Here is a 219,343-nt window from a genome sequence, read left to right as displayed (position 1 = left end):
CCTATATCGCCAACAACGGCTATGACCGCGGCATGGCCCTGGACGCCGTTGCCAGCGGCAAGGCAGACGCGGTGGCCATAGGCCGGCCCTTCATCGCCAACCCCGACCTCGTCGAGCGCATCCGCGACGACCTGCCCTGGGCCGCGCCGCAGAAGGAGACCTTCTACGGCGGTGGCGCCGAGGGCTATACCGACTACCCGGTGCTGAAGCAGGCCTGATCCATATGTCGCCGATATGGCGGTGCCATGTTTCAGATATTTTACGACTGACTGCGTGCTCTCCAGTATGGAGGCCGTCCTTGGGACGACCTCGTAAGAACTGGAGACACGCATGAACCGCCTTCTGGCACTGGCCTTGGTGACATCAATGGCCAGCCTCGCGTCGCCCGCCCTCGCGGCCGACCCCATCAAGATCCTCTTCGTCGGCAACAGCTACACCTTCGGCCGCGTCGACCCGGTGATGAGCTACAACGCCGCCGCCGTGCACGACCTGACGGCCGGCTTCAGCGCCATCAATCCGACGGGCACCAACAGCTATCCGGCCGGCACCGTCGGCTTCGGCAGCTTCGAGCCCCATCCCTGGGGCGGTGTGCCGGGCATCTTCAAGAAGATGACGGACGAGGCCGGCCTGGCCTACGACGTGTCCCTGTCCACCCGCAATGCGGCCTCGCTGCGCGGCCAGTTCCTGGACACGGCCAACAGCGACTGGAAGCTGCGCGAGAACGTCGCCACGCAGAAATGGGACAGCGTCGTGCTGCAGGAGCAGAGTGATGCGGCCTTGCCGGCCGGCAAGGGCAAGAACGCCAACCTCGCCACCTTCAACGCCTATGCCGACCAGTTCGAGCGCTTCATCCACAACGGCGCGGCCCAGAGCTACAAGGAGTCGACCCTGTTCGGCAGCCTGGCCAACTGCATGGCGACCGGCCTGTCCTCGGGCAGCTGCAACACGACACGCAATATCGCCGCCAACAGCAACGCCAGCGCCAACACCAGGATCTATCTGGAGCAGAGCTGGGCCCGCCCCGACATGGTGGAGGCGCACAAGATCACGACGCCCGACCTGACGAGCGCCGACGGCCGCCCCATCGTCGACATCAGCGCTGCCGGCGGCAACGCCACCCTCTACTACAACAGCCTGGCCGACATGACGGCCGATCTGCACGCCTCCTTCTACGCAAAGGCTGCATCCAACCCCGGCTTTGCCGGCGTCGTGCCGGTCGGCGATGCCTTCCAGCGCGCCGTCGACCAGGGCCTGGCCCAGGGCAGCGGCTTCTACAACGCCGGCGGCACTTTTGCCGAGACCGCCGGCGCGCTCAACCTGTGGTGGCTGGACCGCACCCATGCGAGCAAATACGGCTCCTATCTGTCGGCCCTGACGCTGTTCGGCAGCATCACCGGCCGCGACCCGCTGAGCCTGGGGGTCGGCGAACAGGCCGCCATCGACCTGGGCATCGACGCGACGACGGCACGCTCGCTGCAGCGCGTCGCCAGCCTGCAACTCGGCTTCACGGCCGCGGTGCCTGAGCCGCAGAGCCTGGCCCTGCTGCTGGCGGGCTTGGGCGTCATCGCCCTCAGGACTGGAAAGCGCCGGGATGGCGCGCCGGTCCGCTGAGGGCTGCGGTCGTGTGCGGGTGGCGGTACTCGCGCGTCGGCATCAGCTTCAGGCCGCCACCCTCTCCCGCATCGGCCGCCTTGCCACGCAACGCCGAATCGGCCTTGAGCCGGTAGTCGTCGCGCACGGCTTGCACGAACTCGTCCCAGTCCGCCGCGAAGTTGGCGCGGCGCGTCCAATGCCCTTCGGCCGCCAGCTTCGGGCCGCCGACGAGCAGGTTGTTGGCCAGCACGACCTCGGCCTGGGGCGGCGTCACGCGCAACCAGATGCCGCCGCCGGGCAGCTGGTCCACCAACGTGTTGTTGACGAGGTAGAGGGCCTGCTGCTCCCACTTCGCGCCCTCGACGCCGAAGGAGATCAGATGCGGGTTCTGGGTCGTCGAGCTCTGCACGATGAGATTGCCCATGACGACGGCGACACCGCCGTTGGGGAACTCCAGTTCATAGCTGGCGCGGCCGCCAATCTCGTCGCTCAGGCGGTTGTAGAGGATGTGGTTGCGGGCCGCGCGGCTCTTCAGCAGATGGCCGAGCTGGCCGTGGTGGAAATAGCTGCCCGTGACGGCCAGGCGCTTGATGGTGCCGACATAGAGGTTGTGCGTCTTGCCCTCACGCAGCGCGATGGGACCGAAGTCGCAGTCGACGATGTCAAGCTCGATGCTCTCGTCATTGGCCGTCAGCAGGCCGTTCTCGTTGTCGGCAAAGCGGCAATCCACCAGCGTCAGCGAGCCGGCTTCGACGCGGATGCCGGCGCCATTGCGATCCGGCACGGCGGCGCCGATGAAGTCGAAGCCCTCGATGCGCTGGCGCCGGCCCGCCGTCACGAAGATGCCCTTGCCCTGGGCATGAGCGCCGGCCGCCACCAGGCTCACGCGGCCGCCGACGGCGCGCAAGATCAGGCCATGCTGTCGCCAGGTGGCGACGTCGGCCCGGTACTCGCCGGCATCGACCTCCACGACCATGCCGTCACGCGCCTGGCGGGCCGCCGCGGCCAGCGACTTGACGGCACGCTTCGGCCCGACCTTCAGCACCGCGCCCGCCTGGGCGGCAACAGGCGCCAGCCCCGCCGCGGCCAGCAGCGCGCGGCGCCGCATCAGCCGGCCTTCTTCATTTTTGCCTTGAACAACTCGACGATGCCGACCTCGCGCGGCCCCGGGATCAACTCGAAGGCCTCGCTGGCGGCGATGGAGCCCTCGCGCCTCACGGCCAGATAGAAGCCGCAATAGCCGCTCTGGGCCATCAGCTTGGCCGCCTGGTTGAAGCCCATATGGGCATTGAACTTGAAGCAGGGATAGCGCGGCTCCGAGACGACGAGTTCGCAATCCGGGAAGCGCAGCACATCGCCGATCCAGACCTTGGCCTCCAGCAGTCCGGACAGCGTCAGGTTCTCGCCGCAAGCGCCCGGCTGCAGCGCGCCCTCCACCTTGGCCTGGCCACGCACCGTTTGCCAGAAGGCGTAGTGCTCCTGAGGATAGGCATAGACGGCCTTGGCAAGGCCGCCATGCACGCTGGGGTCGGCCTGCTCGTCGCCGTCCAGCGACAACAGGCCGACCGCGACGCGGCCCTCGCGGGGGCGCTTGCGGATGGCGGAATCCAAGGCCTGGCCTGAGGTTGCGACGAAATGTTCGACGCGGGCGGTGTTCACGCTGAGGACTTGCATGTCGGCCATTCTCCAGGAGGCTTTCGGCATGTTGGCCTACAAGGATGGGCAAACCACCCATCTAGGCTTCGCCAAAAACCTCCAAAGGGGAGCCTATGAATGCACTCGACAGCGGCGCCAGGGTCTGGGCCGGGCTGGCCGTGCCTCCGTCCAGTGCGCTGATGTTCGTCGTCGGTGTGCTGCTGGCCGGGGCCCTGGCCGGCGAATTCATCGCCGCCACGACGCGGCTGCCGCGCGTGGTCGGCTACACCTTGGCGGGCTGCGTCGCGGCTGCCTTCGGCCATGGCGTGGCGATGCCGCTGGCCGGTGCCGCGCAGACCGTCACCGACCTGGCCCTGGGGCTGCTGCTGTTCGAGATCGGCTGCCGCGTGCATCTGCGCTGGCTGGGCCGCAACCCGGGCCTGGCCCTGACCAGCCTGGCCGAGGCCCTGCTCAGCGCGGTCGCGGTCGCCCTGGTACTGCGCCTGTTCGACCTCAGCTGGCAGACCGCCGTGGCCTGCGCCATCCTGGCCATGCCGGCGCCGGCCGCGGTGTCGGGCCGCGTCGCGCTGGAACTGGGGGCCGAGGGTCAGGTCACTCAGCGCGCCTCGGTACTGACGGCGCTGAACACGCTGTATGCCGTCATCGCGCTGACGCTGATGCGCACCTGGTGGGCGGCCGACGATGGCGGCAGCCTGCCTCAGGCGCTGGCGGGCCTGGCCATCTCGCTGCTGACGACGCTGGGCGTGGCCGCCCTGCTGGCCGGCGCCACCTATCTGGCGGCGCGGCGGCTGGACCTGCGCAACCAGAGTGCGGCCCTGCTGGTGTTCGGCCTGGTGGCGTTTGCCATCGTTGCGGCGCGCGCCATCGGCGTGTCGACGCTGCTGATGCCGCTGCTGGCCGGCCTGCTGTTGCGCAACACCAGCGAGCGCCCCTGGGTCTGGCCGCGCCACTTCGGCACTTCGGGCGGCGCCCTGGTGCTGATGCTGTTCGTCATCGTCGGCTCGGCCTGGTCGCCCAAGATCCTGGTCGCCGGCGGCTTCGCGGCCCTGGCCCTGCTGGCGGCGCGCTTCGTCGCCAAGACCGTCGCCATCGTCGCGCTGGCGCCCCTGGCCAAGGCGAGCTGGCGCCAGGGCCTGGCCCTGTCCATCACGATGACGCCGCTGTCGGCCACGGCCCTGGTCATGCTCAGCGAGCTGATGCGCGCCGAGCCCGAGCTGGCGGCCGGCGCCGTGCCCATCATCCTGGCCAGCATCGCGGTGCTGGAACTGATCGGCCCGATTGCCGTGCAGTTCGCGCTGCGCCTGGCCGGTGAGCTGCCGCCGGCACCCAAGCGCCGCAAGAACAACAACGGCAAAGAGGGAAGCACGCCATGAGCCTGGGTGAATTTTCCAAATCGCAGCCGCTGACGCTGGGCGTCGAGCTGGAGCTGCAGATCGTCAACAGCCACGACTACGACCTCGCACCGGTGTCCGGCGACCTGCTGCGGCTGATGGAGAAGCGCAGCATCCCCGGCGACGTGAAGCCCGAGATCACCAGCAGCATGATCGAGCTCGCCACCGGCGTGTGCACCGGCTTCGGCCAGGTGCTGTCGGAGCTGGGCCAGATCCGCGATGCGCTGGTGGATTGCGCCGATCGCCTGGACGTCTGCCTGGTGGGCGGCGGCACCCACCCCTTCCAGCACTGGAAGCGCCAGCGCATCTTCGAGACGCCGCGCTTCCATGAGCTGTCGTCGCTGTACGGCTATCTGTCCAAGCAGTTCACCATCTTCGGCCAGCACGTGCACATCGGCTGCCCGAGCGCCGACGAGGCCCTGGTACTGCTGCACGGCATGAGCCGCTTCATCCCCCACCTGATCGCGCTGGCCGCCTCGTCGCCCTTCGTGCAGGGCGAGGACACCGGCTTCGACTCGGCGCGGCTGAACTCGGTCTTCGCCTTTCCCTTGAGCGGCCGCGCCCCCTTCGTGCAGACCTGGAGCGACTTCGAGGCCTTCTTCGCCAAGATGACGCGCACCGGCGTCGTCTCGGGCATGAAGGACTTCTACTGGGACATCCGCCCCAAGCCCGAGTTCGGCACCATCGAGGTCCGCGTGCTGGACACGCCGCTGACCATCGAGAAGGCGGCGGCCCTGGCCGGCTTCATCCAGTGCCTGGCGCGCTGGATCACGGTGGAGAAGCCCTTCAAGCTCAGCGAGGACGACTACCTGCCCTACACCTTCAACCGCTTCCAGGCCTGCCGTTTCGGCCTGGACGGCACCTTCGTCGATCCCGAGACCGGTGAGCACCGCGTGCTGCGCGAGGACCTCATCGCCGTGCTGAGCAAGCTGGACACCCATGCCGGCGACCTGCACGCCGAGGCCGCGCTGCAGTACGTGCGCCGCGAGATCAACGGCATCGGCAACGACGCCACCTGGCTGCGGCGCGTCGAGGAGGAGAACCATCTGCTGCCCGAAGTCATCCGGCGGGCGGCAAAACGCTGGCACGGCTAGCGCTCGTCTCTCCAGCGGCTGGGTGACTGCCCCGTCAGGCGCTGGAAGAAGCGCGTGAAATAGGCCGGATCGGCGAAGCCCAGGCCGTCGGCGATCTGGCGCACCTGCAGCGTCGTGTAGCCCAGCTCGCGCTTGGCCTCCAGCAGCAGGCGCTGGTGCAGCACGTCCAGGGCCGAGCAGTGCAGGTGCTGGCGGCACAGGCGATTCAGCTGGGTCGTCGTGATGCCCAGCGGCGCCGCCAGCGTGTCCAGGGTGGGGTGGCTGCGGTAGTGGCGCTCGACCTGCTCGCGGTAGCGCGCCAGGTGCTGCAGGGCACGGCCCTCGGGTTCGGCGGCCGCACTCGCTTCGGCGGCCAACGGCGGCAGGCGGGCGACGAGGGCGGCCGCCATCAGCACGGCGCCGTCCAGCACCTGGGCGCGCCAGGGCGAGCTGCCGGCATAGTCGTCGCGCAGGGCCCGCGTGATGGCGAACAGCGCCTGGCCCTGCGAAGAATCGGCCTGCAGCGCGGCGGCGCGCGAGCGGGACAGGCCCTCCCACAAACCGCGCGACGCGCCGAGCAGCTTGCGCAGGCCGGCCTGGTCCAGCGTGACGACATGGCCCTCGGTCTCCGGCGCGAAGGCGAAGCCGTGACGACCAGCATCGGCACCCAGACCAGGGCCGGCGCGGGCAGCTCCAGCACCCGGCCGTCGATCTGCACGCGGGCCTGGCCGGCCTCGATCAGCAGCAGCTGCACCAGGCTGGCATGCCGGTGCGGCTGGATTTCCCAATTGTGCAAGCGGCTGCGGTCGGCGATGGACTCCATGTGGAGACCGTCAAGCGCCGCATCTCGCCCCATCTCGCCATACAGCTCGTAAAGCGGCGGCGACGGCAGGGGCTGGGCCTTGGGCATAGGTTCGAATTGTGCAAGCCTGGGTTCCTGGCGTCCATTGCCCGCCGGGTGTCGCCGGCCTACGCTTCAGCCACCACGGAGCGAGACATGACGAAGACATTGCGCACCCAGGTGCTCATCATCGGCGCGGGCCCCGCGGGCCTGCTGCTCGGCCAGCTGCTGCACAAGGCTGGCATCGACAACCTCATCGTCGAACGCCAGACCGGCGACTACGTGCTGGGCCGCATCCGCGCCGGCGTGCTGGAGCAGACCACCGTCGAGCTGCTGGACCGCGCCGGCGTGGCTGCACGCCTGCACGCCGAGGGCCTGGTGCACCACGGCTTCGAGCTGATGTTCGACGGCCAGCGCCATCACATCGACCTGAGCCGGCTGACCGGCGGCAAGTCGGTCACCGTCTATGGCCAGACCGAGGTGACGCGCGACCTGATGGCGGCTCGCGCGGCGGCGGGCGAGCCGACGCTGTACTCGGCGACGGATGTGGAACTGTTCGGCTTCGACGGTGATCAGCCGGGCGCGCGCTGCACGGTGGACGGCGAGCGCATCGAAATTCATTGCGACTACATCGCCGGCTGCGACGGCTATCACGGTGTCAGCCGCGCCAGCGTGCCGGCGGAGGCCATCCGCACGCACGAGAAGGTCTATCCCTTTGGCTGGCTGGGCCTGCTCAGCGACACGCCGCCGGTGTCGCACGAACTGATTTACGGCCGCCATGAACGCGGCTTCACGCTGTGCAGCATGCGCTCCAGCACGCGCAGCCGCTACTACCTGCAGGTGCCGCTGACCGAACAGGCGGGCGACTGGAGCGACGAGCGCTTCTGGAACGAACTGCGCTCGCGCCTGGACCCTGCGGCCGCCGCGGCCCTCGTCACCGGCCCATCACTGGAAAAGAGCATCGCGCCGCTGCGCAGCTTTGTCGCCGAGCCCATGCGCTTTGGCCGCCTCTTCCTCGCCGGCGACGCTGCCCATATCGTGCCGCCCACCGGCGCCAAGGGGCTCAACCTCGCCGCGTCAGACGTCCACTATCTGTCGCAGGCGCTGATCGAGCATTACCGCGAACGCAGCGAGGCCGGCATCGCGCATTACTCGGCACGTTGCCTGTCACGCATCTGGAAGGCCGAGCGCTTCTCCTGGTGGTTCACCAGCCTGATGCACAAGCTGCCCAATGAGCCCGAGATCGACGCCAAGCTGCACCGCGCCGAACTCGAATACGTCGTCAGCTCCGACGCCGCGATGGCGTCCATGGCCGAGAACTATGTCGGCCTGCCCTGGTGAGGGCGCGGCTCGCGCACCAGCTTCATCAGGAGAGCCGCGGTGCGCTGGGTCAGCGGCGTCGAGCGCTTCAGTGCCGGCGTGACCAGGCACAGCGTCGTCTTCACGTCGACGGCCTTGAAGCGCGTGACGGCCAGGCGCTCCGGATGCTCGAAGGCTCTCACCACGTCCTCGCCGAGGGCCGCATGGCCGAGGCCGGCGGCGACGAGGTCGAGGATGGCCGGCACGCTGGACACCTCCCAATCGACGCGCAATTGCACGCCGGCCATGGCCGCGGCCTCCTCCATGCGCTTGCGGAACACATGGCCACGCTGCGGCATGATCAAGGGATAGCGCGACAGCTCCTCCAGCGTCAGCGGCGCCTTGGGAGCCAGCTTGGCGGGGCTCAGCAGCAGCAGCGACTCTTCGCGCAGGGGCAGGATCTCCAGCGCCGGCAGCGGCTCGGGGTTGTAGACCAGGGCCAGGTCGGCCCGGCCCGACACCAGCCATTCGGTCAGGTGGGTGGAGAAGCCCTCCATGACGACGAGGCGGCCGCGCGGACAGCTGAGCTTGAAGGCTTCGATCAGCGGCAGGGTCAGCATGCGCGCCTGCGTCGGCGGCATGGCCACGACGATCTGGCCGACCGGCTCGTTGCGATGGGCGCTCAGGTCCTCGCGCGCCTGGGTGACGAGATGCAGGATGCCCTGGCCATGCTCGAACAGGCGCCGCCCCGCCTCGGTCAGCTCCACGCCGCGGCCGTTGCGCAGGAACAGCGTCTCATGCAGCTCGGTCTCCAGCGCGCGCACCTGCCGGCTCAGGGCCGGCTGGGCCACGCCCAGCACCAGGGCCGCCTTGCTGAAGCTGCCGTGCTCGGCGACCTGGATGAAGTACTCGATCTGGTTCAGCGTCATGGATGGACATCTTGGCAGAACCCATGCCGGATTGCTCTAGCTGCTAGCCCCAGCCAGACCTAGCGCAATAGAGCTCGGCTGCGAAGAATCGCCCCTCATGAGCACCGCCCTCACCCTGATCTCGTCCATGGCCACGCGCCATCTGCTGACGGCCCTGGCCCAGGCCCATGCCAGGACCGGCGCGCCGGCCGTGCATCAGGAATCCGTCGGGGGCGTGGACGCCGCGCGGCGCGTGCAGGAGGGCGAGGCCTTCGACCTCGTCGTGCTGGCCAGCGAGGCCATCGCCAAGCTGGAGGCCGCCGGCCGGCTGCGGCCCGGCAGCGTGCGGCCCATCGCCGACTCCAGCGTCGAGATCGCCGTGCCGGCCGCGGCGCCGCGCCCCGACGTCGGCAGCGAGGCCGCCCTGCGCGCCACCCTGCTGCGGGCCCGCGCCATCGGCTATTCGACCGGCCCCAGCGGCACGGCCCTGCTGCAGCTGTTCGAGCGCTGGGGCGTCACCGAGGCGCTGAAGGCCCGCCTCGTGCAGGCCCGCCCGGGCGTGCCGGTGGGCGGCCTGGTGGCCAGCGGCGAGGTCGAGATCGGCTTCCAGCAGCTCAGCGAATTGATGGACCTGCCCGGCATCAGGCTGCTGGGCGGCATGCCGCCCGGCACGGAAATCGTCAGCCGCTTCAGCGGCGCGGTGACGGCCAACGCGGCTCAGCCTGAGGCCGCCCAGGCGCTGCTGGATTTCATGGCCAGCCCGGCGACCGAAGCGCTCAAGCAGCAGCACGGCATGCGCGCGGCCTGACCTCAAACAATAGACGGAGACAAGCTTGCCAACCCCCTCGAATCCCGCGCGCACGGCCGACGTGCAGCGCCTCATCGACGACCACCCGCTGTCCGCCTGGCAGTGGCTCGTCTTCGCGCTGTGCTTCTTCGTCGTGCTGCTGGACGGCTTCGACACCGCCGCCATCGGCTATATCGCACCGTCGCTGATCAAGGACTGGGGCGTCAGCAAACCCATGCTGGCGCCGGTGCTGAGCGCCGCGCTGTTCGGCCTCGCGGCCGGCGCCCTGCTGTCGGGCCCCATCGCCGACCGCCTCGGCCGCAAGCGCGTGCTGGCGGCGACGGTGCTGCTCTTCGGCGTCGCCACGCTGGCCTCGGCCTTCGCCAGCAATCTCGTCGAGCTGACCGCGCTGCGCTTCATCACCGGCCTGGGCCTGGGTGCGGCCATGCCCAGCGCCGTCACGCTGATGAGCGAGTACTGCCCGAGTTCGCGCCGCTCCATGTTGACCAATCTGATGTTCTGCGGCTTCCCGCTGGGTGCGGCCTTCGGTGGCTTCCTGGCCGCCTGGATGATTCCGCAATGGGGCTGGCAGAGCGTGCTGGTGCTGGGCGGCGTCGTGCCGCTGGCCCTGGCCCTCGCGCTGGCCCTGCGCCTGCCCGAGTCGGTGCGCTTCATGGTGACGCGGCGCCAGCCCGTCGAGCGCATCCGTGCCGCGCTGGCGCGCATTGCCGGCGCGCAGGTGCACCAGATCGAGCGCTTCACGCTGAGCGAGACCCGCGTCGTCACCAACGAGCGCGGCGGCCTGGCCCAGGTGCTGGCGCGGCCCTACCGCCTCGGCACGCTGATGCTGTGGGCCGCCTATTTCATGGGATTGGTGATCTTCTACGCGCTGATCAACTGGATGCCCCTGCTCTTCAAGGAGGCCGGCATAGACCCCCGCACCGCCACGCTGATCTCGGCCCTGTTTCCGCTCGGCGGCGTCGGCGCCGTCTTGTTCGGCTGGCTGATGGACCGCGGCGAGCCCAATCGCATCATCGCCGCGGGCTTTGCGCTGACGGCCCTGGCCGTCTGGGCCATAGGCCAGCTGGTCGGCCATGTCGGCGCCCTCGTCATCGGCGTCTTCCTGGCCGGTGCGCTGATGAACACCGCCCAGTCCTCGCTGCCGGCCCTGGCCGCGGCCTTCTATCCCACCAATGCCCGCGCCACCGGCGTGTCGTGGATGCTGGGCATCGGCCGTTTCGGCGGCATCGTTGGCTCGCTGCTGGTGGCCCAGCTGGGCGCCATGCAGGCGGGCATCACCACCGTGTTCGCGGTGCTGGCCGTGCCCGGCGCGATTGCCGCCCTGGCGCTGTGGGTCAAGCGCGATGCCGACCGCTTCGGCGGCGAGCGCAGCGCCGCCCTCGCGCACTGACCACAAGGAGAACTGCTGATGATCATCGACGTCCACGGCCACTACACGACCGCCCCGGCGGCACTCGGCGCCTGGCGCGACCTGCAGATCGGCGGCCTGAAGGACCCGTCCCGCGCCCCCAAGGCCAGCGAGCTGAAGATCAGCGACGACGAACTGCGCGAATCGATTGAGACCAACCAGCTCAGGCTGATGAAGCAGCGCGGCTCGGACCTGACCATCTTCAGCCCGCGCGCCAGCTTCATGGCTCACCACATCGGCGACTTCCAGACGTCGAGCACCTGGGCCGCCATCTGCAACGAGCTCTGCTATCGCGTCTCGCAGCTCTTCCCCGACCATTTCGTGCCCGCGGCCATGCTGCCGCAGTCGCCGGGCGCGGACCCGGCGACCTGCATCCCCGAGCTGGTCAAGTGCGTGCAGCAGTACGGCAATGTCGGCATCAACCTGAACCCCGACCCGTCGGGCGGCCACTGGACCAGCCCGCCGCTGACCGACCGCCACTGGTACCCGGTCTACGAAAAGATGGTCGAGCTGGACATCCCGGCCATGATCCATGTCTCGACCAGCTGCAACGCCTGCTTCCACACCACCGGCGCCCATTACCTGAATGCCGACACGACGGCCTTCATGCAATGCCTGACGGGCGACCTGTTCAAGGACTTCCCGACGCTGAAGTTCCTCATCCCCCACGGCGGCGGTGCCGTGCCCTACCACTGGGGGCGTTTCCGCGGCCTGGCCCAGGAGCTGAAGAAGCCGCTGCTGGACGAGCATCTGCTGAACAACATCTTCTTCGACACCTGCGTCTACCACCAGCCGGGCATCGATCTGTTGACCGACGTGATCCCGGTCAAGAACATCCTGTTCGCCAGCGAGATGATCGGCGCAGTGCGCGGGATCGACCCCGAGACCGGCCATTACTACGACGACACCAAGCGCTATGTCGCGGCGACGGCCAGCCTCAACGACGAGGAACGCCACGCCATCTACGAGGGCAACGCCCGTCGCGTCTTCCCGCGCCTGGATGCGCAACTCAAGGCCAAGGGGCTGTGACCATGTACGAACTCGGCGTCGTCTACCGCAACATCCAGCGAGCCGACCGCGCGGCCGCCGACGGCTTGGCCGCCCTCGGCTCGGCTACCGTGCACGAGGCCATGGGCCGGGTCGGCCTGCTCAAGCCCTATATGCGGCCCATCTACCCAGGCGCCCAGGTCTCGGGCACGGCCGTCACCGTGCTGCTGCACCCGGGCGACAACTGGATGATGCATGTCGTGGCCGAGCAGATCCTTCCCGGCGACATCGTCGTCGCCGCCATCACGGCCGAATGCACCGATGGCTATTTCGGCGACCTGCTGGCCACCTCCTTCCAGGCCCGTGGTGCGCGCGCCCTCGTCATCGACGCCGGGGTGCGCGACGTGAAGACGCTGCAGCAGATGGGCTTCCCGGTGTGGAGCAGGTGCATCAGCAGCAAGGGGTGCATCAAGGCGACGATCGGCTCGGTCAATATCCCCGTCGTCTGCGCCGGCATGCTGGTCACGCCGGGCGACGTCATCGTGGCGGACGACGACGGCGTCGTCTGCGTGCCGGCGGCGCGCGCAGTCGAGACGCTGGAGGCGGCGCTGAAGCGCGAGAGCCTGGAAGGCGAGAAGCGCGCCAAGCTGGCCTCGGGCGTGTTGGGCCTGGACATGTACAAGATGCGCGAGCCGCTCGAAAAAGCCGGCCTGCGCTACATCGATTGATCTGACATGGAATTCACCAAGACCCCCGGCTGGCTGGACTGGTACGCCGACCCCAGCAAGCCGCGCTTCCAGTTGCCCGCCGGCGCCGTGGACGCGCACTGCCATGTGTTCGGCCCCGGCGCGCAGTTCCCGTTTGCGCCCGAACGAAAGTACACGCCCTGCGACGCCAGCAAGGAGCAGTTGTTCGCACTGCGCGATCACCTCGGCTTTGCGCGCAACGTCATCGTGCAGGCCACCTGCCATGGCGCCGACAACAGCGCGCTGATCGATGCGCTGCAAAGCTCGGGCGGCAAGGCGCGTGGCGTGGTCACCGTCAGGCGTGGCATCAGCAATGACGAGCTGCAGCGCATGCACGCGGCCGGCGTGCGCGGCGTGCGCTTCAACTTCGTCAAGCGGCTGGTGGACTTCACGCCCAAGGACGAACTGCAAGAGATCGCCGCGCGCATCGCCAAACTCGGCTGGCATGTCGTCATCTATTTCGAGGCTGCCGACCTGCCCGAGCTGTGGGACTTCTTCACCGCCCTGCCGACCACCGTCGTCGTCGATCACATGGGCCGGCCCGATGTGGGCAAGCCGGTGGACGGCCCCGAGTTCCAGCTCTTCCTGCGCTTCATGGGCGAGAACGCCAATGTCTGGAGCAAGCTGAGCTGCCCCGAGCGCCTGTCCCTCACCGGCCCACGCGCGCTGGACGGCGAGCGCAACGCCTATCGCGACGTCGTGCCCTTCGCCCGCCGCGTCATGGACGAGTTCCCCGACCGGGTTTTGTGGGGCACCGACTGGCCCCATCCCAACCTGAAGGACCACATGCCCGACGACGGCCTGCTGGTGGATTTCATCCCCCACATCGCGCCGACGCCTGAGCTGCAGCGCAAGCTGCTGGTGAGCAATCCGATGCGCCTCTATTGGCCGGAGGAATGCTGATGCCTCTCGACAAGTCCTACGCCGACATCCCCGGTACCACCATCTTCGACGCCGAGCAGTCCCGCAAGGGCTATTGGCTGAACCAGTTCTGCATGTCGCTGATGAAGGCGGACAACCGCGCCCGCTTCAAGGCCGATGAGGGCGCCTACCTCGACGAGTGGCCGATGACCGATGCGCAGAAGGCCGCGGTGCGAGCGCGTGACCTGAACGAATGCATACGCCTGGGCGGCAACATCTACTTCCTGGCCAAGATCGGCGCCACGGATGGCAAGAGCTTCCAGCAGATGGCAGGCAGCATGACGGGCATGAGCGAAGAGGAATACCGCGACATGATGGTGTCGGGTGGCCGCTCCATCGAAGGCAACCGCCGCATCGGCGAGGACGGTGACGCCCAGGCCCACCGCCAGCCCCAGGGCCAACCAGGGAAGAAATAACGTGGCCCGCATCACCGCTTCCGTCTACACCTCCCATGTGCCCGCCATCGGCGCTGCCCTGGACCTCGGCAAGACCACCGAGCCCTATTGGCAGCCCGTCTTCACCGGCTACGACTTCTCCAAGCGCTGGCTGGCCGAGAACCGGCCCGACGTCGTCTTCCTGGTCTACAACGACCACGCCACCGCCTTCAGCCTCGACCTGATCCCGACCTTCGCCATCGGCACCGCGGCCCGCTTCGAGCCGGCCGACGAAGGCTGGGGCCCGCGCCCGGTGCCGCCCGTCATCGGTCACCCGGAGCTGGCCGCGCACGTCGCGCACAGCGTCATCCAGGACGATTTCGACCTGACCATCGTCAACAGGATGGACGTCGACCACGGCCTGACGGTGCCGCTGTCGCTGATGTGCGGCCAGCAAGATCCGGCGAAGGGGGCCTGGCCCTGCCCCGTCATCCCCTTTGCCGTCAACGTCGTGCAATACCCCGTGCCGTCGGGCCGGCGCTGCTTCATGCTCGGCCAGGCCATCCGCCGCGCCGTCGAGTCCTTCGACCAGGACTTGAACGTGCAGATCTGGGGCACCGGCGGCATGAGCCACCAGCTGCAGGGCCCGCGCGCCGGCCTCATCAACCGCGAGTGGGACAACCGCTTCCTGGACCGCCTCATCGCCGAGCCCGAGGCTCTGTCGCGCGTGCCGCATGACGAATATGTGCGCGAGGCCGGCTCGGAAGGCATCGAGCTCGTCATGTGGCTGATCGCCCGCGGCGCGATGGCGGACATCCACGGCGGTGCGCCCCCGCGAGTGGTGCATCGCTTCTATCACGTACCCGCCTCGAACACCGCCGTGGGACACCTCATCCTGGAGAACACGCAATGAGCAGCAAGATCAGGGTCGCCCTGGCGGGCGCGGGCGCCTTCGGCATCAAGCATCTCGACGGCATCAAAAACATCGAAGGCGTCGAGGTCGTGTCGCTGATCAGCCGTGAGCTGGACAAGACCCGCGAGGTCGCGGCGAAGTACGGCATCTCCCACGTCACCACGGAACTGGCCGACAGCCTGGCCCTGCCCGAGGTCGATGCCGTCATCCTGTGCACGCCGACGCAGATGCACGCCAGCCAGACCCTGGCCTGCCTGAAGGCGGGCAAGCATGTGCAGGTGGAGATCCCGCTGTGCGATGTGCTGGCCGATGGTGAGGAAGTCGTGCAGGTGGCCAAGCAATCGAGCCTGGTCGCCATGTGCGGCCACACGCGGCGCTTCAACCCCAGCCACCAATGGGTGCACAGGAAGATCGCGGCGGGCGAATTCAACATCCAGCAGATGGATGTGCAGACCTATTTCTTCCGCCGCAGCAATATGAATGCCCTCGGCCAGCCGCGCAGCTGGACCGACCACCTGCTGTGGCACCACGCCGCCCACACGGTGGACCTGTTCGCCTACCAGGCGCAGAGCCCCGTCGTGCAGGCCCATGCGCTGCAAGGCCCCATCCACCCGCAGCTCGGCATCGCCATGGACATGAGCATCCAGCTCAAGGCCGCCAATGGCGCGATCTGCACGCTGAGCCTGTCCTTCAACAACGATGGCCCGCTCGGCACCTTCTTCCGCTACATCGGCGACACCGGCACCTATCTGGCGCGCTACGACGACCTCTTCAACGGCAAGGAGGAGAAGATCGACGTCAGCCAGGTGGACGTGTCCATGAACGGCATCGAGCTGCAGGACCGCGAGTTCTTCGCCGCCATCCGCGAGGGCCGTGAGCCCAACAGCAGCGTGGCCCAGGTGCTGCCCTGCTATCAGGTGCTGCACAAGCTGGAGCAGCAGTTGCAATGAAGACGCGTCGCATCGGGCCCTTTGAGGTCTCGGCCATCGGCCTCGGCTGCATGAACCTGAGCCATGCCTATGGCACGCCGCCGTCCCGCGATGAAGCCGCCCAGGTGCTGGACGGCGCGCTGAACGGCGGCATCACGCTGTTCGACACTGCGGCCCTCTACGGCTTCGGTGCCAACGAGGAACTGCTCGGCGACCTGCTGGCCCCGCACCGCGAGCGCATCGTGCTGACCAGCAAATGCGGCATGCAAGGCGTCAACGGCGTGCGCGTCATCGACGGCCGGCCCGAGACGATACGCGCCAGCGTCGAGGCCAGCCTGAAGCGCCTGCGCACCGACGTCATCGACGTGCTCTATCTGCACCGGCTGGATCCCCAGGTGGGCGTGGAAGACAGCGTCGGCGCCATGGCCGACCTGGTGCGCGCCGGCAAGGCGCGCGCACTAGGCCTGTCCGAGGTGTCGGCCACCACGCTGCGCCGAGCCCATGCCGTGCATCCCATCGCGGCCCTGCAGTCGGAATACTCGCTGTGGACGCGCAACCCCGAGATCGCGGCACTCGAGGCCTGCCGCGAGCTGGGCACCAGCTTCGTCGCCTTCAGCCCGCTGGCGCGTGGCTTCCTGGGCGGCAAGCTGCGTGACGTCAGCCTGCTGGAACCCAAGGACATCCGCCGCGCCATGCCGCGCTTCGCACCCGAGCACTACGCGGCCAACCTCAAGCTGCTCGATGGCTTCGAGGCCGAGGCGGAGCGATTGAATTGCGCGCCGGTCACGCTGGCCCTGGCCTGGCTGCTGCACCAGGGCGAGCACATCGTGCCCATCCCGGGCACATCGAAGCCCGAACATCTGTGGGCGCTGATCGTGGCCGCGCGATTGCAGCTGGACCGGGCAACCCTGGGACGGCTGGACGCACTGATCAACCGCCAGACGGTGAGCGGCGCGCGATACAGCGCAACGACTCAAACGGAGATCGACACCGAAGAGTTCTAGGCTTGTTCGTCAACGGCAGCGACCTGCTCACAGCCGTGACGTCTGCAAGAATGACCGGCACCGAAGGCGCCCTCGAGAACCGTCATGAAGTCGATCCGCATCAGTTTCCTTCTCATGGCTACGTTGGGCCTGGGTGCGCCAGCGCTCGCAGCCGATACGCCTGCGCAGGCAAGCGCGCCCTTGATTTCTGGCGTTGACGTCAAGTCCTTCGATCCGGCCGTGCGGCTGCAGGACGACTTCTACGCCTACATCAACGGCCGCTGGGCGCGCAGCACGCAGATCCCTGCCAGCAAGGCGCGCTGGGGCACCTACGACGAACTGCGCGAGACCGCGGCCTTGCAGGTTCGCGCCATCCTGGAAGACGTGCTGAAGAACCCGGGCGCGGCCGGCAGCGAGACCCGAAAGATCGCCGACCTGTACACCACCTTCATCGACGACAAGGCGCGCAACGCGCGCGGCTTCGCGCCGCTGGCACCGGAATTCGAGCGCATCGCCGCCGCCAAACGTCACCAGGACCTGGCCCCGTTGATCGCCGAGCTGGAGCGCCAGGGCGTGACCGTGCCCTTCGACGTCTTCGTCGGGCAGGACGCCCAGAACGCCGAACGTTATGTCGTCTACGCCGCCCAGTCCGGCCTGGGCCTGCCCGACCGTGACTACTACCTCAACGATACGGACAAGAAGCTGATGGCCGTGCGGCAGGCCTACCTGCAGCACATCACCAAGCTCTTCACGATGCAGGGCGACACGCAGGCCGAGCGCCGTGCGGCCGACGTGCTGGCCGTGGAGACGCGACTGGCGCAGCTGCAATGGACCCGCGTGGAAAGCCGCGAGGCCCTGAAGACCTACAACCCCCGCACCGTGGCGCAACTGGCCGAGGAGGCGCCCGGACTGGACTGGGCGGCCTATCTGCGGGCCGCAGGCATCGAGGGCAAGGCCAAGTCGCTGGTGGTGCGCCAGCCCAGCTATTTCGTGGGCCTTTCGAAGCTGGTGCCCGAGGTGCCGCTGGAGCAGTGGCAGAGCTATTTCAAGTGGCACGTGCTGGCGGCCTACGCCCCCTACCTCGCGCGCGATGTGGCCGATGAGCGCTTCGCCTTCACCGGCACGGTGCTGCGCGGCGTGCCCGAGAACGAGCCGCCCTGGCGCCAGGCCCAGCAGTTCGTCGACTCCATCATGGGCGAGGCGGTGGGCAAGCTCTACGTGGCCCGCCACTTCCCGCCCGAGAACAAGGCGCGCGTGCTGGCGATGGTGAACAATTTCCTCGCCACCTTCCGCGAAGGGATCGACGAGCTGGAGTGGATGAGCCCGGCGACGAAGAAGGAAGCGCAGGCCAAGCTGGCCCTGTTCACGCCCAAGATCGGCTACCCCGATGTCTGGCGCGACTACTCCGCCCTCACCACCAGCAGCACCGATCTGATCGCCAACGTGCGCGCGGGCCGCCGCCATGCCTTCGACCGTGGCATCGCCAAGCTGGGCAAGCCGGTGGACCGTGGCGAATGGGGCTTCACGCCGCAGACTGTCAACGCCAGCTACAGCCCGCTGCAGAACGCCATCACCTTTCCGGCGGCGCTGCTGCAGCCGCCCTTCTTCGACGTGAAGGCCGAAGACGCCATCAACTACGGCACCGTCGGCACCAGCATCGGCCACGAGATCAGCCATGGCTTCGACGACCAGGGCAGCCGCTACGACGGCCATGGCAACCTGCGCAACTGGTGGACGGCGGAGGACCGCGCCGCCTTCACCGCGCGCGCCAACGGCCTGGTGCAGCAGTACAGCGCCTTCAGCCCGGTGCCGGGCTACTTCGTCAACGGCCAGTTCACGCTGGGCGAGAACATCGGCGACAACTCCGGCGTGACCATCGCCTACAAGGCCTACCGCAAGTCCCTGGGCGGCAAGCCTTCGCCCGTGATCGACGGGCTGACCGGCGAGCAGCGGCTGTACATCGGCTGGGCCGTCAAATTCCGCACGCTGCAGCGCGAAGAGGCCGCCATCGTCCAACTGAAGAGCGACCCGCACTCGCCGGGCGAATTCCGCGTCAAGGGCACGCTGGCCAACCAGGCCGGCTTCTACGAAGCCTTCGACATCAAGCCGGGCGACAGGATGTACCGGCCCCCTGAGCAGCGCGTGAAACTGTGGTGAGCGGCCACGGTCGGCGCCACCCTTTGTGCCATTCTGCCCATTTGAGGTCAATGCCATGCAGGCATGCGTCGCCACGCGGATCCTGTTGATACGAGCCGCCTTCGCTGCCGCGCTGCTGTCGGGCTTGCAGCCCGCGCATTCGGCTGACGCCGTCGCCGCACCGAGCGCTGCCAGCAGCGCTCCTGCCCCCTCCCGTGGCAGCGTGCTGTTCTGGAACTTCGAGCAGCAGAAAGCCGGCTACCCCCACATGGAAGACCTCTACCCCGCCCGGCTCGTCAAGCGCGGGGCCGTGGTGACGCCGTTGCCCGTGGCCGCGAAGCCGCTGGAGGTGAGCTTCAAGGTCGGCGACGAGACCTGGAGCATCGATGACTACATGAGCCGCAACCGCGCCGCCGGCCTGCTGGTGCTGAAGGACGGCGAGGTGGTGCTGGAGCGCTACGGGCTCGGGCAGACGCCGCAGATGCGCTGGACCAGTTTTTCGGTCGCCAAGTCCTTCTCGTCGACGCTTGTCGGCGCGGCGATCCGGGACGGGCGGATCAAGAGCCTCGAGGATCCGATCACCGCGTATCTGCCCGGGCTCAAGGGCTCCGCCTACGAGGGCGTCACCGTCCGGCAGGTTCTCAACATGACGTCCGGCGCGCGCTGGAACGAAGACTATGGCGACCCGAAATCCGACGTTGCCCGCTTCGGTTCCGAGCCTTCGGTGAATGGGTCGGATCCGGTCGTGACCTACATGGCCCGCCTGCCGCGCGAGGCGGCGCCGGGCACCCAGTGGGTCTACAAGACAGGCGAGACCAATCTGGTCGGCTCCCTGTTGCGTGCAGCGACGGGCAAGACCCTGTCCGATTACCTCTCTGAGAAGCTATGGCAGCCGCTGGGCATGGAGGGTGACGCCTATTGGATGCTCGACAGCGCCGGCGCTGAGATCGCGGGCTGCTGCCTCTCGGCAACCCTGCGCGACTATGGCCGCTTCGCGCTGTTCTTCATGCACGGCGCCCGCCTGGCCCATGGACAACAGGTGGTACCCGAAAGCTGGGTGGAGCAGGCAACCACCACGACGCGCGAAGCCACCGAGGGGCTGCAGGGCCGCGGTGGCTACGGGCTCCAGTGGTGGACCACCCGCAGCAAGGCCTACCGGGCTTCGGGCATCTTCGGCCAGGGCATGTGGATCGACCCCGAATTGAACCTCGTCGTCGTCACGCAGAGTGCCTGGCCGGGCGCGACCGACGTCCCGTCGGCCCAGATTCGCCAGGCCCTGATCGACGCCATCGCCGCCCAGTACCGCAAGCACTGAGCGGCGGGAGCCGCTTCACTTGCTGGACGGGAAGGCGAACACCGCCTTCTCCCGCACGCCCGACGAGGGCCAGCGCTGCGTGATCTGCTTGCGCCGCGTGTAGAAGCGCACCGCGTCTGGCCCGTAGGCGTTCAGGTCGCCGAACAGCGAGCGCTTCCAGCCGCCGAAGGAGTGGTAGGCCACCGGCACCGGCAGAGGCACATTGACGCCCACCATGCCGACCAGGATGTGATCGGTGAAGTGGCGGGCCGTCTCGCCGTCGCGCGTGAAGATGCAGGTGCCGTTGCCGTACTCGTGGGCGTCGATCAGAGCCATGGCCTGGGCCAGGCTCTCGACGCGCACGATGCCCAGCACCGGGCCGAAGATCTCCTCCTCGTAGGTGCGCATGCCGGGCTGCACGCGGTCGAACAGGCAGGGGCCGAGGAAGTAGCCGCCTTCATGCCCCGCCACCGTCAGGCCACGGCCGTCGACGACGAGCTCCGCGCCCTCTTCCACGCCCTGGTCCACATAGCCGCGCACCTTGTCCAGATGCGCCTTGGTCACCAGCGGCCCCATGTCGCAGCCGGCCTCGCGGCCCGAGCCTATCTTCATGCGCGCCATCTCGGCGACGAGCTTCTCGCGCACGGCGTCGGCCGTGGCGTCGCCCACCGCGACGACCAGCGGGATGGCCATGCAGCGCTCCCCGCAGGAACCGAAGGCCGCACCCATCAGCGCGCTGACCGCGTTGTCCAGATCGGCATCGGGCATGACGACGGCGTGATTCTTGGCGCCGCCCAGGGCCTGCACGCGCTTGCCATGCTTGGTTCCCGTCGCGTAGATGTGCTCGGCGATGGGCGTCGAGCCGACAAAGCTGATGGCTTGCACGCGCGGATCGGTCAACAGCGTGTCCACCGCCTCCTTGTCGCCGTTGACGACATTGAGCACGCCCGGCGGCAGGCCGGCCTCCTGGGCCAGCTGGGCGATGAAGAGGGCGCTGCTCGGGTCGCGCTCCGAGGGCTTGAGGATGAAGGTGTTGCCGCAGGCCACGGCCATGGGCCACATCCACAGCGGCACCATGGCCGGGAAGTTGAAGGGCGTGATGCCGGCGCAGACACCCAGGGCCTGGAACTCCGACCAGGCGTCGATGCCCGGGCCGACATTGCGGCTGTGCTCGCCCTTGAGCAGTTCGGGCGCATAGCTCGCGTATTCGACGTTCTCGATGCCGCGCTGCAGTTCACCGAGGCTGTCGCTCAGCACCTTGCCGTGCTCGTCGGTGATGAGGCGGCAGATGGAGTCGGCATGGGCCTCGAGCAGTTCCTTGAAGCGGCTCATGACGCGGGCGCGCTTGAGCGGCGGCGTGTTGCGCCAGGCGGGATAGGCCGCCTGGGCCGCGGCGATGGCCGCTTCGACGGTGGCACGGTCCGCCAGGCGGACCTGGGCGCCGACCTGGCCGGTGGCGGGGTTGAAGACATCGGCCGAGCGGCTGCCGCCGTCGACCGACTGGCCATTGATGAGATGGGTGATCACGTTGACGCTCAGGCCGTGGCGTTGAAACAATCGCCCAGGGCCGACACCAGCGTGTCGATCTGCGCTTCGGTGCTGATGAAGGGCGGTGCGAGCTGGATGGTGTCGCCGCCATAGCGCACATAGAAGCCCTTGCGGTACATGGCCATGGCGATGTCGAAGGGGCGCTTGGCGGGTTCGCCGGGCAGCGGCGCGACGGTGATGCCGGCGGCCAGGCCGAAGTTGCGGATGTCAGCCACATGCTTGACGCCCTTGAGGCCATGCACCGCCGTCTCGAAGGTCGGCGCCAGCGCCTTCACGCGCTCCAGCGCGTGCTCGCGCTCCAGCAGGTCCAGCGAAGCCAGCCCCGCGGCGCAGGCCACCGGGTGGGCCGAGTAGGTGTAGCCGTGCGGGAACTCCAGCATGTAGTCCGGCCCGCCCTGGGCCATGAAGACGTCGTGGATCTCCTGCCTGGCCACGACAACGCCCAGCGGCTGCACGCCATTGGTGATCTGCTTGGCGGCAGTCAGGATGTCGGGCGTCACGCCGAAGGCCTCGGCACCCGTCCACGAGCCGGTGCGGCCAAAGCCGGTGATGACTTCGTCGAAGATCAGCAGGATGTTGTGGGCCGTGCAGATCTCGCGCAGGCGCTGCAGATAGCCGACCGGCGGGATGACGACACCGGCCGACCCCGAGAAGGGCTCGACGATGACGGCGGCGATATTGCTGGCGTCGTGCAGGGCGATCAGCTGCAGCAGCTCGTCGGCGAGGGCCGCGCCCATCGGGCCTTCCTGCGGCGGCATGCCCTTGAAGAAGCTGCCGTTGGGTGGCTGGGTGTGGGGCAGGTGGTCGGCTTCGACGCCCTGGCCGAAGGTCTTGCGGTTGCCCATCATGCCGCCCACCGAGATGCCGCCGAAGTTGACGCCGTGATAGCCCTTGGCGCGGCCGATCAGCCGCGTCTTGCCGGCCTGGCCCTTGGCGCGCCAGTAGGCCCGCGCCATCTTCAGCGCCGTGTCGGCCGATTCCGAGCCCGAGCCGGTGAAGAAGACGCGGTTCAGCCCGGCGGGCATCTTCTCGACGATGCGGTTGGCCAGCTCGAAGGACAGCGGATGGCCGAACTGGAAGGCCGGCGAATAGTCCAGCTCGCGCGCCTGGCGGCTGAGGGCGTCGACGATCTCGGGGCGCCCATGGCCCAGGCCCGTGCACCACAAACCCGACAGGCCATCGAAGATCTGCCGGCCGTCGTCCGTGCGGTAGTAGGCGCCGGCGGCGCCGGTCAGCAGGCGGGGGTTGGCCTTGAACTCGCGGTTGCCGGTGAAGGGCATCCAGTGGGCGTCCATCCAGCCGTCGGGGCGGCTTGCAGCTTGGGTCATCGCAGGGCTTTCAGCGTCGTCGTGATGCCTCCATCGTGCCGCGGTCAATGCTTGTAGAGAATCGCGGTATTGCGATGTTTACTTATCATCCGATGAAACCAAAGACCTTGCACCTGCCCGGCCAGATCGCCGACGTGGACCTGCGGCTGCTGCGCGTCTTCAAGGCGGTGGTGGAGTGCGGCGGCATGGCCGCCGCCGAGCTGGAACTGAATGTCGGCATGCCGACCATCAGCCGGCAGATCAAGGACCTGGAAGAGCGCCTGGGCCTGGTGCTGTGCCGTCGCGGCCGGGCCGGTTTCGCGCTGACCGCTGAAGGCGCCGAACTGTATGCGGCGGCCCTGCAGCTGCTGGCGGCAACGACCGACTTCCGCGCCCGGCTCGAGGACATCCACCACCAGGTCGGCGGCGACCTGCATGTGGCCCTGTTCGAGAAGACCGTCAGCAACCCTGCCTGCCATATCGACCAGGCCCTGGAGCGCTTCCACCGTGCTGCACCGGGCGTCAAGCTGCATCTGCATGTCGGCACCATCACCGCCATCGAGCAAGGCGTGCTGGCGGGGCAGTTCCAGGTCGGCGTCATCCCCGAGCACCGCCGCTCCGACAGCCTGGCCTACCGGCCGCTGTTCGGCGAGACCATGCATCTCTACGCCGGCCATCACCACCCCTGGTTCGCCGACGAGGGCCGCCACAACTGGGCCGACCTGCGCCGGCAGAAGCTCGTCGGCCTGGGCTACCACTCGCCCAATCTGGTGCTCGCCCACCGCCGCAAGCTGGAGCGCCAGGCCACGGCCTCCGACCAGGAAGCGGTCGCGACGCTGATCCTGACCGGCTGCTTCGTCGGCTTCCTGCCGGATCACTATGCCCAGCCCTTTGTCGACGCCGGCCGCATGCGTGCCGTGTCCGCCGGCGAGCTCAGCTATGAATGCCGCTTCGCCTGCATCCACCGCAACGACCCCTCGCCGACCCGCGCCGCGGGGATGCTGCTGCAGGCGCTGGAGCAGGCGCACGCCTAGTTGCCAGCCGCTGGAAGGCGCAGCGTGACAGCGCTGCCAGCCCAAAAGTTGCACGGAGTTTCACGCCGCCTTCGCGCAAACCCTAGGCCCACTTCGCGACAGCCGTGAGCCTCTCGCCCATGACAGCATGGCGTTATTCCTGTTTTGCATGACCCCACCGACCCGGGTGGTTACGGCGTGATTACATTGGATTCGACAATCCACCTCCTCAGGTTCGGTGTGCTTGGGCCAGCTCGCTGGCTGCCCCAAACACATTCCCATGATTGGAGCTTTCGCCATGAACCAACCCGCCATGCAGGGGCTGCGGCTGAACCTGCCTGCCTATGTCAAGAACGCCAGGCTGATCGCCTGGGTGGCCGAGATCGCCGCCCTGACCGAGGCCGCCGACGTCTACTGGTGCGACGGCAGCGCCGACGAATACCAGCGCCTGTGCGACCAGCTCGTCGCCGCCGGCACCTTCAAGAAGCTCAACCCGGCCCTGCGCCCCGGCAGCTATCTGGCCAACTCCGATCCCAGCGACGTCGCCCGCGTCGAGGACCGCACCTTCATCTGCACGGCCAACAAGGAAGACGCCGGCCCGACCAACAACTGGATGGCCCCGGCCGAGATGCGCGAACTGCTGCAGACCGGCGACCGGGCGCTGTTCAAGGGCTGCATGCGTGGCCGCACGCTGTACGTCGTGCCCTTCAGCATGGGCCCGCTGGGCAGCCCCATCGCCCACATCGGCGTGGAGCTGAGCGACAGCCCCTATGTGGCCGTCAATATGCGCACCATGACCCGCATGGGTCGCGCTGTCGTCGAGCTGCTGGGCACCGATGGCGACTTCGTGCCCTGCGTGCACACCGTGGGCGCGCCGCTGCAAGCTGGCCAGGCTGACGTCTCCTGGCCCTGCAACAAGACCAAATACATCGTCCACTACCCCGAGACGCGCGAGATCTGGTCGTATGGCTCCGGCTATGGCGGCAACGCGCTGCTGGGCAAGAAGTGCTTCGCGCTGCGCATCGCTTCCACCATGGGCCGCGACCAGGGCTGGCTGGCCGAGCACATGCTGGTGCTGGGCGTCGAAAGCCCCACCGGCAAGAAGATGCACGTCGCCGCCGCCTTCCCCAGCGCCTGCGGCAAGACCAACTTCGCGATGCTGATCCCGCCCCAGGCCTTCAACGGCTGGAAGATCACCACCATCGGCGACGACATCGCCTGGATCAAGCCGCATGCCGACGGTCGCCTCTATGCGATCAACCCCGAGGCCGGCTATTTCGGCGTCGCCCCGGGCACCAACTCGCACACCAACCCCAACTGCATGGCCAGCCTGCAGCGCGACGTGATCTTCACGAACGTGGCCCTGACCGACGACGGCGACGTCTGGTGGGAAGGCATGACCGACACGCCGCCGGCCCATGCCATCGACTGGCAGGGCAAGGACTGGACGCCTGAGATTGCCAAGGCCACCGGCGCCAAGGCGGCCCACCCGAACGCGCGCTTCACGGTCGCCGCGACCAACAACCCGGCCCTGGACGCCAACTGGGACAACCCCGCCGGCGTCGCCATCGATGCCTTCATCTTCGGCGGCCGCCGCTCGACGACCGTGCCGCTGGTGACCGAGGCGCGCGACTGGACCGAAGGCGTCTACATGGCCGCCACCATGGGCTCGGAGACGACCGCCGCCGCCGCCGGCCAGCAGGGCGTGGTGCGCCGCGACCCGTTCGCGATGCTGCCCTTCATGGGCTACAACATGGCCGACTACTTCCAGCACTGGCTGGACCTGGGCGCCAAGCTTGAGGCTTCGGGCGCCAAGCTGCCCGCCATCTACTGCGTCAACTGGTTCCGCAAGGGCGCCGACGGCAAGTTCGTCTGGCCCGGCTATGGCGAGAACATGCGCGTGCTGAAGTGGATGCTGGACCGCCTGGAAGGCACGGGCGGCGGCGAGGAACATGTCTTCGGCGTGACCCCGGGCTACGACGACCTGAATTGGGACGGCCTGGACTTCTCGCGCGAGCAGTTCGACACCGTCACCCGCATCGACGCCGCCGAATGGCAGGCCGAGATGAAGCTGCACGACGAGCTGTTCGCCCAGCTCGCCTTCCACCTGCCCGCCGCCCTGCCCGCCGTCAAGGCGCGCATCGAGGATCGCCTCGCCAAAGAGGTGGGCTGACGTTCCAGTCGTCCTTTTCCGGTGCAACAGTTCAACGAGCGCTCAGGCGCTCGTTTTTTTAGCGCCTGTTGCCGAACACCAGCAGCAGGCCGCCGACGGCGATGGCACCGACGCCCAGCCACATCGGAATATTGACCTGCTCTTTCTCCTTGGCCGAGACCTCGAGCGAGCCGAGCTTCACGACGGTCTTGTCCTTGGTGTAGCTGAAGCCGCCCATCGCGAGGCTGGCCGCGCCGACGACGAGCAGCAGGATGGCAATGATCTTGGTGGCACCCATGGCGCTCTCCTGGTTTGAGGTGCGCCCAGTCTCAGCTCGCCGCGATGTGACAAACAGTGTGCGACGGCGCGACGCGCTGTCGGACGCCGCCGACATCGGGGCATTTGGGGCCGAGCGCCGGACCATCCCTCGGGGGACCGGCCAGACCGCCCGCGTTCAGCGTGGCGAGACTGGACGAGGGCTCAGGGGTAGTCCTTCAGCGTCGCCGTGTTGCTGCCGCCCTTGCAGCGCGCCGCGTCGCCCTGGTCGTTGACGACATGCTCGATGCTGCCCTTGTCCACCAGGCAGACCGTGATCATGTGGTGCAGGCGCACGCCCGGCACCTGGGGCACCTCGAAGGCGCGGTCCAGCACGACGTCGGGCTTGAGGAAGACGCTGTAGGCGCCCAGACCCCAGGCCTCGTGGCGGGTCACCGTGTCGGCCACCTTGTAGGCCGCATGGCCGCGGCCCGTGGCGCTGGTCCACTGGCTTTGAGTCGGCGGGTCATAGGGGATCTCGGACTGGTAGAAGTAGACCCGCCCGCCGTTGCCCTGCCAGACCACCTGCTCCTTCTGGAAATGCTCGACGAAGAGGCCGTAGATGGTCACGTCCTCACCATTGACCCACAGGCCGTGCGCCGACGGGTTGCTCGTCCAGCCGACGCCTTCGCCATGGTCGGCGCGCCAGATCCAGGTGTGGTCGACGACAGTGTCGTGCGCGTTGATGCGCAGCGCCGTGTCCACCCGGCCGGCCGCGGCGCCGCCGATGCGGAAGAAGAGATCGTGCAGCACGATGGGATCGGCCTGGTGGCGCTTCTTCGCCGCCGCTGGTCCCACCTCCATCAGCACGCCCGAGTCCTGCTTGCCGGCATCCAGGAACAGGCCCGAGACCGTCAGTCCATCCACATCCGCTGTCTTCACGAGCGGCTGGCCCTTGTCCGAGCGCAGCGTCGGGAAACCGATGCCCAGCACGACCGTGCCCGCTCGCCTGATCCGCAGCGTCTCGGTCAGCAGGTACTCGCCCGGCGTGAACAGCAGATGTTTGCCAGCGGCCAGCTGGGCATTCAACTTCGCCGCCGTGTCGCCGGGCCGGGCAATGAAGAACTTGTCGATCGTCAGCGTCTTGCCGGGCGTGAACGCGCCCTTCGCCCAGGAGATGCCGGCGCTGTCACGCTTCAGCGCCGGCACGCGCACCGCATAGCCTCCCTTGGCATCGATGAAGAGCCAGGGCTTTTCGCGCACCACCGGCACCTGCGCGACCTTGGTGTAGCGCTGGCCCGGCGTCGGGAACTCGCCCGCCGGCTCACCCTGCACGCCGACGAAGACCATGTTCCAGTTCGAGCCGGTCCAGCTGCTCCACTGGCTGTTGCGCGAGATCCATTGCTGCTGCGTGGCCGAGTTGACCTGGCCGTCGACCAGCACGTCGGAGAACCAGCCGCCGCTGGCCCAGCCTTTGTTCTGGTTGAGGCGGATGTTGCCGCGCACATGCATGCGCCGGAACGGGATGGCCTGGGACACCGCCCACTGCATCGTGTTGTCGCCTATGCCCAGCGTCGGCGTGATGGCGAAGTTCTCGGCGCCGCGCCAGAAGTTCTGCGTGGCGTTGTCGCTGTCCAGGAAGGCCGTGGAGCGCAAGTCGCCGATGACGTGGACATCGTCGGGGCGGGCGCCCAGGCCCAGCACCTGCGTGTAGAAGCCCACCGGCAGGCGCAGGTCCTGATAAATCCCGGGCTTGAGCAGGATGGCGTCGCGTCGCGGGCCGAAATGGTTGGGCTGCTGGGCCGCGTAGATCTCATCGATGCGCTGCTGCATGCCCGGTGTCGACGGGTCGAAGATGTGGACGTTGGGACCGAAGTCGGGCGCGCCCCCCGCCAAGGCCGACATCGCCAGGCCGGCGGCCAGCACACCCATCGTCACTCGCTTGCCGTGCATTTCCATCCGCGCCTCATCAAAATGGAATCGGTTCCATTCGTGCAATTGGATCATGCGCTGCGACGGCCGGGCTTCAGGGTTACTCCTGCGCCAAGCGGCGCACAATGGTCCGACTTGCGCAAGGAGGCCCGATGAGTCAAGGCTTTGGTCATGAAATGCCGGCACGGCATGTGCAGCAGGAACACCGCAAGGTCTCCCGCTACCTCATCGTCATTGAGTCGGGTGCCGGCCCGGTTGCCAAGCTGTTTCTCGACAGCCGCGAGCCGGCGGGTGAATTCGACGTCGGCACCGAGGAGGTCGCCGTCATGACGCGCAGCGCCACGTCCTCGACGGGCGCCAGCGGCGCGGAATGGGACAAGGCCCTGTCCGGCCACAGCGCCGACGAGCGCGCTGCAGCGACGGTCTACCTGCTCGATATCTAGAAGCTCGACCCCGGCTGCTTGAGGAACTCGGCTTCCTCGGCCGTCGACGTGCGGCCCAGGATGGCATTGCGGTGCGGATAGCGTCCGAAGCGGTCGATGATGGCCTTGTGCTTGAGCTCGAACTCATGCGTGTGCTGAGGCGCGCGCTCACGCATCAGCGGCTCGGCCACCGCGTGGATGGCGGCGGACTCGCTGTGCATATAGGGCATGTAGAGGAAGGCGCGCTGCTCGACCGGCAGCTGCAGGTCGGCGCCCGCCGCGATAGCCTCCTGCGCCAGCGCCAGCGCCAGCGGGTCGGCCGCGAAAGCCCCCGGCGTGCCGCGGTGGATGTTGCGGGCGAACTGGTCCAGAGCGATGACCTCGGCCAGCCGCCCCTCGGGCGTGGTGCGCCAGGCAAAGAGTTCGCAGCGCCTGGCCTGCTCGTGCAGGGCGCCGAAGCGGCTGCGCACCAGTTCGTCGAAGGCCGGGTCGACCTTCCACCATTGGGCGGGCTGGGTCTCCTCGAACCAGAAACGCAGGATGTCTTCGCGCGACACCATCATTTGCGGCCACCGAACAGCAGCAGCAAGCCACCCACCGCGATCGCGCCCACACCCAGCCAGACCGGCAGGTTCACCTCTTCCTTCTGCTTGGCCGACAGTTCCAGCGGCCCGAGCTTCACGACGGTGCTGTCCTTGGTGTAGCTGAAGCCGCCCGTGACCAGGCTGGCGGTGCCGGCAATGATCAGCAGCACGCCGACGATCTTGGTGAAATTCATGCGGAGCTTCCAACGATGGGAACAAGGCTCCCATTAGAGCCTCACCAGGCGTAGCTCGCACCCAGCAAGCCGTAGTTCGTACCCTCGCCCTGCGGCCCGCGGCTGCGGCCGATGCCGGGCGTGATCGTCCAGCCCGCGCCCGCGGCGATGGCGGCCTTCATCTGCAGGCTGCGCAGGCTGCCGCCGTCATGCACATGGTCCTGCATGACCTCGCCGTTCAAGGCCACGCGCTCGCTGACACGCCAGGTCGCCCCGATCTGATGGCTGCGGTCCAGCGCCGCCTCATCGCGGTTGACGGCCGAGACGCGATTGCCCAGCAGCGGCACGCCGGCCAGCAGGCCGCCACCACCCGCAGGCTGAGTCGTGCTCGTCGTGTAGCGGTTGTGCAGGGTCGCGCCGTAGACCGACAGGCGAGAGGTCACCGCCACGGCGCCATGCACGCCCACACCGTGTCCCTTCACGCGCTGCTCGACCGGCGCCCCCGCAACCGTGCCGCGCACACGGCCCTGGCGCCTGAGCGCATCCACGCCGACGTTGACGCCTTCCGCCGGCCGCCAGTCCGCGACGGCCGCGACATCGGTCTGGCGCAGCCGCTCGCCATCGCGGCGCTGGCTGGCATTCACGCCGGCCTGCCAGGCCTTGCCCGCCACGCCGCCTCCTACCGACACCTGCCGAGGTCTATAGGTCGTGACACTGGCCGCGTCGTGATTGCGCGACTGGCCGACGCCCGCCTGCAGCCAGGCGCTCTGGCCAACCGGCAGGCTGATGGCCGCTGCGGCGCTCTGGTTGCGCTGGCCATCACGCTGCACGGCCAGGTTCAGCGCGCGCTTGTCGGCATTGGGCGCGGCTTCGTCGGCGTGGGCGAGGCCCACCAGCAGCGGGGCGAGGAAGAGGAAGCGGGCGTTCATGGGAGTTCCTTGGCGTTTTCGCGAGCGGGCCTGTGCCCACCCTTCATCCCGACAACGCCGCCCGGCGCGAATTCCTTCCCACCGGCATGTAAACAACTGCAAGAAGCCGTGGCCACCCCGCGCTAGAGTCGCCGCGACACACAATAGCCCAGGGAGGGGAGGCCGGTCAGCGCCGTCGCCCCATCACGCCGCCGATGCCGCCGTCCTCACGCGACACCTTCCCCAATGCCTTCGAAGCCGCCTTCCTGGTGGCCTGCCTGTTCGCCGTCGAATTCCTGATCGGCGCCGCCCTGTACGACGCCCGCTCGGTGCTCGGCATGCATCCGAACGACTTGATGGACCTGGCCTCGGTGCTGGGCAACGGACTGCTGCTCACGGGCGTCATGCATTGGTCGGGCATGAGCTATGGATCGCTCTTCCATCCCGCCAAGAGCTCGCCGCGGGCCGTCATGGGCATGCTGGCCCTGCCCATCCTCTGCGTGGTGCCGGCCCTGACTCTCGGCATCACGGCCATCGAGGTGGGCGTGGTCGCGCTGTTCCCGATCTCGCGCTCCGACGCCGAGATGTTCGAGCGCATGACCTCGGGCGGCCTGATCTCCATCCTGATGACCTGCCTGGTCGCGCCCGTGGTGGAGGAGATGCTGTTCCGCGGCGTCATCCTGCGCAGCTTCCTGCGCCAGTACCAGCGCTGGCCGGCCATCCTCGGCACCGCCCTGCTGTTCGGCCTCGTGCACATGAACATCTACCAATGCGTGGCCGCTTTCATCACGGGCACGCTGATGGGCTGGCTCTACGAGAGAACGCGCTCGCTGTGGCCCAGCATCCTGCTGCACGCCAGCTACAACAGCGCCGTCATGTTCGGGCCCGATGCCGACAGCGCCCTCTCGTCCGTCCATTGGCTGCTCATCCTCGTGCTGGCCGTGGCCGGTACGGTCATGCTGAGAAGACTGCTGCTGCCCCGCACGGCCTGACGCGCCGATACTCGCGGCACCGCGATTCACAACAGGCCTTGCCGAATGAATCAGCCGCCGGCCAGCATCGATGCCATCGCCGAAGCCCTGCAGGCCCAGGCCTATCTGCCCTCGCGCGAACTGGCCACCGCGGCCTTCCTGGCGCTGCGCCTGTCGCGGCCCCTGCTGCTGGAGGGTGCGCCTGGCACCGGCAAGACAGCCATTGCCGCCGCCCTGGCCGCGGCCCTGCAAAGGCCGCTGATCCGCCTGCAGTGCTATGAAGGGCTGGACCTGGCCGCGGCGGCCTACGAATGGAACTACGCGCGCCAGATGCTGGAGATCCGCCTCGCCCAGGCCGCCGAACACCAGCGCACGGCGGACGAACTTTTCGCGCGGCGCTTCCTCATCGAGCGCCCGCTGCTGCAGGCCCTCACGACCCAGCCGGCGCCCGTCCTCCTCATCGACGAACTCGACCGCGCCGACGCCCCCTTCGAGGCCTTTTTGCTCGAGTTCCTGGCCGACTACCAGATCACCATTCCCGAGCTCGGCACCATCACCGCCACAGCGCCGCCCCTGGTCATCCTGACGAGCAACCGCAGCCGCGAGATCCACGACGCCGTCAAGCGCCGCTGCCTCTACCACTGGCTGGACTTCCCCGATGCCGCGCGCGAGCTGGCCATCGTGCGCGCCCGCCTGCCGCAGATCGACCAGCGGCTCGCCGGCCAGGTCGTCGCCTTTGTGCAGGGCCTGCGCCAGCTTGACCTCTACAAGCTGCCCGGCCTGGCCGAGACCCTGGACTGGTCGCGCGCCCTGGTCGAGCTGAATGCCGTCAGCCTCGACCCCGCCACCGTGCAGTCGACCCTGGGCGTGCTGCTCAAGTACCAGGACGACATCGCCCGCGTGCAGGGCAGCGAGGCGGCGCGACTGCTGGCGGAAATGCGCGAGGTCGTCCGCGCCTGAGCCATGGACAGGCTGGCCGAGAACCTGCTGCATTTCGGCCGCGTGCTGCGCACCGCCGGTCTGCCCGTCGGCACCGACCGCCTGCTGCTCGCCGCCCAGGCGCTGGAGGCCGGCGGCCTGGCCTCGCGGGCCGACTTCAAGGCCACGCTGGCCACCTGCCTCGTCGACCGTCCCGAACACCGCCCGCTGTTCGACCAGGCCTTTCACATCTTCTGGCGCGACCCCGACCTGCTGGGCCGCATCATGGCCCTGCTGCTGCCTCAGGCCCAGGGTCGCAGCGCTGCGCCGCCCGCGCCCGAAAATCGCCGCTTGGCCGAGGCGCTGTTCCCCGCCGAGCCCGCGACGCCACGTACCGAACAGATCGACATCGAGGCCCGCCTGGACGCGGCCGACCGCGAGCTGCTGCAACACCGCGACTTCGACACCATGACGGCCGCCGAATGGGCCGCCGCGCGCCAGGCCCTGGCTGCCCTGCAACCCCGCCTGGCCTGGCAGCTGACACGCCGCCACGCCCCAGCGCCACGAGGCCGCATCGCCTGGCGCGCCACGCTGCGCACTGAAGCCCGGCGCGACTTCGCCCTGCCCACCCGCGAGCGGGCCCGCCAGCGCCCGAGGCCGCTGGTGCTGCTGGCCGACATCTCCGGCTCCATGGGCCGCTACTCGCGCGTGCTGCTGCATCTGGCCCAGGGCCTGCTGAACCCCGCCGCCGACGCGGGCGCCGCCCCCGTCGTCGAGGCCTTCGTCTTCGGCACCCGGCTGACGCGCATCACCCGCCAGCTGAAGAGCCGCGATCCAGATGTGGCACTGGCTGCCGCATCCGCCGCGGTGCCGGACTGGGCCGGCGGCACGCGCATCGCCCAGAGCCTGCATGCCTTCAACCGCGACTGGTCGCGCCGCGTGCTCGGCGGCGGTGCCGCGACGGTGCTCCTCGTCAGCGACGGCCTGGAGCGCGAGGCGCCAGACGGCGCTCAACTGGCTTTCGAGGCCCAGCGCCTGCGCCTGTGCTGCCGCGAGCTGATCTGGCTCAACCCGCTGCTGCGCTTCGACGGCTTTGAGCCGCGCGCCGCCGGCGTCAAGGCCCTGCTGCCCCAGGTCAGCCGCCATCTGCCGGTGCACAACCTCGACAGCCTCGACCAGCTGCTGGCCGCGCTGGCGCGATAGCCACCGTCCTACAGGCCGGCGGCACCGCGTCCGCCCCATGCCACAGCAGTGCCTGCTTAGATTAGGGGTTCCGCGGTGCGCATCGGATGTGCCCGCTTCCTTTGAAAGGAACCACAGCCATGAAGTTCTCGAAACTCGCCTCCCTCGTCGTCGTCGGCGCCCTCGTGGTGCCGCTGTCCAGCTTTGCGGACGACAAGCCTGCCGGCCCGGCCAAGGCCTGGGTCAAGGACTCGGTCGTCACGACCAAGATCAAGGCCCAGCTGGCCACCAGCAAGATCTCGTCGCTGGCCAAGGTCCATGTCGAGACCGACGCCGACGGCTGGGTGCAGCTGACCGGCAAGGTCTCCACCCAGGCCGAGAAGGACCGCGCCGAAGCCATCGCCAAGGCGGTGGATGGCGTGAAGTCGGTCGACAACCAGCTGACCGTCACCGGCAAGTAAGCCGCCCCCCGGCCTCCCGCGCACGGCCTGCCGACGCCCCTCGGCAGGCCGTGCCTTTTTGCGGGCGCGGCGCCAGAATCGGCCGATGCAGATCACCGGCCAGCAAACCCTGCCCGTGAGCCAGGTCCAGGCCTGGGCCGCGCTGAACGACACGACCATGCTGCAGGCCGCCGTGCCGGGTTGCGAGGCCATCACGCCGGCCGGCGACAACGCCTTCGATGTGCTGATGGCCGTCTCCATCGGCCCGGTCAAGGCGAAGTTCAAGGGCAGGCTGCAGCTGTCCGAACTGACGCCACCCCAGAGCTACCGCCTCGGCTTCGAGGGCTCGGGCGGCGCGGCCGGCCATGGCAAGGGCCAGGCCCTGGTGCAGCTGCAGGCCGTGGCAGCGCAAGAGACGGTGCTGAGCTATGACGTGACCGCCAGCGTCGGCGGCAAGCTGGCCCAGATCGGCTCCCGCCTCGTCGACGCCGCGGCGCAAAAACTGGCCGAGGACTTCTTCGCCCGCTTCCGGGCGGCGCTGATCGAAAGGCACCCGCCCGCCCAGGCCGAAACGGCGCCTCCAGAGGCACCACCGGGCCTTTTGCGGCGACTGAGCGCCTGGCTGCGCAGGCTGTTCGGCTGAGGCTTGGTTTCGGAGCTTTACAAAATTTCAGCCGCCGCTTGGTGACGAGCTGAAACGCCACCGGGAATTCCCCAGGGCCGGACCGGTACAATTTCACTTGTCCGAAACGGCGGGCCTGCCTCCAAGCAGGCCCGTTCTTTTTGCGCCAACCATGTCTTCCCCGTCCCGCCGACTTCCCCACATCGACGTCCTGAAAGCGCTCGCGGCCCAGATCATCGTGCTGCACCATCTGGTCAGCTACGGCCCGATCGCCCGCGCCGCCCATGCCGCACTGCCCCAGCTGGCCGGTGCAATGCATCAGTACGGCCGCATGGCGGTGCAGATCTTCCTCGTCGTCGGCGGCTACCTGAGCGCGCGCGGCCTGTCGCCGCGTGGCCAGGCCCTGCAGGCCGCCGTGCCCGAGCTGCTGTGGCGCCGCTATCTGCGCCTGGTGCTGCCCTTCCTCGCCGCCCTGGCGCTGACGCTGGGCATCTCCGGCCTGATCGCCTCCTCCTGGCCCGAGCTCGTGCCCACCGACATCAGCCTGGGCCAGCTGCTCGCCCACGCCCTGCTGCTGCACGACGTGCTGGGCTACGAGGCCCTGACGGTGGGCGCCTGGTATGTGGCCATCGACCTGCAGCTCTTCGCCCTGCTCGTCGGCCTGCTGTGGCTGGCACGGCGCGGCTGGCGCCACCCCAGCCGGCTGGTCGTCGGCCCCGTCCTCGTCGCAGCTGGCGCGCTGGCCTCGGCCTGGGTCTTCAACCGCCAGCCGGAGCTGGACGCCTACGCGCCCTACTTCTTCGCCTCCTATGGCCTGGGTGCCCTGGTGCACTGGCTGGGCCTGTGGCGCCACCGCCGCGCCGGCCTGCTGCTGCTGGCGGTGGCCTTCGGCGCGGCGCTGATGCTGGACTGGCGCGACCGCCTCGCCCTGGCCCTGGCCACGGCGCTGTGGCTGTCCTGGGCGCAGAACCGGCATGCCGAGGGCCAGCCCCTGCTGCCGGCCGCCATGGCCTCGGCCTTCGCCAGCGCCGCGACGCCGTCCTACGCCCTCTTCCTGCTGCACTTCCCGGTGCTGCTGCTGGGCAATGCCGTGCTGGCCCATCTGCCCGGCGCGACGCCCGAGGCCGGTGCAGTGCTGCTCGTCGGCACCTGGCTGCTGGCCAACGGGCTGGCCCTGCCCTTCCACCGCTGGGTGGAGGCCCCGGCCGCGCGCTTCGACCCGCTGGCTTGGCTTCAAACGACCCCTCGCCCAGCCATGCTCCGCTGAACGCGGGCAAGCCTGGTCGGTCCCCCGAGGGGACGGCGATGCTTGCGGCGTCTAGCCGCAAGCACATCGCCAGAGCGGGCCGGCTAGGGAGCGGCCCGGCGCTCGGCCCGCACGCTGCGTGCTAATGTCTGGCGCAGCCAGCCTGAGGACGCGCTTCCATGACGACCCCCACCGCGGCTCCCAGCCGCGAACAACTGCTGCACAGCCTCTACGAGGCCGCCGAGCTGGAGCACAACCTGATGTGCACCTATCTCTATGCAGCCTTCAGCCTCAAGCAGGGCGAAGCCGAAGGGCTGAAGCCGCAGGAGGCCGAGGCCGTGGAGCGCTGGCGGCGCGAGATCACCGCCGTGGCCATCGAGGAGATGGGCCATCTCGTCGCGGTCTGGAACATCACGGCGGCCCTGGGCGGCGCGCCGCGCATGGGCCGCGGCAATTTCCCGCTCGACCCCGGCAACCTGCCGGCCCGCGTCGTCGTCAAGCTCGCGCCCTTCAACGACGCGACGCTGCAGCACTTCATCTTCCTGGAGCGCCCCGAGGGCAGCAGCGAGGAGGATGGCGAAGGCTTTGCGGCCGAGCGCCTGTTCACGCGCGGCTCGACGGTGCCGCGCGTCACGCCGATGGCGCGCGACTACGACACCGTCGGCCATTTCTACACCACCCTCTCGGCCGACCTGCGCGCCTTCGTCGAGCTGCATGGCGAGGGCGAGGCCTTCTGCGGCGACCGCTGGCTGCAGCTCGGGCCCAACGAGCTCAACCTCGGCGGCGCCCGCCATGTGCTGTGCAGCAAGACGGCGCTGGCGGCGTTTGACGCCATCGTGCGCCAGGGCGAGGGCGCGCCCAGCGACAGTGAGACCTCCCACTACCACCGCTTCGCCGCCATCCGCGAGGAGCTGGCCCGGCTGCGCGCCACCCACCCCGGCTTCGAGCCGGCCTGGCCGGCCGCCACCAACCCGGTGCTGCGCCGCCCGCCGCGGCCCGAAGGCCGGGTCTGGCTGGAGAACCCGGCCGCCGCCGCGACGGTGGACATCGCCAATGCCAGCTATGGCCTGATGCTGCGCCTGCTGGCCCAGGCCTATGTGCTGACCGGCCCCTCGGCCGAGAAGAGCCTGTGCATCGACCTGGGCCTGGGCCTGATGCGCGCCTTCACGCCGCTGGCCGAGCATGCCGCCCGCCTGCCCGCCGGCCCCAGCAACCCGGGCTGCCACGCCGGCGCCAGCTTCACGGCCCTGCGCGACGCGGCCGCATTTCCGCCAGGCCCGGCGGCGCGGCGCTTCTTCATCGAGCGCCTGGCCCAGCTGGCCGAGGCGGCAGCGGCCCTGCATGCCGAGCTCGACACCGAACGCACCGGCCGCGCCGCCCGCCAGCTGCAGACGCTGTACGAACGCGCCGAACGCGGGCTGGACCTGAATGCGCCAGTCGCAGCGCCCTCCCCCGTCGCCGCGGCCCCGGTGGCCGCGCCGCCGCCCCCACCCACCGAGGTTGTCGATGGCGTCGAGGTCGTGCAGGGCGAGAAGCTGGAGCTGCGCTTCGAGGCCCAGCGCTGCATCCATGCGCGCTTTTGCGTGACGGGCGCCCCCAAGGTCTTTCTCGCCAACGTGAAGGGGCCCTGGCTGCATCCCGATGCCATGCATGTCGAGCGCTTGGTCGACATCGCCCATGCCTGCCCCTCGGGCGCCATCCAGTACCGCCGCAAGGACGGCGAGGCCGACGAGGCGCCGCCGCCCGTCAACCTGCTGTCGGTGCGCGAGTCCGGCCCCTATGCCATCCGCGGCGCGCTGTCGCTGCGCGGCCAGTCCATCGGCACGCGCGCCACGCTTTGCCGCTGCGGCGCGAGCAAGAACAAGCCCTTCTGCGACGGCAGCCACCACGACATCCACTTCGCCGCCACCGGCGAACCCGAGACCGGCATGCTGGGCCTGTCCACCGACATGCCCGCCATCCGCGACGGCGCCATCGCCATCGAGCCCGAGCCCAATGGCCCACTGCAGCTGCGCGGCAACCTCGAGGTGCTGAGCGGCACCGGCCGCATGGTCTGCCGCGTCGCGCAGGCGCGGCTGTGCCGCTGTGGCGGCAGCCAGACCAAACCCTTCTGCGACGGCACGCACGCCCGCAATGGTTTCGTTGCCGACTGACGCCAGCGACACCCGCGACGCGCTGCAGATGATGGCGGCGCGCACGCTGCTGTGGATCGTCGGCATCGTCGGCAGCATCGCCGCGCTGGTCGGCATTGGCGAAACCCTGATGGGCCTGCGCGCACTGTGGGGCAGCCAGCGCCTGGTCGTCGGCCTCGCGCTGCTGGGTGTCAGCGGCGTCGGCTGGCTGCTCTGCCGCGCCGGCCGCGCACGCATGGCGACCACCCTGGTGCTGGGCGGCACCCTGCTGGCGCTGTTCATGCACGCGGCCCATATCGGCATCGGCGTGCACACCGTCGTCCTGGCCGCCGGCGCCCTCGTCATCGCGCTGGGCGGCGGCGTGGCCGGCAACGCGGCGGCCGTGCTGCTGACCCTGCTCTATCTGGCCGGCATCGGCGTGCTCGCGTCCATGGAAGCCCAGGGCCTGCTGCAGGGCCTGACCGCGCCGCGCCAGCCCCAGCTGTCGGACCGCCTCGTCGCCCATTTCCTGCTCGCCACCAGCGGCCTGGCCTCGGCCCTGCTGCTCAACCGCATCCTCGGCACGGCCCTGGCCCGCGCCATCGGCGAGGAGGCCCGCCTGGCCCGCCTCGTGCAGGCCGCCCACAACTGGGCCTGGGAGGCCGACGCCAAGTTCCGCGTGACCATGCTGTCGGACGAGTTCGAAGCCCTGTCCGGCCACAAGCCTGAGGCCTTCCTGCGCATGGGCGAGCCCGGCGGCGCCATGCTGGTGCGCGACGCCGACTATCCCGGCCTGCTGGAAGACATCCGCGCCAAGCGCGCCTACCGCGACCGCATCAACGGCTTTCGCGCGCCCGACGGTCGGCTGCTGTGGACGCTGAGTTCGGGCGAGCCCGTCTTCGACGCCAGCGGCACCCACATCGGCTGGCGCGGCGTCAGCCACAACATCACCGGCGAGCGCCTGGCCTTGCAGCAGCACCAGCGCACCGCCAGCATGCTGGACCGCGTGCTGCGCGCCAGCCCCGACGCCATCTGCGTGGCCCAGATGGAGGACGGCCGCATCCGCTTCGCCAACTCGGGCTTCTGCGCCCTGGTGGGCCTGTCGCGCGACGAGCTGATGGGCCGCTCGGGCCGCGAGCTCGGCCTGTGGCCCGACAGCAGCGAGCCCAAGCGCCTGGCCGCCGAGCTGAGCGCCTCCGGCATCGTGCGCGACTTCCGCTCCGCCCTGCTGGTGCATGGCGAATGGCGCGACGTGCTGGTGTCGGCCGCGACGCTGGACTGGGAGGGCGAGCAGGCCATCATGCTGATCGCCCGCGACATCACCGAGCGCGAGCGCGCCCGCATCGAGGCCGAGGCCATCCTCGAGCACGCCAGCGTCGGCATCGCGCTGACGCGCGGCGAGCGCTTCGAGCGCGTCAACCACCACTGGCAGGAAATTTTCGGCGGCACCGAACCGCAGCTGGCCGATGGCAATGCCAGCCTGCCCTCGGCCCAGCAGGTGGCCAGCGCCGCCCTGGCCTTCGAGCGCGACTTCATCCGCCCCGACGGCCGGCGCATCACCGTGCGCTTCAACGCCCGCGGCCTGCCGGCCACGCTGGCCGGTCTCAGCGGGCAGGACGGCGACCGCGCGACGCTATGGGTGGCCGACGACGTCACCGAGCGGCGCCGCCAGGAGCGCGAACTGCGGGCCGCCAAGCAGCAGGCCGAGGGCGCCAGCCACGCCAAGAGCGCCTTCCTCGCCACCATGAGCCACGAGATCCGCACACCGTTGAATGGCGTGCTGGGCCTGGCGCGGCTGCTGCAGCAGGGCGACCCCGACGACGCCCACCGCAACAAATACCTGGCCCACCTCGTCGGCGCCGCCGAGTCGCTCAACGAGATCGTCTCCAACGTGCTGGACCTGTCCAAGATCGAGGCGGGTCATCTCGAGCTGGAGAAGATCGAGTTCGACCTGCATGCCCTGGCCCAGGCCAGCTTCGAAGGCTGCGCGGCCCTGGGGCGCGAGCGCGGCCTGGACATGCAGATCGAACTCGCGCCCGGCCTGCCCCGCCTCGTCATCGGCGACCCGCTGCGGGTGCGCCAGATCATGGCCAACTTCCTCGTCAACGCGCTGAAGTTCACCGAGCGCGGCCACATCCGGCTCAAGCTGTCGGCGGCCGACACCGACCGCGTGCGCATCGTCGTCGCCGACAGCGGCATCGGTGTGCCCACCGAGCTGCAGGGCCGGCTCTTCCGCCCCTTCGCCCAGGCCGACGATTCGACGACACGGCGCTTCGGCGGCACGGGCCTGGGCCTGTCCATCTGCCGCGAGCTGGCCACGCGCATGCAGGGCCGCGTCGGCGTGCACAGCGACGGCGCCAGCGGCTCCAGCTTCTGGGCCGAGCTGGCCCTGCCCACCAGCCTGACCATCGACGACACCGCGCAGCGCAGGCGCATCCCGCTGCCGCCACGCTATCCGCTGGCCGGCCAGCGCCTGCTGGTCGCCGAGGACAACCCCGTCAACCGCCTCATCATCACGGCCCTGCTCCAGCGCCTGGGTGCCGAGGTCGTCGAGGCCGAGGATGGCGACGAGGCCGTGCGTCTCGCACGCGAGCAGGCCGGGCGCCTGGACGGCGTGCTGATGGACCTGCACATGCCCAAGGTCGACGGCCTGAAGGCGACCCAGATCCTGCGCGCCGACCCGGCCACGGCCCGCCTGCCCATCCACGCCTTCACGGCCGCCGTGCTCGACCAGGAGCGCCAGGCCGCGCTGACGGCGGGCATGAATGGCTTTATCGCCAAGCCCGTCGCGGAAGAGGAAGTCATCCGCGTACTCGGCCGCCAGCCCTGAAAGGACGCTCACCATGCCCATCCGCATCGTGCAACTCGGCAGCCCGCGCGCCCAGGACGAAGGCACGCGCATCGGCACCGTGCGCCGCCCGCCGCGCGGCGTGCCCAAGGCGGAGTTCGCCAGGCGCGACTACTACGACGTCTGGTTCCCCAATCTCGCGCCCAGCCTCGAGACCATGAAGCTCGGCCAGGCCGCCGAGACGGATGCCGAGTGGAAGGCTTTCAAGAAGAAATACAGCGCCGAGATGGCCGAGCCCGAGGCCCAGCATGCCTTGTCGCTATTGGCCACGCTGTCGGCGCAGACGAATTTCTCGGTGGGCTGCTATTGCGAGGACGAGGCGAGGTGCCATCGGTCGGTGCTGCGTGAGCTGCTGGCCGAAAAGGGCGCTTCGTTGAAGGCCTGAACCCGCCTGTATTGCGGGCCGAGCGCCGGGCCGCTCCCTAGCCACCCCCTCAGAGGACCGACCAGAGCGCCAACGTTCAGCGAGGCGCGCTGGGCGAGGGGCTCCATTTCACGCGCCGCCGTGCTCTTGGGCTTCGCGCCGGCGGTTCATGTCCGCCAGCGTCTTGCCCGCCTCGTCGCGGAAGGTCTCCTCCAGCACTTCCAGCGTCTCGACACGATCGACGCGGAAGCTGCGGAAGTCGTTGCGCAGCTCGCACCAGGCGGCCAGGGTCCAGACCGGGCCCCAGAACAGGCAGGCCAGCGGCCGCACGACACGCTCACTCTTGACGCCGCCCAGGTCCAGGTAGCCGACCTTGAGCTTGCGCTTGGCCTCGGTGGCCTCACGCATGGCCGTGAGGTGGGCACTTGTCGCCGGGTCCAGAGCGGGCAGCGGCGCGTACAGGGCCAGGCTCTCGGCCGCGGCGCGGGCGTCCAGCGGCAGCACGGCAAGGATCTTGGACAGCGCGTTCTCGGCCTGGCGGGCTAACGCCGCGTCCAGGCGCGACTCGGCCATGCGCACCGTCGCGACCAGGGCCTGGGCTTCCTGCTTGCTGAACATCAGCGGCGGCAGGTCGAAGCCCGCCCGCATGCGATAGCCGACACCGGCCTCGCCCTCGATGGGCACGCCCTGCTGGCCCAGGGCCGCGATGTCGCGGTAGACCGTGCGCATCGACACCTCGAGGCGCTGGGCCAGGTAGTCGGCCGTCGTGAGACGGCGTCCGCGGATGAGCTGGACGATCTGGAAGAGGCGGTCGGCGCGGCGCATAACTGCTCATTGTGGATGAGCAGGCACGCCCCTTGCGAAAGACAGGCGTCTGCGACAACGAAGTCGAACACCATCATGGCCATCTACGCCTCCTTTCAGGCCCGCGGCACCCGCGGCGCCGAACTGGCCACGCTGGGCGCCATCAGCGCCCCGCTGGCCTCACTGGCTCAGGATCAGCTATTCGTCGCGCGCGCCGCGACGGGGCGGATCCGCCCTGCGAAAGGGCGCGATCAGCCCATGGCCGTGCAGAGCTCGACCAGCGTGCCGTCCGGGCAACGCACATAGGCCACCGTCTGGCCCCAGGGTTTGGTGACGGGCGCAGCCAGGGCGCGTGCGCCGGCGGCGACGGCCTGGTCGTAGGCGGCCTGCACGTCAGTCACCGTGAAGCCGATCTCCATGCCCAGGGGCTGGGTGCTGGAGCTGGCGGCCACATAGTCGTGCTGCACGCTGTCGCGCGCGGTCGCATGGTCGACAAAGGCCAGCTTGGTGCCGCTGGCACCGGTGTCGACCTCGCCATAGGCGCCGCTCTCGTGCAGAAAGCGCGTCTTCAGCCCAAAGGCCTTGTCGAAGAAGGCCAGCGACGCGGCGACATCGGGCACATAGACGAGGGTGTAGGCGAAGTTCATGGCGGGTTTCCTGAAGTGCAATGCCCGCATGCTGCGCCGGGGTGCCTGTCAGTTCCTGTCAGCAGCGCCCGGGACAATGGCCGGCGATGCAAGCCTTCCTCATCGCCACCGGCCTGGTGGCCCTCGCCGAGATCGGCGACAAGACCCAGCTCCTCGCCTTCATGCTCGCGGCCCGCTTCAGGCGGCCGCTGCCCATCGTGCTGGGCATCTTTGTGGCGACCGTCTGCAACCATGCGGCCGCTGGCGCCCTGGGCTCCTGGCTGACCGGTGTCATCGGCCCGCTGGCCCTGCGCTGGATCCTCGGCCTGTCCTTCCTGGCGATGGCGGGCTGGATGCTGATCCCCGACAAGCTCGACGAGGACGACGCGCCCAAGCCCGGCCATGGCGTCTTCGTGACGACGGTCATCGCCTTCTTTCTCGCCGAGATGGGCGACAAGACGCAGATCGCCACCGTGGCCCTGGCGGCGCGCTTCCCGGCCGACTTCATCGGCGTCGTCGCCGGCACGACGGCCGGCATGATGGTGGCGAACGTGCCGGCCGTGCTGGTCGGCGGCAAGCTGGCCCAGAAGCTGCCCGTCAAGCTGGTGCACATGGTGGCCGCCGTCATCTTTGCGGGGCTCGGCATCGCGACCCTGGCCGGCCTGGGGGAGAGCCTGGGTTTCTAAGGGGTGGCCAAAAGCCGCGGCGGCCCTAGCATGCCGGCGACCCAACTCGCCAGGGAGAGGCCATGACCTTTCAGGATTCGATCAAAGTCTGCTTCAACAAATACGTCGACTTCTCGGGTCGCGCCAGCCGCTCCGAATACTGGTGGTTTGCCCTCTTCGTCGTGCTGGGCTGCATCGTCACCTCGATGGTCAACCACTGGCTCTACTACCTGTTTGCCCTGGGCACCCTGCTGCCCCAGCTGGCCGCCGCCTCGCGCCGCCTGCACGACACCGGCCGCAGCGGCTGGTGGCAACTGATCGGCCTCATCCCCCTCATCGGCTTCATCGTGCTGATCGTCTTCCTGGCCCAGGAAAGCGGCGAGGCGACCGAATCAACCGCCTGAACGGGCGGCGTCAATGAAGGCGCGCAGCTTGGGCGCCAGAGACGCCCGCCGCGGGAAGTAGAGAAACAGGCCCGGCTCCTCGAAGGCCGTCTCGGGCAGCAGCTGCACCAGCCGGCCGCTGCGCAGCTGCTCCTGCACGAGGGGCTCGAAGATGTAGGCGATGCCGACGCCGGCCAGGGCCAGGTCGCGCGCGAAGCTGGCGTCGGTGATGACGGCGCTGCCCGTCGTTCGCACGGCCACCGTCTCGCCGGCCTCGCGCAACTCCCAGTCGTAGAGGCTGCCGGCGGCCAGCAGCCGAAAGCCTATGCAGTTGTGTGCCGCCAGCTCAGCCACGCGGGCCGGCGCGCCGCGGCGGGCCAGGTAGTCCGGCGCAGCGACCAGCAGGGCCTTGAAGGGCGGTGTCAGGCGCACGCAGACCATGTCCTGCGCCACCTGCTCGCCCAGGCGGATGCCGGCGTCAAAGCCACCGGCGACAACGTCGACGAGGGCATCGTTGTCATGCACCTCCACCGTCAATTTGGGGTGGGCCACGGCCAGCTTGGCCAGCAGCGGCGGCAACACCATCTGCGACGCGACGCGCGAGGAATTCAGCTTCAGCACGCCGGTGATCTCGCCGCGCGCCGCGTTCAGGTGATCGACGGCCGAGGAGATGTCCTCCAGCGCCGGCCCGACGCTGCAGAGAAACCTCTCGCCCGCCTCGGTCAGCGCCACGCTGCGAGTGGTGCGCGCGAACAGCGGCTCGCCGAGGGCGTCTTCCACGACGCGCACCGCATGGCTGACGGCCGAGGCGCTCAGCCCCAGGGCCTGGGCGGCCGCCGCAAAACCGCGCTTCTCGGCCACGGCAACGACGATGGGCAGATGGGCCAGCAGTTCGCGGTTCATTCATGAACCATATCGCATGACCTATGCGATTGGCATGTCTTTATCTCATCACATCATTTCAAGACACTGGACTCCGTCGCAACCCACTGACCTACGGAGCCCACCATGAATGCCAACACCCGCCCCACCTGGTTCATCACCGGCGCCTCGTCCGGCTTTGGCCTGTCCTTCGCCAAGTACGCGGTGGCCCAGGGCTATAACGTTGTCGCCACGGCGCGCCAGCCGGCTCGCCTGGCCGCCCTGGCCGAGAGCCATCCCGAGCGCGTCCTCGTGCTGCCGCTGGACGTGACCGCCGCCGGCGACGCCGAGCGCGCCACGGCCGCCGCGCTGGCCCATTTCGGCCGCATCGACGTGCTGGTCAACAACGCCGGCTACGGCATCGTCGGCGCCGTCGAGGAGACGCCCGACGCCGAGCTGCGCGCCCAGATGGAGACCAACTTCTTCGGCGCCGTCGCCGTGACCCGCGCCGTGCTGCCGGGCATGCGCGAGCAGCGCAGCGGCGCTATCGTCAACCTGTCCAGCATGGGCGGCCAGCTGTCCTTCGGTGGCTTCGGCGCCTACTCGGCCTCCAAGTTCGCGCTGGAAGGCCTGTCCGAGGCCCTGGCCCAGGAGGTCGCCCCCTTCGGCATCAAGGTGCTCATCGTCGAGCCCGGCGCCTTCCGCACCGGCTTTGCCGGCGCCGACGTGCTGCGCCAGATGCCCGTGCTGGCGGCCTACGACGAGATCGTCGGCGGCACGCGCAGCTTTGCCAAGGGCATGGATGGGACGCAGGCGGGTGATCCGGACAAGGCGGCAGCCGCGATTGATCAGGTGCTGAAGGCCGAGGTCACGCCGCTGCGCCTGCAGCTGGGTGCGGATGCGATCGACGCGGTGCGGGCGCACAGCGAGCAGTTGCTGAAGGATCTGGCGGCGTGGGAGGCGGTGGGGCGGGCGACGGCGGTGGATGCCTGAGGCCATCGATCGATTACGTGGCGGGCCACAGAGCCCGCCGATAGCCCTAGTCAGAGCCCCTCGTATTTGCCGTCTTGATCAACGTAGAGGACGCTGACTAGGAACCAGCGCTGGTCAATTTTCTTGAGGTGGTATTCGTAGTCGTGCGCCATGGCAAACGTCCCGATGACCTGGGTGTGCCGCGTCTTGACGAGACAACGGTCCGACATTGGTTCAACGCTGAGAACGACCTCCCGCTCGTTGTCATGTGACGAGTCGCTGCCAAAGGCAATAGGCTGGTGCTGAATACCTGGAGGGCAATACTTCGCCATCAGCAACGCATATGCGGATTCCGCCATGTCGAGGCCAGCATCGGATTCCCGTTCGGATGCGTTGTTGGCGAAGGTGTTCCAGCTTTCATAGTCGGCGATGTAGGCGCGGATCAACTCTTCCGGCCCAAGGCCTTCGACAGACACCTCAGATAAACGGAACACGAGCTGCTCGGACGCCTGATCTCCAGAGGCTGGCTCCGAATCCCGTTCGAGAGCCCTGCCCCAGATACTGACGATCCCCTCAAAGCGCCCCGGGTCAGTTGCGGAGATGCGTATCGAGGTTGGAATTACGCTCTTGCCCTCATACGTGGGCGTCGCCGTGTATTTGTGGACCAAGCCCTTCTCGGCCATGGGTCTGATGGTGTTCAGATCCAGGCGAGTCTTCAACTCGATCGCAAATGCCGGAACGTAGACGACATTCGGTGGCACGTCCTGCCCGCCAAATTCCATGGGCAGAAGGAGCAGCTTCTTAAGCTCGCCTCGCTTGCAAAGCTCCTCGGCCTTCTGGCGGGAATCGACGCGCCGATAGTCCGGGCCAGTCTTCGGCGCACCCAGTCGCCTTAGCCATTCGAGCACGGTCTTCTCCTCTAGCTCTGCTCAACATGCCAACCAAACGCAAAGCCGCTTCGAGCTCCTCGCGTCCGTAGCAGGCTCGCGATCATGCGGCCAACACCTGCCTCACCGCCCTGTCCCACGCCGCCAACCTCGCCCCCGCCTCATCCCGGGACATGCGCGGCTCGAAGGCACGGTCCAATTGCCAGATGGCGCCGATCTGCTCCGTGGACTCGTAGAGGCCGACGCCCAGCCCAGCCAGCAGCGCAGCACCCAGCGCCGTCGTCTCGATGACCTTGGGCCGCAGCACCGGGATGCCCAGCAAATCGGCCTGGAACTGCATCAACAGGTCGTTGGCACTCGCACCGCCGTCAACGCGCAGTTCGGTCAACCGATCCGCGGCATCGACATCCGCATTCATCGCCGTCAGCACCGCCGCGCTCTGGAAGGCAATGCTTTCAAGCGCCGCGCGGGCGATATGGGCCTGGGTCGTCCCGCGCGTCAGGCCCAGCAGCGCACCACGCGCATCGGGCCGCCAGTAGGGTGCGCCGAGGCCCGCAAAGGCGGGCACGAACATGACGCCGCCCGCATCAGGCACGCTGCTGGCCAGCGCCTGTACCTCGCCGCTGCCGCCGATGGCCTTGAGCCCGTCGCGCAGCCATTGCACGACGGCACCGCCGACAAAGACGCTGCCTTCCAGCGCGTACTGCGCCGTCGCATCGACCTGGGCCGCACGCGTCGTGATGAGGCCTTGCGTGGAGGTGCGCGCCTGGGTGCCGGTGTGCATCAGCAAGAAGCAGCCGGTGCCATAGGTGTTCTTGGCCTGGCCGGGGGTCAGCGCCGCCTGGCCGAACAACGCGGCCTGCTGGTCGCCCGCGATGCCGGCAATCGGCACACCGAACTCGGTGGCTTGGCCAAAGACGCCGGACGAAGGCCTCACCTCGGGCAGCAGGCTCTTCGGAATGTCGAAGGCCGCCAGCAGCTCGTCGCTCCAGTCGCCGCGATGGATGTCGTAGATCAGCGTGCGCGAGGCATTGCTGGCATCCGTCGCATGCACCTTGCCATCCGTCAGCTTCCACAGCAACCAGCTGTCGATGGTGCCGAAGGCCAGCTCGCCGCGGGCGGCGCGTTCGCGAGCGCCGGGCACGTTGTCCAGCAGCCAGCGCAGCTTGGTGGCCGAGAAATACGGGTCCAGCACCAGGCCGGTCAGCTCGCGCACGCGGGGCTCCAGGCCCTGAGCCTTCAGTTGCTCGCAGAAGGCCGCCGTGCGCCGGTCCTGCCAGACCAACGCCTTGTGCAGGGGCTGGCCGGTCTTGCGGTCCCACAGCACGACGGTCTCGCGCTGGTTGGTGATGCCGATGGCCGCCACCTTGACCCCCGCCTTGGTCACGGCCTCGCGGGCGCATTCGACCTGGTGGGTCCAGATCTGCTGGGCATCGTGCTCCACCCAGCCCGGCTGGGGGAAATGCTGGGGCAGTTCGCGCTGGGCTAGCGCAAGCAGCCCGCCGTCGCGGCCGAAAACTAGAGCGCGCGAACTAGAGGTTCCCTGGTCCAAAGCCAGCAAGGCATCCATGGCTGTCATTTAGAGTGGTCGTATGGACGATTTTGACGTCGTGGTGGTGGGGGGCGGCATCAATGGCACGGGACTGGCCCGCGACCTGGCCGGCCGGGGCTGGCGCGTGCTGCTCGCCGAGCGCGACGACCTCGCGTCCCACACCTCGTCGGCCTCCACCAAGCTCGTGCACGGCGGCCTGCGCTATCTGGAGACCTATGAGTTCTCCCTGGTGCGCAAGGCCTTGCAGGAACGCGAGGTGCTGCTGCGCAGCGCGCCTCATCTGATCCAGCCTTTGCGCTTTGTGCTGCCGCATGCGCCGCATCTGCGCCCGGCCTGGATGATCCGCGTCGGCCTTTTCCTCTACGACCACCTGGCCCGCCGCGAGCTGCTGCCGGGCTCGCAGGGGCTGCGCCTGGCCGGCAGCGTCTATGGCGCACCGCTCAAGCCCGAATTCACACGCGGCTTCGTCTATTCCGACGGCTGGGTGGACGACGCCCGCCTCGTCGTGCTGAACGCGCAGGACGCGCAAGCCCGCGGCGCCGAGGTGCTGACGCGCTGCGCCGTGACGCAGGCGGTGCGCGGCAAGGATGGCTGGCAGGTCACGCTGCAAAACGGCCGCCAGCTGCGCAGCCGCGCCCTCGTCAACGCTGCCGGGCCCTGGGCCGAGCGCTTCCTGCGCGACCACACCCAGGGCGGCAACGGCCAGCCGCTGCCGGCGCGCGGCCTGCGCCTGGTCAAGGGCAGCCACATCGTCGTGGACCAGCGCTTCACCCACGACCACGCCTACATCTTCCAGAACGCCGACGGTCGCATCATCTTCGCCATCCCCTACCAGGAGCGGTTCACACTGATCGGCACGACCGACGTCGAGCTGCCCGAGCATGAAGACCCGCCGTCGCGCGCGACCATCGCCGACGACGAGGTGGCCTATCTCTGCGAGCAGGCCAGCCGCTATCTGGCCCAGTCGGTCAAGCCGACCGATGTGCTGTGGACCTATGCCGGCGTGCGCCCGCTGCTGGATGAAGGCGGCTCGGCCTCGGCCGTCACGCGCGACTATCTGCTGGAGGCCGACAAGGACGGCGGTGCGCCGCTGCTGAATGTCTGGGGCGGCAAGCTGACGACCTATCGCAAGCTGGCCGAGGACGGTGCGACGCAGATCGGCGAACTGCTGGGCGATGCGCGCAAGCCCTGGACGGCAGGTACCCAGCTACCGGGGGGCGACCTCAGCGCGCATGGCGTGAACATCGACGCCTTTGCCGCCGAGCTGCAGGCCGCCTATCCCCACCGTGCCGGCGTGCGCCGAGTCGCCCGCGCCTATGGCAGCCGGGCGTGCGAGCTGCTGGCCGCGCCGACGGGAGCCGAGATTGCACCGGGCCTGTTCGAGTCCGAGCTGCGCCATCTGGTGGAGAAGGAATGGGCCATCAGCGCCGATGACGTGCTGTGGCGGCGCAGCAAGCTCGGGCTTCACTACACGCCGCAGCAGCGCGAGGCGGTGGCTGCCTGGTTCAGAACGCGATCTTGAAGCCGACCGTGGTCAGCCGTGCGCGCGGACCATTGACCTGTCGGCCATAGGACGCATCGACAAACACCCGCTCCGGCACCAGCACCAAGCGCAGGGCCGCATTGGCCCAGGGCTTGCCGCGATCGTCGCCGAAGACCTCGGCCATGGGCTGCCAGCGCCCGCCTTCGCCAAAGCCGCCATGTTCGATGGCCAGCGCCCAGGTCGTCGTTCGCCTGCGCCCCATCTCGTCGCGCTGGTGGCCCAGGTTGACGTGCAGGGTCAGGTCGCGCGTCAGCGGCGCGCTGCCGACGAGGATCAGCCCCGCGCTGCTGCGCCGCCACACCGTTTCGACGTGCCGATGCGACAGGCTCCAGGCCAGCGTCAGCTGCGCATCGCCGTCAGCCCAGGTGCTGCTGGCGAGCAGGGTCTTGCCGTACAGCGCCAGCTCGCGCGGCCGGATGACGTTGAGCGCCACCTCGGTGCCCCAGCCGATGCCGCAGCCGAGCTGCAGGCCGGTTTGGCGCTGGCCGGTGCCGTCCAGGCGCCAGTCTCCATGGGCGCCCTCGAGCTCGCAAGCCTGCGGGTCCATGACGGCGGCGTCCTCGGCCTGAAGAGGTCGGCCGGCCTGGGCCGAACAGGCGAAGAGGGCGAGGCTGAGGGCGAAGGCGGGGCGCATGCGGAGAAAGAGCCTAGCGCCTGGCTGTGACTCCGGCATGGGGGAAGATGCCTGCATGTTGTTTGGATTGCTGTTCGCCCTTGCTGCCGGGCTGATGTGGGGGCTGGTGTTTGTCGCGCCCGTGATGTTGCCGGGCTATGCCCCCGCCTTGTTGACGGTGGGCCGCTACTTGGCCTTCGGCCTGATCGCCCTGCCGCTCGCCATGGCTCTGGACCGTCGCGCGCTGCGCGAGCTGCTGCCGGGCGACTGGTGGGAGGCCGCCAAGCTCAGCCTGGTCGGCAACTTCCTCTATTACCTCTGCCTATCGGCCGCCATCCAGCGCGCCGGCGCGCCGCTGCCGACCATGATCATCGGCACGCTGCCGGTCGTCATCGCCATCTGCGCCAACCACCGCAACCGCGTGCGCGACGGCCATCTGCCGTGGGCGCGGCTGGCGCCGTCTCTGCTGCTGATCGCGGCGGGTCTCGCCTGCGTCAATCGCGACGAGCTGGCCGTGCTGCAGGCCGAAGCCGGTGACCCGCGCCGCTATGCCGAGGGAGCGCTGCTGGCCATCGCGGCCGTGGCCTGCTGGACCTGGTATCCGATCCGCAATGCCGACTGGCTGCGCGCGCACAGCGACCGCAGCCCGAGGGCCTGGGCGACGGCTCAGGGCCTGGTCACGCTGCCGATGGCTCTCGTCGGCGTGCTGCTGCTCGCCGTCATCTACCTGATGGCGCCGGACACGCTGATTCCGGCGGACTACGCCTTTCCCCTGGGCGACAGGCCGCTGGCCTATGTCGGCCTGATGGCAGCCATCGGCTTGTGCTCGTCCTGGCTGGGCACGCTGTGCTGGAACGAGGCCAGCCAAAGGCTGCCGACCTCGTTGTCGGGGCAGTTGATCGTCTTCGAGACCCTGGCCGCGCTGGCCTACGCGTTTGCGTGGAAGCAGCGCATGCCGCCGCCGGCGACTTTGCTGGGCGTGGCCCTGCTGATCGCCGGCGTGGTCTGGGCTTTACGCATCAAGCCCGTCAAAACCTGAAGCCCCTCGTCCAAGGAATACCTTGGCCGGTCCCCCGAGGGGACGGCGATGCTCGCGGCATTGAGCCGCGAGCACATCGCCGAGACGGGCCGGCTCGGGAGCGGCCCAGCGCTCGGCCCGAATGCATCGGTTAGAACCCCGAGTTGCCGGTGCCGCGGTTCAGCACGAAGCCGCCCGTGTTGCTCAATCCACCCTGGGCCGCACCGCTGACCGTCACGTTCTGGAAGGTCGCATTGCCGCCCGACTTGATCTGGATGCCGTAGGTCCCGGCCCCGGTGATCGTCACGCCATCGAACAGCGCGCCCTGCACCTGGTTGGGTCCGCTGATGTAGATGCCGGAATAGGTGCTGTCCTGGATGACGAGGTCCTTGATGACGAGGGGCGCGGTGATGCTCGACGTGTCGGCGAACAGGAAGAGAGCGCCAAACTGATCGTTCCAGTTGGGCTCGAAGCCGCCGGTGCGCACCAGGGTGTTGCCGGTGATGCGCGTCGTGCCGCTGAAGGGCACGGGGCTGAAGCGCGAGCTGACCGTGATGCCGGACGAGCCGACCACCGTGTCGCTGATGACGTTGTACTCGGCCCGGTTGCCATTGCCGCCGTAGATACCGATGCCATTGGCCAGCACGGGCGACTGCACGGTGTTGCGCAGATAGGCCGAGTTGGTCACCGCGGCGCCTTCCGAGAACATGGCCAGCGCGTCGTCACCGGTGTTGCGCACGACGCTCTGGTCCATGACCACGTTCTGCACATTGGCGTGGATGTTGACGCCGTCGGCGAAGGTGTTGCGGATGCGCAGGCCGCTGGCGTAGAGGCCGTTGGTGCCCGAGTCGATCCACATCCCGACCTTGGTGTGCTCGAACCACAGGTTCTGGAACATCGAGCCGGTGCCGAAGTTGCCCTCCAGCGGCGCGTCGGTCAGCACCTGACCGTCGGGGTCGCGCAGCGTGACCTTGCCCAGCATCAGAAAGTCGGCCAGCTTGACGTTGCTGCCCGTGCCGTAGAGGCCGCCATGGCCGTCGTTGCCCAGCTCCACCGTCGAATACCAGGGGCCGGCGCCGCGCATCGTCACACCGGAGATGTTGATGCGCGAGCTCAGCTTGAAGGTGCCCGCCGGGATCCACACGACACCGCCCGAGGGCTGGGCCGCCGCGATGGCCTGCTGGAAGGCCGACGTGGCGTCACCCCCGCCGGACACCGCGCCGTAGCTGGTGATGGAGAAGGCGCCCGCCGGCATGGCGTAGGCGGCGGGGATGACCTCGGTCTCGATGAAGTCGATGTCGTACCAGGCCGCAGTGTTGCCGCTGTCCTTCTGCAGCTTGAACACGGTGCCGGCCGGGTAGCTGGCCAGCGGCACATGGATCTCGTCGTAGAAGTGGCGCGGCGTGCCGTCCGACGGCACGCCGCGGAAGGGGTAGGCGCCATAGACCCAGGCATAGGTCGACGTCAGGTTGAGGTCCTGCACTTTGGTCCCATTGGCGTAGAGGGCCAGCGTCGCCGACTGGCCACCACCGCCCGGCGCGTCGGGGATGGAGTAGCGCAGCACCAGGGAGTTGGTCGGCTGGGTCGTCGTGAAGCTGACCTGATGGCCGGTATTGGCCAGGCGCACCAGGCTACGGCCGCTGGACTCTGACTGCACGGTGAAGGGCGTGCGGCTGGCTGTCAGCACGGTGGCATTGGTCGATGCCGTCTCGGCTTCGTAGAGCGTCGTGCGCACGGTGGCGCCGCGGGCAGCGGCGGTCAGCTCGCCCGCCACGCTGAGGCTGTCGATGCCCACATCGGGGCCGGCCGATGCTGCGGCCAGGCCGACGGTGTTGTGACCGGTGCGCAGTGTCAGCGGCAAGCTGAGCGTCGCCCAGGTGCTGCTGGCCGGAATGCTGACGGTGCCCACCCTGGCAGCGTTGACGATGACGTCCAGCGTGCGGGCACTGCCGCTGGTGTTGAGATAGCGCAGGCTCGCCGTGGCGCTGCCGTCACCGCTCATGAAGACGGTACGGATGGCACGTGCGCCGTTGGCGGTGAAGCCCGCCGCGTAGCCGCTGCCGTTGTAGCCGGTGACCGAGGTCGACACCGCGGCGCCGCCAGACATGAACCAGGTCTCGGCTTTAGCCGGCGTGACATTGGGGTTGCCACCCCCAGTGACGGCCGCGACGTCCAGCGCATCGAGGTTGACGTTGCCGCTGTCGCTGGTCGTGAACTTGTAGGCCACGGTATGGGCGCCGGCGCTCAGCGTGACGGTCGAGGTCTGCGCGGCCCAGCTGTCCCAGTTGGCCGTGGCGGGCAGGCTGACCTGGCCGGCCGAGACGCCGTCGACGTAGACGGTCAGCGTCTTGGCCGCGCCGGTTCCGTTGGCGTAGCGCAGGCTCAGCGAATGGCTGCTCGTGCTCGCGGCCGTCACGCTGAAGGCGACCTGGGCGTTGCCCTTGTTGCCATCGGTGAAGCCGCCGACAAAGCCGCTGCCCTGGTAGCCGGTGTGGTCCGCCGCCACGACGGCGCCGCCGCTCAGCGCGGCGTTCTCCGCCTCCCGGCCACCGCTGCCGGTGACGACGGCGTCGACATCCAGCTTGTCCAGGTTGACGTTGCCGCTGTCGGCGCTGGTGAACTTGTAGGCGATGCTGTGATTGCCGGCGGTCAGCACGACGGTTGTCGTCTGCACCAGCCAGTCGTCCCAGTTGGCCGTGGCGCCCAGGCTCACCTGGCCCTTGGACACGCCATCGACGTAGAGCGTGAGTGTCTTGGCCGAGCCGGTGCCGTTGGCGTAGCGCAGCTTCAGCGTGTAGTTGCCGTCCGTGGCCGCGTTGACGGTGAAACTCGTCTGCGCGTTGCCCTTGTTGCCGTCGACGTAGCCGCCGACGAAGCCGCTGCCGGTATAGCCGGTGTGGTCGGCCGCCGTGGCGGTGCCGCCGCTGAGGGCGGCGCTCTCGGCCTGGAAGGTGGCTGCATGGAGGGTGGTTGCCAGGGCCAGGAAGGGCAGGCAGGCGATCAGGCGCCGCAGCGCCGGTTGGGTATGCATCGGTTTGTCTCCGTAGTGGTCTTCACGAGACCCGTCTAGCGCGGGCCGAAAACCACTCTAGGGACGTCGACGGCGCCGTTCGCGATGCCCCGGCAGGCCGCAAGGGCTGAAGCTTCAAAACCTTGGGAAGGCTTCAGGGTGGCTTCAGATTCGCCATAGGCCGCGGATGCTTCACCACTGTCTCTCCCGGACGGAAACGACGCTTGGTAACGCGACCCCAGGACATTCACCGATGCGGCCACAGGCGGTCGCGTTGCTGGGCTCAGGCCGGCAAGACTTCGAACACCCTTTGCCCATTGAAGCCATCGGCTTCGCCACGCTTCGTGTGGCCGCGCGCGTTGCTAACGATGCGCGTGTCGCCGATGCGGTAATCGTGGCGGCAATGCAGATGGCCGTGGATCCAGAGGCTGGCGCCCGGCAGCAGGTCTTCGTCGTCGTTGCAGAAGCTGGCCGTGCCGGGCTCGCGGCCGTAGCGCGGGTCGGCGCTCTTGAGACTCGGCGCGAAGTGGGTGATGGCGACGGTGGCGTCCCAGTCACCCGTGCGCTGCAGCTCGTCGGCCAGCCAGGCGCGCTGTTCGAGTGCCAGTTCACGCACCGCCTCGACACCGAAGGGCTCACCATGGCGCGTGGATTGCATGACGTTCTGGAAATAGCCGCCGGCCCGCATTGCGCGGTCGCGGCCTGAAGGACCGAAGGCGTCGAAGTCGCACCAGCGCGTGCAGCCGACAAAGCGCACGCGCCGGCCCTGGGCATCGGCCATGACGACGGACTCGTCATCCAGCATGCGCAGGCCGACCGCCTTCACGTGGGCGCGCAACGCCTCGCGCGCCTCGTCCACGTCGCGGCGGTCGTACTCGTGGTTGCCCGGCACGAAGAGCACCGGCACGGGCCAGCCGCGGAACAGCTCGAAGCTGCGCCAGGTCGTGTCGATGTCACCGGCAAGGATCAGCAGCTCGGCGCTTGGAGCCGGTACAGGCTCGAACGCCTCCGTCTCCAGGTGCAGGTCAGATAAAAGTTGCAGCTTCAAGTTAGCGGTCCGCGCAAAGCGCCGGGCCCCATCCAGCGACTCCCGCTGATCCGGCTCTGCCGGTCGGCTGGGAGTGCCCCCTTGAGGGGGCGCGCGCAGCGCGTAGGGGGTGGGCTGGTGTCGTCAGTTGGAACCGTGACAGACCTTGTACTTGCGCCCCGATCCGCAAGGGCAAGGGTCGTTGCGCCCCACCTTGGGCGTGTCGCGCTTGATGGTCTCGACGCGATAGCGCTCGGCCTCCGTCAGGTCGGCCAGGTCGGCCACCGTGACGACGAGCTCCTCGATGGCGTCGTCCAGATCCTTGAGCGGATGCTCGCGGTTCAGCGTCGCGACGACTTCCTTTTCCTCGGGCGTCTCGGCCGGCAGATGACGGTACAGGCGGGCCATCGCGGCGCTGACGTCCTCGTTGGGCATGTCGGCCAGCTCGGGGAAGCACAGGGCCGCATGCTGGAAGCCGGCCACCCAGGGCATCAGGGCGCGCGAGATGGGGCCGAGGGCGTCGTAGCTGGCGCGGGCCGAGCGTTCCTCTTCGGTCGCATCCTCGGGCAGGGGCTCGGGCGCCTGCTCTTCGTCCACTTCCAGGATGACGGGGTCGAACCAGCCGTCCTCGACGAGACCACGGTTCAGCGCGGCGTGGCGGCGCTCGACGAGCTGGGTCAGCTTGTCCAGCCAGCCGGCATCCACCGTCTCGGGCAGCAGGCCGCCGTCGTAGTCAAAGATATTGGGCAGCCACTCGTCGGCCTCGATGAGGCGGGGCTGCACGATGACGCCGCAGAGATAGCCGTCCAGCATGGAGGCGTCCAACGGCTGCAGGGGCTCGGGCGTGGCGGCAAGGAGTTCGTCGAGTTCGGCGAACTCGGCGTCGGTGAGGTCATGGGTGCTCATGGGCGCGGATTGTCGGGGTTTGCCCCCGGCGGGCAAGCCGGTGCGCCGAAAACCTTCAACCCCCTAGAACCGCAATCGATGTCATCGATGTCAACGATCAACCACATTGGTAAAAACCCAGATGACATCGATAACATTTGCCCTCAAAGTCCAGTCCATCGAAAGTGGCGACGGCCGCGCCGGCTTTCGGGATCGATAACAACCATTGGAGACCCACAGATGTACAAGCCCCATGCCGCGCCGCGCGCCGGCGCCCGCTCCTTCTTCCGCCCGCAGCTGATCGCCCTGGCCGCCGCCGTGCTGTGCGGCAGCGCCTTCGCCCAGGAGGCCAGCCCTGGCGCCAAGCCCGCCGCAAAACCTGCCGCAGAAGCGCCCGAAGTCAAGGAACTCGAAGCCGTCGTCGTCACCGGCACGGCGCGCCGCGAAGGCGTGCGCAAGCTGGAAGCCGGCTTCTCGATCACGACCGCCACCGAAGAGCAGATCAAGCAGGCCGCGCCCACCAGCACGGCCGACATCCTGAAGACCGTGCCCGGCGTCTTCGTCGAGACCTCCGGCGGCCAGGCCGGCGCCAACATCCGCGTGCGCGGCTTCCCGACGCCCGGCGACGGCCCCTACTCGACCTTCCAGCTCAATGGCGCGCCGCTGTACCACCTGCCCACGCTGAGCTTCTTCGAGCATTCCCAGCTGTTCCGCCTGGACGACACCATCGACCGCATGGAAGTGCTGCGCGGCGGCCCCAGCCCCATCTTCGGCAGCGGCCAGCCCGGCGTGACGGTCAACTTCATCCAGAAGGACGGCCGCAATCCCGAGGCCGGCCTGCGCGTGACGACGGGAACCGGCAACCTCAAGCGCGTCGACGGCGTCTATGCCGGCAAGCTCAGCGACCAGTGGAACATCATGGTCGGCGGCTTCTGGCGCGAGAGCGACGGCGTGCGCGACACCCAGTTCCCTGCCGACAGCGGCGGCCAGGCCAGCGTGGTGCTGAGCCGCAAGCTCGACACCGGCAGCCTGCAGCTCTATGCCCGCGCGCTGCGCGACCGCAACGCCTTCTTCACGGCCATTCCGGTGGTCGGCTCGGCCGACGGCAAGAGCGCGTCCAGCTACCCCGGCTTCAATGCGCTGAAGGACTATTTCTACGGCAACGAGCTGCGCAATATCGTGCTGGAGACCGGCCGCGCCACCGGCCGCACCCTGCCCAATGGCAAGCCCGAGATCCAGCGCGGCACGGTCACCAAGGACCTGGCCGACGGCCGCGGCGCCGATGTGCAGACCTATGGCGCCAACCTCGACACCAAGCTGGGTGACTGGACGCTGACCAACAAGCTCAGCCACACCACCGGCGACACGCCAACCTACGCCCTCTTCTCCGGCGCCAACCCGCAGACCCTGTCCAGCTACATCACTTCGCAGGTCACGGCCGCCAATGCCGACGCAGCTGTCGTGGCCGCCGCCGGCCGCGCCGCCACCACCGGCAGCGCCACCTTCACCAATGGCGGCGGCACGGTCGCCGGCAGCACGCCCGTCATCGTCAACGGCATGTGGGCCGTGGACAAGGCGCTGCGCTCGACCAGCAACGAGACCCGCATCTCGCGCGAGATCGCGCCGGGCAACAACCTGACCCTGGGCCTGTACCTGGCCGGCTACAGCTCGCATGACGTCTGGACCCTGGGCCAGGCCCAATTGATGACGGTGCAGTCCCACGCCCGCCTCGTCGACGTGGTGCTGGACAACGGCGTCAAGGCCTCGCGCAACGGCTATGTCACGCCGCCCTTCTCCTTCGATCTCGATGCGAGCTACAGCGGCAACACCCGCGCCTTCTTCGTCGCCGACGAGTGGCAGCTGACCAAGGAGCTGCGCGTGGACCTCGGCGCCCGCCGCGAGACCCAGCGCATCACCGGCACGATTGCCAACGTCAGCAACGGCGACCTCGATGCCGACCCGACGACGATCTACAACAACAACCTGTCCTACTTCAACGGCAGCAACACGCTGATCGACAGCAAGCTCAGCCGCAGCTCCTTCACCGGCGGCGCCAACTACGCCTTCACGCGTGAGTTCAGCGCTTTCGTGCGCGTCAACAAGGGCCACCGCCTGCCCGACTTCGACGTGCTGCGCGGCCGTGGCGCCAACGAGAGCAAGGACTCTGTCGAGGACATCACCCAGTTCGAGATCGGCCTGAAGACCGCCACCAAGCTCTACAGCGCCTTCCTGACGGCCTACCAGAACAAGCTGACCAACTCCCAGACCCAGCAGTTCACCAATGCCGGCAACGTCGTGCTGCGCCCCAACAGCAAGGCCACCGGCCTGGAGTTCGAGCTGGCCCTGCGCCCGGGCTATGGCTTCGAGATCGCCGCCACCGGCAACTTCCAGGACGCCAAGTACAAGGACTTCCAGCAGTTCACCGGCAACCGCGTTGAGCGCGCACCGAAGTTCCAGGCCCGCCTGACGCCGAGCTGGCAGACCCAGACCGGCTTTGGCCAGCTGCGCACCTTCGCCACCTTCAGCCACGTCGGCGAGCGCTTTGCCGACCAGACCAACACGCTGAAGCTGCCGGCCTACCGGACGATTGATGCGGGCGCCGTGTTCTCCATGGATAACGGCCTGGAAGTGCGCCTGACCGGCACCAACCTGACCAACAAGATCGGCCTGACGGAAGGCAACTTCCGCGTGCCGGGTCAGGCCGCCGGCCAGGACGGCGTCTTCCTCGCGCGGCCGCTGTTTGGCCGGGCCTATGAGCTGAGCGTCGGCTTCCAGTTCTGACGAGGCGCCAAGATGGCGACGCCTGAACTCCAAGCTGCCCTCGACATGACACAACCTTCAACCCTCCCGGCGGTGCCCCTGTCGAGCGGTGGCCTGCGCATCCGGCTCGCCATCATCCTGACCTATATGCTGTTCGGCGCCCTGCTGAACAGCGTCGGCGCGGTCAATCTGCTGGTCGTGCAGACCCTGGGCGTGCCGCGCGCCGAGGCCGCGCTGCTGGACGCGTGGAAGGACCTGCCCATCGCGCTGACGTCCTTCCTCGTCGCCTCGCTGCTGCCGCGCCTCGGGCTGAAGAAGTCCATGCTGCTGGCCTTGGCGGGCGTTGGCGCGGCGTGTCTCGCCATGCCGGTGCTGTCGGCCTTCTGGGCCATCAAGCTGCTGTTTTGCACCCTCGGCGCGGGCTTCGCCCTGGTCAAGGTCTCGGCCTATTCCATGATCGGCCTGGTCACCCAGGACCGCGCCGGCCATGCGCGCTTCACCAACCTGCTTGAAGGCCTCTTCATGGTCGGCGTGCTGGGCGGCTTTTTGCTGTTCAGCCAGGCGGCACATGCCGAAGGCAAGGGCTGGCTGCAGGTCTACAACCTGCTCGCCGCGCTGGCCGCCGGCGCCTTTGCGCTGCTGCTGTTCAGCCCGCTGGACGAGGGCCCCATCCAGTCGCCCAACACGACGCTGCGCGAAGACCTCGTCGCGATGGCGCCGCTGCTGAAGCTGGCCCTGGTCGTGGTCTTCCTGCTGTCGGCCTTCCTGTACGTGCTGATCGAGCAGGGCATCTCGACCTGGCTGCCCAGCTTCAACAACGAAGTGCTGCATGTGCCCACCGCGATGAGCGTGGGCCTCGCGGTCATCATGCCGGCGACGACGGCACTCGGCCGGTTGACCAGTGCCGCCGTCATCGGCCGCCTGGGCTGGTTTGCCGTCGTCATTGCCTGCCTGGTCGGCATCGCCTGCCTGATCCTCGTGGCCCTGCCCATGGCCAAGGGCGCGCAGCCGCTGACCGGTGACGTCGGCTGGCTCAACGCCCCGCCCGCGGCCTATCTGCTGCCGCTGACCGGCCTGCTGCTCGCTCCCATCTACCCGGCCATCAACTCCGCCATGCTGAGCGCGCTGCCGCAGCGCCAGCACGCGGCCATGACCGGCCTCATCGTCGTCTTCTCGGCCCTCGGCGGAACTTTGGGCAGCTTCATCACCGGCCGCCTCTTCGTCGCCTTCGACGGCACCACTGCCTTCGGCCTGCTGCTGGTGCCCGTCGCGGCGCTGGCGGTCTCGCTCACCCGGCTGCGCCGGCATCTCGCATCGTCATGACCTCCCGTTCCCAGCGCCCCGGCGACCTGCTCGCCACCGCGCCCGTCCACGCCGTCGCCCCCGCCCATACCGCGGCTGCCACGCCCCATGAGCTCTATGGCGAACTCTTTGTCGCCGTGCAGATGACGCGCGTCTTCGGCGACGGCAAGAGCTTTGTCGACGCCCGGCCCAAGACCGTGCCCTCGCTGATCCGCGCCCGCTTCGAAGCCGAGCGCCGCCTGCCCGGCTTCTCGCTGTCCGACTTCGTGCATGCCCATTTCGAGCTGCCCGGCCACGACGCCGCCGTCGGCCCGCGCCTGGGCATCCGCGAGCACATCCGCGCGCTGTGGCCACTGCTGGTGCGCGAACACGCCCAGGCCCAGGAAGGCGAAAGCCTGCTGGCCCTGCCCCGGCCCTATGTCGTGCCCGGCGGGCGCTTCCGCGAGCTGTATTACTGGGACAGCTATTTCACGATGCTCGGCTTGGTGGCCGATGGCCGGCGTGACCTGGCCGAGCACATGCTCGCCAACTTCGCCCACCTGATCGCGACCCATGGCTTCATCCCCAACAGCAGCCGCAGCTACATGCTGAGCCGCTCCCAGCCGCCCTTCTTCTTCCGCATGGTCGAGCTGCTGCATGCGGACGACCCGGCGGCCGGCTTCGCAGCCCATCTGCAGTCGTTGCAGGCCGAGCACGCCTTCTGGATGGCCGGCGAGGCCACGCTGGCACCCGGCCAGGCCCATCGCCGTGTCGTGAGCACGCCTGAGGGCGCCCTGTTGAACCGCTATTGGGACGACCGCTGCACGCCGCGCGAGGAGAGCTGGCGCGAGGACGTGCTGACGGCAGAAGCGGCCAAGGGTCGCACGCCCACCGAGGTCTGGCGCGACCTGCGCGCCGGCGCGGAGAGTGGCTGGGACTTCTCCGGCCGCTGGTGCGCCGACCCCGCCGACATCGCGACGATCGAGACGACAGCGCTGGCACCCGTCGACCTGAACGCGCTGCTGGCCGGTCTGGAGAACGCCATTGCGCTGGGCGCCGCCCGCAGCGGCGACACCGCCACCGCTAGCGACTTCGAGGCCCGTGCCGCCGCCCGCCGCCTGCTGCTGCAGACGCGCTTCTGGCGCGCCGACGCGGGCCATTTCTCCGACTTGAACTGGCGTGACGCCACCGACCCGCGCCCGCTGACGGCCGCCGCCCTCGTGCCCCTGTACCTGGGCATCGCGACGCAAGCCCAGGCCGACGCCATGGCCGCTCAGGTGCAGCGCCATCTGCTGGGTACCAACGGCCTGCTGACCACCGCCCTGACGACGGGTCAGCAATGGGATGCCCCCAACGGCTGGGCGCCGCTGCAATGGATGGCGGCCCAGGGCCTGCTGCGCTACGGCCATACCGCCCTGGCCCGCGACATTGCCGCGCGCTGGTGCGCCAGCGTGCATCGCGTCTACCTCGCCACCGGCCGGCTGCTGGAGAAGTACGACGTTGCCGAGGACAAGCCCGGCGGCGGCGGCGAGTACGAGACCCAGGACGGCTTTGGCTGGACCAACGGCGTCTTCGCCGCCTTCAAGGACGGCCTGCTGCGCCCCTAGTTCCTGCCCTGACCCCTGAGGGTTGGGGGGCCGGCAGGCCTCGGTCTGCCGTGACCTCGGGCTAAGCTGGGTTCCGACATGCCTGCCGACACCCCCGCGCTCAGCCCCGCCGCCCTCGCCCGTTGCATTCCCTTCCTCGTCTTCATGGCCCTGCTGGCCCTGCGCGGCTATCTGCCCGCCGACTTGGGCCTGGATGCGCGCTGGATCTATGGCGTCCAGGCCGTCGTCGTCGCCGGCTTGCTGGCCTGGTACTGGCGCGGCTATGGCGAGCTGGCGCGCCAGAACCTGCCCGAGGCGCGCGAGACCGGCTGGGCCGTCGTCGTCGGCATTGCCGTCTTCGCCGTCTGGATCCAGCTCGACGCCCCCTGGATGCAGCTCGGCACGGCCACGGCCAGCTTCGTGCCCTTGGACGGTGCCGGCCAGCCGATCTGGACGCTGATCGTGCTGCGTCTCCTCGGTGCCGCCCTGGTCGTTCCCGTCATGGAGGAGCTGTTCTGGCGCAGCTTCCTGATGCGCTGGGTGCAGCACCCCGCCTTCGAGCGGGTGGACCCGCAGGCGGTGGGCATGAAGGCCGTCGTCGTATCCACCTTCGTCTTCACGCTGGCCCACACCCTGTGGCTGGCCGCCGTCGTCGCCGGCCTGGCCTACGCCTGGCTCTATCGCCAGACCGGCAAGCTGTGGACGGCCGTCATCGCGCATGCGGTGACCAACGGCATGCTGGGCATCTGGGTTATTTGGACCGGGCGTTGGGAGTTCTGGTGAGAAGGGCCAGCGAAAGGGCTAGCTCGACAGCGCGGCATCCCCTGGCGACCCGTTTCGATGCACCTCGAAGTCGTGGTTGGCCAGGGATGACCCTTCGGGCGAAGGCCTGGCGAGGCCGGCTGCGTTGTTACAGCGCAAAGCCGCCGGCCCGCCAGGCCCCCGCGCACTGCCGATCTAACCCTTCCGCTGACCCAGCCCGGGTCTCTCCAGGTCCCTGAAGGCCTCGAAGATCCACGACCTCAGGCCGATGACGACGCTGTAGGGCCGCTTCTCCGAGGCCGGCAGCTTCTGGTCCAACAGATGCTGGCGCGCGAAATCGTCGGCCGCGCGCTGCAGGCGCTCGGCCAACTCGCGGGCGTGGCCGGCGCCGAATTCGCCGTGCACCAGGGTCAGCAGCTCACCGTCACCGTCGAAGCCGCCGGCAAAGAAGTCGGCCATCACGCGCTCACGGAAGAACTGCATGACGGGCCCTTGCGGGCGCCAGCGCAGGGTCTTGGCGACTTTGAGCTTGTAGCGGTTGTGCGGGCGCAGCTCGATGACGCCCAGGCGGTCCAGCTGGGCGAGGGCGGCGACGATCTCGGCCTCGGACATGCGATAGCGCGTCAGCATGTTCTCCAGCGGCCATTGGCTGAGGCAGCAGATGGCCACCAGCAGCAGCTTGGGGTCGGCGACGACGGCCTTCTCCTGCTCCAGGCTGAGCTCGCGCTGGGTCGGCGTCTCGCGCACGAGGCGCGCGGCCAGCTCGGCGAACTCCAGGCCCAGCACGCGGCAGATCTCGTCCACGCGTGACAGCGGCATCTCGCCCCCCGGCGCCAGCATGCGCTTGACGCTGGACTCCGACAGCTCCAGCTCGCGCGCCAGCTCGGCATAGCTGAGGCCGCGCGTCTTCAACTCGGCCTTGATCAGGGCCACGAGGGATTGCGTGCTCGACATGGCGCCAACGGTAGCGCATGGCGCTACCGCAAGGGGCGAGCCCCGCGCCGCCGCGGCAAAAAGGGTGGCATTCGCGCACGGCCTCGCGATGCTCGCGGCCCTCGTCACTTCCCGACCTCATCGCCATGCTCACCCGACGCCATCTGCTGTGCTGCGGCGCGGCCGCCGGCCTGTTCACGTCACTGGCCGGCCCGGCCCGCGCCGGCCTGCTCAACCCCTGCCGCAGCGGCATTCCCGACGACCTCAAGCCGCTGCTGGCCCGGACCTTCGAAGGGCTGGATGCGGCCCAGCTCTGGGATGTGCACACCCATCTGCTGGGCACCGGCGATTCCGGCTCGGGCTGCTCGGTGAACGCCCAGCTCAGCCAGTGGTGGCACCCGGTCGAGATGCTGCGCAAGCGCTTCATCCTGAACGCCGCCTGCGTGCCGGCCGATGCGCCGAGCGTGGATCGCGCCTACGTGGAGCGGCTGAAGGCGCTGGCCGACGACTTCCCGCCCGGTGCCCGCTGGATGCTGTTCGCCTTCGACCAGGCCTGCGACGCCGCCGGCCGGCCGCACGTGGGGCATACGACCTTCCACGTGCCCGACGCCTATGCGGCCGGCGTCGCCGCGGCCCATGTGGATCGCTTTGCCTGGGTCGCCTCCATCCACCCCTACCGGCCCGACGCGCTGGCGCGGCTGGATGCTGCCCTCGCCAACGGCGCGGTCGCGCTGAAGTGGCTGCCGTCCAGCATGAACATCGACCTGCGCGACCGCCGCCTGCGCCCCTTCTACGAACGCCTGGCCGCGAGCCACCTGCCCGTCATCGTGCACTGCGGCGAGGAGCATGCCGTGCCCGGCGCCAGGCGCGACGAGCTGGGCAATCCGCTGCTGGTGCGCGCAGCGCTCGAGCAGGGCGTCCGGGTCGTCATCGCGCACTGCGCGTCGCTCGGCCTGGCGCTCGACCTGGATCGCCAACGCCCCCGCGACGTGCCGGCCTTTTCCCTCTTCGAACGGCTGATGGACGAGGACTGGGACGGGCTGCTGATGGGCGATGTCTCCGTCGTGCTGCAGGCCAACCGCGAGCCCGAGGTCGCACGCACGCTGATGCTGCGCGAGGCTTGGCACTCCCGCCTGCTGCATGGCTCCGACTACCCGCTGCCCGGCATCCCGGCCGCCATCCGCCTGCCCGCCCTGGTCAGTGCCGGCCTGCTGGACGCGGCCGACGCGGCCCCGCTCGAGCGCCTGCGCGAGCACAACCCCCTGCTGTTCGACCTGGCCCTGAAGCGTGCCGCCCGGTGGCGCGGCGCGCGCCTGTCCGCGTCGGTTTTTTTGACCCGGACCCACTTCCAGCGCCACGAAGTCGCATGAAACGCTACTTTTCGGCGCTTGCCGCGCGCCTCGGAACTATTCCCGAGGTGGGCCCCGCCGGCTTCGCGCAAGATCGCGGCCACCGCAACATTCGTTCACAACACGACGCTCCCACCATGGCTCAGTACCCCCACATCCGTCGCGACACCAGCGCCTGGCGCCTGCAGGTCTGGATCTCCTTCGGGCTCAGCGTGATGCTGTGCGGCTCGGGCCTGGCCTGGCTGCCGGGCGCCGACCTGGACCGCGCCTTCATGGTGATGGGCTATGTGTTCTGCCTGTCCACCGCCTTCGCGCTGGCCAAGTTCATCCGCGACAACCAGGACCGCCAGGTCGACACGCCGATGTGGCGCCTGGTCGTCTGGAGCGGCTTCGCGCTGGCCATGGGCCTGACGGGCTGGGGCCTGTGGCGCATGGAGATCCAGCCGGTCTGGAAGGCCTATCTCGGCGTCTGCTGGCTGTATCTGATCTCCAACGTCTTCACGCTGGCCAAGATGCTGCGCGACGCCCATGAGGCCGACCTGATGGAAGCCCGCCTGCAAGGCCGCCGCGAAGCCGCCGCCCAGGCCACGACAGAAAACCAGTAACCGAGGAGCTGCAGATGAAGCGCCTGCTTGCCATCACCGCCCTGGCCCTGAGCCTCAGTGCCCAGGCCCACACCAGCCCGTCAGAAGCCAGCGCCGTGCTGTCGGTCGCTCCCGTCGTGTTGTCGGTCGGCGCGGTCAGCGCCACCGGCGTCGCGCTGAGCGCCCTCCCCGCCGGCATCCTGTCGGCTGGTGTGACGCTGACCGTCGTCGCCGTCGAGGTCGTGGGCAGCACCACCGTCTGGATCCTGGAGCGCGCCTCGGACGGCGCCCGCATCAGCATCAAGGCGTCGGGCAAGCTCGCCGAAGGCGTCGTCGTGTCCACCGGTGCGGCCGTTGTCGTCTCGGTCATCGGCGCCGGCACCATCCTGTCGGCGGCCGGCGAGGTCATCGCCTTCATCCCCAACGAGATCGGCAAGGCCCTGCTCTACAACGAACAGGTGAGCCGTTGAGAGCAGCTGTCGCCATTGCCGCCCTGGCCATGGCCACGACGGCCCATGCGGGCCGGCCCTGCGAGGAGAAGCAGCCGACGGCGCGCCAGATCGAGCAAGGCCTCAACCTGGCCCAGGCCACGGCCCGCCAGCTGGATGCCAGCGGCGCCCAGGTCGCCATCCTGGCCCGCGCCGGGCAGGACCTCAGCAAATACGGCCTGCAGTGGTCCCACCTGGGCTTTGTCTACAAGGACACCAGCCAGCAGCCCGCCGTCTGGCGCGTCATGCACAAGCTCAACCACTGCGGCACCGACCATGCGGCCCTGTACCGCCAGGGCCTCGGCGAGTTCTTCATGGACCGCCCCTACCGCTACGACGCTGCCTTCGTCGTCCTCAAACCCGAGCTGCAGCAAGCCCTGCTGCCGGTGCTGACGGACAACAGCCGCGTGGCCCGCTTCAATGAGCGCCGCTACAGCATGGTGGCCTATGCCTTCGGCACGACCTACCAGCAAAGCAACCAGTGGGTGCTGGAGACCCTGGCCGGCAGCGCGGGCCCCGCGGTCAACAACCGCCGCGACGCCCAGGCCTGGCTGCGCAACCGGGGCTACCAGCCCACCGACCTGCACCTGTCCGCGATGACCCGCCTGGGTGGCCGCATGACACAGGCCAACATCGCTTTCGACGATCATCCGAGCGCGCGCCGCTTCAGCAGCCATATCGACACGGTCACCGTGGACTCGATGTTTGCCTGGCTGCCGCGCGCCGGCCTGTCCCAATCGCCCCAACTCGTCCAGCAATGAGCCAAGAACACCCGAATCAGTTCGCGCTGCTGAAGCAACGCCGCTTTGCGCCCTTCTTCTGGACGCAGTTCCTCGGCGCCGCGAACGACAACGTCTTCAAGTTCGCGTTCACGCTGATGATCACCTACCAGCTGCAGCTGGACTGGCTGCCGTCCAAGATGGCGGGCCTGGTCATCGGGGCGCTGTTCATCCTGCCCTATGTGCTGTTCTCGGCCACCAGCGGCCAACTCGCCGACAAGCACGACAAGGCCCGGCTGATGCAGCTCGTCAAGAGCCTGGAGATCGCCATCATGGTGATCGCGGCCTGGGGCTTCTACGCCGCCAATGTGCCGGCCCTGCTGGGCTGCGTCTTCCTGATGGGCCTGCACTCGACGCTGTTCGGCCCGGTCAAGTACGCCTATATGCCGCAGCAGCTCAACGAGCGCGAGCTGACCGGCGGCAACGGCATGGTGGAGATGGGCACCTTCGTCGCCATCCTGCTGGGCCAGCTGCTCGGCGGCATCCTGGTCGACACGCCCGTCGTCGGCCCCCAGCATGTGGCCTGGGCCTGCCTGGCGCTGGCCATCGCCGGCCGCGCGACGGCCCAGGGCATTCCCGCCAGCCCGTCGACCGACCCGAATCTGGTCATCAACTGGAACCCCTTCACCGAGACCTGGCGCAACCTCAAGCTCGCGCATGAGGGCCTGGCCGTGTTCCGCTCCCTCTTGGGCATCTCGTGGATGTGGTTCTTCGGCGCCGTCTTCCTGAGCAACTTCCCGGCCTTCGCCAAGGAAGTGCTGCACGGCAGCCCGCAGGTCGCGTCGCTGCTGCTGGCGGTGTTCTCCATCGGCATCGGCATCGGCTCGCTGATGTGCGAGATGCTGTCCAAGCGCCATGTCGAGATCGGCCTGGTGCCGCTGGGCGCCATCGGCATGAGCGTGTTCGCCATCGACCTGTACTTCGCCGCCACCGGCCTGCCCGCCAGCGAGCCCTACAGCATCAGCGCCTTCCTGAGCGTGACCGCGCACTGGCGCGTGCTGGCCGACCTGACGCTGCTGGCCCTGTTCGCCGGCCTGTACAGCGTGCCCATGTATGCGCTGATCCAGCTGCGCGCCCAGCCCAGCCACCGCGCCCGCATCATCGCGGCCAACAACATCCTGAACGCGGTCTTCATGATCGCCAGCTCGGTCATCGCCGGCGCCATGCTGGGCGCCGGCCTGACCATCCCGCAGATCTTCCTGGCGGTGGGCATCGCCAACGCCGTCGTGGCCTTCTACATCTTCCTCATCGTGCCGGAGTATTTGCTGCGCTTCGCCGCCTTCGTGCTGACACGCATCATCTACCGCTTCAAGGTCATCAACGACGAACGCATCCCCACCGCCGGCCCGGCCGTGCTGGTCTGCAACCACGTGTCCTTCGTCGACGCCGTGCTCCTGATGGCCGCTAGCCCGCGCCCGATCCGCTTCCTGATGGACCACCAGATCTTCAAGATCCCCGTGCTGGGCTGGATGTTCAAGCTGGCCAAGGCCATCCCGATCGCGCCGCAAAAGGCCGACCCGGCCACCTACGAAGCCGCCTTCGCCGCCGCCCGCGCGGTGCTGGAGGACGGCGAGATGGTCTGCATCTTCCCCGAGGGCGGCCTGACGCGCGACGGCGAGCTGCAGCCCTTCAAGGGCGGCGTCATGAAGCTCATCGAGGGCCTGCCCGAGGTGCCGGTCATCCCGATGGCCCTCGGCAATCTCTGGGGCAGCTTCTTCTCGCGCGTCGAGGGCGGCAAGGCCATGGTCAAGCCGATGCGGCGCGGGGTGTGGAGCCCGGTGAGCCTGACGGTGGACGCACCGATGAAATCTGCCGCGGTTAGCCCCGACGCGCTTTGGGCGGCGGTGTCGCGCTTGCTGGCGACGACGCGCTGAGGGGCGTCACCGCAGGCGACGACTCCAGCACTGCATCACACAGTCGCTGCAAGCGCTCGTCCTGAGCAGCCGCCGCTGGGCGCCATAGGGTCAAGCCTTTGGGTGCGACTGCGGCCTTTGCCGACGTCGTGAGAGCCAGCGGCTCATCGTCGACCAAAGGTTGCAACGGCTGCCAAGACGGCATTTCGGCCTTGTCCAGGACGACTCTGCGCATACGCTGCTTCGGTTGCGCCCAGGCGGCAAGCCATTGCTTTGTCGCCCCCACACGTTGCTCGCTCCAAGCCACTTCACCGAATTCCAACACGAGTTGCTGACCGACGCGCGAGCGAATACGAACCGGGCAAAGCGGAGTCATCGCACCAGCATCCGCGCCGACAGCGCAGGCTGTTGCACCCAGGGCCGCATTGATCTGCCGACACCCCGCCGCTGTGACGCCGCCACGGGCGAAATCGATGTCTCCCAGATGGAGTTTTCCCACGATGGTGTGAGGTACCGCCGTCACACTGCCAGTCTGAGTGGCCACCACGAAGAAGAGCGCCAAGCCGAAGGCCAGCCCGACCCCCACGCCGATCTGAGGTTGAGGCGTAGACAGCACCCAGGCCACGACGGCACTCACCAGCAGCAACAGCACCAAAGTCAGCAAGGCCGGCGGCGATATCGACCCTTGGCCCAGGTCGCCGACAGCCGCCAGCCGAAGGATGACGTACACCGGCATCACGAAGAAGACAAAGGCCACGACGGAGTCGGCAACGATCCATCTGACCGAAATGGCGCGTCGCTTTGCGGTCGACCAACCTCGCACCGCCACCGACTCGCGCCAAACCCAGATCACCGCACCCAGCAGGCAAGCACCCCCAGCAATAGCGGCAAAACAGCGAAGCCCTTCCTGAGACGCGTCGGACACTTGCCACACAAGCAGCACGGACCAAAGAACGAAAGCGACGATCCAGGGAACCGTCTCAGCACATGCTGCAGGTCGTGATCCGCTAGGCATTGGCTCGGCCGGGTACGCAGTCGGCGCGGCTGCCGTCGCCGTGTGTCTTGGCCCTCTGCGAGACATGTCCCGCACGCCTCGCATGGCCAGAGCCGGGACGACCAGCAGCACCACCATGGCCGCCAGCAGTGTCAGCCCAAGCAAGGCCACTGCATAAAGCATCGATGCGATGCCCGCTAGGTCCACATCAGGCAGAAACTCGATGTCCGTCAGGAACATCAGCACCAACAGGCCGCCCAGGATTGAAACGGCACTGCCCAGCGTCTTGAGCGGGCTTTCAAGCGCGTAGTCCAGCAACTTCCTGGATATCGCGACCTGTGAGCTCGCGGCTTCTTTATCGACCTTGCTATCCTGAGCGACGGTCGTGGGGCTGGACATCTGCGGATCCTCAAATCAAAGGATCGAAAGGCTAAAGTCGCAAACGCCACCGTCGAGCGGCACTATTCACGAACGAAAGCGCGCCGTCAGCCTTGGACGCGGGATCCGCGCCTGAACAGCCGCCTCACCCGCAGCTTGATCGCACGCGCCGTGCGCCACACGGCGCTGGCGCGTACCCAGGCGAGCAGGTCGGCCTTCCAGCGCGTCCAGCGGGCGTAGAGGCGGGCGAACCAGGGCAGCTGCATCAGTGCCGGCTGGATGAGCTGGAACAGCCAGGCCAGCAAGGCCGTGCCGAACAGTTTGGCCGCGACGATGACACCCACACCCAGCAAGGCATGGCCCTCGGCCACCAGCCACACGGCAGCCAGCTTGATGGGCAAGATGAGCAGGCTGGGCAGCACCAGCACGACGAAGGCCCAGCGCGGCGGCAGGCGCTTGAGCAGGGCCTCGATCTGGCGGATGACCGGCAGCTTCGCGATCAGTGCGAAGACGCGCCGCAGCGGCTCCCAGCCCCATTCCTCGAAGAGGATGAGGATGGCCAGCGTGACCCGGAAGATCCAGCGCAGCGGGGCGAGCAGGGCTTTCAGCATGCCGCTATCTTGGGGCCGCCGAACGTTTATTCAAATCAGCCGCCCATGCCGCATCAGCGGCACCCGCGCCGATGAAACCGGGTATTCCGGGCCGAGCGCTGGGCCGCTCCCGAGCCGGCCCGCTTGGGCGATGTGCTCGCGGCTCGATGCCGCGAGCATCGCCATCCCCTCGGGGGATCGACCAGGCCCGCCCGCGTTCAGCGGTGCGAGATTGGGCCAGGGGCCGTCTCACACCCCGCGCGCCCGGTCGGCGTGGAACTGGGCCCGCCAGGCCTCGAAGCGGCCGGCGTCCAGCGCGTCGCGCATCTCCTGCATCAGGTTGAGGTAGTAGTGCAGGTTGTGCACGCTGGTCAGCATGGGGCCGAGCATCTCGCCGCAGCGGTCCAGATGGTGCAGATAGGCGCGGCTGAAGCCGATGCAGCATTCGCACGTGCAGGTCTCGTCGACCGGCTTCTCGTCGCCCTTGTAGCGGGCATTGCGCAGGCGCAGGTCGCCAAAGCGCGTGAACAGATGGCCGTTGCGCGCATTGCGGGTGGGCATCACGCAGTCGAACATGTCGATGCCCTGGGACACGCCTTCGACGAGGTCTTCCGGCGTGCCCACGCCCATCAGATAGCGCGGCTTGTTCGCGGGCAGCTGGTGGCCGGTGTGCTCCAGGATGCGCTGCATCTCGGCCTTGGGCTCGCCCACCGACAGGCCGCCGATGGCATAGCCGGGCAGGTCCAGTTCGGCCAGACCGGCCAGCGACGCGTCGCGCAGATTCGTGTACATGCCACCCTGCACAATGCCGAACAGGGCGTTCGGGTTCTCCAGCCGGTTGAATTCGGTGATGCAGCGCTTGGCCCAGCGCAGGCTCAGCTCCATGGAGGTCTTCGCCTCGCGCTCCGTCGTCAGCACGCCCTTGCTTTCGTAGGGCGTGCATTCGTCGAACTGCATGACGATGTCGGAGTTGAGGATGGTCTGGATCTGCATGCTGACCTCGGGCGTCAGCAGCAGCTTGTCGCCGTTGACGGGCGACGCGAACTTGACGCCTTCCTCGCTGATCTTGCGCATCGCGCCCAGGCTCCAGACCTGAAAGCCGCCGGAGTCGGTCAGGATGGGCTTGTTCCAGCTCTCGAAGCGGTGCAGGCCGCCGAACTGCTTGACGACGTCCAGGCCCGGCCGCATCCACAGGTGGAAGGTGTTGCCCAGGATGATCTGGGCGCCCATCTCCTGCAGCGAGCGCGGCGTGACGCCCTTGACCGTGCCATAGGTGCCCACGGGCATGAAGATGGGTGTCTGCACGACACCGTGGTTGAGCGTGAGCGTGCCGCGGCGGGCGCGGCCTTCGGTCTTGAGGAGGTCGAACTTCAGCATGGGGCTGTGATTGTCGCAGCGGGGAGGCTCGCGCCTACACTGGCCCGCGATGCTGCGCCGTCGCCCCCTGCTCACGCTTGCCGCGAGCCTGCCCCTGCCTGCAGCGGCGGCCCGTGCTCCCTTGCCGGCCTTCTGCCACGCCCTGCCGCCCCTGAGCTTCGAGCAGGACGGTCAGGTGAGCGGCCTTGCCGTCGAACTGCTGCGCCGCATGGCAGAGACGGCCGGGCTGGAGCTGAACCTGGCCCTGCAGCCCCGGCTGCGGGCAGAAAAGTCCTTTGTCGATACTCCCGGCAGCCTGCTCTTCCCGCTGGCCCGGCTGCCCGAGCGCGAGAACCGCTACCGCTGGGTCGGCCCCATCCTGCCACGCCGCGTGGGTATCTACAGCCTGCGCCAACGCACGGACATCCGTTACCGCGGCCTGCACCAGCTCGACGGCTTGCGTGTGGGCGCCACGGCCGGCACGGCCACGCTGGAGCAACTGCTGGCCGAGGGCCTGAAGCCGGACAAGGAGCTGGAGGTCTCGCCCAGCTACGAGGCCAGCGTGCGCAAGCTGCTGGCCGGGCGCATGGACCTGCTGGTGATCGGCGACCTCAACATCTACTGGCAGCTGCAGCAGGTGAAGGAGGCGCCGGACCGCATCCGCGAAGTGGCCGTTCTGGATGCCAGCGTGGACTACAGCTTTGGCCTGCACCTGGACGGCGACGCCGCGCCGGCCGAAGCCCTGCAGCGGGCCCTCGACCAGTTGCGCCGCAGCGGGGCCGTCGAGCGCATCAAGCAGGCCTACGGCCTGCCAGCCGGCTAGGCCCGGGCCATCAGGGTAGCCCTCAATGCCACGCCGACCAGGGCGTCTTAGTCTGCAGGCAACACCGCACCACCCTGCCATGAACCCGGCGTCGATCCCCACCCTGCTCTCAGGGTTGATGCTCGCCGCAACGGGCCTGGCCGCCCAGGCCTGCGGCCCCTACACGGCCGCGCTCTACCCCTATGCCCGCTTCTATTACGAGGATCCCAAGACGGGACCGGCCGGCATCGACAAGGAAATGTTCGAAGAGTTGTCGCGCCGCTCCGGCTGCGAACTGCGCACGGTGGTCGAATCGCGCATCCGCATCTGGGACCAGATGCGGCGCGGCGGCGTGCAGATGACGTTGTCGGCGCTGATGAGTCCCGAGCGCCGCGAGATCGCCGAGATGGTGCCCTATGCCCAGGGCCGCTACCAGGTGCTGATGCGCCGCGAGCTGGCAGCGCGCATCAACAGCATCGCCGCCTTCGAAGCCGACCCCCGCCTGAAGCTGCTCGACGTGCGCGGCTATGCCCACGGACCCACCATCGACGCCTGGGTCGCGCGCATGCGCGGCCAGGGCCGCCTGGTCGAGGCCGGCGACTTCAAGACCGCCGCCCGCATGCTGAAGGCCGGCCGCGCGGACGCCCTGCTGGCCCTGCCCAGCGGCTGGGGCATCGCGCAGTCCGCCTTCGACGACCCGGACGAACTCGTGCCGGTGGACGTCACACCCAACGAGCGCAATGCCGTGGCCCTGGCCATGGTGCACAGCATGCCGGAGGCCGACCGCCTGCGCCTGCGGCGCGCGCTGCAGTCCATGCTCGCCGACGGCACGGTTCACGAGATCCTGAAGCGCCATCTGGGCGAGAAGGGCGCCAAGGCGGCGGCGATTGAGTGAACCCCTCGTCCAAGGAGTACCTTGGCCGGGACCGCACTGCGACCAGTGCCCGCAGTGCTTCGGCAGGCACATCCTGCCCACCGGGCACTATGTGTCCGGCCTCAGCCCCCGATGGGACGGCGATGCTTGCCGGTTCGACCGGCAATCACATCGCCCCACGCGGGCCGGCTAGGGAGCGGCCCGGCGCTCGGCCCGCAGAATTCATGTGACCGCCGAGGCGCGGGGACAATCCCGTCATGCCCCTGACCCTGGCCGCCCCGGCCGAGCACGAAGTCATCGTCAAGAAAAGCCGCTTCCTCGGCCGTGTCGAGCCCTGCGCCGATCGCGCAGCGGCCTTGGCCCGCGTGGCCGAACTGCGCGCCGCCCATCCCGGCGCTGCGCATGTCTGCTGGGCCCTGCTGGCCGGCGGGCATTCGGCCGCCAACGACGACGGTGAACCCGGTGGCACCGCCGGGCGACCCATGCTGGACGTGCTGCGGCACCAGGGCCTGGACGGCGTGCTGGCCACCGCGGTGCGCTACTGGGGCGGCGTCAAGCTGGGCGCCGGCGGCCTGGTGCGGGCCTATACCGACTGCATCGCCCAGGCCCTGCTGACGGCCGAAAAGATCGAACGCGTCGCCCAGGTGGAACTGGGCTGCGAGCTGCCCTATGAGCTGGAAGGGCGGCTGCGCCGCCTGGCCGAGCAGCATGGTGCCCAACTGGTCGACGTGAGGCACGAGACCCGCGTCAGCATGCGCTTCGCGCTGCCGGTGACGGCACGCGCCGCCTTCACGGCCGCCGTCGATGAAGCGGCTCAGGGCCGGGTGGCCTGGGCGCGCGAAAGCAGCATCGCGTCGCCGTAGCTGAAGAAGCGGTAGCGCTGCGCAATCGCATGCGCGTAGACCGACCGGATGTGCCCGTAACCCGCGAAGGCGCTGACCAGCATCATCAGCGTGCTCTTGGGCAGATGGAAGTTGGTGACGAGGCGGTCGACGACGCGGAAGTTGAAGCCCGGCGTGATGAAGATGTCGGTCTCGCGCGAGCCCGCCAGCAGCTGCCCGCCGCGAGCGGCCGATTCGAGGGCGCGCAGCGTCGTCGTGCCGACGGCGACGACCCGGCCGCCACGTGCATGGCAGGCGGCCACGGCGTCCACGGTCGACTGCGGCACTTCGAACCATTCGCTGTGCATCTTGTGGTCGGCCAGCTGCTCGACGCGCACCGGCTGGAAGGTGCCCGCGCCCACGTGCAAGGTCACATGGGCCTGTTGCACACCCCCTTCGGTCAGCCGGGCCAGCAGGGCCGCGTCGAAATGCAGGGCCGCGGTCGGCGCGGCGACGGCGCCCGGCTCCTTGGCGAACACCGTCTGGTAGCGACGCACATCGTCTTCGCCGTCGGCGTGGGCGATATAGGGCGGCAGCGGCACATGGCCGTGGGCCTCCAGCAGCGCGAAGGGATCGCCGGCAAAGCGCAGATGGAAGAGGCCGTTGTCCGGCCCGCAGCGGCCCAGCACCTCGGCGTCGAAGGCGTCGGCAAAGCGCACCCGGCTGCCCGGCTTCGGCGCCTTGCTGGCACGCAGATGCATCCAGACCTCCCGGGTGCCGGGCAGCACGCGCTCCACCAGCGCCTCCACCGAACCACCCGTCGCCTTGACGCCAAACAGGCGCGCCTTGATGACCTGGGTGTTGTTGAAGATCAGCAGGTCGCCCGGGTCCAGCAGGTCCGGCAACTCACGGAACACGCGGTCTACGAGGTCGGCGCCGGTCGCGTCCAGCAGCCGTGAGGCGCTGCGCTCGGCGGCCGGGTGCTGGGCGATCAGCTCGGGGGGGAGGTCGAAATCGAAATCGGCGACCGTGTAGGCCGCGGCGGGGGAGGAGCTCATGAGCGCGTTGGAGGGCCGGACAGACCCGTGCCAAAGGGGAGGGGATTCTCCCATCGCCCCGGTTTGATGCAGCTCAAGGCCGCGCGCGGCGCACGGTGCCAGCATGGGCGCCCAAGGAGGTTTCATGAGCACTGCCCTGACACCCGGACAACATGCGCTGCTGGAGAGCACGCTGAAGCTGGCGCAGCAGCGCGCCCAGGCCGCCCTGCAGGCTCAACGCGGCGGCAGCGACCGCCTGGCCCACGCCGCGGCCTTGCTCGAGGACGACCCGCAGGAACACGAGTCCGACCGCGAGCTCGACCAGGCCCGCGAAGACCACCTGCTGGCGGAACTGCAGGCCATCGACGACGCGCTGATGCGGCTGAAGACGCCCGGCTACGGCCGCTGCGTCGACTGCGCCGCCGTCATCCCCTTCGACCGGCTGCAAAGCCAGCCCCAGGCCCTGCGCTGCGTCGAGTGCCAGACCGCGGCCGAGGCCCCTCACTGACATCACCAGGAGTTCTCCATGTTCCACGCCGTCGTCCACCTCGACCACCACCACGCCCAGGTGCTGCATTTCGATGCCCACCAGGTCCATGCGGCCCGCATCGAACCCCATGACCGGCGCGCCCACGGCCATGACGAACGCACCGAGCATGCGCTGTTCGAGGCCATCTGCCAGGCTGTGAAGGACACGCCCGAGGTGCTCGTGACCGGATCCCACGTGGTGATCGGCCAGTTCCGCCACTATGTGGAGGCCCATCGCCCCCAGCTGGCCCCGCACATCGCCGACTACCGGCCCGCGGCCGAGTTGAGCCAGGGCCAGATGCTGGCGATGGCACGCCAGTTCTTCATCGCCCACGACCGCATGGCCGGCGTGCCCACGCCGAGCTGAGCCCGGCGCCGGCGCGGCGCGCGCGGGAAATCGCACACTCACCTGCTCCGGTTGCAAAGGATTGTTATGCGGGCGCCCTAGACTCGCGCGGCCCTCGCCCTGCCGTCGTGAAACGCCGTTCCTGCCTTGCCCTGCCTGCCCTCCTCGCTGCGCGATTCGCCGCCGCTGCGGCCGACGAGGCGGCGCTCCTGGGCATCACCGAGAACCTGGCACCGCTGAACTATCTGGACGCGGGCCGTCCACAGGGTTTCAGCGTCGAGCTGCTGAAGCGGATGGCCGCCGGTGCCAGCCTGCGCCTGGAGTTGCAGGTGCTGCCCTGGCAGCGGGCCATGCAGGTGGCGGAGACCAGCCCCCTCAGCGTGCTGTTCTCGTTGACCCGCACGCCCGAACGCGAGGCCCAGTTCCAGTGGGTGGGGCCGATCGCACCGCGCCGCGTGCTGATCTACCGCCTGGCCAAGCGCACCGAGCTCAGCCTGCCGCAGCTCAGCGAATTGGGCGAACGCCGCATCGGCGTGGTGCGGGATTCGGCGGCCGACCGCCTGCTGCAGGCGGCCGGGCTGAGGCCCGGCGTCGAGCTCGAGCATGGCCTGGACGACGCCACCAATGTGCGCAAGCTGCTGGCCAGCCGCATGGAGTTCGTCGTGCTGCTGGACTGGGCCGCCGCCTGGGCCATGCGCCAGCACAACCTGGACTACGCCGCCCTGCAGCCCGTCATGGAGCTGGACGTGGCGCGCTCCTACTGGTACGGCCTGCGCCCCGAGGCCGATCCGGCGCTGGTCAAACGCCTGCAGGCCGCGCTGGACGCGATGAAGCGCGACGGCCGCTACGAGCGGCTGAGGCAGCGCTACTTCCGCTGAAGCAGCGCTGCCGGCGGCGTCAGTTGCCGCCGCTGCCGGTGGCCAGCAGCAAGCCGTTGACGCCCGTGATCCAGGCCGTGTTGGCGTCGATCGCCTGGACGGAAGTCAGCCCCAGGCTGGTGCCGCTGGGCTGTTGACGCCAGGTCTTGCCGCCGTCCTGCGTGGCCAGGATCAGGCCGCCGTCGCCCACGATCCAGCCGACCTTGGCATTGGCAAAGCGGACGCTGCGCAAGGTGCCATTGCTGCTCGGCAGCCTGACCAGCGTCCACTTGCCGCCCGCATCCTCGGACTTGAGCAGCGTGCCTTCGGAACCCACGACCCACACCGTCTTGGCGTCCGAGAAGGCCAGCGAATTGAGGGTGGCGGCGGTGCCGGTGTAAGCCGCATTCCAGGTCGCGCCCGAGTCCGTGGAGACATGAACGGCACCCGCGGCGCCAATCGCCACCCAGGCCTGATCACCCATGCGCATGGTCACCACGCCATTGGGCAGGCTCATCTCGGTCCAGGTCTTGCCACCGTCCCGCGTGTAGGCGAACTGGGCCCCCGAATAGCGCTGCGACCAGCCCAGCAGTTCGGTCTGGAAGTTGGCGGCGGTCAGGCTCACCCCGGATGCCAGCGCCACGTTCGTCCAGCTCTGGCCGAGGTCGGTCGACTTGTAGAGGCGGCCATCGCCACCGACGAGCCAGCCCGTCTGCTTGTTGACGAACTGGATGGAGCGCGCGCCGTTGAAGCCGACGCTCTTGAGCTCCCAGGTGATGCCGCCGTCCTTGGTCGCGTAGGACTTGTTGGCAGCGTCGGTCATGAAGCCGTTCTTGGCATCGGCGAAGCCGACCACGGCCGACTGGCCATAGTAGTAGGGCGAACCGCTGTCGACCGCGGCATAGACCTGGGTCCAGGTCTGGCCGTTGTCCTTGCTCAGGTGCATCGCGCCCTGGCCGTCCGAGGCGAGCAGGCTGCTGGCGTCGACGCGCCGGAAGCTGTCGCTCGAGAAGGAAAAGGAGTTCACGCCACCCGGCGTGCTGATCTTGGCCCAGGTCTGGCCCGCATCACGGCTCAACCACATGGTCGAGTAGTTGTTGGCGATGATGTCGCTGCCGCCGATCGAAATGTAGGAGAAGGAGTAGTAGTAGGGCTCGGCCGGGGGTCCGGCCAGCGGCGTCCAGGTCATGCCGCCGTCGGTGCTGCGGATCATGCCGCTGTTGCCACTCGCCACCAGCGTCTTGGCGTCAGCCGAGACCTGATACAGGCGCTGGATGCCCACCGCCGTCCCGCTCGGCAGGTTCACCGTGGACCAGTTCGCGCCACCATCGACCGTCGTGTACACGGTCTCGGCATAGACGTAGCGGTACGTCGTGTAGTCGTAGCTGGACGTCCGCGTGTAGGCCACGAGATGCTGGTCGTCCTGCGCCAGCATGGTGGCAGCCTCGAAGTAGGAAGACGTCGGCGGGAGCTTGAGATCGAGTGAGCTGGTGTAGGTCTGGCCACCGTCCGTCGACACGCGGACGCTGTTGTTCTGGATGAGCCAGAACTTGCCGCTGGCGGTGATCTGGAACGGCGTCGAGCTGATGGTCTTCCAGGTCAGGCCGCCGTCCTTGCTGGTGAAGAACAGACCGGTGCCCCCGTTGCCGATGCCGGTTCGGCCGATATAGACCGTCTTGGCATCGACGGCGGTGATGGCGGCCAGGTCGGTGCTGCTCAGGTAGTAGGGCGCTTCGCCAAACTTGGACACCGACCAGGTGCTGCCGCCGTCCGTCGTGCGCAGCAGCGCGCCGAAGGCCCCCGTGGCCCAGCCCGTCTGGGCATCGAAGAACTTGATGCCGTAGATGGGAGCGTCGATGCCCGTGCTCTGGCGAACCCAGGTCTTGCCGCCATCGGTCGTCTTGAAGATTTCACCGCTCTCGCCACCGCGCCAGCCGGTCGTGGCGTTCAGGAAGTAGACCGTGTTGACGTGATTGCCCGTCGGGCGGGGGTTCTGCCAGCACCAGCCGGTGCTGGCAGCGCCGGTGCACTCCAGCCCGCGCACGTTGGCGATGTTGGTGATCGAGACCTTGGTGCGCGTTTCGCGGCTGCTGCCTGCCTCGTTGGTGACCTTGAGCACCACCTCGAATTCGCCACCGCTGGCGAAGCTGTGGCTGGGAGCTGCGTCCGTGCTGGTGCTGCCGTCGCCGAAGTCCCACTGGTACTTGAGCCCGGTGAGAGCGCCGGCGGAGTTGCCGAAGGCCACCGCGGTGGCCGACTCGGACGTGGCCGGCACGGTGATGGCGAGGTTTTCCGGAATGACCGTCGGGGCGGGTGCCGGAGGGGGCGTGCTGTCGCCGCCACCGCCGCCACAAGCCGTCAGCACGGCCGCGGCCAGCATTCCCGTTCCCAAAGCGCGCACGCGCAGCGTCAACTTCTGCATCGCAGAACCTCCCTGCCCATCTATGGGCCGTTTTTGTGGGGCCGGATTGTGAAGCAAAACCAGGGCGTGGCTGGAGGCTCCGCTCAGATGAGGGGGCCTGCCATTCCCATGCCACGCAGGCGGCGCGAGACGCGATCAAGCGCGACGGCCAGTTCCATCTCGCGGCCTAGCCGGCGAGCTGCTGATGCACGCGTTGCGCCAGTGGCTGCAGCTCGGTCGCCGGATGGGCGCTGAGCGCGTAGCCGAACTCGCCGTCTGCCCAGTACAGCGTGGTGCGCCCGTCCTGCTGCAGCAGGCGGAACTCGGCGCCCGCAGGGGTGGCACCGGCGTCGAAGACGGCCACATAAAGGGTCAGGCGGTCGCCATCGGCGTTCTCGTACATGAACTGCGCCCGCGGGCTGCCCGGCTGGCTGGCATCGCCAGGCAGCAGGCGGCCACCGAGCAGGGCGTAACCGCGGTCGGTCAAGACCGGCACCTTGAGCGGCCGGCCGAGGCGCTTGCTCAGCCACTGCACCAGATGGGCCTGCTCGGCGGCCGAGACCTCCACCGGGTGACGCTTCTCGGTGCTGTAGACGGCGAAGGCCACGCCGGCTTCGCGGGCGAACTCGGGCACGCCGGCGGCGCGGCTCGCGATGGGCGCGGCCGGCCACGCCGGCGCGCCCGCCTCATGCCGGCCCCACTGGTAGCCGCCGGAGATACCCAGCGTGAGCAGCAGGCCCGCAGCCAGCGCCTGGGGCAGGTAGGTGCGCCAGCGGCGGCCGGCGGCAGCGCGCAGCACGATGCCGCTGAGATCGGGCGGGGTCTCGTCCATCGGCCAGTCGCGGGCCAGGCCGCGCAGGGCCTGGCGCTGGAACTGCCACTCCGCCACGCGGGCGGCGGCCTCGGGGTCGGTGCGCAGCTGCTGGCGCACGGCCTCGCGCTGCTCGGGCGGCAGCTGCCCGTCGACGAAGGCGTGCAGCCGGGCCTCGCTCGCCGGCAGCGAGGCATCGTCGGGGTGGGAAGGGTGGCTCATCGCTTCATCCGCGCGAGGTTCACGATCTGGGCGCTGGCGACCGGCGCAGCCGGCGCGAGGGCCACCCGCAGGGCCTCGCGCCCGCGGTGCAGGCGCGACATGACGGTGCCCACGGGCACGTCCAGGATGTCGGCGGCTTCGGCATAGGTGTACTCCTCGACGACCACCAGCAGCATCACCGCACGCTGGCCCGGCGGCAGCGCGGCCAGAGCGCGCTCCAGGTCCAGACGCTCGCCGGCCGGGGCGGCGGGGTCGGCCCGCTCCGGCAGGTCGTCCAGCAGCGCATGGCCGTCATCGAGATGCCAGTCGCGCAACTGGTTGACGTGCAGGTTGTGCATGATGGACAGCAGCCAGGGCCGCAGCGCCGTGCCAGGGCGCCACAGCCGCCATTTGCGGCAGGCGCGCTCCAGGGTGTCCTGCACCAGGTCGTCGGCCCGCGTGGCGTCGCCGGTCAGCAGCCGGGCATACCGGCGCAGGGCCGGGATGTGGGCGAGCAGCTGCTCGACGGCCACGGCGGGCATCCAGCGTCAGGGCTTGGCCAGCTGCCAGACCTTGTTGAAGCCGTCGCCCGTGCGGTCGCCCGGCTTCTGGTCCTTGGCCCAGAAGTACAGCGGCTTGCCCTTGTAGGCCCACTGGGCCTTGCCGTCGTCACGCGTGATCACGCTCCAGTCGCCACTGCCGGCAGCGCCGGCCGCAGCGGCCAGGGGCGGCCAGTTGCTGGCGCAGGGGCCGTTGCAGACGCTCTTGCCGCTGCCGGCGCTGTCCTTGTCGAAGGTGTAGAGCGTCATGCCATTGGCGCCAACCAGAACGCCGTCGGTCACGGTGGCGGGAGCGGGCGGCGTGGCGGCGCAGGCCGCGAGGACGAGGGCCACGGCGGCGGCCAGGAGACGGAAGTTCATGTCAGGACTCGTGAAGTGGGGGACATGACGGTAAACACGCGGGTGCAGCAAACTATTCCATGCCGCCAGAATGCCGGCCTGATGACCGCGCCAGCCCCCCCGCCACCGCCCAAGTCCGCCCCCCAGAAGGCGATGGAAAAGCTCGGCCTGCTGCGCGACATCGACCTGGCCCTGCATCTGCCGATGCGCTACGAGGACGAGACGCGGCTGACGCCCATCGCCGCGCTGCGCGAGGGCGAGCCGGCCCAGGTGGAGGGCGTCGTCGTCGACTGCCAGGTGGAGCTGCGCAGCCGCCGCCAGCTGCTGGTGCGCGTCAAGGACGACTCCGGCACGCTGCTGCTGCGCTTCCTGCACTTCTACCCCTCGCAGCAGAAGCAGATGTCGGCCGCAACCCGGCTGCGCGTGCGCGGCGAGGCGCGGGTCGGTTTCTTCGGCCGCGAGATGGTGCACCCGGTCGTCAAGGTCGTCGACGAGGACACCCCGCTGGCGCAAGCCCTGACCCCCGTCTATCCGGCCTCGGCCCAACTGCCCCAGGCCTATCTGCGCAAGGCCGTGGCCTCGGGGTTGGCGCGGGCCGACCTGCGCGAGATCCTGCCGGCCGGCATCATCCCGCCGGGACTGCCGAGCCTGAAGGACGCGCTCAACTATCTGCACCACCCGCCACCGAGCGCCTCGCAGGAGGCCCTGCATGAACACCACCACTTGGCCTGGCACCGCCTCAAGTTCGAGGAACTGCTGGCCCAGCAGTTGTCGCAGCTGCAGGCGCAGCGCGAGCGGGCGCTGCTCGTCGCCCCGGCGCTGCGCGCCCAGCCGGGCGGCCTGCACGAAAAGCTGCTGGCGGTCCTGCCCTTCCAGTTGACCGGCGCCCAGCAGCGCGTATCCGAGGAGATTGCCCAGGACCTGGCGCGGCCGCAGCCGACGCACCGCCTGCTGCAGGGCGACGTAGGCTCGGGCAAGACGGTGGTGGCCGCGCTGGCCGCAGCCATCGCCATAGACGCCGGCTGGCAATGCGCACTGATGGCGCCCACCGAGATCCTGGCCGAGCAGCATTTCCGCAAGCTGATCGGCTGGCTGGAGCCGCTGGGCCTGAAGGTGGCGTGGATCACCGGCAGCGTGAAGGGCAAGGCGAGGCAGAAGATGCTGGACGCGGCATCCTCGGGCGAGGCCCAGCTCATCGTCGGCACCCATGCCGTCATCGAGGACAAGGTGCGCTTCGCCAGGCTGGGCCTGGCCATCATCGACGAGCAGCACCGCTTTGGCGTCGCGCAGCGGCTGGCCTTGAGGAACAAGTTGAAGGCCATGGACCTGGAGCCGCATCTGCTGATGATGAGCGCCACGCCCATCCCGCGCACGCTGGCGATGACCTATTTCGCCGACCTGGACGTCTCCACCATCGACGAGCTGCCGCCCGGCCGCAGCCCCATCGTGACCAAGGTGTTCACGGAGTCCAAGCGGCATGACGTCGTCGACAAGATCCGCATGGCGGTGGCCGATGGGGCCCAGGTCTACTGGGTCTGCCCGCTGGTGGAGGAGAGCGAGGCGGTGGACCTGCGCAACGCGACCGAGACGCATGCCGAACTGAGCGCGGCCTTGCCCGGCACTGCGGTCGGCCTGCTGCATGGCCGCATGTCGCCCGGCGACAAGGCCGCCGTCATGGCCGAGTTCTCCAGCGGGCGCATGAGCGTGCTGGTCGCGACAACCGTCATCGAGGTGGGCGTGGACGTGCCCAATGCCAGCCTGATGGTCATCGAGCACGCCGAGCGCTTCGGCCTGGCGCAGCTGCACCAGCTGCGTGGCCGCGTCGGACGCGGGGCCAAGGCCAGCGTGTGCGTGCTGATCTACAGCCCGCCGCTGTCCGACACCGGCAAGTCGCGCCTGAAGGCCATGGCCGAGACGACCGACGGCTTCGAGATCGCGCGCCGCGACCTCGACATCCGCGGGCCGGGCGAGTTCATGGGCTCGCGCCAGAGCGGCGCCGAGCTGCTGCGTTTCGCCGACCTGCAGGAGGACGCGCCCCTGCTCGTCGCCGCGCGCAAGCTGGCCCCCGAACTGCTGGACCGCCATCCGGCCGCGGCCGCGGCCCAGGTGAGGCGCTGGCTGGGGACGAAGGCCGAGTATCTGAAGGCCTAGGAGCTGCTGCTCATTTGCAGGTGAAGCTCTTCGCGTTCACTTCCTTCACATTGCCCGCGCCACAGGTGGCCAGGGCCTGCTCGCTCATCTTGGCGACGGCGTTGGTGTCGGTCGGCGTCGTGACGGGCGGCGCGAACACGCAGGCGCTGAGCAGGGCGGAGGCGCCCAGGGCGAGGCAGTAGGAGGCAATGCGGGTCATGCGGTTTCCGTCGTTGGAGAAGAAGAAGGGCGCAGCGTAGGCAGCCCGCGCCAAGGCGTCGCGCGGCACGCGACGAGTTGCACGACGGCGGCATCAGGCTGCTGTGGCAGCCGACACGCCGAGGCAGACGCCCAGGTCCCTCGCGGTGGCCAGCGTGCCGCCGTCCAGCGGCACGGCCTTCATGCGGCCCGCCACCTCGGCCAGCGGCACGGGGTGGACGTCATTGCCGTCCAGGGCCACCATGACATCGCTCTGGCCGGCCTCCAGCGCACGCACCGCCGCGGCACCGAAGCGCAGCGCCGCGACGCGGTCGAAGGCCGTCGGGCTGCCGCCGCGCAACAGATGGCCGAGCACGACGCAACGCGCATCCTTGCCCGTCAGCCGCGCCAGCGCCTGGGCGACCTGCTCGCCCATGCCGCCCAGCCGCTCGGCGTGGCCGGCTTCGGCAGGCCCGCACAGCAGGCGCGAACCGTCCCTGGGATAGGCGCCCTCGGCAACGACAACGATGGAATAGGCCAGGCCCTGGGCCTCGCGCCGCGCGATCAGCTCGGCCACCGCGCCCAAGTCGAAGGGCAGCTCGGGCAGCAGGATGGCGTGGGCGCCGCCGGCCAGGCCGGCATGCAGCGCGATCCAGCCGGCGTAGCGACCCATGACCTCCACGGCGATCACGCGGTGATGGCTGGCCGCCGTGGTGTGCAGGCGGTCGATGCATTCGCTGGCAAACCCCACGGCGGTGTCGAAGCCGAAGGTCATCACGGTGCCGTCGAGGTCGTTGTCTATGGTCTTGGGCACGCCCACGACGCGCAGGCCCCGCTGGGCCAGGCGATGGGCGATGGCGAGCGAGCCGTCGCCGCCCACCGCCACCAGAGCGTCGATGCCTTCGCGGGCCAGCGCGTCGAGCAGGTCCTGCGAGCGATCGAGCAGGGCGGCGCTGCCATCGGCCTGCGCCGTCGGATAGGCGAAGGGATCGCCCTTGTTGGTGGAGCCCAGCAGCGTGCCGCCCAGGGCCGCGATGCCTTCGACGCGCTCAGACGTCAGTTCGATGCAGCCGTCGCCCGGGCGGTAGCGCTCGGGGCGCAGCAGGCCGTCGTAGCCGTCGCGGATGCCCACGCAAGTCCAGCCCCGCCGCTGCGCCGCCCGCGTGACCGCGCAGATCACCGCGTTCAGGCCGGGCGCATCGCCGCCGCCGGTCGTGAGGGCGATGCGGCGGATCGGCAGGGGCGCGGCGGAGGATGGCATGGCCGAAGTCTGCCACCCCGGGGTCAAAGCTCCAGCTTCTCCCGCAACAGCTTGGCTTGGCGACGTGACACCTCGACCTGGTGGCCGTCACGCAGGGTGACGCGGTAGCCGTCGTTGCTCCAGGGCTGGATGTCCTGGATCCAGCGCAGATTGATCAGATGGCTGCGGCTGGCGCGGAAGAAGAGCTGGGGGTCCAGCCTCTCCTCCAGGGCGCTCAGCGTGCGCGTCAGCAGCGGGCGCTGGCCGTCGAACCAGGCCTGGGCGTAGTTGCCGCAGGACTCGAAGCCGGCGATGTCGCCCAGGCGCACGAACCAGCAGCGCTCGCCGTCGCGCAGGAAGACCATGTCGTCGGCGCCCTTGAAGCCCCCTGGTGCTGCCCCGGCAGCCGGCGCCGGCCGCAGGCGTTCGCGTGCCTTGGCCAGGGCCGCCTCCAGCCGCGCCGGGTCGATGGGCTTGAGCAGATAGTCCAGCGCATTGCGCTCGAAGGCCGCCAGCGCATGCTGGTCATAGGCCGTCGTGAAGACGACCAGCGGCAGGTGCTCCAGCTGGTCCAGCAGGTCGAAGCCGGTGGCGCCGGGCAGCTCGACGTCCAGCAGCAGCAGCTCGGGTTGCAGGGTCTCGATGGCGTCGCGGGCCGGCGCCAGCTCGGCGGCCTCGCCGACGATGTCGGCATCGGGGATGGCGGCCAGCAGGGTGCGCAGCTCCTGGCGGGCCAGGCGCGAGTCCTCGACGATGTAGATCCTCATGCGGCCAGCTCCACGGTGATGGTCACGCGGCCATCCGCCGCGGCGATCTGGCAGCCCGCACCCTCGCCGCCGGCGCGCGCCAGGCGCTCGCGCAGATGCGCCAGGCCCAGGCCCGTGCCGTCCGACGCACCCGGCGCCCACTGGCCGGGATTGCTGACGGCCACCGCCAGCCGCGCACCGCTGCGCCTCAGGCCGATGTCGACGACGCCGCCGCCCGCCGTGCGCGCGATGCCGTGCTTGATGGCGTTCTCCACCAGCAGCTGCAGCAGCATGGGCGGCACGCTGGCATCGGCCGTGGCGGGGTCGATGCGCCAGTCCACGCGCAGCCTCTCCTCGTGGTGCAGCTGCTCCAGCGCCACGTAGTCGCGCACGACGGCCAGTTCGTCGGCCAGCGGCACGCGCTCCTTGGCGCTGTGCTGCAGGGTGTGACGCAGCGTGTTGGACAGGCGGCTCAGCATCTCGCGGGCGCGGGCTGGGTCCTCGTTGATGAGGGCGCGCAGATTGTTCAGCGCGTTGAACAGGAAATGCGGATTGATCTGGGCGCGCAGCACCTGCAACTCCAGCTCGCGCGCCGCGGTCTCGGCCTGCCATTTGGCGATCTCGCCGACGCGCCAGCGCTGCAGCATCTGCAGGCCCACCCAGACGGCCAGCCACAGCCACAGCATGATGCTGGTGTTCATCGTGTAGCTGAGCAGCACCAGCCAGCCGCGCGGCACGTTCGGGGGGAAGTGCAGCAGGCCGAGCGACACGCCGGCCCAGTTGATGAGGAAGAGCGCCGCTTGCACCGCCAGGGCGAACAGCGGCGGCAGCAGGGCGAGCCGCAGCAGCAGCGCGGGTGGCGAGCGGTCCAGCCAGGCCCGGCGCAGGGCCAGGGCGCGCAGGCCCTCGCTGGCCAGCCACAGGCCGGCACCGAGGCAGAGCATCACGAAGACGAAGGAGGCGTTGAGGGGCTGGAAGCTCGCCACCATCGCCAGCGAGACGGCCACATAGCCGCCCCACAGCGAGGCCTGCACCACCATGCGCCTGCGCGTTTCCATGCCCCTCGCTCCCCTGGTTTACTTGCCGGCAGCCAGGAAACCCTTGACCTCCCCGACCAGCCAGTCGGCATCGTCCCACATGAGGAAGTGGTAGCCGCGCTGGCTCATGGACACCCTGGCGCCGCTCAGGCCGGCGTACTGGGCCTCGAAGATCTTTCGGGTGCTGTCCAGCGTCGAGCCCATGGGCTCGTAGGCGGCCCACGAGCCCAGCACCAGGGTGGGGGCGGTGATCCTGGGCAGCAGGGGGCGCAGGTCCTCGCCCCAGAGTTGCGACATGGCCTGGGCCGTCGTCGCCCGGTCGCTGGCCAGGCCCCAGGCGACGATGCGCTCGGCATTCGCCGGGCTGCGGCTCATGCCGCCCGCGCCCTGGCGCACGCCGGCTTCCCATTGCTCCTGGCTGCCGGCCAGCATCTGCTGGCGCATGCCGGCCGCCATGCCGCGCGCGGCCTCGGGCGTCATGCCGCGCAGGCCGGCCAGGAAGGGCAGGGAGTCGACGATGACGAGGCGCTCGATGCGGCCGGGCTTCTCGGCCGCCATCTGCAGGGCCAGCACGCCGCCCAGGCTGTGGCCGATGACGACAGGCTGGTCCAGCTTGCGGTCGTCCAGGTAGGCCAGCAGGCGGTCGCGCATGCCGTCCAGGAAGTTGTCCGTGGCGGCGGCCGGCGTGCCGGCAAAGCCGGGCAGCTGCACGATATGGCATTGCACGCCGGGCTGCAGGGCGGCGCAGGTCTGCGTCCAGGTGCTGGCGGCGCTGTTCAGGCCCGGGATCATCAGCACCGGCCGGCCCTGGCCAACAACCTCGACGCGCAGGTCGCGGAACTCGGTCGGGGCAGCGTGGCAGTTGCTCACCCACAGCGCGGTGGCAATGGCCACGGCGGCACCGAACAGGCCCATCCAGGAACGCTTGGTCATGCAGGTCTCCATCAAGGTTGTGATGGAGGCATGTTGCCGGCGCCCCTGACCATCACGGGCGCCTAGATGACGAACGGCGAGGCTGGCGGACGAATGGCAGGCCGGCGGGGCCGGCGGCGCCTTACTTCAAGCGTTGTGCCCAGTAGACCAGCACCTCGGTGCGCGGCTCGATGTCGGTCGGGCTGTAGGTATAGGTCGGCACGACGTTGATGGCGTCCAGCGTGTTCAGCCCGGAAATGATGCGGCCGAAGACGGCATAGCCCGGGTTGGCGGCGCTCTGGTAGTCCAGGCTGGTGTTGTCGTTGACGTTGAAGAAGAACTGGCTGGTCGCCGAGTCGGCGTCGCTGCGCCGCGCCATGGCAATCGTGCCGCGCAGATTGGACAGGCCGTTGTTGCTTTCCAGCTTGATGGGCGCATACAGCGGCGTCTTGGTCACCATGCCGCTGGTGTAGCCGCCACCCTGGATGACGAAGTCGCGGTCGACGCGGTGGATCAGCGTCTTCGTGTAGAAGCCCGCGGCGACGTATTTGTAGAAATTGGCGACCGTCTGCGGCGAATAGGTGTCGTAGAGCTCGACGACGATCTCGCCGCTGCTGGTCAACATGCAGACCGTGCCCCATTGGCTCGCGGCCGAGGCGGCCAGGCCGGCCGGGCTGCAGGACAGGGTGGGGGGATTGGGGTTGGGATTGGGGCGGGGGTATTGCGTACCGCCGCCGCCCCCACCACCGCCGCCGCCCACTTCGATCTCGACGCCGCCGCCGCAGGCGGACAGCACGGCCGCCGCGCCGAGGGCGAGGGCGAGGCTCAGGAAGCGGGTGGGCAGGCGCATGGGTTTCTCCGGCAACTGGGGGCTCAACGCCAGCCTTCGCGTCGTGTTGACTCTGCTTACAAGCCTTTACCTGCGCTGGCTATAGTCCGCGCCGCCGCCACGAGCGGCTTCTTTCTTATTTTTCGCAATACCTCATGCCCTTGTTCAGCACCCGCCGCTCCGCCCTCCTGCTCGCCCTGAGCGCCAGCCTCGGTCTCACCGCCTGCGGTGGTGGCGGTGGCGATTCGGGCACGCCCATCAACCAGGACCCTAACGGCTGGAACGCCGTGACGACCTTGAAGACGACGGACACCGTGGTCGGCACGGGCGCCACCGCGGCGGCCGGCAGCAAGGCCACAGTGACCTATTCGGGCTATCTCTACGACGTGCGGGTGGCTGACACGCGCGGCACCAAGTTCGACGCGGGCAGCTTCCAGTTCACCCTTGGCACCAACCCGCTGCAGGTCATTGCCGGCTTCGATCAAGGCGTCACCGGCATGAAGGTGGGCGGCAAGCGCACCATCACCATGCCGGCCAGCCTGGGCTATGGCAACACGGGCGCCGGCAACGGCGCGATCCCGCCGGGCGCAGCCCTCGTCTTCGACGTCGAGCTGACCGCCGTCAACTGACCTCGAGGTTGTCGATCAGCCGCGTGCTGCCCAGGCGCGCGGCCGCCAGGGCGACCAGGGGCTGGCCTTCGACGGCGGCCCCGAGGTCATGCTGCCGGCGCAGCGTCAGATAGTCCGGCACCCAGCCCGCATCGCGCAGGGCCTGCATGGCGTCGGCCTCCATGGCCGCCACGTCGCGCTCGCCGGCCTGCCAGCGGGCGATCAGGGCTTTCAAGGTGCGCGACAGGCGCAGCGCCTCCACCTTCTCGGCCTCGCTCAGATAGCCATTGCGCGAGGACAGCGCCAGGCCATCGGCACTGCGGCGCGTCTCGCCGCCGTGGATCTCGATCGGCAGGGCCATCTGCGCCGTCATGCGGCGCAGCACCATCAGCTGCTGGTAGTCCTTCTTGCCGAACACGGCCAGCGTCGGCTGCACGATGTTGAAGAGCTTGTGCACGACGGTGCAGACGCCGGTGAAGAAGCCGGGGCGGAAATGGCCTTCGAGGATGTCGGCCAATTCGGTCGGCGGGCTCACCTTGTAGCCCTGGGGTTCGGGGTAGAGCTCCTTCTCGCTGGGGGCGAACACGATGTCGCAGCCGGCGCCTTCCAGCAATTGGCAGTCGCGCTCCAGCGTGCGCGGGTAGGTGTCGAAGTCCTCGTGCGGCGCGAACTGCAGGCGGTTGACGAAGATGCTGGCGACGACCGCACCCGCCGGCCCGACCAGGTCGCGCGCCTGCTTCACGAGGGCGAGGTGACCCTCGTGCAGATTGCCCATGGTGGGCACAAAGCCGCGCTGGCGGTGGATGGCGAGGGCGTCGCGCAACTCGGCGATGGTGTGGACGACTTGCATAAGTCTCAATCAGTTGGGGACGGAGCTTGCCACTGCGTGGCTGCGGTCAGTCCCGCAATGTCAGACAAAACCGTGGATCTCGTTGACCGGGAAGGTCTTGGCCTTCACTTCGTCCACATAGCCCTTCACCGCAGCGAGGACCGAGTCCTTGCCTTCCATGAAGTTCTTGACGAAGCGCGGCTTGCGGCCCGGCGTGATGTTGAGCATGTCGTGCAGCACCAGCACCTGGCCGGAGGTGCCGACGCCGGCGCCGATGCCAATGACGGGCACAGGAGACTCGGCCGTGATCTCGGCGGCGAGGGCCGCCGGCACCATCTCGTAGAGCAGCATGGCGGCACCCGCCTCGACGGCCTCCCACGACTCGCGCTTCATGCGGGCGGCGCTTTCCTCGTCGCGGCCCTGCACCTTGAAGCCACCCAAGGCGTTGACCGTCTGCGGCGTGAAGCCCAGGTGCACGCAGACCGGAATGCCGCGCTCGCTGATGAAGCGCACGGTCTCGGCCGTCCAGCCACCGCCTTCGAGCTTGACCATATGGGCGCCGGCCTTCACCAGGGCCGCAGCGCTCTTCCAGGCTTCTTCCTTTGACGAGTGATAGCTGTCGAAGGGCAGGTCGGCAATGATCCAGGCCCATTTGTGGCCGCGCGACACGCAGAAGGTGTGATAGACCATGTCCTCCAGGCTGACCGGGGCCGTCGAGCCGCGGCCCTGCAGCACATTGCCCAGGGAATCGCCGATCAGCAGGATGTCAACGCCGGCCTCGTCCAGCAGGCTGGCGAAGGCCGCGTCATAGCAGGTCAGCATGGCGATCTTCTCGCCGCTGGCGTGCATCTGCGCCAGGCGCGGCAGGGTCATGGGCTTGCGATCTGTCATGGACTTCTCCGTAGAAACCCCGATGGGGCTGCCGAGGCGGCCGCAGTGTAGCGTTCGGACCTATGACCTTGACCGAGCTCCGCTACATCGTCGCCGTCGCCCGCGAGCGTCATTTCGGCCGCGCGGCCGAGGCCTGCTTCGTGTCGCAGCCGACGCTGTCGGTGGCGATCAAGAAGCTGGAGGAGGAGCTCGACCTGAAGATCTTCGAGCGCGGCGGCAGCGAGGTCAGCGTGACGCTGCTGGGCGAGGAGATCGTGCGCCAGGCCCAGTCGGTGCTGGACCAGGCCGGCGCCATCAAGGAGATCGCCAAGCGCGGCAAGGACCCGCTGGCCGGCGCGCTGCGCCTGGGCATCATCTACACCATCGGCCCCTATCTGCTGCCCGAACTGGTCAAGCACACCATCGAGCTCTATCCGCAGATGCCGCTGATGCTGCAGGAGAACTTCACGGTCAAGCTGCTGGACATGCTGCGCACCGGCGAGCTGGACTGCGCCATCATGGCCGAGCCCTTCCCCGAGGCCGGCCTGGCCACCGCCCAGCTCTATGACGAGCCCTTCGTCGTCGCCCTGCCGGCCGTACATCCGCTGGCCCAGCGCGACACCATCTCCGCCGAGGAGCTCAAGCGCGAGACCATGCTGCTGCTGGGCACCGGCCATTGCTTTCGCGACCATGTGCTGGAGGTCTGCCCCGAGTTCGCGCGCTTCTCCAGCGATGCCGAGGGCATACGCCGCAGCTTCGAGGGTTCATCGCTGGAGACCATCAAGCACATGGTGGCCTCGGGCATGGGCGTGACCGTGGTGCCCCAGCTGTCGGTGCCGCGCGACCCCACACCGCATCTGCGCTTCGTGCCCTTCAGCGAGCCCATCCCGACGCGCCGTGTCGTGCTGGCCTGGCGACGCAGCTTCACGCGCTACGAGGCCATCGCGGCCCTGCGCAATGCCATCTATGCCTGCCAGCTCGAGGGCGTCACGCGGCTGAGCTGATTGCCTCCCCCTAACCCTGGGTGCTCACGCAAAAGGGTCATTTCGGTCGAACATCAGGGCCAACCACGGTACTTGATGATTTTGGCTATCGTTAGCTTAGTTCTATTCAAAGCCGGACATTGATAGTCGTCATTAAGCTTTCGTCTCCCCCAGACACCAGGAGCCGACATGAGCGACCCGACCTCTAAGCCCGAAGGCAAGTGCCCCTTCCACCACGCCGCCGGCAGCGGCACCAGCAACCGCGACTGGTGGCCCAACCAGCTTCGCGTCGACCTGCTGAACCAGCATTCGAGCAAGTCCAACCCGCTGGGTGAGGACTTCAACTACGCCGAGGCCTTTGCCAAGCTCGACTACGCGGCGCTGAAGGCCGATCTCGTCAAGCTGATGACCGACAGCCAGGACTGGTGGCCGGCCGACTTCGGCCACTACGGTCCGCAGATGGTCCGCATGGCCTGGCATGCCGCCGGCACCTACCGCACCACCGACGGCCGCGGCGGCGGCGGGCGCGGCCAGCAGCGCTTTGCGCCGCTGAATTCCTGGCCCGACAACGTCAACATCGACAAGAGCCGCCGCCTGCTGTGGCCCATCAAGCAGAAGTACGGCCAGGCCATCTCCTGGGCCGACCTCTTCATCCTGGCAGGCAATGTGGCGCTGGAGTCCATGGGTTTCCGCACCCTGGGCTTTGCCGGTGGCCGCGAAGACGTGTGGGAGCCCGACATGGACGTGGCCTGGGGCGCCGAAACCAAGTGGCTGGCCGATGACAAGCGCTTCGAGGGCGAGCGCAGCTTGATCGCCAGCGTCGGCGCGACTCATATGGGCCTGATCTATGTGAACCCGGAAGGGCCGAACGCCAGCGGCGACTACCTGGCCGCGGCCAAGGACATCCGCGCCACCTTCGGCCGCATGGCCATGGACGACGAGGAGACCGTCGCGCTGATCGCCGGCGGCCACACCTTCGGCAAGGCCCATGGCGCCGCGCCCGAGCACCACAAGGGCGCCGAGCCCGAAGGCGCCAGCATCGAGTCGCAGGGCCTGGGCTGGACCAGCGGCTTTGGCGGTGGCCATGGCAAGGACACCATCTCCAGCGGCCTGGAAGTCACCTGGACCCAGACCCCGGCGCAGTGGAGCAATCACTTCTTCGACAACCTGTTCAAGTTCGAATGGGAGGCCACCACCTCGCCGGCCGGCGCCAAGCAATGGGTGGCCAGGAACGCGCCCGAGGACATCCCCGACGCTCACATCCCGGGCAAGTTCCACAAGCCCACCATGCTGACGACCGACCTGACGCTGCGCTTCGACCCCGAGTTCGGCAAGATCTCGCAGCGCTTCCGCGACGACCCGCAGGCCTTCGCCAATGCCTTCGCGCGTGCCTGGTTCAAGCTGACCCACCGCGACATGGGCCCCAAGGCCCGCTACCTCGGCCCCGAGGTGCCCCAGGAGGACCTGATCTGGCAGGACCCCCTGCCCGCCGCCACCCACCATCCCACGCCCGGCGACATCGCCGACCTGAAGGCCAGGATCGCCGCCTCGGGCCTGTCTGTCGCTGACCTCGTCTCCGTCGCCTGGGCCTCGGCCTCGACCTTCCGCGGCGGCGACAAGCGCGGCGGTGCCAATGGCGCCCGCCTGGCGCTGGCGCCGCAAAAGAACTGGGCCGTCAACGAAGGCGCCGTGAAGGCCCTGCCCAAGCTGGTCGAGATCCAGAAGGCCTCGGGCAAGGCCTCCCTGGCCGATGTCATCGTGCTGGCCGGCGTCGTCGGCGTCGAGCAGGCCGCGAAGGCTGGCGGCGTGGCGTTGGAGGTGCCCTTCACGCCGGGCCGCGTTGACGCCACGCAGGAGCAGACCGATGTCGAGTCCTTCGCCCCGCTCGAGCCCCTGGCCGACGGCTTCCGCAACTACAGCAAGGGTCATCTCGGCGCTTCCACCGAGGCCCTGCTGGTCGACCGCGCCCAGTTGCTGACGCTGACCGCACCCGAGCTGACCGTGCTGGTCGGCGGCCTGCGCGTGCTCGGCGCCAACGCCAACGGCAGCCCGCATGGCGTGTTCACCGACAAGCCCGGCACGCTGAGCAATGACTTCTTCGTCAAGCTGCTCGACATGGGCACGGTCTGGAAGCCGACCGACGCCAGCGCTGAGGTCTTCGAAGGCCGCGACCGCAAGAGCGGCGCCCTGAAGTACACGGGCACACGCGCCGACCTGATCTTCGGCAGCAACTCCGTGCTGCGCGCCTATGCCGAGGTCTATGCCAGCGCCGACGGCAAGCAGAAGTTCGCCAAGGACTTCGTCGCCGCCTGGACCAAGGTCATGAACCTGGACCGTTTCGACATCCAGTGAGCCCCTCGCCCAGCCCCGCATCGCTGAATGCGAGCGTGGCTGGCCGGTCCCCCGCGGGGACGGCGATGCTTGCGGCATCGAGCCGCAAGCACGTCGCCAGCGCGGGCCGGCTAGGGAGCGGCCCGTCGCTCGGCCCGAAAACTAAGCTCACGCCGAATCCGTTAGGCTCTCCCCGTACCGTTTTGGAGCCCCGAATGGCCAAGAAGTCCGCCACCCCCGCCATCAGCATCGGCATCAACGAAAAAGACCGCGCCGCGATCGCCGCCGGCCTGTCCAAGCTGCTGGCCGAGACCTACACCCTTTATCTGACGACCCACAACTTCCACTGGAACGTCACGGGCCCGATGTTCAACAGCCTGCATGCCATGTTCATGGCCCAGTACACCGAGCTGTGGAACGCCGTCGACCCCGTCGCCGAGCGCATCCGCTCGCTGGGCTTCCCGGCGCCGGGCAGCTACGCCCAGTTCGCCAAGCTCAGCGGCCTGCCCGACGCGCCCGCCACGCCGCCCAAGGCCATGAAGATGGTGGAAGTGCTGATGCAGGGCCACGAGGCCGTCGCCCGCACGGCGCGCGCCCTGTTCCCGCTGGTCGACAAGGCCGGTGACGAGCCCAGCGCCGACCTGCTGACCCAGCGGCTGACGGTGCACGAGCAGACGGCCTGGATGCTCAGGAGCCTGCTGGAGGAGTGATGAAGGTCGCCGTCCTCACCTTCGACGGCTTCAACGAGCTCGACAGCTTCATCGCGCTGGGCCTGATCAACCGGCTTTTCGCCCAGGGCTGGTCGGCCGCCATCACCAGCCCCAGCGCCCAGGTGACGTCGATGAACGGCGTCACCGTCACGGCCCAGCAGCCGCTGGAGTTCGCCAACGAGGCCGATGTCGTGCTGTTCGGCAGCGGCATCCACACCCGCGCCATCGCCAACGACCGCGTGCTGCTGGACCGCCTGCAACTCGACCCGGTGCGCCAGCTGATCGGCGGCCAATGCTCGGGCACGCTGCTGATGGCCCGCCTGGGGCTGCTGGCCGACATGCCGGCCTGCACCGACTCGACCACCAAGCCCTGGGTCGTCGAGGCCGGTGTGCGCGTCGTCGAGGAGCCCTTCCACGCCCGCGGCCCCATCGCCACGGCCGGCGGTTGCCTGGCCTCGCAATACCTGGCTGCCTGGGTCATGGCCACGCGCGCCGGCCTGGATGCAGCGCGCAGCGCCCTGCACTACGCGGCGCCCGTCGGCGAGAAGGACGCCTATGTCGAGCGCGTCCTCGGCGTCATCAAGCCTTTCCTGCCGCCGGCCTGACCGCGCGGGTGGCCTGGCGCAGCCGGCCAATGCCCTCGGCAATGGAGCCCACCGTGACCTGGTGGTATTCCGAGCCGGCCGGCAGCTGCTCCATCAGCCGGCGGTGGGCCGTCGGCATGGCGTGGTAGGGCAGATAGGGCGCCACATGGTGCAGCGCATGGAAGCGCAGGCCCACCGGGCAGAGCAGCAGCGAGATCGGGTCGTTGGAGTCCACGTTCAGGGAGTCCAGCAGCTGGCCGCGCGCGTCGCGCCCCTCCAGCTCCTCCACATAGAGATGCGTGCCGCCCATGGCACGGATGGTGTTCAGCGTCGCAATGGCGACGACGAGCAAGGCCCACGCCGCCACCCATGACCAGCCGGCCAAGGCGCCGATGGCCACCAGCGTCCAGGCCCAGGCGCAGCACCACCATTCGATCTTCATCGCCTCGGCGCGGGCGCTCTCCTTGATGGCCGGTGCCCGGAAGGGCATGCGCAGGGCCATGTGGACGAACTCCGGGATCATCTTCTCGCGGATGGGCGGCAGCACCAGGGCCAGCGGCGTCAGGATGGCAAAGCGCACCCACAGCGCCAGCGGCAGCGCGAGGTTCAGCGCGAACAGCTTGACGCTGGCCAGGCCGGCGCGGCCGTGGAACTGGTCGTACTCGCCATCTTCCTTGGTGCCATAGGTCGCCTTGTTGTGGTGACCCTGGTGGATGGGCAGGTAGAGCATGAAGGGGATCAGCAGCGGCACGCCCGAGAGCGCATGCCAGGTCAGGCGGAAGGCCTTCATGCCCTGCTGGTGGAAGATCTCGTGGATGAAGGCCAGGCTGCGGTAGAGCAGCAGCACCGCCGCCACGAAGGCCAGCGCGCGCACCAGGCCCTGCCCCGGCAGCACGGCCACGGCGAAGCACGCCCAGCCCAGGCCGGCGCAGAGCAGCAGATCCGTGTAGAAGATGTGCGGCTTGGGCTCGCGCAGGTCCGCCACCAGCTCCTGCACCCGCTTCATGTCGACCTGCTTGTCCATTGCCATCCCCGCCTTGCCAAACCCATTAACCATAATCCAGCGACCACCCGCGCTCCAGCGCTTTTAGCGCCCGCCGTCGCCGTGGATGCCGACTTTTGCCCTTTTGCTGCGTCTCAAGGGCTCTTCCTGCCGCTGCGGGGCGCCATGGGGCGGCCACGGATAATCGCGGGTTAGCCCGCCCAAAGAACTCCATGTCCGAACCCATCGCCAGCCGCATCGAGACGGAAGTCCGCCGCCGCCGCACCTTCGCCATCATCAGCCACCCCGACGCCGGCAAGACCACGCTGACCGAGAAGCTGCTGCTGTTCTCCGGCGCGATCCAGATCGCCGGCTCGGTGAAGGCGCGCAAGGCCAGCCGCCATGCGACCTCCGACTGGATGGAGATCGAAAAGCAGCGCGGCATCTCGGTGGCGTCCTCCGTCATGCAAATGGAGTACCGCGACTGCGTCATCAACCTGCTGGACACACCTGGACACCAGGATTTCTCCGAGGACACCTACCGCGTGCTGACGGCCGTGGACGCGGCCCTGATGGTCATCGACGCGGCCAATGGCGTCGAGCCGCAGACGCGCCGCCTGCTGCAAGTCTGCCGCGCCCGCAACACGCCGATCTTGACCTTCGTCAACAAGATGGACCGCGAGGTGCAGGAGCCGCTGGCGCTGATGGACGAGATCGAACGCGAGCTGGGCATGACGGTCGTGCCTTTCACCTGGCCCGTGGGCATGGGCAAGCAGTTCCATGGCGTGATGGACCTGCGCCAGCAGCGCATGCGCGTCTTCGCCCCCGGCGAGGACCGCGCCGCCGGCACCGAGGAAGTGCTGGAAGGCCTGGACAACCCGGCCTATGCCGAGCGCTTCGGCATGCAGTACGACAACGCCAAGGGTGAGATCGAGCTGGTGCGCGAAGCCGCGCCCGAGTTCAGCCATGACGACTTCCTGACGGGCAAGCAGACGCCGATGTTCTTCGGCTCGGCCGTCAACAACTTCGGCGTGCAGGAAGTGCTGGACGCCCTCGTCGAGCTGGCCCCGCCGCCCGATTCGCGCCAGGCCATGCAGCGCACCGTGCAGCCCGAGGAGCCCAAGTTCACCGGCGTCGTCTTCAAGATCCAGGCCAATATGGACCCGGCCCACCGCGACCGCATCGCCTTCGTGCGCGTGGCCTCGGGCCGCTTCGAACGCGGCATGAACCTGAAGGTGGTGCGCTCCGGCAAGAGCCTGCGTCCGAACAGCGTCGTGACCTTCATGAGCCAGAAGCGCGAGCTGCTGGACGAGGCCTTTGCCGGCGACATCATCGGTATCCCCAACCACGGCGTGCTGCAGCTGGGCGACACCATCACCGAAGGCGAGGCCTTGCAGTACACCGGCCTGCCCTTCTTCGCGCCGGAAATGTTCCGCGCCGTCGAAGTGGCCGACCCGCTGAAGACCAAGCAGCTCAAGGCCGGCCTGCAGCAGCTCGGCGAAGAGGGCGCCATCCAGGTGTTCCGGCCCATCGCCGGCAGCGTGCTGCTGCTGGGCGCCGTCGGCCAGCTGCAGTTCGAAGTCGTCGCCCACCGCCTGGAGCACGAGTACGGCTGCAAGGCTCGCATCATGCCGAGCCGCTTCCAGGTGGCGCGCTGGGTCACCTGCGACGAGCCGGCCGAGTTGAAGCGCTTCATCGACGCCAACGACCACCGCATGGCCTATGACGCCGTCGACGCCCCGACGGTGCTGGTGGAGTACGCGCCCGAGCTGCGCGCCATCGAAGCCAACTGGCCCAAGATCAAGTTCCACGCGCTGCGCGAGCACGCGGGGCTGGTGTTCCAGCAGCGGCTGGACGGCTGACTCTCGCCGACAAACTCCGTACTGAAACTTCGTTAGAGTTCGGCCACCACCCCAGAGTGGCGCTCGAGGTCACTGGCGCAGGGTCAACGCCCATCACCGTTACTGGCGAACAAAGGAATCGCCGCTGGCTGGACATGGCCGCGGGCGCGCCCCTTCCCACCGACTGGTCGCCGGAATCGAACATCCGTCCGACGGGCGGCATTCTGGTCCAACCTACCGACGTCACCGACGCCTGGGGAACACAGCCATTCCACTGGTCCGACGATGGCTCGACCCTGAAATCGGACGATCCGGTGTGGGGCGGCAAGTACCGGCTGATTGCCAAGACTCGCGACGGCTATATCGTCGCCAAATACTCTTTCGACGATACGTTCTCCGAGCTCCGCGTGTGGACTGACATTGGCCCCGCCCGCTAGGGCTGCGTCGAGCCAGCGGCACTTGGGGATGCCGGACGGCCGAAGCGCGTTCTGCGCAAAACCGGACATCCCGCCCCCTGCCCTCGTCACCCTCTCTCCTACGCCTTGAGGGCATAGTCGGGCGTCGGGATTGTTGGCGGTGGGCGGCCATGGTTTGCTGGGCGACCCCAACCCAGGGAGGCGCTCATGCCCGGCCTTGCATCCCCCGTCGTCCGCACAATCCTGCTCGCCATCGCGTGGGTGGCCGTTGGCGCCGCCCGGGCCCAGCCCGCCCTGCCGGCCGCTCAGGCCTATGCCCAGGCCACCAGCACCGACTTCGCCGGCAATGCCTGCGACAGCGGCCTGCAGATCGGCATCGGCAGCGTCTCGGCGGGTTGCGCGTCCGTATCGAGCGGCGTCAACGCGGGCAGCGTCGCCACCGCCGGCTCCGGCGCCGTGCGCCTCACGGCCAACGCCGACACCCACAGCACCGGCACCGACAGCCACGCCGGCATTGGCTGGTCCAGCGCGAGCTTTGTCGACTGGATCGCCATCGCCGGCCCGGCCGGCAAGACGGGCATGCTGACGGGCACGATCTATTTCTCCGGCGGCATCGGTGCGAAGGCCAACGGGTCGGCGAACACGTCGACCAACGCCGGGGCCAGCTACAGCTTCAGCGCCAGCCTCTTCGGCCAGAACGTCGCCCTCAGCGGCGGCGTGCTGCAGGCGACCAACAGCGTCTCGAACAGCACCAATCCGGCAGGCGGTGCCTTCACGGTGACGGCACCCATCAGCTTCGGCAGCGACGGCTGGGCCCTGGGCTCGATGACGATGACGGCGATCACGCAGGCCGAGTCTGCGGCCCGGCCTTACCGCGAGACCTCGATCTCGCCCATCATCGACGCCGACGCCCGTGCCTCCGCTGCCTTCGGCCACACCCTCTACTGGGGCGGCATCAGCAGCCTGACCGTCGACGGCGTCGAGCTCAACGGCTACGCGCTGACCTCGGCCTCCGGCGCCGACTACCGCTTCTCCACCGCGCCGGTGCCCGAGCCCAGCGCCTTCGCCCTGCTGCTCGCCGGCCTGGGCGCCATCGCATGGCGCAAAGGCCGCAGTCGCGGCTGAAGCCGCACCCTCGTCAGCAGGACGACCCCAGCCAGCGGCCGGTGGACAGCATGCGCTGGTCCACCTCGTCGGTGCTGATCGCGTCGCCGGTGCGGCCGTCCACCGCATTGCCGCGGCCGTTGAGCTCGATGCGATAGCTGGTCGGCCCGTAGACGGCGTTGAACTTGCCCTTCGTCACCCCGCCGCCGCTGGTGCGGCAGGCGTAACTGCCCACGGCCTCGCTGGTGTTCATCTTGGTGGCACTGGCCTCGCATTTCCAGGGACCGCTGCCGCTGAGGGCCGATTCCAGATAGGCCGCCAAGTCGATCCTGGATTGCTGCGGCGTCAGGCAGGCCTGCTTCTGCGCCGCCTGCTGCTTGTCCATCTCAGCCTTCTGCGCATCGGTGAGGCGGCTGCGCAGCTTGGCCCGCAAGGCCGTCAGACCCGGCTTCATGGACTGGCCGTTGATCCAGATCTCGCTGTCGGAGGCCCAGAGGCCGGGATTGACCTCGAGGACGGGGGCGGCACCGGCCGGCAGCGCGGCCGCGGACAGGACCATGACAAGGCAGAGGGAAAGCGATCGAGGCATGTCGAAGTGAAGAGATCGGGACGGCGCGCATTGCAGCAGCTCTTCCGCAAACGGAATCCCTTGATCACCGGCCGCATGTAACGGCTCGCTACCATTCCCGCCATGCCCGCGCCCGTTTCCCGCCCGTGTCCTTCCTGCAGCAACCCTATGGAGGTGCACGAGCTGCCCGGCCAGTACGGCAGCCGCGTGGAGATCGACTTCTGCTTCGGCTGCCAGGGCCTGTGGTTCGACAGCATGGAGAACCTCAAGCTGGCGCCCGAGGCGGTGGCGACGATGTTCAAGCAGATGCACCGGCACAACGAGGAGCCGCACGCGCCACTGGCCAGCCGGCTGCGTTGCCCGCAGTGCCGCGGTGGCCTCGTGCAGGGCTTCGACATCGTGCGCAGCGGCCGCTACCTCACCCATCGTTGCCCCATGCAGCATGGCCGCTTCAGCAGCTTCTCGTCCTTCATGATCGAGAAGGGCTTCGTGCGCCAGCTCACCAAGCCCGAGATCGCCGACATCGCCAGCAAGATCGGCGTCATCAACTGCAGCAACTGCGGCGCGCCGGTGGACCTGCGCAAGGAGGACGCCTGTTCGCACTGCCGCTCGGCCCTGTCGCTGCTGGACCCTGCAGCCGTGGAGAAGGCCCTGCAAAGCTACGCCCGACCGGCGACCCCGCAGACCATCCCCACGACCGCCGTCGCCGATGCCATGGTCGCCATGGCGCGCGAACGTTCGCGCACGGAACGCCGGGACGCCTGGCCGGCCGACGCCCGGCTCACCGGTGCGGGCTTGGCGGTGGACCTGTTCGCCGTCGGGCTGAGCCTGGTCAGCAGCCTGTGGGACGACTGAGCCATGGCCGCCAAACCCAGCGACTTCGACCAAGGCCTGGCCCTGCACCAGCAAGGCCGCCTCGCCGAGGCCGAGCAGCACTACCGCCGCGTGCTGCGCACCGCACCGACCCACTTCGATGCCCTGCACCTGCTGGGCGCGCTGTGCGGCCAGACCGACAGATTCGACGAGGCCCTCACGCTGCTCAAGCGCGCCCTGGCCCAGCGCCCCGACAGCGCGCCGGCCCTGAACAATCTCGGCAACACCCTGGGCAGCCTGGGCCGCCATCAGGAGGCTGTGCAGGCCTTCGAGCGCGCCCTCGCCGTACGGCCCGAAGACGCCAAGGCCCTGCGCAATCGTGGCACCAGCCTGCGTGCGCTGGAGCGGCCCGTCGAGGCCCTGGCCAGCTTCGACGCGGCCCTGGCCCTGCAGCCCCGCTATCCCGAGGCCCTGATCGGCCGTGCCGAATGCCTGCTGACCCTGCATCGCCGCGGCCAGGCCATCGAAGCCTTCCAGCAGGCCCTGGCCCTGGGCAAGGACGTCGACCAGATCCAGTACGCCCTGGCGGCCCTGGGGGTCGGCAGCGCACCGTCGGCGGCACCGGCCGGCTACGTCGAGGCCCTGTTCGACATGTATGCCCACAACTTCGACGACCACCTCGTCAAGACCCTGGGCTATCGCACACCCGAGCTGCTCTGCGCCGAACTGCAGCATGCCGATCCGCCGCGTGGCGGCGAAGTCATCGACCTGGGCTGCGGCACCGGCCTGTGCGGCCCGCTGCTGCGCCCCCTGGCCGGACGACTCACCGGCGTTGACCTTTCCGGCCTGATGCTGGCCAAGGCTCGCGAACTGGACCTTTATGACGAGCTGGTGCAGGGCGACATCGCGGCGGCGCTGCAGGGCCAGGCCCGCCGTTTCGACATCGCCGTCGCCGCCGACGTCTTTGTCTACATCGGAGACCTGGAGGCCGTCTTCACCGCCACCGCGGCCGCGCTGCGATCCGGCGGCCTGTTCGCCTTCTCGGTCGAGGCCTGCGAGGACGGCAGCGATTTCAGCCTCGGCGCCAAGCGCCGCTATGCCCATTCCCTGGCCTATCTGCAGCGCCTGGCCGCGACCCACGGCTTCACGCCCGAATCGTCCACGCGCTGCGCCATCCGCAAGGAAAGCGACGAAGCCGTCGATGGCCTGCTGGTCGTCATGCGCCGTGTCTAGCGCAGCTTTCTGGCGTAGTTCTGCTGCACGCTGCGGCTGATATAGCCGCTCAAGCCCCGCCCGGCCTGGGCGAGTCGTTTCATGTCGTCGACCTGCTGGGCACCGGGCTGGCGTGCGTCGTAGAGATAGACCGAACCGTCGACAAAACGCACGGCGATGCTGGCCGGGCCGAGCTCATAGGCCACGACGCCGGAGTCGCCGCTGCGGTTCAAGTAGCGCTGCATGGTGGACACCGGCAAACGGCATGCCGGGCCACCAACTGCGATGATGCGCATCCCCCCGCGCCCACGTCCCGCTTCGATGAGCCAACGCCTCCTGCCCCTGCTTCTTGCCCTTGGCGCCACCCTCGCCCAGGCCGCCCCCGAACTCGAAACCGTCGTCGAAGGCCTCAAGACGCCCTGGGCGGTCGCCTTCCTGCCCGACGGCCAGTTCCTCATCACCGAGCGTGACGGCACCATGCGCACGGCCAAGGCCGGCGGCAAGCCCAGCGCGCCCATCGCGGGCGTGCCCGCGGTGGACGCGGTCGTGCAGGGCGGCCTGCTGGATGTCGTCATCGACAGCGACTTCGCCCGCAACCGCACGATCTATTTCTGCTTCTCCGAGCCCGGCGCCAACAAGACCAACAGCACGGCCCTGGCCCGCGCGCGTCTCAGCGAGGACCTGAAGCGCCTGAGCGACGTCAAGGTCATCTTCAGCCAGAAGCCCAAGGTCGAGAGCAAGCACCACTTCGGCTGCCGCATCGTCGAGATGCTCGATGGCAAGCTGATGCTGAGCCTGGGCGAGCGCTTTTCCGGCATGCAGAGCGCCCAGACCCTGGACAACCACCTCGGCAAGATCGTGCGCGTCGGCAAGGACGGCAGCGTGCCGGCCGACAACCCCTTCGTCAACACGCCCGGCGCCCTGCCCGAGATCTGGAGCTATGGCCACCGCAACTCGCAAGGCCTGACCCTGGACGACAAGGGCCAGCTCTGGGAACACGAGCACGGCCCCCAGGGCGGCGACGAGCTCAACCTGATCAAACCCAAGCTGAACTACGGCTGGCCCGTCATCACCTATGGCGAGAACTACGGCGGCGGCAAGATCGGCGACGGCCTCTTCGCCAAGGCCGGCATGGAGCAGCCCATCGTCAAATGGGTGCCCTCCATCGCGCCCTCGGGCCTGGTGCGACTGAAGAGCGCCAAATACGGCCCGGCCTGGCAGGGGAACTTCTTCATCGGCTCGCTGAAGTTCGGCTATCTGGAGCGCGTCAAGCTCGACGCCGACAACCGGCCGATGGAGCAGGAAAAACTCTTCCCCGACGCCGGCCGCATGCGCGATGTGCGCGAAGGCCCTGACGGCCTGCTCTACCTGGTGCTGGAGGCCCACGGCCGCATCGTCCGCGTGAAGCCCTGATGCGAAACCCCGCCTGAGTCTGCGACCATCGGCCCCGCAAGGGAGACGCCGATGCAGACGAAGAAGATCCGCTCGCTGGCCGCTGGCCTGCTGATGGCCGCACTCACGGCCCAGGCCGCGCCGCTGACGCCCGCCGAACTGCCCGCCACCGTGCGCGACTGGCTGCCCTGGGCAGCCCAAGGCCAGCCGCCGCTGGGATGCCCGGCCGGCAGCGCCGAAGGCGAGACGCCGGTCTGTGTCTGGCCCGGGCGGCTGCAGCTGGGCGCCGGCGCCCGCGAGGCGACGTTCAAGCTGGAGGTGCAGGTCTACGGCGCGCCGGCCCGCGTCGTGCTGCCCGGCGAAGCGGGTGCCTGGCCGCAGGACGTTAAGGCCGGTGGCAAGGCTCTGGCCGTCGTCGAGGCGAGCGAGCATCCGGCCGTCTGGCTGGCACCGGGCGCCCATGTCGTGGAAGGCCGCATCGCCTGGACGGAGATGCCGCAGAACCTGGCCGTGCCGGCCAACCTCGCCACCATCGTCGTCAGCAGCGACGGCGCCACCCAGGCCCGCGCCCCCGACGGCGAAGGCCGCATCTGGCTGCGCGCCGTGGCCAGCCCGGCCGAGGCCACGGACAGCGTCAGCGTGCAGACCGTGCGTCTCGTCGACGACGAACTGCCGCTGACCGTGACCACCGCCTTCGACCTGCGCGTGGCCGGCCGCGCCCGCGCCGTCGAGTTGCCGCTGGCCCTGCTGCCCGGGCTGCGCGCCATGCAGCTCGACAGCCAGCTCCCCGCGCGCCTGGCCGACGACGGCCGCCTCATCGTGCAGGCCCGCCCAGGCAACTGGCATGTCGAGCTGCAGGCCCGGCTGATGGCGCCCGTGCAGGCGCTCAAGCTGCCGGAGGCTGCACCGGACGAAGAGGTCTGGGTCGTCAAGGCCGCGCCGGCGCTGCGGCTGATCCGCCCCGAGGGCCCGGCGAGCGTGGACCCGCGCCAGGTCGAGATGCCCGAGGCCTGGCGTGCCCTGCCGGCCTTTCGTCTCAAGCCCGGCGAGACGCTGAAGCTGACCGAGCTGCAGCGCGGCAACGCCAAGCCGGCGCCGGACACGCTGACGCTGGAGCGCCGGCTGTGGCTGGACTTCGATGGCCGCGGCCTGACCGCCAACGACAAGTTCGAGGGCAGCCTGTCGGCCAGCTCGCGCCTGGCCATGCCCGCTCCGGGCCAGCTCGGGCGTGCGGCCCTCAACAGCCAGGACCAGCCCATCACCCGGCTGGCCGGCGACGGGCCCGCCGGCTTCGAGGTGCGCGACCGCAGCACGGTCATCGAGGCCGACAGCCGCTGGCCCGCCGACGGCGCCCTGCCCGCCAGCGGCTGGAGCCTCAGCGTGGACCGGCTGCAGACCCTGCTGCAGCTGCCCCCTGGCTGGCGGTTGCTGCATGCGCAAGGGCCGAGCAGCGCCGAAGGCGCCTGGGTCGCGATGTGGACGCTGTGGGACTTCTTCTTCGTGCTGCTGGCCGCCCTGGCGGCCTACCGCCTGCTGGGTTGGCGCGTCGGCGTGTTGCTGGGTTTGGCGCTGGTGCTGACCTGGCATACCCCCGGCAGCCCGGCGGCGTCGCTGTGGTTCGGCCTGCTGGGCCTGACAGCCCTGGCCCGCGTGCTGCCTGCGGGCCGGGCGCAATCGGCCTTTGCACGCGGCCGCCTCGCGGTCGCCGCCATGCTGGCCCTGCTGATGCTCCCTTTTGCCGTGCAGCAGGTCAGGGAGGCGATCTACCCCAGCCTGGACACCCCGCGCTTCCAGGCCAGCCTCGCCATGGCGGAGCGCGCCGCCCCGGCGCCTGCCGAGGTGCGCATCGTCGAAGAGAAGGTCTTGCCGCCGCCCGCCTACCAGATCGCATCGCCGCCGCCGGCGAAGAAGCCCCTCTCCGGCAGCAGCAGCGCCATGGAGCGCGTCGACCCGAATGCCCGCGTGCAGACCGGCCCCGGCCTGCCGACTTGGTCCTGGCGCAGCTACCGCCTGGCTTGGAGCGGCCCTGTCACGCCGGAGCAGACCCTGCACCTGTGGCTGCTGCCGCCCTGGGCGACGGCGCTGATGAAGCTCGGCGGCCTGGTCCTGCTGGCCCTGGCCCTCATCGTCGTCACCGGCCTGAAGCCGCCGCAGCTGCGCGCGCCGCGCAGGGCCGCCGGCGCCGTCGCGGCGGCCCTGCTGTTGCTGGGCCTGGCGCCGCCACCCAGCGAAGCCCAGGCTGCCGGCTGGCCCAGCGAAGAGCAGCTCAAGACCCTGCGCGACAAGCTCGCCGCGCCGCCCGACTGCCTGCCGCGCTGCGCCGAGCTGGCGCGCCTCTTCGTCAGCGCCTCGGGCTCGACCGTGCAATTGCGCGCCGAGATCCATGCCCAGGCCCTGGTCGCCGTGCCGCTGCCCGGCCAGGGCACCGGCTGGCAGCCGGGCAGCATCACGCTGGATGGCCAGACCGCCGCGACGCGGCGCGACGACGAAGGCCAGCTCTTCGTCGCCGTGCCGGCCGGCGTGCACCAGGTCGTGCTGAGTGCCGACGTGGGCGGCGCCAGCGGCCTGGACATCGCCCTGCCGCTGCCGCCGCGCGCGCTGCAGAGTGATCTGAAAGGCTGGGCCCTGGCCGGCCTGGACCCGCGCGGCGAAAGCACCGGCGCGATCACGCTGAGCCGCGAGGCCGGCTCCGGCAGCGCCCGCCGCGAGGACGCCGGCACCCAGCGCGACGCGCTGCCGCCGCTGGTGCGCGTGGAGAGGTTGTTGCAGCTCGGCCTGCGCTGGCAGGTGCAGACCCATATCCAGCGCCTGGCCCCCAGCCGCGCGCCGCTGCGCGTGCGCTGGGCCCTGCTGCCCGGCGAGGCTGTCAGCGATGCCCGCGTGACGGTCGACGGCGGCGTCGCCAGCCTGCAGCTTGGCGGCGAGGAGGAGGCCGACGTCGCCAGCACCTTGAAGCCCAGCGAAGCGCTGACGCTGCTGGCCGGCAAGGAGATGAACCAGGTCGAGCGCTGGACCGTGGACGCCTCCACGCAATGGCATGTGGAGGCCAGCGGCCTGGCCGCGACGGCCCTGCAGCAGGGTGGCCAGTGGCAGCCCGAGTGGCGGCCCTGGCCCGGCGAGACGCTGAAGCTCAGCGTGCGCAAGCCCGCCGGCATTCCCGGCCAGACGCTGACGCTGGACAGCGCACGGACCTCCATCTCGCCCGGCGAGCGCAGCAGCGACGTCGGGCTGGACCTGAAGCTGCGCGCCAGCCTCGGCGGGCCCCATGTGCTGAAGCTGCCGGCCGGCGCCGAGCTGCTCAGCGTTCGAATCAATGGCAATGTGCTGCCCTTGCAGCCGCGCGATGGCGCACTGAGCCTGCCGCTGACGCCGGGCGAGCAGCAGGTGAACCTGGTCTGGCGCGAGCCCGACGGCATGGGAACGCTGTGGCGCCACCCGGGTCTGGCGCTGGGCCTGGCCGGGGTCAACGACGAGCTGATGCTCAACGTGCCGCAGGACCGTATCGTGCTGGCCGTTGGCGGACCGCTGATGGGGCCGGCCGTGCTGATCTGGGGCGTGCTCGTCGTCGTGCTCGTGATCGCATGGTTCGCCCCGCGCGGCCTGCCGGGCGTCATGGCCCGGCCGGCCTGGCTCATCCTGGCCCTGGGCGTGGCGCCGGTGTCGCTGTGGGCCCTGGTGCTGCTGGCCGCCTGGTTTGCACTGCTGGAGGCGCGCCGGCGCTGGACGCAGGCCCTGCCGAACGCGGCGCGCTGGCTGCGCATCCTCGTGCAGTTGCTGCTGGTGCTGTGGACGCTGCTGGCCCTGGGCGCCCTGCTGGACGTACTGCGCACTGGCCTGCTCGGATATCCGGACCTGCTGGTCGCCGGGCCGCAATCGAGCAGCCATATGCTGATCTGGACGTCCGACCGCTTCACCGAGCACACGGCCAATGCCTGGGTGCTGAGCGCACCCGTCTGGCTCTACCGCGTGCTGATGCTGGCCTGGGCGCTGTGGCTGGCGGCGTCGCTGCTGCGCTGGGTGAATTGGGCTTGGAAGGCCTTCAGCGAGGGCGGGTCGTGGCCGGCCAAGCCGGCGCAGATCCCGGTGACGGACGATGCCCGCCAGGCACCGGCCGACGTGCAGTAGGACCCAGCTGCGGCAGGGCAAGGCACCGGGCCCTCACAATCCCCCCATGCCCATGCAGCAGCAACCGTTCGAGATCCGCTGGCGACAGGCCATCGCGGCGGGTGAGCTTGGTGTCTGGGACCTTCGCCCGGAACTCGAGACCGTTCACTATTCGCCGCAGTGGAAGCAGCGGCTGGGATTTCCGGCGCCTCACAGTGCCGACAGCACGCACTTCTGGCGCTGCCGGGTCCACCCTGAGGACCTGCAGGGCATGCTGGCGGCGCTGCGGGCCCATGCCCAGGGCAGCCAGCCCGGCTACGAGGCCAGGTTCCGGCTGCGCAGCAATGGCTCCGGCTATCGTCTGGTGCACTCCCGCGGCCGCGTCATTGCGCGCTGCGGCGAGGGGCGGGCCGTGCGCATGGTCGGGACGATGATCGACCTGACCGAACGTCCCTCCACGCCTCAGGACGGCCTGCCGCAGGGGCCTCGCGGTGTGATGGAAGGCTTGCCGCTGGATCTGCCGTTTCACCAGCTGCTGGACAGCGAAGCGGACCCTGCCGATGCCCAGCCGGCGCGCAGGGCGCCGGAGCGCGACCGGCTGCTGGCCCTGGTCGGGGACTTGCTTCAGGCTTCCGTCGAACAACTGGACGGCTTGCGCCGCCCCTAGAAGCACCGCGGTCAGCCGCCGCGGCGCTGCAGTTCGTGGTCGCGCAGGGTGCGCAGCAGGGCCTGCTGGCGGGCGCCGGGTTGTAGCTCGCGCGCCACCTGCTCGAAGCGGCCGACATTGCCGGCATTCAGGAAGGGGCCCACGTTCTCGGCTACCGATTGCGCGGCCTGCCAGCCGCCGGTGTGCACGAGGCCGACAAACATGTCGTCATAGCCGCTGGTGAGGCCGAGCTGCTGCCATTGGCGCAGCACCGGGTAGGCCTTGCCGAGCAGCACGGCGTCATAGGTCTTGGCGAGTGCGGACACGGCGGCCGCAGCGGTCTCGGCCGACGGCGGCAGCCTGGCCGCCAGCGCCAGGGCAGCTGCCTGCACATGGCCATCGGGAAAGGCCAGCAGCTCGCGCGCCCAGGCGGCCTGCTCGGCCGGGCTGCCGTGGGTGGCCAGGCGGTCCAGCTGCTCGAGCAGCAGGCGCACCACCTCGAAGTGCTCGTCCATGCCTTCGCCGCGGGTCAGGCGGCAACTGTCGGCGGCGTAGCAGCGAGTCAGCGTGCGCAGGGCCTGGGCCGGCGGCGCGATGCTCAGCGACGCGACGGCCGCCGTTTCAACGGCGGTGGCGGCGACCGGCGCTGCCGTCGGCGCGGCGCTGGCAGCGGCCACGGGCTGCAAGGCCCGCGGTGCCACCGGTGCCACCGCCACCACGGGCAGGGCTTCGCTGCCTTCGAACCACCACAGGCCCACGCCTACAGCGGCCAGGGCGGCGGTCAGCAGGGGCCAGGCCTTCATGATTCAGGGTTGCAGCGAGAGGAAGGCGGCCGCTGGCCAGCGGTTGGTCCGGCAATACGCGGCATTGCCTGACCGCGCCAGGCAGGCATTGACGAGGGCCGTACCGAAGGGGCCGTAGACATCGATCTCAGCAGCGCCGTTTCGCGTGACGGCCTCCGTGCAGTGGAAGCGATGCGCCATCGAGCGCGCCGCGCCGCGCGGGCAGTCGCCATTGCCAGTGGCGGCCGTTGCCAGGGTCTTGCTCCAGATCGGCATGGCCAGCGCGACGCCGTCGACGACAGTCGCGCGGTTGGCCGTGCAGACGGCGCCGCCGCCGCCATCCACGCAGGCCTGCACGGTCGCCGCCGTGAAGGGGCCATAGGTCTGGCTGGCGCTCATGCACTGGCGCAGATGAGAGTCGTAGCGCGTGCCGTTGGGGCAATGGGCATGCTTGTGCGCGGAGGGCGCCGCCGTGGGCAGAGCCCAGTTCGCCAGCGTCGACGCGGGGTAGAGGTTGCCCGCAAAGATCCAGCCCTCGCGCAGCACGCCGTCGTTGTGCAGGTACTCGACGCGGTAGTAGAGGTTGTTGGCCGAGGCGGTGCCGAACACCTCCTTGACCTGCACGGCGGTATTGGCCGGAATGGCGACCAGCAGGCCGCCACCGGGCGTGGCCCGCATATTGAGATTGGGCACGACCTTGACCCAGTCGCCCGCATAGGCGATGGCGCCCGGACCCGCGGGAGCCGCGCCGACGGCAATGCCGGCATGGCTGGCCGCGTCACCGGCGTCGATCCAGCCGTCGGCCAGCACGCCGTTGATGTCGGCACGGATGCGGTAGAGGCGCTTTTGCTGCTGCGCACCGCTGACCATGAAGTCCAGCACCTGGTAGCTGCCGGCCGCCGCCAGGCCCAGCACCATGCCGTTGGGGGCCGAGCGCAGCTCCAACGGCTGCAGTGTGGCGATGGCGCTGGCCAGGGACTGCAGGCCCGCGACCTGGGAGCGGCAAAGCTGATGGCGGTTGTGGTCAATGCGGGCATAGCCGGCCGTCTGCGCCACATAGACCTGCACGATGCCGTTCTCGTCGAAGGGCGCGCGGCCGGCGAGGCAGGCGGCGTCGCGCACATCGTCCACGCATTCCAGCGTGCCGGCATTGAGCACGCAGGCGGCGCTGCCGACCTGCAGCAGCTTGCCGGCCTCGACCGCGCCGCCCACCGGCACCGGACATTGCGGCCCGTCGTCCATCAGGCAGGCGACGTCGATGCCGGCGGCCTTGTTGAGGTCGGCAATGTCGACCAGCCAGAGCCGCGCGTCGAAGTTGTCGCGGTAGCCGTTGTCCTTGGCGACGTTGACGTCGGCCGTGTTCTGCCAGCGGCAGACCTTGGTCGGGCCGCCGTTGTAGGCCGACCAGGCCGAGCGCGCGCGGCTGCGCCAGTATTCGTCCACCTCGGCCGCGGTGCCGGTCGGCGAAGTCACGCCGCCCAGGCAGCTGGCGGGTGCGGACTCCCACGCGGCGTAGTAGATGTCGATGGCATAGGTGAAGTTCTGCATCATGTTCCAGCCCTTGCCTTGCTGGAGCTGGACGAAGTGATAGCGGTCGTCGACCTGCATCATGCCGTGGCCATGGCCGCTGTCGCCGCGCATCATCTTCAGCATCCAGGGCTGGCCGGCGGCGGTCTGGGCATCGCGGTAGTGCGACCAGAAGGTCTCCTGGCGCAGCGTCGCAAAGGTGCCGCGCTGGAAGGCCTCCAGCTCGCGCGCGGACACCGCCGGCTTGCGCGAGCGCAGATAGCGCTCGCTGGCGTCGCGGATGGCCGGGTACATGGCCTGCATATAGCGCTTGCGCTCGTCGACGAGATTGGCGGAGGCGTCGCTGAAGATGACGCCGCCGTAGTTGCCGCGCACGAAGCTGTCGGGGCCGAAGGCATTGGCGTCGCAGCCCGAGGGGGCGCGGCCGTGGGTCCAGGTGCCGCCGACCTTGTTGGTGCAGGCCCAGTCGTTGGGCGTGGCGGTGTAGCCGGCGTGGGCAAGGCCGCCGACGGCGAGGCAGAGGATGGCGAGGAGTTGCTTCATGCTCGTCTCCTCAGTGGGCACGGCGGCGCACCGCGATGGCCAGCAGTCCGACCAGCGTCAGCGCCACGCTGCCCGGTTCCGGCACGGCGACCACGTCGCCCACGCGCACGGCCCAGGCCCGGGCCAGGGTGTCGCTGGCGAGCTGGTCCTGGGCGCCCATGCCGATGAAGAAGGCCAGGCCCCAGCCCGGCTCGCCCGCCGTGCCGGTCCAGAACACGGGACCGACGGCGTTGTTCGGATCGACCAGGCCGCTGAAGGGGCCCGTCTGCGCCAGCCCGGCGGCAGTGTTGCCGAGGCTGGTGTAGTAGAGGTGGCCGAACTCGCTGTTGCTGCCGGCGTTGTTGATGCCGATGTCGGTGGAGCCGTCGTCGGAATAGTCGAGCTGCAGCGCAATGCCGTTGACCGGTGCGACGCTGGGCAGGCGCCAGTCATCGAAGCCGCCAAAGCTCAAGCCCGCCGCCCACTGCATGGCATCGGCCTGGGTGCGCAGGCCACCGATGCTGGCGTCGGCAATCCAGGTCAGGTGGCTGGCGGTGTCATAGACCATGCTGCCGTTGGCGCGCAGTTGGAGTTCGGCCCGGGCCGGCATGCCGCTCAACAGGCCCGTCAGGGCGATGGCGGCGAACAGCGTCTTCTGGAGGGTCATGGCAGGCGGGCGACGGCGTCGCGGAGCTGAGGCGGGCGCATGGTCCGCAAACGGCTGTTCACGCAACACCGGGTTAGTCCGCGAGCCCGCTGCCAATTCGAGCGGGGCGCATAACCACCGGGAATGCGGATAGGCGTCGCGCGAAGCCTGGCTTTCCTGGCGTCGGCGGGACAATCCAGGCCCCGCCGAGACGCCTCCCTAGTTCGAGGGGGCCAACGCCCTGCCCGCATGTTCGCCAACGACTGGTTCTCGCCCGCCCAATTGCTGGGCTATGTCGCCTTCGTCCTCGGCGTCGCCTGTTTCCTGCAGACCGACGACCGCCGCTTCAAGTGGTTCATGACGGGCGAGTGCATCGCCTACATCGCCCACTTCGCGCTGCTGGGCAACCCGACGGCGGTGGCGAGCTTGTCGCTGTCCATGCTGCGCTCGCTGCTGTCGCTGTACACGCGATCGAAGTGGGTGGCGGTGGGCGTGGTCGCGGCCAATATCGGCTTTGGCCTGGCCATCGCGTCCAAGCCCAGCGACTGGCTGCCGTTGACGGCCTCCTGCCTGGGCACCATCGCCCTGTTCACGCTGCAAGGCATCCCGATGCGCCTGCTGATGATGTGCGGCACGGGCCTGTGGATCGCCAACAACCTGATCGTCGGCTCCATCGGCGGCACGGCGCTGGAGGTCGTCATCGCGCTCATCAACGCCACGACGATCATCCGCATGCTCAAGGCGCGTCCAGCCGCTCGAACTCCGCAATGACCTGGGCGCCGAACAGCAGCAGCGTGGCGCCGATCTCCAGGCTCAGCAGCACGGCGATGGCCGTGGTGAGCGAGCCGTAGACGGTGCCTATCTGCGACAGGGTGCCGAAGTACCAGACCAGCACATGGCGCGACAGCTCCCACAGCAGGGCCGCCGCCAGCGCGCCGATCAGGGCCAGCGGCAGCGAGGGCCGGCCGCCGGGCATGACCATATAGACCGAGGCCAGCACGAAGACCTCGCCCGCAAAGCCCAGCAGATACAGCATGAGGCCGGAGACGCCGTCCAGCGACCAGCTCAGGCCCAGCAACTCCACCTCGCGCTGGCCCAGGGCCTGGAAGCGCCCCGCCACCAGCGTCACCAGCAGCAGGCCCAGGCTCAGGCAGAGGATGTAGAGGTAGGGAATCAGGGCCGACGTCAGGAAGTGGCGCTGCTGCAGCTTGCGCCGGTGATGGAAGATCACCGCCATCGCGCTCTCCAGCACCGAGAAGGCCAGGGAGCTGAAGAACAGCATGCTGACCAGCAGCACCCAGCCCATCACCTCGCGATGGGCCAGGAAGCGCGCCAGCTCGGTCACCACGGCCGTCGACTGACCCGGCACCAGCCATTCCAGGTAGCGGCCCACCGTCTGCAGCAGCCGCGCCTGGTCCACCCAGTGCGACAGCGCGATGACGCTGAGGATGAGCAGCGGCACGATGGACAGCAGTGCGTAATAGGCCACCGCGCCAGCCAGCAGCAGGCCCTGGTTGGCGCGGAAAGCCTTCAACGTCTGCCAGGCAAAGCCCCAGGGGTTGTGCAGCACGCGCGCGGTCTGGCGCGCAAACCTGTGGGTGAAAAGATGCATGCCGCCAGGGTCGGCCCGAGCCGGCCACGCGGCTTGTCGGCGCCCGCAACGCCCCCTTGTCGGACGACGCCGTGACACGCGCGGCGGGCCCGCACAGCGGGTGTAACAGCGCGTACGCTGCCGTCTCATGAGCGCCCTTCCCTCCCGCATCGACCCCGCCCCGCCCACCGGCGAGCCGCTGCACCTGCACATGCCGGTGGACGTGCGCAGCCTGTCGCTGGCGGTGCTGGCGCTGGTGGCGGTACTGTTCGCCCTGCATGGGGCCGGCGCCTTCTTCGTGCCCATGCTGCTCGGCGTGATGCTGAGTTACGCGCTGGATCCCCTGGTCGACCGGCTGCAGCGCCTGCGGCTGCCCCGCGCCCTGGCCGCGGCTGTGCTGCTGCTGGGCCTGGTGGGTGGCGTGGGCTGGACGGGCTACGCCCTGTCGGACGACGCCAGCAAGCTGCTGGAATCGCTGCCCGTCGCCGCCGAAAAGGTGAAGGCAGCCATCGCGTCCCGCCGGCCCGGCGGCGGCAGCGCACTGGACCAGGTGCAGAAGGCCGCCACGCAGCTGGAGCAGGCGGCCGAGTCCAGCGCCCTGGTACCGTCAACGGCCCCTCCGCGCGGCATCACCCGCGTCGTCGTCGAGCGGCCGCGCTTCAACCTGCACGACTATCTGTGGACCGGCACGGTGGGCCTGCTGGCCATGGCGGGCGCGGCCACGGTGGTGGTGTTCATCGCCTTCTTCCTGCTGGCGGCCGGAGACACCTTCCGGCGCAAGCTCGTGCATCTGGCCGGCCCGACCTTTGCCAAGCGCCGCCTGACCGTCCAGACCCTGGACGAGATAGGCGACCAGATCCAGCGCTATCTGCTGGTGCAGGTGTTCACCAGCGCCGTGGTGGGCCTGACCATCTGGCTGGCCTTCACGGCCGTGGGCGTCGAGCACGCCGCCGTCTGGGGCGTGGTGGCCTTCGTGGGGGACTTCATTCCCTACATCGGCGCCGCCGTGCTGACCACCAGCGCCGGCCTGATGAGCTTCGTGCAGTTCGGCAGCGTTGACATGGCACTGCTGGTGTCAGGCATTGCGCTGGGCGTGCACACGCTGTCGGGCAATCTGCTGATGCCGTACCTGAGCAGCCGCAGCAGCCGCATGAACCCGGTCGCCGTCTTCATCGGCGTACTGGCCTTCGGCTGGCTTTGGGGGCTGTGGGGCCTGCTGCTGGGCGTGCCCATCCTGGCCAGCGCCAAGGCCGTGTGCGACCGGGTGGACGGGCTGCAGCCCATAGGTGAACTGCTGGGCGCTTGAGCGCACGACCACGTCAACGCCACCAGAGCGACGCACCCAACGGCATGAAGCGTTAGCAGTCGCCGGCTGAACCGGTATAAAGACAGCCGCCAGAACAGCAAGGGAGAAAAAAGTATGTATTGCAGAGTTCTCGCCGGAGCGCAGTCGCGCCGTCGGCAGCATTTGTCGGGCCTCGGTGTCATCGTGTTGTTGGCCAGTCTGGCGGCGTGTGGGGGCGGCTCCGATACGGCCGGGCCGGCGACGACGGTGAGCGCGGTGGACGACCAGTTCACCGTCGCGACAGGCCCGGCCACTGTCCTGAGCGTGCTGGCCAACGACAGTGTCAGCGCAGGCGCCTCGCCCACGCTGAGCGTGGCCACCGCTCCCGCGCACGGCAAGGTCACCGTTCAAGGCGCGACGTTGCAATACACGCCGGACGCCGGCTACTACGGCGCGGATCAATTCAGCTACCGCGCCGAGTCGGGCGCCGCCGGCAGCACGGCGACGGTCAAGCTGACCGTCGAGGCCGAGCTAGAACTCAGCGGCAGCATCAGTCCCGACGGCAAGGGGATGGAGGTCACGGCCCAGGTCGGCGACAAGCAGTTCACGACCACGGCGGACGCCCAGGGCGCCTACAAGCTCGCGGTCAGGAGTTCGCGCGCCGACGCCTTCGTCACTTTGACCGCCAAGGGCAGCGGCTCCAAGGCCACGCTGGCGATGGGCAGCCTCATCGGGGACTTCAGCCTGCTGTTCTCCGCGTCGACCGCCCAGAAGCTGAACGAAACGAAATGGCCCGCATTGACGCTGGATGCGTTGAGCTCGGCGCGGCAGGGCCTGCTGGCGCAGAAAGGCAGCCTGCCCTCCAGTTCCACAGCCTTGCGTCAGGGCCTCACACGCACCAACCCTGACGACCTGATCGACACCGTCACCCAGTTCCGCCGCGTGGCTGAAGGCGGCGCTTCGCTGCCCGACGGCGTGCAGACCACGTTGAAGCTGGTCAGCGACTCGAGCGCGCTCGCGTTGGCGAACCGCAAGGCGCTGGCCGGTTCCGACGGCTTCACCGGCATGAGCGCAACCACCACCGCCGTCACGGATGCATCGCCGCCCACCGTCGCCGCAGCAGGAAGCCTGCTGGCCGTTGCCGGCACCGCCAGTTTCATCTTCGATCTGAAGCCCGGCGGCGGGGCGTCCTTCTTTGACTTCGATCGCAACGGCATTCCGAGGCAGATTGCCTCCCGCTGGGAATACGACGGTGACGCCTTGCGCATCACCGTGCTCGACGGTAGCTATGAGGGCGGCCTCTGGACTTACGGGGGCTTTCTGCTGCGCAAGGTGCGCAGCGCCGACCCGCAGGCCCGGCCGGAGCTGATGCTGCGTGAATACGCGAGGGCCCCGGGCTGCACGGGCTCGCCGGAACTTCCCCAATGCCAATTCGCCTGGTCGGAGTGGAAGCCGGTGATCAGCTTCGATGTGCAGCGCGACAAGCTGCCGCTGACGATGGCGGACTTCGCACCGAACACGCGCTGGGCCGGCGTCGCGATTCCCGCCACGTCGGGCGAGGCCCGTTGCCTCTGCCTGGACGGCGCCGAGACAACGTTCGACGGCACGCTCGACAAAGGACCTGTGAAAGGTCAGTTGGTGGCGGGCAGCTTGCTCTTTTCCGGTGCTGACCTCAACGGCAAGTTCGCCCAGCGCTACACGCGTCTCTGGCAGGGCGAGGACAACCTGGAGTACTGGCTGGTTGAAAGCGAACTGGACGGCGTGGCATCCAACCGTGCGCTGCGTGCCGTCGTGAAGGCGCCCGAGGCCAAGCTGGACGCCGCCAAGGCGGCTCGACGCTGGTTGATCCTGGATTCGCCGAGCCAGTTCAATCCCTCGGAAAGCGGAAGCCAGCACCTCCTGTACAGCGATGGCAGATGGCGGGTGGCGCAGGGGTCGACTCTGGGCAACGGCCCCTCCAGCCATTGGAGGCTGAGCCCGGACGGCAAGGAAATCGCGCTGTTCATCAACGAAGGCGTCGGAATTTTGTCCAACTTCAACATCGCCGCCGCGGTCAGCGGCGGCTACCTCGCCTTCGACCGCGGTACGCTGGTCCGCATGCGGGATCTCGGGCCGGCCGACTGACCCGATCCCGCTCGCCAGCGGGCCTCAACGGTTGGCCGAGTAGTTCACCGGCAGCCAGTCATAGCCCTTGCCATCGGCGCGCAGCTTGCCGATGCCGGGGAAGCTGACGTGCGTCACCGCGACGTAGTAGCCGTCCTTGGCCGCGGCGGCATAGGCCTTCTCGCGCGCCGGTGCGGCGGCCTTGGGATCGGAGTCGAATTGGATGGTCACCGCGGGCTCGGCGAACTGCACGGCGGCGACATGCATCAGGTCGCCCCAGAACATCATCTTCTGGCCCTTGCTCTCGGCGACATAGTTGCTGTGGCCAGGCGTGTGGCCATAGGCCGGGAAGGCCTTGAAGCCGGGCACGATCTCGACGCCGGCGGCGCTGCCCTCGAAGGGCTTGAAGCGCCCCGCATCGGCAAAGCCCTTGACCAGGGCGGCGATGGCCTTGCCGCCCTCGCCCTTGTTGACCTGCTCGGGCGCCAGCCAATAGTCGCTGTCGCGCTTGTCGATGCGCAGGGCGGCATTCGGGAAGGTCGCGCTGGAGGCGCCGCCGATGTGGTCACCGTGCATATGGGTGATGACGATCTCGTCGACCTGCTCGGGCGCGTAGCCCGAGGCCTTCAGGCTGGTCAACAGGCGGCCCAGCGTCGGGCCGAACATGCTGGCAGCGCCGGTGTCCACCAGCACGAGCTTGGAGCCGGTATTGACAAGGTAGGCGTTGACCGAGGTCTCCAGCGGCACGCCGAGGTAGGCATGCTGCAGGGCCTTGATCGTTTGAGGTGCAGGTTGCTGCAGCAGCTTGTCGACCGGCAGATCCAGCGTGCCGTCATTCAGCGCGGTGATCTCGAAGTCGCCAAGCTGCAGGCGGTACCAACCCGGCGCCTGGCCTTTGAGCTGCGGGCCGGCGGCGAGGGCCGTGGTGGCGCTGAAGGCGAGGGCGAGAGCGGCGGGAAGCAGGCGTTTGAGCATCGTTCGTCTCCGGGGGGATGAAGGGAAGCGGCGCAGCATATCGGCGCCGCCGCAGCCCTGCAGCCCCCAGGGGTGTTGTCTGCCAGCTGGACATCGCGGCTCACCCGCAATGACTGCTTTCCGGACAGTGGCGCCACTTTGGACAGCAAAACCGCGGGTTAGCTCGCAAGGGTTTGCCTGGACTTTGCCCCGAGTTGGCGCGGGCATGGCTTTTGCGCTTTGGGAGCCTGGCATCCATTACGACGACAACCAGGAGACAAGCCATGCCCCGACGCCTGCCGGCGCCTTCGCCGCTGCATTTCGCCATCCTTGCCGCCATTGCGGCTTCCAGCACCGCCCTGCCCGCAGCCGCGCAAACCACGCCCGCCGCCGAACCGCAGGTGACGACGCTGGACGTCGTCAAGGTCACGGCGCGCAAGCGCGAGGAGTCGCTGCAGGATGTGCCGGTCGCCGTCACGGCCCTCACCGCCGAGCAGCTGGACAAGCTGGCCATCAAGGACCTCGGCGACCTGCAGGGCCAGGTGCCCAACCTGACCATCTATGCCGCACGCGGCAGCAACACCACCATCACCACCTTCATCCGCGGCGTCGGCCAGGCCGACCCGCTGTGGGGCGTGGACCCCGGCGTGGGCATCTATTTCGACGACGTCTACATCGCCCGCCCCCAGGGGGCGCTGCTGGACGTCTACGACGTACAGCGCGTCGAAGTGCTGCGCGGCCCCCAGGGCACGCTGTACGGCAAGAACACCATCGGCGGCGCGGTGAAATACGTGTCCAAGCCGCTGCCTCAGGCCACCGAAGGCTCGGTGACGCTGGCCATCGGCAACTACGGCCAGGTGACGGCCAAGGGCGGCGTGGGCACGGCCGTCGCCGATGGCCAGTTCCGCTTCCGGCTTGCCGGCGCCAGCCTCAACCGCGAGGGCTACGGCAAGAACCTGACCGACGGCAGCCCTGTCAGCGACCAGGCGACGACCAGCGGCCGCGTCTCCATGGGCTGGTTCCCGACCGGCTCCACGTTCAACGCCCAGGTATCGGTGGACCGCACCCATGACGACTCACATATGCGCGGCTTCCAGCGCCTGAACGTCAACCCCTTCGATCCCGCCAAGACGCCGCCCACCACGGGCCGCTACGACATCGCCACCGGCATGCCCAATGCCAACCGCACCCAGAGCGAAGGCGAATCACTGACGCTGAACTGGGGCGTCAGTGCTGACTGGAGCCTCAAGTACATCCTGGCCCACCGCGCCTCGGACACCAACACCTCCATCGACTTCGACGGCCTGCCCAACAAGATCGCCGACGTGCGCGCCGAGTACCACGACAGCTCGCAAAGCCACGAGCTGCAGGCCATCTACGAGGGCCAGAACCACTCCGGCGTCATCGGCCTCTACTACTTCGACGGCCGCGCCGGCGGCACGGTGCGCAACAACTTCTTCAACCTGAGCTTCGGCACGACCAACGGCCTGGTCTACACCGAGGGCAAGGCCGTCTTCGGCGACTGGAGCTGGCGCCTGACGCCACAGTTCAGCGTCAGCACCGGCCTGCGCTACACCCAGGAGGACAAGCGCGCCGTCGTGCTGAACCAGGCTTTCGCCAACGACACGTTCAGCGGCACACCCATCGCCGTGCCGGCCAACTTCGACAAGAGTCTGTCGGTCAGCAACACCTCGCCGCGCCTGTCCCTCGAATACAAGGCCAGCCAGGCGATCAAGCTCTACACGACTGCCTCGCGCGGCTTCAAGAGCGGCGGCTACAACATCCGCGCCAACACCGTGGCCTTCCCGTCGTCGGGCCGGCCCTTCGCCGACGAGAAGCTCGACTCGCTGGAGGTCGGTGCCAAGATGATCCTGGACGGCGGCCGCCTGGAGCTGAACACGGCCCTGTTCCACAACAAGTACAAGAACGTGCAGCTGTCCGTCTTCACCAGCTACACCCAGGCCAACGGCCAGCCCGGCTTCTTCGGCGACTTCACCAACGCCGGCAAGGCCACGGTGCAGGGCGCCGAGGTCGAGTTCCTGTGGATGCCGTCCACGGCCTGGCGCATCAGCGGCAACCTGGCCGCCCTGGATGCCAAGTACGACGAATACATCGACCGCGGCGTCAACGTGGCCGACCAGAAGAAGTTCACCAACACGCCCAAGTTCCAGGCCGGCCTGAACATCGAGCACAACGCCAAGCTGGAGGTCGGCACGCTGCGCTCGCGCCTGGGGGTCACCCACCGCAGCAAGGTCTACCCGACGACCGACCTCTCCGAAGCCCTCGCCCAGGACGCCTACACGCTGGTGAATGCCGGCCTGATCTGGGAGAAGGATGCCAAGCTGAGCTTCTTCCTGCAGGGCAGCAACCTGACCAACAAGGCCTACAAGACCGATGGCTACAACATCGCGGCCCTGGGCGTGCTGAACGCCTACTACGGTGCGCCGCGCACCTTCACGCTGGGTGGCACGCTGAAGTTCTAAAGGTGAGACTGAGCGGCTACGGCCTGGCCGAGGGGGCAGGGCCGGCGCGGTACATTGCGCCGGTCATGCCTCTGTCCAAAAACCAGACACCGCCCGCCGGCATCCCCCAGGATGTCGACGGGTTGCTGCGCCTGGCCGCGCAGTCGATGTTCGACGTGCTGGCCCGGTCGACGGAAGGGATGATGGTCATCGACCGCAACCACCGCGTCGTCTGGATCAGCGAGGGCTACAAGCGCTTCCTGCCGGCCCTGGGCTTCAACGACGAGCACGAGTTCGTCGGCAAGCGGGTCGAGGACGTCGTGCCCAACACCCAGATGCTGCAGGTGCTGGAGAACGGCAAGCCGGTGCTGGTGGACCTGCTGACCAACAAGGCCGGTACCTTTCTGGTCAGCCGCCTGCCGCTGAGGAATGACGCCGGCGAGGTCATCGGCGCCCTGGGCCTGGTCCTGCTGGACCATCCCGAGACGACCATGCAGCCGCTGATCCAGAAATTCGCGCGCCTGCAGCAGGAGCTGGAAGACACGCGGCGCCAGCTCGCCGCCCAGCGCCGGCCCAAGTACACGATCGCCAGCTTCATCGGCGCCAGCCCGGCGGCCCTGGAAGTGAAGCGCCAGGCCCGCCGCGTCGCCCAGACCGACTCCACCGTGCTGCTGCTGGGCGAGACCGGCACCGGCAAGGAGCTCATGGCCCATGCCATCCACTCGGCCTCGCGCCGCGCCCACCGGCCGCTGGTGGGCGTCAACATCGCCGCCGTGCCCGAAACCCTGCTGGAGGCCGAGTTCTTCGGCGTCGCGCCGGGCGCCTACACGGGCGCCGAGCGCAAGGGTCGCGACGGCAAGTTCAAGCTGGCCGACGGCGGCACGCTGTTCCTCGACGAGATCGGCGACATGCCGCTGGCGCTGCAGAGCAAGCTGCTGCGGGTGCTGCAGGAGCAGGAGGTGGAGCCGCTTGGCAGCAACACGGTGCTGCGCGTGGACGTGCGCGTGATTGCCGCCACCAGCCGCGACCTGGCCGCCATGGTCGCCGCAGGCCAGTTCCGCGCCGACCTGTACTACCGCCTCAACGTGCTGCCCATCCGCGTGCCGGCCTTGCGCGAGCGCCTGGACGACATCGAGGCCCTGGCCGAGGCCCTGGGCGAAGACATCGCCCGCCGCAGCGGCATGCCGCAGAAGCTCTTGAGCCCCGACGCCATCGAATGGCTGATGCAGCAGCCCTGGCCCGGCAATATCCGCGAGCTGCGCAACACGCTGGAGCAGGTCAGCCTGATGAGCGACGACATGCAGTTGACGGCGGGACATTTCCAGGGTGGGGCGGTGGCGCCGGCGGCGACTGCCGCGGCCGCCGCGGCCGCGCCGTCGCCTCAGCCTGCGGCACCCGCTGTCACGACGGCCCAGGCTGTTGCGCCTCTGCCCGAGCTGATCGAGGCGCTGGAACGCGACGCGATTACTCGAGCCTTGCAAGCGACGGGCGGCAACCGGATGGCGGCGGCGAGGTTGCTGCAGATTTCGCGGGCGTCGTTGTACGAGAGACTGGCGCGCTGGCCTGACCTGGAAGTCCAGCTTTCGGACAACGCCTGAATTTCGGACACTCCCACCGTCCCTAACGGCCAAAAACCTCGGGACAACCCGCACGAAAACCGCCCCGGCGCCCCCTTCCCCGCCGGGCACGGCCCTTGCAAAAAGGGAAGACACCGTCTGCCGACAGAGCAGACAGCCCAGACTTCAGGAGACAAGCCCCATGCGCCTCACCACGCGCCGCTTTGCCATCGCTGCCGCCACCCTCGCGGTCGCCCTGCCTGGCCTGACCCTGGCCGCCGGCAATGAAATCCGCATCGCCCATGTCTACAGCAAGACCGGCCCGCTGGAAGCCTATGGCAAGCAGACGCAGACCGGCTTCATGATGGGCCTGGACTACGCCACCGGCGGCAGCATGACGGTCGCGGGCAAGAAGCTCGTCGTCATCGAGAAGGACGACCAGGGCAAGCCCGACGTGGGCAAGAGCCTGCTGGCCGCGGCCTATGGCGACGACAAGGCCGACATCGCCGTTGGGCCCTCGTCCAGCGGCGTGGCCCTGGCCATGCTGCCTGTCGCCGAGGAGTACAAGAAGATCTTGCTGGTGGAGCCGGCCGTGGCCGACTCCATCACCGGCGACAAGTGGAACAAATACATCTTCCGCACCGGCCGCAACTCGTCGCAAGACGCCATCGGCAATGCCGTCGCCTCCGACATCGCCGGCTTGAACATCGGCATCCTGGCCCAGGACTACGCCTTCGGCCGCGACGCCGTGAAGGCCTACAAGGAAGCGCTGAAGAAGGCCAAGATCGTCCACGAGGAATACCTGCCTACGGCGACGACGGACTTCACCGCCGGCATCCAGCGCCTGGTGGATGCGCTCAAGGACAAGCAAGGTCCCAAGGTCATCGCCGTCGTGTGGGCCGGCGCCACGCCGCCCTTCGGCGCGCTGGCCGCGCTCGATCTGCAAAAGCGCTACGGCATCGGCGTCGGCTCGGGCGGCAACATCCTGCCGGCCATGACGGCCTACAAGCAGTTCCCCGGCATGGAGGGCGCGACCTACTACTACTTCGGCATCCCGAAGAACCCGGTCAATGAGTGGCTGGTCGCCAACCACTACAAGCAGTTCAAGCAGCCGCCCGACTTCTTCACGGCCGGCGGCATGAGCGCGGCCATCGCTCTGGTGGAGGCGCTGAAGAAGACGAATGGCGACACGGCGACCAACAAGCTCATCAAGACCATGGAAGGCATGAGCTTCGAGACGCCCAAGGGCAAGATGACCTTCCGCGCCGAAGACCACCAGGCCATGCAGTCCATGTACCACTTCCGCATCAAGGTCGACCCCGCCTTCCCCTGGGGCGTGCCTGAGCTGGTGCGCGAGATCAAGCCGGAAGAGATGCAGGTGCCGATCCGCAACAAGCGCTGATCCGGCCTAACTCCAAGATACGACGCATTGAGGAAGCCCCGGACATCACGGGGCCTGAGAAGAGCTGTACCCATCAAAGCCTTCGAAGGAGACAAACCCATGTCGTTCGGATTCAAGATCACCATTCCATGGTTGCTGGCTGCGCTCACCGGCGCGGCGAATGCCGCCGTGAACCTGCCCGCCCTCAACATCGACACCGGCAGCATCTCGGTGTCGGGCCTGTCCTCGGGCGGCTTCATGGCCAACCAGCTGGGCTATGCGCACTCGGCCACCTTCAAGGGCGTCGGCGTCTTTGCCGGCGGCCCCTATATGTGCGCCGGCCACAGCAACTACACGGCCTGCATGTACAACGCCAGCATCAGTGCGAGCCAGCTCAGCATCATGCAGGCCGACATCAACAACTGGAGCGGCAGCAGCATCGACGCCAAGGCCAATGTGGCGGCGCAGAAGATCTATCTCTTCGTCGGCACGAGCGACACCACCGTCGGCCCCAACCCGATGGATGCCGTCAATACGCAGTACACCAACAACGGCGCAACGCCCCAGTACGTGAAGCGGGCCAGCACCGCCCATGTCTTCCCGACGGACTTCGACGCCACCGGCAACAACAGCTGCTCGAGCGCCGCCTCGCCCTATATCAGCAACTGCGGCTATGACGGCGCCAAGGCGGCCCTCACGCAGTTCTACGGCGCGCTGAACGCGCGCAACGACGCACCGGCCGCCGCTAACTACATCGAGTTCGACCAATCGGCCTACAGCGCCGGCAACCCTGGCATGGCCGCCACCGGCTGGATCTATGTGCCGGCCGCCTGCTCGGGCGGTGCCAATCAATGCAAGCTGCATGTCGCCCTGCACGGCTGCCAGCAGAGCTACGGCAATATCGGCGACAAGTTCATCAAGAACACCGGCTACACGCGCTGGGCCGACACCAACAAGATCGTCGTGCTGTTCCCGCAGACCAAGGTCGACAACACCAGCCACAGCACGGCCGCCAGCGGCTCGCTGGCCAACCCCAATGCCTGCTGGGACTGGATAGGCTGGTATGGCGCCGACTTCGCGCGCAAGAGCGGCGTGCAGATCACCGCCATCAAGGCCATGGTGGACCGCGTCGCCTCGGGCAGCGGCTCGGGTGGCGGAGGTGGCGGCACGCTGCCGGCACCGACGGGTGTCGCGACCTCGGGCGCGACGGCCAGCAGCATGGTCGTCAGCTGGGCCGCCGTCACGGGTGCCAGCGGCTACAACGTTTATCGCGCCGCTACCCGAGCCAATGCCTCGCTGGTGATGGCGACCAACTTCACCGATACCGGCCTGGCCGCAGCCACCACCTATAGCTGGACGGTGCGCGCCGTCGACTCCGCCGGCGCCGAGGGTGCGACCTCCGCTCCCGCCACCGGCACGACGACGGGCACCGCGCCGGTGTGTTTCACGAGCAGCAACTACGCCCACACCACGGCCGGCCGCGCGACACAGTCCGGCGGCTACACCTACGCCAAGGGCAGCAATCAGAACATGGGCCTGTGGAATACCTTCACGACGACGACGCTGAAGCAGACCGGGCCGGCGTACTACGTGATCGGCACCTGTCCTTGAACACCCATGCTTGAAACCAAGAATCTCACCATCCGATTCGGCGGCCACGTGGCCGTCGATGCGGTGTCGTGCAGCTTCCAGCCCGGCACGCTGACGGCCATCGTCGGCCCCAACGGCGCGGGCAAGACGACCTACTTCAACCTGATCTCGGGCCAGCTGCCGGCCAGCAGCGGCGAGGTCTGGCTGGATGGCGAGAACCTGACGAACCAACCCGCGCCGGTGCGCACGCGGCGCGGCCTGGGCCGGGCCTTCCAGCTGACCCAGCTCTTCGCCCATCTGACCGTGCTGGAGAACGTGCGCCTGGCCGTCCAGGCCCGGCGTGGCTTGGGTCTGCGCATGCTGTCGGTGTGGCTGTCGCACCGCGAACTGATCGACGAGGCCCGCGCCATCCTCGAGCGCGTGCGCCTGGCCGCGCGCGCTGACGACCTCGCCGCCAGCCTGCCGCATGGCGACCAGCGCAAGCTCGAGGTGGCCATGCTGATTGCCCTCGACCCCAAGGTCTATCTCTTCGACGAACCGACGGCCGGCATGAGCGTGGACGAGGTGCCCGTCGTGCTGGACCTGATCCGCGCGCTGAAGGCCGAAAAGAAGCACACCCTGCTCTTGGTGGAACACAAGATGGACGTGGTGCGCGAGCTGGCCGACCGCATCATCGTCTTGCACCAGGGCAAGCTGGTGGCCGACGGCGACCCGGCCACCGTCATCGCCTCGCCCATCGTGCAAGAGGCTTACCTGGGAGTCGCGGCATGAACTTGCTCGAACTCAAGGGCGTCCACACCCACGTCGGGGCGTATCACATCCTGCATGGCGTGGACCTCGAAGTCCCGGCCGGCCAGGTCACCATGCTGCTGGGGCGCAACGGCGCCGGCAAGACCAGCACCCTGCGCACGCTGATGGGCCTGTGGACGGCCAGCAGCGGCACGGTGACGTTCAAGGGCCATGACATCACCAAGCTGGCCACGCCCGACATCGCCTCGCGCGGCATCGCCTATGTGCCCGAGACCATGGGAATCTTCGGCGAGCTGACGGTGGCTGAGAACCTGCTGCTGGCAGCTCGGTCTGCCAAGCGACTGAGCGACCTAGATGCGAAGCGGCTGGACTGGCTGTTCGGACTGTTCCCGGCGCTGAAGACGTTCTGGACGCATCCAGCCGGCAAGTTGTCGGGCGGGCAGAAGCAGATGCTTGCGATTGCGCGGGCCATGATCGAGCCGCGTGAGTTGCTGGTCATCGACGAGCCCAGCAAGGGCCTGGCGCCGGCCATCGTGGCCAACCTCATCACCGCGCTGCGCGAGCTGAAGAAGACGTCGCAGGCGACGGTGCTGCTCGTCGAGCAGAACTTCCGTGTCGCCGCCGAGCTGGGCGACCAGGTCGCGGTGATGGACGACGGAAAGATCGTGCATCGCGGGGCGATGGCTGCGTTGATTGCAGACGCGGAGTTGCAGCAGCGCTTGCTGGGGTTGTCGTTGGGGGCGCATCAATGAGAGCTCGACATTCCTGGGTTGCCTTTGCGACTGTCCTTTCGACTCGATGCAGTGCCGCGGGATTCCGCCCCGCGAGGGCGGGTAACTTTTGGCGAAGCCTTCGGCTTTCTCTGACGCGCCAGAGAAAAGTCACCAAAAGAGGAGCGCTAACGCAATCCGCACTCGAGCGGGATGAAGCGCTCGCGATGCTCGGAATTGGGCCGCGCCTACACGCGACCCGCTGCGCTCTCGCTGCTGTCCCTATGACGACCACCATCCATCGCCCCTTCACGCCGGTTAACGCCGGCTGCACGCCGGGCTCATCAGGAAATACCGAACAGCCGCGTCGCCCGAGCGACGCTGCACTGGGCTGTCTTGGTGAGCCCGGCGTGCAGCCGCGCGTCGAACGGGGTGCTGATGCGATGAGCCTGGCCCGTGACAAGTCGTGTGCGAGAGCGCAACGGTTCGCTTCGCCCCGAAATGGAGATGAGCGTTTTCGCGCGCCGCTGGTGGCGGCGTGGCGCTCGAGTGCGGTTCAGCGCCTCTTCTTTGGTGACTTTCTTCTGGCGCCGCAGAAGAAAGTTACCCGGCCGCCGGGACGGACTCCCGGCAATGCAGCGAGCAGCAGCACGCTTCGCAAAAACAACCAACAAGCATGAAGCTTGACCCCAAACCCCTCGCGCTGCTCGCAGCCCTCATGCTGCTCGCCCTGCCCCTCACCGGCAGCGCCAGCACCTGGCTCAACCTGACCCTGGCCGGCGTCGCCATGGGCCTGATCATCTTCGTCATCGCCTCGGGCCTGACGCTGGTCTTCGGCCTGATGGACGTGCTGAACTTCGGCCACGGCGTCTTCATCGCCCTGGGCGCCTTCATGGCGACGACCGTGCTGGCCGCGCTGGCGCCGTGGGCAAGCAACCCCAGCGTCTTCGCCAACCTGGGCGCCCTGGCCGCCGCCTGCCTCGCCGGCATGGCCATCGCCGCAGCCGTCGGCGTCGTCTTCGAGCGCGTGCTGGTGCGGCCGGTCTACGGCCAGCACCTGAAGCAGATCCTCATCACCATGGGCGGCATGATCATTGGCGAGGAGCTGATCAAGGCGACCTGGGGCGCCCAGCTGATCCCGCTGCCGCTGCCCGATGCGCTGCGCGGCATCTTCCTGTTCGGTGACGTGGCCGTCGAGAAGTTCCGCGTGCTGTCCATGCTCATCGGCATCGTGGTGCTGGTCGGCCTGCTGCTCGTGCTGAACCGCACCAAGATCGGCCTGCTGATCCGCGCCGGCGTGCAGGACCGCGAGATGGTCGAAGCTCTGGGCTATCGCGTGCGGCGTCTCTTCGTCGGCGTGTTCGTTGCCGGCGCCGCACTGGCGGGCCTGGGCGGTGTGCTCTGGGGCCTGGTGCAGCAGGGCGTCACGCCGCAGATCGGCGCCCAGGTCAATCTGCTGCTCTTCATCGTCATCATCATCGGCGGCCTGGGCTCGACGCTGGGCTGCCTCGTCGGCGCCCTGCTGGTGGGCCTGGTCGCCAACTACGTCGGCTTCATCGCGCCGAAGGCGGCGCTGTTCTCCAACATCGGGCTGATGGTCGCCATCCTGTTGTGGCGCCCCCAGGGCCTCTACCCGGTGGGAGCCAAGTGATGATCCGCACGCTGCTCTCCCATGACCTTCCGCGCAGCCGCATCCTCGCTGCGCTGCTGATCGCCTGCTTCGTCGGCCTGCTCGGCGCGCCCTTCATCTTTCCGGGCACGCAGGCGCTGAACGTCGCGGCCAAGATCCTGGTCTTCATCCTGCTGGTCGCGAGCTACGACCTGCTGCTGGGTTACACCGGCATCGTCAGCTTCGCCCACACCATGTTCGTCGGTATCGGCGCCTATGGCATCGCCATCGCTTCGACGCGGTTGGGCTCGGACTGGGCATCGCTGGGCATCGGCTTCATCGCCGCCCTCGCACTGAGTGCCGTGCTGGCTCTGGCCATGGGCCTGGCCAGCCTGCGTGTGAAGGCCATCTTCTTCGCCATGATCACGCTGGCCGTCGCCTCGGCCTTCATGACGCTGGCCTCGCAACTGAGTGACTTCACGGGCGGTGAGGATGGCCTGAACTTCCAGCTGCCCGAGGTGCTGAAGCCGTCGACCGAGTTCATGGATGACCCCATCCTGGGCGTCATGCTGGACGGCCGGCTGCTGACCTATTACCTGCTCTTCATCGCCGTCGCGGCCTTGATCGCGCTGCTGCTGCGCATCGTCAATTCGCCCTTCGGCCGCGTGCTGCAGGCCATCCGCGAGAACGAGTTCCGCGCCGAAGCCATCGGCTATCGGACCGTCGTCTATCGCACCGGCGCCAATGTCATCGCGGCCCTGCTGGCTTGCTGCGGCGGGGCCCTGCTGGCCTTGTGGCTGCGCTATACCGGCCCTGAGACGGCCATGAGCATGGAGATCATGCTGGACCTGCTGCTCATCGTCGTCATCGGCGGCATGGGCTCCATCTACGGCGCCGTCATCGGCAGCGTCCTCTTCATCGTCGCGCAGAACTATCTGCAGGCCCTGCTGAAAGGCGCCGGCTCGCTGGTCGAAGGCGTGCCTGTGCTCAGCACCCTCGTGTCACCCGACCGCTGGCTGCTGTGGCTGGGCCTGCTTTTCGTGCTGGCCGTCTACCACTTCCCCGGCGGCATCGTCGGGCGGCTGAGGCTGGCGGCGTGGACGCGCGCAAGGGGAGAAACCAAAACATGAGATCGCGTTACCTGAACTGCCTGGGTCGCGAGATCCACGTCACCGAATGGGGTGACCCGCGCACGCCCACCGTCATCGCCTGGCACGGCCTGGCGCGCAGCAGCCGCGACTTCGACGATTTCGCGGCCGCCATCAGCCATCGCTGGCATCTCGTTTGCCCTGACACCCTGGGCCGCGGCCTGTCGCAATGGGCCATCGACCCGGCGCGCGAGTACTGTCTGTCCTTCTATGTCGAGCAGGCCGAGGCCCTGTTGGACCAGTTGGGCCTGACCAAGGTGCACTGGGTGGGCACCTCCATGGGCGGCGCCATCGGCACGCTGGCTGCGGCCACCGGGCTGCGCGGCCGCATCAAGCGTCTGGTGCTGAACGACAACGGCCCCGAGCTGGCCGCGCCGGCTCTGGAGCGCATCAAGAGCTACGCCGGCCAGCCACCGAGCTTTGCCACCGTCAGCGAACTGGAAACCTATTTCCGCGAGATCTATGCGTGCTTCGGTCTTCTGAGCGACACGCAATGGCGCCACCTGACCGAGACCTCGCTGCGCCGCCTGCCCGACGGCCGCGTGACGACGCACTACGACCCCGCCCTGGTGCAGCAGTTCGACCACCATCCCGACGACTACCAGCTGTGGAACGCCTGGGACCAGCTCGACCTGCCCGTGCTCTGCCTGCGCGGCGAGGACTCGACGCTGCTGACCGCCGAGACGGCCCAGGCCATGCGCGAACGCGGCCCGCGCGCGGCCGTCGCCCTCATCCCGGGCTGCGGCCATGCCCCGGCGCTGAACACGCCCGAGCAGATCGGCCTCATCGAACGTTTTCTCTCAGCGGACCAGACCCCGTGAATGCCCGTAAGCATGCGTGCAGTCTCCCGGCCTAGAGTCGCGCATCCACTCCGAGACGCCATGAGCGATTTCATCCTCGAGACCCAGGACCTGACCAAGGAGTTCAAAGGCTTCACCGCCGTCGACTCCGTGAACCTGCAGGTGCAGCGCGGCCACATCCACGCCCTGCTCGGCCCCAACGGCGCCGGCAAGACCACCTGCTTCAACCTGCTGACCAAGTTCCTGACGCCGACGCGCGGGCGCATCGTGTTTGCGGGCCACGACATCACCGGCGAGTCCTCGGCCCAGATCGCCCGCCGCGGCGTCATCCGGTCTTTCCAGATCTCCGCCGTCTTCCCGCATCTGACCGTGCTGGAAAACGTCCGCATCGGCCTGCAGCGCTTCACCGGCACCAGCTTTCATTTCTGGAAAGGGCTGACGGGCCTGAAGACGCTGGACGCCAAGGTGCTGTCCCTGCTGGAGCTGGTCGACCTGCGCGACATGGCCCAGGTCAAGGCCGCCGACCTGCCCTATGGCCGCAAGCGCGCGCTGGAGATCGCGACGACCATGGCCATGGAGCCGCAGCTGATGCTGCTGGACGAACCCACCCAGGGCATGGGCCACGAGGATGTGGACCGCGTGACGGCGCTGATCAAGCGCGTCGCTGAGGGTCGGACCGTGCTGATGGTGGAGCACAACATGAAGGTCGTCGCGAGCATTGCCGACCGCATCACCGTGCTGGCCCGTGGCGCCGTGTTGGCCGAGGGCGACTACGCCACCGTGTCCAAGCACCCGGCCGTCCTCGAGGCCTACATGGGCACCGAAGCGACAGAACTCCAAGGAGCGCACTGATGGCGACTCCCGCTCTTGAGATCACCAACCTCAACGCCTGGTACGGCGAGAGCCACATCCTGCACGGCATCTCCTTGAGCGTGCAGCCCGGCCAGGTCGTCACGCTGTTGGGCCGCAACGGCGCCGGCCGCACGACGACGCTGCGCGCCATCATGGGCCTGACCGGCGCGCGCAAGGGCTCGATCAAGGTCCATGGCGAAGAGACCATTGGCCTGTCCACACATCGCATCGCCAACCTCGGCATCGGTTATTGCCCCGAGGAGCGCGGCATCTTCGCGTCGCTGTCCACCGAAGAGAACCTGCGCCTGCCGCCGCTCTTGAAAGCCAAGCGCGGCAAGGTCATGAGCGAGGCCGAGATCTACGCGATGTTCCCCAACCTCGCGGAGCGCAAGAACAGCCCCGGCACGCGGCTGTCGGGCGGCGAGCAGCAGATGCTGGCCGTGGCCCGCATCCTGCGCACGGGGGCCGACATCCTCTTGCTGGACGAGATCTCCGAGGGCCTGGCCCCCGTCATCGTCCAGGCCCTGGCCCGCATGATCCGCGAGCTGAAGAAGCAGGGTTTCACCATCGTCATGGTGGAGCAGAACTTCCGCTTCGCCGCGCCGCTGGCCGACCACTTCATCGTCATCGAGCACGGCGAGGTCGTGCTGTCCTTTCCCGCAGCCGAACTGCCGGCCCACCAGGCCAAGATGGACGAGCTGCTCAGCGTCTAACCCGACACCCCACTGGAGACAAACCATGAAGAAGACCCTTATCGCCGCCACCCTCGCCAGCTGCGGGCTCGCCGCCCATGCGCAGATCTCGGGCGACGTCATCAAGATCGGCTTCCTGACCGACATGTCCAGCGTCTACGCCGACATCGACGGCGCCGGCGGCGTCGAGGCCATCAAGATGGCGATTGCCGACCTGAAGGGCGTGGCGGCGGGCAAGAAGGTCGAGCTGATCTTTGCCGACCACCAGAACAAGGCCGACGTCGCCTCCGCCAAGGCGCGTGAATGGATGGACACCCAGGGCCTGGACCTGCTGGTGGGCGGCACCAATTCGGGCGTCAACCTGGCCATCGCCACCGTCGCGGCCGAGAAGAAGAAGCCCTTCATCTCCATCGGCGCCGGCAGCTCGGCGCTGACCAATGCCAACTGCACGCCCTACACCATCCACTACGCCTACGACACTGTGGCCCTGGCCAACGGCACGGGCGCGGCCGTCACCAAGGCCGGTGGCAAGAGCTGGTACTTCCTGACCGCCGACTACGCCTTCGGCGCGGCCCTGCAGGCCGATACGGCGGCCGTCGTGCAGAAGAGCGGTGGCACGGTCAAGGGCAGCGTCAAGCACCCGCTGAACGCCAGCGACTTCTCCAGCTTCCTGCTGCAGGCGCAAGGCTCGGGCGCCCAGATCCTGGGCCTGGCCAATGCCGGCGGCGACACCATCAACGCCGTGAAGGCGGCCAACGAGTTCGGCATCACCAAGGGCATGAAGCTCGCCGGCCTGCTGATGTTCATCAACGACGTGCACTCCCTCGGCCTGAAGACGACCGAGGGCATGTACCTGACCGACTCCTGGTACTGGAACCAGAGCCCCGAGGCCCGCGCCTGGAGCCGCCGCTTCTTCGAGAAGATGAAGCGCATGCCCTCGTCGCTGCAGGCCGCCGATTACTCGGCCGTGACCCACTACCTCAAGGCCGTCGAAGCCACCAAGACCGACGACGCCGACAAGGTCATCGCCAAGATGAAGGACACGCCGATCAACGACTTCTACACCAAGGGCACCATCCGCAAGGAGGACGGCCGCGGCATCCACGACATGTTCCTGATGCAGGTGAAGTCGGTGAAGGAATCGACCGAGCCCTGGGACTACTACAAGGTGGTCACCCGCATCCCCGGCGAAGAGGCGTTCACGAAGTTGGCCGACTCCAAGTGCCCGCTGGTCAAGAAGTGATGCTCTGAGGGCGCGATGACTGAGATCTTCGGTATTCCCCTGCCGGCCCTCTTGGGCCAGCTGCTGCTCGGCCTGGTCAACGGCTCGTTCTACGCGATGCTGTCCCTGGGCCTGGCGGTCATCTTCGGCATGCTCAACATCATCAACTTCGCCCACGGGGCGCTGTACATGATGGGGGCCTTCTTCGCCTGGATGGGGCTGGAATACCTGGGACTGAACTACTGGTTCATGCTCGGTCTCGCGCCTTTTGCCGTCGGGCTGATCGGCATCGTCATCGAACGCACGATGCTGCAGTGGCTCTACAAGCTGGACCATCTCTACGGCCTGCTGCTGACCTTCGGCATCACCCTGGTCATCGAGGGCGTGTTCCGCAGCTTCTACGGCGTCTCGGGTCAGCCCTACCAGGTGCCCGACGCGCTGCAGGGCGCCACCAACCTCGGCTTCATGATCCTGCCCAACTACCGGGCCTGGGTCGTCGTCGCCTCCCTCATCGTCTGCTTCGCCGTCTGGGCGCTGATCGAGAAGACGTCGCTGGGTGCCAAGCTGCGCGCCGGCACCGAGAACCCCAAGCTCGTGCAGGCCTTCGGCATCAATGTGCCGCGCATGGTCACGCTGACCTATGCCGGCGGCGTGGCCCTGGCGGCCTTCGCCGGCGTGCTGGCCGCGCCCATCCTGCAGGTGTCGGCGCTGATGGGCACCAACCTCATCATCGTAGTCTTCGCCGTCGTCGTCATCGGCGGCATGGGCTCCATCCTGGGCTCCATCCTGACCGGCCTGGGTCTCGGCATCGTCGAGGGGCTGACCAAGGTGGTCTACCCCGAGGCCTCCAACACCGTCGTCTTCGTCGTCATGGCCATCGTGCTTCTCGTCCGTCCGGCCGGGCTGTTCGGAAAAGAGAAATGAACGACCACAAGAAGCTCATCGGCTACGCGGCCCTCTTCGTCGGCATCGCGCTGCTGCCGGCGCTGGGCGTGTATCCCGTCTTCGTCATGAAGGTGCTGTGCTACGCGCTGTTCGCCTGCGCCTTCAACCTGCTGGTGGGCTTCACCGGCCTGCTGTCATTCGGCCACGCGGCCTTCCTGGGCACGGCGGGCTATGTCTGCGGCCATGCGCTCAAGGTCTGGGGCTTGCCGACGCCGGTCGGGCTGATCGCCGGCATGGCGGGCGCGGCCGTCGTCGGCCTGGTGTTCGGGCTGCTGGCCATCCGCCGCTCGGGCATCTATTTCTCGATGATCACGCTGGCCCTGGCCCAGATGCTGTACTTCTTCTTCCTCCAGGCGCCGTTCACGGGCGGGGAAGACGGCCTGCAGTCGGTGCCGCGCGGCAGCTTCCTGGGCCTGCACCTGGAGAACGACCTGGTGCTGTTCTACGTCGTGCTCGTCATCTTCATCGCCGCCTTCTGGCTGATCTACCGCATCGTCCACTCGCCCTTCGGCCAGGTGCTGACCTCCATCCGCGAGAACGAGGCCCGCGCCACGTCGCTGGGCTATGACACGGCCCAGTTCAAACTGCTGGCCTTCGTGCTGTCCGCGGCACTCGCGGGCCTGGCCGGTGCGACGAAAACGCTGGTGCTGGGCTTTGCAACGCTGACCGACGCGATCTGGACCACCTCCGGCCTCGTCATCCTGATGACCCTGGTGGGCGGCATGGGCACCCTGGTCGGTCCCATGGTGGGCGCCCTGGTCATCATCGCGCTGGAGAACAAGATCGGCGACTTCGGCAACTGGCTGGGCGAGCTGACCGGCGTGGCCTGGTTCAACAGCCTGGGCGAATCGGTCAGCCTGGTCACCGGGCTGATCTTCATCGTCTGCGTGCTGGCCTTCAGGCGCGGGCTGGTGGGCGAGGCGATGGCGCTGTTCGAGAAGCGGCGGGCTTCCTGAAGACCAGCACATTGCCGGCCATCACGAGCAGCAGGCCGACCAGGGCCGGCGCCGTCCACTGGTAGCCCTCGACCCAGGCCGACACGTTCAGCGCGACGACGGGGAACAGCACCGTGCTGTAGGCCGCCCGCTCCGGGCCCAGCCGCCCCACCAGTGTCAGATAGGCCGTGAAGCCAATGACCGAACCCGGGATGGCGAGATAGAGCAGGGCGCCGACATAGCGGGCGCTCGCGTCGAACACAAAAGGCACCCCGGCCAGCAGCGCATAGGCCGTCAGCAGGGACGTGCCCACGGCCATGCCCCAGGCATTGGTCTGCACCGGCTTGAGCCCCTGGCCCTGCAGCGCCGCCGACAGCAGATTGCCGGTCGAGAAGCACAGCGTGCCACCCAGGGCCCAGGCCAGGCCGGCGGCGCTGGCATGCCCGCCGCGGATCTCGGGCCAGAACAGCAGCATCAGGCCGGCCAGGCCCAGCGCGCCGCCCGCCAGCACCTGCGGTGCGATGGCTCGCCCGTGCACCACCCGCGCCAGCAATGCATTCCAAAGCGCGGCGCTGGAGAACACCACGGCCACCAGGCCGCTGGCCACCGTCTGGCTGGCGTTCAGGAAGCAGACGAAGTTCAGGCAGAACAGGCACAGGCCCTGGGCCAGCACCCAGGTGAGAGCCTTGCCGCGTGGCACGACCAACTGGCGGCGCCAGGCCAGCCAGGCGAACAGCACGATGGCCGCCAAGCCGAAGCGATAGGCGATGGACAGGGCGATGGGCACGGGCCCGAGCTGCCACTTCAACGCGATCCAGGTCGTGCCCCAGATCAGCACAACGAGCAGGTAGAGAAAGGCATTCATGCCGCCAGCATGGCGCCGCGGTGGGCTTCGCGATTGCAGATTCCTGCGCATCCTTGGCCCCGGCCCGGCAGGGAAAAGGCCGACGGCCCTAGCATTGCGCCATGGCCTCCCTGCTCGCCAGCGCCACCGCCAACCAGCCCATCTTCGAGGTGCTGGGGCGCTCCAGTGCGCGCCGCGAGCGCGAGGTGGCCCTCGCCGACGGCCTGCGCCTGGTTCAATGGCGCAACCACGGTGGCCGCATGGACTACGCCCGCCCCGGCCACCACACCCTGTCGGTCTATCTGCAGGGCGGGCATGACACCCACCTCGTCGAGACGCCCGGCGAGACCGGCTCGCCCGGCTGCCACTGCGTGCTGCCGGCCGAGCATGAATCGCACTGGAACGTGGCGGGGCCGCTGCGCTTCGTCCACCTCTATCTGTCCGACGACGCCTGGGCTGGTCGCGTCGTGCGCCTGCTGGACGCCGAGCCCCGCGCCATCACGCTGGAGCAGCGCATCTTCGGCGAGGACGCCGTGCTGGCCGCCTGGGGCCGCGGCGTCGCTGGCCTGGACTGGCAGGATCCGGCCGAGCGCCTGCAGATCGACGCGCTGAGCCAGGCCGCCCTGGACCGCCTGGTGCTGCAGGCCGCCAAGCCACGGCTGCGCGAGCGGGCCGAGCGCTCGGCCGGCGGCTTGTCCAGCACGGCCAGGCGCCGAGTCCTTGAGTTCGTGGACGCTCACCTGGACAGCGCCGAGCTGAGCCTGCCGCGGCTGGCCGCCCAGGCCCATCTGTCGGAATTCCACTTCGCGCGCATGTTCCGCACCTCCATGGGCTGCAGCGTGCACGACTGGGTGGCCGCCCGCCGCCTGGATCGCGCCCGCGAGCTGCTCAGCGGCAGCGCCCTGCCGCTGGCCGACATCGCGGCCGCCTGCGGCTATGCCAGCGCCAGCCACCTCAGCCAGCGCTTCAAGCTGGTGCTGGGCACCACGCCGGGGCAATACCGTCGACTGCTGCCAACACGCCGTCAGCATTTACCAGCGAGTTAGGGGGAGCGTGCCGCGGCGACATGGCCCACCATCGAGCCATGCCCACGTCACCCCGCTTCAAGTTCACCGTCACCCTCGTGGTGTCGGTGCTGGCGTGCGTGCTGACGCTTTTCGTGCCCGGCGAAGACGACACGCCCGGCAGCGCCACCCACACGGCGGGCCTGCTGCCCCCGCCCCAGCGCTGAATTCCGTCCCCGCGGCGTGACAAACGACGCCACCTGGCGTCCTCATCGAAAGGCCTGTTCGCGAAGCGGACACCCACTGGCCCGATGATGTGAGACTTTGTAGTCCCGCACGCCCCCCGAAAGATGAACGAGCTGTTGACCTGGACCCTGGCCGCCGTGGCGGTCGCCGTCGTGCTGTTGCTGCTGTGGCTGGGCCGGCGCCGCCAGCACAAGGCCCGCGCCGACGCCCAGCGCCGCGAGGCCGAGCGCCTGATGCTGGAACAGGCCGAGCACGCCGCTCGAGCGCAGCGCGTGGCGTCCGAGATGTCGCCGCGCCAGGAAGCCGACGCCCAGGCCCTGCGCGAGGTCGAAGCCGCCGTCTCCCAACGCCTGGCCCAGCAGCGTGCCGAGGAAGAGGCGCTGGAAGCCGAACGGGCCCGCGCCGAACGCGAGGAGGCGGCCCGCCTGGAAGCCGAGCGCCTGGCCCAGGAACGCGCCGAGGCCCAGCGCCTGGCTGAGGAAGCCGCCGCTCGGGAAGCTGAAGCGCGCCGCCAGACCGAGCTGCAAGCCCAGCAACAGGCCGAAGCCGAGCGCCTGGCTCGCGAACAGGCAGCCCGTGAGGCGGCCGAGCTGCAGCGTCAGGAAGACGAACGCGCCGCCCGTGAGGCCGAAGCGCTGGCGGCGGCCCAGGCCGAGGCCGAACGCGCGGCCGCCGCCCGACGCCAGGCCGAGGAGCAGGCCGCCCGTGAAGCCGCCGAACGCGCCGCCGCCGAGGCTGCAGCCGCTGCGGCAGCCGCCGCGCAAGCCACCCGGGAGCTGCGCGCCGACGAGACTCTGGTCCTCGTGGCCGACGACTCCAAGATCGTCCGCGTCAAGATCAGCCGCCTGCTGGCCGGCCAGACCTATCGCGTCGCCCTGGCCGAGAGCGGCGAACAGGCCCTGGAGCTGATGGCCGCCGAGCGCCCCCATGTGCTGATCACCGACGTCGAGATGCCCGGCATCGACGGCTTCGAGCTGACCCGCCAGGTGCGCGCCAGCGCCGCCACGGCCGAGCTGCCGGTGCTGATGATCACGTCCTCCGACGACAAGCAGGCCGAGGCCCAGGCCGCCGGCGTGACCCAGCTGCTGGGCAAGCCCTATTCGGAAGAGGCGCTGATCGCCGCGATCGAGCGAGCCCGCCTCGCGGTCCGGGTTCCGGCTTAAGAAGCCTTCTGCACCTCGCGCGCCCATTGCGGCGCCCATTTCAGCAGCGGCGCAATCGCCACCAGCAGTGAGCGCCCCTGCGGCGCCAGGTGATAGCCGCTGCCGGGGTCATGCTCGACGAGCAGGGCCTCGCGCAGCTCCGCCAGGCGCTGGTTCAGCACCGAGGCCGACAGGTCGCCGCAGGCGGCCTGCAGGGCGCGGAAGTTCAGGCTCACATCCTCGGCGCGCAGCTCCCACAGGATGCGCAGCGTCCAGCGACGATGGAAGAGCTCCAGCGCGGCATTGATCGCGTCTTTCCCTGAAGCCGGCTCGGTGGCCGCCACCAGCTGGGCGAGGCGTTTTGTCGTCATGCTTTGATTTTAGAAGCAACAACGGCTAGAGTTCGCCCACCCCAACGCTTCTGAATTCGAAGCATGAACACCCAGCCGACACCCCGTATCGCCCCCCAGGCCCTGCCGCTGCCGCCCGACCTCGCCGAGCGCATGAACCGGCTGCTGCCGGCCGGCATGCCGCCGCCGCAGATCTTCCTCACCGTGGCCCGCCATGGCGAGCTGTTCAAGGAGATGGTGGACAGCGGCCTGCTCGGCCCCACCGGCCTGGCCGACCGCAAACGCCTGGCGCCGCTGCTGCGCGAGGCCGTCATCCTGCGCACCTGCGCCATGGCGCGCTGCGACTACGAGTTCAACCTGCACGAGCAGACCCTCTCGCGTCGCATGGGCCTGAGTGACGCACAGATTGCCGACCTGCGCGCGGCCACGCCCGCTGCTGCACTGTGGGCGCCCGAGCTGCTGGCCGTCCTGCAACTCGTCGACGGCCTCGTGCAGCGGCTGGAGGTCGACGAGGTGACCTGGGCCGCGCTGCGCCGCCACTTCGACGAGGCCGCGCTGATCGAGATCACCCAGCTGGTCGGTCATTACACGGGTGTCGCGATGCTGGCGGCGCTGGCCAGGCCGGGTCTGGATCGCTATCGCTAGTAGACACAATGCGATTCGCTGACACGGCGTCGCATTGCTCGGCGGCTAGGCCGGAATGGGAGCTCTATTCATTCGTTAGGGAGAGGCAATGATTGAATCATTGGTCAAGGTCTACACGCGCAGCGATCGAGACATCGGAGCGTTGACATATGTAGTGGTCGCGTTCCTGACCGCATTCGCCGTCCGTGCAGCAATGTTGGTGTATGAGCGCAAGTTCGATGATGTGTGGCCGCTACTTCCGCAGGCTGTTCCGCTTTTGGCCGTTCTCGTAGCGGTACGCGTGGCAAATCGATTGCTATCGAACAACAACATCATTCGGGAAGACGATCGCCGGCAAGAACTCGTCCGAACCACGCACCACTTGATCGCGATAACTAAAGATCTCCGAGCGCGGGTGGGTTATGCCAAAGCGATTCTTACCGACGGTGGTCGGCCACGCATCGCGCTAGTTCAGATTGCCAAGTCAATAGAGGATCGGTACGAAACGTTGCTGCAGCGAGATGGATATAGATTTCTGCCTGGTTCTTGCGTCGACATCATCACACGCATCTCCGGCGACGTCTTTGGCATCGCTGCACTGGCAGAGGGCATAAAGCAAGTTACGGCAGCCGAGCCAAATTCGGCATTCGTGCTGGTACCAGCGAAAGGGGACAGTCCTTTGTCACCTCAGTTAGACACGCTTATGGCCGACCTTCAGCAACTTCTCGACCAGTTGTTTGAATTACGGGATTCCATCCATCCTGCAAAAGTGGGGAGCGAGCAATAGCGCGCGTGCACTTACTAATGCGGCCAGATTTGGGCAGAAAGCATCATCCTATGGACCTAAGCGAAAACGCTATCGTTCCGCCCCTGCTCGAGGGCGCCTGCCACTGTGGCGCCGTGCGCCTCACCTTGCCCTTCGCGCCCGAGAAGGCGACGAAGTGCAACTGCTCGATTTGCCGCCGCATCGGCGGCGTGTGGGCCTATTACGAGTTCGGCACGGTGAACGTGGAAGGTCATCCTGAGCACACGGCCGAATACATCTGGGGCGACAAGACGCTGCGCAATCTGCGCTGCGCCCATTGCGGCTGCTCGACGCACTGGGAACCCCTGGAGCCCGAGGCCGGCGCCCGCCACGGCGTCAACCTGAACAACTTCGATCCGAGGCTGCTCGAGGGCGTGCAGGTGCGCCGCTTCGACGGCGCGGACAGCTGGACCTATCTCGACTGAGGCGCTTCAGCGCTTCAGCCCCGACCAGCTCACCTCGTTGAGAAAGCTGACGTCCAGCTTCGCGGGCGACTGCGAGCGGTCGAGCAGGAAGACGCTGTCGCCGCGCGCCTGCAGGATCTTGCCCATGACCCCGGTCAGCGGCACCTCGACCACGGGCAGCCGGGGATAGTCGGACGTGATGCGCACGAGGTTCCTGCCGATGCGCGTGACCGTCAGCGTCACGTCGCTCCTGGACGAGCCCTTGGAGTCCGAGATCACATCGCCCGCGTAACTCCCTTCGGCGGCGTCGCCCAGGTCGGGCTTGCGGCGCGCTTCCTCGGCGGCACCGGCGCGCAGCGCCCAGGGGGCCAGCAGCGCGGCTGCGGCGATGTGCAGGACCTCGGATCGGCGCAAGCCCATGGCGCGACTCCTTCAGGACGTGAGAGCCCGATGCTAAACGTCCAGCCCCGTCCTTCTCAGCGCTTCACCGCCGCCAGCAGCTTCGCGATGAACTCGTTCAGGGCGGGCCCGTTGTCGATCCAGCGCACCACGGCCACGACATCGTTCTCCCAGTCGACATAGATGATGTTCTGGCCATTGCCGCGAAAGGTCACGCTGCTTTCCGGCGCCGCCGGCAGGGCCTTGCGGCCGGTGTTGAGGAACCAGTTGCAATAGCCGTATTCGGCGTTGTCCGGCCCGGGCGTGCGTGCCTTGGCGATCCACTCGCGCGAGACGATCTGGCGGCCCTGCCATTCGCCCTGGCGCAGGTGCAGATAGCCGAAGCGCGCCATGTCCCAGGCGTCGATGAACAGGCCGCCGCCCCAGTGGCCGCCGCCCGAGACCGACTGCATGCGCTGGCCGTCCAGCTCCACCCAGGAGTTGTCATAGCCGTGCCAGCGCCAGCGGCTGGAGGCCCCGATGGGGTCCATGACCTGCTCGCGCAGCACCTCGGGCAGCGGCCGGCGCCAGACTTGCAGGGCGGCCAGGGCCAGCACATTGACACGCACATCGTTGTACTTGTAGTGCGCACCGGGCTCGTACAGCGGCCGATGGGGCCAGTCCTCGGGCGTCTTGCCGACGGGGCGGTCGGCCCAGTCGGGCTTGCCCCACAGCGTGCCCTGCCAGTCGCTGGTCTGGCGCAGCAGATGCTCCCAGGTGATGGGCGCGTTCTTGGCCGAGGTGAAGAGGTCGACGCCGGGTGGCATGGACTCGGCCGCGCGCTCGTCGGTGCTGCGGATCAGGCCCTGCTGCCAGGCCAGTCCCACCACCGTCGACAAAAAAGTCTTGGTGATGCTGTGCGACATGTCGACACGCCGCGTGTCGCCCCATTCCGCCACCACCTTGCCGCGGCGGATGACGAGGCCGTTGATGGCGGCGCGCTCCCGCGTCGGCCCGATCTGGCCGCCGAAGTAGGGCTCATTCCTGCCGAAGCTCTGGGCCAGCGCCAGGGCCTGGTCGCGCGGCGCCGGGTTCTCGTGGGCCTGGGCGTAGGCGATAGCCTTGGCCAGCCTGGCGGCGTCCAGGCCTGTCGCTGCCGGCTCGGCGCGCTGCCAGTCGCCGCGCGGCGGGAAATAGATCGGCTCGGCGGTGGCGAGCGTCGAGACGAGGGCGGCGAGAAGAACGAGGCGGCGGCGGAGGTTCATCGTGCCATTGTGGACAGACGCTGCAGGGCAGCGCTCAAGCCGCAGGCGTCGCGGGCTCGTCACTCCACCTTTGCCGTGCGCAAGCGCAGCGCATTGCCGATCACGCTGACCGACGACAGCGCCATCGCCGCAGCCGCCACCACGGGTGACAGCAGCACGCCGAAGAAGGGGTACAGCAGGCCGGCCGCGAGCGGCACGCCAGCGACGTTGTAGGCGAAGCTGAGAAAGAGGTTCTGGCGGATGTTGCGCATCGTGGCGAGCGACAGGGTCCGAGCACGCACGATGCCCATCAGGTCGCCCTTGACCAGCGTGATGCCTGCGCTCTCCATGGCCGCGTCGGTGCCGGTTCCCATCGCGATCCCGACCGTGGCTTGCGCGAGGGCGGGGGCATCGTTGACGCCGTCGCCCGCCATCGCGACGACGCGCCCTTCGGCCTGCAGTCGCTTCACGACAGCCGCCTTGTCCTCGGGGAAGACCTCCGCCACCACTTCGTCGATGCCCAGCTCTCGCCCCACCGCTTCGGCCGTGGTCCTGCCATCACCCGTCAACATCACGACCCGCACGCCGGCAGCCTTCAGCGCTTGCAGCGCCTGGGGTGTCGTCGGCTTGATGGGATCCGCAATCGCGACGAATCCCGCCAGCTTGCCGCCCATGCCGACGAAGATGACGGTGGCTGCTTTCTGTCGCTGCCGCTCCACAGGCGCGGCCAGCCCGCTCGTGTCGATGCCTTGCTCGGCCAGGAACTTGGCGCTTCCCGACACGATGGACAGCCCGTCGACGGTGCCGACGACGCCCTTGCCGAGCGGCGAATCGAAATCGCTGACCTGCGACAGCCGCAGTTGGCGGCCTTGCGCATCCATCACGATGGCCAGGGCCAGGGGGTGCTCGCTGGCTCGCTCGACGCTGGCCAGCTTTTGCAGCACATCCTCTTGCGAGAAACCTTGCGCCGCCTCGATGGTGACCACCTTGGGGCGCCCCTCGGTCAGGGTGCCTGTCTTGTCGACCACCAGCGTGTCGACCTTTTCCATCTTCTCCAGGGCCTCGGCGTCGCGGATGAGCACGCCCTGCTGGGCCCCCTTGCCGACGCCCACCATGATGGACATCGGCGTCGCCAGGCCCAGGGCACAGGGGCAGGCAATGATCAGCACCGACACCGCCGCGACGAGGGCATAGCTGAAGGCGGGAGCCGGGCCAAAGACGAGCCAGGCAGCGAAGGTCAGGGCCGCGCAAAGGATGACCGCAGGGACAAACCATGCGGCGACCTGGTCGGCCATGCGTTGAATGGGTGCGCGGCTGCGCTGGGCGGCCGCCACCATGTGGACGATCTGCGAGAGCAAGGTGTCGGCACCGACCTTCTCGGCCCGCATGACGAAGCCACCGGTCTGGTTCAGCGTGCCGGCCGTGGCCTTGGACCCGGGAGCCTTGGCGACCGGCATGGCTTCCCCCGTGACCATGGACTCGTCGACATTGCCCTTGCCGTCGGTGAGTTCGCCGTCGACCGGCACCTTCTCGCCGGGACGCACGCGCAGCAGGTCGCCGACCTGGATGACATCCACCGGCACCGTCTCGTCAGTGCCGTCGGGACGGACTCTCAGCGCCGCCTTGGGCGCCAGCCCGAGCAGCGCCTTGATGGCGCCAGTCGTCTTCTCTCGTGCCCGAAGTTCCAGCACCTGGCCCAGCAGCACCAGCACGACGATGACGGCCGCGGCCTCGAAGTACACCGCCACCGCACCGCCTTCGCCACGCAATGCGGCAGGGAAGAGTCCCGGCGCCAGCGTCGCGATCAGGCTGTAGAGCCAGGCCGCACCCGTGCCCAGCGCGATGAGGGTGAACATGTTCAGGCTCCGGTTCTTCACCGACGCCACGGCGCGGGTGAAGAACGGCCAGCCGGCCCACAGCACGACGAGCGTGCCCAGCAGCAATTGCACCCAGTTCGATGACTTCTGGGCGATGAGATGGTGGATGTTGAAGAGGTGGCTGCCCATCTCCAGCGCGAATACCGGTGCGGTGAGTGCGGTGGCGGCCCAGAGCCGGCGTGTCATGTCGCGCAGTTCGGGGCTCTCGCCTTGATCGACAGTCGCGACCAAGGGTTCCAGTGCCATGCCGCAGATGGGGCAGTTGCCCGGGCCCCGCTGCCGCACCTGCGGGTGCATCGGGCAGGTGTACTCGATCCCTCCCTGGCCCCCTTGCGGGGAAGGTGCGGCGACCACGGGCGTATGCGCCGGGTCGCCATGGTGGTGGTGCGCATGGGCAGCGGGGTCGCACTGCTCGCCCTCCATCACCGTGCCGTCAGGCATGGTGTGCGAACGGTGGGGGGTGTTGGACGGCTCCATGCGCTCTCCGTTGGTCTTGTTGCAGTTTGAGCCTTCCCATTGCCGGAAGGTCAAGCGGCCCTTGCCAGGCGGCGGCAGCAAAGCCGCAAGAGAGCCCCCAGGCCGCAGGCCAGCTCCGCCGCCTTGACCCGGCCGGCCGGGGAGCTTGTCATTTCATCGATGCCCAGGATGTTCCTCGGGCAGGGAGCCGCTCTTCGATGGCTCGTGGCCGTGATGCCCATGTCCGTGGGCAAGGTGCATCAGCGGGCAGGCGAGCAGGAAGAGATAGGGCACCGCCTGCCCCAGATGGGCCAGGTGTTCCGTGAGCAGGTAGTACACGCCGACAGCACCGGCGAGGAGCATGAAGACGCCCTGGGGAGAGCGCCAGCGAGAGGGTGGGGTGAAGTGCTCGTCCATGATGGGCCATCACTGGCTTGCCGCAGAGGCGGCGGGCACGGTGCCCGTCATCTTGCCGTCCTTGCCATGCATCCGGTGATGCATGCCACCCGGCTGGTGCATGTCGTCGCGCATGCCCATTCCCTTTGCGCCGGACGCGGCAGACGCTGCCGCCACAGCGGTTTGCGGCTTGGCTGTGGGCGCCTTGGCTGGAACGGCGGGCTTTTTCGCTGCCGCAGACGGGGCAGATGCCCCCTCAGGATGGTGGGCCGCGTGATCCTTGTCGGACTGCGCCACGGCGATGGACGCGCAAGCCGCGAGAACGGCAGCAGTCATCAGGGCTAAAACGTTATGCATGCGAACCTCCTGTTGGGGTTGAGCAGAGCTTTGCACCGGCGGCCCAGGTAGGGCTTGATGCGGATCAACCGGGACGGCGCTGCTCGCCGTCAGCCACAGCATCCACAGCAGGCCGAGCGCTGGCCGGCCGGTCGTGGTGGGTCTGCCGGCGTTGACACCGGAACCGGGGTGTAGCCGGCATCGGTGATGGCTTCGGCCAGCTCTTCAGCGTCAGCCCTGGCCGTTTCTATGCGAACCCGCTGCTGCCGCAAATCCACTTCCACGCGGGCGTCGGCAGCTACGCCAAGGACGGCCTTGGTGATGCTGCTGGCGCAGTGGCCGCAGGTCATGTCGTCGACTCGGAAGACTTGCATCGTGTGCTCCTTCTGCAATGGTGCAGAGCAACTTTGGACCTTCCCCCCATGGGAAGGTCAAGCCCTCTTCCAGCACCGTTGATGCAAGTCAGCACAGCGGTCATCGACGATGGGATGCCGACCGCTTGGTGATCAAGTACAGCGGACTTCGTCGCTCAGGTTCGGCCGCACTCCGCTCAGACGCCGCGACAGCGCGCTGCCGCGTTCGAGCAGAAAGCCGCGCAGCCTGTCGGCATAACCCGTCGAGACCGCCTCGCGCACCGAGGGCCGCCCGGCCAGGGCTTCGCGCCAGGCCTGCACGCGCGGCAGGCCGTCGAACAGGTCTTCCGGCGGGATGACGTCGAAGTAGCGGAACACGGGGCCGAAGACGGCGTCGACAAGGCCGAAGCGGCGCCCGGCGAACCAGGGCCCTTCACCCAGGACGGCTTCGAGCTGCTCGAAGCGCCCGCGCAGCGCGGCATAGGCCCTGCCCAGCGCCGTGTCGTCGCCCGCGCTGTAGAGCATGGCGATGCCGCTCAGCACCGCCGAGCCGAATTCCATCCAGGCCCGCTCGCGCGCTCTCGCGAGAGCCTCCTCGGGATGCAGGCGCGGGGGCCGGGTTTCGTCGAGGTATTCGCAGATGACGGCGGACTCGAACAGCGCCTCGCCGCCGACGCTCAGCACCGGTGTCTTGCCCAGCGGGGACAGGCGCAGGAACCAGTCGGGCTTGTGGGCGAGGTCGACGTCGATGCGTTCGAAGGCCACGCTTTTCTCCTTCAGCACGATGGCGGCGCGTTGGACGTAGGGGCACAGGGCGTGGCTGACCAGCGTCAGTTGGGTGCTCATGCCGCACTCCAGGTGAAGCGCGCGCTGCGCTTGAGGGCTGCGGCGCCATCGCCGGCCAGCCACAGCACGACCGACATCGCGGCCAGGAAAACCGGGTACTCCCAGCCGCCCCCCGGCGCCGTGAACACCCAGCCATGGGGGGCATGCACCCAGGCCGCGCCGAGCAGGATGGGCAGCAGGGCCAGCGCGATCTGGCGCGGGTAGACGCCGAGCAGCAGCAGCGCACCGCCAACAGCCTCGGCGGCGAAGACGACATAGGCCAACACACCCGGCAGGCCCTGGCCGGCAAAGAACTGCGCCGTGCCAGGCAGGCTGAAGACAAACAGCTTCAGCCCGGCATGGGCGAGGTACATCAGGCCGAGGGACAGGCGCAGCAGCAGCAGGCCGAGTGAGGTCGAGGAAGCCATGGAGCATCTCCAGAAGGGTGTTGCGATGCAGCCAATGTAGGTAGGCAATCGACGCATGAAAATACGCAAACCAGCCAACTCAGATTGCAGCCATGCAATACGAACTCGCTCCCGCCGATCTCGCCCTGGTGCTGGCCCTGCACCGCGCCGGCACGCTGGCCGCGGCCGGCGAGCGGCTCAACGTCAATGCATCGACGGTCTTCCGCATGCTGCAGCGCCTGGAGCGTGGCCTGGGCCAGGCCCTGTTCGAGCGCGGCCGGCGCGGCTACAAGGCCATGGAGCTGGCGCGCACCCTCGCCGCCCAGGCCGAGCAGGTCGAGGCCGCGCTGGAAGCGGCCCGCACCGCGGCTCAGGCCCAGCCCGGCCAGGCGGCGGGTACGGTGCGCATCACGACGACGGACACCTTGCTGCACGGCCTGCTGGCGCCGGCCCTGGCAGCCCTGCACCGGGCCCAGCCGCGGCTGCAGTTCGAGCTGCACACCGGCAACGAGCTGGCCAGCCTCACCAGGCGCGATGCCGACATTGCACTGCGCGCGACGAGCACGCCGCCGGCCCATCTGATCGGCCGCCGCGTCGGCCCCATCCGCGTCGCCCTCTACGCCGCGAAGTCCAGCGCCATCAAGCACTGGGACCAGGTCGAGGCCGGCGATGCGGCCTGGGTCGCGCCCGACGACGGCCTGCCCGAGCACCCCTCGGTGCGCTGGCGGCAGAAGCACTTCCCGACGCTGCAGCCGGCCTTTCGCACCGGCAGCGTGCAGAGCGTGGCCGAGCTGGTGGCGTCAGGATTGGGTGTGGGCGTGCTGCCCCTCTTCCTGGCCGAGCCGCGGCGCGAGCTGCGCCGGCTGACCGAGCCGCTGGACGAGGCCGAGACCGATCTGTGGCTGCTGACCCATCCCGAGACCCGCCATCTGCAGCGCGTGCAGACGGTGTGGGGCCATCTCGCGGCGGCCTTGCAGCTCAGCTGACGCGATCCCAGGGCGGCGTGTCGCCCCCGAAGCGCTCGGCCAGAAAGTCCACCAGCAGCCGCAGGGCCAGCGGCTGATGCTGGCGCGACAGGAAGACGGCATGCACGCCCAGGGGCTCGGGCTCATAGTCGGGCAGCAGGCCGATCAGGCGGCCGGAGCGCAGGTCTTCGCCGACGAAATAGGTCGGCAGGATGGCCAGGCCGCCGCCGGCCAGCACGGCGCGGCGCAGCACGGCGGCGTCGTTGGTGGACAGCACGTCGGTGATGGGCAGCTCGACGATCTGGCCGGCGTGGCGGAAGCGGTACTGGGCCGCGCTGACAAAGGCATGGGCCAGGCAGCGGTGGGCCTGCAGGGCCTGCAGCGTCTCGGGCCGGCCGCGCTCGGCGAGATAGCCGGGTGACGCGCACAGCACCGAGCGACACAGGCCGAGCGGCCGAGTGATCAGCGTGGGCTCCAGCGAGTTGGTGATGCGCACGGCGAGGTCAATGCCTTCGGCCGCCAGGTCCACGCTGCGGTCGGCCACGGTCAGCGAGAAGGCGACTTGCGGATGCAGGCGCTGGAAGTCGATCAGGGCCGGTGCCAGCTGGGCCTCGGCAAAGGACGGCGAGCAGGTGATGCGCAGCCGCCCCGAGGGCTCGCGGCGGGCGGCGCCGGCCTGGTGGGCAACGTCTTCGCTGAGGTCCAGCAATTGGCGGCAGGAAGCCAGGGCCGATTGCCCGGCCTCGGTCAGGCTCAGCCGCCGCGTCGTGCGGTGCAGCAGGCGCGCGCCCAGCCAGGCCTCCATGGCGGCCAGATAGCGGCTGACCATGGCGGTGGACATGTCAAGGCGCTCGGCCGCCTGGGTCAGGCTGCCCTGCTCGACGACGGTGACAAAGACGCGGGTGGCGGTCAGGCGGTCCATTGCATCGATCAGTACAACAAATATTCGATTGAAGCGGACTTTATCGACCGAACCACGATAAATACAGTGACTCCGGTCGAATCAACCTTCACCGGAAACACCATGTCCTTCTTCCACCCCCGCCGCTTTGCCCGCCTGCTGCTGCCCACCCTGGCCGCCGTCGCCACCAACGCCGCCCTGGCCCAGGCGCCCACCGCCACCACGCCGCTGGCCATCAGGGTCTACAACGCCGACGCCGGCAGCTTCCATGTCAATGCCGTCGTCGTCAGCGGCAGGACCGAGGCCGTCGTCATCGACAGCGGCTTCACCCGCGCCGACGCCCTGCGCGTGGCGGCCCAGGTGCTGGACAGCGGCAAGGCCCTGAAGGCCATCTTCATCAGCCAAGCCGATCCCGACTACTACTTTGGCGCCGAGGTGCTCAAAAGCCTCTTCCCCGAAGCCCAAGTGCTGACCACGCCGGCCGTGCGCGACAGGATCCAGGCCAAGCTGGCCGGCAAGGTCTCGTTCTGGGGGCCCAAGATGGGCGCCAACGCACCGCGCCAGCCCCTGGTGCCGGAAGCGCTGACGGGCACGACGCTGACCGTCGACGGCGAAGCCATCGAAGTGCGCGGCACGACCGGCCCGCTGGCCCATCGCCCCTGGCTGTGGATCCCGTCCAGCCGCGCCATCGTCGGCAATATCGCCGTCTTCGGCGGCCTGCATGTGTGGACGGCCGACACGCAAAAAGCCGCCGAGCGCGCCGCTTGGGCAACCCAGCTGGACGAGATGCTGGCGCTCAAGCCCGCCCTCGTCGTACCCGGCCATATGGCCGCCGGCACGGCCCTGGACGACAGCGCCATCCGCTACACCCAGGCCTATCTGCAGCGCTTCGAGGCCGAACTGCCCAAGGCCGCCAATGCCGCCGCCCTGATCGCGACGCTGCAGCAGGCCTACCCGCAGGCCGGCCTCGGCATCGCCTTGGACATCGGCGCCAAGGTCAACAAGGGCGAGATGGCCTGGTAAGCCCGGGCCCCGGCAGAGGTGGGGCGATTCGGCGGACACTGTTGACCTTCCCATCATGGGAAGGCTGAGGATGAGCACGTCCTCACCGAAGCGCCCACCATGACTCCCACCTCCGCCCTCAACGACGTGACGCTGCAGGTCAGCGGCATGAGCTGCGCGTCCTGCGTGCGCCGCGTCGAGAAGGCCCTGCAGGCCGTGCCCGGCGTGCAGCAGGCCAGCGTCAATCTCGCCACCGAGAAGGCCACCATCCAGGCCCTGCCCAATGTGCCCGTCGCCGCGCTGACGGCGGCCCTGGACAAGGCCGGCTACCCGGCCACCGCCGTCCAGAGCGCAGTGCCAACCGCACCTGAAGTCCGCGGCGGCCTGCCCCCCTGGTGGCCGGTCGCCTTGGGGGCCGTGCTGACCCTGCCGCTGCTGCTGCCCATGCTGCTGGGCGTGATGCTGCCCGGCTGGCTGCAGCTCGTGCTGGCCACGCCGGTGCAGTTCGTTCTCGGCGCCCGCTTCTACCGTGCCGGCTGGGGCGCCCTGCGCGCCGGCAGCGGCAATATGGACCTGCTGGTGGCCCTGGGCACCTCGGCGGCCTATGGCCTGTCGGTCTATCTGCTGGCCCGCCACCCCGGCCATGCCCATCTCTATTTCGAGGCCTCGGCCGCCGTCATCACGCTGGTGCTGCTCGGCAAATTCCTCGAGCAGCGCGCCAAGCGCCAGACGACGGAGGCCATCCGCGCCCTGAACGCCTTGCGGCCGGCGACGGCACGGGTGCTGCGCGGCGAGGTCGAAACCGAGGTGCCGGTGGCCGAGGTGCGCGTCGGCGACCTCGTCGTCGTGCGGCCGGGCGACCGCATCCCGGTGGACGGCGAGATCGTCACGGGCCGCAGCCATGTGGACGAGTCGCTGATCACCGGCGAGAGCCTGCCGGTGGCCAAGTCCGAAGGCCAGCGCGTGACCGGCGGCGCCATCAATGCCGAAGGCGCGCTGACCGTGCGCACGACGGCCATCGGCGCCGAGACGGCCCTGGCCCGCATCATCCGCATGGTCGAGTCGGCCCAGGCCGCCAAGGCGCCCATCCAGCGCAGCGTCGACCGCGTCAGCGCCGTCTTCGTGCCCGTCGTGCTGGCGCTGGCGGCTCTGACCTTTGCCGGCTGGTGGCTCTACGCCGGCGACGCCGAGCAGGCCCTCATCAATGCGGTCGCCGTCCTCGTCATCGCCTGCCCCTGCGCCCTGGGCCTGGCCACGCCGACGACGCTGATGGCCGGCACCGGCGTCGCGGCCCGCCAGGGCATCCTCATCAAGGACGCCGAGGCGCTGGAGCTGGCCCATGCGGTGACCATCGTCGCCTTCGACAAGACGGGCACGCTGACGGTGGGCCAGCCGACGCTGAGCACCGTGATCCCGGCGCCAGGTGTGAGCCGCGAGGAGGTCCTGCAGCTCGCCGCGGCCCTGCAACGCACGAGCAGCCACCCGCTGGCCCTGGCCGTGCTGGCCGAGGCCCAAGGGCTGGCGGCGCTGTCTGTCGAGCAGGCGCGCGCCCTGCCCGGCCGCGGTGTCGAGGGCATCGTGCAAGGTCGCAAGCTGGCGCTGGGCAGCGCGCGCCTGGCGCAGGAGTCGGGCGTCGCAGCCTCCGCCGAAGCGCAGCAATGGGAAGCCCGGGGCCACACCGTGTCCTGGCTCATCGAAGGCGGGCGCCTGCTGGGCCTGCTGGCCTTTGGCGATCGCATCAAGGACAGCGCCGCCGCGGCCGTCGCTGAGTTGCACTCGCGCGGCATCCGCACCGTCATGCTGACCGGTGACAGCCGCGGCGCGGCGGCCGCAGTGGCGCAACAGCTCGGCATCAGCGAGGTCCATGCCGAGGTGCTGCCTGCCGACAAGGCCGCGACCGTGCAGGCCCTGCGCGAAGGCGGCGCCGTCGTCGCCTTCGTCGGCGATGGCCTCAACGACGGCCCGGCCCTGGCCGCTGCCTCGGTGGGCTTTGCCATGGCCGGCGGCGCCGATGTGGCCACGGAAGCCGCCGGCGTCACGCTGATGCGCGGCGACCCGCGCCTGGTGGCCGACGCCCTCGACATCTCCCGTCGCACCACCGCCAAGATCCGCCAGGGCCTGTTCTGGGCCTTTGCCTACAACGTCGTCGGCATTCCGCTGGCGGCCTTCGGGTTGCTGAGCCCCGTCATCGCCGGCGCGGCCATGGCCTTCAGCAGCGTCAGCGTCGTCGCCAATGCGCTGACGCTGAAGCGCTGGCGCGGCACCGCCTCGGGGACGCGCGCATGAACATCGGCGACGCGGCCCGCGCTTCGGGCGTCTCGGCCAAGATGATCCGGCACTACGAGAGCATCGGCCTGGTGCCACCGCCGGCCCGCAGCGAGGCCGACTACCGCGTCTATGGCGAGCGCGAGGTGCATCTGCTGCGCTTCATCCGCCATTCGCGCGACCTGGGCTTCTCGCTGGAGCAGATCCGCGCCCTGCTGGGCCTGTGGCAGGACCGCGACCGCCCCAGCCGCGAGGTGCGGGCCCTGGCCCAGCAGCATCTGGACGAACTGGAGGCCAAGCTCGCCGAGCTGCAGGCCATGAAATCGACGCTGCAGCAGCTGGTGCACAGCTGCCATGGCGATGACAGGCCCGACTGCCCCATCCTCGACACGCTGGAAGACGGGCTGGAAGAAGGCTCGCGGTAACAAAGCGCTGACACATCCGCGCTATCGTTGGCCATCCTCACCCTCTCACGAGCCCACGATGCGCCTCGTCCTCACTGCCGTCCTGGCCCTGGCCACGCAAGCCGCCCTGGCCTCGTCCACCACCGCCTCCTCTGCCGCCGACGCCGGCTCGTCCGCGTCGGGCAGCGTGTCGGACTCCTTCAAGGGTTCGTCCAACAGCAGCAGCGGTGGCGAACACCGCGCCGAAGGCCGCTACCGCGTCACCGAGGTGGCCCAGGCCGACACCGCCGGCAAGCTGCGCCTGAAGCTGGAGCGCGAGGGCGCCGCCCCCGTCGAGCTGACCCTGCCCCAGCAGGCCCTGGCCGCGCGCGCCGTCAACGTCGGCGACGAGGTCCAGGCCACGCCCCAGCCCTATGGCGTCGCCTTCGCCCATGCCGACACGGGCCAAGCCTTCTTCCTGGTGCTGGAAGACGCCTGGCACCGCGAGCTGGCCGCGCGCGTCGTCAAGCCTTGATCCGCGCCGCCCTCGCGGCGGCCGGCCTGCTGGCTGCGGTTGCCGCCCAGGCCGGCGCCCTGCCGCGGGGCTGCGACCCCCACCGCGAGGTCACGGCCGCCCAGCAGGACAGGCTGCTGCGCTTCACCGCCACCGTCCGCCAGGCCTTGGCGGAGTCCGGCAGCCCTGCCGCGCTGATCGCGCGCTCGGGCACCGACCTGTCGCGCTTCGGCCTGCGCTACTCGCATGCCGCCGTCGCCCTCGCCGATGGCCTGGACACGCCCTGGGCCGTGCGCCAGCTCTACTACGCCTGCGCCGAAGGCCAGCCCCGCCTCTTCGACCAGGGCCTGGCCGGCTTCATCTCGGGCAGCGACGATGTCGACGTCGGCTTTGTCAGCCTGCTGCTGCTGCCACCCGAGGCCGCCGCTGCGCTGGCCGCCACCGCCCTGGACAAGCCCGTCGCGCTGGGCCTGCTGAACGCGCGCTACAGCGCCAACGCCTATCCCTTCAGCACCCAGTACCAGAACTGCAACCAGTGGGTGGCCGAGCTGCTGGCCGCCGCCAGCGCCGGGCCGCGCACGCGCGAGGACGCCCAGGCCTGGCTGCAGCGCGAGGGCTATGCGCCCGAGCCGGTGCACGTCTCCGGCTGGCTGCTGGTGGCCGGCCACTTCATGCCCTGGCTGCACTTCGACGACCAGCCCCGCGAGCAGCTGCGCGCCAGCATCGTGCAGACCAGCCTGCCCGACAGCCTCGAGGCCTTCGCGCTGCGCCGCTGGCCCACCGCGCGGCGCATCGAGTTCTGCCATGGACCCCAAGGTGTCGTGCAACGCGAGGGCGGCGCGCCGCTGGCGGCGGGCTGCGTGCCGCAGGATGGCGACCGGATCACCGCCTTGAACTGAGGAGGCCGCGATGCCGGACGCCACCGCCGCCCAGGTCGACGCCTTCATCGCCCGCTACACGCCCGACATGGCCGCGGCGATCACGGCCTGCCGGCGCCGGCTGCGCGAGCGCGTGCCGCGCGGCTTCGAGCTGGTCTACGACAACTACAACGCCCTGGCCATCGGCTATGCCTGGGCCGACAAGGCCTCGGCCAGCCTGGTGTCCATCGCCGGCTATCCGCGCTGGGTGACGCTGTTCTTCCTCTACGGCAAGGGCCTGCCCGACCCGGAAGGCCTGCTGGAAGGCGAGGGGGTGCGGGTGCGCAGCATCCGCCTGAAGTCGCCAGAGGATCTTGACCGCCCCGCGGTGCGCCGGCTGCTGGAACTGGCCCTGGCCCCGCACGAGGTCGACTTCGCCGCGGCGCCGCCCTTGCAGACCGTCGTCAAGTCCATCGCGGCCAGGCAGAGGGACAGACGCCCCCTCCCGAGGGGGTAGCGAGCCCGGCCCACCAAAAATGATGATGCGCGGCCCCTTCGCGCTCAGCACAGTCCGCCCCCACAACAACGAGCTTTTCAACGGGGGCCGCTATGGACGAATTGATGGAACGGGCCGTGGACACCACGGCGAGGGAGGAGGACTCCAGCAACGACGGGGCCGAGCTGCGCGGCTCGTCCTTTGACTATCTGACCCAGCCGGGCATCGACCTGGCTGCCAAGGCCCAGGCCTTCCATGCCTGGGCGCAGACGCGGGTGTCGCATGGCGTCTTCCCCTACGCCAAGCGCCTGGGCGGCCGGCCCGGCGCCACCGCCGAGCTGACGCTGCTGGACGGCCAGCGCCACGCGGGGCTGAACTTCTCCTCGCAGGAGTACCTGTCGCTCGCCCGCCATCCCAAGGTCTGTGCCGCGGCCCAGGCGGCCATGGAGCGCTATGGCGTGCACAGCGCCGGCTCCACGGCCCTGGCCGGCAATGTCGAGGAGGCCGTGGCCCTGGAGGCCGAGCTGGGCGAGCTGCTGCGCACGCCCGAGGTGCTGCTGTTCCCGACCGGCTGGGCGGCGGGCTTTGGCGCCATCAAGGGCCTGGTGCGCGAGGCCGACCACATCGTCATCGACCAGCTGGCCCACAACTGCCTGCACGAAGGCGCGCGCGCGGCCACGCCCAACATCCATCTGCATCGCCACCTGGACATCGACCATGTCGAGCGCCTGCTCAAGCGCGTGCGCCAACGCGATCCGCACAACGGCATCCTCGTCGTCACCGAGGGCTGCTTCTCGATGGATGCCGACTCGCCCGACATCCGCCGCCTGCAGGCCCTGGCACGCGAGCATGGCGCCCTGCTGATGGTGGACGTGGCCCATGACCTGGGCTGCCTGGGCCTGGGCGGTGGCGGCCAGCTCGCCCTGCAGGGCATGCTGGGCCAGGTGGACCTGGTGATGGGCTCGTTTTCCAAGACCTTTGCGTCCAATGGCGGCTTCGTCGCCAGCCATGACCGCGCCATCAAGGAATACCTGCGTTTCTACGCGGCGCCCAACACCTTCTCCAATGCGCTGTCACCGGTGCAGGTGGCCATCATTCGTGCCTGCCTGGCCATCGTGCGCTCCAGCGAGGGCCAGGACAGGCGCGAACGGCTGATGCGCGCCATCCTCGGCCTGCGCGGCGCGCTGACCGAGCAGGGCGTCACGGTGCTGGGCCATCCCTCGCCCATCGTGCCCGTCATGCTGGGGCACGACGCCGTGGCCCGCGTGGCCAGCCGCGAGATGAGCGAAGCCGGCCTGCTGGCCAACCTCGTCGAGTACCCGGCGGTGTCGTTGAACAGCGCCCGGCTGCGCATGCAGGTCATGGCCGACCACACGCCGGCGCTCGCCCAGACTGCGGCCCGCATCGTCGCCGACTCGCTGCAGCGTGCACGTCATGTTGTCAGCCCCTCGTCCAAGGAATACCTTGGACGGTCCCCCGAGGGGACGGCGATGCTCGCGGCATCGAGCCGCGAGCACATCGCCAGCGCGGGCCGGCTCGGGAGCGGCCCAGCGCTCGGCCCGAATGCGCAACAGTGAGGATCAGTCGCGAGCCGGGATCTTGAGCCCGCGCTGCACGGCGGGGCGCGCCAGGAAGGCCTGCAGCACCCGGTCGACTTCGGGGAAGTCGTCGTAGCCGACCAGGTCGCGCGCGCCGTAGAAGCCGATCAGGTTGTTGACCCAGGGCCAGGTCGCGATGTCGGCGATCGTGTACTCGTCACCCACCAGCCAGGCACGGCCCTCGAGATGCATGTTCAGCACATTGAGCAGGCGCCTGGCCTCGGCGATGTAGCGGTCGCGCGGGCGCTTGTCCTCATAGTCCTTGCCGGCGAATTTGTGGAAGAAGCCGACCTGGCCAAACATCGGCCCGATGCCGCCCATCTGGAACATCAGCCACTGGATGGCTTCGTAACGACGCGCGGGGTCCTGGGGCAGCAGCTGGCCGGTCTTGTCGGCCAGATAGATGAGGATGGCGCCACTCTCGAACAGCGGCAGCGGCCGGCCGCCCGGCCCGTCGGGATCGATGATGGCCGGGATCTTGTTGTTCGGGTTCAGCGACAGGAACTCGGGGCTGAGCTGGTCGTTGGTGGTGAAGCTGACCAGATGCGGCTCATAGGCCAGGCCGATCTCCTCCAGCGCAATGGCCACCTTGACGCCGTTGGGCGTGGGCAGGGAGTAGAGCTGCAGGCGCTCGGGGTGGGCGGCGGGCCATTTCTTCGTGATGGGGAAGCGGCTGAGGTCGGTCATGGCAGAGGCTGGGTCGGGGGGTGCGCGACTTTAGGCGCGCCGTGCAAGACCTGGGACGCGCGGGGATTTCGGCGTGGGCGTAGGAGGCGGTGCCTCAGCGCACCCCGGCCGGCTTGCGCGTGGCCTGGCAGAACTTGGCCTGGGCGGCCTTGTCCTCGGGTTCAACGCGCGCCTCGTAGCCGGCCAAGGCCTCGGTCACGCGGGCGTTGCCTTTGTACTTCTGCTTCAGCCGGGCCAGCTCGGCATCGGTGCCGGGGCAGCTCTGGCAGACCGACCAGTCGATGTCCTTCTGGCGCTCCGCGTCAGAGCTGCGCTGGCCGCGCCAGTGGTCGCAGGCGTCGCGCAGGTCGACGAAGGTCTGGACCTCCTTGGGCAGGGGCGCCGGTGCGGCCCAGGCTGCCAGGGAGGCCGAGAGAAGCAGCGCTGCCAGCGGGCGGTTCATGGGCGTCAATACCTCTCAACATGCTTGGACAGCCGCGGCCCCGGCTCGTAGGGGTCGGGCCAGTAGTCGGTCACCTTGACGATCAGGCCGTCCTTCAGGTCGAACAGGCTCAGGCCCATCATGGGCGGCGCGCTGCTGATGAAGCTGATCTGCGTCATCGCGCTGCTGTCGTCGGCAATGCACCTCAGCACCTCGGCCCGCCAGGGCTGGGGCCAGGTGGCGAAGAAGTCCACATAGCCCAGGGGGCTGAGGATGCGTTCGCGGCTCTGCGGCGCGTCGTAGCTCATCTCGGGATGCAGCAGGCGGCTCAAGCCCTCCCAGTCCTGGGCGTTGGCGAGTTGCCAGTGCCGCATCACCAGATCGCGGGTTGTCAGGCTCATGGCGCAAACCTCCGCATTGCATGCGCAGACTATGCAGCAAACCAGCGCCCTCCAAGCGCGTGAAAATGCTGCCATGTCCACTGCCGCCCCCGCCGCCACACCCCCTTCGCGGCTCACCCTCTATCTGCAGCTGATCCGCTGGGACCGCCCCGCCGGCTGGCTGCTGCTGCTGTGGCCGACGCTGTCGGCGCTGTGGATCGCCGCGGACGGCTGGCCGGGCTGGCATCTGCTGGCCGTCTTCACCCTTGGCACCGTGCTGATGCGCTCGGCCGGCTGCTGCGTCAACGACGTGGCCGACCGCGATTTCGACCGCCATGTGCAGCGCACCGCCCAGCGGCCGGTGACGACGGGCGCCGTGTCGGTCAAGGAGGCCCTCATCCTCGGCGCGGTGCTGTCCCTCGTGTCCTTCGGCCTGGTGCTGACGACCAACCCGCCGGCCATCCTGCTGAGCTTCGCGGCCCTGGCCGTGGCCATCGCCTACCCCTTTGCCAAGCGCGTGCTGGCCATGCCCCAGGCCGTGCTGGGCGTGGCCTTCTCCTTCGGCATCCCCATGGCCTTTGCGGCGGCCCTGGGCGGCATGGAATGGAATCTGCGCGCCGTGCCTCTGTCGGCCTGGGCCCTGCTGCTGGCCAATCTGTTCTGGGTGCTGGCCTATGACACCGAGTACGCCATGGTGGACCGCGACGACGATCTGAAGATCGGCGTGCGCTCCTCGGCCATCGCCCTGGGCCGCTGGGATGTGCCCGGCATCATGATCTTCTACGCCACCTACCTCACCATGTGGGCGGGGCTCGGGCTGCGCCTGGGCCTGGGCCGCTGGTTCCTGCTCGGCATCGCGGCGGCAGCGGCGCAGGCGGCCTGGCACTGGACGCTCATCCGCCGGCGCAGCCGTGCGGGCTGCTTCACGGCCTTCCGCTCCAACCACTGGCTGGGCTTCGCGGTCTTCGCCGGCACCGTCGTCGACCTGGCCCTGCGTTGACATGGACACGCGGCGCCGCCTGCTGATCCTCGGCGCCGCCGCCCTGGCGCCAGGTTGGGCGCGCGCCCAGGCCGTATCGGCGTCCGCCGGCGGCACCCTGGTGCTGGCCAATGCCGTCTATCCGCCGCTGGTGAATCCCCAGGGCCACCCGAGCGGCGAGGGTGTCGACATCGAGATCGCCCGCGAGGCCCTGCACCGCGGCGGCCATGGCGGCGCCATCGAGCTGCAATGGGTGCCCTGGAAGCGCGCCCTCTTCATGCTGGAGCGCGGCCTGGCGGACTTCACGACGACGGTGAGCTACAGCACCGAGCGCGACCGCTTCCTGCGCTGGAGCCTGGCCTACCGCGCCGGCGTGCGCTATCACTTCTACAGCCGCAAGGACTCGGGCCTGCAGCTCCAGCACCTGGAAGACCTGCGCGGCCACAGCCTGGCCCTGAGCGCCGGCTTCATCTACCCCAAGGCAGTGCTGGAGATGGCGGCCGGCCACGTCGAATATGGCCGCGACGTCGGCGGCGCCGTGCAGCTGGTCGAGCGCGGGCGCGCCGAGGTCGTCATCGTCAGTGCCCTGGCCGGCACCTGGGAGATCCGCCAGCTTGGCCTGGCCGACCGCCTGGTGCGCCACGCGCTGGAGTACTTCAACTCCGAGCCCTCCTTCATGGCCTTTTCCAAGAACAGCCCGCGCAGCATGGCCGCGCTGGCCGCGATGGACATCGGCCTGGCCAGCATGCAGCGTGACGGAAGCATCACGCGCATCGAGAAGCGCTATGTGCGCTAGGCTGCCCAGGCCCTAGACTGCCGGCCCGAGGCGGCCAAGACCGCCTGCGTTCAATCAGGGAGTTCGTTCATGTCCTATCCGTTCCGCGGCGCCGCCGCGCTGGCTGTCCTTTTGCCGCTGCTGCTCGCCGGCTGCGGCGGCGGTGGCGGCCAGGCGGGCACCCCCATCTTCCGTACAGGCGACAGCCCGAGCTCTTCGGGCGGCAGCTCAGGCAACAACAGCAGCAGCGGCAGCAGCAGTGCGCCCATCGACCCGGCCGGCCCTTCGGCCAGCTTCGCCCAGCAATGCGCCGCCACCAACACGCTGGCGGCCGGCAATCTGCGCACCTCGACGCTGGACTCCGAGAAGAAATGGCTGCGCGCCTATTTCGACGAGGCCTATCTGTGGCGCGACGAGGTGTCGCGCGTGGATCCGACGGGGTCGGCCTATACCGGCGGTGACACCTACGCCGCCATGGACGCCTATTTCGAGGCGCTGAAGACGACGCAGACCACCGACACCGGCCAGAAGCGCGACCGCTTCAGCTTCACCTACCCGACGGACAAGTGGAAGGCACTGAGCGAGAACGCCATCGAGGCCGGCTATGGCATCGAGTGGAAGCTGACCAGCCCGCTGCCGCCGCGGCAGATCCAGATCGCCTATGTCGAGCCCGGCAGCCCCGCCGACAGCGCCGGCCTGAAGCGCGGCGACGAGCTTGTCAGCGTCGACAGCGTCAGCGCCGACGTGGGTGATGCCTTCGGTGTCGACGCGCTGAACGCCGCCCTCTTCCCCGACGCGGCCCAGGCCCAGCACAGCTTTGTCTTCACCCGCCCGGGCGGCGCCACCCTCTCGATGCGCCTGACCAGCGCCTCCATCACCAAGACGCCGGTGCCCATCGCCCGCATCCTGACGACGCCGCTGGGCCAGCGCGCCGGCTATATGCTGTTCAACGAGCACATCGCACCGGCGGAAGGCCAGCTGATCGCGGCCATGCGCGACTTCCAGGCCCAGGGCGTGCGCGAGCTGGTGCTGGACCTGCGCTACAACGGCGGCGGCTATCTCTACATCGCCAGCGAGCTGGCCACCATGATCGCCGGCGCCACGCGCACCTCGGGCCAGGTCTTCGAGACGCTGAAGTTCAACGCCAGGCGCAGCAATGAGAACGAGGCCACGCCCTTCTACAACACCTCCTGCATCCTGGTCGGCAACCGCTGCACCCAGGAGCAGGCCCTGCCGGCGCTGAACCTGACGCGGGTCTATGTGCTGGCGCAGTCGGGCACCTGCTCGGCCAGCGAGTCGGTCATCAACGGCCTGCGCGGCATCGGCGTGGATGTCGTGCTGATCGGCGGCAAGACCTGCGGCAAGCCCTATGGCTTCACGGCCAAGGACAACTGCGGCGTCAGCTATTTCCCCATCGAGTTCGTCGGCGTCAACGCGCAAGGCTTCGGCGACTATGCCGACGGCCTCGAGCCCAAGGCCGACGCCACGGCGAGCAACACGCGCTTCGTCAAAGGCTGCACGGTGGCCGACGACACGCTGCACGCCCTGGGCGACACGTCCGAGGCCATGCTGTCCACGGCCCTGTACCACGCCGACATGGGCAACTGCCCGGTGCAGCGCAATGCATCGGCGGCCACGGCGCGGGCCCAGGGCGCCCGCGACGCCGTGGCCATGACGCTGCAGCGCCATCCGGCGCGCAGCAACCGGGTGCTGGTGAGCCGTTAGGCCGACTGCGGAAAACGCGCCCTTATTGCGTCCATCCAGCCCAGCAGGGCCAGCGTTTCTGAATGCGGCATGCGTGGGCTTTCCACCAGGCCGGCGCGAATGCAGGCCTGGGCCTCGGTGATTTCACCCTCAAAGCCGTTGAGGAGAAAGGGCGCCGCGACGCGCTGGTCGTCGAGCTCGACGACCTCGGCAAAAGAGAAGCCCTTCGGGAAGCGCAGCGCGCCCTGGCTGCCCAGCACCTCGAAGGCATTTGCCGAGGCAGCGTCGAAGCCGCAGCGGAACTGCGACGTGACGCCGTCGGGGAAATGCAGGCTCACCTGCACGGCGGCATCGACCCCGGTGGGGGCGAGCTGGGCCCGCACGTCCAGCGCCACCGGCTCGGGGCAGACACCGCCGCTCATCTGCTGCAGTACCCAGCGCGTCACCGCCAGGTTATAGATACCGATGTCCCACAGCGCGCCGCCGGCCAACGCCGGGTTCCATAGCCGGTGCTGGGGGTCGTAGCGGGCCGGGAAGCAGAAGCTCGACTGCATGGCGCGCAGCTCGCCGATGGCACCCTCGCGCAGCATGCGGCCCGCGACTTCATAGGCGGGCAGGAAGCGCGTGCACAGCGCCTCCATCAGGAAGACGCCCTTCTCGCGCGCAAGGTCCACCAGGGCTTGCGCCTCGGCACGCGTCGTCACCAGCGGCTTCTCGCACAGCACGGCCTTGCCGGCCTGCAGCGCGGCGCGGATGTATTCGCCGTGATGGGAATGCGGTGTGGCGATGTAGACGGCGGCGATGGACGCGTCGGCCAGCAGCTCCGCCAGCACCGTCGTCACGCGCGCCGGCGCCTCGCCTTCGCGCTGCCATTGCGCGGCATAGGCCTGGCCCTTGGCCGCGTCGCGCGCCAGCACGGCGGCGAGCCGGGCACCGGGCACGGCGGGCAAGGCGGCGGCAAAATGGTGGGCGATGCCGCCAGGGCCGATCACGGCCCAGCGGAAGAGATCGGCGTCACCCACCATCGCCGAGGGCTTCAAGCCTTGTTGACGCCACCTGGGAAGCGGGCACGGATGGCATCCATCCAGCCCAGCAGCCCCAGGGTCTCGGCATGCGGCATGCGCGGGCTCTCCACCAGGCCGGCGCGGATGCAGGCCTGGGCCTCGGCGATCTCGCCCTCGAAGCCGTTGATGACAAAGGGCGCCTCGACGCGCTCGGCCGGTTCCTTGCGAGTCACCAGTTCGACGGCCTCGGCCTGCCAGAAGTCCAGCGGGAAGCGCAGGCCGGCCTTGGAGCCCAGGGCCTCGAAGGCATTGACCGAGGCGGCATCGAAGCCGCAGCGGAACTGCGAGGTCACGCCGCCGGGGAAATGCAGGGTCACGTTGACGGCGGCGTCCACGCCGGTCGGCGCGATCTTGGCCTGCACGGCGATGGACTCGGGCTCGGGGCAGATGCCGCCATTCATCTGCTGCAGCACCCAGCGCGTCACGGCCAGGTTGTAGATGCCGATGTCCCACAGCGAGCCGCCGGCCAGCGCCGGGTTCCACTGCCGGTGCAGGGGGTCGTAGTTGGCGGCGAAGCAGAAGCTGGACTGCATGGCGCGCAGCTCGCCGATGGCGCCCTCGCGCAGCATGCGGCCGGCCAGCTCATAGGCGGGCAGGAAGCGCGTCCACAGCGCCTCCATCAGGAAGACGCCCTTGGCGCGCGCCAGCTCGATCAGGGCCTGGCCCTCGGCGCGCGTCGTCACCAGCGGCTTCTCGCACAGCACGGGCTTGCCCGCCTCCAGCACGGCGCGGATGTATTCGCCATGGTTGGAATGGGGCGTGGCGATGTAGACGGCATCGATGGACGGGTCGGCCAGCAGGTCGGCCAGCGCTGTCGTCACGCGGGCAGCTTCGCCGGCGCCCTTCCATTGCTCGGCATAGGCCCGGCCCTTGGCCGCGTCGCGCGCAAACACGGCGGCGAGGCGAGCACCCGGCACGGCCGCGAGGGCGCCGGCAAAGCGGTTGGCGATGCCGCCGGGGCCGATCACGCCCCAGCGGAAGAGTTGTTCATCATGGGCCATGGCTGAGGGCTTTCACAAGGTCGGACTGCGTGAGGATGCCGACGAGCCTTGCCTGCTCGCCGACGATGGGAATGTGGTGGTGGCCGGTGGCCGAGAACAGCGGCACCAGTTCAGCGATCGGCCGCTCGGCACTGGCCACCCGCACCTGGCGGCTCATGATCTGGCCGACGACTTCGGGCTTGCTCGAATGCGTGGTGGACGAGGGGCGCAGCAGGGTCTGAAGCCGGCCGGCCAGGCCCTCGCGCTGCTGGCCTTCGGCGGCGCGCATGAAGTCGGCGCGCGTGACGATGCCGACGATGCGCTGCACGCGGTCCACCACCGGCAGGGCCTTGATGCGGTGCTGCTGCAGCAAGGCCCAGGCCTCGGCCAGCGGCGTGCCGAACTCGACCGTGATGACCGGCGTGGACATGATGTCGGTGCAGCGCAGACGCCCCAGGCGGTTGCGGTAGCTCAGCATCTCGGCTTCGTGCAGCAGGTCGGCGAGGTCGTCGCGCGGCACGTCCAGCACCTGGTTGTAGCGGGCCAGCACGGCGTCCAGCTCGGCATCGCCAAAACGCGGCGGCGCGACGGTGGCGCCCGCGGCCGGCGGCGGCGGCGCCGTCACATGCTGGGCATGCGGATAGCGCCGGCCGGTCAGCGTGTTGTAGGCCATGCCGGCCAGCACCAGCAGCAGGGAGTTCAGGGCCACCGGAACCAGGGCGAAATGCCAGTCGTGGGTGGCTGTCAGCACCATCAGCAGGCTGGCCGCGCCGCCGGGTGGATGCAGGCAGCGCAGCAGGAACATCGTGGCGATGGCCAGCGCCACGGCGGCGGCCGCAACGACAAGCGCGGGCAGCGGCAGCCACAGCATGCAGGCAATGCCAACCAGGGCCGACAGCGTGTTGCCGCCGACCACGGCCCAGGGCTGGGCCAGCGGACTGGCCGGCACGCCAAAGACGAGGACGGCGCTCGCCCCCAGCGGCGCCACCAGCCAGGGCAGGCCCGGCGCCATCGCGGCATGGCTGAGCAGGCCGGCCAGCAGCAGGCCCAGGCCGGCGCCGATGACGACGCGCAGGCGCTCGCGCGCATTGACCGCCTGCGGCGCAGGCCGCAGCGCGTTCAGCCAAACAAGAAGGCGGTCAGGCAACGAGGCAGAGGACATGAGCGGCGGCAGGGCAAGGAAGCCGAGCCGCCGATTGTGTCCGCCGCCGGCGCCCGCGCCGGTTCAACCGGGTTTCACGAGCCCCTCGCCCAAGGAGCACCTTGGTCGGCCTTGCAGGCCGCGCTGCCGACGGAGCGGCAGCTCTTCGGCAGGCACGCGTCGCCCACCGGGCGCCATGTGTCCGGCCGAAGCCCCCGAAGGGACGGCGATGCGAGCGGCATTGAGCCGCTCACACGTCGCCAGCGCGGGCCGGCCAGGTGAACTGAAGTCGGACACAAGCAGTCCCTGCGGACTGCTTGTGCCTACGGAAGGCCATGGGCCTCTGGCCCATGGCAGGCCCGGCGCTCGGCCCGCAAGCGTCACGCCAATGGAATGACTCTTCAGGCCTTGCCGAGCAGGCCGCTCATCTGCGCCTTCAGCGTCTGGGCCTGGGCGCGGCGCTCCTTGGTCGCGGCGCGCTGGTAGGCGGCTTCGGCCTTCTCACGCAGGGCCACGGCCCGCTCCAGAGCCTCCTGGTAGCGCTCGACGGTGTAGGTGTTCTCGGTGCCGATATAGACGCTGCGGGCCAGCGGCGTTTCGCCGAAGCGCGGCAGGGTCACTGCGAAGCTGCAATCACGGACACGACTGCCCGCACGCTGGCGCACGATGGGGCCGGAAATGCCCGACGGCAGGTCGCTCTGCTTCTTGCGGCTGGGCGTGCGGCGCAGGCGCGAAGGCGCAGGCAGCGTCGCGATGCGCTTGAGCAGCTCCTTGGTGGCCATGGCCAGGGCGCGGCGGGCGCCGCTGCCGTCCTGGCTGTGATCGGAGAACAGCTTGGTGCCGCCGTAGCGCAGCTGCCAGCCATGGGTCGACAAATGGTCGATTCTTTGAATGCATTGCGGCACGACAAAGTGCTCGCCGCTGAAGATCACCACATCACGCGTATTCATCACTGCCCCCAGTGTCATCAGCCCACCTGTTGCGTCTGTGCGCGGCGGGTCTACTAACGCCCCTCTGATACGGACTGAGTTTATGGGGGTTTATGGGCGCAGTGCGAATTTATGACGCCATGAAAACAGTTTCATCAAAAACCAGTCAGCTCAACGACAGCTAAGCAGGCGTTTGCGCGGTTTCACCTAGGGAAGATCCCCAGGAAACCGCGCCTGCGGCCAGGCGCGACGGGCCGAGGAGATCTAGCGACCGCGTCGTCCAGGGCGCTGCACGGCCAAATCAGGCGCAAACAGCTCCATGACGCGCAACTGGGCGCCGCTGCGGCTGAATACCGAATTGCGCGACCACAGCATCTGCGGCGACGCCGCCTCGCCGGTGGCCGCCAGCCACTGCCGCTCGGCGTGGCGGCGCGTGTGGCCGTGGCGCGACAGGCGGCGCGGCTGCAGCTCGCTGCGGTGGATGCGGTAGTCGTCGTAGAGCAGATGGGCCAGCGGCCTGGCGCCCAGGCCCTTGAGCGCCCGCCACGGACCGATGGTGGCGCGCTGGTGCACCGCCGAGCGCGCCCAGACCAGGGGCTGGCCGTCGACGCGCAGGATGACCTCGCGCACCACCGTCAGGCCGCGCGGCGGCAGGCCCAGGGCCGCGCGCTCCAGGGCCCGGAACGGCGCCACGCCCTGGCGCAGCACCTGGACTTCAAAGCGCTCGCCCAGGCGGGCCAGGCGGCGGCTCAGTGAGCCCGGCGCCCGCAGCCAGTCGCGCAGGCTGTCTCGCGTCGCAATGCCCATTCAGCCGAATTCGCGTCCCAGCTCCGCCGCGCGTTTCTGCGCCGCCAATACCGCGCGCTGGATGGCTGCGTCAACGCCATCCGCCTGCATCGATGTGATGGCCGCATGCGTTGTGCCGCCCTTGCTGGTCACGCGCTCGCGCAGCGTCGTGGGCGACTCGTCCGAGCCCAGGCCCAGGGCGGCCGCGCCGGCGCAGGTGGCCAGGGCCAGGCGCTTGCCCTGCTCGGCGGTCAAACCCATGTCGACGGCCGCGGCCATCATGGCCTCGACGAAGAAGAAGAAATAGGCCGGGCCCGAGCCCGACAGCGCCGTCACGGCGTCGAGATCGTCCTCGCGCTCGACCCACAGGGTCTGGCCGGTCGGCGCCAGCAGGCGCTCGACGGTGGCGCGTTCCTCGCCCGAGACGGCAGTCCGCGCAAACAGGCCGGCAATGCCTTTGCCGATCAGGGCCGGCGTGTTGGGCATGGAGCGCACGACGCGCTCGCTGCCGGTGGCGGCGACGATGGACTCCGAGCGGATGCCGGCCATCACCGACAGGTGCAGGGCCCCGCCCAGCCAGGCCTTGATCGGCTCGGCGGCGGCACTGAAGAGCTGGGGCTTGACGGCCCAAACGATGGTGCCGGCCGCGGCCAGGCCGGCATCGCCCGCGGCCAGGGCCGCGACGCCAAACTCGCCGATGAGCTTCTCGCGCTGCGGCGCATAGGGTTCGACGATGAGGAACTGGGCGGGCTTCATGCCGGCACGCAACAGGCCGCCGATGATGGCGCTGGCCATATTGCCGCCGCCGATGAAGGCGATGGTTTCTGCACTCATGGGTGGAAGTCTAGGGCCTGCCCCCGCGCGCCTTGCCGCAGGCTGACGAGAAACAAAGCAGCGACGTGGCGCGGCTATCGTTGCGGTTCATGAGTATCCGACGCCTCGATCGCCGCACGCTGCTGCTCACCACCCTGGCGCTCGCCGCCTGCGCCGGCGGCCCGCCGCCGCCCAAGCCCTGGGCTGAGACGGCGACGCGCGAGCTCAACCTGTCCCTGGGCAGCTTCGAGCTGCAGGGGCGCCGCGTGACCGTCACGCGCAGCGCCGGCGCTGCGGGGGCCCTGCCCGTCGTCATCTACCTGCCCGGCATCGGCCAGGGCAGCGAGAGCGGCCAGCGCTGGGCGGCCACCTGGGCCCAGGCCGGCTACGCCGTGCTGGCCGTCCAGCCCCTGGAAGAGGACGCGGCCGCCTGGCGCTCCAGCCTGGCCCGCAGCGGCGAGTTCCGCGAACTGGGCCAGCTCCACTATGGCGATGCCATGCGCGCCGACCGCCTGGCGGCGTTGCGCCGCCTCGTCGCCGCGCTGCAGACCCAGCCGGTGGCCGGCGTCGCCCTGGACTGGCAGCGGGCGGCCCTCGCCGGCTATGAGATCGGCGCGCAGGCGACGCTGGACCTGGGCGGCGACGGCGCGGGCTGGCTGCCACGCGCCGTCATCGCCATCAGCCCGCCGCCCATGGAAGCGGCCACCGCGACGCCGCCAGCCCTGCTGATCACCAGCGACAGCGATGGCGACGCCCTCGGCCTCGTCACCCGCCCGGCCGAGCGCCGCCGCGCCTTCGACAGCCTGCGCCCCGGCGCCGGCTGGCTGCTCAACCTGCCCGGCACCTCGCACGCGGCCCTGGCCGGCACGCTGGCGCCCGAGGGCTGGCATGCCCAGGACCAGCACCGCGGGCGGGAAGGCATGGGCGGTGTCCAGCAGCGTGGCGGCATGGGCGGCGGCCAGGGCGGACAGGGCCATCACGGCCCGGCCGGCGGCACGCCACGTGGCCCGCGCAGCGGCAGCGCCACCGAGGCGGCCCAGGCCGACCTGCAGGAGGCGATGCGGCTCAGCGTCGCCTTCCTCGACGCCCGCCTGCGCGGCGCGGCCATGCCGGCGAGCGCCCTGCTGACGGCGCGCTGAGGCCGCCGTCAACCTGCCTAAACTCCCGCCGCAAACCGGGAGGAGAAGCAAGCATGGGCGCAATGACGGCCGACCTCGAAGATCTGCTGCTGCATGACGAGCAGCTCAAGGGGGTGACCGGCCGGGCCGGGCTGCTGTTCGGGCTGACGATCTCGACCGTGGTCGGCTTTCTTGGCCATATCACCGCGTTGGCCGCCGTCGGCTGGCTGGGCACCTGGTTCATCGGCACCCACATCATCAGCCGCGCCGCGCCGGTGCTGCGCACCTCGCCCCTCGTCAAGTACCCGCTGTTCTTCAGCTGCGCCATGCCCTTCATGAGCCTGGTGGCGCCCGTCTATCTGTGGACGGCCTCGCGCAGCGCGCGCGCCGAACTGGAGGTCGACATCCGCCAGGCCCAGTTGCGCGAGCGGCGCGGCGAAGCCCTACCTCCACCCGCCCCCGCCCCTGCCGCCCCGACGCGGGCGCCGGTACAGGAAGCCCTGCCCATCGTGCGCGCGGCCGCCAACGGCGGCTGGGCCGAAGGCGAGGAGATCCAGCTGCAGATTGCGCCTGGACAGCTGCCGCCCGACATGCCCAACGATCCCGGCATGATGCCGCCGACGCGCGCCGCGGCCGGCGTGTTCGTGGTGGGCTATCACGTCGACGCCGGTTCGCACTGGACGTCGGTGGGCCGCGACGAGATGCGCAAGGCCGGCATGAACCTGAACGCCCTGCATCGCCAGGCCCTGGGCAATCTGATGAAGCTGGTCAAGGGCAAGCCGGGCCTGAGGCTGGTCGACCACCCGCCCTATTACGGCCTGCTGCTGGACGGCGACCACGAGGCCTGCCTGGTGCTGCTGGACGGCCTGTGGGACCACCTCTTCGCCGACAAGATTCCCAACGGCGCCGTCGTCGCCATCCCCTCGCGCGATGTGCTGGCCTTTTGCGACGCCAACTCCGCCGAAGGCATCGCGGCCCTGCGCGCGGCCAACCGTCGCATCGGGCCCGACGCCAAGGGTGCACTGTTCCAGGGCCTGCTGTTGCGCCGTGAAGGGCGCTGGTCAGTCTTCGAGTCCTAGGAAGCCGCCGCTCTGGTGCGCCCAGAGCCGCGCATAGATGCCGTTGCGCGCCAGCAGCTCGGCATGCGTGCCCTGCTCGACGATGCGGCCGGCGTCCATCACCACGAGACGATCCAGCGCGGCAATCGTCGAGAGGCGGTGCGCAATGGCGACGACGGTCTTGCCTTCCATCAGCGAGTACAGCGACTGCTGGATGGCGGCCTCGACCTCGCTGTCCAGCGCGCTCGTGGCTTCGTCCAGCAGCAGGATGGGCGCGTCCTTCAGCATCACGCGGGCGATGGCGATGCGCTGGCGCTGGCCGCCCGACAGCTTGACGCCGCGCTCGCCCACATGCGCCTCGAAGCCGCTGCGGCCCTTGGGGTCGGACAGGCTCGCAATGAACTCATCGGCATGGGCCCGCACGGCGGCGCGCTGCATGTCTTCGGCAGCCGCGTCGGGGCGGCCGTAGAGGATGTTGTCGGCCACCGAGCGGTGCAGCAGCGAGGTGTCCTGGGTGACCATGCCGATGTGGCGGCGCAAGGAGTCTTGCGTGACGCCGGCGATGTCCTGGCCGTCGATGAGGATGCGGCCGCCGCCCTCGGGCAGGTCATACAGGCGCAGCAGCAGGTTCACAAGCGTGCTCTTGCCGGCGCCGCTGCGGCCCACCAGGCCGATCTTCTCGCCGGGCTTGATGGTCAGGTCCAGCCCATCGACAACGACCTTGCCGTTGGGATAGTGGAAGCGCAGCTGCTCGAAGCGCACCTCGCCCTGGCCGACGACCAACTCCTGGGCGGCCGGTGCGTCCAGCACCGTCTGCGGCTTGGCCAGCGTGGCCAGGCCGTCCTGCACCGTGCCCACATGCTCGAAGAGGGAGGCCATCTCCCACATGATCCAGTGCGAGATGCCGTTCAGCCGCATGGCCATGGCGGTGGCCGCGGCGACCGCGCCCACGCCGATGGCCGACACGCCCCACAGCCACAGCGACAGCAGGGCCGCGCTGCCGACGAGCAGGGCCGACAAGACCGTGTTGACGACCTCGAAGCCCGTCACCAGCCGCATCTGGCCATAGGCCGTGACCATGAAGTCCTGCATGGCCGACTTGGCGTACGAGGCCTCGCGGCGGCCGTGGGCAAACAGCTTGACGGTGGCGATATTGGTATAGGCGTCGGTGATGCGGCCCGTCATGAGGCTGCGCGCATCGGCCTGGGCCTGGCCGATCTTGCCCAGGCGCGGCACGAAATAGCGCAGGGCCACGAGGTACAGGGCCAGCCAGGCCGCGAAGGGCGCGATCAGCCAGGTGTCGAAGCTGGCGACGATGGCGACCAGCGTGCCGAAGTAGACGGCCACGTAGACGAGGATGTCGACGACGATGAGCCAGGTGTCGCGCACGGCCAGGGCCGTCTGCATGACCTTGGTGGCGATGCGGCCGGCGAACTCATCGCCGAAGAAGGCCAGGCTCTGGGCCAGCATGCGGCGGTGGAAGACCCAGCGCAGCCGCATCGGGAAGTTGCCGAACACGCCCTGGTATTTGGTCAGGGCCTGCACGGCCGCCAACACGATGGACACGCCCAGCACGCCCAGCAGCATCAGCACGACGGGCTGGGGCTGGCTCCACAGCTCGGCAGGCTTTTGCGTAGCGAGCCAGTCCACGAGGCGCGCCATCAGGCTGAACAGCAGGGCCTCGGCGGCGGCGATGCCGGCCGTGAACAGCGTGACGACGAAGAGATGGCGGCGCAGGCCCTCGGCGCAGCGCCACAGAAAGGCGAAGAAGCTGGTCGGCAGCGCCTCGGGGCGCGCGCTGCCGGCAGTCTCCGGCGATTCGGGATAGGGATCGACGAGGCGCTCGAAGCGCGAGACCAAGGGTTGGAACAGCGAAGCCATCCCGTTAGTTTCGCCTGACAACGCTGCCAAGGCATGGCAACAATGCCATGCCTCGGGCCGGGCTTACTGGCTGGCCGCGGAGGCCGGCGAAGGCGGGGGAACAGGCACGACGACGCCGGGCGACAGAGAGATCTCGTCCACCAGCGTGACGCCGGTGACGAAGTAGCGCGTCTCGCCGAAGCAGGAGGTCGGCAGACCGACCTTCTCTTCGTAATGCAGGTTGACGCGCCGGCCCATGACCTTGTTGATGGCCTGGGCGGTGGCCTCGTCGTGCACGGTGAAGTAGAACTTCTCGACGCTGGCCGTGCCCGGCAGCGACACCAGGGCCTGCTCGCCCTCCCAGGTCTTGCAGATCCAGCCCTTGCGCGAGAATTTCTGCACCCAGCCGGCCCGTTCGCCGTCGGAATAGCTCCAGCGCCAGGCGAAGGCGAACCAGGCCGCGACAAGCAGCAACAGGGCGACGAAGGACAGAGCGATCTTCAGGCGCATGACGGAGGCGGGGAGCTGACGGCGCGGCGATTGTGCGTCAGACCATACCGGCCACCATCAGGCCCAGGCCGACGATGCTGACCGACCAGACCCCGGTGCGCACGAAGGCGATGCCAAGCACATAGACCGGCAGGTAGACGACCCGGGCCCACAGAAAGATCTGGGCACCGAGCAGCACGCGTTCATTCGTCGCACCCGCGGCCTGGGCCACCAGGGCCAGGGCGGCGAAGAACAGCAGGTTCTCCAGGCTGTTGGCCGCTGCACGCTGGGTGCGGCCGGCCAGCGGCGTCGCCTCGGGCAGGTTGTCGCGATTGCCGAAGGCCAGCATCAGGCCCTTGGGCGTCCAGGCCCGGGCCCGAATCAGGCTGGCAGCGACGACGGTCAGCCAGGTCAGCAGGGTCATGCAGACGACGAGGGACAGCAGCTTGGGCATGGACTTCCTCGGGAGTGGCCGCGTCAAGCCGACGCGCCCGCCATCATCCGCCCGGCTGGCCGAAGCGTGCCTGCGAGCGAACCCGCGCCTTCTCGGCCTCGACCTCGCGGTTCTTGGGCTCGGCCGTCGTCACCAGCGAGGCGATCAGCGCGCGCGCCTCGGCGGCGATGGCCGCCACCGCATGGTCGAAGGCTTCTTCATTGGCCTTGGACGGCACATTGAAGCCGCTCAACTTGCGCACGAACTGCAGGGCCGCGTCGCGGATCTCGACCTCGGTGGCCGGGGGCTCGAAGTTGAAGAGAGTGCGGATATTGCGGCACATGGGAAGGTCCTCAGGAGGCTTCGGGATGCCTTTCGCGCCAGGCGCGCAGCTTCTGGCGGTAGTCGTCCATCGCGAGATCGTGCAGATCGAAGATGCAGGGCGAGCAGCCATTGCCGCAGCAGGCCTCGAAGTCGGGCTCGGGGGGCGGCAGGGGCATGGGGTCCACATTGGGCGCGGGGGGCGGCGTCATGGGCATCATCGCCATCCATTGTGCGGGTGAGCAGAATGCCCCCATGCAGTTCACCACCCTGCCCGAGTCCGACCATCCCCTCGTCATGCTGCGGCCCATCACGGCCGCCGACATCCCGGTCTGGTTCGGCTATCTGTCCCTGCCCGCCGTCCACGAGCACACGAGCTGGAATCCGCGGTCGCTGTCGCAGCTGGCGCACTACGCCCAGGAGCCCGGCTCGCACACCCCGACCTCGCTCTTGCGCCTGGCCATCGCGGACCGGGCCAGCGGCGCGATGGTGGGCTCCATCGGCTTTCATACCGTGGCGCCCGAGAACCGCTCGGCCGAACTGGCCTATGACCTGTCGCCGCCTGCCTGGGGCCAGGGCATCGCCAGTCAGATGGCCCGCACCCTGGTCGACTGGGCGCATGTCCACGTCGGCCTGCTGCGCGTGCAGGCGACGGCACTGAGCTCCAACGCCCGCTCCATGAAGGTGCTGGAGCGCTGCGGCTTCCAGCGCGAAGGCCTGCTGCACAGCTATCGCCTGGTCAGGGGTCGGCCCGGCGACTTCTGGATGTATGCCCATGTCGTGGCACCGGCCGCGGACTGATGCCCGGCTCTCCTTATGTTTTCCTAACGCTCGCGAATCGAGGATCACGCCACCCCCGCCTCAACAGGAGAACCCCGTGCTCATCGTCACCACCGAGAACCTCGCCGGCCATCGTGTCGCCGAGGTCAAGGGCCAGGTCTTCGGCGTCGTCGTGCGCAGCCGCGGCCTCGCCGGCAACATCCTCGCCGGCCTGCGCTCCATCGTCGGTGGCGAGATCACCGAGTACACCCAGCTGCTGGAGGAGGCCCGCCGCCACGCCATCGACCGCATGGTCAAGAACGCCAGCCTGATGGGTGCCAACGCCGTGGTCATGATGCGTTTCGACTCGTCCGAGATGGGTCAGACCATGAGCGAGATCGTCGCCTACGGCACCGCCGTGGTGGTCGAGAAGCTGCCGGCCTGAGGCCATGCTGCGCACCATGTTGCTGGTGGTGGCCCTGGCGGCCGGTGTGATTGGCGTCGGCGCCCAATTGGCGGGTCATCGCGACGCGACACCCTTCGCCCTCTGGGGCTGCATCATTGCGGTGGCCGTGCTGCTGGAGCGCTGGCGCTATCGGTCGCGCAACTCCGCCGAGGGCGGCGACTGGCAGAAGACCGAGGAACGCTTCGTCGACCCCGAATCCGGCACTGTCATGCAGGTGCTCTACAACGCCCGCACCGGCGAGCGCCGCTACGAACCCGAGCCCCATGCCTGAACGCCCCCGCAGCTACGCCATCAAGGCCGAGATCGCCGACTCCGGGGCCGGCAGCTGGGCCTTTGCTGCGCAGAAGACCATGTACGACGGCAGGCGCATCGCCGTCGGCGATGTGATCTACCTGTTCGCCAGCGAGAACGAGGGCGGCGCCGGCCTGGTGGCGCGCGGTGTCGTGACGTCGGCCGAGGACACGCCCAGATTGCCGGACGTAGAGAGGCAGACACCACGCGTCAGCATCACCGTCAAGCGCACGGCTGTCGCCACGCGCCGCCTTGGCCGCGCGGAGCTCAAGCCTTTCAAGGACTGGGACGACGGCCGACCGGAGACCGAGCTCAACTTCAAGTTCTACCGGCAGGCGACGAACAAGATCGTGGGGCTCAGCCCCGCGGCGGCCGAATTACTCAGCGGATTCTGTTGACGCGCTCTGCGTTCTTGATCGCCTCGATGCGCTTGTGGATGGCACGCAATTCCTGCAGTGGCTTTGACCTGGCCTGTTCATCCGCCGGCAGGCGCTCGGCCATTTCGATCAACAGCTTGGTGATGACACCGAGCTGGTCACCGTAGCTGGCCACGTCGAAGGCCTGAGCCTCGATGCGGGCATCACCCGCCTGCGGTTTGATCGCGTTGAAGAACCAGTCCAGCCGCGGCTCGATGTCCTGAGCCACATCACCGCTGAAAGGCAGGCGCAGCTGTGGCGCCCAGAGCCAGAACCAAGGAAACATCTTGTCCTCCCAAGCGTCCCGACAGCGGGCGCCCGACGGCATGGTGGCGCATGTCCGTGAAGCCAGCAAGTTAGCCTCGAGGATCAGAGCCTCACCCACCCAGCCACCTTGGCATTGAAGAACCCGCTCTGCTCATAGGCCCGCTTCACCAGCCCCTGCTGGCGCAGCCAGGCCAGGCCGGCGTTGAGCTGGTCGCGCAGCCGCGGCCCCAATGGATGCGTGGCCGACACGAGGAAATGCCGTGTGCCGCGCATGCTGACCTTCAAGCCCGGAATGGGTAAGAGGCGCACGCCGTCCACCAGCAGGGACAGGTCGGGCGTGGGCTGGAAGGGGGCCAGCAGCACGTCGGCCCGGCCCTGCTGCAGCATGCGCGGCATCAGGTTCCAGCTGGCCACGTGCTGCAGATTGACCATGCCCAGTTGTTCCAGCGTCTGCCAGTCCACCCGCCAGGTGTTGTTGCTGAGCACGCGCAGCTGCTGCACCTCACTCAACTGGCGGGTTGCGAGCGCACGCACATTGCCGGGCGTCGTGTAGAGGCCGGCCTCGAACTCGCCGTCCTGCAGCACGGCGTCGCTGAACAGCAGGCCGTCGGGCTGTGGGAAGTCTTCGCGCCAGTAGGTGGTGGCGCTGCAGGCGGCATGGCCGATGCGCAGTTCCGCCTGCAGGCGCTGGCTGGTGGGCATGGGAGACATGCTCAGGCGCAGCGTGCGGTCCTGGCGGGCCAGGGCCTGGTGGATGAGGACCACCTCGACGACGTCGCGCCGCGACAGCGCACCGCCATAGTCGGCCACGGCCACCGGATCGCGGCCGGCGAGAAAGGCCTGGTAGTCCCGCAGCACATCGTCGGGGATCAGGGCCGGCAGCAGCGGCTCACCGGCGCCCGCCCAGGCGGGAAGCAGGCCGCCGACCGTCAGGCCCAGCAGGCTGCGACGCCTGAAGCGGGCCTGGTCAGACAGGCAATTTGCAGCGGCGGACGGGGCGCTCAATGGCGGACCTCTTCTCTCGGGGCAGGTATGCCGCCGAGGATAAGCCCGCCATCGCCGTCAACGGCTCAGTGCACACCCGCCAGCAAGGCCGCATTGCCCCCCGCTGCCGCGGTATTGACGGTCAACGTCTGCTCCGCCGTGAAACGGTAGAGCTGGCGCACATGGCCGGCGGCCGTCACCAGCGGCAGGATGGCCCCGGAGCGGGCGGCCAGGGCTTGCGCCAGTACATGGGCGGCTGCCGTGTCCGACGAGGCCAGCGCGATGCCGGCGAGTTGGGGCGCGGCAAGCAGGCCGGGCAGGGTCGCATCGGGCAGCAAGGTCAGGGCGCTGGTGGGCAGGCCAGCGCGCAGCAGGGCCTGGCGGGCGCGCTCGTCGCCGCCCAGCCAGATGGCGCTGTTGCCGGCCAGCAGGGCGCTGACGACGGCTGCCACGCCCGCTTCGCCGCGCCCCAGCACGACGAAGACGCCGCGGGCATGGTGGCGCAACGTGTTGCTCTCGCCGGTCGGGCCGGGCAGGACCAGATCGGCGAACTGGGTCTGCGCCGCGGTAAAGAGGCCGCGCAGGGTCAGGGAAGCCGGCGCGTCCAGCGTGTCGGCGGCGCGGCGCAGCGTGGCGATGCGCTCGGCCAGCGGCGTGTCGCGCCAGCCGGCGTCGGCGGCCACGGCCAGGGCCTCGCTGCGGCCGTCCATGGCCAGCGTCGGCAGCGGCGCGTCGATCTGCGGCTCGGCGCAGAAGCGGCGCAGATAGTCGGGGCCGCCGGCCTTGGGGCCGGTGCCCGACAGGCCTTCGCCGCCAAAGGGCTGCACACCGACGACCGCGCCGATGATGTTGCGATTCACATAGACATTGCCGATGCGGGCCTCGTCGGCCAGGCGCTGGGCGCGGCTGTCAATGCGGGTCTGGATGCCCAGGGTCAGGCCATAGCCCAGCGCATTGATCTCCTGGATGACGTCGTCGACCGAGTCCTCGAAGCGCACCACGTGCAGCACCGGGCCGAAGATCTCCTCGCCGAGATGGGCGATGCGCGGCAGCTCGAAGGCGACCGGGCGGATCTGGCGCGGCATGGGCTCGGCCACCGGCGCCTCGGCCAGCAGCTTGGCCTCGCGCTTCAGGCGTTCGACATGCTTGCTGATGTTGGCGTGGGCCTCGTCGTCGATGACGGGGCCGACGTCGGTCGCCAGATGGGCCGGCTGGCCGACATGCAGCTGCGACAGCGCGCCCTTGAGCATCTCGATGACGCCGTCGGCGATGCTGGACTGCACGCACAGCAACCTCAATGCCGAGCAGCGCTGGCCGGCGGAGCGGAAGGCCGATTGCACGACGGCGTCGATGACCTGCTCGGGCAGGGCCGTGGAGTCCACCACCATCGCGTTCAGGCCACCGGTCTCGGCGATCAGCGGGATGGGCGAATTCGGCTTCTTGGCCAGGGCCTTGTTGATGATCTGGGCCACGGCCGTGGAGCCCGTGAAGCAGACACCGGCCGTGTGGGCGTGGGCCACCAGCCCGGCGCCGACGGTCTCGCCCGGGCCGTGCAGCAGGGCCAGCGCGTCGGCCGGCACGCCGGCGGCATGCAGCAGCTCGACCATCTTCAGCGCGATATAGGGCGTCTGCTCGGCGGGCTTGGCGGCGACGCTGTTGCCGGCGACCAGGGCCGCGACGACCTGGCCGGCAAAGATGGCCAGCGGGAAGTTCCAGGGGCTGATGCAGACGAAGACGCCGCGGCCTTGCATCAGCGCCGGCTCGGCTTCGGCCTGGTCGGCGTAATAGCGCAGGAAGTCCACAGCCTCGCGCACCTCGGCGACGCAATCGGCCTGGGTCTTGAAGGCTTCCTTGACGAGCAGGGCGCAGAACTCGGCCAGGCGGGCGTCGAGGTCGTCGGCGGCGCGGCGCAGGATGGCGGCGCGCTGGGCGACCGGCGTGGCGTTCCAGGCGCTGAAGCCGGCGTGCAGGCGGTTCATCGCGGCGTCCACATCGGCGGCCGTTGCCTCGGGCACGGCATGCAGGGCGCAAGTCTCCAACGCGGCCTGCAGCGGCGCGCGCTGGGCCGGCGCGGTCAGGTCGGCGCCGGTGGAGTTGGCGCGGCCCCGGCCTTCGCTGTCAAGATAAAGGGCCGGCGGCAGCGGCAGGGCGCTGGTGTCGCGCACTTCGGCCAGCGGCGAACCCAGCAGCTCAGGCACCTGCACGCTGGGGTCGGCCAGCTGATGCACGAAGGAGGAGTTCGCGCCGTTCTCGAGCAGGCGGCGCACCAGATAGGCCAGCAGGTCGCGGTGCTCGCCGACCGGGGCGTAGACGCGGCAAGGAATGCTGCCGTCCTTCAGCACCTCGCGGTAGACGCCTTCGCCCATGCCGTGCAGTCGTTGCATCTCGAACGGGGCACCGGTGGCGCGCGCCATCTGCACGATGGCGGCGATGGTGCCGGCGTTGTGGCTGGCAAACTGCGGGTAGATGACGTCGGCATGCTGGATCAGCGCGCGGGCGCAGGCCAGATAGGACACGTCGGTGTGCTGCTTGTGCGTGAACACCGGGTATTCGGCCAGACCGAGCTCCTGGGCGCGCTTGATCTCGCCGTCCCAGTAGGCGCCCTTGACCAGGCGCACCATGAAGCGCAGGCCATGCTTGCGGGCGATGGCCGCGACCTCGTCGACGACGGCCAGCGCCCGGGTCTGGTAGGCCTGCACGGCCAGGCCGAAGCCGCGCCACTGCGGGTAGACGACGGCGATCTTGGCGGCCAGCACATCCAGCACGTCGAGCGACAGCTCCAGGCGGTCGACCTCCTCGGCGTCGATGGTCAGGTTGATGTTGGCGCTGGCGGCCAGTTCGATGAGGGCCCAGACGCGCGGCAGCAGCTCGGCGAAGACGCGCTCGCGCTGCAGCACCTCGTAGCGGCTGAACAGGGCGCTGAGCTTGATGGAGATGCCGTCCGACGCTTCAGGCGACTCGGCACGCCGGCCGGCGCTGATGGCCTTGATGGCGTTGACGTAGGCCGCGTGATAGCGGCGCGCGTCGTCCTCGGTGCGGGCGCCTTCGCCCAGCATGTCGTAGCTGAAGCGCAATTGCTTTTGCGCCTTGCGGGCCGAGTCGGCCTCGCCCATGGCCTCGCCGATGTTGCGGCCGAGCACGAACTGCCGGCCCAGAAGCTGGATGGCGCGCACCGTGGCCGCCACGACGGTCTGCGCGCCCAGGCGCTTGAACAGGCCGCCGTCGTCGTCCGCACCCGGCAGGAAGCGCTTGGACATGGAGATGGCCGAGGCCGACAGCGCGGCCAGCATCTTGTGCGGGCTGCCCTCGCTGGCCCCGTCAAAGTCGGCGCGGCCGAGCTGGTCAGCCGTCAGCGCGATGGCGGTGGGAGCGTCCGGCACGCGCAGCAGGGCCTCGGCCAGGCGCATCAGGGCCAGGCCCTCGGCGCTGGTGATGGGGTATTCGCGCAGCAGGGATTCCATGGCCCAGAAGGGCGCCGGGTTCTTGCGCACCTGTTCGACCCAGGGGCTGGCCATGGCGATGACGCCCGGCCAGTCCAGCGCCCCACCGACACGCCCGGCCAGGGCCTGCACGACGCCGGCCTCGGCCCGGTAGGGATCGGGCAGGCGCGGTTGCTCGGTCGGTGCGACGAAGGGCGTGGGCATACGGGTCTCCTGGTGAGGTTTCGCACTTTATCGATGAGTCACTTGGATTAAATTCCAAGGATTGACATCGACGCAGAGAAAAATCCAGATGAGCGATGAGGCAGCCAAACTCGACAAGATCGACGAGCGCATCTTGCGCGTCCTGCAGGCGGATGGGCGGATTTCCAACCTGAAGCTGGCAGAGACGGTGCATCTGTCGCCCACAGCCGTGCTGGAGCGCGTCAAGCGGCTGACGCGCGACGGCTTCATCCTCGGCTACGAGGCGCGGCTCAACCCGGCCAAGCTGGGCGCGGCCATGTTGGTCTTCATCGAGGTCCACCTGGACCGCACGGTGATGGACGTGATGGACAACTTCAAGGCCGCCGTCCAGGCCCGCGCCGAGATCCTGGAATGCCACCTCGTGGCCGGCGGCTTCGACTACCTGCTCAAGACCCGGGTGCGCGACATGGGCGCCTACCGCGAGTTCATCGGCAGCGTGATCTGGACGCTGCCGGGGGTGCGAGAGACGCGCACCTATGCGGTGATGGAAGAGGTCAAATCCACGAACGCCCTACCGATATGAGGCCCCTCGCCCGGTCCCGCACGGCTGAACGCGGGCCGGCTAGGGAGCGGCCCGCAACACGCGCGGCGTGAGACGCTCTGTGGTCTGATTCGCTCATGACCGCCCGCCTGCTGCTGTCCGCCCTCCTGGCCGCCCTGGCTTGCGCGGCCGTGGCGCAGCCTGCGGCGCCGAGCGCCCTGGAGCCCCAGTTCGCCACCGTGGCCGTGCCGCGCGACGTGGTGGGCAGCCTGGCCCAGGACCGCCAGGGCCTGATCTGGATCGGCACCAGCGACGGCCTGGCCCGCTACGACGGCTACCGCCTGCGCCCCATCGAGCGCGAGGGCGCCACGCCGGTGCAGCGCAATCTCGGCTGGGTGCGCTCCCTCGCGGCGGCGGCCGACGGCGGCATGTGGATAGGCACCGAGGTCAATGGCCTGGCCCGCTACGAGCCGGCCTTCGACCGCGTGCGCATGCTGGGCAGCGGCAGCGAGCGCGCCACGCCCATCCGCGCCCTGGCCGAGGACGGCAGCGGCCAGGTCTGGATGGGCACGCTGGGCCAGGGCCTGCTGCGCTACGACCCCAAGACCGACCGCTTCGAGACCGAAGCCCTGCACGTCGACGGCGAGGCCGAAAGACGCGTGCTGGCCCTGGCCGTGGGCCGCGATGGCTCGCTGTGGGCCGGCCACTGGCGCGGCCTGGCGCGCCGCGCCGGCGACGGGCATTGGACGCCGCTGGTCCTGCCCGACGGCGCCATCGGCGTCAGCACGCTGCTGGAGGACCGCCACGGCCGGCTCTGGTTCGGCAGCGTGGACGGCCGCGTCGGCCGCATCGAGGCCGACGGTCAGCCGCGCTGGCTGGCGGCGCGCTTCAAGGGCGGCCTGCAGGCCCTGGCCCAGGGTGAGGATGGCACCGTCTGGGCCGGTCTGACCGATGGCATCGCCTGGCTGGACGGCACCAGCGGCGCCCTGCTGCGCCAGTTGCGCCACAACCCCCACCTGCCCGGCGGCCTCGCCGGCAACGACGTCAATGTGCTGCTGCGCGACCAGACCGGCGCCATGTGGGTGGGCGGCTATGGCGTGGGCCTGCAGCGCCACCAGCAGCACCCGGCCCTGGCCGTGCGCGGGCCCGACGCCGACCCCGACAGCCCCCTGGCCAGCAGCGACCTGCGCGGCCTGCTGCCCCGCCGCGACGGCCTGCTGATGGTGGCCACCCACAGCGGCCCGGTGGCCCTGCTGGACGCGCAATTGCGCACCGTGGGCCGCTGGCCGCGCGAGGCCGACACGCCCGTGGACAACCTCGCCGAAGGCCCGGACGGCAGCATCTGGCTGGTGGCCAATGGCCGCCTGGAGAAGCGCGAGCCGCGCACGGCCCGCCTGCTCGCCAGCTGGGCGCTGGAGGGCGGCCGCGCCCACCGGGTGCTGGCACTGCCCGGCGGCGAGGTCTGGGTGGGCATGCAGGACGGCGTCTACCGACTGCCATCGCCTGCGGCCAGGCAGGCCGAACGCGTGCGCCGCGCCGACGGCGAACCGCTGCGCGGCGGCGTGCATGCCTTGCGCGTGGAGCCCGGCAGCGGCCAGCTCTGGGTCGGCGCCCTGGCCGGCCTGTTCCGCTGGGACGGCCAGCGCCTGGCCGAGGTGCAGGGCGCCCCCGGCGAGGCCCTGGGCTTTCCCGCCGTGCTCGGCCTGCTGCACACCCGCGACGGCAGCCTCTATGTGGACACCGCCGTCAGCGGCCTGCACCAGCTCAAGGGCTATGACGCCCAGGGCCGCGCCCGCTTCGAGCGCATCAGCGAGCGCATGGGGGCGCCGGGCCGGCCCTTCGGCGTCAATCTGCACGAGGACCGCAAGGGCCGGGTGTGGAGCCAGCAGTCCGTCTACGACCCCGTCGCCAACCGCCTGGATGAGCTCAGCGGCGCCGAGGGCCCGCCGATGGGCACGCCGCGCTTCTTCGCCGACGCGGCCCTGCCCGACGGCCGCCTGCTCTTCAGCGGCAGCCGCGGCCTGCTCGTCATCGACCCGCTGGCCTTCATGCCTTCGCGCTATGCGCCGCCGGTCGTCGTCAGCAGCCTGCGCCGCAACGGCCAGCCCTTCCAGCCTGAGCAGGACCTCAAGCAGGGCCTGAAGCTGCCGGCGGGCACGCGCAGCTTCGCCGTCGAGTTCGCTGCGCTGGACTACATCGACCCCGCCAAGCTGCGCTACATGATGCGCCTGGACGGCGCGGACGCCGAATGGACCTTCACCGACGCCAGCGCCCGTTTCGCCAGCTATGGCGGCCTGCAGCCGGGCCGCTACCGGCTGGAGGTCTATGCCACGAACCACCATGGCCTGTGGGGCGACCGGCCGCTGCTGCTGGACATCGAACTGCTGCCGGCCTGGTGGCAGACGCGCTGGGCCCAGGCCGCCGCCCTGCTGGGCCTGCTCGGCCTGGCCTGGGTGCTGCTGCGCCTGGGCGTGGCACGCCGCACGGCCCAGTTGCGCCAGCGCGAAGCGGCCCTGCAGGCCCTGGTGGAGCAGCGCACCGTGGAGCTGCGCGAGGCCAGCACCACCGACCCGCTGACCGGCCTGCGCAACCGTCGCTACCTGGACTCGCGGGTCACTTCGGACCTGCAGCTCTGCCTGCGCCACTACACGGAGCCGCGGCATCGCAATCCGGACGACGAGGCCGACCTCCTCGTCATGCTGATGGACCTCGACCACTTCAAGCGCATCAACGACCGCCACGGCCACGCCGCCGGCGACCAGGTGCTGGTCGAATTTGCGCGCCGCCTGCGCACGGTCTTCCGCGAAAGCGACGTCCTGGTGCGCTGGGGCGGCGAGGAATTCCTGGCCCTGGCCCGCGGCGGCGCGCGCAGCGGCGCGGCCGAGCTGGCGACGCGCTTCTGCGCCACCGTGCGCGATCAGCCCTTCACCCTGCCCGACGGCAGCGCCCTGCCCGTCACCGTGTCCATCGGCTTCGCCGTCTTCCCCCTCGACCCCGAGGCGCCCCGGGCCTGGGACTGGGACGCCACACTGAGCCTGGCTGACGCTGCCCTCTACGCCGCCAAGGCGCGAGGCCGCGACGGCTACGTCGGTGCGCTGCGCGCGGATGGCTTGCGGCCCGATGAGCTGGGCCCCGACACTGAGACCTGGATGGACGAGCCGCGGCTGCAGGTCAGGCGCAGCACTGCCCATTCCGGGGTGCCCGCGGCGCGAACCCCGCAGCGCGGCTCGGACAATGCGGGTTTTGAAGACTGCGCCCTGCCATGATCCACCGCACCCTCACGCTGGCCGCCTGCCTGCTGGCCAGTTCCGCCGCGCAAGCGGTGTCGCCGACCGCCCAGATCACCGCCCGCTCGGCCCTGATCGGGCTGCAGATCGCAGCCAAGCAGCGCGAAGCCAAGGGCGTGCTGCCGGCGGCCCAGAATGCCTGCATCCAGGCCCTGCAGCCCGACGAGCTGTACGTGACCACGGAGCGCGTCGTCGCGGCGGCCCTGAGCGCCGAAGAGGTAGCCGCCGCCGACCAGTTCTTCAACTCCTTGCCGGGGCGCAAATACGCCCTGCATGGCCTGCTGGGCATCTACACGACGCTGGGCGAGCAGGCGCCCGAGCCCTATCCCCTCATCACGGCCGAGGACGGCAAGGCCATCGAGGCCTTCACCGCCACGCCGGCCGGCAAGGCCCTGCTGGCGCGCCAGGTCCTGCAGGCGCCCGCCGCCCGCCTGGCCTACGAAACCCGCATCCAGGAGCTGGTCGTGCGCTGCAAGGGCGTCAAGCCGGATCGCGCCGACTAGGGTCCGCCCAGCGCCTGCGCCACCGCCTGGCGCAGGGCCGGCAGCACCTCGGCCTCGAACCACGGCCGCTCCTTCAGCCAGCGCTGGTTGCGCGGGCTGGGGTGAGGCAGGGGCAGCAGGCCGCGGGCCAGCCCCGCGCGCCAATCCGCCACCAGAGCGTCGACCGAGGCCTGGCGCTGCAGATGCCAGGCGAGGGCGTACTGGCCGATGGCCAGCGTGAGTCTCACCTGGGGCAGTGCGTCCAGCAGGCGCTGGCGCCACAGTGGCGCGCACTCGGGCCGCGGCGGCAGGTCGCCCGAAGCGCCCTGGCCCGGAAAGCACATGCCCATGGGCAGGATGGCGAAACAAGCCGGGTCGTAGAAGGTCTCGCGCGACACGCCCAGCCAGGCGCGCAGGCGCTCGCCGCTGGCATCATCGAAGGGACGGCCCTTCTCGTGGGCGATGCGGCCCGGCGCCTGGCTGGCGATGAGGATGGGCGCGCGACTGTCCAGCTGGAAGATGGGCTTGGCGCCCAGCGGCAGAGCCGGTTCGCAATGCCGGCAGGCGCGCAGCTCGGGCAGCAGGCGCGCGAGCGACGTCGCCACGCCTTCAGCCGAGGTGACAGCCAAAAAAGCGCATGGTCCGGTCCCAGGCCTGCTGCGCCCAGGCGCCGTCATACTGGGTTCTGGCGATACGACCCGGGCCTTGCGCCGCCTCGTTGGCAAAGCCGTGATGGGCCAGATAGCGGTGAGCCTCGTAGCGCACGCCGGCTGCGGCGAGCTTGGCCTCCAGCGCATTCACGCCGTCGATGGGGAAGAACTCATCCTGGGTAGCCCAGTGGGCCTGCAGGGGCATGCCGATCTTGCTCGCGTCCACATAGTCGACCGGCGGCATGCCGTACCAGACGACGGCGGCATCGGCCTCGGGCACCATCGTGGAGGACAGCACCGTCAGGGCGCCGCCCATGCAATAGCCGGTGATCCCGACCTTGCCGCTGCCCAGCTTCAGGCCCTTCAGATGGTTGACGGCGCCGCGCACGTCCTGGGCGGCGGCGTCACCGAAATTCAGCCCCGTCATCAGATGATGGGCCTCTTCCTCCTCGACGGTGCTCTTGCCGCGATAGAGGTCAGGCACCAGGGCCGTGAAACCGGCCGACGCGAAGCGCTCGGCGACGCCGCGGATCTGGTCGTTCAGGCCCCACCATTCCTGGATGACGACGATGGCGCCCAGGGGCCGCGCGGCCTCGGCAAGGTAGCCGGACACGGGGGCGCCATCGGGGCGCTTGAACTGGATGCTCTGGGCCATCAAAACCTCCTGAAAAAACCAGCTAAGGGCAAAAGCCTAACCTGGGCGACAGCGGGTTTTCCCCGGCAGGGGGAGAATGTCACCCGTCATGAAGATCGAACGCATCGTTTCCACCCGCCTGCCGACGCCCTATGGCGAGTTCGCCATCCACGGCTTCCGCGAGAGCGACACGGGCCAGGAGCATGTCGTGCTCAGCATGGGCGAGCTGGCCGGCCAGGCTGGCGATGAGCCGCCGCTGGTGCGCGTGCACTCCGAGTGCATGACGGGCGAGGTCTTCGGTTCCCTGCGCTGCGACTGCCGGCCCCAGCTGGAGAGCGCGATGAAGCGCATCGCCGCAGCCGGCCGCGGCGCCATCGTCTACATGCGCGGCCACGAGGGCCGGGGCATCGGCCTGGTGCAGAAGCTGCGCGCCTATGCGCAGCAGGACGGCGGCGCCGACACCATCGAGGCCAATGCCCAGCTCGGCCTGCCCATCGACGCGCGCCGCTACGACGCCGCCGCCTGCATGCTGCGCGCCCTGGGCGTGCAGCGCATCCGGCTGCTGACCAACAACCCGCTGAAGATGGCCGCGCTGGCCGAGTTCGGCATCGAGGTGGTGGAACGCGAGGCCTCGCTGACGCGGCCCGGCCCGGAGAACGAGAAATACCTGCGCACCAAGGCCGAGTCCATGGGTCACCACGACCTCGGCCATTTGTTCGAATAGAGACAGGCCAGGGCTGTTGCTGAAGCGCCTGGCCTGATGTTGGGCTAACTCATGGTCGGCGCCTCACGGCGCTTCACCCGCAATCCCTTGCGCAGTCAGCGGTTCTTGGAACCCTGTTGCTGGCCGGACTTGCGTTGCTGGTCGTCACGACCCAGCGATGAACCGCCCTGCTGGGGCGTGTTGCTGCCGGAACCCTGCTGGCTTTGCTGGCCCGGGCTCTGATCGCGGCTCTGACCACCCTGCTGGATGTTCTGGCCGCTTTCGGGCTGCTGCTTGCCGGATTGACGTTGCTGGTTGGACATGATGGCTCTTCCTTCACTGTGTAGCCTGGACGGCACCCCATTGCGCCGTCGCATGGACAACCTTAGGCCGCGGGTCATGAATGCCTGTAGGAGAAGGCGCCGGATACAACTGCGAATCGCAAGCCTGGGCGACGAGTTGTGCCGTGAGGCGACGAGGCCGCCCCGAGTCACAAGAGCTGCAACCAGTCGTGCCCCAGATGAGGCGCTTCAGGCGTGGCCATGCTGGCGGCGATAGGCCGTCGGGCTCAGGCCATGGCGGCGGTGGAATCGCTGCGTGAAATAGAAGGGGCTGGCAAAGCCCACCATCTCGGCCACTTCGGCCACCGGCTGGCCGGTGGCGCGCAGATAGTGGGCCGCCATCTCCAGGCGGCGGTCCTCCATATAGGCCTGGGGCGAGCGGCCGGTGCCGCGCCGGAACAGCAGGCAGAACTGGGAGCGCGACAGGCCGGCGATTTCGGCCAGCTGGTCGACATTGACCACCGTGGCCAGGTCGCAGTGAAAGCGCTCCAGCACGCGTTCGATGCGTGGGTCCACCGGGCTGGCGCCGCCCGGGCTGGCCGCCGCCGACGCCACGCGCAGCAGGAAGGCTTCCAGCAGGGCCTCCACGATGGGCTCACGCTGCGGCAGGTCGGGCTCGGTGAGGTTGAAGCGGTGCGCGGCCTCCAGCTGCGAGGCCAACTCGACGCGCAGCGACACGTCGGCCACGCCATGCACCTGCCAGCGCCGCGCCGGGTCGAACCAGTCCAGCCGCTGGCCCAGGCGGGGCGTCATCCGAAAATGCAGCCAATAGAACTCCCAACCCACCTGGGGGTCAGGGATGCGGTAGGAGCGCCGGTGCGCGGGGGCCAGCAGCAGCAGCTCGCCGACACCGGTCTGCACCGCCTCGTTCGCGAAGCGCACCTCGCCTTTGCCCCTGAGCGTGTAGTAGCCATTCCAGTGGGCGAGGTTGCCCTCCACCCATTGGCGCGGCTCGAAGCGGCTGTTGAAGTAGCCCGTCATGGGCATCATGGGCCCGGTCGATCCGATCACGCCTCGCATCGGCCGATGTTATAGGTGGATCGCCCGTGTGGCGATTCACGCCCACCTCGCCGGTCCCTAGAGTCGCCGCCGACCCAGAACAACGAAGGAGACTCCCATGGTTCGATGGATGGCGCTCGCTGCGGCGGCCAGCGTGCTGGCAGGCACGGCGCTTGCCGCACCGCCCGACCCCGTGGCTCGCCGCGCCCAGGCCCTGCTGGCGCGCATGACGCTCGAGGAGAAGATCGGCCAGCTGACCCAGCTGGGCGCCGAGGTGCCTGGGCCCAACAAGGAGAAGCCGGACGAGCTGATCCGCGCCGGCAAGGCCGGCTCGGTGCTGTGGACCATCGACTCCGACCTCATCGCCCGGCTGCAGCGCGTTGCGGTCAAGGAGAGCCGCCTGGGCATCCCGCTGCTGTTCGGCTACGACGTCATCCACGGCTACAAGAACGTCTTCCCGGTGCCCATTGGCATGGCGGCGAGCTGGGACCCGGCCCTGGTCGAGCGCGCCCAGGCCATCGCGGCCAAGGAGTCCTGGGTGTCCGGCATCAACTGGACCTTCGCCCCCATGGTGGACATCGCCCGCGATGCACGCTGGGGTCGCATCGTGGAGGGCGCCGGTGAAGACACTTTCCTCGGCGTCGCGATGGCCCGTGCCCAGGTGCGCGGCCTCCAGGGCCCGGCCCTGGGGACGCCCGAGCGCGTGCTGACCAGCGTCAAGCATTTCGCGGCCTATGGCGCCGCCGACGGCGGGCGCGACTACGACTCGGTCTATGTGCCCGAGGTGCTGCTGCGCAACGTCTACTTCCCGCCCTTCCAGGCCGCCGTGGAAGCGGGCGCCGGCACCGTCATGTCGGCCTATATGACGCTGAACGACGTGCCGGCCTCGGGCAACCGCTGGCTGCTGCGCGACGTGCTGCGCCAGGACATGGGCTTCAAGGGCTTTGTCATCAGCGACGCCTTCGCCGTGCAGTCGCTGCAGAACCACGGCTATGCCGCCGACAGGGCAGACGCCGCCACGCGCGGCCTGCAGGCCGGCGTCAACATGGACATGGCCAGCAACACCTACCTCACCCAGCTGCCGACCCTGGTGCGCCAGGGCAAGGTGAGCATGGGCGTGGTGGACGAAGCGGTGCGCGAGGTGCTGGCGGTCAAGCTGCGCATGGGCCTGTTCGAGCGCCCCTATGGCGATCCGGCCCGCAAGGAGGCTGTCTTCAACGACCCCGCCCACCGCGCCGCCACGCGCGAGGCCGCGCGGCGTTCCATCGTGCTGCTGCGCAACGAGGGCCGCGCCCTGCCGCTGGCCGCCGCGCTGAAGCGCATCGCCGTCATCGGCCCGCTGGGCGACAGCGGCGAGGACATCAAGGGCTCGTGGACGGTGGAGAAGGGCGCGGGCGTCACGGTGCTGGAAGGCATCAAGGCGCGCTGGCCCCAGGCCGAGGTGACGTTCTCACGCGGCGGCGACATGCAGCGCGCCTATGCCCTGCCCTGGGATGCCAACGACGGCAAGCCCGCTCCGGCGCTGATGCCAGCGGCCGAGCAACAGGCCGAACTGCTCAAGGCGGTGGAAGCCGCGCGCCACGCCGACACGGTCGTGATGGTGCTGGGCGAGCGCGCCAACATGAGCGGCGAGGCCGCCTCGGTGGCTTCACTGGCCCTGCAGGGCAACCAGCAGGCGCTGCTGGAAGCGGTGGTGGCCACGGGCAAGCCGGTGGTGCTGGTGCTGCTCAACGGCCGGCCGCTGGACATCGCCTGGGCCGATGCCCATGTGCCCGCCATCGTCGAGGCCTGGTTCCCTGGCAGCGAAGGCGGCCATGCCATCGCCGACGTGCTCAGCGGCGCCGTCAACCCAGGCGGCAAGCTGCCGGTGACGTGGCCGCGCAGCACCGGCCATGTGCCGGCCTACTACAACCACAACCTCACGCATGCCAACGAGGCCGACCGCCTGTTCACGTCGCGCTACTCGACCGACGCGCCCTCGTCGCCCCTCTACCCCTTCGGCCATGGCCTGAGCTACACCAGCTTTGCCTACGGCGAGCCCAGGCTGGACCGCAGCACCGCACGCGCCGGCGAGGCGGTGAAGGTCAGCGTGAGCGTGCGCAACACCGGCACGATCGCGGGCGACGAGGTGGTGCAGCTCTATATCCACCAGCGTGCCGGCAGCGCGGCGCGGCCGCAGCGCGAGCTCAAGGGCTTCCAGCGCGTGCAGCTGCAACCGGGCGCCGAGAGGACGCTGACGTTCACGCTCGGCCGCGGGGAGCTGAAATTCTGGAGCCCGGTGCGCCGGGCCTGGGGCGTCGAGCCCGGCGCCTTCGACGTCTGGGTGGGCGGCAGCTCCGCCGCCCAGGCCCACGCCGAGTTCCGCTTGACGCCCTGAGCGGGCGCACTGCAAGCTGGGCGCAAGCCCCGCGGCGGTTCGCTTCACACCCGGCTAACGTGCCGGGCCTAGGCTGCGCGGTTCCGCTCCGCCGCAGCCATGACCGAACGCCGCTTCTTCTTCACCCGCACCGCCGTCGAGGCGGGCATCAACCGCTGGGACTGGGCCTTGCTGCCGCTGGTCCTGGCGGCGCTGGTGCTGCTCGCCATGGCCGCGGCCGCCATGGCCCGCCCCTTCCACCTCGGCGAGCCGCTGCCGCTGAGCCTGGACGTCGCCTACCTGCCCTACTACCTGCTGCGCACCACGCTGCGCATGTTCCTGGCCCTGGCGGCCTCGGTCGTGTTCGCCTGCGTGTTCGCCGTGCTGGCGGCCAAGGTGAGGGCGGCCGAGAAGCTGCTGGTGCCGCTGCTGGACATCCTGCAATCCATTCCCATCCTCGGCTTCCAGGCGATTGCCGTCGCGCCCTTCATCGCGCTGTTCCCGGGCAATCTCTTCGGCGTCGAGCTGGCGGCCCTGTTCGCCATCTTCACCTCCCAGGCCTGGAACATGGCCTTCAGCCTCTACCAGTCGCTGCGCACCGTGCCGGGCGAACTGCAGGAGGCGGCGCGCATCTTCCAGCTGTCGGGCTGGCAGCGCTTCTGGCGACTGGAGCTGCCCTTCGCCATGCCCAATCTGCTGTGGAACATGATGATGAGCATGTCGGGCGGCTGGTTCTTCGTCGTCGCTTCGGAAGCCATCTCGGTGGCCGGCCAGGACATCAAGCTGCCCGGCGTCGGCTCCTACATCGCCGTCGCCATCGAGGCGCGCGACCTGGGCGCGATCGGCTGGGCCATCCTCGGCATGCTGATCGGCATCCTGCTCTACGACCAGCTCTTCTTCCGGCCGCTGCTGGCCTGGGCCGACAAGTTCCGCTTCGAGGGCGCCAGCAGCGAGCAGGCGCCGCAGTCCTGGCTGCTGACCTGGCTGCGCCGTACCCAGCTGCTGCAGAAGTTCGGCGCCTGGCCGGGGCGCTGGATCACGGCCAGCTTCGCGCCGTTGAAGAAGAGCTATGACGGCCGCTCCATCCGCGCCAGGCCCCAGCCGCCCAACCCGCTGTGGACGCGCGCCTGGGATGCGCTGATCGCGGCCCTGGTGCTGTTCGCGGTCTGGCGCCTGGCCAGCTTCATCCACACCGAGGTCGGCTGGGGCGAGGCGGCGCATGTCTTCCAGCTCGGGCTTTACACGCTGGCCCGCGTGCTGGTGCTGATCGCCGTGGCCTCGCTGATCTGGGTGCCGGTGGGCGTCTGGATAGGCCTGAACCCGCGCATCGCCGGCCGTGTGCAGGCCATCGCGCAATTCCTCGCCGCCTTCCCGTCCAACCTGGTGTTTCCGGTTGCCGTCCTCGTCATCGTCAAGTACCACCTCAACCCCGACCTGTGGCTGTCGCCGCTGATCATCCTCGGCACGCAGTGGTATCTGCTCTTCAACGTGGTGGCCGGCGCCTCCACCATTCCGACCGAGCTGCGCCTGGCCGCACAGAACCTCGGGCTCAAGGGCTGGCTGGCCTGGAAGCGCTATCTGCTGCCGGCCATCTTCCCCAGCTTCGTCACCGGCGCCATCACGGCCAGCGGCGGCTCCTGGAACGCCAGCATCGTGGCCGAGTATGTGACCTGGGGCGACACCAAGCTGCAGGCCGCGGGCCTGGGCAGCTATATCCAGCAGATGACGACGGCGGGCGACTTTCCGCGCATCGCCTTGGGCATCGGCGTCATGTGCGTCTTCGTCATGGCGATGAACCACTGGGTCTGGCGGCGCCTCTACCGCATCGCTGAAGAAAGGATGCACTTCTGATGACGACGCTGATCGAACTGAAGAACGTCGCCAAGGGCTTCAAGTCCGCCGACGGCAGCCAGCGCTCCGTGCTGGAGGACGTGGACTTCCGCCTGGAGAAGGGCGAGATCGTCGCGCTGCTGGGCCAGAGCGGCTCAGGCAAGAGCACGCTTCTGCGCATCATGGCCGGCCTGATCCCGGCCGACGTCGGCGACGTGCACTACCGCGGCCAGCCGCTGTTCGGTCCGGCGGCCGGCATCGCCATGGTGTTCCAGAGCTTTGCCCTCTTCCCCTGGCTGACGGTGCAGCAGAACGTCGAGCTGGGGCTGGAGGCCGCCGGCGTCGGCGCGGCCGAACGGGCCCAGAAGGCCGCCGCCGCCATCGAGCTGATCGGCCTGGCCGGCTTCGAAGGCGCCCTGCCGCGCGAGCTGTCGGGCGGCATGCGCCAGCGCGTCGGCATGGCGCGAGCCCTGGTCATGCAGCCCGCCGTGCTGCTGATGGACGAGGCCTTCTCGGCCCTGGACGTGCTGACCGGCGAGCGCCTGCGCAACGAGATCCTGGCGCTGTGGGACGGCGGCCAGATGCCGACACAAGCCATGCTGGTGGTCTCGCACAACATCGAGGAGGCCGTCATGATGGCCGACCGCGTATTGATCTTCGCCAGCAACCCGGGCCGGGTGCGCGCCGAGCTGCCCATCACGCTGCCGCGCCCGCGCCGCGCCGACAGCGCCGAGGTCAGGCTGCTCATCGACGAGGTCTACAAGCTGATGACCAGCGCCGCGCCGGTCGCCGGCGTGGCCGAGCAGGCGTCCAAGCCGCATCTGTCCGACCGCCTGCCCGAGGCCGAGGTCGGCCGCATGGAGAGCCTGCTGGAGCTGCTGGCCGACGAACCCTTCAAGGGCCGCGCCGACCTGCCCCAGCTGGCCGAGGAGAGCGAGCTCACCGACGAGGACCTGCTGCCGCTGGCCGATGCGCTGCACCGCCTGGGCCTGGCCCAGCTCAGCGGCGGCGACCTGGTGATGAGCCCGCTGGGCCATCGCTATGTCGAGGGCAGCCACGAGTTCCGCCGCGAGATCTTCGGCCAGCAGCTGCTCGAGCATGTGCCCCTGGCCGCCTTCATCCGCCACAGCCTGGAGCAGGAGGCCGACGGCGAGCTGAAGGAAGAACCCTTCCTGAAGCTGCTGATGGACAGCATGGATGCAGGGGAGGCCGAGCGCGTGCTGCGCGTGGCCATCGAGTGGGCGCGTTATGGCGAGGTCTTCGAGTACGACTTCCACACCGGCCTGATTCACCTCCCGGAGTCGGACGAGCCCGCCTGAGGCCGCAGCGTCAGCGCCTCGCGGATGGCCGCGACGACGAGCTCGGGCTTGTCGGTCTGGATCTGGTGGTCGGAGTCGACGATGTGCTTGCGGGCCCGCGGGTAGAGCTGCTTCACGAAGGCAATCGTCGCCGGGCTGTCGTCGACGACGCCGAAGTCGACGGCCACGGCCGTCTTGTCCTTGGGCACGTTGAAGAGCTGCACGACGCGTGAGTCGTCGAAGGCCGGCAGGGCCAGCACGGCCTCGCCGGTGGCATGGATCTGGTCAACCTCGTCGGACACGGCGCGCGACATCAGCAGGCGCTTGCCCCAGCGCGCATACCAGGGGAAGTCTTCGGGCTTCTTGATGATGCGCGGGTAGACCGAGTCCACCAGCACCAAGGCCTGCACCTCCTGCGGATAGCGGCGCGCGAACCACTGCATGTAGAGGCCGCCCAGGGAATGACCGACGAGCACATAGGGCGGCTTCAGCCCCTTGGCGGCGAGCAGGGCGCGCAACTCCTCGACGACGGCCTCGCCGCTGCGCGGCCCCTCGGCCGCCTCGCTATGGCCATAGCCGGGGCGGTTGTGTGTCAGCACGGTCGCGTCGCGCGACAGCGCCTCGACGACGGCGCTCCAGCTGTCCAGCGTCATGCGCGCGCCGTTTTCGAAGACGACGACGGGCGCGCCCCTGGGCGGCCCGGCCTGCAGGAACTCGACGGGGCGACCCTGCACGGGCTCGAGGGAGGGCGAGGCCGCCAGCGCGGGCACGAGGCTCAGGCACAGGGCCAGGCCGGCCAGGGAGGGGCGGAAGAGGGAAAAGGAAGGGATGAGGGTTTTGAGCATCCCGCCATGCTCGGCAACCCCGCCGCGCGGCTCAACGGCGATGCGACAGATTGCACGCGGGAAAGGACAGATTGCTCAGGCCGCGGCGCACTTCATGACCGTCTCCCAGGTCCGCGTCGTGATGGCCTTGCCGAAGGTCTTCTCCAGCAGATACATGAAGACCGGTCCCTTGGCCTCGGGCACATAACTGCAGAAGACCTCCGCGCCGTCCAGGCCATGAATGCAGGCCTCGCCATGCGTCACCGGCAGCTTGACGGGGCTGCGCTGCAGCGGCTCGGGCAGGAAGGTCACGACGCGCTTGGAGCCGGACCTCACCTTGAAGCCGGCGAAGGGGTCGGCCTGGATGAGCTGCTGCAAATGGGCCGTCGAGCGCACCAGGGTCATGAAGCTGTGGCCCTGGCCGTCCAGCATGGCCTTCTCGACGCGCCTTTGCAGCGCGGCCACGGACGCGGAGCGCGCCGTCGAGAAGGCGACGTTGCCGCTGCTCAGCAGCGTCTTCACATCGGTGAAGCCGGCCTCCTCGAAGCAGCGCTTGAGTTCCGGCATCTTGGCGTTCATCGGGCTGACGCCACGCAGCAGAGCGACATAACGGGGCATGGGGGCGGAGTATGGGCCAGGACGCTTGCGGCCGACCCTAGCTGCGGCTGCCCCGAATTGCGGGTGGCCGCAGCTAGCGGGTTTGGGCGACTGCGAATGCAATCGGCTGGCGACTGAAAAACGCCTTTGAGGAGAACCCCATGACCACCATCCAGACGGCCGCCAGCACCTCGCTGACCGCCACTTCCTGCGTGCCGAACACCAACCCCACCCATGCCAGCACCTCCATGCAGGGCGGGCAAGCCGTGTTCGAGAACGACAACTACCGCATCACCGCCGGTGACAACAACACCGTCAACATCTTCAACAAGAAGACCGGCGAGACCTACAACATCTGGGGCGACCCGCACGTCAACATCGACGGCAAGCACGCCTTCGACTTCTGGGGCACCACGACCTTCAAGCTCGAGGACGGCACCAAGGTCACCATCGAGACCACGCCGTGGAACGCCGGCAACGGCATGACCCTGGCCAGCAAGGTCGCCATCACGAATGGCGACTACGGCGTCGAGATCAGCGGCGTGGATACCAACAAGGTCGGCGACCTCAAGATCGACGAGGCCGCCGGCTGGGGCCGCGTGCTGGACTGGACGCATGACGACGGCAATGTGCTTCAGGAAAACCCGGCCGGCGCCGGCTTCCTGGGCGTGGACGCCAACGGCGATGTGCACAAGGTCGACCAGGCCTATATCAACGGCACCGACCTGCAGAAGAACCCCGGCCTGGATCCCAGCACCCAGCAGCGCGCCAGCGACTTCCTGCGCAATGCCCTCAACCTGTTCAGCGGCCTGCTGTCGGCCTCGCTGAGCGGTGCCTTCCTGGGCGCACTGGCAGACGCCGGCGAGAGCCGTTCCCCTTCCACCCGCGACGCCCACCGCTTCTCGCTGACGGTGGTGCGCCTGGACTTCTGACCGGAGGCCGCTATGCTTGCCGCTGTTGATTCAGTCTCGGGCGCGCGGCCAGCGCCGCCCGCCAGCAACCCCGCGGCCGACGTCGTCGCCCGCGCCACCGACCCACGCACCGGCGTCGTCGACACCCAGCGCCTCGCGCACTGGGTGGTGCACGCCCGCCGCAGCGACCCGCAGAGCGCCGAGGCGGCCCATGCTGCCATCGAGCAGCATCTGCTGGCCTCGGGCCATCCGGGCGACGTTGCCCACTACCACCAGGACCTGCAACAGGCCGCCCGCGAAGGCGTGCTGGCCGACAGCCTGCCCAATGGCCTCTGGGCCGCGGGCCAGTCCTGGAAGCAGACGGGCACCCAGCTGCTGATCGACAACCCCATCCTGATCAAGCGCTGGGAAGCGACCACCAGCGCCTGGACGGGCAAGGGCGGCTTCACGCGCGGGCTGACCGAGCTGCTGCAGTCCAACGGCATCGACGTCGGCCAGACCGTGCACCGGGCACCACCGGGCTCGCTGAACAGCAGTTCAGGCGTGCGCGCGGCCGTGGCCAACAACACCAACGGCGCCCTGGCGCGCGACGCCATCGCCGACCGCTTCCGCGCGGCCGGCGTGCCGGCGCGCATCGAGGTGCCGGTGCAGGGCGGGGCGCGCCGCGTGGACGTGGTGGCCGAGCCGCCCGCCACCGACCCGCGCATGCGCCAGCGCATCGAGGTGGAGTCCAAGGTGGGCCGCACCGGGCTGGACAGCGAGATCCGCGGCCAGGTGGCACGCGATGCCGAGGCCCTGGGCGCCAACCGCATGCTGCGCGGCTCCGGCCGCGTGCTCGAAGGCGTGGGCAAGGTCGCGCGGCCGGTCGGCCTCGTGCTGGACGCCATCTCGCTGGGCCAGGCCTACCAGGCCGACGGCGGCCGCATCGGTGAGAACACCGGCCGCACCGCATCCGGCATCACCGGCGGCGCCTTGGGCGGCTGGGGTGGGGCAGCGGCGGGCGCAGCCATTGGTACGGCCATCTTCCCCGGCGTGGGCACGGTGGTGGGCGGCCTCATCGGCGGCATCGGCGGCGCCCTCGCCGGCGATGCGGCCGGACGCGGCATCTTCGATACGGTAAAAGGCTGGTTCTGACCCGAGCCCCCTCCTGGCGGGCGGTCCTCGGGCCGCCCATTTTCGTTTGCGAGTGACCATGCTGAACCTGATCCAGCGCTGGCTTGCCGGCGACGCCGCGGCCCCCTGGGACCTCGGCGACTACCCGGCCTGGGAGCTGCCCCACGCCGGCGCCGGCCGTGCACTGAGCGAAGCCCAGGCCCAGGCCAACTGGAGCTGGTTCCAGGCCACGCTGGACGAGCGCCAGCGGCGGCTGCGCGACTGGCTGCTCGCCCACCAGGGCCCCGACCCCCAGGCCCTGCACGGCACCGCCTATGCCAAGGCCTTGAACACCTGGGCCAAGGCCCACTGGCCGCAGCTGCCGGCCTTCAGCCGCCTGCCCCGCCACAAGCCCTGGCCGGATTGCCCGCGCAGCGGTGCCTTCATCGTCAACAGCCTGCTGGGCGACCTGGGCGCCAGCCTGGGCGAGGCCATACGCCATGCCAACCCCGACTGGCACTGGGGCCTCAACCTGGACGCCACCGACCTCGCCGACGACATGGCCACGGCGCGCCGCGTCGTGCTGCTGGCCAGGCTCAAGCATCCGACGCCGCAGACCGATCAGGCCGTGCTGGACCCCGAGGCCCTGCTGTTCGCCGCCCACCGCTTCCCGGACTCGGTGGATTTCGTCCACCTCGACCCCTGGACCACGACGGTCGCCGACGCCATCGCCGGCGGCTACCACGCCCACTGAGCGTCGTGCCGGAACTCGATCTGCAGGCCCTGCCGCCCGAGCTGCAGGCGGCGCTGGAGCGGGCCTGGCCCGGTTGCCCCGAGGCGCAGCGGCGGGCGCTGCTGGCGCCCATGCAACTCGGCGGCACTTCAATCTGGCCCGGCCATCTGTGGCCCTGGCAACCGGCCCGCCGCTGGTGGCGGGCCTCCCGGGCGCGCGAGTACCGCCAGGGCAGCGAAGCCTTCTTCGCCGCGCACCTGTGCGACGCGCGCGGCGAGCCGAACTGCGAGGCCCCGCCGGCCTATGAGCAGAAGCTGTTCGATCCCGAACAGCCTTTCTTCGAGACCCCCTGGACCCAGGCCGGGCGGCTGCTGCGCAGCCCCGTGCCCGAGGTCTTCAGCGACGCGGACTTCTGGTTCTTCACGCAACGCTTGTCCGGCGGCGATGCCGATGCGGCGAGCCGCGAGCTGCAGGACTGGGCCCGCGGCATGGAGGCGGCCGGTGCTTTGCACGGCGCGCGCCGCAGCAGCTGGCTGGCCGACGCCCTGTGGCGGCAGGAGATGTCCGCCAACGGCATCTACACCTAACGCGCCACCAGCCCCTGCGGCCCGATCTGGATGCGCTCGACGCCCAGGCCCAGGGCGGCCTCCAGGTTGGCCTTGGCGGCATTGCGGAAGTTGACCTCCTCGTTGGGGTTGGGCTTCTGGTTCAGGTGCTCGCGATAGACCACCATGAAGGTGCCCACCATGGCCAGCTGCTCGAACATCGCGCGCTTGGCGGCCGGGCTGCTCTGCGTGAAGGCGGCGTTCTGCTTCAGCATGCCCTGCATCTGCAGCACCAGGGACTTGAAGTTCTCGTCGGGAACGGGCTGCTGCATGAAGGCGGTGTAGTTGCCGGCGATGAAGGCCGCCACGCCGGCGGCGACATCGTTGGGCGTCAGGCCGAGCTGGGTCTCGAGCTTCTGCCAGAAGATGAAGGACTCTTCATAGGCCTTGGTCATGGCGCTGCGTTGCGCGGCCGGGAAGCGCTGCGCCAGCTCGGTGGCGGACTGGCGCAGCTGCGCCGGCCCGTTGACGACGATGGGCGCGTTCAGCGCGGCCAGGGCGCTGGCCGAGGTCACCGCAGGGGCGGGGCTGAAGCTGGGTGCGGCCGTGGCGGGCGCGCCGGGCTTGTTCAGCATGCCGCGCATCTGATCGGCCAGGCTGACCGAGGGCGCGACCTGGGCCATCGCCAGGCCGGCGGTACAGCACAGCGTCGCCACGGCGAGACGGAAAGAGAAGTTGTGCGGTCGGGACATCGTGACTCCGTGAGGATGGAAAGGGATTACTTGTCGAGGCTGTAGCTGGCGCTGCCGACATAGACGGTCTTGCTGTCGTCGTGGACCGGGAAGCTCAGCAGCCGCTCCTGGTGGCCGTCGTCGTAGTCCAGCGTCAACACGAAGCCGCTGAGCTGGTAGCGGCCGCGGCGGCTGGCGCCGTCGTCCTGCTTGCGCGAGCTGACGGCGCCCACGTTGCCGAAGGCCGTGCCGACGTTGCCGCCGCCGGTGCTGCTGCTGCCCTTGCCGTCGCCATGGGAAGAGCCGGCGATGACGGTGTTGTTCAGCGTCGCGGCCAGGGAGCCGGTGCTGGACATCGAGCTGTAGCTGCGCTCGAAGCGGCCGTCGCGCGTGAAGCGAATGCCGCGCCGGGACGAGGTGCCGCCCAGCACCAGGCTGCCGGTGAAGCTGCCCTGGCTGTAGCTGCCGTCCAGCCGCGTGTCCTTGGGCCAGGGCTTGACGGCGTGGTGCTTCTCGGCCTTCCAGTCGCCTTGCGCGCGGCCGTCGTCATCCTGGGCCTGCATCTCATAGCCCCGGCCGGCGGCGCGCCAGCGGCCCCAGTGCTGCGGCTCGAGCTGGCGCGACGCCGCGACATTGAGCTGGTCGGGCGGCATCTCGGTGCGGTGGTAGACGCTGCCGTCGCGCAGCAGGAAGCGCACGTCCTCCTCCCAGCGCGTGCCGTTGTTGTAGTTGGCCTCGCCGTGGATGACGACAGCGGCCAGGTCCTTGTCGGCCAGACCGCGGCCGGGGGCGCTGGAGACCCGCTTCAGGATGACCGGCCGGCGCGCCAGCGGCGCCTGCGGCAGCGGCGAAGGCGTCAGGCCCGACGGGTTGCTCACCAGCGCCGCATCGGCCAGGTCCAGCGAGTCGCCGTTCAGCGACGTGGCCACGCCGCGCAGCACGACCTCGCGGCCCAGCCAGGGTTCGGCGTCGAACTTCAGCCAGACGCGCTGCTCGGCCAGGCGGTCGCCCTGGTCCTGCACCAGGAAGAAATGCAGCGGGCGGTTGATCTCGCGGGCCACGCGGCCCTTCACATAGACCGTGCCCAGGCGGCGCTGCGCGGCCTCCTCGGAGATCACCAGCCAGCGGCCGCGCTGCGCCGACAGCGCCGGGATCTGGCTGGGCAGCAAGACCTGGCCCCGCGCGGCCTCGGGCGCTACCGGCAGCGGCGTGGGCGGCGCCACCAGCTTGCCCTTCACCAAGGCCATGGCGGCGCCGCGGGCCTGGGGGTAGAGCGTGCTGACGTCCATGCTGGCGGCTTGCCAGTCGCGCGCCAGCGCGGCGCAGGCCTGCTCGGGGGAGGCGTCGTCCAGCACGCGCTGGCGCATGGGCTCGGCCAGGCGCGTGAACGACGGGATGCTGCTGGTGCGCTCCTGCATGCGCGCCACCACCATGCGCAGCGGCGCGATCTGGTGGCGCTCGCGCCAGGCCACCCAGGCGTCGCGCATGCGCGTGCCCGATGCCGCGCCCATGTCCTCGCAGGCGCCCACGCTGGCCTCCGACATCACGTCCAGGCTGACGGCCTCGACAAGCTGGGCGATGGCGACGGGGTCGCTGGCCGGCGCGAGGGGGTCGGGGGCGGCCTGGACGGCGCCGGCCAGCAACTCAGCGGCGGCGACGGCGACCATCCAGGCGGGGCGGGGCGTGCGGGGCATGGGGTCAGCGCGTCCAGGTGATGGCGGAGCAGCCCACCGTCGTCATCGAGCCGTCGGGCCGCCTGAGCGGAAAGCGCTGGGCATCGCCGGAGGCCTTCACGGCCACCACGTCGGACGCCGTCGCCTCGGCATGCCAGAGCGTGCAGCTGCCCCGACAGCTGAAATCGCTGCAGGACACGCCGGTGTCCTTGACGAAGGCCACGTGGCGGCCGTCCGGCGACCAGAAGGCATGGGCGACCAGGTCGTTCTTCGTGAACCGCCGCAGCCCGGAGCCGTCGATATTCATCATCCACAGGTCCACGCCGCTGACCGAGCCGGTGTCGCGCAGCGCCGCCAGCTGCACCAGCGCCCGCCTGCCGTCTGGGCTCACGTGCAGAGCCTGGGGCAGCCGCGCTTCGGGCCAGCGGACGCTGGCGATGCGCTGCTCCGCGCCGCCGAGCACGACCCGGCTGATCTCGCCCGAAGGCTGCACGCGCAGCAGGCTGCCGTCGGGCATCCATGACAACGCGTCCGGCGTCTTGCTCGGCCGCGTGACGTAGAGCAGCCGGCGCAACTGCAGGTCATAGACCACCGGGCCGCGCTCGGCAAAGATGGTCTCGCCCCAATCCACCAGGATCTGCGGCCGCCCCAGCGGCGACGGCCGGGCTCTTTCTCCGAGATAGCCATCGACCACCTGGTCGAACAGCTTGGCCTGGTCGCCGCTGCGCCGCACGACCAGATGGGTCTCGTCACCGGTGGAGCCCTGGGAGCTGTAGTCACGCACCAGGTAGAGGCTGCCGTCGGGCCAGGGAACGCCCGATTCCTCCGGCGTGATCCTGCGCGTCTGGCCCGTGTCCGGATGGGTCGCGAAGGTCCCCTGCGGGTTGTTGAGGTCGCGGTAGGAATGCCACACCGACCCCGACAGGCCGGCATGGGCCACGGTGAGCGCGGTCATGCAGATTCCTGCGGCGGCAAAGCGGGCGAGGGTCTTGTACGTGGGCAATCGTGGCGGTTCCGATAGACAGCGATTCCGGGAGTGCCCGTGCGCAGCATTCGGCTGCCGGCCGGATTGGAGCCCGGCGACCCGCGATTCCCAATCCCTAACGAAGCCTTGCATGGCCCGCGTCCGGCCCCACCGTCAGGGCGTCCACGCCAGCAGCTGGCAGCCCAGCGGCATCGCGCCACCGCGCGTGTCCCTGACGATGAAGGACGAGGCGTCGCGGGATGCCTCCACGGCCAGATGTTTCGCGCCGTTGCCGGCGCATACCAGAGCCTGCAGTGGCCGTAGCACGAGACCTCGCTGCAACTCGCCCCGGTGTCCTTGTTGAAGGCCAGATGCAGCAAGCTCGGGCGCATGCGTGGCGGTCTTCAGCGCGTCCAGGCGGCCATCGGGCATCCCATCGTCGTCATCGAGCCGTCGGGCCGCTTCAAGGGGAACTGCCGGGCATCGCCCGAAGGCGGCACGGCGACGACGTTGGAGGCGGTGGCCTCCGCGTACCAGACCGTGCAGCTGCCGCGGCAGGAGAACTCGCTGCATGACACGCCGGTGTCCTTGACGAAGGCCACATAGCGGCCGTCCGGTGACCAGAAGGCGTTCGAGATCAGGTCGTTCTTCGTGAAGCGGCGCAGCTGGGACCCGTCGACATTCATCATCCACAGGTCCACGCCGGCGACCGACCCCGTGTCGCGGATCGCTGCCAGCTGCAGCAGGACCTTGCTGCCATCGGGACTCACGTGGACGGCCTCCGGCACGCGCGACTCCGGCCAGCGCAGGCGGGTGATGGGCTGTTCGCCGCGGCCCAGCATGACACGGCTGATCTCGCCCGACGGCCGCACGCGCAGCAGCGAGCCGTCCGGCATCCAGTCCAGCGCATCCGGCGTCTTGCTGGGCTGGGTGGCGTACAGCAGCCTCTGCGTGTTGAAGTCGTAGACGATGCTGCCGCGCGGCGCGAAGAAGCTCTTGCCCCATGACGCCAGGATCTGGTGGGCGGCGAGCGGCGAGGCGCGCACATCGGAAGCCAGATAGCCGTCGACGACCTGGTCGACCAGCACGCTGCGGTCGCTGGTCTTGCGCACGGTCAGCCGGGTCTCGTCGCCGCCCTGCGAGCTGTGGTCGCGCTGGATGAAGCGGCTGCCGTCGGGCCAGGGCGAGCGCCATTTCTCGTCGTCCACCATGACCGACGCGCCCGAATTCGGATTCGACGCAAACGTGCCCTGTGGGTTGCCGAGGTCGCTGAAGGAATGCCAGACCGTGCCCGGCAACCCGCCCTGTGCCGCCAGGGCCACGCCCATGCCGGCCAGCGCGGTGGCGAAGCGACGGAAGGGCAAGGGCATCGGGACGGGCTCTCCTGGGCGGTGCGGCCGCATTGGAGCCGCAGCCGCGGCAGCGACCAATCCCTAACGCGTCCAGGCCAGGACCGGGCAGCGCAGGTCGGTCGCGGAGCCGTCGGGCCGCTTGGCCGGGAACTTCCTCGCAACGGTGCCGCCCTCCACGCCCACCACGTCGGTGGCCGTGGCCGGCGCATACCAGACCGAGCACTCGCCCTGGCAGGTGGTGTCGGTGCAGACCACGCCGGTGTCCTTGGTGAAGGCGACGAACTTGCTGTCGGGCGACCAGTAGGCGTCGGCGATGACGCCGTTGTTGGTGAAGCGCTTCAGGTTGGAGCCGTTGGCGTCCATCATCCACAGGTCGACGCCGCTGACCGAGCCGGTGCTGCGCAGCGCGGCGAGCTGGACCAGCACCTTGCTGCCATCGGGGCTGACGTAGACCGCCTGCGGCAGGCGCGACTCGGGCCAGCTGACGGTGGCCACGGGCTGCTCGGCGCCGCCCACCACGACCTTGCTCAGGCTGCCCGAGGGCTGGGCACGCAGCAGGCTGCCGTCGGGCATCCAGCCGACGGCGTCCGGCGTGCGGCTCGGGGGCGTGGCGTACAGCACCTTCTGCGTGCCGAAGTCCCAGACCACCGCCGACCGGGACGCCGTCGTGTTCTCACCCCAGTAGGCCAGCACCTGGCTGCCCGATTGCGGCGACGGCGCGATGCCGGTGACATAGCCGTCCACTACTTGGTCGAACACCACGGCCTTGTCATCGGTCTTGCGCACCGTCAGGCGGCTCTCGCCGCTGGAGCCCTGCGAGTCGTAGTCGTTGTTGACGAAGCGGCTGCCGTCGGGCCAGGGCCGGCCCCATTTCTGGGCCTGCACCGTCGTCGACACGCCGGTGTTGGGGTTCAGCACGAAGGTCCCGTCCGGGTTGCCGAGATCGCTGAAGGAATGCCAGATATTGCCCGCCAGCGTCGTGGGTGGCTCGGGGGTGTCCACCGGCGGCGGGGTCGTCGGCGTGGTCGCGCCGCCGCCGCCGCCGCCGCCGCATCCGCTGAGCAGGCCGGTGCAGGCCAGGACCACCAAGGCAAGACGACTGAGGTTTTTCATCGGGCAGGATCTGGAAGTTGAAATGCAAAAGGGAGGGGCGATGCCCCTCCTGCTGTTTTCGCGAGTCGCGCTCGCGAACGATGCGGCTTACTGCTTGCGAGCCATCGAAGACAGCGCTTCGCCCAGGCCCTTCAGCGCCGTCGTGAAGACGCTGTTCAGGTAGTTGTATTCCTGGCTGGTGGCCTGGAATTGCGTCATCAGCTTGTTGAACTCGTCGGCCTGCTTGGCCTGCTCCTCGGAGCCGTTCTTGGCCTTGGCCTTGGCGGCGGACGCGTCATTGATCTGTTGCGACAGATTGACCATCTCCTTGGCCTTGTTGCCCAGGGCTTGGCCCATCACCGAGGCGATGGCCTGCAGCCAGCCGCCGCCAGTGGCGCCCTTGCTGCCCTTGGTGCTGCCGCCACCTTGGGCACGCAGCTGGTCCAGCACGCCCTGGACGATCTGGTTGGCGAAGTCGGATTCCCACTGCTTGATGGCGCCGCCGAAGTTCTGCTGGGCCGCACCCTGCGCTTCGTGAGAGACGCCTTGCTGGCTTTGCTGCAGCTGGCCGGCGATGGTCTTGCTGATCGTGCCCTTGACTTCCTCACCGAGGAACTTGGGCATGCCATGTTCCTTGACGAGGGTGTCGACGGCGCTGTTGGCGCCGTTGCCGATGGCTTGCTGCAGCATGCCGCCGATGGCCTGGCCGATCATGGCGCCCAGGGGGCCGCCGAAGATGCCGCCGACGATGCCACCGATGGCGCCCAGGATGCCACCCGAGCCACCGCCGCCGAAAACGCTGCTAACTGCTGATCCCATGTTGATCTCCAAAAGTAGGTTTTGCGCGGCAACCATTGCCGCAGCGATTGATTGAATTTCGGAGCATCTGAATCCGGTGGCGACTGAAAAACACCGGCTTCGCTGCGTGTCTTGTCGGCAAGGTTTTTTGGATCAAACTCTGCGGCGTTGACGGGTTTCATTAAACGGGGTCGTGCCCGGCCTGCCTATATGCGGCTGCTCCTATTTCTGCGCCAGCCACGCTAGGGTTGGCCGCAGTCGCGCCGTCCAGCTGGCGCAGTGCGGCGCACAGTGCGGGCAGGTCCAGCCCAAGCTGCGCGCGCAGGCTGTTGCGGGCCATCCAGGTGGCCGAGGCCTGTTGGGCGCTGCCCTGGCGGCTGGCCTGCACCGTCCATTCGCCCAGGGCCACTGCCAGCACGGCGAAGCGCTCGAAGGCATCCTGGCGCTGTGCCAGCGGCGCCTCGTCCCAGGGCAGTTCGTCGATGACCCAGGCCTTGACCCATTGCGTGATGGCCTGCCAACGCTGCGGGCTCAAGGCCTCGTGGTCGAAGGCCTGGCGGCATGCGCCCAGATAGGCGGCCAGGGCCGCGCCCAGGTCGTCCTCGGCAAGCCCGCTGGCCAATTGGCTGCGGTAATGCTGCAGACAGTGCGTCACCAGGCTGGCCTGCACGGCAGTGCCCAGCATTTCACGCAGGGCCGCCGCGGCCGCCGCGGGCTCGGCCACGCGCGACGGCAGGCGCCAACGCGTGGCCCCGAGTTCGCGCTCCGAGGTGGCGTCGGCCAGCGGCGGGTGGGCGAAGCGGGACTGCTCCAGGGCCTGGGCCAGGCGGCGCCCGAGGGCGGATTGCCAAGGGTTGGGGGAGGCGGAAGTGGTCATGGCGAAGCGGGGGTTGAGGGCTGGGCCGCGCGCCGGGCCTGGCGCAGGCGTTCGCGGCGGCTGAGGGTCTGGACGGCCGACCAGGTCGTCGCGTCCAGGGCGTGATAGTCCGAAGCCTGGCCTTCGTAGAGGGCGCGTCCCCGGGGCGTGAAGCCCAGCGCTTCCAGGCAGACGCGGGCACCACGGTTGGCCGGATGGCAGATGCCCCAGACCCGGCGCAGCGCCAGCGTCTGGAAGGCATGGCGCAGCAGCACCTCGCCACCCGTCAGGCTGAGGCCGCTGCCCCAGTGCTCGGGCCTGAGGCGGCTGCCGAGCTCGGCGTCGCCAGCCTCGACCGCGGTGCCAGGGCTTGCCGGCAGCGGCATCAGGCTGAACCAGCCGGCGAACTGTTCGGCGCCGTCGTCAAGCGGCACCGCGCAGCGCCAGATGCCCAGGCCGGGATGGCGGCGGTAGAAGGTGGCGAGACAGGCGGTGAAGGCCTCGGCCCAGCGCGCCTCGTGCAGGGGCTGCTCGTCGGGCAGCAGGGCGCGCACGCGCGGATCGGCGTGCAGCTGCTGGATGTCGGCCGCGTCGCCCGCGGCGAACTCGCGCAGCAGCAGCTTGTCGCCGCGATAGGCAAACGGGCTCATGGCTGGCGCTCCGGCGGTGTCCCGGCCTGCGGCCAGCGCGCCAGCACGCTGATGCCGCCGGCGGTGACGCCCAGCATCCAGCGCTCGCCGGCATGGTCCAGCAGCACGACGCGCTCGCGCGCGCCGACGGGCAGGGCCCGCACGAAGCGCAGGGCATCGCCATCGTCCAGCGGCTTGGCGCCGCCCAGGTTCTGCAGGCGCCGCCAGCCGCGGATCAACACCCAGGCCAGCAGCAGCACGAAAGCCAGGGCGACCAGGGTGCTGGCGAGGTTGAGCATCAGTTCCTGCATGTCAGTCGTCCGTGACGCGAACGCGCCCTCCGGGCCATGTGAAACGGTGCATTTGCGGGCCGAGCGCAGGGCCGCTCCCAAGCCGGCCCGGCTGGCGATGTGCTCGCGGCTTGATGCCGCGAGCATCGCCACCCCCTTGGGGGGTCGACCGGACTCGCTCGCGTTCAGCGATGCGAGGTTGGGTGGGGGGCAGCTTCATGTCACGCGCGGGTCCACGTCAGGGTGGCGGGTCAGGTCTTCGCCCGGTGCCGGCCGCGCGCGTGGCGGTTCGCTGGCCACGCTGTCGCGCTGATGCGGGTCGGCACGTGCGGCCTCCCACTTGAGCTGCTCGCGCACGCCCTCGGCCCAGACGATGACCTCGGCCAGCACGTCGAAGAGATCGGGGGGGACGACCTCGCCCTCCTCGCAGCGCGCGAGCAGCTCGCGCGCCAGCGGCACGTTGCGCACGATGGGCACGCCGGCCTCTTCGGCGGCCTCGCGCATGGCGCGGGCGACATGGTCCTCGCCCTTGGCGCTGACCGTGGGCACGGGGCAGCGGCCGGGTTCGAAGTCGATGGCAATCGCCACATGGGTCGGGTTGACGACCAGGGCATTGGCGCCGCGCGCCGCAGCCTGCTGGTTGCGCTGGCTCCACTCGGCATGGGCCTGCTTGCGCTGCTGCTTCAGATGCGGGTCGCCCTCGCTCTCCTTCATCTCCTGCTTGATGTCGCGCATGCTCATGCGCAGCTTTTTCGTGAAGCGGTGCTTGGTCCAGACGGTGTCGAGGAAGGCCACGCCGAAGAACACGCCCACCGTCCAGGCCAGGGTCTTGACCGTGCCTTCCCAGACCAGGCCGCCGAGGTGCTGGATGGGGCGGTCCAGGCCCGAGGCCAGGCGCATCGCGTCGGGCAGCAGCGCGCGCGCCACGGCCCAGCCAATGCCCAGCAGCAGGGCCGTCTTCAGGATGCCCTTGAGCAGCTCGACCAGGTTGTCCAGCGAGAACATGCGCTTGAGGCCCTCGGCCGGATTCAGGTGCTCCAGCTTGGGCGCCACCTTCTCGAAGGCCAGCACCGGCCCGGCCTGCAGGAACTCCACCAGCGTGCCCAGTGCCGCCACCGGGATGACCAGCAGGGCCACCAGCAGCACGACCAGCTCGACGCTCTGCCAGCCGAGCAGGGCCGCGACATGGCCGAAGCCCTCCTCGCGCCAGCCCGCCGAGATGCGCGCGAACAGGCCCTCGCACAGGGCCGCGGCACGCTCGGCACCCAGGCGCAGGCATAACGCACCCATCACGAGCCAGACGAGCAGCGTCGCCGTGCTCGTCAGCTCCTTGCCCTTGGCGATGTCGCCCTTCTTGCGGGCGTCCAGCAGGCGCTTGGCTGTGGGTTGTTCGGTCTTGTCGCCGCTGTCTTCGGCCATGGCTCCCTAACACCTATTTCTAGGGGGTGCAAACGGGGTTTGTGAAAACTTGTTTGCAGCGCCGACCTATTTCTAGGGGGCTGTCCACGCCACTGGTAGCAGGGGTGGTCAGGCGCTGTGGGAGCGAACGATGCCCGGTCCGCGGATGCCGCGGTGCAGCAGATGTTTCCACGCGTAAACGTGGGGGGAGGTGGCTTGCATACAAAGGAGCAATGTCTACTGGTCAGTCAGTTACGTCTACTTGCAACCGTCAACCTGGCAGGTGACCTTGCCCGCATAGTCCGCCCGGTTCGGAAAACAGGGAAGACAAGGTGTTCGAACTTCAACGGATCTGCCAGGTCATGGCGACCGCATCGTTAGGTGTTGGCATGCTGGGCGCCCAAGCGGCGCCAAACTGCCCATCCCTTTCGGCTGAAGCCTTGCTGGACGCCGCGCCCGATGCAGGCGCCGGCGGCTTCGCGCTGGCGCAGAAGCTGTGCCTGGCCACCCTCGTGCGCACGCCATCGACCAGCACCGCGGTGATCGAGCCCGAACCCGTGGCTGTCGAAACCCCTCAAGCCCCCACCCCGCCGCGTCGGGTGGCAGCGTCGGAGCCGGCGCCGACCAGCCGGGACGCCGCCGGCCAGGCCCGCATCCGCGCCCTGGCACCGCTGATGGCCGAGGTGGCCCAGCGGCACGACATCGATCCCCTGCTGCTGCATGCCCTGGCCCACATCGAGTCCCGCCACCAGAGCCAGGCCGTCTCGCCGGCCGGTGCGCGGGGCTTGATGCAGGTCATGCCGGCCACCGGCCGCGGCCTGGGCGTGGCCAACGCGGAGCGGGAGCTGCTGACGCCTGAAGCCAATCTCGAAGCCTCGGCCCGCTACCTGAAGCAGTTGCAGGCCCGCTTTGGCAATGACCTGCGCCTGGTGCTGGCGGCCTACAACGCCGGCGAGGGCGCTGTCGAACGCCACGGCCGGCGCGTGCCGCCCTTTGCCGAGACCCAGGCCTATGTGCGCGACGTGATGGCCGTCTACGCCGAACTGCGGCGCCGCTTCGGAGCGCAGGCATGAGCACGCGCGAAGGCCTCTCGGGCTACTTCGCCGCGGCCGATCGGCCGCGCGAGGGCCTGATCGCCCGCTTCAGCGACCTCTTCCTGGTCGCCGGCATCGTCGCCATCGTCGCGCTGATGGTGCTGCCGCTGCCGTTGTGGCTGATCGACCTGCTGGTGGCCGTCAACATCGCCTCGGGCCTGGTGCTGATCCTGATCGCCGTCTATGTGGCCGGGCCGCTGGAGTTCTCGGTCTTCCCCAGCGTGCTGTTGATGACGACGCTGTTCCGCCTGGCCCTGTCCATCGCGACGACGCGGCTGATCCTGCTGCATGCCGATGGCGGCCACATCATCGCCACCTTCGGCAAGATGGTGGCGGGCGGCAACCTGGTCGTGGGCCTGGTGGTCTTCCTCATCATCACGGTGGTGCAGTTCATCGTCATCGCCAAGGGCGCCGAGCGCGTGGCCGAGGTGGCGGCGCGCTTCTCGCTGGACGCCATGCCGGGCAAGCAGCTGTCCATCGACTCCGACCTGCGCTCCGGCCTCATCGACAAGGACGAGGCCAAGCGGCGCCGGCGCACGCTGGAGCTGGAGAGCAAGCTGCACGGCAGCCTCGACGGCGCGATGAAGTTCGTCAAGGGCGACGCCATCGCCGGCATCGTCATCATCCTCATCAACCTGCTCGGCGGCCTGGCCATCGGCGTGCTGCAGCAGGACCTGTCCATGGCCGACGCCGTGCACCGCTACTCCATCCTGTCCATCGGCGAGGGCATGGTGGCGCAGATCCCGGCCCTGCTCGGCGCGATGGCCGCAGGCCTGCTGGTCACGCGCACCAACGACGACGAGAACGACCGCCACCTCGGCGACGCCATCCGCAAGCAGCTCGGCGCCAAGCCGCGCGTGCACATGATGGCCGCCGGCATCTGCCTGCTGCTGGCTGCGGTGCCGGGCTTCCCGCCGCTGGTCTTCGGCGCGCTGGCCCTGGTCTTCGGCGCGGCCGGCGTGCTGTTGACGCCCTGGGGCCGCGATTGGATGACCGGACACCTGCCCGCCCTCGGCCCCAAGCGCCGCCACCCCGAGCCCAGCGCGCTGAAGACGGCCCAGCCGCGCGTGCGCCCCTCGGTGCCGCTGCTGCTGGAGCTGCCCCAGCCCCTGCTGGCCGATGGCGGCCTGGCCGTCACGCGGGCCATCGAGGCCATGCTGGACGAGCTGCAGCTCGACCAGGGCCTGCCGCTGCCGCGCCTGGCCCTGCATGGGCGGCTGGGTCGCAGCGGCTGGCGGCTGCTGGCCCATGAGGTGCCCCTGTCCGAGGGCGAGCCGGACAGCAACGACCCGCAGCGGCTGGCCGACCAGGTCCGCCAGGCCCTGCGCCGCAACGCATCGCTGTTCATCGGCATCCAGGAGACCAGCGAGCTGCTGACCCGCGCCCAAGGCGAGCTGGCCGACGTCGTCAAGGAAGTGCTGCGGGCCCTGCCGGTGCAGAAGGTCACCGAGGTGCTGCGCCGCCTCGTGGCCGAGGAGGTCTCCATCCGCAATCTGCGCGACATCCTCGAGGCGCTGGCCGATGCCAGCCAGCGCGAGAAGGATGTGCAGGCCCTGACGGAGATGACGCGCATCGCGCTGCGCCGCCAGACCCACCACCGCGTCTGCCCCAGCGGCGAGCTGCAGGCCCTGCTGCTGTCGCCCGAGCTCGAAGCCCTGATGCGCCAGAACCTGCATGTCAGCGGCGGCGTGACCCAGCTCGCCATCTCGCCCGACGTGGCCCGCCAGTTCGCCGCCGAGGTGCAGGCCCAGGTCCAGGCGCTGCGCCCGCAGGCCCTGGTCTGCGCCGTCGACCTGCGCTGGCATCTGCGCAAGCTCATCGAGAACGAGTGCTTCGACACGCCGGTGCTGTCCTTCCACGAACTGCTGCCGACGCTGCGGCTGACGCCGCTGCTTCACCTGCCTCCACCCAGCCTGGACGCGCCATCCCACCAGGCCGCGCTGCTCGCCGCATGACCACCTCACTCAAGATCGCGGCCGCCACCTCGCTGCTGCTGGCCCAAGCTATGCCCCTCTCGGCCGCGCCGCTGCCGGAAGGCCTGCGCCCCGTCAAGCTGGAGGCGCGCGACCAGCCCATCGAGCAGTTCCTGCAGGGCCTGTTCTCGGGCAGCGACATCCCCGTCGTCGCCACCGGCCTGCAGGGCCAGGTCAATGGCCGCTTCGAGGGCACGCCGGCCAAGCTGCTGCGCGACCTCGGCCGCGCCTACAACCTGCTGAGCTACTACGACGGCGGCGTGCTCTATATCGCGCCGGCCGGCGAGACCCAGACGCGCAGCTATCTGCTGACACCCGCCGCCGCCGCCCAGGTGCAGCGTGCCGCTCAGGCCCTGCAACTGCCCGATGCGCGCAACACCTTGAAATTCGGCGACGACGGCGCCCTGCTGGCCGTGGGCGCGCGGCGCTTCGTGCAACAGGTCGACGAGCTGGTGCGCCAGGTGCGGCCCGGCACGACGGCCGTGGCCATGAAGTCCTGGGCGCCGGCCCAACAGGCACAGCCCCTGCCCGACTACCGCATCTTCTATCTGCGCTATGCCTGGGCCCAGGACGTGCCGATGAGCTTCGGCGGCCAGCAGACCACCCTGCCCGGCGTGGCCAGCATCCTGCGCTCCTTGGTGGGCCAGCCCGGCAAGGCGCGCGCCGCCGCCGTCAGCAGCGACCCGACGCGGGCCCAGGGCAGCCAGCGCGTTCGCGGTGGCGCCATGCGCAACACGACCACGCTGGGGTTGGTCGACGAAGCGGCGCCGCCCGTGCGCGGCACCGACACCCTGGTGGCCGCCCTCACGCAGGTCGGCTATGGCCAGCCCGAGGCCGCCGAGCCGCCGGCGCCGCCCGACTTCGCGCCGCGCATCGAGGCCGACCCGCGCCTGAACGCCGTCATCGTGCGTGACCTGCCCGAGCGGCTGGACCGCTATGCCGCCCTGATCAAGTCGCTGGACGTCGAACCCCAGTCGCTGGAGATCGAGGCCACCATCATCGACATCAACACCGACCGCATGCGCGAGCTCGGCATCAACTGGCGCTACAACCACGGCCTGTCCAGCCTGATGTTCGGCAACGGCACGGCCAGCGACAACCGCCTCAACGGCCAGGTCGACCCGACGCCCGCGGCCAAGGGCGGCGTCATCTCCGCCGTCATCGGCGACCGCTACCCCTTCGTCGCCCGCATCACGGCGCTGCAAAGCGATGGCGCCGCCAAGGTCGTCAGCAGCCCGCAGGTCGTCACGCTGTCCAACGTCGAGGCGGTGTTCGACAACAGCTCGACCTATTACGTGCGCGTCGCCGGCCGCGAGGACGTCGACCTCTTCAACGTCACGGCCGGCACGCGGCTGCGCGTCACGCCCCATGTGTTCAAGGAGGGCGACGAGCCGGCCCGCATCAAGCTGCTGGTGCAGATCGAGGACGGCGGCCTGACCGGCCAGAGCGTGGACAACCTGCCCATCGTCGAGCGCTCGGGCATCAACACCCAGGCCCTGATCTCCGAAGGCGAAAGCCTGCTGATCGGCGGCATGGTGCGCGACAGCTCGACGGCCGGCGTCGACAAGGTGCCCGTGCTGGGCGACATCCCGCTGCTGGGCAACCTCTTCAAGACCCAGCGCAAGGGCGGCCAGCGCATCGAGCGCATGTTCCTCATCACGCCGCGCCTGGCCAGCAGCAAGGCCACCGCCGACGTGATGGAAAGAGCCCGCCAACCGCTCGCCAACCCAGCCGCCCCGGCGGCATCGGGCAGCGGCGGCGAAGGTGCTGCACAGCAGGAGTAGCCCGCCATGAAATCCCACCTCCCTGCCTCGACGCTGGAACTGCGCGTCCTCGCCGGCCGCCAGGCCGGTGCGCGTGCCCGGCTCGACGCCCAGCAGGACCTGCTGGTCTGCGGCCTCAACGCGGCCAACCAGGCCGACACGCAGTTCGCCGACATCCTGCTCGCCAGCGACGTGGACTTCCAGGTGCGCATCGTGCCGTCCGGCCCGGGCCGCGTCGGCCTGCAACTCATCGCCGGCCTGGCCCTGCTGGCCGAACAGCCGCTGACGCCGGGCAGCGCCGTGCATGCCTGGGCGCCCGGCCAGCCGCTGCAGCTCGGCGACACGCGCGTGGCCTATGGCCCGGCCGACCAGGACTACTGGCCCGAACCGGTCCTGCATGACGACCCCGAGGAGGCCAGCGCAAGGCGCCGGGCCAGCCCCAAGCCCGCGGCGCGCCCCGTACTCGAAGCCGTGCTGACGGCCCTGGGCCTGGTCATGGTCGTCGGCGGCGCGTCGCTCGCCTGGCGCGGTGGCACCTTGCGCGAGGCCGGCCAGGTCGTCGCCAAGGTCGTGCCGCCCGCCCAGGCCGCCACGCCCGCCGCGCCCCCCAGCACGGCGCCCGAACTGCTGGCCAGCGCCGTCGACGTGTTCCGCCTCTACGGCATCGCCGCCAAGGCCAGCTGGTCGCCCGAGGGCGAGCTGGTGCTGCACACCCAGGAGCGCGACGCCGCCAAGGTGCAGGCCGCCGCGGCCGCGGCCCGCCGCGACATCGCCCGCCTGCCCGCCCTGCGCGTGGACAACCAGCCGCCCGCCGTGGTGGCCGCCGCGGCGGCTCCCCCACCGGACGACCCGGCCAAGCGCCTCGTCGCCGTCATCGACAACGCCGACAGCCCCTACTTCATCACCGCCGATGGCAGCCGCTATTTCAGCGGCGCCCTGCTGCCCAGCGGCCATCGCGTCGTCGAGATCGCCGATCGCGCCGTCGTCGTCGAACGCGATGGCCAGCGCACGCGGCTGACCCTCTGACCCTGCTTCCCCAACCCTCCCTAACCCTCCCAAAAGGAGACTCCCATGTCCAACACGCTTCTCAACACCCTCGCCGCCGCCCCCGTAAACGGTTCCACGGGGGGCAAGACCAACGGCGGCGGCTCCTGGTTCGAAGCCATGGCCGACGCCTGGGGCAAGGCCCTGGACAAGCAGGCCGGCGACATCGAGACCGCGTCCAACGCGATGAACAACGGCGGCGACACGCCGTCCGCCGTGACCGAGCTGACCGCCATGTCGCTGAAGATGAGCTTCCTGGCCAGCAGCTCGCACACCGCCGTGTCAACGGTCGGTTCCGCCCTCGAAACCATGGCGCGCAAGCAGTGACACCCGGCCTCGCCATCGCGGCGCCCGTGCAGGACGTGCAGCTCGGCGCGGGCGCCTCGCTGTCCAGCCTCGGCCAGGTCGCAGCGTCGGCCGATGTGGCGGGCTTCGAGCGCGCCATGGCCGGCGCCGTGCAGCGCCTGGGGCCGACCGAGTCCGCCCAGGCCATGCAGCGCCTGGTCCAGCCGCTGGACCACATCAACGCCGAAGCGGCTTCGCTCGGCCGCGACGCCCGCGCCGCGGCGGCCTCGGGCCAGGAGCTGACGCCGGGCGAACTCGTCAACCTGACGGTGCGCTGCCAGGAGTTCATGTTCCATTGCCAGCTGACGTCGAACATCGCGAACCGGACTTCAGAGGGCTTGCAACAGCTGTTCAGGCAACAGTCATGACCGTGAGCCCCTCGCCCAATCCCGCCTTGCTGAACGCAGGCGTGCCCGGTCGGTCCCCCGAGGGGACGGCGACGCTCGCGGCGTCGAGCCGCGAGCACTTCGCCAGCGCGGGCCGGCTAGGGAGCGGCCCGGCGCTCGGCCCGCAGGAGGACTGATGAAAGCGAACCAGAGTCTTCTTTTGCTGGCCCTGGCGGCCCTGCTCGCCGGCTGCGGCGACCAGACCCTCTACGCCAAGCTCGACGAGCGCCAGGCCAATGACATGGTCTCGGCGCTGCGCCTGGCCGGCGTGCCAGCGCAGAAGAACGCCCGCGAGGATGGCTTCGAGGTGCTGACCGCCGAGGCCGACTTCGCCCGCGCCGTGCAGATCCTCAAGGCGCAGGGCCTGCCGCGCGAGGACTACGACAGCCTGGGCAAGGTCTTCAAGCGCGAGGGTTTCGTCTCGACACCGGTCGAGGAGCGCGCCCGGCTCATGCACGCCCTGTCCCAGGAGCTGTCGCACACGCTGACCAGCATCGACGGCGTGCTGCAGGCCCGCGTCACCCTGGTGGTACCCGAGCGCCACCCACTGTCCGACAAGGTGCTGCCTTCGTCGGCCTCGGTGATGATCAAGCACCGCCCGGGACTCAACGTCGAGGCCCTGCTGCCCAAGGTGCGCGCCCTGGTCGTCAACAGCGTCGAGGGCCTGCCCTATGAAAGCGTCTCGGTCGTCGCCTTTGCGGCCGAGGCCACGCCCGTCGCCGCGCCGGTCATGGAGAGCCAGGCCAGCGTGCCGCTGGTGCTGGCCATAGCGCTCGGATCGGCCAGCCTCGGTACCGCAGGCTGGCTGGCCTGGCGCCGCCGCCGCGCTCAAACCCAGCTCGCACTGGAGGGTAGCGGCCATGACTGAACGCCGACTGCGCGCCTGCGTGGCGCGCCGACTGCTGGAGGATGCCCCCGTCGAGGCACGCAGTCTGAGTTGGGCCCAGCTGGACGCCGCGCCGCCCTGGCTGGCGCTGGAGCGCGACGAGCTGCTGGCGCTGGCGCGGCGCTGCGGCTCGGTGCTGGCCGCGCCAGCCCTGCGGCTGTGGATCGCCGGACCCTTGCGCGACCTCGCACGCACCGCCCTGGGTGCGCCCTGGTGGCGCGCCCTGCGCAGCGCCCAGGACTGGCCCAGCCTGCCCGCCGGCCTGCCGGCGTCCTTGAGCGACTGGCCCGAGGTCACGACGCCCGAGGCCCTGAGCCAGCGCTTCACCGAGGCCGGCGCTGCCGTGCTGTTGGCCGGCCTGCCGCACGGCTCGCTGCGCCATGCCGCCAGCCGCCGCCTCGGGCCCGTCGCCGCCTGGGTCATGCCGCAGGCCACGGCCCAGGCCGTGCTGCGCGAGACCCTGGCCCTGCAGGACAAGGTGATCGCATGAACAACAACTTCATGCTCTGGCACCGTGACCCGCAGGCGCGGCTGGGCATCGCCTCCGACCGGCGCGTGCTGCGCGCGGCCGAGGTGCCGGCCCTGCAGGAGGCCGATCGTCTGCTCGCCGACCTGCGCGAGTTGTTCGAGCAGGAGCAGGACCGCGTCGACGCAGCCTGCGCCCAGGCGCGCGAAGAGGGCCTGCGCCAGGGGCTGGCCCGGGCCGAGGGCCAGTCGCGCGAACAACTCGCCCTGGCCCTGACCCGGCTCACCCAGGCCCATGAGGAGCAGTGCCGGCGCCAGCAGCGCGATGTGGCCCGCCTGGCCCTGGAGGTCTTCCGCAAGCTGCTCGGCCCCCTGCCGGCCGACGAGGGCCTGGCCCGCCTGGCCGTCCAGGCCGCGCGCGAGCTGCTGCCGGCGCGCACCTGGCGGCTGCACGTGCACCCCGGCCGCATGGACGGCCTGCGCGCCGCCCTGCTGGCCATCGATCCCGAGGACAAGGCCGGCCTGGCCAGCGCCGAGATCGTGGCCGATGCCGAGCTGGCCGAAGGCGATTGCCGCCTGGTCACGGAGTTCGGCAGTGCCGACGCCAGCCTCACCACGCAGGTGCAGCGCCTGGCCCGCGCCTGGGGGCTGGAGCCATGACGCTGAGCCTGGCCGCCGAGACCGACTCGCTGCACCGCAGCCTGCAGCGCGCCCGCACCGTGGCCACGCTGGGCCGCGTCGTGCAGGCCGGCGGCACGCTGCTGCGCGCCACCGGCGTGCAGGCCCGCGTCGGCCAGAGCTGCCGCGTCTTCGATCCCGCGCGTCCGCTGGACGATGGCCTGCTGGCCGAGGTCATCGGCTTCCAGGGCCACGAGGCCGTGCTCGCGCCGCTGGGCTCACTGCACGGCCTGCCCGTCGGGGCCGCCGTCGAGGTGCTGCATGAAGCCGCGCAGTTGCCCAGCGGTGCCGGACTGCTGGGCCGCGTCATCGACGCCTTCGGCCAGCCGCTGGACGGTGGTCCGCCGGTCGATCACCTGCCGCGCGTCCCCCTCTACCGCGACGCGCCTTCGCCGCTGCAGCGCCGCCCGGTGCACGAGCCCCTGGTCTGCGGCGTGCGCGCCATCGACTCGCTGCTCACTGTCGGCGAAGGCCAGCGGGTGGGCATCTTCGCCATGGCCGGTGGCGGCAAGTCGACGCTGCTGGGCATGCTGGCGCGCAGCACGCGGGCCGAGGTCAACGTCATCGGCCTGATCGGCGAGCGCGGCCGCGAGGTGCGCGAATTCCTCGAGGACAGCCTCGGCCCCGAGGGCCTGGCGCGCTCGGTCGTCGTCGTCTCGACCTCGGACCGGCCGGCCCTGGAGCGGGTACGCGCAGCCTATGCGGCCACGGCTATCGCCGAGGGCTTTCGCGCCCAGGGTTCGCGCGTCGTGCTGATGATGGATTCGGTGACGCGCTTTGCACGCGGCCTGCGCGAGATCGGCCTGGCCGCCAACGAGCCGGCCGTGCGGCGCGGCTATCCGCCCTCGGTGTTTGCCGAGCTGCCGCGGCTGTTCGAGCGCGCCGGCAATGACGCCCACGGCTCCATCACCGCCTTCTACACCGTGCTGGCCGAGGACGAGGAGGGCAGCGACCCGGTGGCCGAGGAGGTGCGCTCCATCCTCGACGGCCATCTGGTGCTGTCGCGCGCCCTGGCCCAGGCCCAGCATTACCCGGCCATCGACGTGCTGGCCAGCGCCAGCCGCGTGTTCACGCGCGTGACCGGCGCCGAGCAGCAGCACGACGCCGCCCATGTGCGCGCGCTGATGGCGCGGCACAAGGAGGTCGAGTTCCTGCTGCGCGTCGGCGAATACCAGGCCGGCAGCGACCCGCTGGCCGACCAGGCCATCGAGCGCATGCCGCAGATCAAGGCCCTGCTGCAGCAGGCCACGCACGAACCCAGCGACTGGGACGGCTGCTTGCAGCATCTGCGGGAGATCGTCGCGTGAGCCGCCCCCTGCCGCTGTCCCGCGCCGACGCCCGCCAGTGGCTGCGCCTGCGCCAGCTGCGCGTGCAGCGCGCGCGCCAGGCCCTGGCGCAGGCCCAGGCGGCACAGGAGCAGGCCCTGGCCGCCATCCGGGCGCGCGAAGCCAGCATCGCCCGGCATCGCACCTCCATCGTCGAACTGGCCCTGCACTGGAGCGGCCCGGGCAGTGCCGACATGCCGCGCTGGGGGCGCCAGGTCCAGGCCCATGGTGAGGCCCTGGCCGAAAAGCTGGAACGCGATGAATACGCCCTGCTCGACGAGCGCGAGACGCTGGAGCAGGCCCAGGCCCTGCTGGGCCAGCGCCGCGCCGACCTCGCCCGCGCCCAGGCCCGCGAGGACGCCGTGGACGCGACGCTGAAGGACCAGGCTCGTCAAATCCGGCAGGCCCACGAGCAGCAGGCCGAGCTCGAAGCCGAAGAGGCCCAGCGGGCCCTGCATTGAAGCCGTCGCCATGAAGCTGCCCCCCCTGCTGCTGCCCCTGGTCGCGACGCTGCCGCGCGGCCGCTGGCCCCTGGCCGCTTCTCAGGCCACTCCCCAAGCCGCAGCGCCTGCCGCGTCGCACCGTGACGCCGGCGAGCCCGACTGGCGCAATGCCTACCAGCGCCTGCGCGAGCAGGACCCGACCGAGACCGCAACCCCGCTGCTCATGCCCCTGTTCCAGACCACGCCGCCCACCGAGACCGCGCCCGAGACCGCACCGGCCGGTGGCGTCGCACCCACGTCCACCGCCACGCGTATCGAAGCGGCCCGCCAGCTCGCCGAGCCGCAAGCGGCGCTGGCGGCGGCGCGCGTCTGGCAGGTCGAGTTGCCGGCCATGTCGGGGCCCGCCTGGCAGCTGCATGTCGAGCAGGCCCAGCCGCTGGCCCCGCTGAACCTGGAGCTGCGCGTACCGCCCGTGGCCCAGAGCCAGGCCCGGCAGCAGCTGGGCGACCTGGACAAGCGCCTGCGCGATGCCGGGCATGAGGTCCTCAGGCTGCGCCTGCGCGACGCCGCACGCGCGGGCAAGCGCAGCCTGCCCGTCGACGAGGTGCAGCCATGAGCGGCATCGGCGCCATCCAGGCCGTCAACGCGGCCGAGACCTGGCAGGCCTGGCTGCAGGCCAACAGTGCCGAGACCCAGGCCGCCGAGCAGGCCGAGACCGCGCCCGAGCAGGCCCCGATCACCGCGCCGGCACCAGCGCCGCTGGCGCCCATCACGCGCCCTGCCGACATGCCGGTGCCGGCCCCGCAGCTCGCCGACGCCGCTTCGGCCCTGCTGCCAATGAGTCCCGTGCTGCTGCAGCCGCTGAGCCTGCAGAACGGGCCGGAGCTGCGCTGGCGCGTGCAGGACGCCGCCGCCTGGCGAACGCTGTTCGATGACGCCGGTGGCGACGCTCCCCCGCAGGAGCAGGAGAGCCCGCCCGAACCGTCCGCCCCGGCCACCGAGGCCATGCCGACCTGGGCCCAGGCCCTGCTCGACCGGCTGCGCGAGGCCGCCGCCACGCCCGCCTCGGCAGCGGCGCTGCGCCCGGCCCTGCAGGCCTGGCGTGTGGGCCTGCCGGTGCTGCTTGCCAGCCCCGCGGGCCTGGCCAGCCTGCAACCCAGCCTGGACGCCTCGACCTGGCAGTGGCGGCGCTGGCCGGCCCGCTGGCGCACCGCCCGCCCCGCGACGGCCGAGCGCTGGTGGGCCGTGCGCCTGGCCCTGGGCACCCAGGGCCGCCCGCGCACGCTGCGCGACCTGACTGGCGGCCTCGCCTTCGCACCGGGCCAGGTCAGCTGCGAGCTGCGCCTGGAAGACGTCGCGCCGGGCATTGCGCAGTGGACGGAAGTGCTGGTGCAAGCCCCCGCCAGCGCCAGTCTGCGCGCGCTGCTGGGCACTCGGCCGTCGCTGAGCTGGCTGCTGTGCAACCAGGTCCTGTGGCCGCGGGAAAGCACATGAACCGCGCTCAGTGCACCCCCAGTGCCGACCTGCTGCACGCCCTGGGCGAACTCGGCGAGGCCCTGGCCATCCTCGACGGCGACTTCCTCGTCGCGCTGAATTCGCCCATGCAGGCCCTGCTGCCCGGCGAAGCGGGAGGCCTGGCCGAGGACTGGGCCCAGCCCCTGCACGGCCTGGCCAGCGCGCTGGCGGCGCCGCTGGGCGTGCGCACGCGCTGCGGCGTCAGCGGCGAATACGTGGCCCAGCGCGTCGCCCTGGATGCCCGCCATGTGCTGCTGCGCCTGGACGACGAGCGCGAGCGCCTGCACCATCTGCAGCGCCAGCTCGACGACCGCGAGGGCCTGCTGTTCACGTCGCGCTCGCTGACCGTCAGCGAGATGGGCAGCGTGCTCGCGCATGAACTGAACCAGCCCATAGGCGCGACGGCCAATCTGCTGCGCGGCCTCAAGCTGCGCCTGGCGCGCCGCCACCCCGACAGCACCGACGAGCTGGCGGCCCTGGACAAGGCCGTGCATCAGGTCACCTATGCCAGCCAGATCATCGGCCGGGTGCGCGAATACACGCAGTCGCGCCAGCCCAAGACCGAGAGGCTGGACCTGGTCGAACTGGTGCACCAGAGCCTGGGCCTGCTGGACTGGGATCTGCAGCGCGAGGCCGTGCGCCTGCAGCTGCAGTTGCCGCAGCGGGCCGTGGCGGTGCAGGGCGACGCCGTCATGCTGCAGCAGGTGCTGATCAATCTGCTGCGCAACGCGCTGGACGCGCTGCGCCTGGACCGCCCGGCCGAGCCGCTGATCGCCATCGAGCTGGTCGTCGAGGCCGGTCGCGCCGAGCTGCGCGTCAGCGACAACGGCCCCGGCATCACGCCGCAGACCGAGGCCCGCCTCTTCCTGCCCTTCAGCTCCACCAAGCCCAACGGCATGGGCCTGGGGCTTTCCATCTGCCGCTCGCTGATCGAGATGCATCAGGGCCGGCTCTGGTTCACGCGCCGTGAGGCCGGGGGCTGCTGCTTTCACTTCGCGCTGCCGGTGACGGTGGGCGCGCCTCAATCCATGCTGGAGAAGACGACATGACGCCCAGACAGATCTATGTGGTGGACGACAACCACGAATTCCGCGACTCGCTGCGCTTCTGGCTGGAGGGCTTTGGCTGCCAGGTGCGCGACTGGGGCGACCCGCGCGACGCCCTGCAGTCCCTGGCCCGCGTGGCCGTGGGCACGACCTGGCCCGAGTCGACCTGCCTGATGCTGGACGTGCGCATGCCCGAGCTGTCGGGGCTGGATCTGCACGACGCCCTGCGAGAACGCGGCATCCACCTGCCCGTCATCTACATGAGCGGCCACGCCGACGTGCCGCTGGCCGTAGCGGCCATGCAAAAGCGCGGCGCCGTCTCGCTGCTGGAAAAGCCGCTGGACGACGCGGCCCTCAGCGCCGCCCTGGACCGCGCCTTTGCACCGACCGATGTGGACAGCGGCATCGACGCCGAGGTGGAGGGCTCGCGCGAGGAGTTCGAGCGCCGCTCCCAGACCCTGTCGCCGCGCGAGCGCCAGGTGCTGTCCCTGGTCGTCAAGGGCCTGATGAACAAGAACATCGCCGACGAGATCAAGCTGTCGCTGAAGAGCGTCGAGCTCTACCGCTCACGCGGCATGCGCAAGATGAAGGCACGGTCGGTCACCGAGCTGACCCGAATCATGGTGAGCCGCAGAGCTTGACTGTGAGCCCCTCGCCTGGCCTTGCGCCGCTGAACGCGGGCCAGCCCAGTCGGTCCCCCGAGGGGACGACGATGCGCGCGGCATCGAGCCGCGCGCACATCGTCAGCTGGGCCGGCTTGGGGCGGCCCGGCGCTCGGCCCGAATACAAAAGCCCAATCGAAAGCTGACATGAGCTTCATCCCGCAACCTCTCACCCAG

Annotated in this window: 220 protein-coding genes (2 of these 220 running past the window's edge); 130 read left to right on the top strand and 90 right to left on the bottom strand. The window is 69.3% G+C overall.

All coding sequences use genetic code 11. The annotated features are described in order from the left end of the window. Positions 1–218, top strand: the 3' portion of a protein-coding gene (locus J2X20_RS18980; protein WP_310267808.1) for an alkene reductase. 865 nt of this gene lie to the left of the window's left edge; the window shows 218 of its 1,083 coding nt (coding positions 866–1,083); the start codon falls outside the window, past its left edge; it ends in the stop codon at positions 216–218. A gap of 112 nt (positions 219–330) precedes the next feature. Next, entirely contained in the window at positions 331–1,611 is a 1,281-nt protein-coding gene (locus tag J2X20_RS18975) for a PEP-CTERM sorting domain-containing protein (protein WP_310267805.1), read from the top strand. Here the strand turns inward: J2X20_RS18975 and J2X20_RS18970 are convergent. After that, a complete protein-coding gene (locus J2X20_RS18970; protein ID WP_310267803.1) occupies positions 1,571–2,701 on the bottom strand; it encodes a right-handed parallel beta-helix repeat-containing protein in 1,131 nt (376 codons plus the stop codon). The two genes, J2X20_RS18975 and J2X20_RS18970, sit on opposite strands and share 41 nt — an antisense overlap. After that, positions 2,701–3,267: an MOSC domain-containing protein gene (locus J2X20_RS18965; RefSeq protein WP_310267800.1), complete on the bottom strand. Its 567-nt coding sequence runs from the start codon at positions 3,265–3,267 to the stop codon at positions 2,701–2,703. Before J2X20_RS18965 ends, J2X20_RS18970 begins: the two co-directional genes overlap by 1 nt. Positions 3,268–3,362: 95 nt before the next feature. Here J2X20_RS18965 and J2X20_RS18960 point away from each other — a divergent pair, with 95 nt between their 5' ends. Together J2X20_RS18960 and J2X20_RS18955 are read left to right on the top strand one after the other, a co-directional pair. Next, entirely contained in the window at positions 3,363–4,622 is a 1,260-nt protein-coding gene (locus tag J2X20_RS18960; protein WP_310267795.1) for a cation:proton antiporter, read from the top strand. Then, complete coding sequence (locus J2X20_RS18955; protein WP_310267791.1) at positions 4,619–5,734, top strand: YbdK family carboxylate-amine ligase; 1,116 nt, start codon at positions 4,619–4,621, stop codon at positions 5,732–5,734. Before J2X20_RS18960 ends, J2X20_RS18955 begins: the two co-directional genes overlap by 4 nt. On the opposite strand, the gene J2X20_RS29500 is transcribed toward J2X20_RS18955, so the two are convergent. Beyond that, positions 5,731–6,123: a helix-turn-helix domain-containing protein gene (locus tag J2X20_RS29500; RefSeq protein WP_409034176.1), complete on the bottom strand. Its 393-nt coding sequence runs from the start codon at positions 6,121–6,123 to the stop codon at positions 5,731–5,733. The genes J2X20_RS18955 and J2X20_RS29500 overlap by 4 nt on opposite strands. Then, positions 6,123–6,536 (bottom strand): AraC family ligand binding domain-containing protein, encoded by a 414-nt coding sequence (locus tag J2X20_RS29495; protein WP_409034175.1) that lies wholly within the window; start codon positions 6,534–6,536, stop codon positions 6,123–6,125. Before J2X20_RS29495 ends, J2X20_RS29500 begins: the two co-directional genes overlap by 1 nt. A 186-nt stretch (positions 6,537–6,722) precedes the next feature. On the opposite strand from J2X20_RS29495, the gene pobA reads away from it, so the two are divergent. Continuing rightward, positions 6,723–7,895, top strand: a complete 1,173-nt coding sequence (pobA, locus tag J2X20_RS18945; RefSeq protein WP_310267870.1) for a 4-hydroxybenzoate 3-monooxygenase — start codon at positions 6,723–6,725, stop codon at positions 7,893–7,895. On the opposite strand, the gene J2X20_RS18940 is transcribed toward pobA, so the two are convergent. Then, the gene (locus J2X20_RS18940; RefSeq protein ID WP_310267785.1) at positions 7,874–8,782 is read right to left on the bottom strand and encodes a LysR family transcriptional regulator; all 909 of its coding nucleotides are present in this window, start codon (positions 8,780–8,782) and stop codon (positions 7,874–7,876) included. The two genes, pobA and J2X20_RS18940, sit on opposite strands and share 22 nt — an antisense overlap. A 97-nt stretch (positions 8,783–8,879) precedes the next feature. Between J2X20_RS18940 and J2X20_RS18935 the strand changes: the two genes are divergently transcribed. From J2X20_RS18935 to J2X20_RS18885, 11 genes are all read left to right on the top strand, one after another. Beyond that, a complete protein-coding gene (locus J2X20_RS18935) occupies positions 8,880–9,569 on the top strand; it encodes a substrate-binding domain-containing protein (protein ID WP_310267782.1) in 690 nt (229 codons plus the stop codon). A gap of 25 nt (positions 9,570–9,594) precedes the next feature. Then, positions 9,595–10,959: an MFS transporter gene (locus J2X20_RS18930; RefSeq protein ID WP_310267779.1), complete on the top strand. Its 1,365-nt coding sequence runs from the start codon at positions 9,595–9,597 to the stop codon at positions 10,957–10,959. Between the two features lie 18 nt (positions 10,960–10,977). Beyond that, positions 10,978–12,006, top strand: coding sequence for an amidohydrolase family protein (locus J2X20_RS18925; protein ID WP_310267775.1), 1,029 nt, complete (start codon positions 10,978–10,980; stop codon positions 12,004–12,006). 2 nt (positions 12,007–12,008) lie between these two features. Beyond that, entirely contained in the window at positions 12,009–12,692 is a 684-nt protein-coding gene (ligK, locus tag J2X20_RS18920; RefSeq protein WP_310267772.1) for a 4-carboxy-4-hydroxy-2-oxoadipate aldolase/oxaloacetate decarboxylase, read from the top strand. Between the two features lie 6 nt (positions 12,693–12,698). Continuing rightward, positions 12,699–13,613 carry an amidohydrolase family protein gene (locus tag J2X20_RS18915; protein WP_310267769.1) on the top strand — a complete coding sequence of 305 codons (915 nt, stop codon included), beginning with the start codon at positions 12,699–12,701 and terminating at the stop codon, positions 13,611–13,613. Further along, the gene (ligA, locus tag J2X20_RS18910; RefSeq protein ID WP_310267766.1) at positions 13,613–14,047 is read left to right on the top strand and encodes a protocatechuate 4,5-dioxygenase subunit alpha; all 435 of its coding nucleotides are present in this window, start codon (positions 13,613–13,615) and stop codon (positions 14,045–14,047) included. Before J2X20_RS18915 ends, ligA begins: the two co-directional genes overlap by 1 nt. Position 14,048: 1 nt before the next feature. Next, positions 14,049–14,918, top strand: a complete 870-nt coding sequence (locus J2X20_RS18905) for a class III extradiol dioxygenase subunit beta (protein WP_310267763.1) — start codon at positions 14,049–14,051, stop codon at positions 14,916–14,918. Then, positions 14,915–15,868 carry a Gfo/Idh/MocA family oxidoreductase gene (locus J2X20_RS18900; RefSeq protein WP_310267760.1) on the top strand — a complete coding sequence of 318 codons (954 nt, stop codon included), beginning with the start codon at positions 14,915–14,917 and terminating at the stop codon, positions 15,866–15,868. Before J2X20_RS18905 ends, J2X20_RS18900 begins: the two co-directional genes overlap by 4 nt. Continuing rightward, positions 15,865–16,851 carry an aldo/keto reductase gene (locus J2X20_RS18895; protein WP_310267755.1) on the top strand — a complete coding sequence of 329 codons (987 nt, stop codon included), beginning with the start codon at positions 15,865–15,867 and terminating at the stop codon, positions 16,849–16,851. Before J2X20_RS18900 ends, J2X20_RS18895 begins: the two co-directional genes overlap by 4 nt. A 180-nt stretch (positions 16,852–17,031) precedes the next feature. Continuing rightward, positions 17,032–18,987 carry a M13 family metallopeptidase gene (locus J2X20_RS18890; protein WP_310267753.1) on the top strand — a complete coding sequence of 652 codons (1,956 nt, stop codon included), beginning with the start codon at positions 17,032–17,034 and terminating at the stop codon, positions 18,985–18,987. Between the two features lie 55 nt (positions 18,988–19,042). Continuing rightward, entirely contained in the window at positions 19,043–20,281 is a 1,239-nt protein-coding gene (locus tag J2X20_RS18885; RefSeq protein WP_310267751.1) for a serine hydrolase domain-containing protein, read from the top strand. Positions 20,282–20,296: 15 nt separating this feature from the next. Here J2X20_RS18885 and J2X20_RS18880 read toward each other — a convergent pair whose 3' ends face one another. Together J2X20_RS18880 and aptA are read right to left on the bottom strand one after the other, a co-directional pair. After that, on the bottom strand, positions 20,297–21,799 hold the full coding sequence (locus J2X20_RS18880) for a CoA-acylating methylmalonate-semialdehyde dehydrogenase (RefSeq protein ID WP_409034174.1): 1,503 nt from the start codon (positions 21,797–21,799) through the stop codon (positions 20,297–20,299). Continuing rightward, positions 21,796–23,136, bottom strand: coding sequence for an omega-aminotransferase AptA (aptA, locus tag J2X20_RS18875; protein ID WP_310267745.1), 1,341 nt, complete (start codon positions 23,134–23,136; stop codon positions 21,796–21,798). The genes J2X20_RS18880 and aptA overlap by 4 nt, the downstream gene beginning before the upstream one ends. A 92-nt stretch (positions 23,137–23,228) precedes the next feature. Here aptA and J2X20_RS18870 point away from each other — a divergent pair, with 92 nt between their 5' ends. Both J2X20_RS18870 and J2X20_RS18865 read left to right on the top strand, forming a co-directional pair. Continuing rightward, on the top strand, positions 23,229–24,149 hold the full coding sequence (locus tag J2X20_RS18870; protein WP_310267742.1) for a LysR family transcriptional regulator: 921 nt from the start codon (positions 23,229–23,231) through the stop codon (positions 24,147–24,149). 277 nt (positions 24,150–24,426) lie between these two features. Then, positions 24,427–26,301, top strand: a complete 1,875-nt coding sequence (locus tag J2X20_RS18865; protein WP_310267740.1) for a phosphoenolpyruvate carboxykinase (GTP) — start codon at positions 24,427–24,429, stop codon at positions 26,299–26,301. A 58-nt stretch (positions 26,302–26,359) separates the two neighbouring features. Here the strand turns inward: J2X20_RS18865 and J2X20_RS18860 are convergent, their stop codons facing one another. Next, a complete protein-coding gene (locus J2X20_RS18860) occupies positions 26,360–26,578 on the bottom strand; it encodes a hypothetical protein (protein ID WP_310267737.1) in 219 nt (72 codons plus the stop codon). Between the two features lie 182 nt (positions 26,579–26,760). Then, positions 26,761–28,488: a hypothetical protein gene (locus J2X20_RS18855; protein ID WP_310267734.1), complete on the bottom strand. Its 1,728-nt coding sequence runs from the start codon at positions 28,486–28,488 to the stop codon at positions 26,761–26,763. A gap of 131 nt (positions 28,489–28,619) precedes the next feature. On the opposite strand from J2X20_RS18855, the gene J2X20_RS18850 reads away from it, so the two are divergent. Next, a complete protein-coding gene (locus J2X20_RS18850; RefSeq protein ID WP_310267731.1) occupies positions 28,620–28,910 on the top strand; it encodes a hypothetical protein in 291 nt (96 codons plus the stop codon). On the opposite strand, the gene J2X20_RS18845 is transcribed toward J2X20_RS18850, so the two are convergent. The 3 genes from J2X20_RS18845 to J2X20_RS18835 are packed head-to-tail and all read right to left on the bottom strand — an operon-like array spanning position 28,907 to position 30,575. After that, complete coding sequence (locus J2X20_RS18845; protein ID WP_310267728.1) at positions 28,907–29,452, bottom strand: DUF924 family protein; 546 nt, start codon at positions 29,450–29,452, stop codon at positions 28,907–28,909. The two genes, J2X20_RS18850 and J2X20_RS18845, sit on opposite strands and share 4 nt — an antisense overlap. Continuing rightward, a complete protein-coding gene (locus J2X20_RS18840) occupies positions 29,449–29,667 on the bottom strand; it encodes a hypothetical protein (protein ID WP_310267726.1) in 219 nt (72 codons plus the stop codon). The genes J2X20_RS18845 and J2X20_RS18840 overlap by 4 nt, the downstream gene beginning before the upstream one ends. A 41-nt stretch (positions 29,668–29,708) precedes the next feature. Beyond that, positions 29,709–30,575, bottom strand: a complete 867-nt coding sequence (locus tag J2X20_RS18835; RefSeq protein ID WP_310267724.1) for a hypothetical protein — start codon at positions 30,573–30,575, stop codon at positions 29,709–29,711. 194 nt (positions 30,576–30,769) lie between these two features. Here J2X20_RS18835 and J2X20_RS18830 point away from each other — a divergent pair, with 194 nt between their 5' ends. The 9 genes from J2X20_RS18830 (at position 30,770) to J2X20_RS18790 (ending at position 41,277) form a co-directional block, all read left to right on the top strand. Beyond that, entirely contained in the window at positions 30,770–31,546 is a 777-nt protein-coding gene (locus J2X20_RS18830; protein ID WP_310267721.1) for a CPBP family intramembrane glutamic endopeptidase, read from the top strand. 45 nt (positions 31,547–31,591) lie between these two features. Further along, positions 31,592–32,485 (top strand): AAA family ATPase, encoded by an 894-nt coding sequence (locus J2X20_RS18825; protein WP_310267718.1) that lies wholly within the window; start codon positions 31,592–31,594, stop codon positions 32,483–32,485. A 3-nt stretch (positions 32,486–32,488) separates the two neighbouring features. Further along, positions 32,489–33,646: a vWA domain-containing protein gene (locus tag J2X20_RS18820; RefSeq protein ID WP_310267715.1), complete on the top strand. Its 1,158-nt coding sequence runs from the start codon at positions 32,489–32,491 to the stop codon at positions 33,644–33,646. Between the two features lie 119 nt (positions 33,647–33,765). Continuing rightward, on the top strand, positions 33,766–34,086 hold the full coding sequence (locus J2X20_RS18815; protein ID WP_310267712.1) for a BON domain-containing protein: 321 nt from the start codon (positions 33,766–33,768) through the stop codon (positions 34,084–34,086). Between the two features lie 85 nt (positions 34,087–34,171). Continuing rightward, complete coding sequence (locus J2X20_RS18810) at positions 34,172–34,708, top strand: SRPBCC family protein (RefSeq protein ID WP_310267709.1); 537 nt, start codon at positions 34,172–34,174, stop codon at positions 34,706–34,708. A gap of 151 nt (positions 34,709–34,859) precedes the next feature. Then, the gene (locus tag J2X20_RS18805) at positions 34,860–35,954 is read left to right on the top strand and encodes an acyltransferase family protein (protein WP_310267706.1); all 1,095 of its coding nucleotides are present in this window, start codon (positions 34,860–34,862) and stop codon (positions 35,952–35,954) included. Positions 35,955–36,112: 158 nt separating this feature from the next. Continuing rightward, complete coding sequence (locus tag J2X20_RS18800; protein WP_310267704.1) at positions 36,113–38,086, top strand: ferritin-like domain-containing protein; 1,974 nt, start codon at positions 36,113–36,115, stop codon at positions 38,084–38,086. After that, complete coding sequence (locus tag J2X20_RS18795; protein ID WP_310267701.1) at positions 38,076–40,874, top strand: PAS domain-containing hybrid sensor histidine kinase/response regulator; 2,799 nt, start codon at positions 38,076–38,078, stop codon at positions 40,872–40,874. The genes J2X20_RS18800 and J2X20_RS18795 overlap by 11 nt, the downstream gene beginning before the upstream one ends. 13 nt (positions 40,875–40,887) lie before the next feature. Next, positions 40,888–41,277 carry a DUF488 domain-containing protein gene (locus J2X20_RS18790; protein ID WP_310267699.1) on the top strand — a complete coding sequence of 130 codons (390 nt, stop codon included), beginning with the start codon at positions 40,888–40,890 and terminating at the stop codon, positions 41,275–41,277. A 108-nt stretch (positions 41,278–41,385) separates the two neighbouring features. On the opposite strand, the gene J2X20_RS18785 is transcribed toward J2X20_RS18790, so the two are convergent. Continuing rightward, complete coding sequence (locus tag J2X20_RS18785) at positions 41,386–42,081, bottom strand: helix-turn-helix transcriptional regulator (protein ID WP_310267696.1); 696 nt, start codon at positions 42,079–42,081, stop codon at positions 41,386–41,388. Positions 42,082–42,311: 230 nt separating this feature from the next. Next, a complete protein-coding gene (locus J2X20_RS18780; protein WP_310267693.1) occupies positions 42,312–42,707 on the bottom strand; it encodes a VOC family protein in 396 nt (131 codons plus the stop codon). An 86-nt stretch (positions 42,708–42,793) separates the two neighbouring features. Here J2X20_RS18780 and J2X20_RS18775 point away from each other — a divergent pair, with 86 nt between their 5' ends. Next, entirely contained in the window at positions 42,794–43,372 is a 579-nt protein-coding gene (locus J2X20_RS18775; RefSeq protein WP_310267690.1) for a TMEM165/GDT1 family protein, read from the top strand. A gap of 62 nt (positions 43,373–43,434) precedes the next feature. Continuing rightward, positions 43,435–43,755: a DUF805 domain-containing protein gene (locus J2X20_RS18770; RefSeq protein ID WP_310267687.1), complete on the top strand. Its 321-nt coding sequence runs from the start codon at positions 43,435–43,437 to the stop codon at positions 43,753–43,755. Here the strand turns inward: J2X20_RS18770 and J2X20_RS18765 are convergent. Beyond that, the gene (locus J2X20_RS18765) at positions 43,744–44,637 is read right to left on the bottom strand and encodes a LysR family transcriptional regulator (protein ID WP_310267685.1); all 894 of its coding nucleotides are present in this window, start codon (positions 44,635–44,637) and stop codon (positions 43,744–43,746) included. The genes J2X20_RS18770 and J2X20_RS18765 overlap by 12 nt on opposite strands. A gap of 105 nt (positions 44,638–44,742) precedes the next feature. Between J2X20_RS18765 and J2X20_RS18760 the strand changes: the two genes are divergently transcribed. Next, positions 44,743–45,588 (top strand): oxidoreductase, encoded by an 846-nt coding sequence (locus J2X20_RS18760; protein WP_310267682.1) that lies wholly within the window; start codon positions 44,743–44,745, stop codon positions 45,586–45,588. 50 nt (positions 45,589–45,638) lie between these two features. On the opposite strand, the gene J2X20_RS18755 is transcribed toward J2X20_RS18760, so the two are convergent. Both J2X20_RS18755 and glpK read right to left on the bottom strand, forming a co-directional pair. Next, positions 45,639–46,475 carry a hypothetical protein gene (locus J2X20_RS18755; protein ID WP_310267680.1) on the bottom strand — a complete coding sequence of 279 codons (837 nt, stop codon included), beginning with the start codon at positions 46,473–46,475 and terminating at the stop codon, positions 45,639–45,641. Between the two features lie 82 nt (positions 46,476–46,557). Then, positions 46,558–48,024, bottom strand: a complete 1,467-nt coding sequence (glpK, locus tag J2X20_RS18750; protein ID WP_310267677.1) for a glycerol kinase GlpK — start codon at positions 48,022–48,024, stop codon at positions 46,558–46,560. A gap of 22 nt (positions 48,025–48,046) precedes the next feature. On the opposite strand from glpK, the gene glpD reads away from it, so the two are divergent. Further along, the gene (gene glpD, locus J2X20_RS18745; protein WP_310267672.1) at positions 48,047–49,528 is read left to right on the top strand and encodes a glycerol-3-phosphate dehydrogenase; all 1,482 of its coding nucleotides are present in this window, start codon (positions 48,047–48,049) and stop codon (positions 49,526–49,528) included. Here the strand turns inward: glpD and J2X20_RS18740 are convergent. Then, positions 49,512–50,183, bottom strand: a complete 672-nt coding sequence (locus J2X20_RS18740; RefSeq protein ID WP_310267669.1) for a hypothetical protein — start codon at positions 50,181–50,183, stop codon at positions 49,512–49,514. The two genes, glpD and J2X20_RS18740, sit on opposite strands and share 17 nt — an antisense overlap. A 55-nt stretch (positions 50,184–50,238) precedes the next feature. On the opposite strand from J2X20_RS18740, the gene J2X20_RS18735 reads away from it, so the two are divergent. After that, positions 50,239–51,201, top strand: coding sequence for a DMT family transporter (locus J2X20_RS18735; RefSeq protein WP_310267666.1), 963 nt, complete (start codon positions 50,239–50,241; stop codon positions 51,199–51,201). A gap of 130 nt (positions 51,202–51,331) precedes the next feature. On the opposite strand, the gene J2X20_RS18730 is transcribed toward J2X20_RS18735, so the two are convergent. From J2X20_RS18730 to J2X20_RS18720, 3 genes are all read right to left on the bottom strand, one after another. Beyond that, positions 51,332–54,211 (bottom strand): carbohydrate-binding protein, encoded by a 2,880-nt coding sequence (locus J2X20_RS18730; RefSeq protein ID WP_310267663.1) that lies wholly within the window; start codon positions 54,209–54,211, stop codon positions 51,332–51,334. Positions 54,212–54,473: 262 nt separating this feature from the next. Continuing rightward, positions 54,474–55,238: a metallophosphoesterase gene (locus J2X20_RS18725; protein WP_310267661.1), complete on the bottom strand. Its 765-nt coding sequence runs from the start codon at positions 55,236–55,238 to the stop codon at positions 54,474–54,476. Positions 55,239–55,361: 123 nt separating this feature from the next. Beyond that, entirely contained in the window at positions 55,362–56,123 is a 762-nt protein-coding gene (locus J2X20_RS18720; protein WP_310267657.1) for a UPF0149 family protein, read from the bottom strand. A gap of 219 nt (positions 56,124–56,342) precedes the next feature. Between J2X20_RS18720 and J2X20_RS18715 the strand changes: the two genes are divergently transcribed. The 4 genes from J2X20_RS18715 to J2X20_RS18700 all read left to right on the top strand — a co-directional run bounded on the left by J2X20_RS18715 (position 56,343) and on the right by J2X20_RS18700 (position 62,512). After that, a complete protein-coding gene (locus tag J2X20_RS18715) occupies positions 56,343–58,883 on the top strand; it encodes a TonB-dependent receptor (RefSeq protein WP_310267655.1) in 2,541 nt (846 codons plus the stop codon). 45 nt (positions 58,884–58,928) lie between these two features. Next, positions 58,929–60,185 (top strand): MFS transporter, encoded by a 1,257-nt coding sequence (locus tag J2X20_RS18710; RefSeq protein WP_310267651.1) that lies wholly within the window; start codon positions 58,929–58,931, stop codon positions 60,183–60,185. Beyond that, complete coding sequence (gene treF, locus J2X20_RS18705) at positions 60,182–61,750, top strand: alpha,alpha-trehalase TreF (protein WP_310267648.1); 1,569 nt, start codon at positions 60,182–60,184, stop codon at positions 61,748–61,750. Before J2X20_RS18710 ends, treF begins: the two co-directional genes overlap by 4 nt. Positions 61,751–61,828: 78 nt before the next feature. Then, complete coding sequence (locus J2X20_RS18700) at positions 61,829–62,512, top strand: CAAX prenyl protease-related protein (RefSeq protein WP_310267645.1); 684 nt, start codon at positions 61,829–61,831, stop codon at positions 62,510–62,512. Positions 62,513–62,686: 174 nt separating this feature from the next. On the opposite strand, the gene J2X20_RS18695 is transcribed toward J2X20_RS18700, so the two are convergent. Beyond that, the gene (locus J2X20_RS18695) at positions 62,687–63,445 is read right to left on the bottom strand and encodes a helix-turn-helix domain-containing protein (RefSeq protein ID WP_310267642.1); all 759 of its coding nucleotides are present in this window, start codon (positions 63,443–63,445) and stop codon (positions 62,687–62,689) included. Between the two features lie 125 nt (positions 63,446–63,570). Between J2X20_RS18695 and J2X20_RS18690 the strand changes: the two genes are divergently transcribed. From J2X20_RS18690 to J2X20_RS18670, 5 genes are all read left to right on the top strand, one after another. Continuing rightward, positions 63,571–64,794: an amidohydrolase family protein gene (locus J2X20_RS18690; RefSeq protein WP_310267639.1), complete on the top strand. Its 1,224-nt coding sequence runs from the start codon at positions 63,571–63,573 to the stop codon at positions 64,792–64,794. A 116-nt stretch (positions 64,795–64,910) separates the two neighbouring features. Next, a complete protein-coding gene (locus tag J2X20_RS18685) occupies positions 64,911–65,378 on the top strand; it encodes a YiaA/YiaB family inner membrane protein (protein ID WP_310267635.1) in 468 nt (155 codons plus the stop codon). A gap of 14 nt (positions 65,379–65,392) precedes the next feature. Further along, on the top strand, positions 65,393–65,827 hold the full coding sequence (locus J2X20_RS18680) for a hypothetical protein (protein ID WP_310267632.1): 435 nt from the start codon (positions 65,393–65,395) through the stop codon (positions 65,825–65,827). Positions 65,828–65,856: 29 nt separating this feature from the next. After that, the gene (locus J2X20_RS18675; RefSeq protein WP_409034173.1) at positions 65,857–66,606 is read left to right on the top strand and encodes a DUF2145 domain-containing protein; all 750 of its coding nucleotides are present in this window, start codon (positions 65,857–65,859) and stop codon (positions 66,604–66,606) included. After that, a complete protein-coding gene (locus J2X20_RS18670) occupies positions 66,603–68,498 on the top strand; it encodes an MFS transporter (protein ID WP_310267625.1) in 1,896 nt (631 codons plus the stop codon). The genes J2X20_RS18675 and J2X20_RS18670 overlap by 4 nt, the downstream gene beginning before the upstream one ends. On the opposite strand, the gene J2X20_RS18665 is transcribed toward J2X20_RS18670, so the two are convergent. From J2X20_RS18665 to tgt, 3 genes are all read right to left on the bottom strand, one after another. Beyond that, complete coding sequence (locus J2X20_RS18665; protein ID WP_310267621.1) at positions 68,443–69,870, bottom strand: hypothetical protein; 1,428 nt, start codon at positions 69,868–69,870, stop codon at positions 68,443–68,445. The two genes, J2X20_RS18670 and J2X20_RS18665, sit on opposite strands and share 56 nt — an antisense overlap. Before the next feature lie 86 nt (positions 69,871–69,956). Continuing rightward, complete coding sequence (locus J2X20_RS18660) at positions 69,957–70,460, bottom strand: hypothetical protein (protein ID WP_310267618.1); 504 nt, start codon at positions 70,458–70,460, stop codon at positions 69,957–69,959. A 228-nt stretch (positions 70,461–70,688) separates the two neighbouring features. After that, positions 70,689–71,816, bottom strand: coding sequence for a tRNA guanosine(34) transglycosylase Tgt (tgt, locus tag J2X20_RS18655; protein ID WP_310267615.1), 1,128 nt, complete (start codon positions 71,814–71,816; stop codon positions 70,689–70,691). A 49-nt stretch (positions 71,817–71,865) separates the two neighbouring features. Here tgt and J2X20_RS18650 point away from each other — a divergent pair, with 49 nt between their 5' ends. The 3 genes from J2X20_RS18650 (at position 71,866) to J2X20_RS18640 (ending at position 74,334) form a co-directional block, all read left to right on the top strand. Then, on the top strand, positions 71,866–72,618 hold the full coding sequence (locus J2X20_RS18650) for a substrate-binding periplasmic protein (protein WP_310267612.1): 753 nt from the start codon (positions 71,866–71,868) through the stop codon (positions 72,616–72,618). Between the two features lie 79 nt (positions 72,619–72,697). Beyond that, on the top strand, positions 72,698–73,492 hold the full coding sequence (locus J2X20_RS18645; protein ID WP_310267609.1) for a substrate-binding periplasmic protein: 795 nt from the start codon (positions 72,698–72,700) through the stop codon (positions 73,490–73,492). 236 nt (positions 73,493–73,728) lie between these two features. Next, positions 73,729–74,334, top strand: coding sequence for an IMPACT family protein (locus tag J2X20_RS18640; protein WP_310267606.1), 606 nt, complete (start codon positions 73,729–73,731; stop codon positions 74,332–74,334). On the opposite strand, the gene queA is transcribed toward J2X20_RS18640, so the two are convergent. Further along, positions 74,286–75,350: a tRNA preQ1(34) S-adenosylmethionine ribosyltransferase-isomerase QueA gene (gene queA, locus J2X20_RS18635; protein WP_310267603.1), complete on the bottom strand. Its 1,065-nt coding sequence runs from the start codon at positions 75,348–75,350 to the stop codon at positions 74,286–74,288. The two genes, J2X20_RS18640 and queA, sit on opposite strands and share 49 nt — an antisense overlap. Before the next feature lie 124 nt (positions 75,351–75,474). Between queA and J2X20_RS18630 the strand changes: the two genes are divergently transcribed. The 3 genes from J2X20_RS18630 to J2X20_RS18620 all read left to right on the top strand — a co-directional run bounded on the left by J2X20_RS18630 (position 75,475) and on the right by J2X20_RS18620 (position 77,081). Then, positions 75,475–75,837: a TraR/DksA family transcriptional regulator gene (locus J2X20_RS18630; RefSeq protein WP_310267601.1), complete on the top strand. Its 363-nt coding sequence runs from the start codon at positions 75,475–75,477 to the stop codon at positions 75,835–75,837. An 18-nt stretch (positions 75,838–75,855) separates the two neighbouring features. Then, complete coding sequence (locus J2X20_RS18625; RefSeq protein WP_310267598.1) at positions 75,856–76,224, top strand: hypothetical protein; 369 nt, start codon at positions 75,856–75,858, stop codon at positions 76,222–76,224. A 107-nt stretch (positions 76,225–76,331) separates the two neighbouring features. Beyond that, complete coding sequence (locus tag J2X20_RS18620) at positions 76,332–77,081, top strand: substrate-binding periplasmic protein (protein WP_310267595.1); 750 nt, start codon at positions 76,332–76,334, stop codon at positions 77,079–77,081. 19 nt (positions 77,082–77,100) lie between these two features. Here J2X20_RS18620 and J2X20_RS18615 read toward each other — a convergent pair whose 3' ends face one another. The 4 genes from J2X20_RS18615 to J2X20_RS18600 all read right to left on the bottom strand — a co-directional run bounded on the left by J2X20_RS18615 (position 77,101) and on the right by J2X20_RS18600 (position 81,393). Beyond that, positions 77,101–79,482 carry a YCF48-related protein gene (locus J2X20_RS18615; protein ID WP_310267592.1) on the bottom strand — a complete coding sequence of 794 codons (2,382 nt, stop codon included), beginning with the start codon at positions 79,480–79,482 and terminating at the stop codon, positions 77,101–77,103. 166 nt (positions 79,483–79,648) lie between these two features. Next, positions 79,649–80,494, bottom strand: coding sequence for an anti-sigma factor family protein (locus J2X20_RS18610; RefSeq protein WP_310267588.1), 846 nt, complete (start codon positions 80,492–80,494; stop codon positions 79,649–79,651). After that, entirely contained in the window at positions 80,491–81,015 is a 525-nt protein-coding gene (locus tag J2X20_RS18605) for an RNA polymerase sigma factor (RefSeq protein WP_310267585.1), read from the bottom strand. The genes J2X20_RS18610 and J2X20_RS18605 overlap by 4 nt, the downstream gene beginning before the upstream one ends. Positions 81,016–81,021: 6 nt before the next feature. Beyond that, the gene (locus tag J2X20_RS18600) at positions 81,022–81,393 is read right to left on the bottom strand and encodes a COG4315 family predicted lipoprotein (RefSeq protein WP_310267583.1); all 372 of its coding nucleotides are present in this window, start codon (positions 81,391–81,393) and stop codon (positions 81,022–81,024) included. A gap of 81 nt (positions 81,394–81,474) precedes the next feature. Between J2X20_RS18600 and recG the strand changes: the two genes are divergently transcribed. Next, on the top strand, positions 81,475–83,523 hold the full coding sequence (gene recG / locus J2X20_RS18595) for an ATP-dependent DNA helicase RecG (protein WP_310267580.1): 2,049 nt from the start codon (positions 81,475–81,477) through the stop codon (positions 83,521–83,523). Between the two features lie 10 nt (positions 83,524–83,533). Here the strand turns inward: recG and J2X20_RS18590 are convergent, their stop codons facing one another. From J2X20_RS18590 to J2X20_RS18565, 6 genes are all read right to left on the bottom strand, one after another. Next, positions 83,534–83,722 carry a hypothetical protein gene (locus tag J2X20_RS18590; RefSeq protein WP_310267577.1) on the bottom strand — a complete coding sequence of 63 codons (189 nt, stop codon included), beginning with the start codon at positions 83,720–83,722 and terminating at the stop codon, positions 83,534–83,536. 93 nt (positions 83,723–83,815) lie between these two features. Beyond that, entirely contained in the window at positions 83,816–84,961 is a 1,146-nt protein-coding gene (locus tag J2X20_RS18585; protein WP_310267574.1) for a 6-phosphofructokinase, read from the bottom strand. A 23-nt stretch (positions 84,962–84,984) separates the two neighbouring features. Beyond that, positions 84,985–85,707: a LytR/AlgR family response regulator transcription factor gene (locus tag J2X20_RS18580; protein ID WP_310267571.1), complete on the bottom strand. Its 723-nt coding sequence runs from the start codon at positions 85,705–85,707 to the stop codon at positions 84,985–84,987. Beyond that, on the bottom strand, positions 85,704–86,744 hold the full coding sequence (locus J2X20_RS18575; RefSeq protein ID WP_310267568.1) for a sensor histidine kinase: 1,041 nt from the start codon (positions 86,742–86,744) through the stop codon (positions 85,704–85,706). The genes J2X20_RS18580 and J2X20_RS18575 overlap by 4 nt, the downstream gene beginning before the upstream one ends. Before the next feature lie 18 nt (positions 86,745–86,762). Further along, positions 86,763–87,656: an alpha/beta fold hydrolase gene (locus J2X20_RS18570; RefSeq protein ID WP_310267564.1), complete on the bottom strand. Its 894-nt coding sequence runs from the start codon at positions 87,654–87,656 to the stop codon at positions 86,763–86,765. Positions 87,657–87,777: 121 nt separating this feature from the next. Continuing rightward, positions 87,778–88,485, bottom strand: coding sequence for a peptidylprolyl isomerase (locus J2X20_RS18565; protein WP_310267561.1), 708 nt, complete (start codon positions 88,483–88,485; stop codon positions 87,778–87,780). A 134-nt stretch (positions 88,486–88,619) separates the two neighbouring features. On the opposite strand from J2X20_RS18565, the gene J2X20_RS18560 reads away from it, so the two are divergent. After that, a complete protein-coding gene (locus tag J2X20_RS18560; RefSeq protein ID WP_310267558.1) occupies positions 88,620–89,093 on the top strand; it encodes an FKBP-type peptidyl-prolyl cis-trans isomerase in 474 nt (157 codons plus the stop codon). Here the strand turns inward: J2X20_RS18560 and panC are convergent. Then, positions 89,086–89,922 (bottom strand): pantoate--beta-alanine ligase, encoded by an 837-nt coding sequence (panC, locus tag J2X20_RS18555; protein WP_310267554.1) that lies wholly within the window; start codon positions 89,920–89,922, stop codon positions 89,086–89,088. The genes J2X20_RS18560 and panC overlap by 8 nt on opposite strands. 60 nt (positions 89,923–89,982) lie before the next feature. Further along, a complete protein-coding gene (panB, locus tag J2X20_RS18550; RefSeq protein ID WP_310267553.1) occupies positions 89,983–90,792 on the bottom strand; it encodes a 3-methyl-2-oxobutanoate hydroxymethyltransferase in 810 nt (269 codons plus the stop codon). Positions 90,793–90,854: 62 nt separating this feature from the next. Between panB and J2X20_RS18545 the strand changes: the two genes are divergently transcribed. The 4 genes from J2X20_RS18545 (at position 90,855) to J2X20_RS18530 (ending at position 95,400) form a co-directional block, all read left to right on the top strand. After that, positions 90,855–91,775, top strand: coding sequence for a hydrogen peroxide-inducible genes activator (locus tag J2X20_RS18545; protein WP_310267550.1), 921 nt, complete (start codon positions 90,855–90,857; stop codon positions 91,773–91,775). A gap of 168 nt (positions 91,776–91,943) precedes the next feature. Continuing rightward, positions 91,944–94,106, top strand: coding sequence for a catalase/peroxidase HPI (gene katG / locus J2X20_RS18540; RefSeq protein ID WP_310267548.1), 2,163 nt, complete (start codon positions 91,944–91,946; stop codon positions 94,104–94,106). A gap of 194 nt (positions 94,107–94,300) precedes the next feature. After that, positions 94,301–94,795, top strand: a complete 495-nt coding sequence (locus tag J2X20_RS18535) for a Dps family protein (RefSeq protein WP_310267546.1) — start codon at positions 94,301–94,303, stop codon at positions 94,793–94,795. Further along, on the top strand, positions 94,795–95,400 hold the full coding sequence (locus J2X20_RS18530) for a type 1 glutamine amidotransferase family protein (protein ID WP_310267544.1): 606 nt from the start codon (positions 94,795–94,797) through the stop codon (positions 95,398–95,400). The genes J2X20_RS18535 and J2X20_RS18530 overlap by 1 nt, the downstream gene beginning before the upstream one ends. Here the strand turns inward: J2X20_RS18530 and J2X20_RS18525 are convergent. Next, positions 95,375–96,403 (bottom strand): fatty acid desaturase family protein, encoded by a 1,029-nt coding sequence (locus tag J2X20_RS18525; protein ID WP_310267542.1) that lies wholly within the window; start codon positions 96,401–96,403, stop codon positions 95,375–95,377. The two genes, J2X20_RS18530 and J2X20_RS18525, sit on opposite strands and share 26 nt — an antisense overlap. 191 nt (positions 96,404–96,594) lie before the next feature. Between J2X20_RS18525 and J2X20_RS18520 the strand changes: the two genes are divergently transcribed. The 3 genes from J2X20_RS18520 (at position 96,595) to J2X20_RS18510 (ending at position 99,743) form a co-directional block, all read left to right on the top strand. Continuing rightward, the gene (locus tag J2X20_RS18520; RefSeq protein ID WP_310267540.1) at positions 96,595–98,223 is read left to right on the top strand and encodes a peptide chain release factor 3; all 1,629 of its coding nucleotides are present in this window, start codon (positions 96,595–96,597) and stop codon (positions 98,221–98,223) included. 56 nt (positions 98,224–98,279) lie between these two features. Beyond that, the gene (locus tag J2X20_RS18515; protein WP_310267539.1) at positions 98,280–98,639 is read left to right on the top strand and encodes a hypothetical protein; all 360 of its coding nucleotides are present in this window, start codon (positions 98,280–98,282) and stop codon (positions 98,637–98,639) included. A 186-nt stretch (positions 98,640–98,825) separates the two neighbouring features. Then, entirely contained in the window at positions 98,826–99,743 is a 918-nt protein-coding gene (locus J2X20_RS18510) for a PEP-CTERM sorting domain-containing protein (protein ID WP_310267536.1), read from the top strand. A gap of 13 nt (positions 99,744–99,756) precedes the next feature. Here J2X20_RS18510 and J2X20_RS18505 read toward each other — a convergent pair whose 3' ends face one another. Continuing rightward, complete coding sequence (locus J2X20_RS18505) at positions 99,757–100,281, bottom strand: DUF3617 domain-containing protein (RefSeq protein WP_310267534.1); 525 nt, start codon at positions 100,279–100,281, stop codon at positions 99,757–99,759. A 132-nt stretch (positions 100,282–100,413) separates the two neighbouring features. Between J2X20_RS18505 and J2X20_RS18500 the strand changes: the two genes are divergently transcribed. After that, a complete protein-coding gene (locus J2X20_RS18500) occupies positions 100,414–101,145 on the top strand; it encodes a zf-TFIIB domain-containing protein (RefSeq protein ID WP_310267532.1) in 732 nt (243 codons plus the stop codon). Between the two features lie 3 nt (positions 101,146–101,148). Continuing rightward, the gene (locus J2X20_RS18495; RefSeq protein WP_310267530.1) at positions 101,149–102,336 is read left to right on the top strand and encodes a tetratricopeptide repeat protein; all 1,188 of its coding nucleotides are present in this window, start codon (positions 101,149–101,151) and stop codon (positions 102,334–102,336) included. Here J2X20_RS18495 and J2X20_RS18490 read toward each other — a convergent pair. Further along, on the bottom strand, positions 102,333–102,560 hold the full coding sequence (locus J2X20_RS18490; RefSeq protein WP_310267528.1) for a hypothetical protein: 228 nt from the start codon (positions 102,558–102,560) through the stop codon (positions 102,333–102,335). The genes J2X20_RS18495 and J2X20_RS18490 overlap by 4 nt on opposite strands. A gap of 76 nt (positions 102,561–102,636) precedes the next feature. Here J2X20_RS18490 and J2X20_RS18485 point away from each other — a divergent pair, with 76 nt between their 5' ends. Genes J2X20_RS18485 through J2X20_RS18475 form a run of 3 tightly spaced genes read left to right on the top strand, consistent with a single transcriptional unit; the run spans position 102,637 to position 108,478 of the window. Beyond that, positions 102,637–103,728 (top strand): PQQ-dependent sugar dehydrogenase, encoded by a 1,092-nt coding sequence (locus J2X20_RS18485; protein ID WP_310267526.1) that lies wholly within the window; start codon positions 102,637–102,639, stop codon positions 103,726–103,728. Between the two features lie 51 nt (positions 103,729–103,779). Then, positions 103,780–107,832: a hypothetical protein gene (locus tag J2X20_RS18480; protein WP_310267524.1), complete on the top strand. Its 4,053-nt coding sequence runs from the start codon at positions 103,780–103,782 to the stop codon at positions 107,830–107,832. Positions 107,833–107,878: 46 nt separating this feature from the next. Then, the gene (locus J2X20_RS18475) at positions 107,879–108,478 is read left to right on the top strand and encodes a PAS domain-containing protein (protein ID WP_310267521.1); all 600 of its coding nucleotides are present in this window, start codon (positions 107,879–107,881) and stop codon (positions 108,476–108,478) included. Between the two features lie 11 nt (positions 108,479–108,489). Here the strand turns inward: J2X20_RS18475 and J2X20_RS18470 are convergent, their stop codons facing one another. The 3 genes from J2X20_RS18470 to J2X20_RS18460 are packed head-to-tail and all read right to left on the bottom strand — an operon-like array spanning position 108,490 to position 111,955. Beyond that, positions 108,490–109,260 (bottom strand): hypothetical protein, encoded by a 771-nt coding sequence (locus J2X20_RS18470; RefSeq protein ID WP_310267519.1) that lies wholly within the window; start codon positions 109,258–109,260, stop codon positions 108,490–108,492. A gap of 3 nt (positions 109,261–109,263) precedes the next feature. After that, positions 109,264–111,309 carry a hypothetical protein gene (locus J2X20_RS18465; RefSeq protein WP_310267518.1) on the bottom strand — a complete coding sequence of 682 codons (2,046 nt, stop codon included), beginning with the start codon at positions 111,307–111,309 and terminating at the stop codon, positions 109,264–109,266. Between the two features lie 10 nt (positions 111,310–111,319). Next, positions 111,320–111,955, bottom strand: coding sequence for a PEP-CTERM sorting domain-containing protein (locus tag J2X20_RS18460; RefSeq protein WP_310267516.1), 636 nt, complete (start codon positions 111,953–111,955; stop codon positions 111,320–111,322). Positions 111,956–112,183: 228 nt separating this feature from the next. Here J2X20_RS18460 and J2X20_RS18455 point away from each other — a divergent pair, with 228 nt between their 5' ends. Beyond that, positions 112,184–112,705 (top strand): YgjV family protein, encoded by a 522-nt coding sequence (locus tag J2X20_RS18455; RefSeq protein WP_310267514.1) that lies wholly within the window; start codon positions 112,184–112,186, stop codon positions 112,703–112,705. Here J2X20_RS18455 and J2X20_RS18450 read toward each other — a convergent pair. After that, on the bottom strand, positions 112,671–113,546 hold the full coding sequence (locus J2X20_RS18450; RefSeq protein ID WP_310267512.1) for a YihY/virulence factor BrkB family protein: 876 nt from the start codon (positions 113,544–113,546) through the stop codon (positions 112,671–112,673). The genes J2X20_RS18455 and J2X20_RS18450 overlap by 35 nt on opposite strands. A 127-nt stretch (positions 113,547–113,673) precedes the next feature. Between J2X20_RS18450 and J2X20_RS18445 the strand changes: the two genes are divergently transcribed. Together J2X20_RS18445 and J2X20_RS18440 are read left to right on the top strand one after the other, a co-directional pair. Continuing rightward, a complete protein-coding gene (locus tag J2X20_RS18445; protein WP_310267510.1) occupies positions 113,674–114,831 on the top strand; it encodes an AI-2E family transporter in 1,158 nt (385 codons plus the stop codon). Positions 114,832–115,086: 255 nt separating this feature from the next. Further along, positions 115,087–116,934: an Ig-like domain-containing protein gene (locus tag J2X20_RS18440; protein WP_310267509.1), complete on the top strand. Its 1,848-nt coding sequence runs from the start codon at positions 115,087–115,089 to the stop codon at positions 116,932–116,934. 24 nt (positions 116,935–116,958) lie between these two features. Here the strand turns inward: J2X20_RS18440 and J2X20_RS18435 are convergent, their stop codons facing one another. Continuing rightward, positions 116,959–117,888, bottom strand: a complete 930-nt coding sequence (locus J2X20_RS18435) for an MBL fold metallo-hydrolase (RefSeq protein ID WP_310267507.1) — start codon at positions 117,886–117,888, stop codon at positions 116,959–116,961. A gap of 263 nt (positions 117,889–118,151) precedes the next feature. Here J2X20_RS18435 and J2X20_RS18430 point away from each other — a divergent pair, with 263 nt between their 5' ends. From J2X20_RS18430 to J2X20_RS18360, 15 genes are all read left to right on the top strand, one after another. Beyond that, the gene (locus tag J2X20_RS18430) at positions 118,152–120,350 is read left to right on the top strand and encodes a TonB-dependent receptor (RefSeq protein ID WP_310267504.1); all 2,199 of its coding nucleotides are present in this window, start codon (positions 118,152–118,154) and stop codon (positions 120,348–120,350) included. A gap of 65 nt (positions 120,351–120,415) precedes the next feature. Next, a complete protein-coding gene (locus J2X20_RS18425; RefSeq protein ID WP_310267502.1) occupies positions 120,416–121,927 on the top strand; it encodes a sigma-54 interaction domain-containing protein in 1,512 nt (503 codons plus the stop codon). A gap of 160 nt (positions 121,928–122,087) precedes the next feature. Next, entirely contained in the window at positions 122,088–123,287 is a 1,200-nt protein-coding gene (locus J2X20_RS18420) for a substrate-binding domain-containing protein (protein WP_310267500.1), read from the top strand. A gap of 99 nt (positions 123,288–123,386) precedes the next feature. Next, the gene (locus tag J2X20_RS18415) at positions 123,387–124,877 is read left to right on the top strand and encodes an extracellular catalytic domain type 2 short-chain-length polyhydroxyalkanoate depolymerase (protein WP_310267498.1); all 1,491 of its coding nucleotides are present in this window, start codon (positions 123,387–123,389) and stop codon (positions 124,875–124,877) included. Between the two features lie 6 nt (positions 124,878–124,883). Then, the gene (locus J2X20_RS18410) at positions 124,884–125,627 is read left to right on the top strand and encodes an ABC transporter ATP-binding protein (protein WP_310267496.1); all 744 of its coding nucleotides are present in this window, start codon (positions 124,884–124,886) and stop codon (positions 125,625–125,627) included. Further along, on the top strand, positions 125,624–126,358 hold the full coding sequence (locus J2X20_RS18405) for an ABC transporter ATP-binding protein (RefSeq protein WP_310267494.1): 735 nt from the start codon (positions 125,624–125,626) through the stop codon (positions 126,356–126,358). Before J2X20_RS18410 ends, J2X20_RS18405 begins: the two co-directional genes overlap by 4 nt. Before the next feature lie 242 nt (positions 126,359–126,600). Beyond that, the gene (locus tag J2X20_RS18400; protein WP_310267492.1) at positions 126,601–126,996 is read left to right on the top strand and encodes a hypothetical protein; all 396 of its coding nucleotides are present in this window, start codon (positions 126,601–126,603) and stop codon (positions 126,994–126,996) included. Next, positions 126,993–127,967: a branched-chain amino acid ABC transporter permease gene (locus J2X20_RS18395; protein WP_310267490.1), complete on the top strand. Its 975-nt coding sequence runs from the start codon at positions 126,993–126,995 to the stop codon at positions 127,965–127,967. Before J2X20_RS18400 ends, J2X20_RS18395 begins: the two co-directional genes overlap by 4 nt. After that, positions 127,967–129,055 carry a branched-chain amino acid ABC transporter permease gene (locus tag J2X20_RS18390; protein WP_310267489.1) on the top strand — a complete coding sequence of 363 codons (1,089 nt, stop codon included), beginning with the start codon at positions 127,967–127,969 and terminating at the stop codon, positions 129,053–129,055. The genes J2X20_RS18395 and J2X20_RS18390 overlap by 1 nt, the downstream gene beginning before the upstream one ends. Continuing rightward, positions 129,052–129,894 (top strand): alpha/beta fold hydrolase, encoded by an 843-nt coding sequence (locus J2X20_RS18385; protein ID WP_310267486.1) that lies wholly within the window; start codon positions 129,052–129,054, stop codon positions 129,892–129,894. The genes J2X20_RS18390 and J2X20_RS18385 overlap by 4 nt, the downstream gene beginning before the upstream one ends. A 60-nt stretch (positions 129,895–129,954) precedes the next feature. After that, positions 129,955–130,725, top strand: a complete 771-nt coding sequence (locus J2X20_RS18380) for an ABC transporter ATP-binding protein (protein ID WP_310267484.1) — start codon at positions 129,955–129,957, stop codon at positions 130,723–130,725. Further along, complete coding sequence (locus J2X20_RS18375) at positions 130,725–131,438, top strand: ABC transporter ATP-binding protein (protein WP_310267482.1); 714 nt, start codon at positions 130,725–130,727, stop codon at positions 131,436–131,438. The genes J2X20_RS18380 and J2X20_RS18375 overlap by 1 nt, the downstream gene beginning before the upstream one ends. Before the next feature lie 25 nt (positions 131,439–131,463). Further along, positions 131,464–132,660: an ABC transporter substrate-binding protein gene (locus tag J2X20_RS18370; RefSeq protein ID WP_310267480.1), complete on the top strand. Its 1,197-nt coding sequence runs from the start codon at positions 131,464–131,466 to the stop codon at positions 132,658–132,660. A gap of 15 nt (positions 132,661–132,675) precedes the next feature. Further along, the gene (locus tag J2X20_RS18365) at positions 132,676–133,563 is read left to right on the top strand and encodes a branched-chain amino acid ABC transporter permease (RefSeq protein ID WP_310267478.1); all 888 of its coding nucleotides are present in this window, start codon (positions 132,676–132,678) and stop codon (positions 133,561–133,563) included. Further along, positions 133,560–134,540 carry a branched-chain amino acid ABC transporter permease gene (locus J2X20_RS18360; protein WP_310267476.1) on the top strand — a complete coding sequence of 327 codons (981 nt, stop codon included), beginning with the start codon at positions 133,560–133,562 and terminating at the stop codon, positions 134,538–134,540. The genes J2X20_RS18365 and J2X20_RS18360 overlap by 4 nt, the downstream gene beginning before the upstream one ends. Here J2X20_RS18360 and J2X20_RS18355 read toward each other — a convergent pair. Then, a complete protein-coding gene (locus J2X20_RS18355) occupies positions 134,482–135,384 on the bottom strand; it encodes a DMT family transporter (protein WP_310267474.1) in 903 nt (300 codons plus the stop codon). The two genes, J2X20_RS18360 and J2X20_RS18355, sit on opposite strands and share 59 nt — an antisense overlap. 101 nt (positions 135,385–135,485) lie before the next feature. Here J2X20_RS18355 and J2X20_RS18350 point away from each other — a divergent pair, with 101 nt between their 5' ends. The 3 genes from J2X20_RS18350 (at position 135,486) to J2X20_RS18340 (ending at position 137,776) form a co-directional block, all read left to right on the top strand. After that, complete coding sequence (locus J2X20_RS18350) at positions 135,486–136,409, top strand: AraC family transcriptional regulator (protein WP_310267472.1); 924 nt, start codon at positions 135,486–135,488, stop codon at positions 136,407–136,409. Positions 136,410–136,447: 38 nt separating this feature from the next. After that, entirely contained in the window at positions 136,448–136,594 is a 147-nt protein-coding gene (locus tag J2X20_RS18345) for a hypothetical protein (protein WP_310267470.1), read from the top strand. 123 nt (positions 136,595–136,717) lie between these two features. After that, positions 136,718–137,776, top strand: coding sequence for a response regulator (locus J2X20_RS18340; RefSeq protein ID WP_310267468.1), 1,059 nt, complete (start codon positions 136,718–136,720; stop codon positions 137,774–137,776). Here J2X20_RS18340 and J2X20_RS18335 read toward each other — a convergent pair. Next, complete coding sequence (locus J2X20_RS18335) at positions 137,773–138,126, bottom strand: winged helix-turn-helix transcriptional regulator (protein WP_310267466.1); 354 nt, start codon at positions 138,124–138,126, stop codon at positions 137,773–137,775. The two genes, J2X20_RS18340 and J2X20_RS18335, sit on opposite strands and share 4 nt — an antisense overlap. A 63-nt stretch (positions 138,127–138,189) precedes the next feature. Here J2X20_RS18335 and J2X20_RS18330 point away from each other — a divergent pair, with 63 nt between their 5' ends. The 3 genes from J2X20_RS18330 (at position 138,190) to J2X20_RS18320 (ending at position 139,959) form a co-directional block, all read left to right on the top strand. Continuing rightward, positions 138,190–138,750: a carboxymuconolactone decarboxylase family protein gene (locus J2X20_RS18330; protein ID WP_310267464.1), complete on the top strand. Its 561-nt coding sequence runs from the start codon at positions 138,190–138,192 to the stop codon at positions 138,748–138,750. Positions 138,751–138,838: 88 nt separating this feature from the next. Beyond that, entirely contained in the window at positions 138,839–139,516 is a 678-nt protein-coding gene (locus J2X20_RS18325) for a hypothetical protein (protein ID WP_310267461.1), read from the top strand. A 17-nt stretch (positions 139,517–139,533) separates the two neighbouring features. Beyond that, the gene (locus J2X20_RS18320; RefSeq protein WP_476453988.1) at positions 139,534–139,959 is read left to right on the top strand and encodes a GFA family protein; all 426 of its coding nucleotides are present in this window, start codon (positions 139,534–139,536) and stop codon (positions 139,957–139,959) included. A gap of 6 nt (positions 139,960–139,965) precedes the next feature. Here J2X20_RS18320 and J2X20_RS18315 read toward each other — a convergent pair whose 3' ends face one another. The 8 genes from J2X20_RS18315 to J2X20_RS18280 form a co-directional block, all read right to left on the bottom strand. Further along, complete coding sequence (locus tag J2X20_RS18315; protein ID WP_310267457.1) at positions 139,966–140,358, bottom strand: hypothetical protein; 393 nt, start codon at positions 140,356–140,358, stop codon at positions 139,966–139,968. A gap of 56 nt (positions 140,359–140,414) precedes the next feature. Continuing rightward, entirely contained in the window at positions 140,415–141,581 is a 1,167-nt protein-coding gene (locus J2X20_RS18310) for a serine hydrolase domain-containing protein (protein ID WP_310267455.1), read from the bottom strand. Between the two features lie 59 nt (positions 141,582–141,640). After that, positions 141,641–143,878: a copper-transporting P-type ATPase gene (locus J2X20_RS18305; RefSeq protein ID WP_310267454.1), complete on the bottom strand. Its 2,238-nt coding sequence runs from the start codon at positions 143,876–143,878 to the stop codon at positions 141,641–141,643. 189 nt (positions 143,879–144,067) lie between these two features. Further along, entirely contained in the window at positions 144,068–144,310 is a 243-nt protein-coding gene (locus tag J2X20_RS18300) for a DUF2933 domain-containing protein (RefSeq protein ID WP_310267452.1), read from the bottom strand. Between the two features lie 9 nt (positions 144,311–144,319). Next, complete coding sequence (locus J2X20_RS18295) at positions 144,320–144,646, bottom strand: hypothetical protein (protein WP_310267450.1); 327 nt, start codon at positions 144,644–144,646, stop codon at positions 144,320–144,322. A gap of 89 nt (positions 144,647–144,735) precedes the next feature. Beyond that, positions 144,736–144,999, bottom strand: coding sequence for a heavy-metal-associated domain-containing protein (locus J2X20_RS18290; protein ID WP_310267448.1), 264 nt, complete (start codon positions 144,997–144,999; stop codon positions 144,736–144,738). 132 nt (positions 145,000–145,131) lie between these two features. Beyond that, positions 145,132–145,824: a glutathione S-transferase family protein gene (locus J2X20_RS18285; RefSeq protein WP_310267446.1), complete on the bottom strand. Its 693-nt coding sequence runs from the start codon at positions 145,822–145,824 to the stop codon at positions 145,132–145,134. Continuing rightward, positions 145,821–146,231 carry a DoxX family protein gene (locus tag J2X20_RS18280; RefSeq protein WP_310267444.1) on the bottom strand — a complete coding sequence of 137 codons (411 nt, stop codon included), beginning with the start codon at positions 146,229–146,231 and terminating at the stop codon, positions 145,821–145,823. Before J2X20_RS18280 ends, J2X20_RS18285 begins: the two co-directional genes overlap by 4 nt. A gap of 92 nt (positions 146,232–146,323) precedes the next feature. Between J2X20_RS18280 and J2X20_RS18275 the strand changes: the two genes are divergently transcribed. Beyond that, complete coding sequence (locus J2X20_RS18275; protein WP_310267442.1) at positions 146,324–147,196, top strand: LysR family transcriptional regulator; 873 nt, start codon at positions 146,324–146,326, stop codon at positions 147,194–147,196. On the opposite strand, the gene J2X20_RS18270 is transcribed toward J2X20_RS18275, so the two are convergent. Continuing rightward, the gene (locus J2X20_RS18270; protein WP_310267440.1) at positions 147,189–148,097 is read right to left on the bottom strand and encodes a LysR family transcriptional regulator; all 909 of its coding nucleotides are present in this window, start codon (positions 148,095–148,097) and stop codon (positions 147,189–147,191) included. The genes J2X20_RS18275 and J2X20_RS18270 overlap by 8 nt on opposite strands. 102 nt (positions 148,098–148,199) lie before the next feature. On the opposite strand from J2X20_RS18270, the gene J2X20_RS18265 reads away from it, so the two are divergent. The 7 genes from J2X20_RS18265 to J2X20_RS18235 all read left to right on the top strand — a co-directional run bounded on the left by J2X20_RS18265 (position 148,200) and on the right by J2X20_RS18235 (position 155,170). After that, positions 148,200–149,099, top strand: coding sequence for an MBL fold metallo-hydrolase (locus tag J2X20_RS18265; RefSeq protein ID WP_310267438.1), 900 nt, complete (start codon positions 148,200–148,202; stop codon positions 149,097–149,099). A gap of 99 nt (positions 149,100–149,198) precedes the next feature. After that, entirely contained in the window at positions 149,199–151,364 is a 2,166-nt protein-coding gene (locus J2X20_RS18260) for a heavy metal translocating P-type ATPase (RefSeq protein WP_310267434.1), read from the top strand. Then, complete coding sequence (gene cueR, locus J2X20_RS18255; protein ID WP_310267432.1) at positions 151,361–151,768, top strand: Cu(I)-responsive transcriptional regulator; 408 nt, start codon at positions 151,361–151,363, stop codon at positions 151,766–151,768. Before J2X20_RS18260 ends, cueR begins: the two co-directional genes overlap by 4 nt. Before the next feature lie 58 nt (positions 151,769–151,826). After that, entirely contained in the window at positions 151,827–152,261 is a 435-nt protein-coding gene (locus J2X20_RS18250) for a hypothetical protein (RefSeq protein ID WP_310267430.1), read from the top strand. Next, entirely contained in the window at positions 152,258–153,139 is an 882-nt protein-coding gene (locus tag J2X20_RS18245; protein WP_310267428.1) for a DUF2145 domain-containing protein, read from the top strand. The genes J2X20_RS18250 and J2X20_RS18245 overlap by 4 nt, the downstream gene beginning before the upstream one ends. A 10-nt stretch (positions 153,140–153,149) precedes the next feature. Beyond that, positions 153,150–153,614 carry a DUF1801 domain-containing protein gene (locus tag J2X20_RS18240; protein ID WP_310267426.1) on the top strand — a complete coding sequence of 155 codons (465 nt, stop codon included), beginning with the start codon at positions 153,150–153,152 and terminating at the stop codon, positions 153,612–153,614. A 92-nt stretch (positions 153,615–153,706) separates the two neighbouring features. Beyond that, the gene (locus J2X20_RS18235; RefSeq protein WP_310267424.1) at positions 153,707–155,170 is read left to right on the top strand and encodes an aminotransferase class I/II-fold pyridoxal phosphate-dependent enzyme; all 1,464 of its coding nucleotides are present in this window, start codon (positions 153,707–153,709) and stop codon (positions 155,168–155,170) included. Between the two features lie 3 nt (positions 155,171–155,173). Here the strand turns inward: J2X20_RS18235 and J2X20_RS18230 are convergent, their stop codons facing one another. From J2X20_RS18230 to J2X20_RS18220, 3 genes are all read right to left on the bottom strand, one after another. Next, the gene (locus J2X20_RS18230) at positions 155,174–155,878 is read right to left on the bottom strand and encodes a glutathione S-transferase N-terminal domain-containing protein (protein WP_310267422.1); all 705 of its coding nucleotides are present in this window, start codon (positions 155,876–155,878) and stop codon (positions 155,174–155,176) included. Between the two features lie 94 nt (positions 155,879–155,972). Continuing rightward, on the bottom strand, positions 155,973–156,320 hold the full coding sequence (locus J2X20_RS18225) for a hypothetical protein (protein WP_310267420.1): 348 nt from the start codon (positions 156,318–156,320) through the stop codon (positions 155,973–155,975). Between the two features lie 5 nt (positions 156,321–156,325). After that, positions 156,326–156,700 carry a nuclear transport factor 2 family protein gene (locus tag J2X20_RS18220; protein ID WP_310267418.1) on the bottom strand — a complete coding sequence of 125 codons (375 nt, stop codon included), beginning with the start codon at positions 156,698–156,700 and terminating at the stop codon, positions 156,326–156,328. A 73-nt stretch (positions 156,701–156,773) separates the two neighbouring features. Between J2X20_RS18220 and ubiA the strand changes: the two genes are divergently transcribed. From ubiA to J2X20_RS18205, 3 genes are all read left to right on the top strand, one after another. Beyond that, complete coding sequence (ubiA, locus tag J2X20_RS18215; protein WP_310267415.1) at positions 156,774–157,679, top strand: 4-hydroxybenzoate octaprenyltransferase; 906 nt, start codon at positions 156,774–156,776, stop codon at positions 157,677–157,679. Position 157,680: 1 nt separating this feature from the next. After that, a complete protein-coding gene (locus J2X20_RS18210; protein WP_310267413.1) occupies positions 157,681–158,454 on the top strand; it encodes a substrate-binding periplasmic protein in 774 nt (257 codons plus the stop codon). 69 nt (positions 158,455–158,523) lie between these two features. Next, entirely contained in the window at positions 158,524–160,158 is a 1,635-nt protein-coding gene (locus J2X20_RS18205; RefSeq protein WP_310267411.1) for a S41 family peptidase, read from the top strand. On the opposite strand, the gene J2X20_RS18200 is transcribed toward J2X20_RS18205, so the two are convergent. The 6 genes from J2X20_RS18200 to proC all read right to left on the bottom strand — a co-directional run bounded on the left by J2X20_RS18200 (position 160,155) and on the right by proC (position 165,871). Beyond that, positions 160,155–161,177 (bottom strand): Gfo/Idh/MocA family protein, encoded by a 1,023-nt coding sequence (locus tag J2X20_RS18200; protein WP_310267409.1) that lies wholly within the window; start codon positions 161,175–161,177, stop codon positions 160,155–160,157. The genes J2X20_RS18205 and J2X20_RS18200 overlap by 4 nt on opposite strands. Further along, the gene (locus tag J2X20_RS18195) at positions 161,174–162,202 is read right to left on the bottom strand and encodes a Gfo/Idh/MocA family protein (RefSeq protein ID WP_310267407.1); all 1,029 of its coding nucleotides are present in this window, start codon (positions 162,200–162,202) and stop codon (positions 161,174–161,176) included. The genes J2X20_RS18200 and J2X20_RS18195 overlap by 4 nt, the downstream gene beginning before the upstream one ends. After that, a complete protein-coding gene (locus tag J2X20_RS18190; RefSeq protein ID WP_310267405.1) occupies positions 162,192–163,343 on the bottom strand; it encodes an HPP family protein in 1,152 nt (383 codons plus the stop codon). The genes J2X20_RS18195 and J2X20_RS18190 overlap by 11 nt, the downstream gene beginning before the upstream one ends. A gap of 380 nt (positions 163,344–163,723) precedes the next feature. Further along, positions 163,724–164,272 (bottom strand): hypothetical protein, encoded by a 549-nt coding sequence (locus J2X20_RS18185; protein WP_310267403.1) that lies wholly within the window; start codon positions 164,270–164,272, stop codon positions 163,724–163,726. A gap of 243 nt (positions 164,273–164,515) precedes the next feature. Beyond that, on the bottom strand, positions 164,516–165,058 hold the full coding sequence (locus J2X20_RS18180) for a chorismate--pyruvate lyase family protein (RefSeq protein ID WP_310267401.1): 543 nt from the start codon (positions 165,056–165,058) through the stop codon (positions 164,516–164,518). Continuing rightward, positions 165,059–165,871: a pyrroline-5-carboxylate reductase gene (gene proC / locus J2X20_RS18175; protein ID WP_310267399.1), complete on the bottom strand. Its 813-nt coding sequence runs from the start codon at positions 165,869–165,871 to the stop codon at positions 165,059–165,061. It lies immediately after the preceding gene. Between the two features lie 89 nt (positions 165,872–165,960). Between proC and J2X20_RS18170 the strand changes: the two genes are divergently transcribed. Next, the gene (locus tag J2X20_RS18170) at positions 165,961–166,989 is read left to right on the top strand and encodes an alpha/beta hydrolase (RefSeq protein WP_310267397.1); all 1,029 of its coding nucleotides are present in this window, start codon (positions 165,961–165,963) and stop codon (positions 166,987–166,989) included. Positions 166,990–167,042: 53 nt separating this feature from the next. Next, positions 167,043–168,047 carry a DUF1444 domain-containing protein gene (locus J2X20_RS18165; protein WP_310267395.1) on the top strand — a complete coding sequence of 335 codons (1,005 nt, stop codon included), beginning with the start codon at positions 167,043–167,045 and terminating at the stop codon, positions 168,045–168,047. Here J2X20_RS18165 and J2X20_RS18160 read toward each other — a convergent pair. From J2X20_RS18160 to J2X20_RS18140, 5 genes are all read right to left on the bottom strand, one after another. Beyond that, complete coding sequence (locus tag J2X20_RS18160; protein WP_310267868.1) at positions 168,030–169,886, bottom strand: ABC transporter ATP-binding protein; 1,857 nt, start codon at positions 169,884–169,886, stop codon at positions 168,030–168,032. The genes J2X20_RS18165 and J2X20_RS18160 overlap by 18 nt on opposite strands. Before the next feature lie 84 nt (positions 169,887–169,970). Then, positions 169,971–170,396 (bottom strand): hypothetical protein, encoded by a 426-nt coding sequence (locus J2X20_RS18155; protein ID WP_310267394.1) that lies wholly within the window; start codon positions 170,394–170,396, stop codon positions 169,971–169,973. 37 nt (positions 170,397–170,433) lie between these two features. Then, complete coding sequence (locus tag J2X20_RS18150; RefSeq protein ID WP_310267392.1) at positions 170,434–170,829, bottom strand: MAPEG family protein; 396 nt, start codon at positions 170,827–170,829, stop codon at positions 170,434–170,436. 43 nt (positions 170,830–170,872) lie between these two features. After that, on the bottom strand, positions 170,873–171,151 hold the full coding sequence (locus tag J2X20_RS18145) for a DUF2277 domain-containing protein (RefSeq protein WP_310267390.1): 279 nt from the start codon (positions 171,149–171,151) through the stop codon (positions 170,873–170,875). Positions 171,152–171,161: 10 nt separating this feature from the next. Beyond that, positions 171,162–171,341 (bottom strand): oxidoreductase-like domain-containing protein, encoded by a 180-nt coding sequence (locus tag J2X20_RS18140; RefSeq protein ID WP_310267389.1) that lies wholly within the window; start codon positions 171,339–171,341, stop codon positions 171,162–171,164. Positions 171,342–171,384: 43 nt separating this feature from the next. On the opposite strand from J2X20_RS18140, the gene J2X20_RS18135 reads away from it, so the two are divergent. The 4 genes from J2X20_RS18135 to J2X20_RS18120 all read left to right on the top strand — a co-directional run bounded on the left by J2X20_RS18135 (position 171,385) and on the right by J2X20_RS18120 (position 173,043). Beyond that, positions 171,385–171,930 (top strand): GNAT family N-acetyltransferase, encoded by a 546-nt coding sequence (locus J2X20_RS18135; RefSeq protein ID WP_310267388.1) that lies wholly within the window; start codon positions 171,385–171,387, stop codon positions 171,928–171,930. A 76-nt stretch (positions 171,931–172,006) separates the two neighbouring features. Beyond that, positions 172,007–172,333, top strand: a complete 327-nt coding sequence (locus J2X20_RS18130; RefSeq protein WP_310267386.1) for a YbjQ family protein — start codon at positions 172,007–172,009, stop codon at positions 172,331–172,333. Between the two features lie 4 nt (positions 172,334–172,337). Continuing rightward, entirely contained in the window at positions 172,338–172,625 is a 288-nt protein-coding gene (locus J2X20_RS18125) for a hypothetical protein (protein ID WP_310267384.1), read from the top strand. Then, positions 172,618–173,043, top strand: a complete 426-nt coding sequence (locus J2X20_RS18120; RefSeq protein WP_310267382.1) for a hypothetical protein — start codon at positions 172,618–172,620, stop codon at positions 173,041–173,043. The genes J2X20_RS18125 and J2X20_RS18120 overlap by 8 nt, the downstream gene beginning before the upstream one ends. Here the strand turns inward: J2X20_RS18120 and J2X20_RS18115 are convergent. The 3 genes from J2X20_RS18115 to J2X20_RS18105 all read right to left on the bottom strand — a co-directional run bounded on the left by J2X20_RS18115 (position 173,027) and on the right by J2X20_RS18105 (position 177,956). Beyond that, positions 173,027–173,446 (bottom strand): hypothetical protein, encoded by a 420-nt coding sequence (locus J2X20_RS18115; protein ID WP_310267379.1) that lies wholly within the window; start codon positions 173,444–173,446, stop codon positions 173,027–173,029. The two genes, J2X20_RS18120 and J2X20_RS18115, sit on opposite strands and share 17 nt — an antisense overlap. Beyond that, complete coding sequence (locus J2X20_RS18110) at positions 173,431–174,333, bottom strand: hypothetical protein (protein ID WP_310267376.1); 903 nt, start codon at positions 174,331–174,333, stop codon at positions 173,431–173,433. The genes J2X20_RS18115 and J2X20_RS18110 overlap by 16 nt, the downstream gene beginning before the upstream one ends. Positions 174,334–174,398: 65 nt before the next feature. After that, positions 174,399–177,956 carry an L-glutamate gamma-semialdehyde dehydrogenase gene (locus tag J2X20_RS18105; RefSeq protein WP_409034169.1) on the bottom strand — a complete coding sequence of 1,186 codons (3,558 nt, stop codon included), beginning with the start codon at positions 177,954–177,956 and terminating at the stop codon, positions 174,399–174,401. Positions 177,957–178,044: 88 nt separating this feature from the next. On the opposite strand from J2X20_RS18105, the gene J2X20_RS18100 reads away from it, so the two are divergent. The 3 genes from J2X20_RS18100 (at position 178,045) to J2X20_RS18090 (ending at position 182,266) form a co-directional block, all read left to right on the top strand. Beyond that, positions 178,045–178,518, top strand: a complete 474-nt coding sequence (locus tag J2X20_RS18100; protein WP_310267374.1) for an Lrp/AsnC ligand binding domain-containing protein — start codon at positions 178,045–178,047, stop codon at positions 178,516–178,518. 95 nt (positions 178,519–178,613) lie between these two features. Then, positions 178,614–181,742 carry a diguanylate cyclase gene (locus J2X20_RS18095; protein WP_310267372.1) on the top strand — a complete coding sequence of 1,043 codons (3,129 nt, stop codon included), beginning with the start codon at positions 178,614–178,616 and terminating at the stop codon, positions 181,740–181,742. Then, the gene (locus J2X20_RS18090; RefSeq protein ID WP_310267371.1) at positions 181,739–182,266 is read left to right on the top strand and encodes a hypothetical protein; all 528 of its coding nucleotides are present in this window, start codon (positions 181,739–181,741) and stop codon (positions 182,264–182,266) included. Before J2X20_RS18095 ends, J2X20_RS18090 begins: the two co-directional genes overlap by 4 nt. Here J2X20_RS18090 and J2X20_RS18085 read toward each other — a convergent pair. Then, on the bottom strand, positions 182,263–182,850 hold the full coding sequence (locus J2X20_RS18085; RefSeq protein WP_310267369.1) for a uracil-DNA glycosylase family protein: 588 nt from the start codon (positions 182,848–182,850) through the stop codon (positions 182,263–182,265). The two genes, J2X20_RS18090 and J2X20_RS18085, sit on opposite strands and share 4 nt — an antisense overlap. A 4-nt stretch (positions 182,851–182,854) precedes the next feature. Continuing rightward, complete coding sequence (locus J2X20_RS18080) at positions 182,855–183,550, bottom strand: dienelactone hydrolase family protein (RefSeq protein ID WP_310267368.1); 696 nt, start codon at positions 183,548–183,550, stop codon at positions 182,855–182,857. Positions 183,551–183,638: 88 nt separating this feature from the next. On the opposite strand from J2X20_RS18080, the gene ribA reads away from it, so the two are divergent. Beyond that, positions 183,639–184,253, top strand: a complete 615-nt coding sequence (ribA, locus tag J2X20_RS18075) for a GTP cyclohydrolase II (protein WP_310267367.1) — start codon at positions 183,639–183,641, stop codon at positions 184,251–184,253. 95 nt (positions 184,254–184,348) lie between these two features. On the opposite strand, the gene J2X20_RS18070 is transcribed toward ribA, so the two are convergent. After that, complete coding sequence (locus J2X20_RS18070) at positions 184,349–184,555, bottom strand: hypothetical protein (protein ID WP_310267366.1); 207 nt, start codon at positions 184,553–184,555, stop codon at positions 184,349–184,351. A gap of 207 nt (positions 184,556–184,762) precedes the next feature. After that, positions 184,763–185,593: an AraC family transcriptional regulator gene (locus J2X20_RS18065; RefSeq protein ID WP_310267365.1), complete on the bottom strand. Its 831-nt coding sequence runs from the start codon at positions 185,591–185,593 to the stop codon at positions 184,763–184,765. Between the two features lie 97 nt (positions 185,594–185,690). On the opposite strand from J2X20_RS18065, the gene bglX reads away from it, so the two are divergent. The 3 genes from bglX to J2X20_RS18050 all read left to right on the top strand — a co-directional run bounded on the left by bglX (position 185,691) and on the right by J2X20_RS18050 (position 191,077). After that, complete coding sequence (gene bglX / locus J2X20_RS18060) at positions 185,691–187,949, top strand: beta-glucosidase BglX (RefSeq protein WP_310267364.1); 2,259 nt, start codon at positions 185,691–185,693, stop codon at positions 187,947–187,949. Positions 187,950–188,048: 99 nt separating this feature from the next. Beyond that, positions 188,049–189,779 carry an ABC transporter permease gene (locus J2X20_RS18055; protein ID WP_310267363.1) on the top strand — a complete coding sequence of 577 codons (1,731 nt, stop codon included), beginning with the start codon at positions 188,049–188,051 and terminating at the stop codon, positions 189,777–189,779. Beyond that, positions 189,776–191,077: an ABC transporter ATP-binding protein gene (locus J2X20_RS18050; RefSeq protein ID WP_310267866.1), complete on the top strand. Its 1,302-nt coding sequence runs from the start codon at positions 189,776–189,778 to the stop codon at positions 191,075–191,077. The genes J2X20_RS18055 and J2X20_RS18050 overlap by 4 nt, the downstream gene beginning before the upstream one ends. On the opposite strand, the gene J2X20_RS18045 is transcribed toward J2X20_RS18050, so the two are convergent. Beyond that, positions 191,047–191,901 carry an alpha/beta fold hydrolase gene (locus tag J2X20_RS18045; RefSeq protein WP_310267361.1) on the bottom strand — a complete coding sequence of 285 codons (855 nt, stop codon included), beginning with the start codon at positions 191,899–191,901 and terminating at the stop codon, positions 191,047–191,049. The two genes, J2X20_RS18050 and J2X20_RS18045, sit on opposite strands and share 31 nt — an antisense overlap. A gap of 75 nt (positions 191,902–191,976) precedes the next feature. After that, a complete protein-coding gene (locus tag J2X20_RS18040) occupies positions 191,977–192,498 on the bottom strand; it encodes a DUF1697 domain-containing protein (RefSeq protein ID WP_310267359.1) in 522 nt (173 codons plus the stop codon). 140 nt (positions 192,499–192,638) lie between these two features. Between J2X20_RS18040 and J2X20_RS18035 the strand changes: the two genes are divergently transcribed. From J2X20_RS18035 to J2X20_RS18020, 4 genes are read left to right on the top strand one after another with little or no spacing between them, the layout of a single operon-like run. Continuing rightward, positions 192,639–193,409 carry a DUF1521 domain-containing protein gene (locus J2X20_RS18035; RefSeq protein WP_310267357.1) on the top strand — a complete coding sequence of 257 codons (771 nt, stop codon included), beginning with the start codon at positions 192,639–192,641 and terminating at the stop codon, positions 193,407–193,409. 12 nt (positions 193,410–193,421) lie between these two features. Continuing rightward, on the top strand, positions 193,422–194,522 hold the full coding sequence (locus J2X20_RS18030; RefSeq protein WP_310267355.1) for a hypothetical protein: 1,101 nt from the start codon (positions 193,422–193,424) through the stop codon (positions 194,520–194,522). A 58-nt stretch (positions 194,523–194,580) separates the two neighbouring features. Then, positions 194,581–195,234: a hypothetical protein gene (locus tag J2X20_RS18025; RefSeq protein WP_310267353.1), complete on the top strand. Its 654-nt coding sequence runs from the start codon at positions 194,581–194,583 to the stop codon at positions 195,232–195,234. Between the two features lie 5 nt (positions 195,235–195,239). Beyond that, entirely contained in the window at positions 195,240–195,800 is a 561-nt protein-coding gene (locus J2X20_RS18020; protein ID WP_310267350.1) for a hypothetical protein, read from the top strand. Here the strand turns inward: J2X20_RS18020 and J2X20_RS18015 are convergent. The 10 genes from J2X20_RS18015 to J2X20_RS17970 all read right to left on the bottom strand — a co-directional run bounded on the left by J2X20_RS18015 (position 195,797) and on the right by J2X20_RS17970 (position 205,562). Beyond that, a complete protein-coding gene (locus J2X20_RS18015) occupies positions 195,797–196,510 on the bottom strand; it encodes a DUF6683 family protein (protein ID WP_310267348.1) in 714 nt (237 codons plus the stop codon). The two genes, J2X20_RS18020 and J2X20_RS18015, sit on opposite strands and share 4 nt — an antisense overlap. A gap of 26 nt (positions 196,511–196,536) precedes the next feature. Next, complete coding sequence (locus J2X20_RS18010; protein ID WP_310267346.1) at positions 196,537–198,183, bottom strand: hypothetical protein; 1,647 nt, start codon at positions 198,181–198,183, stop codon at positions 196,537–196,539. 4 nt (positions 198,184–198,187) lie between these two features. Beyond that, entirely contained in the window at positions 198,188–199,117 is a 930-nt protein-coding gene (locus J2X20_RS18005; RefSeq protein ID WP_310267344.1) for a TolB family protein, read from the bottom strand. Between the two features lie 413 nt (positions 199,118–199,530). Then, a complete protein-coding gene (locus J2X20_RS18000) occupies positions 199,531–200,496 on the bottom strand; it encodes a TolB family protein (RefSeq protein ID WP_310267341.1) in 966 nt (321 codons plus the stop codon). Between the two features lie 63 nt (positions 200,497–200,559). Continuing rightward, positions 200,560–201,591 (bottom strand): TolB family protein, encoded by a 1,032-nt coding sequence (locus J2X20_RS17995; protein WP_310267339.1) that lies wholly within the window; start codon positions 201,589–201,591, stop codon positions 200,560–200,562. Positions 201,592–201,678: 87 nt separating this feature from the next. Further along, the gene (locus J2X20_RS17990) at positions 201,679–202,389 is read right to left on the bottom strand and encodes a hypothetical protein (protein WP_310267337.1); all 711 of its coding nucleotides are present in this window, start codon (positions 202,387–202,389) and stop codon (positions 201,679–201,681) included. A gap of 160 nt (positions 202,390–202,549) precedes the next feature. After that, on the bottom strand, positions 202,550–203,245 hold the full coding sequence (locus J2X20_RS17985; RefSeq protein ID WP_310267336.1) for a DUF6683 family protein: 696 nt from the start codon (positions 203,243–203,245) through the stop codon (positions 202,550–202,552). Further along, positions 203,242–203,874, bottom strand: a complete 633-nt coding sequence (locus J2X20_RS17980) for a GNAT family N-acetyltransferase (protein WP_310267334.1) — start codon at positions 203,872–203,874, stop codon at positions 203,242–203,244. Before J2X20_RS17980 ends, J2X20_RS17985 begins: the two co-directional genes overlap by 4 nt. Beyond that, positions 203,871–204,164 (bottom strand): flagellar biosynthetic protein FliO, encoded by a 294-nt coding sequence (locus tag J2X20_RS17975; protein WP_310267332.1) that lies wholly within the window; start codon positions 204,162–204,164, stop codon positions 203,871–203,873. Before J2X20_RS17975 ends, J2X20_RS17980 begins: the two co-directional genes overlap by 4 nt. A gap of 195 nt (positions 204,165–204,359) precedes the next feature. Next, the gene (locus J2X20_RS17970; RefSeq protein ID WP_310267330.1) at positions 204,360–205,562 is read right to left on the bottom strand and encodes an EscU/YscU/HrcU family type III secretion system export apparatus switch protein; all 1,203 of its coding nucleotides are present in this window, start codon (positions 205,560–205,562) and stop codon (positions 204,360–204,362) included. Between the two features lie 419 nt (positions 205,563–205,981). On the opposite strand from J2X20_RS17970, the gene J2X20_RS17965 reads away from it, so the two are divergent. From J2X20_RS17965 to J2X20_RS17890, 16 genes are all read left to right on the top strand, one after another. Then, positions 205,982–206,614, top strand: a complete 633-nt coding sequence (locus J2X20_RS17965) for a lytic transglycosylase domain-containing protein (RefSeq protein WP_310267328.1) — start codon at positions 205,982–205,984, stop codon at positions 206,612–206,614. Then, positions 206,611–208,590: an FHIPEP family type III secretion protein gene (locus tag J2X20_RS17960; RefSeq protein WP_310267326.1), complete on the top strand. Its 1,980-nt coding sequence runs from the start codon at positions 206,611–206,613 to the stop codon at positions 208,588–208,590. The genes J2X20_RS17965 and J2X20_RS17960 overlap by 4 nt, the downstream gene beginning before the upstream one ends. Then, on the top strand, positions 208,587–210,392 hold the full coding sequence (gene sctC / locus J2X20_RS17955; protein WP_310267324.1) for a type III secretion system outer membrane ring subunit SctC: 1,806 nt from the start codon (positions 208,587–208,589) through the stop codon (positions 210,390–210,392). Before J2X20_RS17960 ends, sctC begins: the two co-directional genes overlap by 4 nt. 6 nt (positions 210,393–210,398) lie before the next feature. Further along, positions 210,399–211,397, top strand: coding sequence for a SctD/MshK family protein (locus tag J2X20_RS17950; RefSeq protein ID WP_310267322.1), 999 nt, complete (start codon positions 210,399–210,401; stop codon positions 211,395–211,397). 45 nt (positions 211,398–211,442) lie between these two features. Next, a complete protein-coding gene (locus J2X20_RS17945; RefSeq protein ID WP_310267320.1) occupies positions 211,443–211,742 on the top strand; it encodes a hypothetical protein in 300 nt (99 codons plus the stop codon). Beyond that, positions 211,739–212,128, top strand: coding sequence for a hypothetical protein (locus J2X20_RS17940; RefSeq protein WP_310267318.1), 390 nt, complete (start codon positions 211,739–211,741; stop codon positions 212,126–212,128). The genes J2X20_RS17945 and J2X20_RS17940 overlap by 4 nt, the downstream gene beginning before the upstream one ends. A gap of 154 nt (positions 212,129–212,282) precedes the next feature. Continuing rightward, positions 212,283–213,014 carry a type III secretion system inner membrane ring lipoprotein SctJ gene (gene sctJ / locus J2X20_RS17935; RefSeq protein WP_310267316.1) on the top strand — a complete coding sequence of 244 codons (732 nt, stop codon included), beginning with the start codon at positions 212,283–212,285 and terminating at the stop codon, positions 213,012–213,014. Next, the gene (locus J2X20_RS17930; RefSeq protein WP_310267314.1) at positions 213,007–213,522 is read left to right on the top strand and encodes a hypothetical protein; all 516 of its coding nucleotides are present in this window, start codon (positions 213,007–213,009) and stop codon (positions 213,520–213,522) included. Before sctJ ends, J2X20_RS17930 begins: the two co-directional genes overlap by 8 nt. Next, a complete protein-coding gene (locus J2X20_RS17925) occupies positions 213,519–214,157 on the top strand; it encodes a FliH/SctL family protein (protein WP_310267312.1) in 639 nt (212 codons plus the stop codon). The genes J2X20_RS17930 and J2X20_RS17925 overlap by 4 nt, the downstream gene beginning before the upstream one ends. After that, positions 214,154–215,482 carry a FliI/YscN family ATPase gene (locus tag J2X20_RS17920; RefSeq protein ID WP_310267311.1) on the top strand — a complete coding sequence of 443 codons (1,329 nt, stop codon included), beginning with the start codon at positions 214,154–214,156 and terminating at the stop codon, positions 215,480–215,482. The genes J2X20_RS17925 and J2X20_RS17920 overlap by 4 nt, the downstream gene beginning before the upstream one ends. Further along, entirely contained in the window at positions 215,479–215,961 is a 483-nt protein-coding gene (locus J2X20_RS17915; protein ID WP_310267309.1) for a hypothetical protein, read from the top strand. The genes J2X20_RS17920 and J2X20_RS17915 overlap by 4 nt, the downstream gene beginning before the upstream one ends. 10 nt (positions 215,962–215,971) lie before the next feature. Next, positions 215,972–216,559, top strand: a complete 588-nt coding sequence (locus tag J2X20_RS17910; protein WP_310267307.1) for a hypothetical protein — start codon at positions 215,972–215,974, stop codon at positions 216,557–216,559. After that, positions 216,556–217,437, top strand: a complete 882-nt coding sequence (locus J2X20_RS17905; protein ID WP_310267305.1) for a hypothetical protein — start codon at positions 216,556–216,558, stop codon at positions 217,435–217,437. The genes J2X20_RS17910 and J2X20_RS17905 overlap by 4 nt, the downstream gene beginning before the upstream one ends. Beyond that, complete coding sequence (locus J2X20_RS17900; RefSeq protein ID WP_310267303.1) at positions 217,434–218,507, top strand: sensor histidine kinase; 1,074 nt, start codon at positions 217,434–217,436, stop codon at positions 218,505–218,507. Before J2X20_RS17905 ends, J2X20_RS17900 begins: the two co-directional genes overlap by 4 nt. Then, the gene (locus J2X20_RS17895) at positions 218,504–219,145 is read left to right on the top strand and encodes a response regulator transcription factor (protein WP_310267301.1); all 642 of its coding nucleotides are present in this window, start codon (positions 218,504–218,506) and stop codon (positions 219,143–219,145) included. The genes J2X20_RS17900 and J2X20_RS17895 overlap by 4 nt, the downstream gene beginning before the upstream one ends. A 168-nt stretch (positions 219,146–219,313) precedes the next feature. Then, positions 219,314–219,343, top strand: partial view of a hypothetical protein gene (locus J2X20_RS17890; protein WP_310267299.1) — the 5' portion only. Its footprint extends 651 nt past the window's final position; the window shows 30 of its 681 coding nt (coding positions 1–30); its start codon is at positions 219,314–219,316; the stop codon falls past the right edge of the window.

The sequence above is a fragment of the Roseateles saccharophilus genome (assembly GCF_031458095.1).
Taxonomy (GTDB): domain Bacteria; phylum Pseudomonadota; class Gammaproteobacteria; order Burkholderiales; family Burkholderiaceae_C; genus Pelomonas; species Pelomonas saccharophila_A.
The sequence above is the reverse complement of the archived record's forward strand: the minus strand, read 5'-3'. Positions and strand labels throughout refer to the sequence as shown.

What these genes read in the sequence shown, in the direction of transcription:
- J2X20_RS18360 (WP_310267476.1), top strand. Translation starts at nt 133,560, where the DNA reads ATGAACGACCACAAGAAGCTCATCGGCTACGCGGCCCTCTTCGTCGGC.
- J2X20_RS18335 (WP_310267466.1), bottom strand. Translation starts at nt 138,126, where the DNA reads ATGACGACAAAACGCCTCGCCCAGCTGGTGGCGGCCACCGAGCCGGCT.
- J2X20_RS18445 (WP_310267510.1), top strand. Translation starts at nt 113,674, where the DNA reads ATGAGCGCCCTTCCCTCCCGCATCGACCCCGCCCCGCCCACCGGCGAG.
- J2X20_RS18080 (WP_310267368.1), bottom strand. Translation starts at nt 183,550, where the DNA reads ATGGCCCAGAGCATCCAGTTCAAGCGCCCCGATGGCGCCCCCGTGTCC.
- J2X20_RS18375 (WP_310267482.1), top strand. Translation starts at nt 130,725, where the DNA reads ATGGCGACTCCCGCTCTTGAGATCACCAACCTCAACGCCTGGTACGGC.
- J2X20_RS18960 (WP_310267795.1), top strand. Translation starts at nt 3,363, where the DNA reads ATGAATGCACTCGACAGCGGCGCCAGGGTCTGGGCCGGGCTGGCCGTG.
- recG (WP_310267580.1), top strand. Translation starts at nt 81,475, where the DNA reads ATGACCGCGCCAGCCCCCCCGCCACCGCCCAAGTCCGCCCCCCAGAAG.
- treF (WP_310267648.1), top strand. Translation starts at nt 60,182, where the DNA reads ATGACCTCCCGTTCCCAGCGCCCCGGCGACCTGCTCGCCACCGCGCCC.
- J2X20_RS18760 (WP_310267682.1), top strand. Translation starts at nt 44,743, where the DNA reads ATGAATGCCAACACCCGCCCCACCTGGTTCATCACCGGCGCCTCGTCC.
- sctJ (WP_310267316.1), top strand. Translation starts at nt 212,283, where the DNA reads ATGAAAGCGAACCAGAGTCTTCTTTTGCTGGCCCTGGCGGCCCTGCTC.
- J2X20_RS18525 (WP_310267542.1), bottom strand. Translation starts at nt 96,403, where the DNA reads ATGGACAAGCAGGTCGACATGAAGCGGGTGCAGGAGCTGGTGGCGGAC.
- J2X20_RS18250 (WP_310267430.1), top strand. Translation starts at nt 151,827, where the DNA reads ATGCGCCTCGTCCTCACTGCCGTCCTGGCCCTGGCCACGCAAGCCGCC.
- J2X20_RS18925 (WP_310267775.1), top strand. Translation starts at nt 10,978, where the DNA reads ATGATCATCGACGTCCACGGCCACTACACGACCGCCCCGGCGGCACTC.
- J2X20_RS17925 (WP_310267312.1), top strand. Translation starts at nt 213,519, where the DNA reads ATGAACAACAACTTCATGCTCTGGCACCGTGACCCGCAGGCGCGGCTG.
- katG (WP_310267548.1), top strand. Translation starts at nt 91,944, where the DNA reads ATGAGCGACCCGACCTCTAAGCCCGAAGGCAAGTGCCCCTTCCACCAC.
- J2X20_RS18935 (WP_310267782.1), top strand. Translation starts at nt 8,880, where the DNA reads ATGAGCACCGCCCTCACCCTGATCTCGTCCATGGCCACGCGCCATCTG.
- J2X20_RS18480 (WP_310267524.1), top strand. Translation starts at nt 103,780, where the DNA reads ATGCAGACGAAGAAGATCCGCTCGCTGGCCGCTGGCCTGCTGATGGCC.
- J2X20_RS18105 (WP_409034169.1), bottom strand. Translation starts at nt 177,956, where the DNA reads ATGCCCACGCCCTTCGTCGCACCGACCGAGCAACCGCGCCTGCCCGAT.
- J2X20_RS18700 (WP_310267645.1), top strand. Translation starts at nt 61,829, where the DNA reads ATGCCTGCCGACACCCCCGCGCTCAGCCCCGCCGCCCTCGCCCGTTGC.
- proC (WP_310267399.1), bottom strand. Translation starts at nt 165,871, where the DNA reads ATGAGTGCAGAAACCATCGCCTTCATCGGCGGCGGCAATATGGCCAGC.
- J2X20_RS17920 (WP_310267311.1), top strand. Translation starts at nt 214,154, where the DNA reads ATGACGCTGAGCCTGGCCGCCGAGACCGACTCGCTGCACCGCAGCCTG.
- J2X20_RS18125 (WP_310267384.1), top strand. Translation starts at nt 172,338, where the DNA reads ATGCTGCGCACCATGTTGCTGGTGGTGGCCCTGGCGGCCGGTGTGATT.
- J2X20_RS18585 (WP_310267574.1), bottom strand. Translation starts at nt 84,961, where the DNA reads ATGCCATCCTCCGCCGCGCCCCTGCCGATCCGCCGCATCGCCCTCACG.
- J2X20_RS18535 (WP_310267546.1), top strand. Translation starts at nt 94,301, where the DNA reads ATGGCCAAGAAGTCCGCCACCCCCGCCATCAGCATCGGCATCAACGAA.
- J2X20_RS18365 (WP_310267478.1), top strand. Translation starts at nt 132,676, where the DNA reads ATGACTGAGATCTTCGGTATTCCCCTGCCGGCCCTCTTGGGCCAGCTG.
- J2X20_RS17900 (WP_310267303.1), top strand. Translation starts at nt 217,434, where the DNA reads ATGAACCGCGCTCAGTGCACCCCCAGTGCCGACCTGCTGCACGCCCTG.
- J2X20_RS18685 (WP_310267635.1), top strand. Translation starts at nt 64,911, where the DNA reads ATGGCTCAGTACCCCCACATCCGTCGCGACACCAGCGCCTGGCGCCTG.
- J2X20_RS18570 (WP_310267564.1), bottom strand. Translation starts at nt 87,656, where the DNA reads ATGACCAAGCGTTCCTGGATGGGCCTGTTCGGTGCCGCCGTGGCCATT.
- J2X20_RS18465 (WP_310267518.1), bottom strand. Translation starts at nt 111,309, where the DNA reads ATGAAGCAACTCCTCGCCATCCTCTGCCTCGCCGTCGGCGGCCTTGCC.
- J2X20_RS18370 (WP_310267480.1), top strand. Translation starts at nt 131,464, where the DNA reads ATGAAGAAGACCCTTATCGCCGCCACCCTCGCCAGCTGCGGGCTCGCC.
- J2X20_RS18220 (WP_310267418.1), bottom strand. Translation starts at nt 156,700, where the DNA reads ATGAGCCTGACAACCCGCGATCTGGTGATGCGGCACTGGCAACTCGCC.
- J2X20_RS18035 (WP_310267357.1), top strand. Translation starts at nt 192,639, where the DNA reads ATGACCACCATCCAGACGGCCGCCAGCACCTCGCTGACCGCCACTTCC.
- J2X20_RS18295 (WP_310267450.1), bottom strand. Translation starts at nt 144,646, where the DNA reads ATGCATAACGTTTTAGCCCTGATGACTGCTGCCGTTCTCGCGGCTTGC.
- J2X20_RS18460 (WP_310267516.1), bottom strand. Translation starts at nt 111,955, where the DNA reads ATGACCCTCCAGAAGACGCTGTTCGCCGCCATCGCCCTGACGGGCCTG.
- J2X20_RS18785 (WP_310267696.1), bottom strand. Translation starts at nt 42,081, where the DNA reads ATGCGCCGCGCCGACCGCCTCTTCCAGATCGTCCAGCTCATCCGCGGA.
- J2X20_RS18380 (WP_310267484.1), top strand. Translation starts at nt 129,955, where the DNA reads ATGAGCGATTTCATCCTCGAGACCCAGGACCTGACCAAGGAGTTCAAA.
- J2X20_RS18155 (WP_310267394.1), bottom strand. Translation starts at nt 170,396, where the DNA reads ATGCGCCTGAAGATCGCTCTGTCCTTCGTCGCCCTGTTGCTGCTTGTC.
- J2X20_RS18580 (WP_310267571.1), bottom strand. Translation starts at nt 85,707, where the DNA reads ATGAGGATCTACATCGTCGAGGACTCGCGCCTGGCCCGCCAGGAGCTG.
- J2X20_RS18005 (WP_310267344.1), bottom strand. Translation starts at nt 199,117, where the DNA reads ATGACCGCGCTCACCGTGGCCCATGCCGGCCTGTCGGGGTCGGTGTGG.
- J2X20_RS18350 (WP_310267472.1), top strand. Translation starts at nt 135,486, where the DNA reads ATGGCCTCCCTGCTCGCCAGCGCCACCGCCAACCAGCCCATCTTCGAG.
- J2X20_RS18415 (WP_310267498.1), top strand. Translation starts at nt 123,387, where the DNA reads ATGTCGTTCGGATTCAAGATCACCATTCCATGGTTGCTGGCTGCGCTC.
- J2X20_RS18225 (WP_310267420.1), bottom strand. Translation starts at nt 156,320, where the DNA reads ATGAACCGCCCGCTGGCAGCGCTGCTTCTCTCGGCCTCCCTGGCAGCC.
- J2X20_RS18835 (WP_310267724.1), bottom strand. Translation starts at nt 30,575, where the DNA reads ATGAACGCCCGCTTCCTCTTCCTCGCCCCGCTGCTGGTGGGCCTCGCC.
- J2X20_RS18780 (WP_310267693.1), bottom strand. Translation starts at nt 42,707, where the DNA reads ATGAACTTCGCCTACACCCTCGTCTATGTGCCCGATGTCGCCGCGTCG.
- J2X20_RS18800 (WP_310267704.1), top strand. Translation starts at nt 36,113, where the DNA reads ATGACGACCCCCACCGCGGCTCCCAGCCGCGAACAACTGCTGCACAGC.
- J2X20_RS17950 (WP_310267322.1), top strand. Translation starts at nt 210,399, where the DNA reads ATGAAATCCCACCTCCCTGCCTCGACGCTGGAACTGCGCGTCCTCGCC.
- J2X20_RS18735 (WP_310267666.1), top strand. Translation starts at nt 50,239, where the DNA reads ATGTTGTTTGGATTGCTGTTCGCCCTTGCTGCCGGGCTGATGTGGGGG.
- tgt (WP_310267615.1), bottom strand. Translation starts at nt 71,816, where the DNA reads ATGCTGAAGTTCGACCTCCTCAAGACCGAAGGCCGCGCCCGCCGCGGC.
- J2X20_RS18275 (WP_310267442.1), top strand. Translation starts at nt 146,324, where the DNA reads ATGCAATACGAACTCGCTCCCGCCGATCTCGCCCTGGTGCTGGCCCTG.
- J2X20_RS17980 (WP_310267334.1), bottom strand. Translation starts at nt 203,874, where the DNA reads ATGAGCCCGTTTGCCTATCGCGGCGACAAGCTGCTGCTGCGCGAGTTC.
- J2X20_RS18345 (WP_310267470.1), top strand. Translation starts at nt 136,448, where the DNA reads ATGCCCACGTCACCCCGCTTCAAGTTCACCGTCACCCTCGTGGTGTCG.
- J2X20_RS18135 (WP_310267388.1), top strand. Translation starts at nt 171,385, where the DNA reads ATGCAGTTCACCACCCTGCCCGAGTCCGACCATCCCCTCGTCATGCTG.
- J2X20_RS18340 (WP_310267468.1), top strand. Translation starts at nt 136,718, where the DNA reads ATGAACGAGCTGTTGACCTGGACCCTGGCCGCCGTGGCGGTCGCCGTC.
- J2X20_RS18400 (WP_310267492.1), top strand. Translation starts at nt 126,601, where the DNA reads ATGACGACCACCATCCATCGCCCCTTCACGCCGGTTAACGCCGGCTGC.
- J2X20_RS18485 (WP_310267526.1), top strand. Translation starts at nt 102,637, where the DNA reads ATGAGCCAACGCCTCCTGCCCCTGCTTCTTGCCCTTGGCGCCACCCTC.
- J2X20_RS18610 (WP_310267588.1), bottom strand. Translation starts at nt 80,494, where the DNA reads ATGAGCCACCCTTCCCACCCCGACGATGCCTCGCTGCCGGCGAGCGAG.
- J2X20_RS18520 (WP_310267540.1), top strand. Translation starts at nt 96,595, where the DNA reads ATGTCCGAACCCATCGCCAGCCGCATCGAGACGGAAGTCCGCCGCCGC.
- J2X20_RS18025 (WP_310267353.1), top strand. Translation starts at nt 194,581, where the DNA reads ATGCTGAACCTGATCCAGCGCTGGCTTGCCGGCGACGCCGCGGCCCCC.
- J2X20_RS17930 (WP_310267314.1), top strand. Translation starts at nt 213,007, where the DNA reads ATGACTGAACGCCGACTGCGCGCCTGCGTGGCGCGCCGACTGCTGGAG.
- J2X20_RS18885 (WP_310267751.1), top strand. Translation starts at nt 19,043, where the DNA reads ATGCAGGCATGCGTCGCCACGCGGATCCTGTTGATACGAGCCGCCTTC.
- J2X20_RS18495 (WP_310267530.1), top strand. Translation starts at nt 101,149, where the DNA reads ATGGCCGCCAAACCCAGCGACTTCGACCAAGGCCTGGCCCTGCACCAG.
- J2X20_RS18530 (WP_310267544.1), top strand. Translation starts at nt 94,795, where the DNA reads ATGAAGGTCGCCGTCCTCACCTTCGACGGCTTCAACGAGCTCGACAGC.
- J2X20_RS18240 (WP_310267426.1), top strand. Translation starts at nt 153,150, where the DNA reads ATGCCGGACGCCACCGCCGCCCAGGTCGACGCCTTCATCGCCCGCTAC.
- J2X20_RS17970 (WP_310267330.1), bottom strand. Translation starts at nt 205,562, where the DNA reads ATGGCCGAAGACAGCGGCGACAAGACCGAACAACCCACAGCCAAGCGC.
- J2X20_RS18695 (WP_310267642.1), bottom strand. Translation starts at nt 63,445, where the DNA reads ATGTCGAGCACGCAATCCCTCGTGGCCCTGATCAAGGCCGAGTTGAAG.
- J2X20_RS18575 (WP_310267568.1), bottom strand. Translation starts at nt 86,744, where the DNA reads ATGGAAACGCGCAGGCGCATGGTGGTGCAGGCCTCGCTGTGGGGCGGC.
- ligK (WP_310267772.1), top strand. Translation starts at nt 12,009, where the DNA reads ATGTACGAACTCGGCGTCGTCTACCGCAACATCCAGCGAGCCGACCGC.
- J2X20_RS18810 (WP_310267709.1), top strand. Translation starts at nt 34,172, where the DNA reads ATGCAGATCACCGGCCAGCAAACCCTGCCCGTGAGCCAGGTCCAGGCC.
- queA (WP_310267603.1), bottom strand. Translation starts at nt 75,350, where the DNA reads ATGAGCTCCTCCCCCGCCGCGGCCTACACGGTCGCCGATTTCGATTTC.
- J2X20_RS18500 (WP_310267532.1), top strand. Translation starts at nt 100,414, where the DNA reads ATGCCCGCGCCCGTTTCCCGCCCGTGTCCTTCCTGCAGCAACCCTATG.
- J2X20_RS18055 (WP_310267363.1), top strand. Translation starts at nt 188,049, where the DNA reads ATGACCGAACGCCGCTTCTTCTTCACCCGCACCGCCGTCGAGGCGGGC.
- J2X20_RS18690 (WP_310267639.1), top strand. Translation starts at nt 63,571, where the DNA reads ATGCTCACCCGACGCCATCTGCTGTGCTGCGGCGCGGCCGCCGGCCTG.
- J2X20_RS18955 (WP_310267791.1), top strand. Translation starts at nt 4,619, where the DNA reads ATGAGCCTGGGTGAATTTTCCAAATCGCAGCCGCTGACGCTGGGCGTC.
- J2X20_RS29500 (WP_409034176.1), bottom strand. Translation starts at nt 6,123, where the DNA reads ATGGCGGCCGCCCTCGTCGCCCGCCTGCCGCCGTTGGCCGCCGAAGCG.
- J2X20_RS18395 (WP_310267490.1), top strand. Translation starts at nt 126,993, where the DNA reads ATGAAGCTTGACCCCAAACCCCTCGCGCTGCTCGCAGCCCTCATGCTG.
- J2X20_RS18775 (WP_310267690.1), top strand. Translation starts at nt 42,794, where the DNA reads ATGCAAGCCTTCCTCATCGCCACCGGCCTGGTGGCCCTCGCCGAGATC.
- J2X20_RS18900 (WP_310267760.1), top strand. Translation starts at nt 14,915, where the DNA reads ATGAGCAGCAAGATCAGGGTCGCCCTGGCGGGCGCGGGCGCCTTCGGC.
- J2X20_RS17945 (WP_310267320.1), top strand. Translation starts at nt 211,443, where the DNA reads ATGTCCAACACGCTTCTCAACACCCTCGCCGCCGCCCCCGTAAACGGT.
- J2X20_RS18385 (WP_310267486.1), top strand. Translation starts at nt 129,052, where the DNA reads ATGAGATCGCGTTACCTGAACTGCCTGGGTCGCGAGATCCACGTCACC.
- J2X20_RS18430 (WP_310267504.1), top strand. Translation starts at nt 118,152, where the DNA reads ATGCCCCGACGCCTGCCGGCGCCTTCGCCGCTGCATTTCGCCATCCTT.
- J2X20_RS18660 (WP_310267618.1), bottom strand. Translation starts at nt 70,460, where the DNA reads ATGCTGAAAGCCCTGCTCGCCCCGCTGCGCTGGATCTTCCGGGTCACG.
- J2X20_RS18630 (WP_310267601.1), top strand. Translation starts at nt 75,475, where the DNA reads ATGAGCACTGCCCTGACACCCGGACAACATGCGCTGCTGGAGAGCACG.
- J2X20_RS18100 (WP_310267374.1), top strand. Translation starts at nt 178,045, where the DNA reads ATGAGCGATGAGGCAGCCAAACTCGACAAGATCGACGAGCGCATCTTG.
- J2X20_RS18845 (WP_310267728.1), bottom strand. Translation starts at nt 29,452, where the DNA reads ATGATGGTGTCGCGCGAAGACATCCTGCGTTTCTGGTTCGAGGAGACC.
- J2X20_RS17975 (WP_310267332.1), bottom strand. Translation starts at nt 204,164, where the DNA reads ATGCAGGAACTGATGCTCAACCTCGCCAGCACCCTGGTCGCCCTGGCT.
- J2X20_RS18770 (WP_310267687.1), top strand. Translation starts at nt 43,435, where the DNA reads ATGACCTTTCAGGATTCGATCAAAGTCTGCTTCAACAAATACGTCGAC.
- J2X20_RS18965 (WP_310267800.1), bottom strand. Translation starts at nt 3,267, where the DNA reads ATGCAAGTCCTCAGCGTGAACACCGCCCGCGTCGAACATTTCGTCGCA.
- J2X20_RS18170 (WP_310267397.1), top strand. Translation starts at nt 165,961, where the DNA reads ATGAGTATCCGACGCCTCGATCGCCGCACGCTGCTGCTCACCACCCTG.
- J2X20_RS18150 (WP_310267392.1), bottom strand. Translation starts at nt 170,829, where the DNA reads ATGCCCAAGCTGCTGTCCCTCGTCGTCTGCATGACCCTGCTGACCTGG.
- J2X20_RS18045 (WP_310267361.1), bottom strand. Translation starts at nt 191,901, where the DNA reads ATGCTCAAAACCCTCATCCCTTCCTTTTCCCTCTTCCGCCCCTCCCTG.
- J2X20_RS18015 (WP_310267348.1), bottom strand. Translation starts at nt 196,510, where the DNA reads ATGTCCCGACCGCACAACTTCTCTTTCCGTCTCGCCGTGGCGACGCTG.
- sctC (WP_310267324.1), top strand. Translation starts at nt 208,587, where the DNA reads ATGACCACCTCACTCAAGATCGCGGCCGCCACCTCGCTGCTGCTGGCC.
- J2X20_RS18120 (WP_310267382.1), top strand. Translation starts at nt 172,618, where the DNA reads ATGCCTGAACGCCCCCGCAGCTACGCCATCAAGGCCGAGATCGCCGAC.
- J2X20_RS18545 (WP_310267550.1), top strand. Translation starts at nt 90,855, where the DNA reads ATGACCTTGACCGAGCTCCGCTACATCGTCGCCGTCGCCCGCGAGCGT.
- J2X20_RS18825 (WP_310267718.1), top strand. Translation starts at nt 31,592, where the DNA reads ATGAATCAGCCGCCGGCCAGCATCGATGCCATCGCCGAAGCCCTGCAG.
- J2X20_RS18290 (WP_310267448.1), bottom strand. Translation starts at nt 144,999, where the DNA reads ATGCAAGTCTTCCGAGTCGACGACATGACCTGCGGCCACTGCGCCAGC.
- J2X20_RS18830 (WP_310267721.1), top strand. Translation starts at nt 30,770, where the DNA reads ATGCCGCCGTCCTCACGCGACACCTTCCCCAATGCCTTCGAAGCCGCC.
- J2X20_RS17895 (WP_310267301.1), top strand. Translation starts at nt 218,504, where the DNA reads ATGACGCCCAGACAGATCTATGTGGTGGACGACAACCACGAATTCCGC.
- J2X20_RS18870 (WP_310267742.1), top strand. Translation starts at nt 23,229, where the DNA reads ATGAAACCAAAGACCTTGCACCTGCCCGGCCAGATCGCCGACGTGGAC.
- J2X20_RS18210 (WP_310267413.1), top strand. Translation starts at nt 157,681, where the DNA reads ATGGACACGCGGCGCCGCCTGCTGATCCTCGGCGCCGCCGCCCTGGCG.
- J2X20_RS18315 (WP_310267457.1), bottom strand. Translation starts at nt 140,358, where the DNA reads ATGGGCTTGCGCCGATCCGAGGTCCTGCACATCGCCGCAGCCGCGCTG.
- J2X20_RS18070 (WP_310267366.1), bottom strand. Translation starts at nt 184,555, where the DNA reads ATGTCCAACCAGCAACGTCAATCCGGCAAGCAGCAGCCCGAAAGCGGC.
- J2X20_RS18790 (WP_310267699.1), top strand. Translation starts at nt 40,888, where the DNA reads ATGCCCATCCGCATCGTGCAACTCGGCAGCCCGCGCGCCCAGGACGAA.
- J2X20_RS18850 (WP_310267731.1), top strand. Translation starts at nt 28,620, where the DNA reads ATGAGTCAAGGCTTTGGTCATGAAATGCCGGCACGGCATGTGCAGCAG.
- J2X20_RS18715 (WP_310267655.1), top strand. Translation starts at nt 56,343, where the DNA reads ATGTACAAGCCCCATGCCGCGCCGCGCGCCGGCGCCCGCTCCTTCTTC.
- J2X20_RS18325 (WP_310267461.1), top strand. Translation starts at nt 138,839, where the DNA reads ATGATTGAATCATTGGTCAAGGTCTACACGCGCAGCGATCGAGACATC.
- J2X20_RS18265 (WP_310267438.1), top strand. Translation starts at nt 148,200, where the DNA reads ATGTCCTTCTTCCACCCCCGCCGCTTTGCCCGCCTGCTGCTGCCCACC.
- J2X20_RS18710 (WP_310267651.1), top strand. Translation starts at nt 58,929, where the DNA reads ATGACACAACCTTCAACCCTCCCGGCGGTGCCCCTGTCGAGCGGTGGC.
- J2X20_RS18475 (WP_310267521.1), top strand. Translation starts at nt 107,879, where the DNA reads ATGCCCATGCAGCAGCAACCGTTCGAGATCCGCTGGCGACAGGCCATC.
- J2X20_RS18420 (WP_310267500.1), top strand. Translation starts at nt 122,088, where the DNA reads ATGCGCCTCACCACGCGCCGCTTTGCCATCGCTGCCGCCACCCTCGCG.
- J2X20_RS18860 (WP_310267737.1), bottom strand. Translation starts at nt 26,578, where the DNA reads ATGGGTGCCACCAAGATCATTGCCATCCTGCTGCTCGTCGTCGGCGCG.
- J2X20_RS18300 (WP_310267452.1), bottom strand. Translation starts at nt 144,310, where the DNA reads ATGGACGAGCACTTCACCCCACCCTCTCGCTGGCGCTCTCCCCAGGGC.
- J2X20_RS18195 (WP_310267407.1), bottom strand. Translation starts at nt 162,202, where the DNA reads ATGGCCCATGATGAACAACTCTTCCGCTGGGGCGTGATCGGCCCCGGC.
- J2X20_RS18355 (WP_310267474.1), bottom strand. Translation starts at nt 135,384, where the DNA reads ATGAATGCCTTTCTCTACCTGCTCGTTGTGCTGATCTGGGGCACGACC.
- J2X20_RS18855 (WP_310267734.1), bottom strand. Translation starts at nt 28,488, where the DNA reads ATGCACGGCAAGCGAGTGACGATGGGTGTGCTGGCCGCCGGCCTGGCG.
- J2X20_RS18205 (WP_310267411.1), top strand. Translation starts at nt 158,524, where the DNA reads ATGTCCTATCCGTTCCGCGGCGCCGCCGCGCTGGCTGTCCTTTTGCCG.
- J2X20_RS18030 (WP_310267355.1), top strand. Translation starts at nt 193,422, where the DNA reads ATGCTTGCCGCTGTTGATTCAGTCTCGGGCGCGCGGCCAGCGCCGCCC.
- J2X20_RS18645 (WP_310267609.1), top strand. Translation starts at nt 72,698, where the DNA reads ATGAACCCGGCGTCGATCCCCACCCTGCTCTCAGGGTTGATGCTCGCC.
- J2X20_RS18330 (WP_310267464.1), top strand. Translation starts at nt 138,190, where the DNA reads ATGAACACCCAGCCGACACCCCGTATCGCCCCCCAGGCCCTGCCGCTG.
- J2X20_RS17990 (WP_310267337.1), bottom strand. Translation starts at nt 202,389, where the DNA reads ATGGGATCAGCAGTTAGCAGCGTTTTCGGCGGCGGTGGCTCGGGTGGC.
- J2X20_RS18590 (WP_310267577.1), bottom strand. Translation starts at nt 83,722, where the DNA reads ATGACCCGCATTGCCTCCTACTGCCTCGCCCTGGGCGCCTCCGCCCTG.
- J2X20_RS18450 (WP_310267512.1), bottom strand. Translation starts at nt 113,546, where the DNA reads ATGCATCTTTTCACCCACAGGTTTGCGCGCCAGACCGCGCGCGTGCTG.
- J2X20_RS18040 (WP_310267359.1), bottom strand. Translation starts at nt 192,498, where the DNA reads ATGCCCCGTTATGTCGCTCTGCTGCGTGGCGTCAGCCCGATGAACGCC.
- J2X20_RS18230 (WP_310267422.1), bottom strand. Translation starts at nt 155,878, where the DNA reads ATGACCGACCTCAGCCGCTTCCCCATCACGAAGAAATGGCCCGCCGCC.
- J2X20_RS18820 (WP_310267715.1), top strand. Translation starts at nt 32,489, where the DNA reads ATGGACAGGCTGGCCGAGAACCTGCTGCATTTCGGCCGCGTGCTGCGC.
- J2X20_RS18625 (WP_310267598.1), top strand. Translation starts at nt 75,856, where the DNA reads ATGTTCCACGCCGTCGTCCACCTCGACCACCACCACGCCCAGGTGCTG.
- J2X20_RS18425 (WP_310267502.1), top strand. Translation starts at nt 120,416, where the DNA reads ATGCCTCTGTCCAAAAACCAGACACCGCCCGCCGGCATCCCCCAGGAT.
- panB (WP_310267553.1), bottom strand. Translation starts at nt 90,792, where the DNA reads ATGACAGATCGCAAGCCCATGACCCTGCCGCGCCTGGCGCAGATGCAC.
- J2X20_RS18000 (WP_310267341.1), bottom strand. Translation starts at nt 200,496, where the DNA reads ATGCCCTTGCCCTTCCGTCGCTTCGCCACCGCGCTGGCCGGCATGGGC.
- J2X20_RS18010 (WP_310267346.1), bottom strand. Translation starts at nt 198,183, where the DNA reads ATGCCCCGCACGCCCCGCCCCGCCTGGATGGTCGCCGTCGCCGCCGCT.
- J2X20_RS18650 (WP_310267612.1), top strand. Translation starts at nt 71,866, where the DNA reads ATGCTGCGCCGTCGCCCCCTGCTCACGCTTGCCGCGAGCCTGCCCCTG.
- J2X20_RS18765 (WP_310267685.1), bottom strand. Translation starts at nt 44,637, where the DNA reads ATGAACCGCGAACTGCTGGCCCATCTGCCCATCGTCGTTGCCGTGGCC.
- J2X20_RS18285 (WP_310267446.1), bottom strand. Translation starts at nt 145,824, where the DNA reads ATGAGCACCCAACTGACGCTGGTCAGCCACGCCCTGTGCCCCTACGTC.
- J2X20_RS18840 (WP_310267726.1), bottom strand. Translation starts at nt 29,667, where the DNA reads ATGAATTTCACCAAGATCGTCGGCGTGCTGCTGATCATTGCCGGCACC.
- J2X20_RS18730 (WP_310267663.1), bottom strand. Translation starts at nt 54,211, where the DNA reads ATGCATACCCAACCGGCGCTGCGGCGCCTGATCGCCTGCCTGCCCTTC.
- J2X20_RS18455 (WP_310267514.1), top strand. Translation starts at nt 112,184, where the DNA reads ATGTTCGCCAACGACTGGTTCTCGCCCGCCCAATTGCTGGGCTATGTC.
- J2X20_RS18720 (WP_310267657.1), bottom strand. Translation starts at nt 56,123, where the DNA reads ATGAGCACCCATGACCTCACCGACGCCGAGTTCGCCGAACTCGACGAA.
- J2X20_RS18490 (WP_310267528.1), bottom strand. Translation starts at nt 102,560, where the DNA reads ATGCAGCGCTACTTGAACCGCAGCGGCGACTCCGGCGTCGTGGCCTAT.
- J2X20_RS18310 (WP_310267455.1), bottom strand. Translation starts at nt 141,581, where the DNA reads ATGAACCTCCGCCGCCGCCTCGTTCTTCTCGCCGCCCTCGTCTCGACG.
- J2X20_RS18140 (WP_310267389.1), bottom strand. Translation starts at nt 171,341, where the DNA reads ATGACGCCGCCCCCCGCGCCCAATGTGGACCCCATGCCCCTGCCGCCC.
- J2X20_RS18560 (WP_310267558.1), top strand. Translation starts at nt 88,620, where the DNA reads ATGCCCTTGTTCAGCACCCGCCGCTCCGCCCTCCTGCTCGCCCTGAGC.
- J2X20_RS18805 (WP_310267706.1), top strand. Translation starts at nt 34,860, where the DNA reads ATGTCTTCCCCGTCCCGCCGACTTCCCCACATCGACGTCCTGAAAGCG.
- J2X20_RS18670 (WP_310267625.1), top strand. Translation starts at nt 66,603, where the DNA reads ATGAGCCAAGAACACCCGAATCAGTTCGCGCTGCTGAAGCAACGCCGC.
- J2X20_RS18665 (WP_310267621.1), bottom strand. Translation starts at nt 69,870, where the DNA reads ATGTCCAGCCCCACGACCGTCGCTCAGGATAGCAAGGTCGATAAAGAA.
- J2X20_RS17960 (WP_310267326.1), top strand. Translation starts at nt 206,611, where the DNA reads ATGAGCACGCGCGAAGGCCTCTCGGGCTACTTCGCCGCGGCCGATCGG.
- J2X20_RS18600 (WP_310267583.1), bottom strand. Translation starts at nt 81,393, where the DNA reads ATGAACTTCCGTCTCCTGGCCGCCGCCGTGGCCCTCGTCCTCGCGGCC.
- J2X20_RS17995 (WP_310267339.1), bottom strand. Translation starts at nt 201,591, where the DNA reads ATGAAAAACCTCAGTCGTCTTGCCTTGGTGGTCCTGGCCTGCACCGGC.
- J2X20_RS18190 (WP_310267405.1), bottom strand. Translation starts at nt 163,343, where the DNA reads ATGTCCTCTGCCTCGTTGCCTGACCGCCTTCTTGTTTGGCTGAACGCG.
- J2X20_RS18305 (WP_310267454.1), bottom strand. Translation starts at nt 143,878, where the DNA reads ATGCCTGACGGCACGGTGATGGAGGGCGAGCAGTGCGACCCCGCTGCC.
- cueR (WP_310267432.1), top strand. Translation starts at nt 151,361, where the DNA reads ATGAACATCGGCGACGCGGCCCGCGCTTCGGGCGTCTCGGCCAAGATG.
- aptA (WP_310267745.1), bottom strand. Translation starts at nt 23,136, where the DNA reads ATGACCCAAGCTGCAAGCCGCCCCGACGGCTGGATGGACGCCCACTGG.
- J2X20_RS18320 (WP_476453988.1), top strand. Translation starts at nt 139,534, where the DNA reads ATGCGGCCAGATTTGGGCAGAAAGCATCATCCTATGGACCTAAGCGAA.
- J2X20_RS18615 (WP_310267592.1), bottom strand. Translation starts at nt 79,482, where the DNA reads ATGCAGAAGTTGACGCTGCGCGTGCGCGCTTTGGGAACGGGAATGCTG.
- J2X20_RS17985 (WP_310267336.1), bottom strand. Translation starts at nt 203,245, where the DNA reads ATGACCACTTCCGCCTCCCCCAACCCTTGGCAATCCGCCCTCGGGCGC.
- J2X20_RS18895 (WP_310267755.1), top strand. Translation starts at nt 15,865, where the DNA reads ATGAAGACGCGTCGCATCGGGCCCTTTGAGGTCTCGGCCATCGGCCTC.
- J2X20_RS18260 (WP_310267434.1), top strand. Translation starts at nt 149,199, where the DNA reads ATGACTCCCACCTCCGCCCTCAACGACGTGACGCTGCAGGTCAGCGGC.
- J2X20_RS18915 (WP_310267769.1), top strand. Translation starts at nt 12,699, where the DNA reads ATGGAATTCACCAAGACCCCCGGCTGGCTGGACTGGTACGCCGACCCC.
- J2X20_RS18090 (WP_310267371.1), top strand. Translation starts at nt 181,739, where the DNA reads ATGATCCACCGCACCCTCACGCTGGCCGCCTGCCTGCTGGCCAGTTCC.
- J2X20_RS18435 (WP_310267507.1), bottom strand. Translation starts at nt 117,888, where the DNA reads ATGCTCAAACGCCTGCTTCCCGCCGCTCTCGCCCTCGCCTTCAGCGCC.
- J2X20_RS18185 (WP_310267403.1), bottom strand. Translation starts at nt 164,272, where the DNA reads ATGAATACGCGTGATGTGGTGATCTTCAGCGGCGAGCACTTTGTCGTG.
- J2X20_RS18565 (WP_310267561.1), bottom strand. Translation starts at nt 88,485, where the DNA reads ATGCGCCTGCCCACCCGCTTCCTGAGCCTCGCCCTCGCCCTCGGCGCG.
- J2X20_RS18680 (WP_310267632.1), top strand. Translation starts at nt 65,393, where the DNA reads ATGAAGCGCCTGCTTGCCATCACCGCCCTGGCCCTGAGCCTCAGTGCC.
- J2X20_RS18145 (WP_310267390.1), bottom strand. Translation starts at nt 171,151, where the DNA reads ATGTGCCGCAATATCCGCACTCTCTTCAACTTCGAGCCCCCGGCCACC.
- ubiA (WP_310267415.1), top strand. Translation starts at nt 156,774, where the DNA reads ATGTCCACTGCCGCCCCCGCCGCCACACCCCCTTCGCGGCTCACCCTC.
- J2X20_RS18815 (WP_310267712.1), top strand. Translation starts at nt 33,766, where the DNA reads ATGAAGTTCTCGAAACTCGCCTCCCTCGTCGTCGTCGGCGCCCTCGTG.
- J2X20_RS18505 (WP_310267534.1), bottom strand. Translation starts at nt 100,281, where the DNA reads ATGGTCCTGTCCGCGGCCGCGCTGCCGGCCGGTGCCGCCCCCGTCCTC.
- J2X20_RS18970 (WP_310267803.1), bottom strand. Translation starts at nt 2,701, where the DNA reads ATGCGGCGCCGCGCGCTGCTGGCCGCGGCGGGGCTGGCGCCTGTTGCC.
- J2X20_RS18470 (WP_310267519.1), bottom strand. Translation starts at nt 109,260, where the DNA reads ATGAAGGCCTGGCCCCTGCTGACCGCCGCCCTGGCCGCTGTAGGCGTG.
- ligA (WP_310267766.1), top strand. Translation starts at nt 13,613, where the DNA reads ATGCCTCTCGACAAGTCCTACGCCGACATCCCCGGTACCACCATCTTC.
- J2X20_RS18180 (WP_310267401.1), bottom strand. Translation starts at nt 165,058, where the DNA reads ATGGGCATTGCGACGCGAGACAGCCTGCGCGACTGGCTGCGGGCGCCG.
- J2X20_RS18235 (WP_310267424.1), top strand. Translation starts at nt 153,707, where the DNA reads ATGGACGAATTGATGGAACGGGCCGTGGACACCACGGCGAGGGAGGAG.
- J2X20_RS17910 (WP_310267307.1), top strand. Translation starts at nt 215,972, where the DNA reads ATGAAGCTGCCCCCCCTGCTGCTGCCCCTGGTCGCGACGCTGCCGCGC.
- J2X20_RS18065 (WP_310267365.1), bottom strand. Translation starts at nt 185,593, where the DNA reads ATGCGAGGCGTGATCGGATCGACCGGGCCCATGATGCCCATGACGGGC.
- J2X20_RS29495 (WP_409034175.1), bottom strand. Translation starts at nt 6,536, where the DNA reads ATGGAGTCCATCGCCGACCGCAGCCGCTTGCACAATTGGGAAATCCAG.
- J2X20_RS18410 (WP_310267496.1), top strand. Translation starts at nt 124,884, where the DNA reads ATGCTTGAAACCAAGAATCTCACCATCCGATTCGGCGGCCACGTGGCC.
- J2X20_RS18675 (WP_409034173.1), top strand. Translation starts at nt 65,857, where the DNA reads ATGGCCACGACGGCCCATGCGGGCCGGCCCTGCGAGGAGAAGCAGCCG.
- J2X20_RS18605 (WP_310267585.1), bottom strand. Translation starts at nt 81,015, where the DNA reads ATGCCCGCCGTGGCCGTCGAGCAGCTGCTCGCCCACATCCCGGCCCTG.
- J2X20_RS18510 (WP_310267536.1), top strand. Translation starts at nt 98,826, where the DNA reads ATGCCCGGCCTTGCATCCCCCGTCGTCCGCACAATCCTGCTCGCCATC.
- J2X20_RS18280 (WP_310267444.1), bottom strand. Translation starts at nt 146,231, where the DNA reads ATGGCTTCCTCGACCTCACTCGGCCTGCTGCTGCTGCGCCTGTCCCTC.
- J2X20_RS18865 (WP_310267740.1), top strand. Translation starts at nt 24,427, where the DNA reads ATGAACCAACCCGCCATGCAGGGGCTGCGGCTGAACCTGCCTGCCTAT.
- J2X20_RS18405 (WP_310267494.1), top strand. Translation starts at nt 125,624, where the DNA reads ATGAACTTGCTCGAACTCAAGGGCGTCCACACCCACGTCGGGGCGTAT.
- J2X20_RS18740 (WP_310267669.1), bottom strand. Translation starts at nt 50,183, where the DNA reads ATGCGCCCCGCCTTCGCCCTCAGCCTCGCCCTCTTCGCCTGTTCGGCC.
- J2X20_RS18940 (WP_310267785.1), bottom strand. Translation starts at nt 8,782, where the DNA reads ATGACGCTGAACCAGATCGAGTACTTCATCCAGGTCGCCGAGCACGGC.
- ribA (WP_310267367.1), top strand. Translation starts at nt 183,639, where the DNA reads ATGAAGATCGAACGCATCGTTTCCACCCGCCTGCCGACGCCCTATGGC.
- J2X20_RS17905 (WP_310267305.1), top strand. Translation starts at nt 216,556, where the DNA reads ATGAGCGGCATCGGCGCCATCCAGGCCGTCAACGCGGCCGAGACCTGG.
- bglX (WP_310267364.1), top strand. Translation starts at nt 185,691, where the DNA reads ATGGTTCGATGGATGGCGCTCGCTGCGGCGGCCAGCGTGCTGGCAGGC.
- glpK (WP_310267677.1), bottom strand. Translation starts at nt 48,024, where the DNA reads ATGGATGCCTTGCTGGCTTTGGACCAGGGAACCTCTAGTTCGCGCGCT.
- J2X20_RS18975 (WP_310267805.1), top strand. Translation starts at nt 331, where the DNA reads ATGAACCGCCTTCTGGCACTGGCCTTGGTGACATCAATGGCCAGCCTC.
- J2X20_RS18640 (WP_310267606.1), top strand. Translation starts at nt 73,729, where the DNA reads ATGCCCCTGACCCTGGCCGCCCCGGCCGAGCACGAAGTCATCGTCAAG.
- panC (WP_310267554.1), bottom strand. Translation starts at nt 89,922, where the DNA reads ATGCAAGTCGTCCACACCATCGCCGAGTTGCGCGACGCCCTCGCCATC.
- J2X20_RS18095 (WP_310267372.1), top strand. Translation starts at nt 178,614, where the DNA reads ATGACCGCCCGCCTGCTGCTGTCCGCCCTCCTGGCCGCCCTGGCTTGC.
- J2X20_RS18270 (WP_310267440.1), bottom strand. Translation starts at nt 148,097, where the DNA reads ATGGACCGCCTGACCGCCACCCGCGTCTTTGTCACCGTCGTCGAGCAG.
- J2X20_RS18390 (WP_310267489.1), top strand. Translation starts at nt 127,967, where the DNA reads ATGATCCGCACGCTGCTCTCCCATGACCTTCCGCGCAGCCGCATCCTC.
- glpD (WP_310267672.1), top strand. Translation starts at nt 48,047, where the DNA reads ATGGACGATTTTGACGTCGTGGTGGTGGGGGGCGGCATCAATGGCACG.
- J2X20_RS18165 (WP_310267395.1), top strand. Translation starts at nt 167,043, where the DNA reads ATGGGCGCAATGACGGCCGACCTCGAAGATCTGCTGCTGCATGACGAG.